At 54.7% G+C, this 226,640-nt stretch carries 224 protein-coding genes, 6 tRNA genes, 2 pseudogenes and 1 riboswitch (1 of these 233 running past the window's edge); of the genes and pseudogenes, 163 read left to right on the top strand and 69 right to left on the bottom strand.

The window, feature by feature from the left end:
- The 25 genes from DBR37_RS02920 to DBR37_RS02800 all read left to right on the top strand — a co-directional run.
- Positions 1-125 carry the end of a CoA-acylating methylmalonate-semialdehyde dehydrogenase gene (locus tag DBR37_RS02920; protein ID WP_124573254.1) on the top strand. 1,393 nt of this gene lie to the left of the window's left edge, so the window shows 125 of its 1,518 coding nt (coding positions 1,394-1,518); its start codon lies off the left edge, out of view; the stop codon is at positions 123-125.
- Between the two features lie 177 nt (positions 126-302).
- Complete coding sequence (locus DBR37_RS02915) at positions 303-1,928, top strand: GMC family oxidoreductase (protein ID WP_124572791.1); 1,626 nt, start codon at positions 303-305, stop codon at positions 1,926-1,928.
- 67 nt (positions 1,929-1,995) lie between these two features.
- Positions 1,996-2,757 (top strand): TSUP family transporter, encoded by a 762-nt coding sequence (locus tag DBR37_RS02910; protein WP_124572790.1) that lies wholly within the window; start codon positions 1,996-1,998, stop codon positions 2,755-2,757.
- 165 nt (positions 2,758-2,922) lie between these two features.
- Positions 2,923-4,860 carry a tRNA uridine-5-carboxymethylaminomethyl(34) synthesis enzyme MnmG gene (mnmG, locus tag DBR37_RS02905; RefSeq protein ID WP_124572789.1) on the top strand — a complete coding sequence of 646 codons (1,938 nt, stop codon included), beginning with the start codon at positions 2,923-2,925 and terminating at the stop codon, positions 4,858-4,860.
- Entirely contained in the window at positions 4,857-5,519 is a 663-nt protein-coding gene (rsmG, locus tag DBR37_RS02900; RefSeq protein ID WP_124572788.1) for a 16S rRNA (guanine(527)-N(7))-methyltransferase RsmG, read from the top strand. Before mnmG ends, rsmG begins: the two co-directional genes overlap by 4 nt.
- Complete coding sequence (locus DBR37_RS02895; RefSeq protein ID WP_124572787.1) at positions 5,516-6,064, top strand: lipocalin family protein; 549 nt, start codon at positions 5,516-5,518, stop codon at positions 6,062-6,064. Before rsmG ends, DBR37_RS02895 begins: the two co-directional genes overlap by 4 nt.
- A 64-nt stretch (positions 6,065-6,128) precedes the next feature.
- Positions 6,129-6,899 carry a ParA family protein gene (locus tag DBR37_RS02890; protein WP_124572786.1) on the top strand — a complete coding sequence of 257 codons (771 nt, stop codon included), beginning with the start codon at positions 6,129-6,131 and terminating at the stop codon, positions 6,897-6,899.
- A 65-nt stretch (positions 6,900-6,964) separates the two neighbouring features.
- On the top strand, positions 6,965-7,864 hold the full coding sequence (locus DBR37_RS02885; protein WP_124572785.1) for a ParB/RepB/Spo0J family partition protein: 900 nt from the start codon (positions 6,965-6,967) through the stop codon (positions 7,862-7,864).
- A 337-nt stretch (positions 7,865-8,201) separates the two neighbouring features.
- The gene (locus DBR37_RS02880; protein WP_012081469.1) at positions 8,202-8,540 is read left to right on the top strand and encodes an ATP synthase subunit I; all 339 of its coding nucleotides are present in this window, start codon (positions 8,202-8,204) and stop codon (positions 8,538-8,540) included.
- A 1-nt stretch (position 8,541) separates the two neighbouring features.
- Positions 8,542-9,363 (top strand): F0F1 ATP synthase subunit A, encoded by an 822-nt coding sequence (gene atpB / locus DBR37_RS02875; RefSeq protein WP_124572784.1) that lies wholly within the window; start codon positions 8,542-8,544, stop codon positions 9,361-9,363.
- 72 nt (positions 9,364-9,435) lie between these two features.
- Positions 9,436-9,681 (top strand): F0F1 ATP synthase subunit C, encoded by a 246-nt coding sequence (atpE, locus tag DBR37_RS02870; protein WP_011872763.1) that lies wholly within the window; start codon positions 9,436-9,438, stop codon positions 9,679-9,681.
- Between the two features lie 68 nt (positions 9,682-9,749).
- On the top strand, positions 9,750-10,220 hold the full coding sequence (locus DBR37_RS02865) for a F0F1 ATP synthase subunit B (protein WP_124572783.1): 471 nt from the start codon (positions 9,750-9,752) through the stop codon (positions 10,218-10,220).
- A gap of 2 nt (positions 10,221-10,222) precedes the next feature.
- Entirely contained in the window at positions 10,223-10,756 is a 534-nt protein-coding gene (locus DBR37_RS02860) for a F0F1 ATP synthase subunit delta (RefSeq protein WP_124572782.1), read from the top strand.
- A 51-nt stretch (positions 10,757-10,807) separates the two neighbouring features.
- Complete coding sequence (atpA, locus tag DBR37_RS02855) at positions 10,808-12,343, top strand: F0F1 ATP synthase subunit alpha (RefSeq protein ID WP_124572781.1); 1,536 nt, start codon at positions 10,808-10,810, stop codon at positions 12,341-12,343.
- A gap of 27 nt (positions 12,344-12,370) precedes the next feature.
- The gene (atpG, locus tag DBR37_RS02850) at positions 12,371-13,240 is read left to right on the top strand and encodes a F0F1 ATP synthase subunit gamma (RefSeq protein WP_124572780.1); all 870 of its coding nucleotides are present in this window, start codon (positions 12,371-12,373) and stop codon (positions 13,238-13,240) included.
- Between the two features lie 76 nt (positions 13,241-13,316).
- On the top strand, positions 13,317-14,717 hold the full coding sequence (gene atpD / locus DBR37_RS02845; protein ID WP_124572779.1) for a F0F1 ATP synthase subunit beta: 1,401 nt from the start codon (positions 13,317-13,319) through the stop codon (positions 14,715-14,717).
- A 97-nt stretch (positions 14,718-14,814) separates the two neighbouring features.
- On the top strand, positions 14,815-15,237 hold the full coding sequence (locus DBR37_RS02840; RefSeq protein ID WP_012081462.1) for a F0F1 ATP synthase subunit epsilon: 423 nt from the start codon (positions 14,815-14,817) through the stop codon (positions 15,235-15,237).
- 67 nt (positions 15,238-15,304) lie between these two features.
- The gene (locus DBR37_RS02835; RefSeq protein ID WP_124572778.1) at positions 15,305-15,748 is read left to right on the top strand and encodes a CoA-binding protein; all 444 of its coding nucleotides are present in this window, start codon (positions 15,305-15,307) and stop codon (positions 15,746-15,748) included.
- Positions 15,749-15,759: 11 nt separating this feature from the next.
- On the top strand, positions 15,760-16,569 hold the full coding sequence (locus DBR37_RS02830) for a polyphosphate kinase 2 family protein (protein ID WP_124572777.1): 810 nt from the start codon (positions 15,760-15,762) through the stop codon (positions 16,567-16,569).
- Between the two features lie 211 nt (positions 16,570-16,780).
- Positions 16,781-18,898, top strand: a complete 2,118-nt coding sequence (locus tag DBR37_RS02825) for a TonB-dependent siderophore receptor (RefSeq protein ID WP_124572776.1) — start codon at positions 16,781-16,783, stop codon at positions 18,896-18,898.
- Positions 18,899-18,965: 67 nt separating this feature from the next.
- Complete coding sequence (locus tag DBR37_RS02820) at positions 18,966-20,090, top strand: PepSY domain-containing protein (RefSeq protein WP_124572775.1); 1,125 nt, start codon at positions 18,966-18,968, stop codon at positions 20,088-20,090.
- A gap of 227 nt (positions 20,091-20,317) precedes the next feature.
- Positions 20,318-22,594, top strand: coding sequence for a catecholate siderophore receptor Fiu (locus tag DBR37_RS02815; protein WP_124572774.1), 2,277 nt, complete (start codon positions 20,318-20,320; stop codon positions 22,592-22,594).
- Positions 22,595-22,676: 82 nt separating this feature from the next.
- Positions 22,677-23,357, top strand: coding sequence for a Fe2+-dependent dioxygenase (locus DBR37_RS02810; protein WP_124572773.1), 681 nt, complete (start codon positions 22,677-22,679; stop codon positions 23,355-23,357).
- A 257-nt stretch (positions 23,358-23,614) separates the two neighbouring features.
- On the top strand, positions 23,615-25,888 hold the full coding sequence (locus DBR37_RS02805; protein WP_124572772.1) for a catecholate siderophore receptor Fiu: 2,274 nt from the start codon (positions 23,615-23,617) through the stop codon (positions 25,886-25,888).
- Positions 25,889-25,973: 85 nt separating this feature from the next.
- Positions 25,974-26,654 (top strand): Fe2+-dependent dioxygenase, encoded by a 681-nt coding sequence (locus tag DBR37_RS02800; protein ID WP_124572771.1) that lies wholly within the window; start codon positions 25,974-25,976, stop codon positions 26,652-26,654.
- A gap of 15 nt (positions 26,655-26,669) precedes the next feature.
- Here DBR37_RS02800 and DBR37_RS02795 read toward each other — a convergent pair whose 3' ends face one another.
- The 5 genes from DBR37_RS02795 to DBR37_RS02775 form a co-directional block, all read right to left on the bottom strand.
- Positions 26,670-28,040, bottom strand: a complete 1,371-nt coding sequence (locus DBR37_RS02795) for a sulfite reductase subunit alpha (protein WP_124572770.1) — start codon at positions 28,038-28,040, stop codon at positions 26,670-26,672.
- Positions 28,037-29,074, bottom strand: coding sequence for an FAD:protein FMN transferase (locus tag DBR37_RS02790; RefSeq protein WP_124572769.1), 1,038 nt, complete (start codon positions 29,072-29,074; stop codon positions 28,037-28,039). The genes DBR37_RS02795 and DBR37_RS02790 overlap by 4 nt, the downstream gene beginning before the upstream one ends.
- 90 nt (positions 29,075-29,164) lie before the next feature.
- Positions 29,165-30,010 carry a DUF4198 domain-containing protein gene (locus DBR37_RS02785; RefSeq protein ID WP_124572768.1) on the bottom strand — a complete coding sequence of 282 codons (846 nt, stop codon included), beginning with the start codon at positions 30,008-30,010 and terminating at the stop codon, positions 29,165-29,167.
- A 16-nt stretch (positions 30,011-30,026) separates the two neighbouring features.
- Positions 30,027-30,539, bottom strand: a complete 513-nt coding sequence (locus DBR37_RS02780) for a DUF2271 domain-containing protein (protein ID WP_124572767.1) — start codon at positions 30,537-30,539, stop codon at positions 30,027-30,029.
- Positions 30,540-30,578: 39 nt separating this feature from the next.
- Positions 30,579-31,217, bottom strand: coding sequence for a PepSY-associated TM helix domain-containing protein (locus tag DBR37_RS02775; RefSeq protein WP_124572766.1), 639 nt, complete (start codon positions 31,215-31,217; stop codon positions 30,579-30,581).
- A gap of 319 nt (positions 31,218-31,536) precedes the next feature.
- Between DBR37_RS02775 and DBR37_RS02770 the strand changes: the two genes are divergently transcribed.
- Positions 31,537-31,989 (top strand): Hsp20 family protein, encoded by a 453-nt coding sequence (locus DBR37_RS02770; RefSeq protein ID WP_124572765.1) that lies wholly within the window; start codon positions 31,537-31,539, stop codon positions 31,987-31,989.
- Positions 31,990-32,079: 90 nt separating this feature from the next.
- Here the strand turns inward: DBR37_RS02770 and DBR37_RS02765 are convergent, their stop codons facing one another.
- Entirely contained in the window at positions 32,080-32,415 is a 336-nt protein-coding gene (locus DBR37_RS02765; protein ID WP_124572764.1) for a YegP family protein, read from the bottom strand.
- 136 nt (positions 32,416-32,551) lie between these two features.
- Positions 32,552-33,076, bottom strand: coding sequence for an HD-GYP domain-containing protein (locus DBR37_RS02760; RefSeq protein ID WP_233588262.1), 525 nt, complete (start codon positions 33,074-33,076; stop codon positions 32,552-32,554).
- A gap of 465 nt (positions 33,077-33,541) precedes the next feature.
- On the opposite strand from DBR37_RS02760, the gene DBR37_RS02755 reads away from it, so the two are divergent.
- From DBR37_RS02755 to DBR37_RS02655, 21 genes are all read left to right on the top strand, one after another.
- Complete coding sequence (locus tag DBR37_RS02755; protein ID WP_124572762.1) at positions 33,542-34,264, top strand: class I SAM-dependent methyltransferase; 723 nt, start codon at positions 33,542-33,544, stop codon at positions 34,262-34,264.
- A 115-nt stretch (positions 34,265-34,379) separates the two neighbouring features.
- A complete protein-coding gene (locus DBR37_RS02750) occupies positions 34,380-35,123 on the top strand; it encodes a beta-ketoacyl synthase chain length factor (RefSeq protein ID WP_124572761.1) in 744 nt (247 codons plus the stop codon).
- Complete coding sequence (locus DBR37_RS02745; protein WP_124572760.1) at positions 35,116-35,889, top strand: 1-acyl-sn-glycerol-3-phosphate acyltransferase; 774 nt, start codon at positions 35,116-35,118, stop codon at positions 35,887-35,889. The genes DBR37_RS02750 and DBR37_RS02745 overlap by 8 nt, the downstream gene beginning before the upstream one ends.
- Positions 35,882-36,136, top strand: coding sequence for a phosphopantetheine-binding protein (locus tag DBR37_RS02740; protein WP_124572759.1), 255 nt, complete (start codon positions 35,882-35,884; stop codon positions 36,134-36,136). Before DBR37_RS02745 ends, DBR37_RS02740 begins: the two co-directional genes overlap by 8 nt.
- A gap of 20 nt (positions 36,137-36,156) precedes the next feature.
- Positions 36,157-36,429 carry an acyl carrier protein gene (locus DBR37_RS02735; protein ID WP_233588261.1) on the top strand — a complete coding sequence of 91 codons (273 nt, stop codon included), beginning with the start codon at positions 36,157-36,159 and terminating at the stop codon, positions 36,427-36,429.
- A 53-nt stretch (positions 36,430-36,482) separates the two neighbouring features.
- Positions 36,483-36,980, top strand: a complete 498-nt coding sequence (locus tag DBR37_RS02730) for a hypothetical protein (RefSeq protein ID WP_233588260.1) — start codon at positions 36,483-36,485, stop codon at positions 36,978-36,980.
- Positions 36,973-38,724: an AMP-binding protein gene (locus tag DBR37_RS02725; RefSeq protein ID WP_124572757.1), complete on the top strand. Its 1,752-nt coding sequence runs from the start codon at positions 36,973-36,975 to the stop codon at positions 38,722-38,724. The genes DBR37_RS02730 and DBR37_RS02725 overlap by 8 nt, the downstream gene beginning before the upstream one ends.
- A gap of 7 nt (positions 38,725-38,731) precedes the next feature.
- Positions 38,732-39,811 carry a trans-aconitate 2-methyltransferase gene (locus tag DBR37_RS02720; RefSeq protein ID WP_158610217.1) on the top strand — a complete coding sequence of 360 codons (1,080 nt, stop codon included), beginning with the start codon at positions 38,732-38,734 and terminating at the stop codon, positions 39,809-39,811.
- Positions 39,804-40,556 carry a glycosyltransferase family 2 protein gene (locus DBR37_RS02715; protein ID WP_199739015.1) on the top strand — a complete coding sequence of 251 codons (753 nt, stop codon included), beginning with the start codon at positions 39,804-39,806 and terminating at the stop codon, positions 40,554-40,556. Before DBR37_RS02720 ends, DBR37_RS02715 begins: the two co-directional genes overlap by 8 nt.
- Complete coding sequence (locus DBR37_RS02710; protein ID WP_199739014.1) at positions 40,553-41,500, top strand: acyltransferase; 948 nt, start codon at positions 40,553-40,555, stop codon at positions 41,498-41,500. Before DBR37_RS02715 ends, DBR37_RS02710 begins: the two co-directional genes overlap by 4 nt.
- Positions 41,487-43,052: a histidine ammonia-lyase gene (gene hutH, locus DBR37_RS02705; protein WP_124572753.1), complete on the top strand. Its 1,566-nt coding sequence runs from the start codon at positions 41,487-41,489 to the stop codon at positions 43,050-43,052. The genes DBR37_RS02710 and hutH overlap by 14 nt, the downstream gene beginning before the upstream one ends.
- Complete coding sequence (locus DBR37_RS02700; protein ID WP_124572752.1) at positions 43,036-43,467, top strand: thioesterase family protein; 432 nt, start codon at positions 43,036-43,038, stop codon at positions 43,465-43,467. Before hutH ends, DBR37_RS02700 begins: the two co-directional genes overlap by 17 nt.
- The gene (locus DBR37_RS02695) at positions 43,467-44,069 is read left to right on the top strand and encodes an outer membrane lipoprotein carrier protein LolA (protein WP_124572751.1); all 603 of its coding nucleotides are present in this window, start codon (positions 43,467-43,469) and stop codon (positions 44,067-44,069) included. The genes DBR37_RS02700 and DBR37_RS02695 overlap by 1 nt, the downstream gene beginning before the upstream one ends.
- Positions 44,070-44,113: 44 nt before the next feature.
- A complete protein-coding gene (locus DBR37_RS02690) occupies positions 44,114-46,414 on the top strand; it encodes an MMPL family transporter (RefSeq protein WP_124573250.1) in 2,301 nt (766 codons plus the stop codon).
- 37 nt (positions 46,415-46,451) lie between these two features.
- Positions 46,452-46,994, top strand: coding sequence for a DUF3261 domain-containing protein (locus DBR37_RS02685; RefSeq protein ID WP_124572750.1), 543 nt, complete (start codon positions 46,452-46,454; stop codon positions 46,992-46,994).
- A 17-nt stretch (positions 46,995-47,011) separates the two neighbouring features.
- The gene (locus DBR37_RS02680; protein ID WP_124573248.1) at positions 47,012-48,196 is read left to right on the top strand and encodes a beta-ketoacyl-ACP synthase; all 1,185 of its coding nucleotides are present in this window, start codon (positions 47,012-47,014) and stop codon (positions 48,194-48,196) included.
- Positions 48,193-48,657: a hotdog family protein gene (locus DBR37_RS02675; RefSeq protein WP_124572749.1), complete on the top strand. Its 465-nt coding sequence runs from the start codon at positions 48,193-48,195 to the stop codon at positions 48,655-48,657. The genes DBR37_RS02680 and DBR37_RS02675 overlap by 4 nt, the downstream gene beginning before the upstream one ends.
- A 9-nt stretch (positions 48,658-48,666) precedes the next feature.
- Positions 48,667-49,392 (top strand): 3-oxoacyl-ACP reductase FabG, encoded by a 726-nt coding sequence (gene fabG / locus DBR37_RS02670; protein ID WP_124572748.1) that lies wholly within the window; start codon positions 48,667-48,669, stop codon positions 49,390-49,392.
- Positions 49,389-50,618 (top strand): beta-ketoacyl-ACP synthase, encoded by a 1,230-nt coding sequence (locus tag DBR37_RS02665; protein WP_124572747.1) that lies wholly within the window; start codon positions 49,389-49,391, stop codon positions 50,616-50,618. Before fabG ends, DBR37_RS02665 begins: the two co-directional genes overlap by 4 nt.
- A 33-nt stretch (positions 50,619-50,651) precedes the next feature.
- A complete protein-coding gene (locus DBR37_RS02660) occupies positions 50,652-51,179 on the top strand; it encodes an excinuclease ATPase subunit (RefSeq protein ID WP_233588259.1) in 528 nt (175 codons plus the stop codon).
- A complete protein-coding gene (locus tag DBR37_RS02655; protein WP_124572746.1) occupies positions 51,157-51,804 on the top strand; it encodes a 4'-phosphopantetheinyl transferase superfamily protein in 648 nt (215 codons plus the stop codon). Before DBR37_RS02660 ends, DBR37_RS02655 begins: the two co-directional genes overlap by 23 nt.
- A gap of 17 nt (positions 51,805-51,821) precedes the next feature.
- Here DBR37_RS02655 and glpD read toward each other — a convergent pair whose 3' ends face one another.
- The gene (gene glpD / locus DBR37_RS02650) at positions 51,822-53,363 is read right to left on the bottom strand and encodes a glycerol-3-phosphate dehydrogenase (protein WP_124572745.1); all 1,542 of its coding nucleotides are present in this window, start codon (positions 53,361-53,363) and stop codon (positions 51,822-51,824) included.
- Positions 53,364-53,466: 103 nt separating this feature from the next.
- On the opposite strand from glpD, the gene DBR37_RS02645 reads away from it, so the two are divergent.
- Positions 53,467-53,976 (top strand): hypothetical protein, encoded by a 510-nt coding sequence (locus DBR37_RS02645; RefSeq protein ID WP_124572744.1) that lies wholly within the window; start codon positions 53,467-53,469, stop codon positions 53,974-53,976.
- A 100-nt stretch (positions 53,977-54,076) separates the two neighbouring features.
- The gene (gene hemE / locus DBR37_RS02640; RefSeq protein WP_124572743.1) at positions 54,077-55,159 is read left to right on the top strand and encodes a uroporphyrinogen decarboxylase; all 1,083 of its coding nucleotides are present in this window, start codon (positions 54,077-54,079) and stop codon (positions 55,157-55,159) included.
- 953 nt (positions 55,160-56,112) lie between these two features.
- Here the strand turns inward: hemE and DBR37_RS17345 are convergent.
- Positions 56,113-56,244, bottom strand: a complete 132-nt coding sequence (locus DBR37_RS17345; RefSeq protein WP_255410528.1) for a hypothetical protein — start codon at positions 56,242-56,244, stop codon at positions 56,113-56,115.
- Between the two features lie 87 nt (positions 56,245-56,331).
- On the opposite strand from DBR37_RS17345, the gene DBR37_RS02635 reads away from it, so the two are divergent.
- The 12 genes from DBR37_RS02635 (at position 56,332) to DBR37_RS02585 (ending at position 64,790) form a co-directional block, all read left to right on the top strand.
- The gene (locus DBR37_RS02635; RefSeq protein WP_124572742.1) at positions 56,332-58,380 is read left to right on the top strand and encodes a primosomal protein N'; all 2,049 of its coding nucleotides are present in this window, start codon (positions 56,332-56,334) and stop codon (positions 58,378-58,380) included.
- A gap of 34 nt (positions 58,381-58,414) precedes the next feature.
- Complete coding sequence (locus DBR37_RS02630; RefSeq protein ID WP_124572741.1) at positions 58,415-58,666, top strand: DUF2164 domain-containing protein; 252 nt, start codon at positions 58,415-58,417, stop codon at positions 58,664-58,666.
- On the top strand, positions 58,663-59,067 hold the full coding sequence (locus DBR37_RS02625; RefSeq protein WP_124572740.1) for a lysozyme inhibitor LprI family protein: 405 nt from the start codon (positions 58,663-58,665) through the stop codon (positions 59,065-59,067). The genes DBR37_RS02630 and DBR37_RS02625 overlap by 4 nt, the downstream gene beginning before the upstream one ends.
- Positions 59,067-59,525, top strand: a complete 459-nt coding sequence (locus DBR37_RS02620; protein WP_124572739.1) for a GNAT family N-acetyltransferase — start codon at positions 59,067-59,069, stop codon at positions 59,523-59,525. Before DBR37_RS02625 ends, DBR37_RS02620 begins: the two co-directional genes overlap by 1 nt.
- A 170-nt stretch (positions 59,526-59,695) precedes the next feature.
- The gene (locus DBR37_RS02615) at positions 59,696-60,166 is read left to right on the top strand and encodes a MarR family winged helix-turn-helix transcriptional regulator (protein WP_124572738.1); all 471 of its coding nucleotides are present in this window, start codon (positions 59,696-59,698) and stop codon (positions 60,164-60,166) included.
- Between the two features lie 120 nt (positions 60,167-60,286).
- Complete coding sequence (gene ectA / locus DBR37_RS02610; protein ID WP_124572737.1) at positions 60,287-60,808, top strand: diaminobutyrate acetyltransferase; 522 nt, start codon at positions 60,287-60,289, stop codon at positions 60,806-60,808.
- Between the two features lie 48 nt (positions 60,809-60,856).
- Positions 60,857-62,152: a diaminobutyrate--2-oxoglutarate transaminase gene (gene ectB / locus DBR37_RS02605; protein WP_124573244.1), complete on the top strand. Its 1,296-nt coding sequence runs from the start codon at positions 60,857-60,859 to the stop codon at positions 62,150-62,152.
- On the top strand, positions 62,149-62,589 hold the full coding sequence (locus tag DBR37_RS02600) for an ectoine synthase (protein ID WP_124572736.1): 441 nt from the start codon (positions 62,149-62,151) through the stop codon (positions 62,587-62,589). Before ectB ends, DBR37_RS02600 begins: the two co-directional genes overlap by 4 nt.
- Before the next feature lie 7 nt (positions 62,590-62,596).
- The gene (gene thpD, locus DBR37_RS02595) at positions 62,597-63,517 is read left to right on the top strand and encodes an ectoine hydroxylase (protein WP_199739013.1); all 921 of its coding nucleotides are present in this window, start codon (positions 62,597-62,599) and stop codon (positions 63,515-63,517) included.
- Positions 63,518-63,546: 29 nt separating this feature from the next.
- Positions 63,547-64,164, top strand: coding sequence for a MarC family protein (locus DBR37_RS02590; RefSeq protein WP_124572734.1), 618 nt, complete (start codon positions 63,547-63,549; stop codon positions 64,162-64,164).
- Positions 64,165-64,210: 46 nt separating this feature from the next.
- Positions 64,211-64,411 carry a hypothetical protein gene (locus DBR37_RS17230; RefSeq protein ID WP_148089222.1) on the top strand — a complete coding sequence of 67 codons (201 nt, stop codon included), beginning with the start codon at positions 64,211-64,213 and terminating at the stop codon, positions 64,409-64,411.
- A 10-nt stretch (positions 64,412-64,421) separates the two neighbouring features.
- Positions 64,422-64,790, top strand: a complete 369-nt coding sequence (locus DBR37_RS02585; RefSeq protein ID WP_124572733.1) for a BON domain-containing protein — start codon at positions 64,422-64,424, stop codon at positions 64,788-64,790.
- A gap of 65 nt (positions 64,791-64,855) precedes the next feature.
- On the opposite strand, the gene DBR37_RS02580 is transcribed toward DBR37_RS02585, so the two are convergent.
- The gene (locus tag DBR37_RS02580; RefSeq protein ID WP_124572732.1) at positions 64,856-65,329 is read right to left on the bottom strand and encodes an SRPBCC family protein; all 474 of its coding nucleotides are present in this window, start codon (positions 65,327-65,329) and stop codon (positions 64,856-64,858) included.
- A gap of 196 nt (positions 65,330-65,525) precedes the next feature.
- Between DBR37_RS02580 and DBR37_RS02575 the strand changes: the two genes are divergently transcribed.
- From DBR37_RS02575 to DBR37_RS02545, 7 genes are all read left to right on the top strand, one after another.
- On the top strand, positions 65,526-66,176 hold the full coding sequence (locus tag DBR37_RS02575; protein WP_124572731.1) for a TrkA family potassium uptake protein: 651 nt from the start codon (positions 65,526-65,528) through the stop codon (positions 66,174-66,176).
- Positions 66,173-67,534: a TrkH family potassium uptake protein gene (locus DBR37_RS02570; protein ID WP_124572730.1), complete on the top strand. Its 1,362-nt coding sequence runs from the start codon at positions 66,173-66,175 to the stop codon at positions 67,532-67,534. The genes DBR37_RS02575 and DBR37_RS02570 overlap by 4 nt, the downstream gene beginning before the upstream one ends.
- 97 nt (positions 67,535-67,631) lie before the next feature.
- A complete protein-coding gene (locus DBR37_RS02565) occupies positions 67,632-69,689 on the top strand; it encodes a UvrD-helicase domain-containing protein (RefSeq protein WP_124572729.1) in 2,058 nt (685 codons plus the stop codon).
- Positions 69,690-69,776: 87 nt separating this feature from the next.
- Positions 69,777-71,144: a chloride channel protein gene (locus DBR37_RS02560; RefSeq protein WP_124572728.1), complete on the top strand. Its 1,368-nt coding sequence runs from the start codon at positions 69,777-69,779 to the stop codon at positions 71,142-71,144.
- 33 nt (positions 71,145-71,177) lie between these two features.
- Positions 71,178-71,384, top strand: coding sequence for a SlyX family protein (locus DBR37_RS02555; protein ID WP_124573242.1), 207 nt, complete (start codon positions 71,178-71,180; stop codon positions 71,382-71,384).
- 40 nt (positions 71,385-71,424) lie between these two features.
- The gene (locus tag DBR37_RS02550) at positions 71,425-71,739 is read left to right on the top strand and encodes a DUF2288 domain-containing protein (RefSeq protein WP_124572727.1); all 315 of its coding nucleotides are present in this window, start codon (positions 71,425-71,427) and stop codon (positions 71,737-71,739) included.
- Positions 71,706-71,942: a VF530 family DNA-binding protein gene (locus tag DBR37_RS02545; RefSeq protein WP_233588258.1), complete on the top strand. Its 237-nt coding sequence runs from the start codon at positions 71,706-71,708 to the stop codon at positions 71,940-71,942. The genes DBR37_RS02550 and DBR37_RS02545 overlap by 34 nt, the downstream gene beginning before the upstream one ends.
- 62 nt (positions 71,943-72,004) lie before the next feature.
- Here DBR37_RS02545 and DBR37_RS02540 read toward each other — a convergent pair whose 3' ends face one another.
- Positions 72,005-72,715: a hypothetical protein gene (locus tag DBR37_RS02540; RefSeq protein WP_124572725.1), complete on the bottom strand. Its 711-nt coding sequence runs from the start codon at positions 72,713-72,715 to the stop codon at positions 72,005-72,007.
- Positions 72,716-72,911: 196 nt separating this feature from the next.
- On the opposite strand from DBR37_RS02540, the gene DBR37_RS02535 reads away from it, so the two are divergent.
- The 3 genes from DBR37_RS02535 (at position 72,912) to dinB (ending at position 75,139) form a co-directional block, all read left to right on the top strand.
- Positions 72,912-73,250 (top strand): hypothetical protein, encoded by a 339-nt coding sequence (locus DBR37_RS02535; RefSeq protein WP_124572724.1) that lies wholly within the window; start codon positions 72,912-72,914, stop codon positions 73,248-73,250.
- Between the two features lie 157 nt (positions 73,251-73,407).
- A complete protein-coding gene (locus DBR37_RS02530; RefSeq protein WP_124572723.1) occupies positions 73,408-73,740 on the top strand; it encodes a hypothetical protein in 333 nt (110 codons plus the stop codon).
- Positions 73,741-73,942: 202 nt separating this feature from the next.
- Entirely contained in the window at positions 73,943-75,139 is a 1,197-nt protein-coding gene (gene dinB / locus DBR37_RS02525) for a DNA polymerase IV (protein WP_124572722.1), read from the top strand.
- Between the two features lie 148 nt (positions 75,140-75,287).
- On the opposite strand, the gene DBR37_RS02520 is transcribed toward dinB, so the two are convergent.
- The 3 genes from DBR37_RS02520 to DBR37_RS02510 form a co-directional block, all read right to left on the bottom strand.
- Positions 75,288-75,947 (bottom strand): epoxyqueuosine reductase QueH, encoded by a 660-nt coding sequence (locus DBR37_RS02520; RefSeq protein ID WP_124572721.1) that lies wholly within the window; start codon positions 75,945-75,947, stop codon positions 75,288-75,290.
- A gap of 313 nt (positions 75,948-76,260) precedes the next feature.
- Positions 76,261-76,337 (bottom strand) — tRNA-Asp (locus DBR37_RS02515).
- A 37-nt stretch (positions 76,338-76,374) separates the two neighbouring features.
- Positions 76,375-76,450, bottom strand: a tRNA-Val gene (locus tag DBR37_RS02510).
- Between the two features lie 226 nt (positions 76,451-76,676).
- Between DBR37_RS02510 and DBR37_RS02505 the strand changes: the two genes are divergently transcribed.
- Positions 76,677-77,099, top strand: a complete 423-nt coding sequence (locus DBR37_RS02505; protein ID WP_124572720.1) for a PACE efflux transporter — start codon at positions 76,677-76,679, stop codon at positions 77,097-77,099.
- Between the two features lie 36 nt (positions 77,100-77,135).
- Here the strand turns inward: DBR37_RS02505 and DBR37_RS02500 are convergent, their stop codons facing one another.
- Entirely contained in the window at positions 77,136-78,257 is a 1,122-nt protein-coding gene (locus DBR37_RS02500) for a mechanosensitive ion channel family protein (protein WP_124572719.1), read from the bottom strand.
- Positions 78,258-78,444: 187 nt separating this feature from the next.
- On the opposite strand from DBR37_RS02500, the gene pip reads away from it, so the two are divergent.
- The 8 genes from pip (at position 78,445) to DBR37_RS02460 (ending at position 84,306) form a co-directional block, all read left to right on the top strand.
- On the top strand, positions 78,445-79,416 hold the full coding sequence (pip, locus tag DBR37_RS02495) for a prolyl aminopeptidase (RefSeq protein WP_124572718.1): 972 nt from the start codon (positions 78,445-78,447) through the stop codon (positions 79,414-79,416).
- Positions 79,417-79,544: 128 nt separating this feature from the next.
- Positions 79,545-80,003, top strand: a complete 459-nt coding sequence (locus DBR37_RS02490; RefSeq protein WP_124572717.1) for a TonB family protein — start codon at positions 79,545-79,547, stop codon at positions 80,001-80,003.
- A gap of 33 nt (positions 80,004-80,036) precedes the next feature.
- A complete protein-coding gene (locus DBR37_RS02485; RefSeq protein ID WP_124572716.1) occupies positions 80,037-80,813 on the top strand; it encodes a YdcF family protein in 777 nt (258 codons plus the stop codon).
- Between the two features lie 126 nt (positions 80,814-80,939).
- Positions 80,940-81,419, top strand: a complete 480-nt coding sequence (locus DBR37_RS02480) for a hypothetical protein (RefSeq protein ID WP_124572715.1) — start codon at positions 80,940-80,942, stop codon at positions 81,417-81,419.
- Positions 81,420-81,465: 46 nt separating this feature from the next.
- On the top strand, positions 81,466-82,899 hold the full coding sequence (locus DBR37_RS02475) for a dihydrolipoyl dehydrogenase (protein WP_124572714.1): 1,434 nt from the start codon (positions 81,466-81,468) through the stop codon (positions 82,897-82,899).
- A 274-nt stretch (positions 82,900-83,173) separates the two neighbouring features.
- The gene (locus DBR37_RS02470) at positions 83,174-83,476 is read left to right on the top strand and encodes a YqjD family protein (RefSeq protein ID WP_124572713.1); all 303 of its coding nucleotides are present in this window, start codon (positions 83,174-83,176) and stop codon (positions 83,474-83,476) included.
- A gap of 17 nt (positions 83,477-83,493) precedes the next feature.
- Entirely contained in the window at positions 83,494-83,886 is a 393-nt protein-coding gene (locus DBR37_RS02465) for a phage holin family protein (protein WP_124572712.1), read from the top strand.
- 15 nt (positions 83,887-83,901) lie between these two features.
- A complete protein-coding gene (locus tag DBR37_RS02460) occupies positions 83,902-84,306 on the top strand; it encodes a hypothetical protein (RefSeq protein ID WP_124572711.1) in 405 nt (134 codons plus the stop codon).
- Positions 84,307-84,376: 70 nt separating this feature from the next.
- Here the strand turns inward: DBR37_RS02460 and DBR37_RS02455 are convergent, their stop codons facing one another.
- Positions 84,377-84,940: a cytochrome c5 family protein gene (locus DBR37_RS02455; RefSeq protein WP_124572710.1), complete on the bottom strand. Its 564-nt coding sequence runs from the start codon at positions 84,938-84,940 to the stop codon at positions 84,377-84,379.
- Positions 84,941-85,140: 200 nt separating this feature from the next.
- On the opposite strand from DBR37_RS02455, the gene DBR37_RS02450 reads away from it, so the two are divergent.
- Positions 85,141-85,216 (top strand) — tRNA-Arg (locus tag DBR37_RS02450).
- Positions 85,217-85,473: 257 nt separating this feature from the next.
- Here the strand turns inward: DBR37_RS02450 and DBR37_RS02445 are convergent.
- Positions 85,474-85,668 (bottom strand): hypothetical protein, encoded by a 195-nt coding sequence (locus DBR37_RS02445; protein ID WP_124572709.1) that lies wholly within the window; start codon positions 85,666-85,668, stop codon positions 85,474-85,476.
- A 32-nt stretch (positions 85,669-85,700) separates the two neighbouring features.
- A complete protein-coding gene (locus tag DBR37_RS02440; RefSeq protein WP_124572708.1) occupies positions 85,701-85,925 on the bottom strand; it encodes a glycine zipper 2TM domain-containing protein in 225 nt (74 codons plus the stop codon).
- Positions 85,926-86,346: 421 nt separating this feature from the next.
- Between DBR37_RS02440 and DBR37_RS02435 the strand changes: the two genes are divergently transcribed.
- From DBR37_RS02435 to DBR37_RS02425, 3 genes are all read left to right on the top strand, one after another.
- Positions 86,347-86,751, top strand: a complete 405-nt coding sequence (locus DBR37_RS02435) for a hypothetical protein (RefSeq protein WP_124572707.1) — start codon at positions 86,347-86,349, stop codon at positions 86,749-86,751.
- A gap of 136 nt (positions 86,752-86,887) precedes the next feature.
- Entirely contained in the window at positions 86,888-87,490 is a 603-nt protein-coding gene (locus DBR37_RS02430; protein WP_158610216.1) for an outer membrane beta-barrel protein, read from the top strand.
- A 105-nt stretch (positions 87,491-87,595) separates the two neighbouring features.
- Positions 87,596-88,084, top strand: coding sequence for a hypothetical protein (locus tag DBR37_RS02425; RefSeq protein WP_124572705.1), 489 nt, complete (start codon positions 87,596-87,598; stop codon positions 88,082-88,084).
- Positions 88,085-88,184: 100 nt separating this feature from the next.
- Here DBR37_RS02425 and cphA (DBR37_RS02420) read toward each other — a convergent pair whose 3' ends face one another.
- Both cphA (DBR37_RS02420) and cphA (DBR37_RS02415) read right to left on the bottom strand, forming a co-directional pair.
- Positions 88,185-90,746: a cyanophycin synthetase gene (gene cphA / locus DBR37_RS02420; RefSeq protein WP_124572704.1), complete on the bottom strand. Its 2,562-nt coding sequence runs from the start codon at positions 90,744-90,746 to the stop codon at positions 88,185-88,187.
- Between the two features lie 128 nt (positions 90,747-90,874).
- The gene (cphA, locus tag DBR37_RS02415) at positions 90,875-93,043 is read right to left on the bottom strand and encodes a cyanophycin synthetase (RefSeq protein WP_124572703.1); all 2,169 of its coding nucleotides are present in this window, start codon (positions 93,041-93,043) and stop codon (positions 90,875-90,877) included.
- A 230-nt stretch (positions 93,044-93,273) separates the two neighbouring features.
- Here cphA (DBR37_RS02415) and DBR37_RS02410 point away from each other — a divergent pair, with 230 nt between their 5' ends.
- From DBR37_RS02410 to DBR37_RS02400, 3 genes are read left to right on the top strand one after another with little or no spacing between them, the layout of a single operon-like run.
- On the top strand, positions 93,274-95,529 hold the full coding sequence (locus DBR37_RS02410; protein WP_124572702.1) for an ABC transporter ATP-binding protein: 2,256 nt from the start codon (positions 93,274-93,276) through the stop codon (positions 95,527-95,529).
- A complete protein-coding gene (locus DBR37_RS02405; RefSeq protein WP_124572701.1) occupies positions 95,526-95,990 on the top strand; it encodes a DUF1854 domain-containing protein in 465 nt (154 codons plus the stop codon). The genes DBR37_RS02410 and DBR37_RS02405 overlap by 4 nt, the downstream gene beginning before the upstream one ends.
- A 48-nt stretch (positions 95,991-96,038) precedes the next feature.
- A complete protein-coding gene (locus tag DBR37_RS02400) occupies positions 96,039-97,007 on the top strand; it encodes a nitronate monooxygenase family protein (RefSeq protein WP_124572700.1) in 969 nt (322 codons plus the stop codon).
- A gap of 47 nt (positions 97,008-97,054) precedes the next feature.
- Here the strand turns inward: DBR37_RS02400 and DBR37_RS02395 are convergent, their stop codons facing one another.
- Positions 97,055-97,630 (bottom strand): TMEM165/GDT1 family protein, encoded by a 576-nt coding sequence (locus tag DBR37_RS02395; RefSeq protein ID WP_124572699.1) that lies wholly within the window; start codon positions 97,628-97,630, stop codon positions 97,055-97,057.
- Positions 97,631-97,649: 19 nt separating this feature from the next.
- A riboswitch (yybP-ykoY riboswitch) is annotated at positions 97,650-97,818 on the bottom strand.
- Between the two features lie 165 nt (positions 97,819-97,983).
- Between DBR37_RS02395 and DBR37_RS02390 the strand changes: the two genes are divergently transcribed.
- Positions 97,984-98,271 (top strand): hypothetical protein, encoded by a 288-nt coding sequence (locus tag DBR37_RS02390; RefSeq protein WP_124572698.1) that lies wholly within the window; start codon positions 97,984-97,986, stop codon positions 98,269-98,271.
- A gap of 10 nt (positions 98,272-98,281) precedes the next feature.
- On the opposite strand, the gene DBR37_RS02385 is transcribed toward DBR37_RS02390, so the two are convergent.
- Both DBR37_RS02385 and DBR37_RS02380 read right to left on the bottom strand, forming a co-directional pair.
- The gene (locus DBR37_RS02385; RefSeq protein WP_124572697.1) at positions 98,282-99,061 is read right to left on the bottom strand and encodes a phytanoyl-CoA dioxygenase family protein; all 780 of its coding nucleotides are present in this window, start codon (positions 99,059-99,061) and stop codon (positions 98,282-98,284) included.
- Positions 99,062-99,174: 113 nt separating this feature from the next.
- Positions 99,175-99,639, bottom strand: a complete 465-nt coding sequence (locus DBR37_RS02380) for a 2,4'-dihydroxyacetophenone dioxygenase family protein (RefSeq protein ID WP_124572696.1) — start codon at positions 99,637-99,639, stop codon at positions 99,175-99,177.
- Between the two features lie 95 nt (positions 99,640-99,734).
- Between DBR37_RS02380 and DBR37_RS02375 the strand changes: the two genes are divergently transcribed.
- Together DBR37_RS02375 and DBR37_RS02370 are read left to right on the top strand one after the other, a co-directional pair.
- Positions 99,735-100,253 (top strand): glutaredoxin family protein, encoded by a 519-nt coding sequence (locus DBR37_RS02375; RefSeq protein WP_124572695.1) that lies wholly within the window; start codon positions 99,735-99,737, stop codon positions 100,251-100,253.
- Between the two features lie 51 nt (positions 100,254-100,304).
- A complete protein-coding gene (locus tag DBR37_RS02370; protein WP_124572694.1) occupies positions 100,305-101,138 on the top strand; it encodes an aldo/keto reductase in 834 nt (277 codons plus the stop codon).
- Between the two features lie 43 nt (positions 101,139-101,181).
- Here the strand turns inward: DBR37_RS02370 and DBR37_RS02365 are convergent, their stop codons facing one another.
- Positions 101,182-101,778 carry a YigZ family protein gene (locus DBR37_RS02365; protein ID WP_124572693.1) on the bottom strand — a complete coding sequence of 199 codons (597 nt, stop codon included), beginning with the start codon at positions 101,776-101,778 and terminating at the stop codon, positions 101,182-101,184.
- 305 nt (positions 101,779-102,083) lie between these two features.
- Here DBR37_RS02365 and DBR37_RS02360 point away from each other — a divergent pair, with 305 nt between their 5' ends.
- A complete protein-coding gene (locus tag DBR37_RS02360; RefSeq protein WP_124572692.1) occupies positions 102,084-103,796 on the top strand; it encodes a methyl-accepting chemotaxis protein in 1,713 nt (570 codons plus the stop codon).
- Between the two features lie 85 nt (positions 103,797-103,881).
- Here DBR37_RS02360 and DBR37_RS02355 read toward each other — a convergent pair whose 3' ends face one another.
- Both DBR37_RS02355 and DBR37_RS02350 read right to left on the bottom strand, forming a co-directional pair.
- Positions 103,882-104,523 (bottom strand): NrsF family protein, encoded by a 642-nt coding sequence (locus DBR37_RS02355; RefSeq protein WP_124572691.1) that lies wholly within the window; start codon positions 104,521-104,523, stop codon positions 103,882-103,884.
- Positions 104,520-105,101, bottom strand: a complete 582-nt coding sequence (locus DBR37_RS02350; protein WP_199739012.1) for a sigma-70 family RNA polymerase sigma factor — start codon at positions 105,099-105,101, stop codon at positions 104,520-104,522. Before DBR37_RS02350 ends, DBR37_RS02355 begins: the two co-directional genes overlap by 4 nt.
- A gap of 127 nt (positions 105,102-105,228) precedes the next feature.
- On the opposite strand from DBR37_RS02350, the gene DBR37_RS02345 reads away from it, so the two are divergent.
- The 4 genes from DBR37_RS02345 to DBR37_RS02330 all read left to right on the top strand — a co-directional run bounded on the left by DBR37_RS02345 (position 105,229) and on the right by DBR37_RS02330 (position 107,736).
- On the top strand, positions 105,229-106,008 hold the full coding sequence (locus DBR37_RS02345; RefSeq protein WP_124572690.1) for a thioredoxin family protein: 780 nt from the start codon (positions 105,229-105,231) through the stop codon (positions 106,006-106,008).
- Positions 106,005-106,604, top strand: coding sequence for a cytochrome b/b6 domain-containing protein (locus DBR37_RS02340; protein ID WP_124572689.1), 600 nt, complete (start codon positions 106,005-106,007; stop codon positions 106,602-106,604). The genes DBR37_RS02345 and DBR37_RS02340 overlap by 4 nt, the downstream gene beginning before the upstream one ends.
- A gap of 42 nt (positions 106,605-106,646) precedes the next feature.
- The gene (locus DBR37_RS02335) at positions 106,647-107,399 is read left to right on the top strand and encodes a molybdopterin-dependent oxidoreductase (protein WP_370454226.1); all 753 of its coding nucleotides are present in this window, start codon (positions 106,647-106,649) and stop codon (positions 107,397-107,399) included.
- A 73-nt stretch (positions 107,400-107,472) separates the two neighbouring features.
- Positions 107,473-107,736 carry a pentapeptide MXKDX repeat protein gene (locus tag DBR37_RS02330; RefSeq protein ID WP_124572687.1) on the top strand — a complete coding sequence of 88 codons (264 nt, stop codon included), beginning with the start codon at positions 107,473-107,475 and terminating at the stop codon, positions 107,734-107,736.
- A 45-nt stretch (positions 107,737-107,781) separates the two neighbouring features.
- Here the strand turns inward: DBR37_RS02330 and DBR37_RS02325 are convergent, their stop codons facing one another.
- From DBR37_RS02325 to ettA, 5 genes are all read right to left on the bottom strand, one after another.
- Positions 107,782-108,075 (bottom strand): hypothetical protein, encoded by a 294-nt coding sequence (locus DBR37_RS02325; protein ID WP_124572686.1) that lies wholly within the window; start codon positions 108,073-108,075, stop codon positions 107,782-107,784.
- 25 nt (positions 108,076-108,100) lie between these two features.
- The gene (locus tag DBR37_RS02320; protein ID WP_124572685.1) at positions 108,101-108,841 is read right to left on the bottom strand and encodes an ABC transporter ATP-binding protein; all 741 of its coding nucleotides are present in this window, start codon (positions 108,839-108,841) and stop codon (positions 108,101-108,103) included.
- On the bottom strand, positions 108,829-109,596 hold the full coding sequence (locus DBR37_RS02315) for an ABC transporter permease (RefSeq protein ID WP_124572684.1): 768 nt from the start codon (positions 109,594-109,596) through the stop codon (positions 108,829-108,831). Before DBR37_RS02315 ends, DBR37_RS02320 begins: the two co-directional genes overlap by 13 nt.
- Positions 109,597-109,614: 18 nt before the next feature.
- Entirely contained in the window at positions 109,615-110,613 is a 999-nt protein-coding gene (locus DBR37_RS02310; RefSeq protein WP_124572683.1) for an ABC transporter substrate-binding protein, read from the bottom strand.
- A gap of 237 nt (positions 110,614-110,850) precedes the next feature.
- The gene (gene ettA / locus DBR37_RS02305; RefSeq protein WP_124572682.1) at positions 110,851-112,518 is read right to left on the bottom strand and encodes an energy-dependent translational throttle protein EttA; all 1,668 of its coding nucleotides are present in this window, start codon (positions 112,516-112,518) and stop codon (positions 110,851-110,853) included.
- A gap of 274 nt (positions 112,519-112,792) precedes the next feature.
- On the opposite strand from ettA, the gene DBR37_RS02300 reads away from it, so the two are divergent.
- A complete protein-coding gene (locus DBR37_RS02300; RefSeq protein ID WP_124572681.1) occupies positions 112,793-114,670 on the top strand; it encodes a potassium transporter Kup in 1,878 nt (625 codons plus the stop codon).
- Positions 114,671-114,730: 60 nt separating this feature from the next.
- On the opposite strand, the gene rarD is transcribed toward DBR37_RS02300, so the two are convergent.
- The 3 genes from rarD to DBR37_RS02285 all read right to left on the bottom strand — a co-directional run bounded on the left by rarD (position 114,731) and on the right by DBR37_RS02285 (position 119,400).
- Positions 114,731-115,621 (bottom strand): EamA family transporter RarD, encoded by an 891-nt coding sequence (rarD, locus tag DBR37_RS02295; protein ID WP_124572680.1) that lies wholly within the window; start codon positions 115,619-115,621, stop codon positions 114,731-114,733.
- A gap of 203 nt (positions 115,622-115,824) precedes the next feature.
- Positions 115,825-117,999 carry a TonB-dependent receptor domain-containing protein gene (locus DBR37_RS02290; protein ID WP_233588257.1) on the bottom strand — a complete coding sequence of 725 codons (2,175 nt, stop codon included), beginning with the start codon at positions 117,997-117,999 and terminating at the stop codon, positions 115,825-115,827.
- A gap of 342 nt (positions 118,000-118,341) precedes the next feature.
- Positions 118,342-119,400, bottom strand: a complete 1,059-nt coding sequence (locus DBR37_RS02285) for a GGDEF domain-containing protein (protein ID WP_199739032.1) — start codon at positions 119,398-119,400, stop codon at positions 118,342-118,344.
- 755 nt (positions 119,401-120,155) lie between these two features.
- On the opposite strand from DBR37_RS02285, the gene DBR37_RS02280 reads away from it, so the two are divergent.
- From DBR37_RS02280 to DBR37_RS02255, 6 genes are all read left to right on the top strand, one after another.
- Positions 120,156-120,497, top strand: coding sequence for a helix-turn-helix transcriptional regulator (locus DBR37_RS02280; protein ID WP_124572678.1), 342 nt, complete (start codon positions 120,156-120,158; stop codon positions 120,495-120,497).
- A gap of 35 nt (positions 120,498-120,532) precedes the next feature.
- Positions 120,533-121,033 carry an arsenate reductase ArsC gene (locus DBR37_RS02275; RefSeq protein ID WP_124572677.1) on the top strand — a complete coding sequence of 167 codons (501 nt, stop codon included), beginning with the start codon at positions 120,533-120,535 and terminating at the stop codon, positions 121,031-121,033.
- A 30-nt stretch (positions 121,034-121,063) separates the two neighbouring features.
- Entirely contained in the window at positions 121,064-122,353 is a 1,290-nt protein-coding gene (locus DBR37_RS02270) for an arsenic transporter (protein ID WP_124572676.1), read from the top strand.
- 12 nt (positions 122,354-122,365) lie between these two features.
- The gene (gene arsH / locus DBR37_RS02265; protein ID WP_124572675.1) at positions 122,366-123,097 is read left to right on the top strand and encodes an arsenical resistance protein ArsH; all 732 of its coding nucleotides are present in this window, start codon (positions 122,366-122,368) and stop codon (positions 123,095-123,097) included.
- 328 nt (positions 123,098-123,425) lie between these two features.
- The gene (locus DBR37_RS02260; RefSeq protein WP_124572674.1) at positions 123,426-123,923 is read left to right on the top strand and encodes a DUF2165 family protein; all 498 of its coding nucleotides are present in this window, start codon (positions 123,426-123,428) and stop codon (positions 123,921-123,923) included.
- A 60-nt stretch (positions 123,924-123,983) separates the two neighbouring features.
- The gene (locus DBR37_RS02255) at positions 123,984-124,196 is read left to right on the top strand and encodes a heavy-metal-associated domain-containing protein (protein ID WP_370454220.1); all 213 of its coding nucleotides are present in this window, start codon (positions 123,984-123,986) and stop codon (positions 124,194-124,196) included.
- A 61-nt stretch (positions 124,197-124,257) separates the two neighbouring features.
- On the opposite strand, the gene DBR37_RS02250 is transcribed toward DBR37_RS02255, so the two are convergent.
- From DBR37_RS02250 to DBR37_RS02240, 3 genes are all read right to left on the bottom strand, one after another.
- On the bottom strand, positions 124,258-124,587 hold the full coding sequence (locus tag DBR37_RS02250) for an antibiotic biosynthesis monooxygenase (RefSeq protein WP_124572672.1): 330 nt from the start codon (positions 124,585-124,587) through the stop codon (positions 124,258-124,260).
- Positions 124,588-124,676: 89 nt separating this feature from the next.
- Positions 124,677-125,099 (bottom strand): Cu(I)-responsive transcriptional regulator, encoded by a 423-nt coding sequence (cueR, locus tag DBR37_RS02245; protein ID WP_124572671.1) that lies wholly within the window; start codon positions 125,097-125,099, stop codon positions 124,677-124,679.
- Positions 125,100-125,126: 27 nt separating this feature from the next.
- Positions 125,127-127,565, bottom strand: a complete 2,439-nt coding sequence (locus DBR37_RS02240; protein WP_124572670.1) for a heavy metal translocating P-type ATPase — start codon at positions 127,563-127,565, stop codon at positions 125,127-125,129.
- Between the two features lie 236 nt (positions 127,566-127,801).
- On the opposite strand from DBR37_RS02240, the pseudogene DBR37_RS17225 reads away from it, so the two are divergent.
- The 3 genes and pseudogenes from DBR37_RS17225 to DBR37_RS02225 all read left to right on the top strand — a co-directional run.
- Positions 127,802-128,170, top strand: a pseudogene (locus DBR37_RS17225) (IS21 family transposase); the annotation flags it as partial.
- A 479-nt stretch (positions 128,171-128,649) separates the two neighbouring features.
- The gene (locus tag DBR37_RS02230) at positions 128,650-130,602 is read left to right on the top strand and encodes an autotransporter domain-containing protein (protein ID WP_233588255.1); all 1,953 of its coding nucleotides are present in this window, start codon (positions 128,650-128,652) and stop codon (positions 130,600-130,602) included.
- Between the two features lie 242 nt (positions 130,603-130,844).
- Entirely contained in the window at positions 130,845-131,165 is a 321-nt protein-coding gene (locus DBR37_RS02225; protein ID WP_370454219.1) for a PepSY domain-containing protein, read from the top strand.
- On the opposite strand, the gene DBR37_RS02220 is transcribed toward DBR37_RS02225, so the two are convergent.
- Positions 131,162-131,497, bottom strand: coding sequence for a CzcE family metal-binding protein (locus tag DBR37_RS02220; RefSeq protein ID WP_124572668.1), 336 nt, complete (start codon positions 131,495-131,497; stop codon positions 131,162-131,164). The genes DBR37_RS02225 and DBR37_RS02220 overlap by 4 nt on opposite strands.
- Before the next feature lie 296 nt (positions 131,498-131,793).
- Here DBR37_RS02220 and DBR37_RS02215 point away from each other — a divergent pair, with 296 nt between their 5' ends.
- Genes DBR37_RS02215 through DBR37_RS02195 form a run of 5 tightly spaced genes read left to right on the top strand, consistent with a single transcriptional unit; the run spans position 131,794 to position 137,277 of the window.
- Complete coding sequence (locus DBR37_RS02215) at positions 131,794-133,362, top strand: ABC transporter substrate-binding protein (RefSeq protein WP_124572667.1); 1,569 nt, start codon at positions 131,794-131,796, stop codon at positions 133,360-133,362.
- A gap of 52 nt (positions 133,363-133,414) precedes the next feature.
- Positions 133,415-134,392, top strand: coding sequence for an ABC transporter permease (locus tag DBR37_RS02210; RefSeq protein ID WP_124572666.1), 978 nt, complete (start codon positions 133,415-133,417; stop codon positions 134,390-134,392).
- A complete protein-coding gene (locus DBR37_RS02205) occupies positions 134,392-135,300 on the top strand; it encodes an ABC transporter permease (RefSeq protein WP_124572665.1) in 909 nt (302 codons plus the stop codon). Before DBR37_RS02210 ends, DBR37_RS02205 begins: the two co-directional genes overlap by 1 nt.
- Entirely contained in the window at positions 135,297-136,286 is a 990-nt protein-coding gene (locus tag DBR37_RS02200) for an ABC transporter ATP-binding protein (protein WP_124572664.1), read from the top strand. The genes DBR37_RS02205 and DBR37_RS02200 overlap by 4 nt, the downstream gene beginning before the upstream one ends.
- Complete coding sequence (locus DBR37_RS02195; protein ID WP_124572663.1) at positions 136,279-137,277, top strand: ABC transporter ATP-binding protein; 999 nt, start codon at positions 136,279-136,281, stop codon at positions 137,275-137,277. Before DBR37_RS02200 ends, DBR37_RS02195 begins: the two co-directional genes overlap by 8 nt.
- Here DBR37_RS02195 and DBR37_RS02190 read toward each other — a convergent pair.
- Together DBR37_RS02190 and DBR37_RS02185 are read right to left on the bottom strand one after the other, a co-directional pair.
- Positions 137,274-138,497, bottom strand: coding sequence for a DUF418 domain-containing protein (locus DBR37_RS02190; protein WP_124572662.1), 1,224 nt, complete (start codon positions 138,495-138,497; stop codon positions 137,274-137,276). The two genes, DBR37_RS02195 and DBR37_RS02190, sit on opposite strands and share 4 nt — an antisense overlap.
- A 67-nt stretch (positions 138,498-138,564) precedes the next feature.
- Positions 138,565-139,470, bottom strand: a complete 906-nt coding sequence (locus DBR37_RS02185) for a YihY/virulence factor BrkB family protein (RefSeq protein ID WP_124572661.1) — start codon at positions 139,468-139,470, stop codon at positions 138,565-138,567.
- 245 nt (positions 139,471-139,715) lie between these two features.
- Here DBR37_RS02185 and DBR37_RS02180 point away from each other — a divergent pair, with 245 nt between their 5' ends.
- From DBR37_RS02180 to mdoH, 3 genes are all read left to right on the top strand, one after another.
- Positions 139,716-140,042 carry a hypothetical protein gene (locus tag DBR37_RS02180; RefSeq protein ID WP_124572660.1) on the top strand — a complete coding sequence of 109 codons (327 nt, stop codon included), beginning with the start codon at positions 139,716-139,718 and terminating at the stop codon, positions 140,040-140,042.
- Positions 140,043-140,482: 440 nt separating this feature from the next.
- Positions 140,483-142,015: a glucan biosynthesis protein G gene (locus DBR37_RS02175; RefSeq protein WP_124572659.1), complete on the top strand. Its 1,533-nt coding sequence runs from the start codon at positions 140,483-140,485 to the stop codon at positions 142,013-142,015.
- The gene (gene mdoH / locus DBR37_RS02170; RefSeq protein ID WP_124572658.1) at positions 142,015-144,555 is read left to right on the top strand and encodes a glucans biosynthesis glucosyltransferase MdoH; all 2,541 of its coding nucleotides are present in this window, start codon (positions 142,015-142,017) and stop codon (positions 144,553-144,555) included. The genes DBR37_RS02175 and mdoH overlap by 1 nt, the downstream gene beginning before the upstream one ends.
- On the opposite strand, the gene DBR37_RS02165 is transcribed toward mdoH, so the two are convergent.
- The 6 genes from DBR37_RS02165 to DBR37_RS02140 all read right to left on the bottom strand — a co-directional run bounded on the left by DBR37_RS02165 (position 144,529) and on the right by DBR37_RS02140 (position 150,264).
- Complete coding sequence (locus DBR37_RS02165) at positions 144,529-144,759, bottom strand: hypothetical protein (RefSeq protein WP_124572657.1); 231 nt, start codon at positions 144,757-144,759, stop codon at positions 144,529-144,531. The two genes, mdoH and DBR37_RS02165, sit on opposite strands and share 27 nt — an antisense overlap.
- Before the next feature lie 85 nt (positions 144,760-144,844).
- Complete coding sequence (locus tag DBR37_RS02160) at positions 144,845-145,795, bottom strand: pseudouridine synthase (RefSeq protein WP_124572656.1); 951 nt, start codon at positions 145,793-145,795, stop codon at positions 144,845-144,847.
- Positions 145,750-146,586: a rhodanese domain-containing protein gene (locus DBR37_RS02155; RefSeq protein WP_124572655.1), complete on the bottom strand. Its 837-nt coding sequence runs from the start codon at positions 146,584-146,586 to the stop codon at positions 145,750-145,752. Before DBR37_RS02155 ends, DBR37_RS02160 begins: the two co-directional genes overlap by 46 nt.
- 107 nt (positions 146,587-146,693) lie before the next feature.
- Positions 146,694-147,773 carry an AI-2E family transporter gene (locus DBR37_RS02150; protein WP_124572654.1) on the bottom strand — a complete coding sequence of 360 codons (1,080 nt, stop codon included), beginning with the start codon at positions 147,771-147,773 and terminating at the stop codon, positions 146,694-146,696.
- 206 nt (positions 147,774-147,979) lie between these two features.
- Positions 147,980-149,260 (bottom strand): oxalate/formate MFS antiporter, encoded by a 1,281-nt coding sequence (oxlT, locus tag DBR37_RS02145; RefSeq protein ID WP_124572653.1) that lies wholly within the window; start codon positions 149,258-149,260, stop codon positions 147,980-147,982.
- 494 nt (positions 149,261-149,754) lie between these two features.
- The gene (locus DBR37_RS02140) at positions 149,755-150,264 is read right to left on the bottom strand and encodes an HPP family protein (protein ID WP_124572652.1); all 510 of its coding nucleotides are present in this window, start codon (positions 150,262-150,264) and stop codon (positions 149,755-149,757) included.
- Positions 150,265-150,423: 159 nt separating this feature from the next.
- On the opposite strand from DBR37_RS02140, the gene DBR37_RS02135 reads away from it, so the two are divergent.
- The 5 genes from DBR37_RS02135 (at position 150,424) to DBR37_RS02115 (ending at position 153,269) form a co-directional block, all read left to right on the top strand.
- Positions 150,424-150,978, top strand: coding sequence for a TetR/AcrR family transcriptional regulator (locus DBR37_RS02135; RefSeq protein WP_124572651.1), 555 nt, complete (start codon positions 150,424-150,426; stop codon positions 150,976-150,978).
- Between the two features lie 215 nt (positions 150,979-151,193).
- A complete protein-coding gene (locus DBR37_RS02130) occupies positions 151,194-151,568 on the top strand; it encodes a hypothetical protein (RefSeq protein ID WP_124572650.1) in 375 nt (124 codons plus the stop codon).
- 24 nt (positions 151,569-151,592) lie between these two features.
- On the top strand, positions 151,593-152,099 hold the full coding sequence (locus DBR37_RS02125; RefSeq protein WP_124572649.1) for an RNA polymerase sigma factor: 507 nt from the start codon (positions 151,593-151,595) through the stop codon (positions 152,097-152,099).
- Positions 152,096-152,890 carry an anti-sigma factor gene (locus DBR37_RS02120; protein ID WP_124572648.1) on the top strand — a complete coding sequence of 265 codons (795 nt, stop codon included), beginning with the start codon at positions 152,096-152,098 and terminating at the stop codon, positions 152,888-152,890. Before DBR37_RS02125 ends, DBR37_RS02120 begins: the two co-directional genes overlap by 4 nt.
- 31 nt (positions 152,891-152,921) lie before the next feature.
- Positions 152,922-153,269, top strand: a complete 348-nt coding sequence (locus DBR37_RS02115) for a GFA family protein (protein WP_124572647.1) — start codon at positions 152,922-152,924, stop codon at positions 153,267-153,269.
- 19 nt (positions 153,270-153,288) lie between these two features.
- Here the strand turns inward: DBR37_RS02115 and DBR37_RS02110 are convergent, their stop codons facing one another.
- Positions 153,289-154,206, bottom strand: coding sequence for a pirin family protein (locus tag DBR37_RS02110; RefSeq protein ID WP_124572646.1), 918 nt, complete (start codon positions 154,204-154,206; stop codon positions 153,289-153,291).
- A gap of 24 nt (positions 154,207-154,230) precedes the next feature.
- On the bottom strand, positions 154,231-154,614 hold the full coding sequence (locus tag DBR37_RS02105; RefSeq protein WP_124572645.1) for an OsmC family protein: 384 nt from the start codon (positions 154,612-154,614) through the stop codon (positions 154,231-154,233).
- 321 nt (positions 154,615-154,935) lie between these two features.
- On the opposite strand from DBR37_RS02105, the gene DBR37_RS02100 reads away from it, so the two are divergent.
- A complete protein-coding gene (locus tag DBR37_RS02100; protein WP_124572644.1) occupies positions 154,936-155,985 on the top strand; it encodes an isocitrate/isopropylmalate dehydrogenase family protein in 1,050 nt (349 codons plus the stop codon).
- Between the two features lie 74 nt (positions 155,986-156,059).
- Here the strand turns inward: DBR37_RS02100 and DBR37_RS02095 are convergent, their stop codons facing one another.
- The gene (locus DBR37_RS02095) at positions 156,060-156,482 is read right to left on the bottom strand and encodes a YbaN family protein (RefSeq protein ID WP_124572643.1); all 423 of its coding nucleotides are present in this window, start codon (positions 156,480-156,482) and stop codon (positions 156,060-156,062) included.
- Between the two features lie 298 nt (positions 156,483-156,780).
- Here DBR37_RS02095 and DBR37_RS02090 point away from each other — a divergent pair, with 298 nt between their 5' ends.
- The 7 genes from DBR37_RS02090 to DBR37_RS02060 all read left to right on the top strand — a co-directional run bounded on the left by DBR37_RS02090 (position 156,781) and on the right by DBR37_RS02060 (position 166,097).
- The gene (locus tag DBR37_RS02090; protein ID WP_124572642.1) at positions 156,781-157,296 is read left to right on the top strand and encodes a sigma-70 family RNA polymerase sigma factor; all 516 of its coding nucleotides are present in this window, start codon (positions 156,781-156,783) and stop codon (positions 157,294-157,296) included.
- Positions 157,296-158,303, top strand: coding sequence for a FecR domain-containing protein (locus DBR37_RS02085; protein WP_233588254.1), 1,008 nt, complete (start codon positions 157,296-157,298; stop codon positions 158,301-158,303). Before DBR37_RS02090 ends, DBR37_RS02085 begins: the two co-directional genes overlap by 1 nt.
- Before the next feature lie 191 nt (positions 158,304-158,494).
- The gene (locus DBR37_RS02080; RefSeq protein WP_124572640.1) at positions 158,495-160,951 is read left to right on the top strand and encodes a TonB-dependent receptor; all 2,457 of its coding nucleotides are present in this window, start codon (positions 158,495-158,497) and stop codon (positions 160,949-160,951) included.
- A 219-nt stretch (positions 160,952-161,170) separates the two neighbouring features.
- Positions 161,171-161,935, top strand: a complete 765-nt coding sequence (locus DBR37_RS02075; protein WP_124572639.1) for a DUF2325 domain-containing protein — start codon at positions 161,171-161,173, stop codon at positions 161,933-161,935.
- 8 nt (positions 161,936-161,943) lie between these two features.
- Positions 161,944-162,456 carry a sigma-70 family RNA polymerase sigma factor gene (locus DBR37_RS02070; protein WP_124572638.1) on the top strand — a complete coding sequence of 171 codons (513 nt, stop codon included), beginning with the start codon at positions 161,944-161,946 and terminating at the stop codon, positions 162,454-162,456.
- On the top strand, positions 162,453-163,442 hold the full coding sequence (locus DBR37_RS02065; protein ID WP_199739010.1) for a FecR domain-containing protein: 990 nt from the start codon (positions 162,453-162,455) through the stop codon (positions 163,440-163,442). Before DBR37_RS02070 ends, DBR37_RS02065 begins: the two co-directional genes overlap by 4 nt.
- 138 nt (positions 163,443-163,580) lie before the next feature.
- Positions 163,581-166,097: a TonB-dependent receptor gene (locus DBR37_RS02060; RefSeq protein WP_124572637.1), complete on the top strand. Its 2,517-nt coding sequence runs from the start codon at positions 163,581-163,583 to the stop codon at positions 166,095-166,097.
- 63 nt (positions 166,098-166,160) lie between these two features.
- Here the strand turns inward: DBR37_RS02060 and DBR37_RS02055 are convergent, their stop codons facing one another.
- From DBR37_RS02055 to DBR37_RS02040, 4 genes are all read right to left on the bottom strand, one after another.
- Positions 166,161-168,065 carry a propionate--CoA ligase gene (locus DBR37_RS02055; protein ID WP_124572636.1) on the bottom strand — a complete coding sequence of 635 codons (1,905 nt, stop codon included), beginning with the start codon at positions 168,063-168,065 and terminating at the stop codon, positions 166,161-166,163.
- 89 nt (positions 168,066-168,154) lie between these two features.
- Positions 168,155-169,606 (bottom strand): bifunctional 2-methylcitrate dehydratase/aconitate hydratase, encoded by a 1,452-nt coding sequence (locus DBR37_RS02050; protein WP_124572635.1) that lies wholly within the window; start codon positions 169,604-169,606, stop codon positions 168,155-168,157.
- Positions 169,607-169,637: 31 nt separating this feature from the next.
- Positions 169,638-170,801 (bottom strand): 2-methylcitrate synthase, encoded by a 1,164-nt coding sequence (gene prpC / locus DBR37_RS02045; RefSeq protein WP_124572634.1) that lies wholly within the window; start codon positions 170,799-170,801, stop codon positions 169,638-169,640.
- 42 nt (positions 170,802-170,843) lie between these two features.
- Positions 170,844-171,725 carry an oxaloacetate decarboxylase gene (locus DBR37_RS02040; RefSeq protein WP_124572633.1) on the bottom strand — a complete coding sequence of 294 codons (882 nt, stop codon included), beginning with the start codon at positions 171,723-171,725 and terminating at the stop codon, positions 170,844-170,846.
- A gap of 244 nt (positions 171,726-171,969) precedes the next feature.
- Here DBR37_RS02040 and prpR point away from each other — a divergent pair, with 244 nt between their 5' ends.
- The 12 genes from prpR to DBR37_RS01980 all read left to right on the top strand — a co-directional run bounded on the left by prpR (position 171,970) and on the right by DBR37_RS01980 (position 186,316).
- Positions 171,970-173,604 carry a propionate catabolism operon regulatory protein PrpR gene (gene prpR / locus DBR37_RS02035; RefSeq protein ID WP_124572632.1) on the top strand — a complete coding sequence of 545 codons (1,635 nt, stop codon included), beginning with the start codon at positions 171,970-171,972 and terminating at the stop codon, positions 173,602-173,604.
- Positions 173,605-173,773: 169 nt separating this feature from the next.
- Complete coding sequence (locus DBR37_RS02030) at positions 173,774-174,280, top strand: sigma-70 family RNA polymerase sigma factor (RefSeq protein WP_124572631.1); 507 nt, start codon at positions 173,774-173,776, stop codon at positions 174,278-174,280.
- Positions 174,273-175,250 (top strand): FecR domain-containing protein, encoded by a 978-nt coding sequence (locus tag DBR37_RS02025; protein WP_124572630.1) that lies wholly within the window; start codon positions 174,273-174,275, stop codon positions 175,248-175,250. The genes DBR37_RS02030 and DBR37_RS02025 overlap by 8 nt, the downstream gene beginning before the upstream one ends.
- Before the next feature lie 157 nt (positions 175,251-175,407).
- Complete coding sequence (locus tag DBR37_RS02020; protein ID WP_233588253.1) at positions 175,408-177,786, top strand: TonB-dependent receptor; 2,379 nt, start codon at positions 175,408-175,410, stop codon at positions 177,784-177,786.
- 239 nt (positions 177,787-178,025) lie between these two features.
- Entirely contained in the window at positions 178,026-179,663 is a 1,638-nt protein-coding gene (locus DBR37_RS02015) for a PepSY domain-containing protein (protein WP_124572628.1), read from the top strand.
- 47 nt (positions 179,664-179,710) lie between these two features.
- Positions 179,711-180,355, top strand: coding sequence for a nickel uptake transporter family protein (locus DBR37_RS02010; RefSeq protein ID WP_124572627.1), 645 nt, complete (start codon positions 179,711-179,713; stop codon positions 180,353-180,355).
- Positions 180,356-180,384: 29 nt separating this feature from the next.
- Positions 180,385-180,708, top strand: a complete 324-nt coding sequence (locus tag DBR37_RS02005) for a hypothetical protein (RefSeq protein ID WP_124572626.1) — start codon at positions 180,385-180,387, stop codon at positions 180,706-180,708.
- Between the two features lie 13 nt (positions 180,709-180,721).
- Entirely contained in the window at positions 180,722-181,075 is a 354-nt protein-coding gene (locus DBR37_RS02000) for a DUF3325 domain-containing protein (RefSeq protein WP_233588252.1), read from the top strand.
- Positions 181,076-181,158: 83 nt separating this feature from the next.
- Positions 181,159-181,782, top strand: a complete 624-nt coding sequence (locus DBR37_RS01995; RefSeq protein WP_124572624.1) for a hypothetical protein — start codon at positions 181,159-181,161, stop codon at positions 181,780-181,782.
- Positions 181,782-182,960: an efflux RND transporter periplasmic adaptor subunit gene (locus DBR37_RS01990; RefSeq protein WP_124572623.1), complete on the top strand. Its 1,179-nt coding sequence runs from the start codon at positions 181,782-181,784 to the stop codon at positions 182,958-182,960. The genes DBR37_RS01995 and DBR37_RS01990 overlap by 1 nt, the downstream gene beginning before the upstream one ends.
- Positions 182,954-184,906 (top strand): MacB family efflux pump subunit, encoded by a 1,953-nt coding sequence (locus tag DBR37_RS01985; protein WP_124572622.1) that lies wholly within the window; start codon positions 182,954-182,956, stop codon positions 184,904-184,906. Before DBR37_RS01990 ends, DBR37_RS01985 begins: the two co-directional genes overlap by 7 nt.
- 12 nt (positions 184,907-184,918) lie before the next feature.
- Positions 184,919-186,316 carry an efflux transporter outer membrane subunit gene (locus tag DBR37_RS01980; RefSeq protein WP_124572621.1) on the top strand — a complete coding sequence of 466 codons (1,398 nt, stop codon included), beginning with the start codon at positions 184,919-184,921 and terminating at the stop codon, positions 186,314-186,316.
- Here DBR37_RS01980 and DBR37_RS01975 read toward each other — a convergent pair.
- The gene (locus tag DBR37_RS01975) at positions 186,291-186,911 is read right to left on the bottom strand and encodes a DUF2242 domain-containing protein (RefSeq protein WP_124572620.1); all 621 of its coding nucleotides are present in this window, start codon (positions 186,909-186,911) and stop codon (positions 186,291-186,293) included. The two genes, DBR37_RS01980 and DBR37_RS01975, sit on opposite strands and share 26 nt — an antisense overlap.
- A 263-nt stretch (positions 186,912-187,174) precedes the next feature.
- Between DBR37_RS01975 and gpmA the strand changes: the two genes are divergently transcribed.
- Positions 187,175-187,897, top strand: coding sequence for a 2,3-diphosphoglycerate-dependent phosphoglycerate mutase (gene gpmA / locus DBR37_RS01970; RefSeq protein ID WP_124572619.1), 723 nt, complete (start codon positions 187,175-187,177; stop codon positions 187,895-187,897).
- 59 nt (positions 187,898-187,956) lie between these two features.
- On the opposite strand, the gene DBR37_RS01965 is transcribed toward gpmA, so the two are convergent.
- The 3 genes from DBR37_RS01965 to DBR37_RS01955 form a co-directional block, all read right to left on the bottom strand.
- Positions 187,957-189,168 carry a DUF1501 domain-containing protein gene (locus DBR37_RS01965; protein WP_370454218.1) on the bottom strand — a complete coding sequence of 404 codons (1,212 nt, stop codon included), beginning with the start codon at positions 189,166-189,168 and terminating at the stop codon, positions 187,957-187,959.
- Positions 189,169-189,219: 51 nt separating this feature from the next.
- Positions 189,220-190,698 (bottom strand): DUF1800 domain-containing protein, encoded by a 1,479-nt coding sequence (locus DBR37_RS01960; protein WP_233588267.1) that lies wholly within the window; start codon positions 190,696-190,698, stop codon positions 189,220-189,222.
- Between the two features lie 151 nt (positions 190,699-190,849).
- On the bottom strand, positions 190,850-191,140 hold the full coding sequence (locus DBR37_RS01955) for a hypothetical protein (protein WP_124573234.1): 291 nt from the start codon (positions 191,138-191,140) through the stop codon (positions 190,850-190,852).
- 438 nt (positions 191,141-191,578) lie between these two features.
- On the opposite strand from DBR37_RS01955, the gene DBR37_RS01950 reads away from it, so the two are divergent.
- The 4 genes from DBR37_RS01950 to DBR37_RS01935 are packed head-to-tail and all read left to right on the top strand — an operon-like array spanning position 191,579 to position 196,426.
- Positions 191,579-192,661 (top strand): porin, encoded by a 1,083-nt coding sequence (locus DBR37_RS01950; protein WP_124572616.1) that lies wholly within the window; start codon positions 191,579-191,581, stop codon positions 192,659-192,661.
- A 10-nt stretch (positions 192,662-192,671) separates the two neighbouring features.
- A complete protein-coding gene (locus DBR37_RS01945) occupies positions 192,672-193,736 on the top strand; it encodes an ABC transporter ATP-binding protein (RefSeq protein ID WP_124572615.1) in 1,065 nt (354 codons plus the stop codon).
- 17 nt (positions 193,737-193,753) lie between these two features.
- Entirely contained in the window at positions 193,754-194,725 is a 972-nt protein-coding gene (locus DBR37_RS01940) for an ABC transporter substrate-binding protein (protein WP_124572614.1), read from the top strand.
- A 12-nt stretch (positions 194,726-194,737) separates the two neighbouring features.
- On the top strand, positions 194,738-196,426 hold the full coding sequence (locus tag DBR37_RS01935) for an iron ABC transporter permease (protein ID WP_124572613.1): 1,689 nt from the start codon (positions 194,738-194,740) through the stop codon (positions 196,424-196,426).
- Between the two features lie 61 nt (positions 196,427-196,487).
- On the opposite strand, the gene DBR37_RS01930 is transcribed toward DBR37_RS01935, so the two are convergent.
- Entirely contained in the window at positions 196,488-197,315 is an 828-nt protein-coding gene (locus DBR37_RS01930) for a hypothetical protein (RefSeq protein WP_124572612.1), read from the bottom strand.
- Positions 197,316-197,521: 206 nt separating this feature from the next.
- On the opposite strand from DBR37_RS01930, the gene DBR37_RS01925 reads away from it, so the two are divergent.
- The 3 genes from DBR37_RS01925 (at position 197,522) to DBR37_RS01915 (ending at position 201,036) form a co-directional block, all read left to right on the top strand.
- Entirely contained in the window at positions 197,522-198,244 is a 723-nt protein-coding gene (locus tag DBR37_RS01925) for a phosphatase PAP2 family protein (RefSeq protein ID WP_124572611.1), read from the top strand.
- Positions 198,245-199,178: 934 nt separating this feature from the next.
- A complete protein-coding gene (oxlT, locus tag DBR37_RS01920) occupies positions 199,179-200,513 on the top strand; it encodes an oxalate/formate MFS antiporter (RefSeq protein WP_124572610.1) in 1,335 nt (444 codons plus the stop codon).
- Positions 200,514-200,622: 109 nt separating this feature from the next.
- Complete coding sequence (locus tag DBR37_RS01915; protein ID WP_124572609.1) at positions 200,623-201,036, top strand: hypothetical protein; 414 nt, start codon at positions 200,623-200,625, stop codon at positions 201,034-201,036.
- Between the two features lie 26 nt (positions 201,037-201,062).
- Here the strand turns inward: DBR37_RS01915 and DBR37_RS01910 are convergent, their stop codons facing one another.
- On the bottom strand, positions 201,063-202,616 hold the full coding sequence (locus DBR37_RS01910; RefSeq protein ID WP_124572608.1) for an EAL domain-containing protein: 1,554 nt from the start codon (positions 202,614-202,616) through the stop codon (positions 201,063-201,065).
- 363 nt (positions 202,617-202,979) lie between these two features.
- On the opposite strand from DBR37_RS01910, the gene DBR37_RS01905 reads away from it, so the two are divergent.
- The gene (locus DBR37_RS01905; RefSeq protein ID WP_124572607.1) at positions 202,980-205,259 is read left to right on the top strand and encodes a DEAD/DEAH box helicase; all 2,280 of its coding nucleotides are present in this window, start codon (positions 202,980-202,982) and stop codon (positions 205,257-205,259) included.
- Positions 205,260-205,521: 262 nt separating this feature from the next.
- Here DBR37_RS01905 and hpxZ read toward each other — a convergent pair whose 3' ends face one another.
- Together hpxZ and DBR37_RS01895 are read right to left on the bottom strand one after the other, a co-directional pair.
- Positions 205,522-205,905 (bottom strand): oxalurate catabolism protein HpxZ, encoded by a 384-nt coding sequence (gene hpxZ, locus DBR37_RS01900; RefSeq protein ID WP_124572606.1) that lies wholly within the window; start codon positions 205,903-205,905, stop codon positions 205,522-205,524.
- Positions 205,906-205,920: 15 nt separating this feature from the next.
- Positions 205,921-206,193, bottom strand: a complete 273-nt coding sequence (locus DBR37_RS01895; protein ID WP_233588251.1) for a hypothetical protein — start codon at positions 206,191-206,193, stop codon at positions 205,921-205,923.
- Positions 206,194-206,366: 173 nt separating this feature from the next.
- Here DBR37_RS01895 and DBR37_RS01890 point away from each other — a divergent pair, with 173 nt between their 5' ends.
- Positions 206,367-206,732, top strand: a complete 366-nt coding sequence (locus DBR37_RS01890) for a hypothetical protein (protein ID WP_124572605.1) — start codon at positions 206,367-206,369, stop codon at positions 206,730-206,732.
- Positions 206,729-208,381, top strand: coding sequence for an FKBP-type peptidyl-prolyl cis-trans isomerase N-terminal domain-containing protein (locus DBR37_RS01885; protein WP_124572604.1), 1,653 nt, complete (start codon positions 206,729-206,731; stop codon positions 208,379-208,381). The genes DBR37_RS01890 and DBR37_RS01885 overlap by 4 nt, the downstream gene beginning before the upstream one ends.
- A gap of 78 nt (positions 208,382-208,459) precedes the next feature.
- Here the strand turns inward: DBR37_RS01885 and glmS are convergent, their stop codons facing one another.
- On the bottom strand, positions 208,460-210,277 hold the full coding sequence (gene glmS / locus DBR37_RS01880; protein ID WP_124572603.1) for a glutamine--fructose-6-phosphate transaminase (isomerizing): 1,818 nt from the start codon (positions 210,275-210,277) through the stop codon (positions 208,460-208,462).
- Between the two features lie 160 nt (positions 210,278-210,437).
- On the opposite strand from glmS, the gene DBR37_RS01875 reads away from it, so the two are divergent.
- Positions 210,438-210,908: an Lrp/AsnC family transcriptional regulator gene (locus tag DBR37_RS01875; protein WP_124572602.1), complete on the top strand. Its 471-nt coding sequence runs from the start codon at positions 210,438-210,440 to the stop codon at positions 210,906-210,908.
- A gap of 29 nt (positions 210,909-210,937) precedes the next feature.
- Here the strand turns inward: DBR37_RS01875 and glmU are convergent, their stop codons facing one another.
- Complete coding sequence (glmU, locus tag DBR37_RS01870; RefSeq protein WP_124572601.1) at positions 210,938-212,296, bottom strand: bifunctional UDP-N-acetylglucosamine diphosphorylase/glucosamine-1-phosphate N-acetyltransferase GlmU; 1,359 nt, start codon at positions 212,294-212,296, stop codon at positions 210,938-210,940.
- Positions 212,297-212,314: 18 nt separating this feature from the next.
- On the opposite strand from glmU, the gene DBR37_RS01865 reads away from it, so the two are divergent.
- Positions 212,315-213,208, top strand: a complete 894-nt coding sequence (locus DBR37_RS01865; protein WP_124572600.1) for a DUF6279 family lipoprotein — start codon at positions 212,315-212,317, stop codon at positions 213,206-213,208.
- A gap of 16 nt (positions 213,209-213,224) precedes the next feature.
- On the opposite strand, the gene DBR37_RS01860 is transcribed toward DBR37_RS01865, so the two are convergent.
- Positions 213,225-213,995, bottom strand: a complete 771-nt coding sequence (locus DBR37_RS01860) for a helix-turn-helix transcriptional regulator (protein ID WP_124572599.1) — start codon at positions 213,993-213,995, stop codon at positions 213,225-213,227.
- Positions 213,996-214,106: 111 nt separating this feature from the next.
- Here DBR37_RS01860 and DBR37_RS01855 point away from each other — a divergent pair, with 111 nt between their 5' ends.
- Entirely contained in the window at positions 214,107-214,862 is a 756-nt protein-coding gene (locus tag DBR37_RS01855; RefSeq protein ID WP_124572598.1) for a class I SAM-dependent methyltransferase, read from the top strand.
- A gap of 46 nt (positions 214,863-214,908) precedes the next feature.
- On the opposite strand, the gene ttcA is transcribed toward DBR37_RS01855, so the two are convergent.
- From ttcA to DBR37_RS01840, 3 genes are read right to left on the bottom strand one after another with little or no spacing between them, the layout of a single operon-like run.
- Positions 214,909-215,847 (bottom strand): tRNA 2-thiocytidine(32) synthetase TtcA, encoded by a 939-nt coding sequence (gene ttcA / locus DBR37_RS01850; protein ID WP_124572597.1) that lies wholly within the window; start codon positions 215,845-215,847, stop codon positions 214,909-214,911.
- Positions 215,848-215,863: 16 nt separating this feature from the next.
- The gene (locus DBR37_RS01845) at positions 215,864-216,259 is read right to left on the bottom strand and encodes a dihydroneopterin aldolase (protein ID WP_124572596.1); all 396 of its coding nucleotides are present in this window, start codon (positions 216,257-216,259) and stop codon (positions 215,864-215,866) included.
- 41 nt (positions 216,260-216,300) lie between these two features.
- The gene (locus DBR37_RS01840) at positions 216,301-217,080 is read right to left on the bottom strand and encodes an SDR family oxidoreductase (RefSeq protein ID WP_124572595.1); all 780 of its coding nucleotides are present in this window, start codon (positions 217,078-217,080) and stop codon (positions 216,301-216,303) included.
- Between the two features lie 40 nt (positions 217,081-217,120).
- Here DBR37_RS01840 and DBR37_RS01835 point away from each other — a divergent pair, with 40 nt between their 5' ends.
- From DBR37_RS01835 to DBR37_RS01820, 4 genes are all read left to right on the top strand, one after another.
- On the top strand, positions 217,121-218,281 hold the full coding sequence (locus DBR37_RS01835; protein ID WP_199739009.1) for a class I SAM-dependent methyltransferase: 1,161 nt from the start codon (positions 217,121-217,123) through the stop codon (positions 218,279-218,281).
- A gap of 45 nt (positions 218,282-218,326) precedes the next feature.
- Positions 218,327-218,521, top strand: coding sequence for a DUF2905 domain-containing protein (locus tag DBR37_RS01830; protein ID WP_124572594.1), 195 nt, complete (start codon positions 218,327-218,329; stop codon positions 218,519-218,521).
- A gap of 36 nt (positions 218,522-218,557) precedes the next feature.
- Positions 218,558-218,776 (top strand): DUF2905 domain-containing protein, encoded by a 219-nt coding sequence (locus DBR37_RS01825; protein ID WP_124572593.1) that lies wholly within the window; start codon positions 218,558-218,560, stop codon positions 218,774-218,776.
- Positions 218,777-218,903: 127 nt separating this feature from the next.
- Positions 218,904-220,235: a hemolysin family protein gene (locus DBR37_RS01820; RefSeq protein WP_124572592.1), complete on the top strand. Its 1,332-nt coding sequence runs from the start codon at positions 218,904-218,906 to the stop codon at positions 220,233-220,235.
- Positions 220,236-220,307: 72 nt separating this feature from the next.
- Here the strand turns inward: DBR37_RS01820 and DBR37_RS01815 are convergent, their stop codons facing one another.
- The gene (locus tag DBR37_RS01815; protein ID WP_124572591.1) at positions 220,308-220,835 is read right to left on the bottom strand and encodes a DUF3455 domain-containing protein; all 528 of its coding nucleotides are present in this window, start codon (positions 220,833-220,835) and stop codon (positions 220,308-220,310) included.
- 413 nt (positions 220,836-221,248) lie between these two features.
- On the opposite strand from DBR37_RS01815, the gene DBR37_RS01810 reads away from it, so the two are divergent.
- Both DBR37_RS01810 and DBR37_RS01805 read left to right on the top strand, forming a co-directional pair.
- On the top strand, positions 221,249-222,493 hold the full coding sequence (locus DBR37_RS01810; RefSeq protein WP_124572590.1) for a GGDEF domain-containing protein: 1,245 nt from the start codon (positions 221,249-221,251) through the stop codon (positions 222,491-222,493).
- A 174-nt stretch (positions 222,494-222,667) separates the two neighbouring features.
- The gene (locus DBR37_RS01805) at positions 222,668-224,338 is read left to right on the top strand and encodes a tetratricopeptide repeat-containing response regulator (protein WP_124572589.1); all 1,671 of its coding nucleotides are present in this window, start codon (positions 222,668-222,670) and stop codon (positions 224,336-224,338) included.
- Positions 224,339-224,340: 2 nt separating this feature from the next.
- On the opposite strand, the gene arsC is transcribed toward DBR37_RS01805, so the two are convergent.
- Positions 224,341-224,712, bottom strand: coding sequence for an arsenate reductase (glutaredoxin) (gene arsC, locus DBR37_RS01800; protein ID WP_124572588.1), 372 nt, complete (start codon positions 224,710-224,712; stop codon positions 224,341-224,343).
- A gap of 244 nt (positions 224,713-224,956) precedes the next feature.
- Between arsC and DBR37_RS01795 the strand changes: the two genes are divergently transcribed.
- The 5 genes and pseudogenes from DBR37_RS01795 to DBR37_RS01775 all read left to right on the top strand — a co-directional run.
- Positions 224,957-226,012: a gamma-glutamyl-gamma-aminobutyrate hydrolase family protein gene (locus tag DBR37_RS01795; protein WP_124572587.1), complete on the top strand. Its 1,056-nt coding sequence runs from the start codon at positions 224,957-224,959 to the stop codon at positions 226,010-226,012.
- Between the two features lie 121 nt (positions 226,013-226,133).
- Positions 226,134-226,219 (top strand) — tRNA-Tyr (locus DBR37_RS01790).
- 76 nt (positions 226,220-226,295) lie between these two features.
- Positions 226,296-226,369, top strand: a tRNA-Gly gene (locus DBR37_RS01785).
- 53 nt (positions 226,370-226,422) lie between these two features.
- A tRNA-Thr gene (locus tag DBR37_RS01780) sits at positions 226,423-226,497 on the top strand.
- A gap of 81 nt (positions 226,498-226,578) precedes the next feature.
- Positions 226,579-226,640: pseudogene (locus DBR37_RS01775) on the top strand (elongation factor Tu); the annotation flags it as partial.

Genomic DNA, 226,640 nt, shown 5'->3' with positions numbered 1-226,640 from the left:
TTGGTGACACCCATGCTTACGGTGAAGAGGGCGTGAAGTTTTACACCCGTTATAAATCCATCATGCAGCGCTGGCCGGAATCTATCGTCAAAGGTGCAGAGTTCGCGATGCCCACCACGAAATAAGGAAAAAATGAAGTCCTGAATAACAGGCGTCGCTTCAGGAGACAGCGGAGCGATGAGTCGGGTGATGAATAATAATGAGTTCTAAATAAGCTGAGTCACTCATTGTCAGTCGACTGTAAGTGCAGTCGGTGATGATGGGGTTAGTCCAACGCAACATCAACCTTACCGATAGAGACCATGGCAGAATCCGCAGGGAAGTACGATTACATCATCGTAGGAGCTGGCACTGCCGGCTGCGTATTAGCCAACCGACTGACACAAGATAAGGGTGTGTCAGTATTACTGATAGAAGCGGGAGCGAAGGACGATTATATCTGGGTACACATCCCCCTCGGTTTTCGCCAGATGATAGACAACCCCCGTACCGACTGGCGGTATCGCACTCAGCCCGAGCCCGGCTTGAACGGACGCAGCCTGCTTTACCCGAGCGGTAAAATCCTTGGCGGCTCATCCTGCATTAACTCCATGATTTACCAGCGCGGTCAGTCGCAAGATTACGATAACTGGGCCGACCTGACCGGCGATATGAGCTGGCGCTGGGAACAGGTATTACCACTATTCCGTACTACAGAAGACCACGAGCAGGGTGCCGACAGTTTGCACGGGGTGGGTGGTGACTGGCATATCGAAAAGCAAAAGACTCACTGGAAGATACTCGACGCTTTCCGTGAAGCAGCCGCCCAAACCGGGATACCCAAGATAGATGACTTTCATCGTGGGGAAGGATGTGCCTACTTCTACATCAATCAAAAAAATGGTTTGCGCTGGAATACTGCAAAAGCATTTCTCCGGACCATCACCCGTCGTGGCAATCTGGAAATCATGACCGGTTCGCAAGTGCGTCGTCTGATCATAGAAGAAACTGATCAGGGTAAGGTTTGTACCGGAGTCGAGTTTGTTGGTGGGGGACAGGAATGGGTCGCCGATGTTTCACGTGAAACAATCCTGACGGCGGGCACTTTTGGTAGTCCGCAAATACTGCAACGTTCAGGCATAGGCCCGTCTGACTTGCTGCAGGAACATGGAATTAAGGTCGTGCAGGATTTGCCCGGTGTCGGTGAAAATGTGCAGGATCATATGCCCTTGCGTATGCGCTACAAAATATCGGGTGCCAAATCATTGAATACCTCGGGCAGGGGTTACCTGGGTATGGCAGCGATGGGGCTCGAATACATCTTCAAGAAAAATGGCCTGGCGTCGACGGTACCTGCACCCCTGGGAGCTATGGTACGTTCAGATCCAGCCCTGGCCAGACCGGATTTATCCTTTCAGATCCAGCCCTGGTCGCAGGCAGAAGTGGGGCGGGAAATGGACGCATACCCGGCTTTTACTGCCAATATCAGTAACCTGAGACCTGGTTCACGCGGGCAGGTAAGGATATTGGGCGCCGATATTTCCGTCGCTCCGGCGATACGGATGAATTATCTGAGCACCGATGAAGACCGCAATATAGCTGCTGCTGCCATCCAATTGACGCGTAAAATTGTGGCTGCGCCAGCCTTGCAGTCTTATGCTCCGCAGGAAATCAAGCCGGAATCCCATCAGGAAGCAGACTTGCAGCACCTTGCCAGCCAGATAGCCGTCGCCGGTAGTAACCCCGTTGGCAGTTGCAAAATGGGAGCGGGCGATGACCGCCAGGCCGTGGTGGATAGTGCATTAAGGGTGAGGGGAGTGGCCTGCCTGCGGGTGGCGGATGCTTCCATTATGCCGGTGATTATTGCTGGTGATACCGGTGCAACGACCATCATGATTGCGGAAAAGGCGGCGCAATTGATACGCGCCGCAGGAAAAACCGGTGCATAAATACATGTAGTACGGATGTAGGTGCTGTCGCCTTTCGCTCGGCAGTTTATGAATTTTTGGATCAAGCATGACTGATTATGTGTTTCTGGCTGCGGCCGCATTTGTGGCCGGGATGATAGACGCAGTCGTCGGTGGTGGTGGCTTGATCCAGATTCCCGCCTTGTTTTCTGCTTTTCCAAATGCTTCCATGGGTACCTTGTTGGGTACCAATAAACTAGCCAGTGTCTGCGGTACCAGTGCCGCGGCGGTCGGATTTGCCCGTAAAGTGAAGTTGCAATGGAGTACGGCAGCACCTGCCGCCATGGCTGCTTTTGCCTTTGCATTCATCGGTGCCTTTACCGTGACGCAGATTCCTTCGGAATTCATGCGTAAATTGCTGCCTTTCATCCTGGTAGCGGTTGCCATTTATACCTATAAAAAGAAAGACTTCGGTAGCGTCCATGCTCCTATGCATGTAGGTGGAAAAGAGAAGGGCATCGCTATCCTGGTTGGTGCCGGGATCGGTTTCTATGACGGATTCTTTGGTCCGGGTACTGGCAGCTTCCTGGTTTTCCTGTTTGTCCGCTTCTTTGGCTTTGACTTCCTGGGTGCTTCGGCGGTAGCCAAGATCGTTAATGTCGCCTGCAATATTGCCGCCATCCTCTGGTTTGGCTATAGCTCGGAACTGTTGTGGAAACTGGCGGCGGTGATGGCGGTATGTAATGTGCTGGGTTCCTTATTGGGAATACGTCTGGCGATACGACATGGCAGTGGTTTTGTGCGTAAGATATTCCTGGTTGTGGTGTCGGTACTGATTTTGAAAAGTATTTACGATGCCTTCCTTCGTTAGGGTAGGGGTGCAGCAAGTGATACGTTCGGGCAAACTTATGTTTCACGTGAAACAAAACGTGGCTTAATTTTCCGCTAAATTCGCCTTGCGGGGAAATTAAAGCAAAAAGACCTTATAATCTCGCCTCTGCTTAAGGTCTTACTTAAGGTCTCATCGAGGCACACCATGATCTTTCCTACCAAATTTGATGTCATCGTAGTTGGCGGCGGCCATGCCGGAACGGAGGCCGCGCTGGCTTCTGCTCGCATGGGGCAAAGCACGCTTTTGCTCTCGCACAACATAGAAACCCTGGGGCAAATGTCCTGTAATCCATCCATCGGTGGTATCGGCAAAGGCCATCTGGTCAAGGAAGTCGATGCGATGGGCGGGGCGATGGCGATAGCCACCGATGAGGCGGGCATCCAGTTCCGCATCCTGAATTCGTCCAAAGGGCCGGCAGTGCGCGCAACCCGTGCGCAAGCCGACCGCATCCTGTACAAGCAGGCGATCCGTTCGCGTCTGGAAAACCAGCCTAACTTGTGGCTGTTCCAGCAAGCGGTTGATGATTTGCTGGTAGAAGGTGATCGCGTCGTTGGTGCGGTAACCCAGGTTGGGATCAAGTTTGAAGCGAAGGCAGTGGTACTGACGGCCGGTACCTTCCTCGATGGCAAGATACACGTAGGCTTGAATAACTACTCGGCGGGCCGTGCCGGTGATCCGCCTGCGATCTCGCTGTCCGCTCGTCTGAAAGAATTGAAGCTGCCGCAAGGTCGCCTGAAAACTGGTACGCCGCCACGGATCGATGGTCGTTCGATAGACTTCTCCGTCATGCTGGAACAACCGGGTGACCTCGACCCTGTACCAGTATTCTCGGTGATGGGTAACGCGGCGATGCATCCGAAGCAAATGCCTTGCTGGATTACGCATACCAATGAAAAAACCCATGACCTGATACGCAGCGGACTGGATCGCAGCCCTATGTACACAGGTGTGATCGAAGGGGTGGGGCCTCGTTATTGCCCATCCATCGAAGACAAGATACATCGCTTCGCAGGCAAAGAGTCACATCAGATCTTCCTCGAACCGGAAGGCCTGACGACCAATGAGTTCTATCCGAACGGTATCTCGACCAGCCTGCCATTCGACATCCAGCTGGCACTGGTGCAATCGATGCGCGGTCTCGAGCATGCGCACATCCTGCGCCCGGGTTATGCAATCGAATACGATTACTTTGATCCGCGCGGCCTGAAGTCGACGCTGGAAACCAAGGTTATCCAGGGCTTGTTCTTTGCCGGACAAATCAATGGCACCACCGGTTACGAAGAAGCCGCGGCACAAGGTATGTTGGCTGGTATCAATGCCGCCCTGCAAACACAGGAGCGTGATGCCTGGACCCCGCGCCGTGATGAAGCTTACCTCGGCGTATTGGTCGATGACTTGATTACCAAGGGTGTGCTCGAGCCTTACCGTATGTTTACCAGCCGCGCTGAGTATCGCCTCAGCTTGCGCGAAGATAATGCCGATATGCGCCTGACCGAGATCGGACGTAAGCTCGGCTGCGTCGGCGATGCGCAATGGGCGGTGTTTGAAACCAAGCGTGAAGCGGTGGCGCGTGAGCTGGAACGTCTGCGTTCGACCTGGGTCAGCCCGCGTATTTTGGCTGCCGCAGAAGCAGAGCGTGTTCTGGGTAAAGGGATAGAGCGTGAGTATGCGCTCGCTGACCTGTTGCGCCGCCCGAACGTCAGCTATGAAACGCTGATGAGTCTGAAGGGCATGGACGGGCAAGATCTGGCCGGTCCGGGCGTGAGTGAAGATGCGGTGCGCGAGCAGGTCGAGATTCAACTGAAGTACGCCGGTTACATTGATCGTCAGGCGAAAGAGGTAGAGCGTCATGATTACTATGAGAATCTGAAGCTGCCGCAGGAATTCGATTACATGGAAGTCAAAGGCTTGTCCTTTGAAGTGCGCCAAAAGTTGTGCAAGCACAAACCGGAAACCCTGGGCCAGGCTTCACGTATTTCCGGCGTGACGCCAGCTGCGATTTCCTTGCTGTTGGTACATTTGAAAAAGGGCGGTTTCAAGGAATTCGCCGCATTACCACCTACTTCTGAAGCTGCTGCATGAAGGCATTTGATCGTCCCGCATTAACCGTATTGCTGATCCAGGGCGCGCGCGATTTAACGCTGGACCTGAGTGAAGCGCAAATCAACAAGCTGATCGATTACCTGGCCTTGATGGCGAAGTGGAATTCGGTCTACAACCTGACCGCGGTGCGCGATCCGGTGCAGATGGTGACTCAGCATTTGCTGGATTCACTGGCGGCAGTATCGGCTTTCACTGGTGCGAAGAATGTTCTGGATGTCGGTGCTGGTGGTGGTTTGCCTGGCATCGTGTTGGCAATATGGGCGGCGGAAGCGCAGCCCGATATGCGTATCTCGATGATAGATACCGTACATAAAAAAACCGCCTTCCTGACGCAAGTAAAAGCCGAGCTGAACCTGAGTAATGTCAGTGTGCATACGGCACGCGTGGAACAATGGCAGGCGCCGCAAAAGTTTGATGTGATTACTTCGCGTGCCTTTGCCGACCTGTCTGATTTCGTTAATTGGTCGGAACATCTGTTGGCAGAAGGCGGGCAATACATTGCACTCAAAGGCGTGGCACCGGATAGCGAAGTGGCAGGATTGCCGCCGGGCTGGCAAGTGAGTGAAGTGCGTGCATTGCAGGTACCGACTTTGCAGGCGGAACGTCATCTGGTCTTCATCAAAAGGACAGTGCCATGAAAAAGCTGCTGATCGCTACCGCATTATTTGCTGCATCCCTGAGCGCGCCGTCATGGGCGCAGCAGGTGAGTACCGTCGTCAGTGTTGACCTGGCACGCTACACCGGCAAGTGGTATGAGATCGCACGCTTTCCCAATCGCTTTCAGGATGACTGCATCGCGAATGTAACGGCACAATACGACAAGCGCGCCGATGGTGAGATCGATGTCACCAATCGTTGCTTGCAAGCGGGTGGCAAGATAGATGAAGCTGTCGGCCGTGCGCGTGTGGAAGATACCGGTACCAACGCCAAACTGCAGGTGCGTTTTGCACCCGACTGGTTAAGCTGGATACCGTATGTATGGGCCGACTACTGGATCATCGATCTGGATCCGGCTTATACGCTGGCAGCAGTGGGTGGTCCTACACGTGATTATCTGTGGGTGCTGTCCCGCACACCAACCGTGCCGGAAGCCGCGTATGAAGCATTGGTGAATCGCGTAACGGCACAAGGATTTGATACGGCGAAGCTGGTCAAGACCAGGCAGGACAGTGCAGGCAAGTAAAGCAGTTTGCAGTAGCAGTACTTGATGGATCCAGGAATGTTTGACCACTAACTAGAACGAGAATATGGCAAAAATATTTTGCGTTGCGAATCAAAAGGGCGGGGTTGGTAAGACCACCACAGCAGTGAATCTGGCAGCAGGGCTGGCGCAATTGAATCAGCGCGTATTGCTGGTAGATCTTGATCCGCAAGGTAATGCCACGATGGGCGCAGGGATCAACAAGGCAGAGTTGCAGTCGTCTATTTACGAAGTCCTGCTCGGCATGGCGGATGTAGCGACCGCACGCGTGAGATCCGAGACCGGCAGGTTTGATGTGTTGCCGGCCAATCGCGAACTGGCTGGTGCCGAAGTCGAAATGGTCGAACTCGACAACCGCGAAAAGCGTTTGAAGGATGCCCTGGGTGTGGTCGATGCGGAATACGACTTCATGCTGATCGATTGCCCGCCGGCTTTATCCATGCTGACCCTGAATGGTTTGTGTGCGGCACACGGTGTCATCATTCCGATGCAGTGTGAATACTATGCACTCGAAGGTTTGTCCGATCTGGTCAACACCATCAAGAAAGTTCATGCGAAGCTCAACACTGATTTGAAAATCATCGGTCTGTTGCGTGTGATGTTTGATCCGCGCATGACTTTATCGCAGCAAGTATCGTCGCAGCTGGAACAGCATTTCGGCGACAAGGTATTCAAGACCATCATCCCGCGCAATGTGCGTCTGGCGGAAGCGCCATCGTATGGTATGCCGGGTATTAACTTCGATCCGTCGGCCAAGGGTGCGCAAGCCTACCTGGCCTTTGGTGCGGAAATGGTCGAACGCATTAAAACGATATAAATATGTAGCGGGCGAGGGCGCTAACGGCGTCGCCTGCAACGAACTAAGAATGTGAGTCGGGAATTATGGTCACGAAAAAACAAAAGGGTTTGGGTCGCGGTCTGGAAGCATTGCTGGGCGGCGCTTCCGATTTCAATGAAGCGATTGCTGCATTACCGGGTGCGCCATCCGTCTTGCAAGTCACCGATATGCAGGCAGGTAAATATCAGCCGCGTACGCGCATGGATGAAGGTGCGCTGAATGAATTGGCCGCATCGATTAAGGCGCAGGGTTTGCTGCAAGCGATTCTGGTACGTCCGATTGCGTCGGGCAACGGTCGTCAACGTTATGAAATCATCGCTGGTGAGCGTCGCTTCCGCGCAGCGCAACTGGCAGGCCTGACCGAAGTCCCGGTGCTGGTCAAGGAAGTTGACGACGAAGCGACCGCGGCGATGGCGCTGATTGAAAACATCCAGCGCGAAGACTTGAATCCATTGGAAGAAGCGCAGGGCATACATCGCCTGATCGCCGATTTCAATTTCACGCATGAGCAGGCGGCTAACTCGGTTGGTCGTTCACGCAGTGCGGTGTCCAACCTGTTGCGTTTGCTGAACCTGGCGAAGCCGGTACAAACCATGCTGATGGCAGGCGATATCGATATGGGCCACGCGCGCGCCTTGCTGGCGGTGGATGCGGCGTCGCAGATTACGCTGGCCAACCAGGTGGTTGCCAAACGCATGTCGGTACGCGAAGCGGAAAAACTGGTGGTGCGTTCGACGCTGGAACAGAACGGCGCCAACAAACCGCGCAGCAATGGCAAGGAAAAATCCCGCGATATCACCCGCCTGGAAGAAGAGTTGTCAGATTTGCTCGCCAGCAAGGTTGAAATCAAGCTGGGCGCAAAGAACAAGGGCCAGTTGATCGTTGATTTTGCTGATCTGGATGCGCTGGACGGCATTATTGCCAAATTGCGCGTTACCGCCTGATCCCGAGCGGCCGGTTTGCTGACTATAGACAGCGGAACGCGGGTGGATTCTGCGTTTCCGTTGGTCTGCAGCGACGTTGTTTGGGTGCAACATCGCGTTAAATGTTTGTTAAACATCTAATTTCTGTTGTCGTATAGACAGAACACAAATAATTCCATCCGCCACGCTTAATTTGCAACGTAGCTACGTGTTTTTCACATAGCAAACGTTTGACGGTGGCGAAGGAAAGCCCTTATAATCCCGTGGCTTCATGGAACGCACGACTTAGTTTGTATTCACTCCAGTCCGAGTAGCTCGATCGTGAGGGTCGCCAAAGGACTGCATCATTTGGACCAGTATGCTGCCCGTCGTCCTCCTGCAACTCGCGACAACGGTAATAGCCAGCATTATTGCCGGTTTGATTGCCGGAATGCCTGCGCTGTATTCGGCGTTGTTGGGAGGGTTGTGTTGCGTGGTGCCGAATGGTTTGTTTGCGCTACGTCTATTTTCCGCTGCGCAAAAATCCGAATCCGTTAATCCGATGACTTTTTTCATCGGAGAATTTATCAAGATTGCATTGACGATCGCTTTGTTGGGTGCGGTTGTCTGGTTGTACCGCGATTTGAATTTGCTGGCGCTAGTCGCCGCGTTCGTCGTGGCACTGAAGAGTTACATAATCTTATTATTTAGGCATTAACATGGCGACTGATCACGCAGCACCGACGGCTTCCGAATATATCGTCCACCATCTGGGGCATTTCTCCACCAAACACCAAGACAAGATCGTTGATTTTTCGATCATCAATATGGACACGATTTTCTGGTCCATTTTTGCCGGTGTTATTGGTTGTTTGTTCATGTACCTGGCAGCACGTAAAGCGACCTCCGGCGTACCGGGTCGTTTCCAGGCAGCTGTAGAAATGATCGTTGAAATGGTTGATAACCAGGCCAAATCGATCGTTCACGGCGACCGCACCTTCATCGCTCCACTGGCATTGACCGTATTCGTCTGGGTTGCCCTGATGAACTCGCTGGATTTCTTGCCTGTCGATATGTTCTCGGCATTCTTCCACGCAGTCGGTATTGATCATATCTTCCCGTATCACCGCGTTGTTCCTACTGCCGATCTGAATGGCACCATGGGTATCGCACTCGGCGTTTTCGCGCTGATGATCTTCTACAACATCAAAATCAAAGGTGCTGGCGGCTTCGTACACGAACTGTTCGCTGCTCCGTTTGGTATCTGGCTTGCGCCGTTCAACCTGTTGTTGAACATGATCGAATTCGCAGCAAAAACCGTCTCCCTGGCGATGCGGTTGTTCGGCAACATGTACGCCGGCGAATTGTTATTCCTGTTGATTGCATTGCTGGGTTCGACCGCTACCGCGTTCGGTTTCTTTGGTCATGTGGTAGCAGGTACGATGTGGGCAATCTTCCACATCCTGATCGTCTTCTTGCAGGCGTTCATTTTCATGATGCTGACTCTGGTGTACATCGGCCAGGCACATGAATCGCATTAATGGTTTGAGTATTTAGGCTTTTGGTTTTTTGATTTAATTTTTTGATTTAACTTTAACTTTGAAGGAATTGTTATGACTGACCTCTCATTTGTTGCGCTGGCTTGTGGTTTGATTATTGGTCTGGGCGCGATCGGCGCTTGTATCGGTATCGCTATCATGGGTGGCAAATATCTTGAGGCATCTGCTCGTCAACCAGAATTGATGAACACACTGCAAACCAAAATGTTCCTGTTGGCTGGTCTGATCGATGCTGCGTTCCTGATTGGTGTTGGTATCGCTATGTTGTTCGCATTCGCAAACCCGTTCATCGCTAAGTAATTCGGTAGTTTTACCGGTTCTCACGCTGAAGATATTTTCGGCACACGATACTTAGAGAAGGAATTACCATGAACTTAAATGCAACTTTGATTGCGCAGTTCGTGGTCTTCTTCATCCTGGCAGGCTTCACGATGAAATTCGTGTGGCCGCCACTGATGAATGCGCTCGATGAGCGCGCCAAGAAGATCGCGGATGGTTTGGCAGCAGCCGAACGTGGCAAGTCTGATCTGGCAGTAGCTGAAAAGCGCGCCCAGGCAGAACTGGCTTCCGCGCAAGAAGCAGGTCAAAAGCGTATCAGCGATGCTGAGAAGCGCGGACTGAGCATTATTGAAGAAGCCAAGAAAACTGCAGCTGAAGAAGCCGCACGCATCCTGGCCGCCGCTAAAGCAGATGCAGATCAGCAAGTTACCCAGGTACGCGAAGCATTGCGTGACCAGGTTGCTACCCTGGCAGTTAAAGGTGCTGAGCAAATCCTGAAGCGCGAAGTCAATGCTGCTGTTCACGCTGATCTGTTGAACCAACTGAAAGCCGAGCTGTAATCATGGCCGAACTCGCAACGATTGCCCGTCCTTACGCCGAAGCTCTGTTCCGTGTGGCGAAAGCTGCCGATCTGAACGGCTGGTCGAATCTGGTCTCCGAAATGGCACAGGTTGCTGCGAATCCCGATGTGTATGCATTGGCGCACAACCCGAAAGCCTCGGATGAACTGATCGGCAGCACATTCATTTCGGCGCTCAAATCGCCGGTTGGCGCTGAAGCGAAAAACTTCATCAACATGCTGGTGCAAAACGACCGCTTGACGCTGTTGCCGGAAATCGCGACTCAGTTCCACGCATTGAAAAATGCGCAAGAAGGCGCAGCTGACGCAGAAATCGTCAGCGCGTTTGAACTGTCGTCAGCGCAGTTGACCGAACTGGTCGCAACGCTGGAAAAGAAATTCGGCCGCAAGCTCAACCCGACAGTCGCCGTTGATGGCGCATTGATCGGTGGTGTGCGCGTCGTTGTCGGTGATGAAGTGCTCGACACCTCGGTGCGCGCGAAACTGCAACAGATGCAAGTTGCGTTGACTGCGTAATCGTCGCCGGGCCCCTAGCCTAAGCTACAGAGAAAAATTTTAGGAGTTTATATGCAACTCAACCCGTCTGAAATCAGCGAACTGATCAAGAGCCGGATTCAAGGGCTCGGCGACAACGCTGAGATTCGCAATCAAGGCACGGTCATTTCCGTGTCCGACGGTATCTGCCGCATCCACGGTCTGTCTGACGTTATGCAAGGCGAGATGCTGGAGTTCCCAGGCAACACGTTCGGCCTCGCGCTGAACCTGGAGCGTGACTCCGTCGGTGCCGTTATCTTGGGTGAATACGAACACATTTCCGAAGGCGATACCGTTAAATGTACCGGTCGCATTCTGGAAGTGCCGATTGGTCCGGAACTGTGTGGCCGTGTGGTCAACGCATTGGGTCAACCAATCGACGGTAAAGGTCCTGTCACTACCAAGCTGACTACCCCTATCGAAAAAATCGCTCCAGGCGTTATCGCACGTCAATCCGTTGATCAACCGATGCAAACCGGTATCAAGGCTATTGACGCGATGGTACCTATCGGCCGCGGTCAACGTGAATTGATCATTGGCGATCGTCAAACTGGTAAAACAGCTGTTGCGATCGATGCCATCATCAATCAAAAAGGCCAGGGCGTAACATGTATCTATGTTGCGATCGGTCAAAAAGCATCGTCGATCAAAAACATCGTGCGTTCGCTCGAACAGCACGGCGCAATGGAATACACGATCGTGGTTGCTGCAACCGCGTCGGAATCCGCTGCGATGCAATTCGTGTCGGCCTACTCCGGCTGCGCGATGGGCGAATACTTCCGCGACCGCGGTGAAGATGCGCTGATCGTGTATGACGATTTGTCGAAACAAGCTGTTGCGTACCGTCAGGTTTCCCTGCTGTTGCGCCGTCCACCAGGCCGCGAAGCGTTCCCTGGCGACGTGTTCTATCTCCACAGCCGTTTGCTCGAACGCGCAGCACGTGTTAACGCCGACTACGTCGAAGCGTTCACCAAAGGCGCAGTTAAAGGCAAAACCGGTTCGTTGACAGCATTGCCTATCATCGAAACACAAGCCGGCGACGTTTCCGCATTCGTTCCAACCAACGTAATTTCGATTACCGACGGTCAGATCTTCCTGGAAACATCGTTGTTCAACTCGGGCGTACGTCCAGCGATTAACGCTGGTATCTCGGTTTCCCGCGTTGGTGGTGCAGCTCAAACTAAAGTCATCAAGGGCTTGTCCGGCGGTATTCGTACCGACTTGGCGCAATACCGTGAATTGGCAGCGTTTGCGCAGTTCGCTTCGGACCTCGATGCTTCGACACGTAAACAACTGGACCGCGGTGCACGCGTTACAGAATTGTTGAAACAAGCTCAGTACGCACCATTGTCGACTTCGTTGATGGCGGTTTCGCTGTTCGCGGTCAACAAAGGTTATTTCGATGACCTCGAAGTCAAGAAAGTACTCGCGTTTGAATCGGGTCTGCACGGTTTCATGAAGTCCAGCCACGCAGCATTGCTGCAAAAAATCGAAGACACCAAAAAGCTCGAGAAAGACGACGAAGCTGTATTGGCTGCTGCGATTGCTGATTTCAAAAAATCGTTCTGATTCTGGGGCTATAAGGAGTAACAACTCATGGCTTCAGGCAAAGAGATACGTGGCAAGATCAAGAGCGTAGAAAATACGAAGAAGATCACCAAGGCGATGGAAATGGTCGCTGCATCCAAAATGCGTAAAGCGCAAGACCGGATGCATGCGGCACGTCCTTACAGCGACAAGATTCGCAATATCGCTGCGAATCTGTCGCAAGCCAATCCGGAATATACGCATCCGTTTCTGGTGAAGTCGGATGCGTCGAAGACAGTCGGCTTCATCATCGTTACGACTGACAAGGGTTTGTGCGGCGGTATGAACACAAACTCCTTGCGTATCGTGACCACCAAACTGCGCGAGTTGGAAGCAGAAGGCAAGAAGGTCGAAGCAGTTGCAATCGGTAACAAAGGTTTGGGCTTCCTGAATCGTATCGGCGCGCGTGTCGTGTCGCATGCGGTACAAATCGGCGACACCCCGCACCTGGACAAGTTGATTGGTCCAGTCAAGGTGATGCTTGATGCGTATCAGGATGGCAAGCTGGACGCGGTTTACGTCGTCTACACCAAATTCATCAACACGATGAAACAAGAGCCAATGATGGAGCAATTGCTGCCATTGGCAACTGACAAGCTGAAGGCAGATGAAGATTCGCTGGCATGGGATTACATCTACGAACCTGATGCACAAACCGTGATTGACGAATTGTTGGTGCGTTACGTTGAAGCGCTGATTTTCCAGGCTGTTGCTGAAAACCTCGCGTCCGAGCAATCGGCTCGTATGGTGGCGATGAAATCGGCTAGCGACAACGCCGGTAGCGTGATTAGCGAATTGAAGCTGGTCTATAACAAGACGCGTCAAGCAGCGATTACGAAAGAACTTTCCGAGATCGTTGCCGGAGCGGCTGCGGTTTAATTCGATTGCGGGACAGCGTAGAAATGCGCTGTCCTCAACAACCAGATTTTAAATTTTATATATTGAAGGAACGAAAATGGCTGATGGCAAAATCGTTCAGTGTATCGGCGCGGTGGTGGACGTTGAATTTCCCCGCAATGCGATGCCTAAGATTTACGATGCCTTGAAGATGGCAGGTTCCGATCTGACGCTGGAAGTTCAGCAACAGTTGGGTGACGGTATTGTTCGTACCATTGCGCTCGGTACATCCGACGGTTTGCGTCGCGGCATGATCATTCAAAACACCGGCAATCCAATCACAGTACCAGTCGGTACGGCCACACTGGGTCGTATTATGGACGTGTTGGGTAACCCGATCGACGAATGCGGTCCTGTGAGCAATGAGCGCACAGCATCGATTCACCGTAAAGCACCAGCGTACGACGAATTGTCGCCGTCGCAGGATTTGCTGGAAACAGGTATCAAGGTTATTGACTTGGTTTGCCCGTTCGCAAAAGGCGGTAAAGTCGGTCTGTTCGGTGGTGCGGGTGTTGGTAAAACCGTGAACATGATGGAACTGATTAACAACATCGCTAAAGCACACAGCGGCTTGTCCGTGTTTGCTGGTGTTGGTGAACGTACTCGTGAAGGTAATGACTTCTACCACGAGATGGCTGACGCGAAAGTAGTTGATCTGGAAAACCCAGCCAACTCGAAAGTAGCAATGGTCTACGGTCAGATGAATGAACCACCAGGTAACCGTCTGCGCGTTGCGTTGACCGGTCTGACCATGGCTGAAGCGTTCCGTGACGAAGGTAAAGACGTGTTGTTCTTCGTCGATAACATCTATCGCTTCACACTGGCTGGTACCGAAGTATCCGCGTTGCTGGGTCGTATGCCTTCCGCTGTGGGTTATCAACCTACACTGGCTGAAGAAATGGGCCGTCTGCAAGAGCGTATTACATCGACCAAAACCGGTTCGATTACATCGATCCAAGCCGTTTATGTTCCAGCGGATGACTTGACCGATCCATCGCCAGCAACCACGTTTGCTCACTTGGACTCCACCGTCGTTCTGTCGCGTGACATCGCATCGCTTGGTATTTACCCTGCGGTTGATCCACTCGATTCGACATCGCGTCAATTGGATCCACTGGTCGTTGGTCAAGATCACTACGACACCGCACGCGCTGTTCAAGGTACATTGCAACGCTACAAAGAATTGCGCGACATTATCGCGATTCTGGGTATGGACGAACTGGCACCGGAAGACAAACTGCTGGTCGCACGTGCACGTAAGATGCAACGTTTCCTGTCGCAGCCGTTCCACGTTGCTGAAGTATTTACCGGCGCGCCTGGTAAATACGTTTCGCTGAAAGATACGATCAAGGGCTTCAAAATGATCGCATCGGGCGAACTCGATCACCTGCCAGAACAAGCGTTCTACATGGTAGGTACCATCGAAGAAGCAATCGAAAAAGCGAAAAAACTCAACTAATCGTTGAGCCGCTAACACGCTGTGTAATAACAGTGCGTTAGCGGCAAGTTCGTATCGATCCTGTATCGATCTTTGAACGAATGAATAAGGTTCTAACATGGCACATACTATGCGCGTAGACGTCGTCTCAGCCGAAGAAGAAATCTTCTCCGGCGAGGCAGAATTTGTCGCGCTGCCGGGTGAATCGGGCGAGCTCGGGATTTTGCCGGGACATACGCCTTTGATTACACGCATCCGACCAGGTGCGGTACGCATCAAGGTTACAGGCCAGGCTGAAGATGAATTTGTCTTCGTAGCAGGCGGTATCCTGGAAGTACAACCGCATGTAGTTACGGTTTTGGCTGACACCGCGATTCGTGGTGGCGACCTGGATGAAGCGAAGGCAGCGGAAGCTAAACAATTGGCCGAAGAAGCACTGGTCAATAAAGAATCGAAAATCGACTACGCACAAGCACAGGCTGAATTGGCCAGCGCAATTGCACAGTTGGCGGCGATCCAAAGATTGCGTCAAAAACGCTAATCTTCAAATCCCGCATACAATAAAGGGCAGCTCAGGCTGCCCTTTTTGTTTTTGGAAAAAAGAATCTATGACTAATGATCTCCAGATAGCTGACAAAATACTCGCTGAATCACGCGTCATCGCGGTGGTCGGCATCTCACCCAAACCAGATCGTCCCAGTCACTACGTGGCGAAGTATTTGCAGAGTCATGGTTATCGCATTATTCCGGTCAATCCGGTCAGTGCGGGTACGCACATCCTCGGCGAACATTGCTATGCGACGTTGACGCAGGCTGCTGCAGCGCTGGCTGAGCAGCAGATCCGGATCGACCTGGTAGACGTCTTCCGCAAGTCGGAACTGGTCGAGCCGATCGCAGATGAAGCGATCGCCATCAAGGCACGCGCCTTCTGGCTGCAGATGGGCATCATCAACGAAGCGGCGACCAACAAAGCACGTGCAGCAGGACTCGATGTGGTGGCAGATCGTTGTACCAAAGTCGATCACGCCAGATGGCGTGCCCAGCAAGCATAAGGGAGGTAAAGATGGCCAGCAACTCGCAATCATTCCGCGCCGACAAAAAGCAAAAGGTCGCAGATGCCGCTGCAGGAGAGAAGCCTTTATCCAGTGGCGACAAGGAGCAGGACAAATTACTGGTCGAGCAACAGGCGCTGCAGATCGCTGAGTTGCAGGAAGTCCTCTATGCCGAACGCAAGCATAAGATACTGATCGTTCTGCAAGGCATGGATACCTCGGGCAAGGACGGTACCGTACGCGGCGTATTCGGCAAGATAGATCCGCTGGGCGTCAGCAGCGTTGCATTCAAGGCGCCGAGTACGGAAGAGAAGGCGCATGACTTTCTGTGGCGCATACACAAGCAGGTGCCTTCACAGGGCGAGTTCACCATCTTCAATCGCAGTCACTATGAAGACGTGTTGATTACACGTGTACACGACTGGATAGATGACAAGGAATGCAAACGTCGTTACCAACATATTCGTGACTTCGAACGCATGCTGGCGGAGAACGGAACTGTCATCCTCAAGTTCTTCCTGCACATCTCCAGTGACGAACAAAAGAAGCGTCTGGAAGAGCGTATCGCCGATCCGAACAAGCACTGGAAGTTTGATCCGGCCGATCTGGAAGAACGTAAATCCTGGACCGCTTATCAGGCGCAATACGAAGAAGTCATACGCGAGACGGATGCCGATCATGCGCCGTGGTATGTCGTGCCGGCAGATTCCAAGACGCATCGCAACCTGGTCATCAGCAGCATCGTGCTGGATAAACTGACGAAATTGAAACCGGAATTTCCACCGGGGAATCCTGCGTTTTCAAAGTTGAAAGTAATTTAAAAAGATGGCGCAAATCCGTTCATTTGCGCCACCCAAAAAGCAACAATGCGATAGGTATGCGTTGACCATTAAAACGCGAATCATTATCATTGCCTCACCAGACAAATCTGTCTGATTTGTCCCTGTCCCCGCCAGCCATTCTCTCCCCGCCGACCACGTCGCGCTGTCAGCAGATCAGCCAGTGCGTACCTATCGAAACGGAGAATTATCTATGGCTACTATTCAAAGCCGCAAATCAAACTCGCTGCGCAAGCTGAAGTGTTCAGCAGCAGTTTCTGTCGCCATGATGGCGTTCCCGGCTTTATCACATGCGCAGCAAGCGACTGGCAAAGCAGATGAACCAACTACGCTGGAGGCTATCCAGGTGAGCGGAGATTTGCTCGGCACAGGTTTACAAAACAGTGTGAAGCGCTACGCCGGTGCACGCACAGTGGTAAAAAAAGAAGAGATAGAGAACTCCGGTGCAGCGAGTATCAGTGATGTGATGCGTCGTATTCCCGGTGTCCAAAGTACCGATAACTCAGGCAGTGCGGGCAGTGCAGTTTCACTTAATATCGGCGTGCGGGGTCTGGCAGGTCGTTACTCGCCCCGTTCGACGGTCTTGCTTGACGGTATTCCTATGGCCGTTGCTCCTTATGGTCAACCGCAGTTGTCGTTTGCACCCGTTAGCTTGAACAACATTGAATCGATAGATGTGGTGCGTGGTGGCGGTGCAGTACGCTACGGACCGCAAAACGTCGGCGGCATCATCAATTTCAAAACACGTTCAATTCCGACGGGTAGCGACGCAGTTGGAGACGTATCAGTACGTCAGAATGGCTACAGCAAGGGTGGCAGCAATACTCAATACAGTGCATTTGCGGGCAAACAACTGGATAACGGCTTTGGTTTTGCGGTGTTGTACTCGGGCATGAGTGGCAGCGATTGGCGTGTGGGCAGCGATGAAAAGGTCAATGATCTCGCACTGAAGTTCCGATATGAACTGAGTCCCACCTCTGAAATCTACGGTAAATTTTCCTATTACGATGTTACTTCGCGGACGCCAGGTGGTTTGACGACCGCGCAGTACAATGCGAATCCATTCCAGAATACGCGTCCTACGGATTTCTGGAGTGGTGATCGTACTGCTTTTGATATTGGGTATATCAACTCTATTTCTGACACGCAGGAATTTGAGATTCGAACCTATTACAACGAGAGTAATCGCCAAAGTACCTTATTCAACAATACGAATAAAACGGATATCGATCATCAGCCGCGTAGCTATCAAACATTGGGAATAGAGCCGCGTTATACACAGCGCTTTAACATCGGAAGTACAACAAATGATGTGACTGTCGGTTATCGCTACATACGTGAACGTGGGGATGACAACAAGTTCAGTGAAAAAATTGCGACAGGCGTTGCTACAGCGCAGACGACAGTCGATAACTCGACCGACGCGCATGCAATATATATCGATGACAAGATCGCTTTCGGTGCCTGGCGTATTACGCCAGGGATTCGCTTTGAGCGCATAAAATCTGTCAGTACCGATCGCACGACAGGTAAGAGTCCCGAGATCACTAACAATGAGCCCTTACCATCGTTGAACATAGCTTATCTTCTAACTCAGGACATAACCTTGTTCGCTAACTACGGTACCTCATTTGGAACGATTCAGAACTTCCAGCTGGCGGCACCTGTGGCACCGACCACCCCGTTGAAACCTGAATTGGCTAGGACAACAGAGGCGGGCGTGCGGTGGCAAAACAAAAGTTTTTCGGCTGAATTGACTGCATTTAATATTCGCTTCGACAATCAGATTCAGTCAGTTGGTAGTGGCACGTCATTGTCTTACTACAATCTAGGAAAAACCACACACAATGGTGTGGAAACGGCGTTTGACTACACCTTTGATAGGACCGGGCCTTTTGCGGGACTGAACGCCTACATCAACTATACATATACTCGCGCCACGCTGGAGTCGGGTATAACAGCGGGTAATGATGTGCCTTTTTACGCACGCAATACCGACACAGTTGGCGTACGTTATAACGTTGGAAATTGGGGGCTGAACCTTTCAAGTACACACCAAAGCAAACAATTTGCTGATGAAAAAAATACTGTCGCTGAAAGTGCCGATGGTAGCAATGGAGTCATTCCGGGGTTCCGTTTGTGGAATGCACAGGTCAACTGGAAAGTACCGAAGCAAAAAGGATTGGAAATTCTTGCCGGGGTCAACAATTTGACTGACGAGCGTTACTTTACTCGTACTACTGACGGTAATAGAGGGAAGCTGGTCGGCGCACCGCGTATGGCTTATATTCAGGCGCGTTACGCATTCTGATGCATAGTATGTTGTCGCAAGCCCTTTAACAAACGGCCGGTCATACTGACCGGCCTTGTCATTTAATATGCTTACTTCTTTTCCATCGCAGCCAACCACAACCCGCGTCGTCAACATGCGCCGCATCTGGGTAAAAGTCCATCGATGGCTGGCACTGAGCGTCGGCTGGATACTGGCTGTAGTAGGTGTGCTGGGCGCGATATTGATACTCGCGCAGCCGTTGGATAAATGGGCGCATCCGGAATTTTTCAAAGCGGATGCAATCACGGGTTCAGCAGTTGCACCAACGGTGACGCTGGAAGCGATACGCAAGCAGTTAATCACCGAGTTCGGAACCAAGAGCAATTTCACGCTGCGTCCGCCGCGCGTAGCGGGTGATACCTACTGGGTAATCGTGCGTGGTGAGCCGTGGAGTGGCACGGTGTATCTGAATCCTGTAACCGGCCATGAACAGGGCCGCCGCGGTGAGTACGACGGCTTCGTGAACTTTGCGTTCAAGTTGCATAGTGCCTTGCTGCTCAAAGATACCGGCAAAGCGATCCTGGCCTGGATCGCACTCGCATATCTTGTCTTGCTGATTAGTGGTCTGGTGCTATGGTGGCCCAAGCGTTGGCCGCCTTCGCTAAAGATAGAACTCGGTAAAGGTTTGCTGCGCGGTCTGTTTGATATGCATAGGATAGGCGGAGCGGTGCTCGGCTTATTGATCGCTGTATCGGTTGCTACTGGTGCGTATATGGCATGGCGGCCGCTCGGTCAGTTTGTCACTACACTGAGCGGTAGTGCGGCCGTCAAACCGCCGGTGCTATCGAAAGAAGAACTGGCGCAGCCGGCCACCGTCACACTGGATCAACTGGTCGCGCGTGGACATGCGGTGTTTCCTACGGATCCTGTCACCTATGTACAGCTACCGGCCAAGGCTAATCAGCCTATACGTCTGCGCCTGCTTTTGGCAGATGATCCGCATCCGAATGGATTGACGTCTGTTTACATGCATCCAAAAACCGGAGAAGTGCTGGCCGCGTATCGTTGGGATCAGCTCGATCCAGGTGCGCGCGCATTTTCGTTTGTGTACCCATTGCATACCGGTGAGCTGGGTGGCATCACTCTGGAGGCTTTGACCTTCCTGAGCGGACTCGGTTTGGGCATGCTCGGAGTGACCGGAATTTGGTTGTGGTGGCGCCGGCGTCGCTGAGCAACTTTTTCTTAACGTTTTCTTAACCACCTTTTGCAACAGAAAGTAACAATTTCAGACAAATCCGCTGGATTTCATTGATGTTAGTAATACGAATTATTATCATTCACTCCAAGCCGATGTTCATCGACTGCCAGCCATCTGATTCATGCCTCCGACGAGTTGTTGTCGCACCGGCTGCAGACTAGCCAGCCCAACATACCGACCCCAATCTAGAGGATTTAAAGATGGCTCATATTAAAAGCCGTAAGCACGTTGTCGCCCGCCGTTCGGGCTGCTCGGCAGCTGTTGCGATGGCATTTGTTGTATTACCAGGCGCTGTTTCCGCACAGCAATCTGCCGCGGTTCTGCCGGAAATTGAAGTTCAGGGCGCTGCAGAAACCTATAAAGCAGATACCGTTTCGTCGCCGAAATTCACCCAGCCTTTGCTAAATACCACCCAGACGATTACCGTCATCAAGAAAGAAATCGTGCAGCAACAAGGTGGTACGACCCTGACGGAAGCACTGCGCAACACACCAGGTGTAGGCACGTTCTCTCTGGGTGAAAACGGCAATACTACGACGGGTGACGCGATCTATATGCGCGGCTTTGACACATCGAGCTCTATTTTCGTGGATGGCGTACGTGATCTGGGCGCCGTGTCGCGCGACATGTTCAACATCGAACAAATCGAAGTGACCAAAGGTCCTGCAGGTGCAGATACAGGCCGTGGATCTCCGACCGGCTCGATCAATTTGTCGACCAAACAACCAACGATGAAAGAAGCTTATTCCGCTTCTATCGGTCTTGGCAGCGGTAACTTCCAGCGCGTTACCGCAGATCTGAACAAGCCTTTGAATCTCGAAGGTGGCGCGGCATTCCGCGTCAATCTCCTGAAAGACGACTCCGGAGTTGCAGGTCGTGATGTGGTAAAAAGTGATCGCCAGGGCATCGCTGCTGCACTCGCATTTGGTCTCAATACCAACACCAGAACATACTTGAACTACCTGCATATTGATCAGGACAATATTCCGAACGGTGGCGTGCCTACCATCGGCTTGCCTGGTTACAGCAACACCAATGCTTTCCTCAATAGCGGTGTAAAAGTAAATCCAAAGAATTTCTACGGTACGACTGGCGATTACGAAGAAGTCACCGCGGACATGGTAACGGCACGTATCGAGCACGACTTCTCGCCGAATGTGAAGCTGCAAAATACCACGCGTTTCGGTCGCACCAAGCAGGATTACCTGCTGACCGGTTTTATGACGCTGGCCGCACCAACGGCTAACCCTGCCAGCTGGAATCTGGCGCGTAGCTCACAAATCGTTGACCAGAAAAACGAGATCATCGCTAACCAAACCAATCTGACCGCCAAATTTGATACCGGTGGAATCAAGCACTCGGTAGTGACAGGCCTCGAGCTGTCGCACGAGAAGCAATGGAACGTCGGCTATGATCCAAACAGCCTTGGCACTCTGGCTAACTCCAGCCTGTACTTCCCGAATCCGGCGATACAGCGCGTAGGTTTCAATCCGGTTACTAACGGAAACAATGCGGTTGGTTCAACCAACACTGCATCCGTATATCTGTTCGATACGCTTGAGCTCAGCCCTAAATGGCAAATCAATGGTGGTGTGCGGGTTGATCGCTACGATACCGACTATCAAAACGCGACGCTCGGCAACGGTGTACTCGGTGTTGATTGTACGGCGCGTTGTAACGGCATTACGAAAGGCCTGGTTGTACAAAATGCTCCTTTGAGCACATCGGGTACCCTAGTTAACTGGAAGCTCGGCGCTCTGTATAAACCGACCGAAGACAGCAGCTTGTATGCATCGTACGCGACATCCAAGCAACCACCTGGCGGTGCAAACTTTGCACTGAGCGCAGCAAGCAACAGCGCGGCGAACGTCAACTATGATCCGCAAGGTACGAAGACCGCAGAAATCGGCGGGAAATGGGATGCGCTGGACAAACGTTTGGCTTTGACCGCTGCCGTGTATCGCACGGAAATCACCAACGAAGTTGAAGGCAACGCAACCGATGGTTATTTCCAAACCGGTAAAAAACGTGTGCAAGGTATCGAGCTGGGGGTAGTCGGTGATATCACTACAGCATGGGCAGTCAGTGCGGGGTACACCGTGATGAACACGAAAGTGACCAGTGGCGCAGTAGTTGCTGCAGATGGCACCCGTGGTTTGAGCTACACACCAAAACAGGCGTTTACAGCATGGACCACGTACAAGTTGCCAGGCGGCTTCACGATCGGTGGTGGTGCGCGCTTTGTTGATAGTTTGCGCAAGCCTTCGGACGGTGCAGTTGGTACGCCAACGCATACCGAGTCTTACTGGGTCTACGATGCAATGGCGACATACGCAGTTACGAAAAACTTCGACCTGCAGCTTAACCTCTACAACCTGACCGATAAAGAATATGTAGCGTCGATCAATAAGAGCGGTTATCGCTACACCCCAGGTATTGAGCGTTCTGCACGCCTGACTGCAAATATCCGTTTCTAAGTTTATAAAAGTAGTCCGGAGCTGAAGTTATACTGATAAGCCTCTCCTCAGGGAGAGGCTTTTTTTCATTAAGGTAGCCATCATGATGCTGCATATACCCGAAGTACTGACTCCTGCTCAGGTAACTGAAATCCGTCAACGGCTGGATACAGCCGACTGGATGGATGGCAAGGCGACCGTTGGCGCCCAAGGAGCGCAAGTAAAAAAGAACCGCCAGTTGCCGGAGCTGTCCCCGGTAGGTATGGAACTAGGTCAGATCATCCTGAAGGCACTGGTAAATAACCCGCTGTTTTTTGCAGCAGCTTTACCTATGCGTTATATGCCACCTTTATTCAATCGTTATGAAGGTGGTGAACATTACGGCTTTCATATCGATGGTTCGGTGCGCAACATCCCGGGCTCAAACCTGAGCTTACGCACAGATCTATCGTGCACTTTGTTTTTGTGTGAGCCGGAAGATTACGACGGAGGTGAATTAATCGTAGCGGATACTTACGGCGAGCATGAAGTGAAGCTACCGGCCGGAGACATGATCCTGTATCCGTCGAGCAGCCTTCATAAGGTGGAACCGGTTACACGTGGCGCACGCGTCTGTTCATTCTTTTGGGTGCAAAGCATGGTGGCCGATGACGGCAAGCGTAGTTTGTTGTTTGAGCTGGATCAGAACATCCAGAAGTTACGTGCAAAACTGGGGGATAGTGAAGAGGTGGTCGGACTTACCGGGCATTATCACAACCTGTTGCGGCAGTGGGCCTCGGTATAAATCCAGGATATCCGTTACTGAGTTGTACTGGTGGTTCGTCCATATTTGATTCGGTTGGCTTTGCAAGTGATGAAAGCTGATCGATCATCCATAAAGCCAGTTGTACTTGGTTCCCTGCGTTTCTGAAAGCAAGATATTTCTCAATCGCATCTGGCATACGATAACTAATCGCCAGCCATTTCATAGCGCTTCAGATCTCCTGATGCCGATACCAGAGACAGCCAGCATGCGTTGTCCAACCAATCGGGAGATTTTAGATGGCTCACATAAAAAGTCGCAAGCATCCTGCTGCGCGTCGTTTGAACTGTTCTGCAGCAGTCGCTTTGGCATTCATTGCATTGCCCGGCGCTATTCACGCACAACAAACCAAACCGGCTTCTGCAAAAGCAGCAACTGAAGCTACTCTGCCTGAAGTGAATGTGCAAGGTCAGGCGCAATCCTATAAGTCTGATCAGGTTTCTTCACCTAAATTCACCCAGCCCTTGGTTGATACGCCGCAAACCATCTCCATCATTAAAAAGGAAGTATTCCAGGAGCAGGGTGCGACTACCTTGACCGACGCGTTACGCAATACCCCAGGCGTGACGATGTTAATTGGAGAAGGCGGGAACAGTAGCGCCAGAGGCAATATTTCTATGCGCGGTTTCGATACGGCCGGCAGTATTTTCGTTGATGGTATGCGCGATTTGGGCAACTTCCCACGTGATATTTACAATACAGAACAAATCGAAGTCATTAAAGGTCCGTCGGGTTCTGAATATGGCCGGGGTGCGCCATCGGGTACCGTTAATATGTCGAGCAAGACTCCATTTGCTGGCAATCTCAATGCGGGTTCATTAAGCGCGGGGACTGATAAGCAAAAGCGTGCAACCGTTGATCTTAACCGCAAGCTAAACGAATCATCGGCTTTTCGTATCAATGCGATGGCCCAGGATAGTGGCATACCTGGTCGTGATGTTGCGAAAAACAAAGGATGGGCGTTAGCTCCTTCGTTTGCCTTTGGCTTGAATACGCCGACCCGCATCTTCCTGAACCTGGAGCACATCGAACAGCGCAATCGTCCCGACTTTGGCGTACCGACGGTGGGTTTGCCCGGATACTACAACGCGGCTTTGGCAGCTAAGGGGATCGTACCTCCGAGTAAGGTGAATCCGAAAAATTTCTATGGATCCACTAGCGATTTCGAAAACGTGAATGGCGATATGGTTACTGCGCGCATCGAACACGATATTCGCCCGGGGACGATACTGCGTAACACAACCCGTATCGCGAAAGTGCAGCATGAGTGGATGGCGACCGCGCCATCAGGTGCTGTTAGTGATGGCAGCGGGTCAGCAGCGGTTGCACGCCCGGATCCGAATACGTGGACAGCAAATCGTAGCCGACAGACTAAATGGCAGAAAAATGAACTGATTACAAACCAGACTAACCTGACGACCGAATTTAAGACGGGCTCGATAGCGCATACATTGAGTACAGGGGTTGAATTTATCTATGAGAAACAGTTAAGCAAAACGATAGCCGGTGCCGGCACCATGAGTCCGGCGAATCTGTGGAATCCGAACCCTTCTGACCCGATTAGTGGCTATGCTTTGACTCCGAATGGTGCGCAGAGTAAAGGCGATACGATGACGGTGAGTCTGTATGCGTTCGACACGCTGAAATTATCTGAACAATGGCAATTGAGTGGCGGCGTACGTTTTGATCGGTACAGTACGGAAAATAACAATGTCATGGTTGATGGCGTGCGAACGCGCTTGAAAAGTTCTGACACGCTAGCGGGCTGGAAGCTTGGTGCGTTATATAAACCTGCTTCAAATGGAAGCATTTATGCGTCTGTATCGACCTCGCAACAGCCGCCGGGTGGTAGCAATTTCACTCTTAGTGCAACAGATACCAATATAAATAACCCGAATCTGGAGCCGCAGAAAGCAACTAACGTCGAAGTTGGTACCAAGTGGGATGTGCTGGATAACAAGCTGGCGGTAACGGCGGCTGTTTATCGCAGTGAAAATACAAATGATTTGACGACTCGAGGTGCGGACCCTGGACAAATCATTCAATATGGGAAAAAGCGGGTTTCCGGTGTCGAGTTGGGTGTAGTAGGTAATATTACCAATCAGTGGGCTGTCAGCGCAGGCTTGGCAAAAATGAACACCAAGGTCGTTGCCGGCTCTGCTACACAGACGGGCTCTTCTTTGAACTGGTCACCCGAGCTCACATTCACGGCATGGACGACCTACAAACTCGCATCCGGTCTGACGATAGGTGGTGGCGCCCGTTATGTGGACGGGATGGTGCGCTCGGTCAGCAATACGGCAAATGCAGCGACTACCAATATGCTTAATGTGCCTAGTTATTGGGTATATGACGCGGTGGCTTCGTATAACGTCAACCAAAATCTGGCATTGCGGCTGAATCTTTATAACCTGTTTGACAAAGAATACGTCGCAAGTTTGAACAACAATGGCAATCGTTATACACCAGGTGGCGCGCGAGCAGCGCTGCTAACGGCGAATTTAAAGTTTTAAGTTCAGATTTCCCAGCATTTGTTTAATCAGCAAATGTGGTCAGAGAGCCCCCGATAAAGGGGCTCTTTTCATTGGAGTACTCATTATGATGTTGCACATATCGGAAGTGCTGACAGCAGCGCAGGTAACAGGGATTCGTAAAGCGATAGATACAGCAGAATGGGTGGATGGTAAAGCTACGGTCGGCGCACAAGGTGCGAAAGTTAAAAGAAACCGGCAATTGTCGGAACTATCACCAACAGGGCTGAAGGTTGGCCAGACGATTCTTCAGGCATTAGCGAGCCATCCTCTGTTTGTGTCGGCGGCCTTGCCGACGCGGTATATGCCGCCATTGTTTAATCGCTATGAAGGTGGTGAACATTACGGTTTTCATATCGACGGTTCGGTGCGTGGTATTCCCGGTAGTAATCTGAGCTTACGCACCGACTTGTCGTGTACCTTGTTTTTAAGTGAGCCGGAAGATTACGACGGCGGTGAGTTGATCGTAGCGGATACGTACGGCGAGCATGAAGTGAAACTGCCAGCTGGAGATATGATTCTGTATCCGGCCAGTAGCGTACACAAGGTTGAGCCGGTAACACGAGGTGCGCGTATCAGCTCCTTCTTTTGGGTACAAAGCATGGTGGCCGATGATGGTAAGCGTAGCCTGCTATTTGAGCTGGATCAGAATATCCAAAAGCTGCGAACTAAACTGGGTGACACTGAAGAAGTTATTGGTCTGACAGGGCATTATCATAACCTCTTGCGCCAGTGGGCTATCGTGTAGTGCCACTCGCTTCAATCAATACACATCGCGCCGATAGCGGCCTTGCTCTATCAGTTGTTCCACGCCGGCACTGCCGATGATGTCGGTCAGGGTTGCTTCCACTCCGCCAGCCATGCCTTCCAGGCTGCCGCATACATAGATGGCGGCATCGGCGGCCAGCCAGTTGCGCACTTGTTCCGCCTGTTCACGCAACTTGTCCTGCACATAGATGCGTTGTTCCTGATCGCGCGAAAAGACGATATCGGCGCGTTCCAGCACTCCCTGGTTTTGCCAGGCGACGATTTCATCACGATAGTAAAAATCGTTTGCGGCATTGCGCTCGCCAAAGACCAGCCAGTTCCTTTGCATGCCATTCGCCGCGCGCGCTTTCAGGTGACTACGCAAACCAGCGAGGCCGGTGCCGTTGCCGATGAGGATGAGTGGCCTGTGCTGGTTATCACCGAGACGGAAGTTGCTGTGTGGGCGTAAGCGCAGATCTATGCTTGCTCCGACTACTGCCTGTTCGGTCAGCCAACCAGAGGCGATGCCGAGGCTGCCGTCTTCACGGCGCTCCTGGCGCACCAGCAGATGTACACGGCCGTCAGCTGGTATCGATGCTACCGAGTACTCACGTGGACGGTCCTGATCGGCAGGTGCCAGTACTTGCACCAGGTCACCGGCTTCCCATGTTGCCGCGTCATCAGGCGCTTCCAGTTCCAGATGGAAAGTAGGGCCACCTGCGCTGTCGGGGTTGAGGCGGTGGCGTGCTGCCAGTCGCCATTGCTGATACGACGGTGCTTGCCAGTCCGGAGTATCGGCAGTGCCGGCCAGATGGCTCAGATGATGTTGCCAGGTGTGCAGTGCTTTGGTGTCGCCATTGTCTGCTGCGACGCTGTCAAACAAGGCTTGCGCTCCGCTCTTGCGTAACCAGCTGGTCAGGGTATGGCCAAAGCCGCAGAAATGCGCGTAATGGCTATCACCCAGCATCAATACACCGAAGTGCAGATGCGGCAACGCTTGTCTGGCATGCATCAGTTTGGTGGCAAACAAGGATGCGTTGTCCGGCGGATCGCCTTCGCCGTACGTACTGACGACAAATAATGCGCGCTCGCTTTGCAGCAGGTCGTCGAGGCTGATGTCTGAGAGCGCGGCGACGCGTGTCGGTACACCAGCGGTGTGCAGCATGCGCGCGGTTTGCCAGGCGAGTTGTTCGGCCGAGCCGGTCTGGCTGGCATAACCTATCAGCCATGGCTGTGCGCCGTCGGCAGCAGGGCGGAGCGCAGCGGCGTCGCGCAGGGCTTGTAAACGCTTGCGTCGTTCGGAAAGATAAATACCGCCGCATAGTACAAGGTAGGTGAACACCAGCAGTGCTGCGACGATGATACGGGTAGTGTCGCTCCAGTTCATTGGAGTAAAGCCAGTAGTGAGGCGCTCAGATGTTCTTCAAATCCATCTTTGCTGCGATTGATAAACAGTGCCGCTATATCGTGTTCGTTGGCGTAGGCCAGTCCCTGTTCTGCACCCATGACGTTGAGTGCAGTTGACCACGCGTCAGCAGCCATGCAATCTGCATGCAGCACGGTGACGGAGGCCAGTCCGTGCCGTATAGGTTCGCCGCTGCGAGGATCGATGGTGTGCGAATAACGTGTCGCATCATTTTCAAAATAGCGCCGATAATCGCCCGAAGTTGCTGCCGACCAGTCATACAGGGCAGCGATGGTTTCTATGCCGATGGCGGTGTTCGATGCTGCAGAGGTAAGTGCATCCGGTAACGGATGTTCGAGTGCAACCCACCACGGTTGCCCGTCCGGTTTCACTCCTGTGCCACGCAGCTCGCCACCGACTTCAACCAGGAAGCTGTCTATGCCGAGACGCAGCAGTTCGCGGGCGATCTGATCGACGCCAAATCCTTTGGCAATGGCGGAAAAGTCTATGTAAGCATTGCCAGGCTGTTGCACATGTTTTGTGGCGCTATCGATTTGTATGCGTTGCCAGCCGCATTGTGCGCGGGCTGCATCAAGTGCTTGTGCAGTGGGAGGGATGAAATCGGATTCGTCGTAACGCTGGCTGGGACCAAAGCCCCAGGCATTGACCAGTGCGCCTGCGGTCGGATCATAAGCACCATCGCTGGCGCGTGCGACCTTCAAGGCGTATTCCAATACGGTGAAGAACTCATCCGGCAGTGCATGCCACGAACCTGCAGCTGACTGATTGTAGATGCTCAGATTCGACGATGGCTCCCAGGTGCTCATCTGGGCGACGATGGTATCGAGCTGGGTTTGTATTGCCAGGCGCAAGGGCGGTAAGCGCCGTGTGACTTCTGCCACCAGTTTGACGGACCAGCTGGTTCCCATCGTCTGACCATGCAGGGTGTGCACGACGCTGCCCAGGGCAGGCGATTCAGGTGGGTTCTCTATCAGCGGGACTAGTGTGCGTCGCATGGGTGGTTCGGCAATATAGCCATTCATAGCCATTAAACTAAAAACGCCCGCTACCTGTGACAGGCAACGGGCGTATAGCAAGGCGGGTAATTACGGTTGCAGCACTTCCAGTGTTGCGGTGTAGCTGACGCGACGGATAGGTTTATCCAGCGTGCCGACAGTCTTGGCTGCTGCGGCACCCATTTGCGGGCCACCGTTGTTGGCGCTCATCCAGTACATGCCGGCAGTCGGCCACTTGACGCTGAATTTGCCATCCTTGTCGGTTTTAACTTTGATCTCGCCGAGCTGATCGCGGTAGCGTATGCCGCCAGGGATGACGGTGACTTCGATATCAGCAGCCGGTTTGCCATCGAGCAGGAAACGGAAGTTGCTGGTGTCGCCGGCGAACAGGTCGTTAGGATGGGTGATAGGAACCAGTTCCAGGCCGGCACCGGTTGGTTTCAGCACGGTGTCCGACGGTTTGCCGGAACTGACGAAGACTTCCATGCGACTTTGGTTGCGGCTGACGTTGACGTCTTTGGCATCGGCTGGCACTTCTTTGGCGAAGTTGTTAGCGGTGCCACGCCAGCGTTTGTTTTCGGTACCAACTTTGTAGCTGGCGCTCAGACCGTCGTTGACCATAGTCAGCTTGTACGTGCCTTTTTGAGTCAGCTTGACGTCGAAGGTGCTGCGATATTTACCTGTGCTTTTGTTTTCTGCCGTGGCAGCGCTGCCGTCCGGTGCGATCACGGCCAGGCCGTCCAGGCGCAGGGGGTTGTGTTCAAAGTAGAACAAGTCATTCGATACTGCTGCATCCACGGTGACCCATGGTTCGTTACCGGACAATACGGTGGCGGATGGCAACATCCACGCACGGTGTGCGTGTGCTGCCATAGGCAGGACGACGGAGAGGGAAACGGCCAGCGCTGCAACGCGCCACAACGGAGTTTTTTTCATGGGATGTCCTTGGGTCTTATGGTTTTAATTCGATGGAAACGGCGCCGAGCTCGTGCTCACCTTTGACTTGCGCGGTTTGCAGAGATTTAGGTGGCCACTGGAACGGTACGCGGATTAATTCACGACCGCCGACTTCGCGTGCGGCTTCCACCACCAGGGCGTATTCACCTGCAGGCAGTTTGTCGAGGCCGGACTTGGCGCCATTGAAGCTGAGGGTTTGCTCACCCGGTGCGCGGGTTGCGCCGCTCAGGCCGTCTACCGGCATGTGCAGATCGCGACCGCTTTTGCGCCACCACTGACGCATGTCTTTCAGCCATTTGGTGCCTTCGTTATTCTTCATTTTCAGGTCGTACCAGACGGCCAGGTTGCGCACGAATACCTGATCAGCGCCTTCGATCCAGAATGCGACGTAAGGCTTGTGGTATTCGGCAACGGTCAGGCGAGGAATCTCGACTTTGACGTTCAGGTCTGCAGCAAAAGCCGGAGTGGTGAGTGCGGCACCCAGCATGAAGGAATAAGAAATTCGCATAAAACCCCGTAGTTATCGGTTGGTGAAGCGGTTAGTGGATTAGTGAATAAATAAAAGCGCCAGCAAGAACGGAATCAATACACCGAGGCCGACGATAGGCCAGGTACTCGGGCGATTGGTCGCGTGCATCTTGAGGATGAATAAACCGGTAATCGAAAAAATCAGGCAGGCTGCCGCGAAAATGTCGATGAACCAACTCCAGGCCACACCGGTATTGCGGCCTTTGTGCAAATCATTCAGGTAAGAAATCCAGCCGCGATTGGTCGATTCATATTCAAGCGTGCCGCTGCTGCGATCTATACGTACCCAGGCATCGCCACCCGGACGCGGCAGCGCGATATACACCTCTTCCGGCGACCACTCAATGTCACGTCCGCTGACATCTACCGATAAGCGCTCTTTCATCCAGCTCTGCAATTCGGGCGACAAGGTGCCACCTTGTTTGCCTGACGCGCTGGCATCTGGTTTGGCCAACTGCGCCTGCAATGCGGCGGGCAGCTGTAATTCCTGGGTGGAGACTTGTGGTTTTGCTTCGATCTGAGATGAGTGATTCAGCGTAATGCCGGTCACGCTGAATAGCAGCATGCCTAACAGACACAATGCCGAACTGATCCAGTGCCATTGGTGCAGGGTCTTCAGCCAGTAAGCACGTTGCGGATTATTCGGTCGTGCTTCCATTACATATTCATTTTCATATCATTTCGGTGATGCGATTGCATGTAAATAGCAATTATTCTCATTTGGATTTTCGTCGATCCGGTACCCAAATGCAAGGTTTTTCATGTAAAGAAGTTTGAAGTTGGGGCTTTTAAGAACTTGTCTGGTTGTGGCTGCAGTGGCAAGTTGAAAAATTTAATGGAAAACGGCGTTGCCATCGGGGCAGAACAGGCATTTTTCAAGATCTTGAAACTCATTTTGTCGCGCTTATATCCGACTCAGCGGATGCTCAATTGAGGTCCGCATTAACCATATCGCTTCACTTTAAAAGGATATAAGCATGCGTACATACGACTTTTCCCCACTTTATCGCTCCGCTATTGGTTTCGATCGTCTGGCACAGCTATTCGACGAAGCACAGCGTGGCGAAGCGCAACCCAGCTACCCGCCATACAACATAGAGCTGGTCGGCGAAAACAAATACCGCATCACAATGGCCGTCGCTGGTTTTGACCGTTCCGAGATTGAAATTGAAAGCGAGCGCGATACGCTGAAGATCACCGGCCGCAAAGCGCGTGAAGAAGGTGCGCGCAATTTTCTGCACCGTGGCATCGCCTCGCGCAACTTCGAACACAGCTTCCAGTTAGCCGATCACGTGCATGTCGTCGGCGCCAAGCTGGACAATGGCCTGCTGAATATTGAGCTGGCGCGTGAAATACCGGAAGCCCTGAAGCCGCGCAAGATTGTCATCGATGCAGTGGCTGAGAATGTGCAAACGCTGAAAGCAGCGTAAGCATTATCCGTATGTCGTCATGCAGCTGATGACGACAGAAGTGCAGGGAGCGGTGGAGTGTGCAACGCAGACTCCACCGCTTTTTGCTATTCAGGCGGTTCTGTCTTTGATGGTACCGGAAGCGCCGTGTGTTTTGACCGAGGCGATCCCGGCGTCGCGTGCCTGTTCGCTGGCGTACATCTGGCTGGTGCCTATGATCTGATGGTTGCCTGCCTTCAGATTGAAATAAGGCCGGCCATTCATCGACGTTTCTCTTTCATAGCGCTCATTCAGCAGCGCGTTTTTTTGTACCGATGCGATGCCGTCTTCTGCCGCATCTTTGCTTATGTAGTTTTCGCTGCTTAGAATTGTCTCGGCGTTGGCGGCTTTGAGCGTAAAGCGATACTGGCCGTTAATGCTGTAATCGAGTTCAAACCATCCTGTCATTTTTCACTCCTTTAAAAGCAAGTAGCAGTGCATTGCTGCCGGGAAAACACCGGAAAACCCGTGTTCATTATAGGCAGCGGAGAAAAAATGACATGACACGCTGCAGCACAAACGGCGGCAGCGCAGCGATGGACAACTACATGGATGGCGCGGCACTCATCATATCGGTGAACGAGCCGAGCAGCGCCGGGTCATACAGCGCCTTATCCTTTTGCAGTATGGCCAGAGCTTCCGACGATGAGCGCCCCTTGTGATAGGGCCGGTTCATCGTGATTGCATCGTAGGAATCCCAAATCCGGACGATGCGTGCGAACAAGGGAATGTTTTCACCGGCGAGACCATGCGGATAGCCGCTGCCATCGTAATTTTCGTGATGATGCAGGACGCAGTCGGTGACGCGCTGATCCAGTTCCAGTGGTGCTAACAGTTGATAACCAGCCATCGGATGTTGCTTGATAAAAAAGAATTCGGCAGACGTCAGGCGGGATGGCTTATTCAGCACATGTTCGTTGATGCACAACTTGCCGATGTCGTGGATGCCGGCGCCTATGCCCAGCAGTGTGGCTTCATGTTGCGGCAGGCCGAGATAGAGGCCAAACTCTGCTGCTTGCGCATCCAGTCTCTGCAAATGATCTGCGAGATCAGGATCACGGCCTCGCATGATGCCTCCTATGAACCTGGAAATTTTCTCTAATTGCAGTTCTGGGGAAGGGGTGCTCATGTACTCAGTCTTTCTTACAGCATTAACAAATACACACGCATGCTGTATAGGCATGGTGTACGACAGGCGCGATCATCTTGTGAAGGAACGGCAGGCCGGGATTTTAACTGCCATGCAGCAACATGTCTAAAAATGGACAATTTGTCCTAGCCGCTGAGAGTGAGCAGGGATGATGAGTTAACAGGAAAATAAAAAAGAAGTTGGATAGATATCGTCATGTAAAAAAGAAATGGTCGACTACAAGAAGAACAAATTGTGTCGTCATGTTAAATATGCAATTTGGCTGAATTTCCGACTACACTACGGTTTCCCAAATTTTGGGTTATGGAATTCAGATTGCTCCGTGAGTATGCGGATACAGTTTGCGCTTCAATCTCCCCTACTTAATTTCGCGCCCGAATCTTTATGAACGCACCTTTAGCATTTACTCCTGACGAGCCACATGTGCCGGAAACGGCATTTGGTAAATGGTTTTTGCAAACCAATACGTGGACCGTTCATGTGCTGGATCGTGCGCTGAATGATTTGGAAGGTCTGATACCCGAGCGCCAAGCCTCGTATCCGGTGGTTGCGGACGTAGGTTGTGGCTGGGGACGTTCACTCACCAAGCTCAATGAACGCTTTGCGCCGCAACGCCTGATCGGTATGGATATCGATCCGGAGATGTTGCAGGCGTCGGCAAGAGAATGCGCCGGACTGGCAGACAAAGTGGAATTCGTTTGTTGCTCGAGTTCAAATATACGTCTTGATGACAACAGCGTTGACTTACTGTTTTGCCATCAGACATTTCACCATTTAATAGAGCAGGAACAGGCGATCCAGGAATTCTTCCGCGTCTTGAAACCGGGTGGCGTATTGCTGTTTGCGGAATCGACACGACGTTATATACACTCGTGGATTATCCGCTTGCTGTTCCGTCATCCGATGGATGTGCAAAAGACTGCTCCTGAATACCTGGCATTGGTTCGCAGCGTTGGCTTTGACGTAAAAGACGAGTCGATTTCCTATCCTTACTTGTGGTGGAGCAGGGAAGATCTTGGCATTATGGAGCGGGTGTTTGGTTTTACCCCTCCACAAGAGCGGGAAGAGACCCTCATCAATCTGGTGGCAACCAAGCCGCTCTCCTGAAAGCAACTTTCTACGGTCGACGCATTAGCATCGCGCACGTATTCCGATAGAACACCTTTTGATTTAAACAACTGTCTGGCGCACGGCTGCTTCCCTATCCCATAAAAATATAAAAATGACGCACGGATCAGAGCTTAATTTTGCTATCACAGGCCATACGGCATGGGCGCCAGGCATAGAGACGCCCGAGGCCTGGGCGGCCTGGGCGCGTGCACCCTACGTGATAGAAGGCGATGGCGAAGCGGGCGTCCGGCAAATGCCAGCCATGTTGCGTCGGCGTGCCGGGACCCTGGGAAAAATGGCGCTGGAAGTGGCCTATCAATCTATCGAGGCTAGCGCCGGGATTCCCGTTATCTTTTGTTCGCGTCACGGTGAAGTCGGCCGCTCACTAGGCCTGTTGCGTGACCTGGTGCAGAACCAGCCTTTATCACCGATGAGCTTTGGTTTGGCGGTCCATAACGCGATTGCGGGTTTGTTCTCGATAGCGCGAGCAGATCAGGCGAACCATCCGGCCCTGGCTGCCAGCGCCAGTACCATAGAACATGCAGTAATCGAAGCATGCGGCTTGCTGGCTGATGGCGCTGAGCAAGTATTGCTGGTGGCTTATGACCAACCGTTGCCAGAAGTCTTTGCGCAGTTTGAGGACAGTCATGAGCAACCGTATGCATGGGCCTGGATGCTGGAGTCTGCCGGCGCGGACATGATGCGACTGAGCTGGCGCGCGACCGGTGAAGCAGTGATGGCAGACCGCAAGGCGGTGCCGGCCGGCCTCGACATATTGCGTTTCTACTTGAGTGGCGAGCAAAGTCTGGAACGGGTTGCCGACCATCGTTGTTGGCGCTGGGAACGCCATGCTTAACCGGCTTTCCCGTTACTGGCGCATTCTTGCTACAGGTTTTAGCTTTTTGACGTTTGGCGTTGGCGGTTTGATATTGCGGATAGTGGTTTTTCCGTTAATAAATGCGTTTGTATGGGAAAAGCAAACACGTATTGCGCTGGCGCGTAGTGTGATCCGCATCGCTTTCCGTGGCTTTGTTGGCCTGATGCACATGCTGGGAGTATTGCGCTACCAAATCATCGGTCTGGAGCGCCTGGAACGCGGCGGATTGCTGATACTTGCCAATCATCCAACCTTGATCGATACCGTTTTTTTGATGGCTTTCGTCAAGCGGGCAGATTGCATAGTCAAAGGACGTTTGTGGAACAACCCTTTTACTCGCGGACCGGTGCGTGCAGCTGGGTATATAAACAACGACACAGGCGTGGATTTGGTGACAAATTGCGTTGCGTCATTGCGAAACGGGAATAATCTAATCATATTCCCGGAGGGCACGCGGACGCCACAAAGTGGCGAGATTAGTCTGAAGCGTGGCGCTGCGAATATTGCAGTGCGCGGCCTGCGTAACGTGACGCCGGTAGTAATCCGTTGTAAACCACCGACGCTGGGGAAGGGCGAAAAGTGGTGGCATGTCCCGAAGTGCATGGTGCGATTCTGTATAGAAGTACAGGATGACATCGAGATTGATAGTTTTGTTGCCGATGGTTCAACCGAAGTAATGGCTGCACGTCGGCTGACAGAATATCTGGAAGCTTATTTTATTGAGGAAGTCCAACGTCATGCTTGAACAAGAAGTGAAGGAAATGATTATCGATGTACTGCAACTGGAAGATATCAGTGCGGCCGACATTGACACTGATGCACCACTGTTTGTTGAAGGCTTGGGACTTGATTCTATTGATGCACTGGAACTTGGTGTGGCGCTGCAAAAGCGTTATGGCATTTCCCTGTCTGCAGAATCTGAAGATACGCGGCGTCATTTTGCATCGGTGCGTGCGTTGGCAGCACTGATAGAAAATAACAGAAGCAAATAGAGAAATTAGGGAGAAGGGCGATGGTAGCCGTAAATGAAATGAGCAAGGACGAACTCTACGTTTGGGTCGTCGATCTACTGGCAGAGATGTTTGAGCTCGACAAGAGCAAGCTCTCGCTGCAATCCAATCTGTATGCCGACCTCGATATCGATAGTATCGATGCGGTAGATCTGGCAGTGAAGCTGAAGCAGATGACGGGTAAACGTTTGCAGCCTGAAGTCTTCAAAACGATACGTACGATAGGCGATGTGGTTGATGCATTGTCTGATCTGGCTTCGGAGCAAGTCGTATAAACCGCTCGGCTTTAACCGCCCTGACGGTAGTCATCACGCTGTTGTATCCGCTCGTGATCTGGTTCGGCCATGGGCAGGTCGAACCGCGCTGGCTGGCTGGTCTGTTGTTGTTGGCGATAGCGACACGTTTGCCGTTCCTGAAAATCAGCAAGGTCGCACGCTGGTCGGTGGCAGGTGCAATCGCACTGGCTGCGATTGCCGTGTGGGCAAACGTTTTGTTGCCGCTAAAGCTATACCCGGTGCTGGTCAGCTGCGTCATGCTGGCAGCTTTTGGCTATAGCCTGATGGCGCCGCCGTCCATGATCGAACGCCTGGCGCGCTTGCGTGATCCGCATTTACCTGCGGTAGCAATCGCTTATACGCGACGCGTGACGCAGATATGGTGTGTGTTCTTTGTCATCAACGGATCGATCGCCCTCGGCACCGCGCTGTGGGCTACGGAAGCGATCTGGTCGCTCTACACCGGCGTGATTGCTTACGTCCTTATGGGCATATTATTCGTCGGTGAATTCCTGTTCCGCATCCGCTTCAAACGTTTGCATCATGTCTGATTCACTCTTCAATTTGCAGCAACTGCTTGCGCAGCGCCCGGCTCAAACGATCATGGGCTGGCGCGATGGTGCACCGGTATGCTACGAAGTCTTCTTGCGCAGGGTCAGTGCCTGGTATGCATTACTGGATCGTACTGACGGGAAAAATTTCGCGCTCTACCTGGATGACAGCATAGAATTTGCCGCCGCCTTGCTGGCGGCCTGGCATGCCGAAAAAACGATCTGGCTGACCGCCGATACCATGGCTGCCAGCTGTACCGCACTGGAGCATGCGGTAGACGGATTTCTTGGTGAGTTTCCTGCGCAATGGTCACCATTGCAGCCGGCAGCGGAAGATGCCGCATGTAAATTACCGGTCGCTGTGCTGAACAGCGATCTGCCGGCTTTGGTCGTACATACCTCGGGCACCACCGGTGCGGCGCAGGCCATACCCAAAAATCTGGGCCAGCTATCCAGTGAAGTAATGACGCTGGAAGCGACTTTCGGCAGCATGCTGGGCGATGCCAGTATCGTTGCCACAGTCTCGCACCAACATATATACGGCTTGCTCTTTAAAGTCCTGTGGCCACTGTGGGCAGGTCGCGCGATACATGCGCGCAGTCAAAACTTTCCGGAACAACTGGCGCAGTTATTGTCACAAGGGTCATGTGCATTGATTGCCAGCCCGGCGCATCTGAAACGTTTGCCGGATCATCTTGCATGGTCCAATGTCACGGCCTTGCGCGCGATATTTTCTTCCGGTGGTCCGTTGTCATTGGAAGGCGCACAGACCACCGCGCAGTTGCTCGGGCAAGTTCCGATAGAGGTATACGGCAGTTCCGAAACAGGCGGCATAGCCTGGCGTCAACGCAGTGCTGGCGCAAGCGAGTCCTGGTTGCCGATGCGCGATGTCGAATGGCGCGTCACGCCGGACGAAGGTTTGTTGCAGGTGCGTTCGCCGCACTTGCCGAATGCGGACTGGTTTGCCCTGGCAGACCGTGCGCAAGCCGAAGGCAGCGCGCGCTTCATATTGAATGGTCGCAGTGACCGTATCGCCAAGATAGAAGAAAAACGTATTTCCCTCAATGCCATCGAAGCATTGCTGGTCGCGTCGCCTTGCGTATCCGAAGTAAACGTTGTGGTCTGTGATGAAGTCTCAGGGCAACGTCAGCGCCTCGCAGCTTTCATCGTTTTGTCAGAGCATGGCCTAAGCGTGTTGGCGGATCAGGGCAAGCTCGCATTGAATCATCATCTGCGCGACTTATTGGTCGGCAATATAGAGCCGGTAGCGATACCACGTCGTTGGCGCTATCTGGAACAGATGCCGGTGAATGCGCAGGGCAAAACGACCCGCGCATTACTACTATCCATGCTCGATACACGCCCACGTGTGCCGCAATTACGCTTACTGGCGCAAGAAGAAAAACGTATCGAACTGGAAGTGACAGTGCCGTCGGATTTGTTTTACTTCGACGGACATTTTCCTGAGGCACCGATTTTGCCCGGGGTAGTGCAACTCGACTGGGCGATCAGTTATGGCCGGCAGTACTTTGAGTTGCCGCTTCATTTTCAAGGTGTTAACGCACTTAAGTTCCAGCATGTGATCCAGGCGGATCAGCCTGTGACTCTGGAACTGCTGCACGACGCGCAAAAGAATAGTTTGAATTTCCGCTATTACTCACCACAGGGGCAACACGCCAGCGGCCGCATTCTGTTTGCCGCTGATGCACAGGCGTCTGCTGCAATGTCGCATTCACATTCATGAAGGCTGCATGTTAAATAAAACGTTTTCTCCGCAAAGCCAAAGCGCATTTTCGGCGCGCTTCGAAGCGCAAAAAATCGCTTTCGGACCGGTGGTTTTCCAATGTGTGCGTTATGCCTGGAAGCGCGGCATGTTGCAGGCCCTGGCACAAGCAGGAAGTGCGGGCATGAGTGTGACCGAGCTGGCAGCGACCGGACAGTGGAGCCGGTACGCACTCAAGGTCGTGCTGGAAACCTGTTTGTCTGCAGGCGTCGTCTATCTGCATGAGGGCCGCTATGTGCTCGACAAGGCCGGTTATTGCGTGCTGACCGACAAGATCACGCAAATCAATCTCGATTTTAATCACGACGTTTGTTACCAGGGTTTGTTCAGACTGGAAGAGTCGCTGGATCTCGAGCAGCCGGTCGGCCTGGAATCGCTGGGCGACTGGTCGACCTTGTATGAAGGGATGGCGGCTTTGCCGGAGCCGGCCAAATCAAGCTGGTTTGCATTCGACCATCATTACTCGGATGTATCGTTGCCGACGGTGTTGCCGGATATCTTCGCTACTGCGCCGCGCCATGTCATGGATGTCGGTGCCAATACAGGTAAATTCAGCTGCGCAGTACTGGCCTATAACTCATCGGTGGAATTACATCTGGTTGATTTGCCAGGTCAGCTCGATAGCGCTGAGATTATGTTGCGGGAGGCTGGCGTCCGCGAACGTGCGCATTTGTATCCGGTAGATTTGCTGAATCCGGAATTACCATTGCCTGCGGGTATGGATGTGATCTGGATGAGTCAATTCCTCAGCTGTTTCAGCGAGCCAGCGATAGCCGGCATACTGCAGCGCGCTGCGACCGCATTGGCACCCAAGGGGCAATTGCTGATCATGGATACCTTCTGGGATCGCCAGCGTTACGACATCGCATCCTACTGCCTGATTAATACATCGCCTTACTTTACGGCGATGGCCAGCGGCAACAGCAAGATCTATGAAAGCGCCGACTACATCCGGCTGGCCGAAGCAGCCGGTTTGCGCCTGCTGACGATACGTGACGACATCGGTTACTGTCACTCGCTGCTGCGTTTTGGAGTTGCCGATGCCTGATTTGTTCAAGCCCGTCGTGCTGATACCGGTGTATGACCATGAACATGCAATAGGTGCTGTGGTTGCGGCCGTGCTGCAATACGATGTGCCGTGCATCCTGGTCGACGACGGCAGTTCGCCGGCTTGTGCACGTGTATTGGATGAGCTGGTCGCGGGTACGCCGGAAAAAATGATGTTGGTGCGTCATGCAGACAATCGCGGTAAAGGCGCAGCGGTACTGAGTGGATTCTCCTATGCACACGCTGCCGGTTATACCCATGTATTACAGATAGACGCCGACGGGCAGCACCGGGTCGCTGATGTTCCACAATTCCTGCAGAGCGCGGCACAGCATGCGGATGCCGTGATCGCCGGATATCCGATCTATGATGAATCGGTGCCGGCGATACGTTTGTATGCACGTTATCTGACCCACGTCTGGGTGTGGATTAATACCTTGTCGCTGGAAATCAAAGACTCGATGTGCGGCTTTCGGGTTTATCCGCTCGCGCCGGTTATGCAATTGATCGCACGCCAGAAGATAGGTTTGCGTATGGATTTCGATACAGAGATTCTGGTGCGCCTGTACTGGGCGGGCCTGAAAGTGGTGAACCTGCCTACCCGCGTGGCTTACCCGACCGATGGCGTGTCGCACTTCCGGGTGTGGCTGGATAACGTCCTGATTACGCGCATGCATACGGTTTTATTCTTTGGCATGTTGCCGCGCATCCCCCGCCTGCTGGCGCGTAAATGGCGAGCGCAATGAGTACGCAAGCACGTCATTGGGCCAGCATCAATGAAGCCAGCTTTGTAGCTGGCATGCGTCTGCTGTTCTGGATTTATCGCTGGTTTGGGCGCTGGCCATTCCGCATCGTGTTGTATCCGGTTCTGCTTTGGTATGTCATGAGCAAACCTATTGCCCGTCGTGCTTCGCGGAATTATTTGCAGCATGTCGCGCAATTCATTCCGATCAATACAGGCATGTGGGGTGTACTCCGGCATTTTGCGTCGTTTGCAGAATCGATACTCGACAAGATGTTGCTGTGGGGCGGTTTGTTCAAAACTGACCAGGTCAAGTTCCATGGCGTCGCCGACATTAACCGCCTGATCAGCGAGAAGCGTGGCGCCTTGATGATTTGTTCGCATCTCGGCAATCTCGAGTTGTGTCGTGTGCTGTCACGTCAACATGGTCAGATGCGTCTGACGATACTGGTGCACACCAAACACGCGCGCGCTTTTAACCAGATGCTGGCGGCTCTGAATCCGGGCAGTCAGCTGAATTTGTTGCAAGTGACGGAAATGACGCCAGCTACTGCAATGCTGCTGGCAGAAAAAATTGCGGATGGCGAGTTTGTCGTGATTGCCGGTGATCGTGTGCCGGTATCGGCCCAGCCGCGTACGGCGATTGCTGACTTCCTCGGCGAAGCAGCGGCCTTTCCGGTCGGCCCTTACGTTCTCGCCAGTATTTTGCAATGTCCGACCTATTTGCTGTTCTCGATACAGCGCTGCAATCATCCTGAAGTGCATTTTGAATTGCTGCGTGAGTCGATACGCTTGCCGCGTAAAGAACGTGACGCAGTTTTGCGTACTCTAGTTACAGATTACGCAGCGCGCTTGCAGCACCATACGCTGAACGCACCATTGCAATGGTTCAATTTTTACGATTTTTGGCACTTACCCAAACTGGAAGCTAAAGATGCATCTTGCTGATATTAAAACTACCCAACGCGAAGTCAGATTCGACCAGAGTCGCCTGACGATAGAAGACGTGGCCGATATCGCCAAAGGCAAAGCCAAGGCGATTTTGTCGGACGATCCGCAATTTCGCGCAGCCATCGCGCGCGGTGCGGATTTCCTGGATCGTCTGCTGCGTGAAGACGGCATCATTTATGGCGTGACGACCGGTTACGGTGACTCATGCACGGTGGTTGTACCGCCGGAACTGATTCCTGATTTGCCGCACCACTTGTTTACGTATCACGGTTGCGGCCTGGGTGAATACCTGACGCCGGCGCAAACGCGTGCCGTCATGGCGGCACGACTGGCTTCCCTGAGCAAAGGATATTCCGGTGTCTCGGTCGAATTGCTGCAGCAGATAGCGCGCCTGCTGGATGCAGGCTTGTTGCCGCTGATTCCATCTGAAGGTTCGGTTGGTGCCAGCGGCGACTTGACGCCTTTGTCTTACTTGGCGGCAGTGCTGTGCGGTGAACGTGAAGTCTGGCGCGACGGCGTACAAGTGCCGGCAGAACAGGCTCTGCGCGAAGCGGGTATTCAGCCTTTGCGTCTGCGCCCGAAAGAAGGACTTGCCATCATGAATGGCACGGCGGTCATGACCGCGCTGGCATGTCTGGCATACGACCGCGCGGCTTATCTGACTAAACTGACTACGCGTATTACGGCGATGGCATCGTTTGCGCTGGATGGCAATGCCCATCACTTCGATGAAACCCTGTTCTCCGTCAAGCCGCATCCGGGTATGCAACAAGTCGCGGCCTGGTTGCGCCAGGATCTGCAGTGCGAGCAATTGGAACGTAACGGCAAGCGCTTGCAGGACAGGTATTCAATACGTTGCGCGCCACACGTCATCGGCGTGCTGGCAGATGCCTTGCCATTCTTCCGCCAGTCTATCGAGAACGAGCTCAATAGCGCCAACGATAATCCGATCATCGACGCCGAAGGTGAACGTGTCTTGCATGGCGGTCATTTCTACGGCGGTCACATCGCCTTTGCGATGGACGGCATGAAGAACGCGGTGGCCAATCTGGCTGATTTGCTGGATCGTCAAATGGCATTGCTGGTTGACAGCCGTTACAACCATGGACTGCCAGCAAATCTGTCGGGTGCAGAAGGTGCGCGCGCACCTATCAATCACGGTTTGAAGGCTTTGCAGATCAGTGCATCGGCGTGGACCGCAGAAGCACTCAAGCTGACGATGCCTGCTTCCGTCTTCTCGCGTTCGACTGAATGCCATAACCAGGACAAAGTCAGCATGGGTACGATCGCTGCGCGTGATTGCTTGCGCGTGCTGGAATTGACCGAGCAGGTTGTCGCTGCCTTGCTGATTACCGTACGTCAGGGTGTGTGGCTGCGTTGTCGCATGAATCCGGCGGTGCAGCCGGATGCGCCGTTGCAGCAAATGCTGGACATGCTGGCTGACGATGTAGCGGTGGTCGAAGAGGATCGTCGTCTGGAACCGGATTTGCGCTTGCTGCTGGAACGTATCCGTAGCCAGTCATGGGAATTGTATGCGTCGGAAAGCTGAAGCCAGCCGCTGGTGGGCGGAAGTCGAGATGCAGGTACAGTTCTTTGATCTGGATCCGATGCAAATCGTCTGGCATGGCAACTATGTCAAATATCTCGAAGTAGTGCGTTGCGCCCTGCTCGACAAGATTGACTACAACTATGTCGAAATGGGTGCATCGGGTTACTCCTGGCCAGTGATAGATGTGCAGTTGCGCTATATCCAGTCGGCGAAATTCGGGCAGCGCCTGAAGCTGCGTGCCGATATCGTCGAATGGGAAAATCGCCTGAAAATCGATTACCTGATTAGCGATGTGGATAGCGGTGCACGTCTGACACGTGCCACGACGACGCAGGTAGCGATTGATATGGCGAGCGGCGAAATGTGCTTTGTCTCGCCACAGGTATTATTGAAAAAATTGGGATTGGAATCGTAATGAAGCGCGCATTGTTCGGTATGTTTTTGTTCAGTTGCGCTGCGCTATCCAGTGCTGCCGCACCGATAGAAAAAATCCAGGGTATGCTGGCCAAGCCGCCCATACTGTGCGGACGTTTTGATCAGACCAAGCAATTGGCCGGAATGAAAAAGCCGTTGCTGTCGAATGGCCGTTTCTGTGTGGTGGCGGGCAAAGGTGTGCTGTGGCGTACCTTGCAGCCGTTCCCGGACACCCTGCGCCTGACGCGTGACGAGATTGTGCACTATCAGGGCGATCGCGTGGCGATGCGCCTGGATGCAAAGCAGGAGCCGACCGTGCGCATGATTAATAGCGTTTTGTTTTCGCTGCTATCCGGCGACTTGTCCCAGCTTGATACCTTGTTTGAAACCGACGGCAGTGCAGATGCCAATAGCTGGCGTGTGGCGCTGAAGGCGCGTAAACCGGAGTTGGCGAAGGCGATAGGTGCGATCTCGCTGGAAGGCGGTGCCTACGTCAGAAATATCACTCTGAACGAAGCCAGCGGCGATAAAACCAATATTGTGTTCTCCGCGATGCAGAGCGGCAGTGGAGCGATGTTGCCGGAAGAGGCAGCCTTATTTTGAACTATCGCAAAGGCTACGCGCTGGCGTGGGTATTAGTGGTTGTGATGCTGCTCGCCCACAATGCTTATTTGTGGCTGGATAAGCGTATTGTGCCGGACACTGACATCCTCGCTTTGTTGCCGGTACAGGAACAGGATCCTGTATTGCAGCAATCGTTTACCCATATGGTGGATGCGGCACAGCAACGCGTGATCGTGTTGGTCGGTGCAGCTGACTGGCAGGATGCGCAACGCGCGGCCGATGCTTACAGCGCCGTACTGGCAACGCGTAAAGACTTGTTGCAAGGCACAGATCTGAGCGACCAGATGCAGGGCGACTGGCTGGCAAAATTTCAGCAACACAGTCTGATTTTGCTGACGGCTGCGCAGGAAGCGCAACTACGTCAGCAAGCGCCGCAATTCTGGGTAGATGCGGCACGCGCCAAACTGTATAGCGCCTTCTCCGGGCCGAAGCTGGGCGCATGGCGTGATGATCCGTTTGGCTTGTTCAGCGGCTGGGTACAGGAACGGGCACAGGAAACTCCGGTGCGACCGCGTGATGGTCATTTGTTTGTGGCGAATGCAGATAAGCAGTACATCCTGTTGCCGCTGACATTGAAGGTGCCCGCGTTTTCGATGGGCGCACAGGAAGCGGTGATGCCGTTGCTGGCGCAGGCTGCCGAAGCAGCACACAAGGCGGTGCCGCAAGCCGAAGTGATCAGTTCGGGCGTGATATTGCATGCGGCGGCGGCAAGCTCACAGGCCAGCGGAGAAATTTCGACCATCGGTTTGGGCTCACTGATAGGCATTATCTTGCTGACCTGGCTGACCTTCCGTTCGGTCAAACCGATTGCGCTGATCCTGTTGTCGATAGGCATAGGTTGCCTCGGTGCTTTGTCTGTCTGCTGGATTCTGTTTGAACGCGTACATCTGTTGACCCTGGTATTTGGCGCCAGCCTGATCGGTGTTGCGCAAGACTATGGCATTTATTTCCTGTGCAATCGTTTGAATGCGGATCCGAAGCTGGATTCAGCCAGCCTGCTCAAACGCCTGATGCCGGGATTGAGCCTGACTTTGCTGGCAGCGGTGATAGGCTATGCCGGCCTGGCACTGACACCGTTCCCTGGTCTGCGTCAGATGGCCTTGTTCTCGGCGCTGGGTCTGATCTTTGCCTGGCTCACCGTGGTGTTCTGGTTCCCGAGTCTGATTAGTAGTGGCACGCTGAAGAGCGGTGCACTGGTTCACGCATACGGCGCAACACTGGCGCGCTGGCCGCGCTTGCGCATGAATAAGGCGAGCCTGATCGCGGTGGCCTTGTTTGTGGTGGTGGCAGTGATAGGTTTCTCCCGCCTCGGCAGCAATGACGATATCCGCTTGCTGCAGAATCCGCCCAAGCATTTGATCAGCGACCAGATCAAGTTAAGCAAGTTACTTGATGCACCGACGCCGGTGCAATTTTTCCTGGTACGCGGTAGCTCTACCGAAGCTGTCCTGCAGCGCGAAGAAGCATTGAAGCAGCGACTCGATCCCTTGATTGCCGAACGCAAGCTCAGTGGTTATCAGGCGATGTCGAATTGGGTGCCTTCGGAACAAACGCAAAATGCGCGGCGTGCCTTGCTGGAAGAGAAGCTGCTGCATGCAGGTGGGCCGCTGGAGCAACTGGCAACAGATATCGGTGAAGATAAAGACTGGGCCGTGGCCACGCGTGCGCATCTGCTCGCATCCGGTAGTTTGCTGACCATGGATGCCTTCCTGCAGTCACCGGCGAGTGAGCCTTGGCGTCATCTATGGCTGGGGCAGGTTGATGGTGTCCACGCCAGCATCGTCGCCTTGCGTGGTTTGAGTTTTGCCGATCTGGCCCTGATGCAGGGAACTGCTGAGGGCCTGGAAGGCGTGCAATGGGTTGATAAGGTAAGCGAGATTTCATCCGTCCTTGGTCGCTATCGCGTCTATATGGGATGGGTCGTGGCAGGTGCTTACCTGGTTGTGTTTTGCCTGTTGTTCCCGCGTTACCGACGTCATACCTGGCGCGTACTGGCGCCGACCGCGCTGGCCAGTATTGCGGCGCTCGCGCTATTGGGTATCACTGGGCAGAATGTGCAATTGTTCCACGTGCTGGCGCTGATGCTCTTGCTGGGTGTGGGTGTCGATTACGGCATCTTTATGCAGGAACATCCGGATCGCCGCAACACGACGCCCTGGCTGGCAGTCGGCCTGTCTGCCGCGAATACGATTTTGTCATTTGGTTTGCTCGGCCTGAGTCGTACCCCGGCGCTGCAGGCGTTTGGTCTGACCATGTTGTTCGGGATCGCGCTGGTGTGGGTCATCGTTCCGTGTTTCAGAACTGAGCATGCGGAACAGGCATGAGCGTATTGATCCAGAAAACCTTTTTATACGTCAACTTATGATGCGTCTCTTCCTGATACTTACGCTATTGCTCAGTGGCTGCGCCACGGCACCCAGCCCGCAACCGGCACGGCTCGGCCTCAAGCTGGCTCCGGCAACGCTGGGCGCAAGCATTGCGCGACAACAGCATTTAAAGGTCGAACGTGATGGCCGCATCGATGAACTGAATGCCGCGCTGGAAGTGGATGCTGAGCATGTACAGCTGGTCGGTCTGGCGTTTGGCCAGCGGGTTTTAAGCCTGAGCTATGACGGCAAGGAATTGCAATCGTGGCGACATGTGATGTTGCCGGCGCAAGTGCGTGCCGAAGATGTGCTGGAAGACTTGCAGCTGACTTTGTGGCCGCGGGATGCCATCAGTAAAGCCTTGCCGGATGGCTGGTCGATAGAAGATGATGGCTTGCGACGTCATGTTTATATGGGGCAAACCCTGGTGACGGTGATTGAATATGCTGCGATGCCGCGCTGGAGTGGCAGGGTAGTATTGGAAAACCTGCGTTACCACTACAAATTGACGATAGATTCAGTACCGGCTGGCCCTTGATGAATACCCGGAAAGCAATGATGCCGTATTTGAATGAATGTGGAATTGTGTGCCCGCTAGGGAGCACGCATAGTGAGATCAAGGCGCGCCTGTTCGAGCGTGCCGAAAGTGGTGTGTTGCCGACAGATGCGTGGTCGCCCGGACGCGTCTTGCCGCTCGGCAGCGTCGCTATGGAACTGCCATCTATGCAGGCGTGGCCATTGGCGCAGCGCAGTCGCAACAATCAACTGGCCTTGGCGGCGCTGGCGCAGATCCGGCCTGCAGTAGATCAGGCTATCGCACGATTTGGCGCAGCGCGCGTTGGTGTCGTATTGGGCACCAGCACTTCGGGGATAGCCGGTACCGAGCAAGCCTTGAGTCAATATGTCGCTGATGGCAGCCTGCCGGAAGAGTTTCACTACGGCCAGCAGGAAATGGGTTCGCCGGCCGTGATGCTGGCGCTGGAGCTGGGCATCAGTGGCCCCGCTTACGTACATTCGAGCGCTTGTTCTTCCAGCGCGAAAGCCATGGCCAGTGCCGCTCGCCTGCTCCGGATGGGGCTGTGCGATGCAGTGATTACCGGTGGCGTGGATACCTTGTGTGCCTTCACCATTGCCGGCTTCTCTGCACTGGAGTCGGTCAGTACAGAATTATGCAAGCCGTTGAGCGCCAACCGGAAAGGCATCAATATCGGCGAAGGCGCTGCCTTATTTCTTATGACTAATGAGCCAGCATCGGTCGCACTATGCGGCTGGGGAGAATCCTCGGACGGGCACCATATGTCCGCGCCGGATCCTGCTGGCGGCGGCGCGCGTTTATCCATTGCACAGGCTTTGCACAAAGCTGGCGTATCCGCGTCGCAGATTGATTACATCAATCTGCATGGAACCGCGACGATCCAAAACGACGCGATGGAATCGCGTGTCATACATGACATCTTCGGCGCTACCACAGCGCTCAGCTCAACCAAACCATTTACTGGGCATACCCTCGGCGCGGCCGCGGCGATAGAAGCGGCGATATGCTGGCTGGCGATGCAGGACGATAACCCGTATGGTCAATTTCCACCGCATTTGTGGGATGGTGTTTCGGATCCAACGCTGCCATCATTGAGGGTTGCCGAACCGGGTAGCAGCCTGGGGCGCCCGATACAGTGGGCACTCAGTAATTCATTTGCCTTTGGCGGATCTAATGCGACGCTGGTGTTCGGGAGGGATGTATGACTTTGCCGGATATCCGTAGCCTGGTGCCGCATTCCGGACCGATGGTGTTGCTGGATCGTGTGATTGCGGTGGGTGAAGAAAGCCTGTGCGCAGAAGTCTCGATCAGGCCGGACACTTTGTTTTGCGATGGTGCCGGAGTGGGAGCGTGGGTCGGCGTTGAATATATGGCGCAGGCAGTGGCGGCTTTTGCAGGTTATGAGGCGCATTTGCGCGGCGAAGCTGTGAAGGTCGGATTCTTACTGGGTTCGCGTCGCTACGCAGCCAAATGCGCATCCTTTGCGACAGGCAGCAAACTGCATGTGCACGTGCAGCGCGCGTTGCAGGGAGAGAATGGCCTGGGCGCATTTGAGTGCCGGATTGATGTGGTCGGAGACCCGGGTATGGCAGCAGTGGCGACGGCAAGTATTACGGTATTCCAGCCCGAGAATGTCGGTGAGTTTTTACAGAAAATTTCGGAATGAAAGTGCAGTATGAATAAAAGTGTGTTGGTGACGGGATCATCGCGCGGTATAGGCAAGGCGATTGCATTGCGTCTGGCACGCGATGGTTATGACATCGTCCTGCACTGCCGTAGTCAGCGTGCGGAAGCAGATGCGGTGGCGCAGGAAATTGCCGGCCTGGGTCGCAGTGCGCGGGTATTGCAATTTGATATCAGTGATCGGGCGCAGGCAGAACAAATCTTGCTGGCCGATGTGGAAGCACACGGCTGTTATTACGGCGTGGTTTGTAACGCAGGTGTCGCACGCGATAACGCGTTTCCCGCTATGTCGGGCGAAGACTGGGATATCGTGCTGCAGACCAATCTGGATGGATTTTTCAACGTCCTCAATCCTCTGACCATGCCTTTAGTACGCCGCCGCAAGCCGGGGCGTATCGTGACCCTGGCATCGGTGTCAGGTCTGATCGGCAATCGCGGGCAGGTCAACTACAGTGCCGCCAAGGCCGGCATTATCGGTGCGACCAAGGCATTGGCAGTGGAGCTGGCCAGTCGCGACATTACCGTTAATTGCGTAGCGCCAGGTTTGATCGCAACCGACATGATCAGTGATGTGCCTATGGAAGAAGCATTGAAGATGATACCGGCCAAGCGCGTCGGTAAACCGGAAGAGGTGGCTGCAGTGGTGAGTTTCCTGATGGGCGAGGATGCCGCTTATGTCACGCGCCAGGTGATTTCGGTGAATGGAGGCCTGGCATGAGCCGCCGTGTCGTCGTAACCGGCATGGCCGGTATCAGTCCTATCGGCAACGACTGGAACACGATCCGCCAACGTCTGGGTGAGTATCGCAATGGTGTTACCCGCATGGATGAGTGGTCGGATTATGAAGGGCTGAATACCCAGCTCGGCGCACCCGCTGCGCCGTTCGAACTGTCTGATAAATTCAATCGTAAAACCATGCGTAGCATGGGGCGCATCGCCTTGATGGCGACCCGCGCCAGTGAGTTGGCCTTGCTCGATGCAAAGTTGCTGGATGATCCCTTGCTGCAGAGCGGCCAGATGGGTATTTCCTTTGGTTCGTCAGCAGGTACGCCCAGTGCCATCGGTGATTTTGGCCGGATGATGGAAGAGCGCACGACCAAGGGCATCAATGCGACTACTTATATCAAGATGATGGCGCATACTGCGCCGGTCAATATAGGCGTGTTTTTTGGCGTCACGGGCCGTGTCATCACAACCTCAAGTGCGTGTACTTCCGGCAGCCAGGGCATCGGTTATGCATACGAAGCAATACGCGGCGGGCAGCAGCGCGCCATGATCGCCGGTGGTGCAGAGGAATTATGCGCGACCGAGGCAGCAGTGTTTGATACCTTGTTTGCCACCAGCGTGCGTAACGATGCTGCATCTACCACGCCGCGTCCGTTCGATGGCGATCGCGACGGTCTGGTGATCGGTGAAGGCGCTGGTTGCCTGATTCTGGAAGAGATGGAGCATGCGCAAAAGCGCGGCGCGACTATTTATGCCGAGCTGGTTGGTTTCGGTACCAATAGCGATGGCTGCCATGTAACCCAGCCGAATTCCGAAACCATGAAGATAGCGATGCAACTGGCGCTGGATGATGCCGGTTTGCAGCCTGCCGACATCGGTTACATCAATGCGCATGGTACAGGTACCGCGCAAGGCGACATCGCCGAATCGCAGGCAACGCTGCAGGTGTTTGGCAAACATACACCGATCAGCTCATTGAAGAGTTACATGGGACATACCCTGGGCGCGTGTGGTGCACTGGAAGCCTGGATCAGCATAGAGATGATGCGTGAAGGCTGGTTCGCACCGACGATTAATCTGGAACAGGTAGATCCACAGTGTGCCGAGCTTGATTACATCGTGCGCGAAGGACGTAAGATAGATTGTGATTACGTCATGTCGAATAATTTTGCATTCGGCGGTATTAATACTTCATTGATTTTTAAAAAGTACCAATAAAGAGCGTTGTGCTGGCTTGTTTCGATAGTTGTCGTGGTGCAAGTCGCGCTGAAAAAGCAGTGGGTGGCCCAAGCAGGGCTGAAGATCAAATCGCAGATAAGGGAAATTGAAATGAAAAAAACATGGGCTACTTTGGTTTTTATTGGTGTCGCGGCGACTACAGCGTTATCCGCACATGCACGTGATGACAAATTGCTGATGCCTATCAGTGTTGCAATGGAATCCAGCGATACCAAGGAAAAGCTCGATAGTTCGATAAAGTATTACTTCGGTAAGCAAAAAACACCCAAGGTTGTGCAAAAGCTGGGTAACTACGCCAGCAACAAAAAAACCAATGCCTTCGGCAAAGCCGATGACGTAGCTTGCCAGTGGGCCTTTTTGTCAGCCATGCTTTCGCTGGAACAGCGCGCCAAAGAACTGGGCGCAAATGCGGTGATCAATATCGTGAGCAATTATAAGAAGGTAGAAATGTCGAGTGAAACAGAATACGAATGTCATGCGGGCGCCATAATGGCAGGCGTCGCATTGAAGGGCGATTTTGTCAAAATCTCCGGCAAATGATGTAGAACCGATCACCACGATATGGCTGATGGATGGCCGTAGCGTGAGTGATCAGCATTTGCTGCCTTATCTCACCTGGCTGGGCCCAGGTGAGATTGAACGTTACCAGCGGTTTATACGGCCGCAACGGCAACGCCAATTCCTCCTCGGGCGCATTCTCTTGCGTAGTCTGCTGGGGCAGACCCTGAACGTATCTCCTCCCGACATTCCACTTTCTGAGCGGCCCGGATCAGCGCCTTTGTTGCACGGTGCGGAGGCTAAGCCGCATTTCAGTTTGTCCCATAGTGGCGATTGGGTCGCTTGTGCGTTGAGTGAGCAAACACCGGTCGGACTGGATGTAGAAGTGTTGAATCCGCAACGTGATTTGCTTGCTTTGAGCGAGCAAGCGCTGGATGAAGATGAAACGGCCCTGATCCGGGGCTTGCAGGGTGAGGCCAGGGTAAAGATGTTTTATGCGTGCTGGAGTCGCAAAGAAGCGCTCTACAAACTGACTTCGGCCGATGTCTCCGCATCCGGCCAGCACTGTGTCAACTTATCGCATCCGGATATTTCTATCGTGCTCTGTAGCGCATCCGCCTTGGTATCCGTGCCGGCGCTCAAATCTTTTAACTGGCCCGCTGGCTAGCAGCCGTCACGCCAGGTTTATTGCTTATCGAGTTCTTGGAACCAATGATTCAGGCTGCTGCGGGCCGCATTGCCCTGGGTCAGGTGTAATCCTAGCTTGGTGCGACGCCAGAGTATGTCTTCGGTACTGGTCGCCCATTCGTATTGCGTCAGATATGCGACCTCGGCGGCAAACAGACCGGGGGCGATTTCTTCTCCCATGTCTGCAATGCTGTTCCGGTTTTCCAGCAGTAATTTGATGCGTGTGCCGTAAGCACGGGCGTAGCGCTCGACCAGCGCTGCAGGCAGCCACGCATACTCTTGCTGTAGCTCGTGCACATACTCATCGAATTCCAGTACCGCACGCTTGTTTGCCTGCGCGCCATAAATGTCGCCGCCGGGCAGGAGTGCGTCTGTAGTCCACGCACCGTGCCGATTGTTGAGCAAGGGAGCGATCAGGTCGACGGCTTCTTCCGCCAGTTTGCGGAAGGTGGTGATCTTGCCGCCAAAGATAGTGAGTACCGGTGCTGCATCGGTATCGATCGCGAGTTTGTAATCGCGTGTCACCGCAGAGGCCTTTTCATTGTCGTCATCGCTGACGTCTTCAACCAGCGGGCGAACGCCCGAGTATGACCAGACGACATCGGACGGACTGATCGTTTGCCGGAAGTAATAGTTCGATAGTTCGCACAGATAGGCTATCTCGCTGGCGTCTATGGCGACGTGATCGGTATCGCCGTGGTAGTCGATATCGGTAGTGCCTATCAGCGTGAAATCCTGTTCATACGGGATGGCGAAGACGATGCGGCCGTCCGGATGCTGGAAGATGTAGGCGTACGGATGATCGAATAATTTTTTGACGACGATGTGGCTGCCTTTGATCAGGCGTAGTTTTTTGCCGCTGCGACCATGTACGGTGTCGTGCAAAAAACTGGCGGCCCAGGGGCCGGCGGCATTGACCAGCAGTTTCGCTTGTACCTGGATTTCTGCGTTGTCTTTGCTGCGTAATGTTGCTTGCCATTTGTCCGCTTGCCGCGTGACGGCGACGCAAGCGGTACGTGTCAGTATGTGCGCCCCCTGTTCTGCGGCGGCGATCGCATTCAATACGACCAGGCGCGCATCGTTAACCCAGCCGTCGGAATAGACGAAGCCTTTACTGAATTCTTCTTTTAACGGGCTGCCGGCCGTATGCGTACGCAAATTGATGCCGCACGAACCGGGCAGTAATTCGCGTTTGGCCAGATGGTCATACAGGAACAAACCAGCGCGTATCATCCAGGCTGGCCGTTGTCCCTTGTCGTGCGGCATGACGAAGCGCAGCGGATGCATGATGTGCGGCGCAGAGCGCAGCAGGATTTCGCGTTCTATCAGCGCCTTGCGTACCAGACCGAATTCATAGTTTTCCAGGTAGCGCAGGCCGCCGTGTATCAGCTTGGTGGAAGCGGATGAGGTATGTGCAGCCAGATCGTCTTTCTCGCACAGCACGACCGAGAGGCCGCGGCCGGCGGCATCACGCGCGATACCGGCGCCATTGATGCCGCCGCCTACGATGAGGATGTCGCATTGAAGTGCTTGCTGCATCTGTGCCCCGTGTCGAATTGCCGTGCAACTATTGTAAGCGCTGATGGTGGCGTTCGCGCATGCTCGCGGTACACTGATTTATCTTCTTCTTTAGCGGGCAGCCATGAGCTTTCTTCTCGATATCGCGTTTTGGGAAGTTGCCAGTTATGTCGTCACCACGCTGGCGTTACCGTTTGCGATTTATATTTTCCTGTTCGAACAACGCAAGGAACGTGACGCCGAAGATGAGGAGGCGTATCAGTTGCTGCAGGATGCGTATAACGATTTTCTCAAGATCGTGCTGGATAATCCGGACTTGCGCTTGCGTAGCGCGACATCGCGCAGCGACCTGAGCGATGAGCAAAAGGAGCGTGAGCTCATCATCTTTGAAATGCTGATTGCATTATTCGAGCGCGCATATATCGTGTCGTATGTGCCGAATATGCGTGGTGTTGCTTTGCGTCGCTGGCATTCGTGGGACGATTACATGCGCGAATGGTGTCGCCGCGAAGATTTCTATTATTTGTTGCCGCAACTGCTGCGCGGTGAGGATGAGGATTTCGCCGACTATATACGTGCGCTGGCAGAACAGGAGCGTGCGGATAAGTTGCTTAATATAGGGCACAAGGAATAAGCCCGGGCTTTGAATTTGCTGACAGAGTGGCCTCGACGGTCCGGCCACGCATTCTTTAGGGGATAATAGCGGCTCAATTAATGCCGTGATGACAAGTCTGATGCCTACACAATTTGCTCCGCTCCAGAACGACACCTTCTTGCGCGCATTGTTGCGCCAACCCACCGAATACACCCCTTTGTGGCTGATGCGCCAGGCTGGTCGTTACCTGCCGGAGTATCGTGCAACCCGCGCGCGCGCCGGTTCTTTCCTCGGCTTGGCGAAGAATCCCGATTTTGCTACCGAAGTGACGCTGCAGCCGCTGGATCGTTACGACCTGGATGCCGCCATCCTGTTTTCGGACATCCTGACCGTGCCGGACGCGATGGGTCTGGGTTTGTACTTCATCGAAGGCGAGGGGCCGAAGTTCGAGCGCCCTTTGCGTGATGAAAAAGCAGTACAGGCGCTGAAAGTGCCGGAGCTGGGATCGCTGCAATACGTTTTCGACGCGGTCACGCAAATCCGCACCGAACTGAAGGGCCGGGTGCCGCTGATCGGCTTCACCGGTAGTCCGTGGACGCTGGCCTGCTATATGGTTGAAGGCGGCGGTTCGGACGACTTCCGCACCGTCAAGGCGATGCTGTACAACCGCCCGGACCTGATGCACCACATCCTGCAAACCAATGCGCTGACGGTTGCGGCCTACCTGAACGCCCAGATCGACGCTGGCGCCCAGGCGGTGATGATGTTTGATACCTGGGGCGGGGCGCTGGCCGATGGTGCATACCAGCAATTCTCGCTGCACTACATGCGTGAAGTGATGAAGCATGTCAAAACGGAAAAAGACGGTGTACGCATCCCGAGCATCGTGTTTACCAAAGGCGGTGGCTTGTGGCTCAAGGAAATCGCCGCGGTTGGTGCCGATGCGGTGGGGCTCGACTGGACCGTCAATCTGGGCGCAGCGCGGGCCAAGGTCGGCGACCGGGTAGCGCTGCAAGGCAACCTGGATCCTAGCATCCTGTTTGCCCAGCCTGACCAGATCCGCAGCGAAGTAGCCAAGGTATTGGAATCCTTCGGCAAGCATAGTGCCGGTTCCGGACACGTATTTAACCTCGGCCACGGTATTTCGCAGTTCACGCCGCCGGAAGCGGTTTCGGTGCTGGTAGAGGCCGTTCATGAGTTCAGCCGCCCCTTGCATCAGTAGTCCAGCGCGCTTGCCAGCAGGCAAGCGCGCTAATTAACGGCTACAGCGCCGAAACGGACGCTAAAAATGCCCGGTTTTGGCGCGCATCAATTCAGCTTATGCACAGAATGCGGCCTGTGTCGCTTCCAGCTCGATTTGACCCCGCATTAACATTTCGTAACAAATCGTTTTTCATAAGTGTTTGATTTTATTGAATAAATATTTTGCTTTTTGTTTTGGCATTTTATTGAAACCCGCATGGGACATGGCGTTTCCCGCCATCCAGGCCGCTTATCCACAAAGTTATCCACAGGATTTGTGGATAGAAAAAAAAGAGCTTAAGAAACGGGGGCTTAGCGCACTTGTTGATATTTCACATGAAGTCTGATGATGGTTTTAGTTTTCGTTTGTGGAAATTGCAACATGGAAATATTGCGTCGAAGAAGTGCAACATTGCTGTGTATTGCGTTTCCTTGTGATTTGCCAACCAGAAGTTTCCTAGCTTATTCACAAAATGGTGCAAGTTGGTATCGAGAATGGCTACTATTTGGCTTTTTCGCTTCCCGGGCAATACTTTTGTATCTTGTTGATTTTAAAGAATTTAATTTTCCCGTAAAAATAAGGTCGGCACGTAATGCCAGGGTAAATGCCATCGCGACTATTACGAAGAGGTATTTATTCACAAAGTTATCCACAGGCTTGTGGATACTTTTGAAAATCGTTTATGAAACCGCGAGTTACAGAATATTCTCAAAGCGAACGTGAGGTTTCTGTGCAGGTGCAATAAAATCCGACATCTTAAATGCCGCTTTTTGCCTGCTCGCCGGATCGGCCCCGGCGGCTGATATCCAAGGTGTACATAAATGGTACGCAGCACGAAAAAATTGACAGAAAAAAGGGTGTTGGGGTATGGCCGAAGCAAACTTATGCACAAATATATACTTGTGCGTAGCAATAACATTTATTTAGAAGTTTTATTCATCGCAAAAAGCATCTATTTGTAAGTGATTGATTTTAATGGTGTTTATTTGTGCTTCGGTTTTAGGCAATCTATTGGAAGCCGCATCAATGCTGGCCTCCCTGCCTGTCAAGAGGTCCTTATCCACAAAGTTATCCACAGCGGCTGTGGATAGTTAAAAAAGCGCTTATGAAACCGGTAGTTAGGTCATTTTCTCAGGTAACACATTAACTCCGTGGAACACTGCATCCTTAAAGTCGCGCTCGACGCGCCCCTTGATTTCTGCTTCGACTATCTGTGGAGCCTGGAAGCCGATGCGCCGCGGCCATTGTCGGGCCAGTTGGTGCTGGTGCCATTCGGGCGTCGCGAAGTCATGGGTTTGATCGTGGCGGTGCATGACGATACGGATGTGCCGCTGGACAAGCTCAAGTCTGCGCTTGCCGTACGCACGCAACTTGCGCCCTTATCTGCGGCCTGGATCGCATTATGTGCATTTGCGGCTGACTACTATCAGCGTCCTTTGGGTGAGGTGGCGATTCCGGGTTTGCCGAAAAACCTGCGCTTGCTGAAAACCACCTCGCTGGATAAAGCGATCAAGAAGCTGGCCAGGATCGATGCGATCCATGACGCTACGCCGTTTGCGATGCCGCAACTGAATCCGGCACAGCAGGAAGCGGCAGACGCCATCGCGAGTGCCAGCGGTTTCGCGCCGACCTTGTTGTACGGCGTGACCGGTAGCGGCAAAACCGAGGTTTATCTACAGGCAGCTGCGCAAATCCTGGCGCATAGCAAGGAAGATGATAATCCCGCGCAGATCCTGATCCTGGTGCCGGAGATCAACCTGACGCCGCAACTCGAAGCGAATGTGCGCGCGCGCTTCCCGGGCGTCATGGTCGCCACCTTGCATAGCGGACTGGCGGAAGGCGAGCGCATGACGCACTGGCTGGCGGCGCATCTGGGGCAGGCACGCATCATATTGGGTACGCGCCTGGCGATCCTGTCTTCGCTGCCGCACCTGAAGCTGATCATCGTTGATGAAGAACATGATCCTTCTTATAAGCAGCAGGAAGGCTTACGCTATTCGGCGCGTGACCTCGCAGTCTGGCGCGCGCATCAATTGAGTATTCCCATCGTGCTGGGTTCCGCCACACCATCGCTGGAAACCTGGCATCACGCGCAATCCGGCCGTTATCGCAAACTGGAATTGCGTGAGCGGGCGGTCAAGGATGCAGTCTTGCCCAAGGTCGGACTGATCGATCTGGAGCGCAAGGCGCCGCGCGAGCAAATGATAGAGGGCGTCAGCGCGACACTGGTCGCTGCGCTCAAGCTGCGCATGGAGCGCGGTGAGCAATCACTGCTATTCCTCAACCGGCGTGGTTACGCGCCGGTGATCGCCTGCGATTCCTGCGGCTGGATCAGCAACTGTACGCGTTGCAGTGCGTTCCTGGTTTTGCACAAGCTAGATAAACGGCTGCGCTGCCATCACTGCGGCTTTGAGCAACGCATACCCAAATCCTGCCCGACTTGTGGCAATGTGGACCTGCAACCTTTAGGACGCGGCACGCAGCGAGTCGAAGAAAGTCTGCAGCAAATATTCCCGCAAGCACGCATCATGCGCATCGATGCAGATTCGACGCGCCGCAAGGGTAGTGCGCAGGAAGCTTTTGATGCCGTGCACCGGGGTGAGGTCGATATCCTGATCGGTACACAAATGGTAGCCAAGGGGCATGACTTCCAGAATCTGACCCTGGTCGGCGTACTGAATCCGGACACGGCACTGTTTTCGCATGATTACCGCGCCAGCGAGCGTTTGTTTGCGCAACTGATGCAGGTTGCCGGACGCGCCGGACGCGCCGCGCAGAAAGAGGGCGGCAGTGCAAGCGAAGTCCTGATACAGACGCGTTATCCGCAGCATCCCTTGTACGCTGCAGTGCGTAGTCACGATTACGATACTTTTGCGACCGAGCTGCTGGAAGAGCGCCAGCAGGCGAGCTTCCCGCCTTTCATTTACCAGGCCTTGCTGCGTGCCGAAGCGAAGGAAATCAAGATAGCACTGGATTTCCTGCATGAGGCGATCACCTGCGTGGATTATCCGGGCATTACCATGAATGACCCGATACCTATGACCATGACGCGCGTCGCCAATGTCGACCGCGCGCAATTGCTGGTCGAATGTACGTCGCGTCCGGCTTTGCAGGCCTTCCTCAAAGTCTGGATAGCCGCCTTGCGCGAGATGAAGACGCGGGTGCGCTGGTCGCTGGAAGTAGACCCGGTAGATATTTAAGTACGCATAAACCAAACCCGAAGCAGAGGCTGGCATGACCATCAAACTCAGTGCAGAAACCGAAGAACGCCTGATCGGCTCCATACGTCGATACTTCGACGTCAACATGGATGAAAGCATAGGCGACCTTAAAGCCAGGCTCCTGCTCGATTATTGTGTCCGCGAACTCGGTCCCTGCATCTACAATCAGGCGATAGCGGATGCGCAGTCGGCGATGCAGGATAAAGTGGCCGAACTGGATGTGACTTGTTACGAAGCTGAATTCGGATACTGGAGCAAGAAATGAAAATGCCTCATGTACTCGCGGGTTTGTTATTGGTGATCAGCGGCGCGGCAGCGGCACAGGATCAGGCGCTGCTGCAGGAAGCCCTGAAGGATTGCGATAAAAACCAGCTGACGATGAATGTATGTGCCAGCCATCGCTATACCGCAGCGGATCAGATACTCAACCAGCAGTACAAAAAACTCATGGCACAACAGGATGCGACGGGCAAACAACGTTTGCGCGATGCGCAGCGCGCATGGATCGGCTTTCGCGACAAGGATTGCCTGGCTAATACGGGCCTGCGTGAAGAGTCCGGTTCGATCTGGCCCTTGTTGCACTTCTCCTGCCTAGAGCGGCATACGGTGCAGCGTAGCGAAGACCTGAAAGTACAGGCGTGCGGCATGGAAGGTTGCGCCAGGTAATGATGACGCTGGAATGGCAATGGGCTGCATTCGGGCAACTGGATGGCGCCAGCTGGTATGAAGTATTACGCGCGCGGCAGGATGTATTCGTGCTGGAGCAGCAATGCCTGTACCCGGATATCGATGGTGCCGACCCGCTTGCTTATCACTTGCTGGGTTGGGGTGAGATGGATGGGCAGCGTCGCTTGCTGGCTTATCTGCGTTGCTTCGCGCCGGGTGAAAAATATGCCGAGGCGTCGCTGGGTCGGGTGCTGACGGTACAGGCGGCGCGCGGTGCCGGACTCGGCAAACAACTATTGGCAGAAGGCATACGCCGTACCGAATTATTATTCCCGCAATGCGCGATCCGGATCTCGGCGCAAGAGCACCTGCAAGCCTATTACGGCAGCTTTGGTTTCCTTCCGGTTTCCGATATTTATATGGAAGACGGCATCCCGCACATAGAAATGTTGAGATGAAATAATGATTCCTATCAACATTGTTCGTATACGAATGATTTGACATCAATTGATCTGGCGGGTAAGATGGCGGCTTGTTAATCAAGCAACCGGGATATCAAAAACAGGAAAATGTGAGGTTATCGTGATGCTGCGCGACAGAATGAAAAAGTGTCGCTACACTCGCGGTCATGAATGACATCGCCAAACTTGTTACCGTCAATGATTCGATACGCGTCTTGCAAAGCGTACGTCGCATAGCACAGTGCGTGGAGCACCACTCCAAGCGCCTGGCAGTCACTCATAACATCACATCGCCACAACTAGTGGCACTTCTTGCAATTGCAGAATTGGGACCGAGTACGCTCAGATCCATCGGGCGTGCGATACAACTCAGTCCTAGTACCGTGGTCGGCATCGTCGACCGGCTGGAAGAAAAAGGCTTGGTGCAGCGTGAGCGCGATACGCGTGATCGCCGTAATGTATTTGTCGCGGTGACCGAGGCGGGCCAGCAGGTCCTCGCCAATGCACCGTCGGCATTACCGAATGGTTTCGACAGCCTGTTAGGCTCCTTACCCGAAACCGATCGCCAGGCCCTGATCGTCACGCTGGAACAATTTGCCTCTTTGCTCGAAGCCAAAATACCTGCCGAACCTGTGTAGCAGGATGCTTGCGTAAGTAGTCGCAAGCTCCGCGCGCAAACCTGATTTCCACTTAACTGACGAGTGTAACTATGGCCTTTACTGGCTGTGGGGATCGCTTTTCTCGGAAAAGGAGAAAGCATGAACACGCAAGTAGCCAGCGCAGCCGATTACATCACGCTGCGCCCGCCCGAACGTAGTGATGGCGCAGCCCTGCATGATTTGATCGCAAGCTGTCCGCCGCTGGACCTGAATTCCCGCTACGCCTACCTCCTGTTGTGCGAACACCATGCTGCGACTTGCATCGTGGCAGAAACAGAAGGTCAGCTGGTCGGTGCCATCACCGCCTACATCCCACCCGCGAAGCCAGACACGCTTTTTATCTGGCAAGTCGCCGTCGCTCCAGGCATGCAAGGCTGCCAGATCGCCTCCCGCATGCTGGATCAACTGATCGCACGTTGTGCCGCCAGTTACCGGTTTCAGAAAATAGAAACCACCATCAGCCCCAGCAATATCGGCTCACGCAAATTATTCGAAAGCTATGCGCAGCGCCATCGCGTAGACATACAGGCGCAGCCCTACCTGGCTGCCAGCGAGTTCGGCGCCGGTCAGCACGAAGAAGAATGGCTGTATCAACTTGGTCCGGGTTTGCGCGCAGCTTGATTGCGTGTGGCCCGATCAATTCACTCATCCACCATCAGGAGAAACATGATGCGTATATTCAATCGACTTGAATCAGAAGTTCGCGGTTACATCCGCTCATTCCCTACCGTTTTTACCAAAGCGCAAAACGCAGTGCTTACCGATGAAGGCGGTCGCAGCTATATCGACTTCCTGGCCGGTGCCGGCACGCTGAACTATGGTCACAACAATCCGACCATGAAGCAGGCCGTCATCGATTACCTGTCGGAAGACGGTATCGTGCATGGTCTCGACATGGCGACCAGTGCCAAGAAAACCTTTCTGCAAACCTTCGAGAGCCATGTGCTGCTGCCGCGCAAGATGCAGTACAAGATCCAGTTCACCGGGCCGACCGGTACCAATGCGGTAGAAGCGGCGATCAAGCTGGCGCGCAATGTGACCGGGCGCCAGATGGTGATTTCATTCACCAATGGTTTCCACGGCGTGTCGCTGGGTTCGCTCGCGCTGACCGGCAATCGCAAATTCCGCGATGCCGCCGGGGTGTCGCTGAATGACGTGCATCGCGCGCCTTACTCCGGTTACTTCGGCATGAACATCGACACCATCGCCATGCTGGATAAACTCATCGTTGACCCGAGCAGCGGCGTCGATTTGCCTGCGGCCATCATTGTTGAATGCGTACAAGGCGAGGGCGGTCTGAACGTCGCCGGACTGAACTGGCTGAAGAAGCTGGAGCAACTGTGCCAGCGCCATGAAATCCTGCTGATCGTCGATGACATCCAGGCTGGTTGCGGTCGTACCGGTACTTTTTTCAGCTTCGAACCCGCCGGTATCAAACCGGACATCATCACTTTGTCGAAATCGCTGTCCGGTTTTGGCTTGCCGATGGCAGTGCTGCTGATGAAGCCGCAGCTCGACGTCTGGAAACCAGGTCAGCATAACGGCACCTTCCGCGGCAACAACCTGGCCTTCGTAACAGCGACTGCCGCCCTGCAACACTATTGGGGTGACAACCGCTTCCAGATGTCTATCCAAAAGAAATCACTGGTCATCGAAGCCTTCCTCGACAAGCTGGTCGCCAGCTATCCGGATGCACAACTCACGCGTCGCGGGCGCGGCATGATGCAAGGGATAGCCTGTGCCGATCCGGCGCTGGCCGATCGCATCACCAGCATCGCCTTCCAGAATGGTTTGATTATCGAAACCTCGGGTGGTGAAGATGAAGTCGTCAAATTGCTGATGCCGCTCACCATCGAGCAGGAAACCCTGCTGGCCGGCCTCGACATCCTCGAGCACGCAGTCGCTGAAGCAGTCGATGAAGCCGTCAAAGACAAGGTCGAATCAGATAAAGAGGTGACCGTATGATCGTACGCAGACTGAAAGACATACTCGATACCAGCCGCGATGTAAAAGCCAAAACCTGGGCCAGTCGCCGTCTGCTCCTGCGCGAAGACGGCATGGGTTTCTCCATGCATCACACCGTCATCTATGCCGGTACGCAAACGCACATCTGGTACCAGCACCATCTGGAGGGCGTGTACTGCGTGGCAGGTGTCGGTTCGGTGGAGCTGATTCCTTCCGGCGAAACCTTCCGCATCGAGCCGGGCACCTTGTATGCGTTGAACAAGCACGATGAACACTGGTTGCGTGCAGAAACGGATTTGCACCTGATCTGCACCTTCAACCCGCCGCTGGCGGGAACCGAGACGCATGATGAAAACGGTGTCTATCAATTAGTCCCTGAAGAGCCGGTCAGCAATATCGCTGCCGCCAAAATTGAAAAAGCCACAGCAGAAAGTTGAGGAGAAGATGATCATGCTATCGCAAGATGCTTACCCCACACGTACGCAAAACAATGCTGGCATCCTGGCGCGCCAGGATCCGGTGGTGTACGAAGTTGCAAGCAAGCGCAAGGCTGCACTGGATGCAGCGCAGCGCGCATCGTATGAAAAAAACGGTTTCCTGCTGATGCCGGAATTATTCAATTCCGACGAAGTGGATTATCTGTTCGGTGCGATGCAAGGCATGCGCGAAGAATTCACCAACGCCGGACGCAAGGAAGTCATCGCTGAACCGGGCAGTGGCGAAGTACGCTCCATCTTCAATGTGCATCGTCTGAATGTGATCTTCGCCAACCTGGTGCGTGATCCGCGCGTGCTGAATGTGGCGCGTGAAATACTGGGCAGCGAAGTCTACATCCATCAGTCGCGCATCAACTACAAACCCGGCTTCACCGGTAAAGAGTTTTACTGGCATTCGGATTTTGAAACCTGGCATAGCGAAGACGGCATGCCGGCCATGCGTGCCTTGAGCTGTTCCATCCTGTTGACAGATAACAGTGAGTGCAATGGCCCGCTAATGCTGATCCCGGGTTCGCACCATCACTACGTATCCTGCATGGGTGAGACGCCGGACGAGAATTACAAGAAATCGCTGAAGAAACAGGAAGTCGGCGTGCCCGATCCCATCCTGTTGCGCTATCTGGCTGACATGGGCGGGATTACTACCTGCGCAGGGAAAGCCGGTTCAGTAGTCTTCTTCGACTGCAATACCATGCACGGCTCGAATGGCAACATCACGCCTTACCCGCGCAGCAATGTCTTCTTCGTCTATAACAGCATCGCCAATCAGCTCGATGAGCCGAAAGGCGGCCTGACGCCGCGCCCCGAATTTGTGGCCGCACGTGACGGTATCGCTGAACTCAAACCGGAAGCCCTGCTGATCGCCTGAGCGGCGTAGCTGGCGTTACGAAAGGACCTATGGAAGAAGCTTACCTGCGTTCTTTTGCGCTGTTCTTTGCCTTGTTCAACCCCTTCCTGATGAGCATTTATCTGCTCGACCTGATCAGGGGGTTGCCGACGCCGACGTTTGCGCGCGTGCTGGTGCGTGGCAGCATGATCAGTGCTTGCGTGTTTGTGCTATTTGCCTGGGGTGGCGAAGCGTTCTTTCGCGATTACCTGCAGGTACGTTTCGCTTCCTTCCAGATTTTTGGCGGCATCGTCTTCCTGCTGATCGGTTTGCGTTATGTGTTCTCCGGGGCCGCGGCAATAGAAAGCCTGCGTGACAATCCGACCGCGATGGCCGGCAGTATCGCCATGCCTATCATGATAGGTCCGGGCACCGTCAGTGCTGCCGTCGTGATAGGTACGCGCTTGCCATTAGGTGGCGCAGCGGCAGTGATCATCGGTACGCTGGTTTTGACCGTCAGTATCCTGGTGGCGATGAAGGTCGCGCATGACAAGCTGAAGGAGCGGCATGCTGCGATGACGGATCGTTATATCGATCTGGTAGGACGTATGTCTGCGCTGCTCATCGGTACGATTGCGATTGACATGATCCTGACCGGTTTGCAGAGCACAGGCTTTATGGCGGAATAACGGCAGCTATGCTGCGTCGCAATATGCGCCAGGACAGCGACGGCAGATGCTGAGCATCTGCTATGTCAGCGCGCTGTTGCAGGCAAACGACATAAAGCCTGGCGGCGGGCTGTCCAAGGTCAATTCTGCTCAAAAAAAATTTGCCAGGGCTTACCTTTTTCGCAAGGGCTGTGCCTATACTCAAGCCGAGAGCAACTCAGGCTTTCAACATAGAGCAACACCAAAAACCAAATCAAAGAAAACATAGAGGAGACACTATGAAATACGTTCAACGCGCTGTCGCATTGGCATTCGTTTCGGCATTCCTGGCTGGTTGCGCGTCTACGGCAACAGATAAAAAAGCAGATGCAAAACCTGCTCCGGCACCAGCGCCAGCCGCAGCACCGGCCGCAGCTGCTGCACCTGCAGCCGCTCCTAGCCCGGCTTTGCAAAAAGCAGTGGAAGCTACCCTGGCGAAAGAAGCTGAGCTGAAAGGTACCAAAATTGTAGTGGCAGCGACGGCAGATGGTGCTGTTACTTTGTCCGGCACAGTGAAAAACGACTGGCAGCAATACCTGGCGGGCGAAACAGCGAAGAAAGCCGCTGGCGTCAAATCAGTTAAAAACGCGATCAAAGTACCAGACTGATCTTTACGCTTGAAAACAAAAACGCCGGGCTTGCCCGGCGTTTTTTATTGCGTCATAGCTGATGTTCAGACCGGCAGGTCGAGTCGGCCTTCTTCTGCCAGCTGGCGAATGATGCGTATCGTATCGATGTCAGCTTCCTGATACGCGGAACGGCGGAATTCATTGTAGAAGGCATCCATATCGTCATCAGTGGTGCCGGTGTCATATGCGAAGCGTACAAAGAGGGCGCCCGGACTCGGCTCTTCTATCGTGATCAGCAGGCTGGAGGCAGGAATATCTTCCTGTGCCGGCACGTCATAGTGCACCTGCTGCAAAGGGGTCAGATTGACGCGGTCATGTACCAGCAATTCGCCATAGCGCAACGTGCGTGCGATCACATCTTCGCTGCGCGACAAGAGTTTGCATTCATCCAGCCACGGAATGAAAAGCTTGGGCGCTTCTGCACGCATGACCAGGCCTCGCCACAGTTGATCACGCGTCAGCGTATCGATCAGTGGGTTAAGTGGGTCGTTGATTTCTACCAGGTGCTGGAATTGCATAACTAATGGTTTCGTATAGTGTGTAAGACATGGAGCGGTGTTTGTATTGTACTGTGTGTCGCGTGATCGCCAAACCTTGATGTGGCGAAGGTGCTGCAGAAGATAAACAGAGATAAGTACGCTTGTAAGATTTACAGTGCGCCTGCGGCTATGTACTTATGGTCTAATGCCCATTATCTCTTGCTGAATTTCCATCATGAAACGCACATTCACCGTTATCGGATTGGGAGCCTTCGGCTCTACTGTGGCCCGCGAACTGGCGCGCCTGGGCAATGATGTACTCGGCATCGACCTCGACCCGGAGCATGTCAACGCGATTGCCGATGACATCACGCAAGCGGTGGTGGCCGATGCGCGTAACGAAGATACCTTGCGCGACCTCGGCGTACACGACAGCGATGCGGTAGTCGTCGCCATCGGTGAAGACCTGGAAGCCAACATCTTGGTCACGCTGACCGTCAAGAATATGCCCAAGCCGGAAGTCTGGGCCAAGGCGCTGAACCACAATCATCATCGCATCCTGCACAAGCTGGGCGCCGATCATATCGTGCATCCGGAACATGAAATGGGTTTGCGCCTGGCGCACGCCATGATGTACCCGGAGGTGCTGGACTACATTAGCCTGGGCCACGACCTGTTCACGGTAGAGGTTCGCGCATCAGAAAAACTGGTCGGGCAAACCATCGCTGCACTCGGGCTGGATGGCCGGGGTGTGCAAATGCTGATGGTCAAACACCAGCGGGAAATCCTGACGCCGCCAGCGAACGACTACATCTTCCGGGTCGGCGATCAGTTGGTAATGGTCGGCACCCTCGATAATTTACGTAATCTCTCCCCCTACTTATGAAACGCGGGTTTCGTCCGCCGCTGGTCTATCGCCAGGTAAGGCGACAGGTCTTGCACCTGACGCCGCCGCAAGCGCTGATCCTGTCCTTCGTCGGTTTGTCGCTGGTTGGTACGCTCTTGCTGAAGTTGCCGATGGCGAGCAACAGTCCGACCACCTGGATGCAGGCTTTGTTTACAGCCGTATCGGCATCGACGATTACCGGCCTGTCTGTCGTTGACGTCGGTAGTCACTTCACGCAATTCGGCTTGTGGGTATTGCTGGGTCTGATCCAGCTGGGTGGTATCGGTTTGCTGACCTTTGGCGTACTCATTATCCATCTGACCAGCGGTCGTCTGACCCTGCGTGATCGCGCCGCCTTGCAGGACTCGCTGAATCAAAGCGGGCGACTCGATATGCAGGCGCTGTTGCGTGTGCTGTTTGGTTTCATCATCGTGATGGAATTGTTCGGTACCTTGTTGCTGGCGATACAGTGGGTGCCGCAACTTGGTTGGTCGCGCGGCTTGTTCTTCAGTTTCTTCCATGCGGTCTCGGCTTTTAATAATGCCGGGTTCGGCCTGGAAGCAAACAGCCTGGGGAATTATGTCGGCAATCCGCTGATTAATCTGGTCATCACTTTCCTCTTTATCGCAGGCGGTATAGGCTTTGCAGTGATTGCCGACTTGCGCGCCAAGCGGCGCTTCCGTGAGCTGGCGCTGCATACCAAGTTGATGCTGGTGGGTACGTTATTCATTAACTTGCTGGCGATGCTGGTCTTGTTTGCGCTGGAATACGGCAATCCGGATACCCTGGGCAGCTTGCATGGACTGGGTACCAAATTATGGGCTAGCTGGTTCCAGGCAGTAGCGCCGCGTTCGGCTGGTTTCACGACCATGGATACGTCCATGCTGACGCAGGGCAGTGCCTTCTTCGTGATGACGCTGATGTTCATTGGTGCGGGCAGTGGTTCTACCGGTGGCGGTATCAAACTTACGACATTTATCATCCTGCTGATCGCGACACGCGCTTTCCTGCGCCAGCAACACAATCCGGTGCTGTTCGGCCGCAGCATAGATGCCAGCCTGACCTTGCGTGCGCTGGCAATTACCATCATCGCGCTGTTCTTTGTCGTGACCGGTACCTTCCTGCTGACCCTGACCGAGCATGCCAATTTTCTGGACCTGGCTTTTGAAGTCGTATCCGCCGCTTCCACTACAGGTTTGTCGCGCGGTGTGACTTCGACTTTGTCGGTCAGTGGACAATGGATCATCATGGTGCTGATGCTGGTCGGGCGTGTCGGCCCGCTTACGCTGGCTTTTACCCTGGCGAATACACGTGGTGCGGGTGTCACTTATCCGGCGGGGCGCGTGAATATAGGCTAAGTTGCCTATTTTGCACCGCAGACAGAAACCAGCCGAATGCCAGCGGTGGCAGTCCGCAGACTGATACAATGACTGGCTTTCTTTCCCGGTTTACCTGATGTCCAACTCCCCGAATCCAGCTCACGGTCTTAACGCGCCCCAGCGCGACGCCATCAAGTACATGGACGGCCCATGTCTGGTGCTGGCCGGTGCGGGTTCGGGCAAGACACGCGTGATCACGACCAAGATCGCCAGCCTGATCGAAGAGCACGGCTATGAAGCCAAAAACATTGCCGCGCTGACTTTTACCAACAAGGCAGCGCTGGAGATGCAGGAACGTATCGCCAAGTTGCTCAAAGAGCCGAAGCAGGCCAAGCAACTGACCGTCAGCACCTTCCACTCGCTGGGCGTCAAAATCCTGCGGCAGGAAGCGAAAGAGCTGGGTCTGAAGGATCGTTTTTCCATCATGGATAGCGATGATTGCTTCTCGCTGGTACAGGATCTGGCGGTTACCACCGACAAGCAATTGATCCGCCGCATACAAACTTCCATGTCCTTGTGGAAAAACGGTCTGGTCGATCCGGATGCCGCGTTGAAGCAGGCGAAGGATGAAGACGAGGCACAGGCCGCGCGCATCTACCGCAACTATGTCGCGACCTTGTCCGCTTACCAGGCGGTCGACTTTGATGACCTGATCCGCTTGCCGGTCGAGCTATTCCGCAACAATGAAACGGTGCGCGACAAATGGCAGCGTCGCTTGCGCTACCTGCTGGTCGATGAATACCAGGATACGAATACCTGCCAGTATGAGCTGGTCAAATTGCTGGTGACAGGCGTTGGCAAGAAGCCGATGTTTACAGCTGTGGGCGATGATGACCAGGCGATCTATGCGTGGCGCGGCGCCACCATAGAAAACCTGAAGCAATTACAGGTCGATTTTCCTGACCTGCGCATCGTCAAGCTGGAGCAAAACTATCGTTCCAGTACGCGCATCCTGCAGGCGGCCAACTCGGTTATCTCGAATAATCCGAAACTGTTTGAAAAATCATTGTGGTCCGAGCATGGTCTCGGCGATCCGGTCAAAGTCATGGGCATGCAGGATGATGACCAGGAAGCAGAGCAGATCGCGATTATGCTATCTGCACATCGCTTCGAACGACGTGCCAAATTTTCTGATTACGCCATTTTGTATCGCGGTAATCATCAGGCCCGCGTGATCGAGCAGGCGCTGCGCAAGGAGCGCATTCCTTATACGATTTCCGGCGGACAGAGCTTCTTTGACCGTGCCGAAATCAAGGACATCATTAGTTATCTACGCCTGATTGCCAATCAGGACGACGACCCTGCATTCATCCGCGCAGTCACTACGCCCAAGCGCGGCGTCGGCCAATCGACGCTGGAAGCGCTGGGCGCATTTGCCGGGCAATGGCAGTGTTCGCTGTTCGAAGCGGTATTCAAAGGCGGCCTGGAATCCAAGCTGGCCGATCGCCAGCTGACGCCGCTACGCGAGTTCTGCACCTTCATCAACAATCTCGAACACCATGCGCATCGCGAAGGCCAGGCCGCATCGCTGCTCGACGACATGATGAAAGAGATTAACTACGAAGCCTATCTGTACGATAACTTCGACGACAGGCAGGCGCAGTCACGCTGGCAAAACGTCATCGATTTCACCACCTGGCTCAAGGAAAAAGGCTCGGGTGGCAAGGACGGCAATGATCCGGAAAAGAGCTTGCTCGACCTGACGCAAATGGTGGCGCTCATGACCATGCTGGAAGGCAAGGATGAGGAACCGGATGCGGTGCGCATGTCTACCCTGCATGCTTCCAAGGGGCTGGAATTCCCGCATGTCTTCCTGGTCGGGGTGGAAGAGGGCATCCTGCCGCACAAGGGTGATCCTGATGCACCGGTCGATACCTTGGGTGCGCGCATAGAAGAAGAGCGGCGCCTGATGTATGTCGGCATCACACGCGCACAGCGTACGCTGCATGTGAGCTGGTGCAAGAAGCGCAAGCGTGCGCGCGAACACGTGCATTGCGATATTTCACGCTTCATCAAGGAAATGAAGCTGGATGAAGGCGACGCGGTGCCAACTGAGGAAGAGGTCATTACCCCGCAGAACCGCCTGGCCAATCTGAAGGCCTTGTTGCAAAAGCCGAAGTCAGCCGGAGCCTGACCCCGTTTGCCGGTGGATGGCATGGATCATGCAGTGCTTTCGATGCTGATATATCCGTCACTACCATCGCCCCGAGTGAGCTGAACCATGGCAAATCAACCGACCTTTCGTATCATGAGAAAACACGCGCGCCACACCGCGCGGGTATCGCGTCATTCTTTCCGTATCGCGATTTTCCTTGGCGGCGCAGCGTGTGTCGCCGTGTGCTCGCTGGGCTTTGCATGGCTGGCAGAAGAGATGCTGGGCCTGAATCGCAAGATTACACATGCCTACTGGTGGAGCGCGTTGTTCATGTTGCCGCTGGGTTTTGCCGGTATTCGCTGGATGACGATACGGCTTGCGCCGCAGGCGCGTGGCAGCGGTATTCCGCAGGTCATCGCCGCGATGTCGCTGCCGGCAGGTGCCGCGCAGAACAGCCTGGTGTCACCGCTGCAATCGATGTGGAAAGTAATACTGACGGCGGCGGGGTTGCTGGTTGGTGCATCTATCGGGCGCGAAGGGCCATCGGTGCAGGTGGGTGCAGCCGTGATGCTGGCGTGGGGCCGCTGGTGGCAGAAGCGGCCGCGCTTTGCGGTTGGTTTTCGTCCCGAGGCATTGATAGCGGCCGGGGCGGCGGGTGGCCTGGCAGCAGCGTTCAATACGCCGTTGGCAGGCGTCGTATTTGCGATAGAGGAGTTGGGCCGCGGCACCGCAGTGCGCTGGGACCGGTTGGTGATGTCGGCGGTACTGGGTGCCGGTTTCATCGCCTTGTCGGTATTCGGCAATAACTCTTACTTCCATCTTAACGAATCCATACTCGCATTGAATGCGGCGTGGTGGATAGTCGTTGTGTGTGCGCTGGTCAACGGTGTCCTCGGCGGTTTGTTCGGCAAGATGCTGCTGGCCGGACCAGCGGCGTGGTTGCCAGCCAGCCAGCGTAGCTGGACTGAGCGTCATCCGGTTTTACTGGCGGCTGTTTGCGGTTTGCTGGTGGCTTTGCTCGGCATGCTGGCGCAAGGGACGACGTATGGCACTGGCTACGAACAGGCGGCGGCCCTGCTGAATGGTCATCCGGTAGATAGCATGCTGTTTGGCCTGAGCAAGCTGGGTGCGACCATACTGTCTTATTTCGCCGGTATCCCGGGCGGAATTTTTACGCCTTCATTGGCGATAGGTGCCGGTATCGGCGACAATATCGCCCAGGTGCTGCCAGGTGCGGTGGATGGGCGACTGATAGCCTTGTTATCGATGGCGGCGTTTTTGGCTGCTGCTACGCAGGCGCCTATTACCGCCAGCGTGATCGTGATGGAAATGACGCGCAGCCAGGATGTGACTTTGCTGTTGCTGGCGACGACGCTGGCTGCTTCGCTGGTGTCACGGCAATTTTGTCCGCGTCCTTTTTATCATGCTGCTTCGCGTAATTTCCGGCGCGAAGCGATACATCAACACCGGATGTCACGCACGGCAGAAAGCTGAGTCGTGCCGGAACTTAATCAGGAAGTACACCAGATGAATGAAGATCGCTTTGTCGATATCGAAATCAAGATAGCGCGCCAGGAAGACTTGCTCGATTCGCTGAATCAGCTGGTCTATCAGCAGCAAAAGAAAATCGATGAACTGGAAGCGCTGTGTGCCGCACTGGCACGTCGCCTGAAGGATGTCGTCAGCGGCGGTAATGAACAAAGCGCCGCCAATGAAAGACCGCCGCATTATTGATGCGGCAATATTACTATCCTGAATTTATACATACTGAATCATGAGCACACCGAACGAAGAGCAAAAGTTATTGCATGCCAAGCTGAATATGGAAACCTCGCAAATCGGGTGGCAGGAATTGCTGCGCTATTTTGCGGGTGGCCTGGTGATCGTGGTCGCCGACGAGCTCGATCTGGTTGATGTGGCAGCGCGCTTTGCAATTGATGACAAGTCAGCGGTTGAGCATTGGCTGAGTAATGGTCAACTGGCCAAGGTCAGTGATGCGCAAGCCCATATCTGGCTCGAAGCGGATGCCATGCTGTGGACGGTCGTGGCGCGGCCGTGGGTGTTGGTACAAGAAAAGAAACTGGCGTGAACAAGGATCCCTTGCACGGACTGAGTCTGGAAAAGATCCTGGTGGCGCTGGTAGATCACTACGGTTGGGAAGAGCTGGGACGTCGGATCGATATCAAGTGCTTCAACATTGACCCGAGTATTAAATCCAGCCTGACTTTCCTGCGCAAAACGCCGTGGGCCAGAAGCAAGGTGGAAGATTTGTTTATACACATGTCCGACTAGAACTCATTTCACAAATATCCGTGAAATGAGTTCTAAAAGCCGGGTATGTCGGTACGGCAGAATTACAGCTTGGATTGGTGGTGGATCGCTACGAACAGCGTTGCCAGCGTCGACAGCACGGCTTCAAAGTGTGCTTGCGGTTCGGTGTTGTCCCAGATGTAGTGCACCATCACTGCTTCAAATTCCTTGCTGCGCTTTTTCGCGGTGACCGAGTGGGCACGTGTAATGGCTTTCAGGAACTGGCGGCGCATATTCGGCAATACCGGAATATGTTCGCTGTCGTCGAGGAATTCAAAGCCGCCCGGCAAAGGGCCGCCTTTCATCTGGAACTCGAGACGTTCAAATACTGCAGGTGGCAGGTTCTTCACCAATTCACACGCGCTTTCATTGAGCTTCAGCACCATGCTGAAGCCGGCCGGGTAAATCACATCCGAATCATCACGTTCCGACAGGAACACTGCCAGGCGCAGTGAATACTCGGCCTGATAAGCATCGTCATATGAGCTCTTCAGGCTGGTACGGGTCGCTGGCCAGAAAATCAGTGTGCCCGGTGTGCTTTCGTCGTCCGGGTCAGGGAAGAATTCGAGTGAAATGTCGTCAGCAGAATCGCCTGCGACGGACAGCATTTTCAATACGGGTGCAGCAAGGTCGCCCAGGATCGATGCAGCAATCGCGCCGGTGGCAGCGATATCGGCATTGGTCAGGTCTTCTACGATGTAGCCATTCAATGGCTTGAGTAATGCATTTGGGTCGAGCATGAGCGAGGTATTCATTCTTAAAATTGATGTTATTTGCCCGCGCATTTTGTCCGCAGGCAAGCGTCGTTGCAATATAACTTAAAACCCGATGGGCACGAAGTGGAAATGTAAGCCAGGGACTTATTTGTGAGGAACGGATGAATCTGTTTAAATGGCCGCATGCAGTCGGCCGTGACCGACACTCATTTCCGCTATCAAGCAAGGACGCATTATGTATACATGGCTATTGCCTGCGGTGAAAGCCGTACTGCCACATGTGGGTACGATTATCTCTGCCGCGCTGCCGGTGTTTCAGAGTCGCAAGATCGATGAAAACGCGGCTACGCAGGAAGCCTTATTGCAAAGGCAAATTACTGAGCTGCAGGAAGTAGCATCGCATAACGCTGTGCATATCAAGGAACTGGCCGAGCAATTGAAGCAAATGGTGGTGACCCTGGAGCAGGGCGTCATCGCGAACGAACGACGTTACCGGCGCCTGACGGCCTTGTCCGTCCTGGCATCGTTGTTATCGATAGTGGCTATTGCTGTGTGGTGGACGGGCGGGCGCTGAAGTATTGCCGCAGTGCATGGTGCTTATTTAAAAGCTGAACTTTTCGACAATATGGTGGGTCAGTAATAAGGCGTGTGACACCTGTCAGCAGACAGGGAGCATGAATTGCCGGGCGGATACATCGCCTGGTTTCTTATTACTGAACAAAGGACTTGCCATGATAAAACTAAGCACCATACTCGCCGGCACCGCCGTCGCCATGTTTGCCCAGATCGCAGCGGCGCAGGCTCCAATGTCGCAAACACAAGCTGCGGTACCAGCCAATGACCCTGCTTACATCGACCAGTCGCGCCTGAACTACAAGGAAGACCCGTATGTGAAAGCGCGTATCGCGCGGGGTCAGGCCAATGCAGAATATCGCGCTGAACGTAAGGAAGCGCGCACCGAGTACAAACAGGAAGTCGGTGCCGCCCGTGCGGAACGACGCGAAGCGGTCAAGGATGCAAACACTACACGCGCATCCGAAATCAGAAATGAACCGATGAAATAAGCATCGCTTGCCCGCGCGCTGCCAGAATGCGACGCGCGGGTTTGTCGCACCAGTTACAGCTGTAATCATTCCTTTCTGTACTCCGACGATATAAATTCAAATCGTCCGGTCAAGCTGATCAGGCATCGGTAAAATATCGTTTTACCTGAACCCGGCATGTCTAAATCCTGCGCCACTGCGCAAGGTTTCCACCCCTCACCGTATGTCTGACCCCGTTAATTCACCTGCCGAGTTGCCGCGCGCGCGTCGCATTGCGCATCTCGATATGGATGCTTTTTATGCGTCGGTCGAATTACTGCGCTATCCGGAGCTGCGCGGCCAACCGGTCGTGATCGGCGGGATGTCGGTACATGCACCTGTCACGCTGGATGACGGGAGTCGGCAGTATGCAAAGTTGCGCGACTATGTCGGACGCGGCGTGGTGACGACCTCGACTTATGAGGCACGGGCGCTGGGCGTATTCTCGGCGATGGGAATTATGAAGGCAGCCAGGCTGGCGCCCGACGCCGTGCTGCTGCCGGTGGACTTTGACGCTTACCGCCATTATTCACGCCTGTTCAAACAGGCCGTCGCCGATATCGCGCCGCATATAGAAAACCGCGGTATCGATGAAATTTATATCGACCTCAGTGAACATAGCGAAGAGACCTATGCACTGGCATCGCGTATCAAGAGCGCGGTGCAACAGGCCACCGGCTTGTCATGTTCGATAGGCATCGCACCGAATAAATTACTGGCCAAGATATGCTCGGACCTGGAAAAGCCGAACGGCCTGACCATATTGACGCAAGCCGATATCGTGACGCGTATCTGGCCACTGGCGGCGCGCAAGATTAATGGCATCGGCCCGCGCGCGGCAGAAAAACTGACTGCGCTCGGCCTGAACACGATAGAAGAACTGGCTGCAGCAGATGCCGCAGTCCTGCATGAACATTTTGGTCGTTCCTATGCCGACTGGCTGGGGCGGGTTGCGCACGGCATAGATGAACGTCCGGTCGTTACTTATTCCGAACCGAAATCAGTCAGCCGTGAAACCACCTTTGAAAACAACCTGCATGCAAAGCGTGATCGTGAAGCATTGGGCGGCATCTTTACTCGCTTGTGTGAACGCGTGGCCGGGGATTTGCAGCGCAAGGGTGTGGTCGGACGCACAGTCGGCATCAAGCTGCGCTTTACCGACTTCAGGATAGTCACACGCGATCTGACCTTGCCGACTTATACCGATGATGCGGGCGCGATCCGGCAAGCGGCAGGGGAATGTCTGAAACGTATCCCGCTGGATCAGCCCTTCCGCCTGCTGGGCGTGCGCATAGGCACGCTGGCTAAAAAGGATACGCTGCCGCCGGAAGAGCCTGTCGTTCAAGGCGAGTTATTTCAAGAGTCGGGAGACTCTGAATAATTCCTGATACGGCACGTTGTCTGTCATCGTTTCCCTCGCGTTATGGCTTTTAATTCATTGACAGCGTAGCGCTAAATAAAAAGCGGCACTGGGTTTCCAGTGCCGCTTTTTTTTATGACTCAGCGCAAGGTTTGCGCGCCGTATGCGCTTACTTGGCAGGATTGGATCGGTAGAATTGCACGCCGAATGAAATTTTGTCGCGACCATTGTCGCGGCGATGGCGGTTGGTATCGCGCAGTGAATAGACGCAGCCGCAGTATTCCTGTTGATAGAAATCTTCGCGCTTGGAGATTTCGATCATGCGGGCCGAGCCGCCTTGTTTACGCCAGTTGTATTCCCAGTACAGCATGTCCGGGTACTTGGCCGCAGCGCGCACGCCGCAATCGTTGATCTGCTTCATATCCTTCCAGCGTGAGATACCAAGCGAGCTGGAAATGACCGGGAAGCCGTGTTCATGTGCATACAGCGCAGTGCGCTCGAAGCGCATATCAAAGCACATGGTGCAGCGTATGCCGCGCTCTGGTTCGTTTTCCATACCCTTCGCACGTTCGAACCAGTTATCGGTATCGTAGTCGGCATCGATAAACGGTACGTTGTGTTTCTCAGCGAAGCGGATGTTTTCTTCCTTGCGCAGCAGATATTCTTTTTCCGGATGAATGTTCGGGTTGTAAAAGAAAATCGTGTACTCGATACCGCTCGCCAGCATCGCTTCCATCACTTCGCCGGAACAGGGCGCGCAGCAGGAATGCAGCAAGACCTTGCCAGGTTTGCTGGGGAGGGGGATGGGTTCGCGTTTGAAGTCTGTCATCGTGCTTTCTCGTGTGCCTTGGCAGGAAATATGCGTGGCTACGAGCCTTAATGTGCTGGGTTCGTATGTTACCAGAACTGGGGTTGCGGGCGGTTGTTGACTCGCCGCTTTGCGGCTTGTTTGAGGCGGCTTTTATTCCGTCTGTGTACGGGACTCGCCTGCGTTCCGCAGGCCGCCGATTTGCTTGCAAGCAAATCGCTTCGAGACCCGCTGTGCGCCGCGCAGACGGCGCACTCCATCCGCAGCATGTCGGCTGCGCCGAAAAGGTGGGACGGAAACAAAAATGCCCGCTTGCGCGGGCATTTTCTTATTCTGGCGGAGTGGACGGGACTCGAACCCGCGACCCCCGGCGTGACAGGCCGGTATTCTAACCAACTGAACTACCACTCCAACTACTAAACTGCTTCAGGCTCTCCGTTTGACTGATTGGTGGGTGCTGACGGGGTCGAACCGCCGACCTACGCCTTGTAAGGGCGCCGCTCTACCAACTGAGCTAAGCACCCGCGAATACGATTGCTCAGCCAAACTTGTGTTGACGTCTACCAACACCTGAAGGGGGCGAAGTATAGAGCATAAAAAAAAATTTGTCACCACTGTTTGCAGAATCTTTTCGAAATTTTCTTTTTCATTGCGAAAAAAGCCATCTTTCCGCCGGCGGCAGTGCCAAGCGAGTTTGCCTGGGGCAACCTATAATGGACGCCTTCCTCCCGTTATTTCCGAGTACCTGTTATCAATACTTTACTTCGCCGCGTCATTCACGCAGTCCTGTTTGAATTTTTCGCCCTTATTATTCTGGTACCGCTGATGTCGTATGGCTTCGGCATGGACATGCTGCATTTCGGCGCACTGGCCGTGATGCTGGCTATCAGCGCGATGGCCAGCAATATGATTTACAACCACATCTACGAAGCGTTTGAGCACCGTTACGGCTGGCGTCGTACCGTCCGCATGCGGGTGTGCCATACGATAGGCTTTGAAGCCTTCTTTATGGCGATAGCCTTGCCGCTAACGGCCTGGTGGCTGGATATCTCGTTATGGGAGGCGCTGACGCTGGACCTGATTTTCTCGGCCTTCTTCATGCTGTATGCGTTTTGCTTTAACTGGGTGTACGACATCATTCGCCACCGCCTGGGTCAGACGCGTAGCAAGTAGAAACAAAAACCGGGGTGCAAGGCCCCGGTTTTGTTATCAGGCGTTGGCTGACTTGCGTCGCGCCGCATCCGCCACTGGACGGGTGGACAGATGGACTTCCGACGGCACATGCAGGGTAGTGGTCGGATGGGCAAAGACGATGCCGCGCTCCGCGCAGGCGCGCATGAGTTCCAGGTTGATATGTTGCTGTACATCCATGTACACGCTGTATTCACGGCTTAACAGGTAATACACCACCTCAAATTCCAGGCTGCTGGGGCCGATGCGGACAAAGTGCGCGCGGTCGTAGCGGGTCGAGGGCGCGTCTTCAATAATTTTGCGTACCGTGGCCGAGAGCTCGGCAATTTTGTCGACCGGCGTGTCATGCGTGATGCCGAAGTTGAACAACACCCGTCGTTCCGACATGCGCTTGTAGTTGCGTATCGGCGATTTCAGCAGCTCGGTATTCGAGCGCACGAGTTGTTCGCCGCTCAGGCTGCGCAGACGGGTGGTGCGGATGCCGACGTATTCGACCGTCCCCAGCAAGTCGTCCACCACAATGAAATCACCGACCTCAAAGGGCTTGTCCAGTCCGATCGAAAGTGAGGCAAATAAATCGCTGAGTATGGCTTGCAGCGCGAAAGCGATGGCGATGCCGCCTATGCCGAGACTGGCGACGAAAGCCGTGATGTTGACGCCGAGATTGGCCAGTACCGCCAGCAATACCGTCAGCATCACCGCAATGCGCAACAGGAAGACCATGGTGGTGGTGGTCGCTGCATTGCGCAGTTCGGGGTCAACTTCCGGATCGACCACTTTTTCCATCCAGACATTGATGCCGCGATTGAGCCAGATGGCGATCTGTATGCCGATCAGGATGATGCCGAGCTGCGACAGGCGGAGCTCGACGATGGCGGGCAGGGTAAGCGTGTTCAGACCGATCAGGATGGACAGCAGTAAAAGCAGGAAGCGTTTGGTGCCGGCCAGCGTACCGACGATAACTTCATCGACGCGGCGTTTGGTGATGAGGTGGAGTACAGACATGCGGCGCTTCATCAGGCGCACCACAAAGCGCGTCAGCAGATCCATGATGAGGAAGCTGACTACTGCTGCCAATAAGGCGTGCAACCAATCCTTGAGCGAAATACCAAACATAAACCAGTCTTGCAGTAACATCATTCATTCACCTCTTGTTCAAATGCATTTTGCATAATTTGCTCATGCGACAACTTTTCGTCACTAAGGTAGAGGTTGCATGGCGGGAATAGTTCGCAAGGAATATCGAGGTATGTCCGCTCACGGAGCGGAGAGGCAGGCCGGGTGGGGATTTCCCGCTTAAGATCAATTACTTATTAAGCTCATGTTTATGGATGCGTCGACTTCTGAATTGCCGCTGTTTCCCCCGCTGCAAGCTTATCGCAGCGGAATGTTGCCGGTCGACGGCAGGCATACCCTGTATTGGGAAGAGTGCGGCAATCCGCGCGGCGTGCCGGTGCTGTTTCTGCACGGCGGACCGGGTGGCGGTATTTCGCCGCGTCATCGGCAATTCTTCAATCCCGATTACTACCGCATTGTTTTATTCGATCAGCGCGGTGCCGGTAAATCGACGCCGCTGGGCGAGTACCGCGACAACACAACGCCGCTGCTGATCTCCGATATCGAAGCCCTGCGGGCGATGCTGGGCATAGAGCAGTGGCTGGTATTCGGCGGCTCATGGGGGGCGACGCTGGCGCTCGCATATGGGCAAGCACATCCGCAGAACTGTCTCGGCTTCATATTGCGCGGTATCTTCCTTTGCACGCGCGCCGAGATAGACTGGTTTATGTACGGCATGCGCTGGTTCTTTCCCGAAGCGCATGCAGCTTTTGTTGCGGCTATTCCGCCGGAAGAACGGGGTGATTTGCTGCAAGCCTACAAGCGGCGCTTGTTCAGCGACGATGCGCAAGTGTCTTTGCAGGCAGCGCGCGACTGGAGCCGTTACGAAGGTCATTGCCTGTTCCTGAAACCGCAGCCGGAAATGCTGCAAGTGTTTGACGATGATGTGGTGGCGCTCGGTGTCGGACGGCTGGAAGCGCATTACTTTTTGCATCAAGGCTTCATGGAAGAAGACCAGTTGATACGCAACATAGACAAAATACGGCATTTGCCCGCGGTGATCATACAAGGGCGCTACGACGCCGTTTGCCCGCCGGTATCCGCCTATCGTTTGCATGAAGCCTGGCCGCAGGCACGTTTGCAGATCATTGCAGATGCCGGACATGCTGCGCTGGAGCCTGGCACTGCTGCGGCATTGGTAGCGGCGACTGAACAATTCCGTTTGCAGCAAAAATTTGATTGAACAAGTAGTGTCCGACAGCAAGATGGCGGTGTGCGCGTGATGTCGTTAAGATAGCCACTAGCGGGATGCGGCTGGTGTCGCATCGGATAGTTGATTCCAGCCTGAAGATGAAAAAGCGTGAAAGAACGATGATAAAAAAGCGGATCACCCTATGTGCAGTGGCACTTTTGCTGGCGGGCTGCGGTGCGCGCACCTTGCTCGACAAGCCGGCAGAAACCACACCGGACGGCACTTCCACGGCTGATTCGATCAGCGAATACCAGCTTGCATTGGCCCATCGCATTACGCAGGTTAATTCCACCAAGGTGTATGTCGGTCGGCCGCAAGCCTTGTTGCGCTCGGTAGTGGTGGTCAAGTATGTGGTCGATGCAAATGGCAGCCTGTTGCGCAGCGAAATCATGCGCTCGAATCGCGACCGCGTGACAGAGACTACGGCACTCACCAGTGTGCGCAATACGGCGCCTTTCCCTAAGCCCGCGCCAGCGCTGTTACGACATGGCCGCGTCGAGGTGATCGAGACCTGGCTCTTCAATAAGGATGGTCGTTTCCAGTTACGCACCATCGCCGAACCACAGATGGATGAATAAGCGCTTCATGCTGATAGCCGGAGCACCTCTGCCTTGAGTGGTGGCTGGTTGTTTAATGCAGTGGCCAGCGCTTTGCTGCTGCCGCCTTTCAATCTGATCCTCTTGTGTGCGATGGGTTTGCTGCTGCGACCACGCTGGCCGCGTCTGGGTGTGACCGTGTCAGTACTGGCATTGCTGATCCTGGCGGTTTGCAGCACGCGTTCTGGCGCCATGCTGTTTGTTACGCCACTGGAAAAACAAAACCCAACATTGCAAGCTGGCGACACTGCCGGGGCGCAGGCTATCGTGGTGCTGGGCGGTAGTCGTATTACTAACGCGCCCGAATACGGCGGACAAGACATTCCTAGTGCCATCAGCCTGCATCGCCTGCGCTATGCAGCTAGTCTGTATCGCAGCACGCATCTGCCGGTATTAGTCAGCGGTGGTCATCCGGATGGCGGCAGCACATCGGAAGCCAGCGTAATGGCGCGTGTATTGAAGGAAGACTTCTCTGTCCCGGTGCGATGGCTGGAACAGACTTCCAACAATACCGCCGAAAATGCGCAGTTGTCAGCGCGCATGCTGCGTGCAGCAGGCGTGCAGCGCATCTTGCTGGTCACCGATGCGATCCATATGCAGCGCGCGCAATGGGCGTATCAGCAGGCCGGACTGGAGGTGGTGGCCGCACCGACCATCTTCATCAGCAGCGCACATACGACCCCGGCCGACTTCCTGCCATCCAGCCAGGGCTTGCAATTGAGCGCATATGCCTTACATGAATGGCTGGGTCTGGCCTGGTATCGCTGGCGGCATCCTGATCTGGCTAAGTGAGTCGCACGAAATAAATTGCGTGGAATAAACATAGCTCAGGCACGCCGCCGCGAATCTGCTTAAAATGGCTGGGCTGGTGCCAATTACCGGCGCATCACCATCATTATTTTTTTCGGGGGCCGCAGCATGACTTTGATTGATAGTAAGCGTCCTTCCAAGCTGTACTACTTCTCTGAACGCAATGGCTTAGAGCGTTCCTTATCCCTGGGCGAGTTTCGTCTCAGCCCGCCAACATCCGACCAGATATTGCTGCCTAACGACAGTTACCTGGTGCTGAGCCTGACCAAAACCTGGGACGGCACCTTGTTTGACGCCATGCCCAGCATAGATTCCTATCTGGTGGTGCACGATGCCGAGGAATTCGGTGAGCGTGTACACCGTGCAGCGCAGAAGATCCTGCCTAACTGGGCGGGTATCGATGCGGCCATTTCCTACGGGGCGCCTAGTCCGCTCGGCAAGATTTTCTCCAAGGCGAAGAACCTCGCCGAACAAAACGAATGGCGTTTTGCATGGCGTCCTATGCAAAGCTGGGCGTCGGTGAATCCTGTCGTCATCCAGATCGGCAATATCGAAGATATCGCCGAACTCCATAGCCGGAACGACTGAGCAGACTATCTTCGCGCAGGTCCGGCATTTTCATGAACGGAGCACGATGAAAACACTTACTTTCGACGTTGCAGTAATCGGTGCCGGTAGTGCCGGGATGTCGGCCTATCGCGCAGTCAAGGCACATGGAAAGACGGCGGTTCTGATAGAAGGCGGGCCATATGGCACGACCTGCGCGCGCGTCGGTTGCATGCCGAGCAAGTTGCTGATTGCGGCGGCCGAAGCGGCACATGCGGCCGATGAAGCACCGGGTTTCGGCGTGCATCCTGGCCCCGTGCGGGTTGACGGTAAGCAAGTTATGCAGCGCGTGCGATCCGAACGTGATCGTTTCGTCGGCTTCGTGGTGGAAAGCGTGGAGTCGATCAATCCGGCTGAGCGTCTGTACGGCTATGCACGTTTCATTTCTCCCGGCTGCTTGCAGGTCGGTGACGATATCCAGGTGATGGCAGAGCGCGTCGTGATTGCGACCGGCTCCACACCGCAGATTCCAGCGGAATTGCGCGGACTGGGTACACGCGTGATCACCAGCGACGATATTTTTGAGCGCGACGATTTGCCGGAGTCGGTAGCGGTAGTGGGTGCCGGCGTCATCGGACTGGAGCTGGGGCAAGCCTTGCAGCGCCTGGGCGTGCGCGTAGCCTTGTTCGGCCGCAGCGGCCGGGTGGCGCAACTGGACGATGCGGCCATCAATCAAAGTGCCATCGACGGCATAGGTGCAGACCTGGATTTACGCCTGAATACCAGCGTGGTTTCGGCGCGCGTGGTCGGTGAGCAGGTCGAATTCGTCTCGCGCGATAAGGATGGCAAGGAACGTACCGAGCATTTCCAATACGTGCTGGCAGCGTCTGGCCGCACGCCTAACGTACAGAAGATCGGACTGGAAAACACGGGCTTGCAATTGAACCCGCAAGGCATACCGCTGTTCGATTCATTGACGATGCAGTGTGGCAATAGCGCGATCTTTATTGCGGGCGATGCCGACAACGACCGGCCGTTGCTGCATGAGGCGGCAGATGAAGGGCGTATCGCTGGTGATAATGCGGTGCGCTTCCCGGAAGTTGTGGCTGGACTACGCCGTACCCGTCTGATGATCGCCTTCACTGATCCGCAGATCGCAGTGGTCGGGCAGACCAGCAGCGAGCTTAAGCCGCGGCAGTTTGAGGTTGGTCAGGTTTCGTTTGCCAATCAGGGCCGTAGCCGCGTCATGCGGCAGAACCGCGGCTTGCTGAAAGTCTATGGCGAACGCGGTACGCATCGCTTTCTGGGCGCAGAAATGGTCGGGCCGCGTGCCGAACACATCGGGCATTTGCTGGCCTGGGCTTGCCAGAGCGGTATGACAGTAGGGCAAATGCTGGATATGCCGTTCTACCATCCGGTGGTGGAAGAGGGTTTGCGTACGGCCTTGCGTGAGTTGAAGGAAAACCTGCTGAAGGAAGAGGACGCGATCGAGCACTGCACCGATTGCACACCGGGGACTTGAGATTAAGCTGAGTGGGTGAATTATTTGCAGGGAATGTGCGGTAACGCTTATTCGCGCCAGGAAAAGTATGATAAAACTGAGGAACGCGATTGCAACTAAACAATAATGTGCATGTCACAGCATTGCTTGCCTACCTAAATATCTGGTGAAAACCGGATCACAATAGCAATAACATTGGCGATCGTTTGCTGTATCTCAACGCAGGTCCGTTTGACAAATCCATATTGAAAACGCGACACTGCTTTTGTCCAGATTAGAAAAAAGGGGCCCTATTATGAAAACTTCTACCTTGAAAACCACACGGAGCGATATGAAAACCTTAGTCAAAGACGCCCAGGAATTATTTCGTGAAGCAACCAGCGCAACGGGCGAGCGCGCAGATGAGTTGCGTAACCGCGGTTTGCAACTGCTGGATAACGCACTGGTAAAAGCACATGAAGTGCAAACTGCCGCGATTGAAACCGGCAAGGAATTGGCAGAAAAAACCGATGACTACGTGCATGAAAATCCATGGCGCGCAGTTGCGATCTCGGCTGGTGTCGGCGTATTGGTGGGACTTTTGATCTCGCGTAAATAAGTCACACGGCATTCAATATGGAACAGCAAACCCCGCGTTCTTCAGATTTCCGGCCCGGCCTGGTAAGCGGTGCCGTCAATCTCGCTAAAAATATGTTCGGCTTGTTCATGAGCCGGATAGAACTGGCAGCGCTTGAATTGGCCGAAGTCCGTGCCAACGCATTGAAGTTGGTCGCGCTATTTGTCCTCGGTGCGATCGTCGCGTGGTTTGCCATCGGCTACTGGAGTGCATTGATTGTCTATCTCAGCTGGCCAGTACTTGGCTGGAAGATCTTATTGATACTTGCGATTATCTTTACGGCGGTCGCAGTCGGCATCCTGCTGTACGTGCAATCCTTGCTGCGGGAAGGCAAATTGTCGATGCCGGCAACCATGGCTGAGTTGCGTAATGACCATGACGCGCTGTTGTAATCCAAGAGGACGGGCATGACGACACATCATCAGGAGCCGGAAGAAACTTCGGCGCAGCGCAAGCAAAGAATACTCGAACAATGCAAGGCCTATCGGGTCGCAATTGGTGAGGCGCGCGATGTTGTGCGGGCAAACCTTGGTGCGGATGCGATTGCTAAAACAGCGATCGGCCTCGTCAGTGTGCGGGCGCAATCAGCATTTTCGAATGTGGCAGATCTGTTTGACCTGAAGAGCCTGTCCGGTGAAAAGTTGCGCCGCTTGTTGCCCCTGGTTGTCAGTGGTGTTTCCCTGCTGACCAGACGTTCGGTATTGCGTCCGATCCTGCGCGGTGCGCTGGTGGTCGGGAGCGCTGGTACTGCACTTTATTTTCTGTCGAAGAAAAAGAAGGGCAAGCATGTCGCGCTGCACGAGCATTTGTGATGCAGCCTAAGGCAAACAGATAATAAAAAAGCCGACTTCAAGTCGGCTTTTTTGTTGGGTACTGAATGACTTATTTGGCAGGAGCGGCAGGTGCATCAGCTGCCGGAGCGGCTGGTGTCGCCGGAGCAGGTATTGCCGGTTCTGCGAATTTTGCGCCTGCGCTATTGGCCATCAGGACTACTACGCGTTCAACTTCGACATCTTCCAGATCCGGATTGCCACCTTTGGCTGGCATGGCGCGGATACCTTCAATCGCATGCTTGGCCAGTGTGCTGTAACCCTGGGCGATACGTGCGCTCCAGGCTGCGGCGTCACCCATTTTAGGAGCACCGGCTGCGCCAGTTGCGTGGCAGGCTGCACATGCCATCTTGTAGACTTCATCGCCTGTTTTCAGGACTTTAGGTGCATTCACATCTTTGAGTGTGAAGCCGGAGTCGGCTACCGGTTTAATGCGGGCGGCGACAGCTTCCGGCGACAAGCCATCAGAACCGGCACCGATGTGTTTTTCGTTGGTGACATACAGCACCAATAAAACGATACAGACTATGGGGACAAGGAAGCCAGCCAGAATGGCCATGATGAGTTGCTTAGGCGTTTTGATCGCGGATTCTTCTTCGTGGTGTGCGTCGCTCATTATTCCCTCAATACAATTATAAAAATCGTTATACGGGCGCATGCGCTCCTTGCATGCCCAGGCGGATAACACAAATACAATGGCCGCCAAACGCTCGATTATAGACGCAAAGCAAATGATAGGGAACGGGAAAACGTCGCTTTACGTGGACGGAAAGGCAGAAAAACGGTATCCTGCAGGCCTCCTCAGTAGTCCCTCATGCGGCTGTAGCTCAGTGGATAGAGTATTGGCCTCCGAAGCCAAGGGTCGCTGGTTCGATTCCAGCCAGCCGCACCATTAAGTCTTAAAAATCAAATAGTTAAAAGAGTTCCGCCGAATGGTGACGGCATGCGCCTGCGTCTTCCGCGAGCGTCTTCCCGGTGCTGCTGGCTGCAATCACGCCAGTCAGGCGTTGCGTATTTGTGGGTTGGCCGATGTCGTGGATGCGGGGAGGTCAGGGTGCATGCCGGACATGACAAATGAACGGCCTTGATCCTTGCACCGTTCATCTGTCAGCCCGACTATGGCGGGATCAGGTCATCCTGATCGGGAGCTTACTTCTGTGCGTCTTTTGCGGCGTTTTCGATTTTCTCACCGGCTTTTTCAATTTGCTGGCCAGCTTTATCCATGGTCTTATCCATTTCCTTGCCGGCTTTTTCCGCCGGTCCTTCCTTATTGCATGCAGATAAGGACAAAGCCATTATTCCGGTCGCCAATATGGCTGTTGCCATGTTTTTATATCGATTCATTCACGCCTCCATAGAGTGGATTAAGAGCCTGCTTACTTTTTATCCTTGCCGACTTCATTACCGATAACGCCACCAACTGCTGCACCACCTACTGTGCCCAGTGCACTACCACCTGTCAGCACGGCACCACCGACCGCGCCTGCACCTGCGCCGATCGCCATGCTTTTGTCGCGCTTGGACATGTTTTCACAACCGGCTGCGCCCAATAAGACGGTAGCTGCCAGCACCGAGTATGCAATCTTTTGTATCGATCTCATGATAAATCCTCTTGAATTTGTAGTGAGTACACAGAGTTGACTACAAGATAAGGCAAATGATTCCCATCGCTTGGTGCGCTAACGCACGTAAGCATGATAAAAACCGGCTTTCTGCACGGACATTGTTGGGCCTGTACAAGAATCGCAGCGAGATGCGGAGCTTCGTATGTGTGATTTGCGGTCGCCATAATTTGGGGTTTGCTTATGGCGTTGCTGTATGAGCGGGGGATGTAGTTGATTTATTTTCGTTGCTGCGTGACCAGAGGAGCACGGCCGTGCTGCTCATGGTGGCGATAGTCCATTTGTGTTGCTGTGGTGGGTGATACTACATACCGCGCACCATACGCACGGCTCTGCGGCAGAGTCTGCAATCACTATTGTGTTGATGAGATCACCATCGGTGTCGTTACAGCATCAGCCGATGACGGCAAAATTCCTGCAGCCTGAGTCCAGGAAACCGTCGTCTGTCGATTCCACCCATTCTCGCTTTGACCGACGCAGCCCGAGGAAGGCAGCGCACGCCGATGCGCATGACCCTGCCGACACTTCGACGCTGCGGCAAGCGCCGACCGGACAAGAGTTCATACAGGGTCAGCCCAATCGCAAATCGGCACTGGTTTTGCCGGATTTCCGGGATGCTTACTTTAAGCAAAAAAGTGCCGGGGAAAAGGCCAACGAGCAACTTAACCCGGACGGCAAACGCGATCAGTGGGCTGCAGGTATACAGCGTGCGGCGGTGCCGGATTGTGTGGATGAACAAGTGGGTGGCGGCTTGCTCGGCATTCCTATCCTTATCTATAAGGCCACCAGCGGCAAGTGCAAATGATGGCCACAGATCATGCAGCTGCATGATTACAAGCCTACGGCATTGAATGAGATACATCCTATATCTCATCCCTACCCGAGCTTTTATCGTAGACAGTTTTCTATAATTTGAATTCGCTCATGTAGGAGTAATGGGGATGACGGCGATTAAACAGTTGGGCGTGGCAGTGATTGGAGCAGCATTGATGGCGCCGTTGCTGGCGCAGGCAGAAGGCGCTTATGTGGGTTTCAATGCGGGACGTGCTAATCAGAAACTGAATGTAAGTTCAGATGATGGTCGTGACGTCTTGAAGGAGAACTCGACCGGCTACAAACTATATGGCGGCTACGAATTCAATCGCTACTTTGGCGTGCAGGGTGGCTATATTGATTTGGGTAAAGGGAACGTTACTTATGTCGATGATGATGTACAAGGCAATTTACGTAGCAAAGTAAGGTCGTTTTATATTGCCGCGACAGCCAGTTTGCCCATTAATGATCAGTTCGCGGTATTTGCCAAGCTGGGCGTATCGCGGAATCGTGTCAAGGTAGTGGATACCTACACAGACGCAGGGGTTGCGGGACATATCTCCGAGTCGGAAACCCGTACGACACCGTTGATTGGTATCGGTGCAGCTTATAATTTTTCCAGAGACCTGGCAGCGGTGGTCGAGTATGAAGATTTCGGTAAAGTGGCCAAAGATGATGGAATCAATTTGAAAGCAAATCTGTTCTCTGTCGGTCTGCGTTACAAGTTCTAATACAGTTTGAATGATTTAAAAAGGTCAGCATGATGCTGGCCTTTTTCTTGTTACGTCATGCACCTTGCTGTTACGCACCTGGTACCGTGACTCGGAATACATCACATGAAACAACTGCGAACCATCGTGCCAGGCATTTGTTTGTGCCTGGCCCTGATTTCAGCCACCTCGTTTGCGCGCGCCGACAACACCGGCAAGCTGCAGTTTATGTTTACTGCCTATCTGGATGTGCCTGCGCTTTTCCCCGGAACGCTGGCTTCCTGCGTGACATTTGACCCGTCAACCGGCCCGGAACTGCAACGTTTGTACTCATTATGGTATGAGGCTCATGGTCGTCATCAGGGTGAGTTGCAGCAACTGCTGCATGCATACTGGAGTAAAGAAATGGGGGAGGCGCGGGCGCAGGCGTTCATTGCTGATATCAAAATTCGGGTACAGACGCAGTTGGCACCGCTGCATTTTCCACAAAATCATACGTGGACCGATAACTGGTTTTGCACCAGGCTGCTACCCAAGGATTTGAGGGGCAAGGATTTGATGCTGAACTTTGCGTGGTATGTAGAGGAACTTAAAAAAGGCGTCGCATCACCGTGAAGAATGATCTGCTGATCATTTGATATTTAGGTGTCCTGCAAACTTTTACGTTCTTTGGTGCAGCCGAAAAAAAAGCCAGCTTGCAGCTGGCTTTTTATATTTACGCTTTGACGTTTGCGGCGATGTGGGCGAGTGCTTCTTCGACCTGATCGACCAGAATCAGGCATAAATCGCCTGCTTCCAGCTTCGCCAGTGCAGTGTCAATGGCAAGAAACTCACCCTGAATTTCCTGGGTGGATGTGGTGCGTTTGGCGTTGCTCAGGCCGTCACGCAGCAAGGCCAGTACTTCGCCGTCAGCGCGACCGCGCTGGCATTGGTCTTCATACAGGATGATGTCGTCGAATGCATCGCCGAGGATCTGGGTCTGGCGACGCAGGTCTTCGTCACGACGGTCACCGGCACCGCTGATGACGACCATGCGGCGTTTGGCCGGCATGCCTTCAACCGCACGGGTCAATGCTTCTATCGCGTCAGGATTGTGACCGTAGTCGGCAATCACCGTCGCACCTTGGTGCGAGAAGATGTTGAAGCGACCTGGTGTGGAGCTTGCGCTGTTTTCAAAAGTGCGCAGACCTTGCAGCACTACATTCCAGTCGAGACCCAGACCCCATGCAGCACCGATAGCGGCCATCGCATTTTCGATCTGGAAGCCGACAGTACCGTTGTGCGTAATCGGAATGTCGGAGAGCTGGATGCGGTGTTCGAATTTGCCTTCGGACAGGACGATCTCGTTGCCGTCCTTGAACAATACGCGATGACCTTGCGCGCGATGTGTCGCGAGCACGGCATGATTGCTGTCTTGCGCAAAGAAGGTGACGCTGCCCGGGCAGCTGCCCGCCATGTTGGCAACCATAGGGTCTGCTGCATTCAGGACGGCAGTACCAGTAGGTGCGACGTTTTGCACGATCACACGTTTCACAACAGCGAGATCCTCCACGGTCGAGATGAAGTTCAGGCCGAGGTGATCGCCGACGCCGATGTTGGTGACAACGGCAACGTTGCAACGATCAAAGCCGAGGCCTTCGCGCAGGACGCCGCCACGTGCGGTTTCCAGCACGGCAGCATCGACGTCCGGGTGCATCAATACATTGCGTGCGCTACGTGGGCCACTGCAGTCGCCGGTATCGATACGTTTGTTTTCGATGTAGACGCCATCGGTGCTGGTCATGCCGACGCGGTATTTATTACCTTGCAGGATGTGCGCGATCAGGCGGACGGTAGTAGTTTTACCATTGGTACCTGCCACTGCGACGACCGGGATGCGACCATCGTCACCTTCCTTGAACATGGTGGAGATAATGGCTTCACCAACCGGACGACCTTTGCCGAACGAAGGTTTGATATGCATGCGCAAGCCTGGCGCGGCATTGACTTCAACCACGCCGCCGCCTTGTTCTTCCAGGGTCTTGATGACGCTTTCGCAGACCAGATCGATACCGCAGATGTCGAGGCCTATCATTTGCGCTGCTTCCACTGCGCGTGCTGCGAGGTCAGGATGGACATCGTCGGTGACGTCGGTCGCGGTGCCGCCGGTGCTGAGGTTGGCATTGTTGCGCAAGACGACTTGTACGCCTTTAGGCGGCACGCTTTCCAGCGTGTAGTTGATCTTGGACAGGGTCGCGAGTGTCAGGTTGTCGACCTTGATTTTGGTCAGTGGGCTGGCATGGCCATCGCCGCGCAACGGGTCGAGGTTAACCTGGTCGATCAGCTGGCGTATGGTTTGTGTGCCGTCACCGATGACTTCCGGTGGTGCGCGACGCGCTGCGGCGACCAATTGTTTGCCGACTACCAGCAGGCGATAGTCATGACCCGGCAGATAGCGTTCAACTACGACATCGCTACAGATTTCGTAGGCGACCGCGAATGCGGTTTTGACTTCTTCTTCCGTCTTCATGTTGACGGCGACGCCTTTGCCCTGGTTGCCATCGCGTGGCTTGATGACGACCGGTGCGCCGATGTCCTGCGCAGCTTGCCATGCTTCTTCAGCGGTGGTGACCGAAGCACCGTCAGGTACCGGTACACCGGCCGCTGCCAGCAGCAGCTTGGTCATTTCCTTGTCTTGGGCTATCGATTCAGCGATGGCGCTGGTGAAGCCGGTTTCTGCTGCCTGTATACGTTGTTGGCGGCTGCCCCAGCCAAATTGCACCATGCTGCCTTCGGTCAGGCGGCGATACGGAATGCCACGTGCGACCGCTGCATCAACGATGGAACCAGTGCTGGGTCCGAGGCGGATGTCTTCATCGAGTTCACGCAGGCTGGCTAATGCAGTTGCGAGATCGAACGGAGTATCTTCGGTCGCTGCACGGCACAGGTTTTGTGCCAGTTCAAAGGCAAGGCGGCCGACCGCTTCTTCGGTGTACGCAACCACGACCTGATAAATACCCGGTTCGACGGTTTGGATGGTGCGGCCGAAAGTTACCGGGCAACCAGCCTGGGCTTGCAGGCAGAGCGCTGCGCTTTCCAGCACGTGCGCCATGGAGAAGGTGGTGTCTGCCGGTTCCAGGAATTTGATTTCCGGGAAGCGTGCGCGCAAACGGTCTTCGAAACCGGGGATCGCGAGGATAGTTTGTTCGATGCCATTACAGGAGACTATGGCTTCGATCGACGTATGCCGGCTCCACAGGTTGGGGCCGCGCAGGGCGCGAACACGTGATATTTCCATGAGCATCTTCCTTCTTGGCGCGACGGTTCTTTTTTTCCCGCTAGCCGGTGCTTTATCGATTAACGCATCCAGGTGGACTGCGTTGGTCTCTTTATTATCGTGATGTGCGTAAACTGAGCTCATGATTTTCAGGCCGTGACGTTAGCATCTGTTGATTCAAATGTTTCTATCCCGGCACGCATCAAATCGGGGCTGATGCCCAAGGCCCACGCTGCTGCAATTGCTGCCAGACTATTTTCAATGCTGAGGTCGGCACGTTCCTGCGCTGCGCTGACGACAACTTCTTCCTTGCCGGTTGCCAGTACGATGTTGCCGTCGCGTACGTATACGCTGCGGCCGCCTTCGGCCTGGTGCGCAACGATGACGGGTGTCGACGCTGCAGCAGCAAAGAAGATCACGCTGCCATCGCACAGCGCAGCAAATTCGGCTACGCGCGCGTCGGCGGCATTGAGTACGGCGACGCCATCAGGCAATACGATATCGACCTGGGTACGTGCAACCTTGGTCATCTGATCCGCGTCTTCTATATAGAACTCTGGCAGCTTGTCAGCCGGGTCGATGTTCGTGACCACGCCGACCTGGCACCAGTCGTAGGCCAGGCCTTCGGACAGGATGGCTTTGCTGCTGTTTTCAAATACGGCTGCTTCCACCATGCGGTTGAGCAAGACCTGGCGGGTTGCGTGCCAGTTGTCGCTTTTCTTTTGCTGTACATGACGCTGATGCAGGAACAAGCCGTCGCGGCAAGCCAGGCCGACGTACTTGCCTTGCAAGTGCAGCAACCATGCGATCAGGCGTGAAACTACGGTGGTACCGTTCGAACCGGTAACGCCGACGATAGGAATGCGACCGTTTTGATCTTCGGCAAACAGGTGGTCGACGATCGCGCGTCCGACCGGACGGGCCGGGCCGTCAGCTGGTTTCAAATGCATCAGCAAACCAGGGCCGGCGTTGACTTCAACGATGGCGCCGCCTTGTTCTTCCAGCGGACGGGAAATATCTTCCGCCACCAGGTCGACGCCAGCGATGTCGAGGCCGACGATACGCGCAGCCAGCGAAGCCGCAGCGGCAACGCTAGGATGCACCTGATCGGTCACGTCAAAGGCGACATTGCCATTGCGTTGTACCAGGATCGTCTCGCCAGCCGGCGGAATGGATTCGGTGGTGTAACCCTGGCGTGCCAGTTCCAGCAATACGACGCGCGGATCATCCGCTTCATCGATCAGGATCAGGTTAAGCGGGCAGTCTTCACTGCTGCCGCGACGCGGATCACTGTTGAGCTGGCTATTGATCAGTTCGGAAATGGTCGACACGCCATCGGACACGATAGAAGCTTCTTCGCCGCGTGCTGCAGCGACCAGGTGACCGCCGATGATCAGCAGGCGGTGCTCGTTGCCGCGCACGAAGCGCTCAACGATGACATCGCTGCTTTCCTGTTCGGCCAGCAAAAACGCTGCTTCGATATCTTTTTGATTATTCAGGTTGGTCGAGACGCCGCGGCCATGATTGCCGTCCAGCGGTTTGATGACAACCGGTAAACCTATGCTTTCGGCAGCATCCCAGGCATCGGCAACGCTGTTGACGATACGGCCTTCGGGCACAGGTACGCCGCAGGATTGCAGCAAGGTTTTTGTTAATTCTTTATCACTGGAAATGGTTTCCGCGATGGCGCTGGTCTGGTCAGTCTCTGCTGTCCAGATGCGGCGTTGGCGTGCACCGTAACCCAGTTGTACCAGATTGCCTTCGTTCAGGCGCATCGACGGAATGCGGCGATCGGTTGCAGCATCGACGATACAGCCGGTGCTTGGTCCCAGAGCAACAGATTCCAGAATGTCGCGCAGGTTGTCGACGGTGGCTTTGACGTCAAACGGTTTGTCCTGGATGGCGGCCATGACCAGATCGCGCGCGGCTACGAGGGCGGCGCGGCTGACTTCTTCATGGCGGGCACGGACGACGACTTTGTAAACACCGCGTTTCGAGGTTTCCCGTGCTTTGCCGAAGCCGCTTTGCATGCCGGCCAGGTTTTGCAGTTCTATCATCACGTGTTCCATGATGTGACCAGGCCAGGTGCCTTCGCGCAAGCGCATGAGGAAGCCGCCGTGCACGCCTACGCCGCAATGATGTTCGACCAGGCTAGGCAACCACGCGGTCAGTCGCTCATAGAAGCCGGGGATGGTGTTGGAAGGAAAATCTTCCAGTTCACCAATATCAACCCATGCCTCCAGCACTGGACGATAAGTCCAGATATTTGGTCCGCGTAAACTTAGCACATCGATAATATCGATGGTTTTGTTGTTCATTTGTAATGGAAAGTATGTAGGGGGAAAGCCAAAACTTGGTGGCTAAAATAGCTGTAACGCGCTCGCGGTTTTTTGGTTTACTTATTTAGTGATTATATTTTTCATCGACTCGAATACGACAAACAAGTCGGGTTCGTTTGGATATACTGGCCGCCAATCCGAGACAAAACCATATATTCTGGTCGCAAGTTCACGAATATTCGTTCTTTACGAAAACCCTTCCAGCTTTGATGAAAAACGCCTCTTCACCTTTATTGCCAGCAAAAAACGCTATTCCTGCAGCATGGCAGGATGTTAACGCCCGTTTAAGCAAGGATGAAATCATACTCGCTCACCTCGAGCTTGATCTTGATTTAAGTCTACATTTCGTTACTGGCATTGTAATTCTTACCAATTTGCAACTGTTGGCACGTACGCACGGTGAGTCAACCTGGCAAGCCTGGCCTTTGCGCGCCGATATGGCTTTGAAGCATTACGATCACGCCGGTGTCGGCAGCCTGGAATTGCATGATGCAAATGCCCGTCTCGCGCTCTGGCGTTACACGCTGGCGCAGAATCCGCAGGCATTGCACCTGATTACCGAATTTGAGCAGCAACGCCATGCGATCGCGACTGGCGTGGCGCAGGTCCGGCCGGAAGCCGAAGAAGCACAGGATGATGAAGATACTGAGGACGGCAATGCGGCGGAAGAGCAAGCACCGTCGACCGCTTCGCTGTTTCGCCTGTGGCGTTTCGCCAAACCGTATCGCGGACAGTTATTGCTGGGTTTCATCCTGACCCTCGCGTCGACCGCGGCGACTCTGGTGCCGCCGTACATGACCATGCCGTTGATGGATAACGTGTTGATTCCATATCAAAACGGCGTACCTATCGATAAGGGTCTGGTTGCGCTCTATCTCGGTGGCTTATTCGGTTCGGCCCTGTTCGCCTGGGGCCTGGGCTGGGCCCGTACCTACATCCTGGCGCTGGTCAGCGAACGCATCGGTGCGGATTTACGCACCACGACTTATGAGCATTTGTTGCGCCTGTCGCTCGAGTACTTTGGCGGTAAACGTACTGGTGACCTGATGACGCGTATCGGTTCCGAGACCGATCGTATCTGCGTCTTCCTGTCCCTGCATTTGCTGGACTTCTTCACCGACGTCCTGATGATCGTGATGACAGCGGCCATCCTGATTTCGATCAATCCGTGGCTGGCGCTGGTGACCCTGCTGCCTTTGCCTTTCATCGCGTGGATGATCCACGTGGTGCGCGACAAATTGCGTAACGGCTTTGAAAAAGTGGATCGCATCTGGTCGCAAGTGACCAATGTGCTGGCTGATACGATACCGGGCATACGCGTGGTGAAAGCCTTCGCCCAGGAAAAACGCGAAGCTGCACGTTTCCGCGAAGCGAACAATCACAACCTGGTCGTCAATGATCGCGTCAACAAAGTCTGGTCGCTGTTTTCGCCGACCGTCACTTTCCTGACGGAAATCGGTTTGCTGGTGGTGTGGGCGCTGGGTATCTGGCAAGTGTCGCAAGGCATGATCACGGTTGGTGTCTTGACCGCCTTCCTCGCCTACATCAGCCGTTTCTATACCCGACTGGATTCGATGAGCCGCATCGTTTCTGTCACGCAAAAAGCAGCAACTGGTGCCAAGCGTATTTTCGACATTCTGGATCACGTCTCCAGCGTACCGGAAGCAACGAATCCGGTACATCTGGATAAAGTGCAGGGCAAAATCACCATCAAGGATATTGGCTTCCGCTACGGTAACCGCGCAGTCATACGCGGCCTCGACCTGACCATTAACCCTGGCGAGATGATAGGCCTGGTCGGTCATAGCGGCTCCGGCAAGAGTACGCTGGTCAACCTGATTTGCCGTTTCTACGATGTATCCGCCGGCGCCATCATGGTCGATGGCGTGGATGTACGCTCGATCCCGATACCTGAATACCGCCGCAATATCGGCCTCGTGTTGCAGGAACCGTTCCTCTTCTTCGGCACCATTGCAGACAACATCGCTTACGGTAAGCCAGACGCCAGCCGCGAAGAAATCATCGCAGCAGCGCGCGCTGCACATGCACATGAATTCATCCTGCGCTTGCCGCATGGTTACGATTCGATGGTCGGCGAACGCGGTCAGACCCTGTCTGGTGGCGAGCGTCAACGCATTTCGATTGCACGTGCACTGCTGATTGATCCGCACATCCTGATCCTGGATGAAGCAACCTCATCGGTCGATACCACCACCGAACGTGAAATCCAGAAAGCGCTCGACAATCTGGTGCGTGGTCGCACCACCATCGCGATTGCGCATCGCTTGTCCACACTGCGCCGCGCTGATCGCATCGTCGTGATGGACCGAGGTCAGATCGTCGAAGTTGGCTCGCATGATGAACTGCTGCAACGTGAAGGCGCGTACTACAAGCTGTATCAGGCGCAGCAGCGCCAGGCGGAAGATATGCTGGAAGATGGAATCAAAGTCGGGGAGGTCGCATGAGCAACTTTGAATTAACGCGCAACGCCTTCGGCAAACTGATTTATTCGGCACCGGGTACAGAACCACAGGAAGGCGTTGTGCCGGTACGTTCATTCCCGATCGCCGCGCCGGATATCGGCATCGCCATCGTCAGCCCCGATGGTCATGAGTTGGTGTGGATAGAAAAGCTCAGTGATTTGCCGGAAGCTACGCGCCTCTTGCTGGAGGAAGAATTGGCGAGCCGCGAATTCCTGCCCGAGATCAAACAGATCAAACGCGTTTCTGTGTTCGCGTCGCCCAGCACCTGGACGCTGGCGACCAGTCGCGGCGACGCGACGCTGGTACTCAAGGGCGAGGAAGATATCCGTCGTATCGGCGATTCGGCGCTGCTGATCGCGGATACGCACGGCATACAATTCCTGATCCGTGATTTGAACAAACTGGATAAAACCAGCCGCAAATTGCTCGACAGATTCTTATAAACGGATGCACGTCTGCATGGCGTGCATCACTGCTGAGGAGAAATGTTGATGTCTGGTCGTCTGCCGGTAGTGCTGCAAAATCTGGCTATACCTGTCATCGGCGCGCCCATGTTTATCGCCAGTGGTCCGGCGCTGGTCAAAGCGCAATGCAAGGCTGGCATCGTTGGCGCTTTCCCTGCATTGAACGCCCGACCGGCTGAGTTGCTGGATACCTGGCTGACCGATATTCAGTCCGAGCTTGCCGATTACAAGGCGGCACATCCGGATGCCATCGTCGGTCCGATTGCCGTCAATCAAATCGTGCATCAATCGAATGACCGCCTCGCGCATGACGTCGAGGTTTGCGTCAAACATCGCGTCCCCATCATCATTTCATCGTTGCGTGCACCGCCTAAGGAAATGATGGATGCGATCCATAGTTATGGCGGCATCGTCCTGCACGATGTGATCTCGATACGCCATGCGCAAAAAGCACTGGAAGCAGGCGTCGATGGCCTGATCCTGGTGGCAGCCGGGGCGGGTGGTCATGCCGGTACCTTGTCACCGTTTGTACTGGTTGGTGAAGTACGCAAATTCTTCCAGGGACCGATCGCCTTATCCGGCGCAATCTCGACTGGTGAAGCCGTGCTGGCGGCGCAAGCCATGGGTGCCGACTTTGCCTACATGGGTACACGCTGGCTGGCGACCAAAGAATCGAATGTCGATGACGCATACCGCGAAGCCATCGTCAGTTCTGCGGCGGCGGATGTGATTTACAGCAATCTGTTTACAGGCGTGCACGGCAACTACCTGAAAAAATCCATCATCAATGCCGGACTGGATCCGGACAATCTGCCGCAGGCTGATAAAACCGTGATGAATTTCGGTTCCGGCAGCGGCAGCAAGATCAAGGCATGGCGTGATATCTGGGGCGCAGGTCAGGGCGTCGGCCTGATAGATGATGTGCCGGACGTGCACGCAGTGGTGCAGCGCCTGATAGCAGAATACGCAGCGGCCAAAAAACGACTGCATATATAAAAAAAGCCCTCAAGAAAAATGAGGGCTTTTCATTTTGCGTCAGAGGTTTACATGCCGAAGCGTGCACCGGCACCAAGCAGGGTAGCCACACCCAGTATGGCAAAAATAACGGCAGCTATCCGGTGCACCAGCTTCACCGGCATGCGGTCAGCGATCTTGTCACCGAAGTAAACCGCTGGCGCATTTGCCAGCATCATGCCCAAGGTTGTACCGGCCACTACCCACACGAAGGAATGGAATTGCGCAGCCAGTGCGACGGTGGCGACTTGTGTCTTGTCGCCCATTTCTGCGAGGAAGAAGGCGATCAGCGTGGTCATGAACACGCCGTACTTCGCCAGCTTGGTGTCGTCTTCATCGAGTTTGTCGGGGATCAGGGTCCAGCCTGCCATCAGGAGGAAGGACACGCCCAATACCCAGCGTAATACTTCCGGCCCCAGCATGGTCGTGATCCAGGTGCCGATGGCAGCCGCGAATGCATGATTGGCGATGGTCGCGACGAGGATAGCGACGACAATAGGTAATGGTCTGCGGAATTTGGCTGCGAGGAGGAAGGCGAGTAGTTGCGTTTTGTCGCCGATTTCAGCGAGAGCAACGATGCCGGTAGAAACGAAGAATGCTTCCATGACGGGGGGTAACTTTCTCGGGCCGGACGAATAACCAAAGACCAAACAACGACCCCGGCCCATGCGGTCGTAATTTGATCAATGGTCTCGCCAAGTCTTGCGACTATCTGCACCATGGCATGCGTGCCAAGAGTGTTGATGCAGATTCCTTTGTTGCCAAAGGCCGGCTACTCCCCAATGTTCAGGCGTAATGATAGCAGAATTGTGCAGTGCGGTTTGCGCTTTTGCCGCAGGGCATGCCTATTTGTCATTGTTTGGGAATTAACTTGCCGCATAAGGCTCCTACCCTGGTAACAGATGAAAACAAGACCGTAAGACCGGATTTATTGTCGAGCGACAATCAAGGAGGAATGATGAGCAAGCACGTTTCAGTCAATACCAGGCGCCCGGTGAAGACGACCGGACAAGAGCAGACCGAGTTGAAGTTGCCGCATGAAACTGATGAGTCACCCGACGAGCATGCGTCCGAACCGCGCGAGTTGATGCAGCAGGCTTACAAGGATATCGAGCAGGGGCAAATGGATACGGATCGCAGAGGTATGCCAGGGGTCGAAGAGGTGCAGCGCAAGCGCGCCGGACAATCAGTACAAGCAGATATCCCGGCTTCATCGCGGATGCCGCCAAGCATACCAAAGAAATAATCGTACGGCGCTAGTCGCTGACCGGCACGCTGCCTGCAATCGCCGAACGGCTGCCAGGTACCGCCTGGTTGCTTGCACCGTGATAGGCAAACGCCAGTGAAGTCTTGACCGTCGGTGTGGTGTTGACGCCCGCTGCATGGAACAGCTTGCTGTGGAAAAACACGACGTCGCCCTGATGCAGATCGACAGGCTGGCCTTGCGCAAACAAGGCGGCATTCGGTGCGTGGTCGGGACGCAGGAAGTCGAGGTCATCCAGCTGTGCGCGTGTAATGTCCAGGCGATGCGAACCGGGGATGAACTTGAGGCCACCGTTGCTTGCCATTTCATCGCCTAGCGCCAGCCACACGCAAACCAGGTCAGGCTGGGTAAATGACCAGTAGCGTATATCGCGGTGCCAGCCGGTCGCCGTGCCGAATTGCGGATGCTTGGTCATTACGGAATTGTGATGCGCCAAGGTCAGGTAAACTTCTTCGCCGAACAATTGTTTGAGCTTGTCAACGATGCGCGGATCGCGCGCCCAGTCGTGAAAACATGGGTCACGGTGATAAGCACCGCGCAAGCGGCGTACGGTACGGCCGCCTTCTGCATCCAGTGATGTCGGCGCGCCCGGGTATCCGAGTTCTGCTTCATACTCCAATGGCTGTTGTGCGGCTTGCAACTGCGCTTTGGCCACGGCCAGCATGTGTACACACGCAGCCGGTTCCAGCAACTTCCGGAAAACCAGATAACCATCTTGTTCAAATTGTGCGATCTGCTGGTCGGAAAGTACCGTGGAAAGTGCCGTGTCCATTGTTGTAATGTGCTCCTTGCTCATTTTTATTGTGGCTGATGATGCAGTGTAGCGCTTTGCCGCTTAGCTTGCAGGTGGGCAAATGACGTAGATCAAAAATGTGGCGAATTTAGTTAGACGCTGGGTTGGTAGTTGTTGCCCGCAGCATTCCATTTTTCGACATGCCACTTCCAGTTGATGCGGCCGATCACATTGCCGTCTGCATCCAGACCTTCGACCGGTCCGTGGAATACGGCAAACATCACGCCGCCATTCGGGCTGACCGGCTGGTGGATCGCGCCTTCGTTTTCCCACAGATAGCAGCCTGCGTTGAACGGACGCTCGGGTTCGTCGTGATAATAAAAGCTGCCTTCGATCATATAGCCTTCGACTGCACCGACATGCCTGTGGATAGGCGCAATCGCACCGGCTTCAAATCTGATCAGTAGTGTGAAGTGTCCGGTGGTGGCATTTGCATGCAGCAATTTGAAGTGTGCGCCCGGCATCGCCCACGGCAGCCATTGCATATCCTGCGGATGGCAGGTGAACAATGTATCGGCGGGTGGTGTCGGATTCGACTGGTTCGGTGTGTTACTCATCGTATTCTTTGCCAATTGCAGTTAGAACGCATCTCACGGATATTGATGAAATGAGTTCTACGTATAATGAAAAATTCTTAATAATCTGTGCCCTCATGACCCGTATCTGTCCGAAGTGCTCTTATGCACGCAAGCCCGACGACGAAGCGCCCGAATGGCAATGTCCGTCTTGCCAGGTTGCCTATATCAAGGCATCCGGCGAACCTGTGGTTTCCAGTCGCTATGGTACGCCTGCTGCAAAAAGTCGGAGTGCAACATCAGGTTTACTGAAATGGAGCGCGGCGCTGGGTTTGCTGGGCCTGGCTTTATTCCTCGGCAAACCACTGTGGACTAGCCAGCATGCACAGCCGGTCGCTGCATCCGGTGTGCAGCCACAGGTGACATTGTATGCCACCGAGTGGTGCGGCTATTGTGCTGCTACCCGTAAACTGTTTGAAGAAAAGGGCATCGCCTATACCGAGCTCGATATCGAAAAGACGACGGCTGGTTACGATGGCTTCAAAAAACTAGGTGGTAGCGGGGTGCCGGTCATCGTGATCGATGACAAGGTCATTCATGGCTATGACGAACGGGCTTTGCATAAAAACTTGCAACCCTGGTTTAACAAATCCTGATAGCAGGCCTACAAGTCCTTGCTTATCTGAATAATTATCTGAAAGGTGCATATGCGCAAAACAAAACTTCCATCCGGTCTGGCGGTACCTGTCCTCGGCCAGGGCACCTGGTATATGGGCGATGAAGCACATCGCCGCGCGGATGAGATCGCCAGCCTGCGGCTGGGTCTGGATCTCGGCATGACGCTGATCGACACTGCAGAAATGTATGGTGACGGCGCGTCGGAAAAGCTGGTCGGTGCAGCGATTGCCGGACGTCGCGATGAAGTCTTCCTGGTCAGCAAAGTCCTGCCTAGCAATGCCTCGCGCAGCGGCACCATTGCTGCCTGTGAACGCAGCCTGCGGCGCCTGGGTACAGATTGCATCGATTTGTACCTGCTGCACTGGCGTGGCCGGACTCCGTTCGCAGAAACTATCGCTGCATTTGAAGCACTGCAGGACGCGGGCAAGATTCGTCACTGGGGCGTCAGCAATATGGACGTAGATGACATGCGAGAAATTGAGCGCGCTCCTGGCGGTGATGCAATGGCGACCAACCAGGTTTTGTACAACCTGACACGCCGCGGCATTGAATATGATTTATTGCCACAGGCGCAGGACAGGGGGTTGCCGCTGATGGCTTACTCGCCGATCGAGCAAGGTCGCCTGACCGAGTATCCGGAAGTTCTGGACATCGCAGACCGGCACGGTGTGACTCCGGCACAGGTTGCATTGGCCTGGGTATTGCGTCAGGACGGTGTGATCGCGATACCAAAAGCATCGACCCCGGAGCACGTGCGGGAAAACCGCGCCGCCCTGGATCTGCAATTGACGGCGGAAGACCTGGAAGAGCTGGATGATATGTTCCCGCCACCGGATGGGCCGGAACCGCTGGAAATGATTTGATGGTAGCAGGCGTGTGGTGGCGTAAATCGCGTCACCATGCGTTTTAGTTCTCTGGCTGCTCGCTGCAGTCTTCGAGCGCACCACGCAGTAAATCGAAAGCGGCCTGCCCGAATTCTTCGGCCTGGCTGCATTTCATCTTCAGGCGCAGGATGACGGCATCACCGTACTGCGCATCCAGCACGCTGACTCCGTGCTGGTCGCAATAACGACGGAAAGTCGATTCATCGGCGAACTGCAAGGCATAACGCCGTTCGCACATAGGTTCGACCGGGATCAGTTCCGCGTTCTTGACCGCTTCCGAGATGGCCTGTCCGTAAGCACGTGTCAACCCTCCGGCACCCAGCTTCATGCCACCCCAGTAACGCACTACGACGGCCAGTACATTAAAGACATCCTTGTGCACCAGTACGTTGTACATCGGACGTGCCGCTGTTCCTGATGGCTCGCCGTCATCATCCAGACCGGAATCGCCGTCGCACATCAGGACCCAGCAAAAATGCACGGCATTCGGATGGGCCGCCCGCAGTTCCGCCAGCCTGGCACGTGCTTCCGCGCGTGTTGTCAGTGGATAAAGCAGGCCGATGAAGCGGCTTTTCTTGATTTCTATTTCGGCGGTGGCCGGTGCGGCGAGCTGGTACATGGTTGGGTCGAAAACAACAGAACAGCGATGATAAGCGACTAAACACGAAAGCGCCTAACCCAATGCCAGCGCGATGTTTTCAGCTGTAATCCCATATATATGGGATGGGCGATGTTGCCCTGCGGATATAACATCAAAACGTCGGGAGTCGTTGCATCAGACGATTTCCTGCTTCGCCGCGGCGCGCTAGCCATTTCCCGACTCAAGAAATCTCCCCTTATGCATTGCTGGTCAGACGGTTCCTCTCGACAAACAAGATGGAGGCGGATGGCGTTCCTGTTCAATTTATCGAAAGTCGTTTCATTATGAAAAATCTGAAAATCGGTCAGCGTCTGACACTGAGTTTCGGTGCCGTCGTTGCGGTACTTATTATCCTGGCAGCGATCGCCTACACCCGCCTGGACAAACTGGACGCAGCGATCAGCGTGGTCAGCAATGATCGTTACCCAAAGACAGTCAACGCGCACATTATCAAGGATTCCCTGAATGAAACGGCGCGCAATATGCGTAATGCCTTGCTGATGACAGATGCAACGCAAATCAAGGGTGAACTCGATACCATCGCGAAAGCTTCTGTCACCATCAGCACGGCGCTCGATAAACTGGATCAGACCATCAAAAGTGAAAAAGGGCGTACCTACGTCAAAGCATTAACTGATGCGCGCAGCCGCTTCACGCCGGCGAAGGACAAATTTGTTTCCCTGATCGAGCAGGGTTTGCGCGCAGAGGCGCAGATATTCTTGTTCGCCGAAGTGCGTCCGGCGCAGCTGGAATACATGCTGGGGCTGGAGCGACTGGTCGAATACCAAAGCACGCTGATGCACAAGGCGGGTGAAGAGGCGCATGATGTTTCGACCAGCGCACAGCAACTGGTCGCCATACTGTCCGTGCTTGCGGTCATTATCAGCGCCTTCCTCGGCTTCCTCGCGACGCGCAGCATTACCCGTCCATTGAGTGAGGCAGTGGGCCTGGCGCGTAAAGTGGCCGACGGCGATCTGACCGGGACCATCGTCGTGACATCCAAAGATGAAACAGGCCAGCTCCTGCAGGCGTTGCAGGATATGAACAATGGTCTGGTACGCATCGTCACGCAGGTACGCATGGGTACCGATACCATCGCGACGGCATCCAGTCAGATCGCGACTGGTAATCTTGATTTGTCTTCACGTACCGAAGAGCAAGCCAGTTCGCTGGAAGAAACGGCGTCGTCGATGGAAGAACTGACTTCTACCGTCAAACAGAATGCCGACAATGCACGTCAATCGAATCAACTTGCGATGACGGCATCGGAAGTTGCGGTACGCGGCGGTGCAGTGGTATCGCAAGTGGTGGAGACCATGGGCTCCATCAACGATTCTGCCAACAAGATCGTCGATATTATCGGTGTGATCGATGGAATCGCCTTCCAGACCAATATCCTGGCCTTGAATGCAGCAGTGGAAGCAGCACGTGCCGGTGAGCAAGGCCGTGGTTTCGCCGTGGTGGCATCGGAAGTGCGTAATCTGGCGCAGCGTTCAGCCAGTGCCGCGAAAGAGATCAAAACCCTGATCGATGATTCGGTGGAGAAAGTGGGTGCGGGTTCGCGTCTGGTGAATGAAGCAGGCGTCACCATGGGTGAAGTGGTCGAGAGTGTAAGACGTGTGACCGACATCATGAGTGAAATTACCGCTGCCAGCCAGGAACAGACGGACGGCATAGAGCAAATTAACCAGGCCGTGATGCAAATGGATCAGGTCACCCAGCAAAATGCAGCGCTGGTAGAAGAAGCGGCGGCTGCCGCTGAGTCCTTGCAAGACCAGGCGAGCAATCTGTCGCAAGTGGTCAGCGTGTTCAAACTGGATACGAACGCAGTGGCATTGTCGCCAGCCAGCAAGAAAGCCGTTGCGCCGAGAACGACCGCCAGCAAACCGGCATCACCGGTCGCACCGGCAACACGTACGGCGAATACGGACAAGCAGATCGTGCGTCAGCGTGCCACCGCAGTAGCAGCCGATGGCGATGAATGGGAGCAGTTTTGAAGTGAACGCAGCCGAATCAAAAAAACCAGTCTCAGGACTGGTTTTTTTTCGTTTGCGTCATAGACGCAAGATCAGCAGCGCAAAATCACCAGCGCAAGACGCGCGGGCCTATCAGTGCACCGATGACGCTGGGGATCAGGATGCCGAGCAGATACCAGAAGCCGATAAACGGTGCAGCAATTTCTGGACAATGGAAGGAATACACCAGTGTCGCGGCCGTCCCTGCGGCAAAGCCGGCACCTGCACCGGCCAGACGCAGGCGGGTAGGCGCCAGTTGCCGCATCACTTTCAGTAGCGCTACAAAGATAGGTAAAGACAGGATCACAATCAGCCACGAGCAATAGTGCCAGGTATCGCCCCAGAACAAATACGCGCGCTCATCGGGTGCCGCATTCATCATCGACGTAGCGGCAACCAGCCATATCAATATGATAGGCAAGGCAATCACGAACGGTAGTGTGCTGGTACGTGCACCTGGCGCAGACAGGCGGGTGACCGCCAGCCAGCCGCTCGCCACTAGTGCCAGCACGAAAGCCATCTTGATCCAGAACGCAGGCAACATGGCCAGCTCCGCCATATTGGGGCGCAAGCCGAGGAAGGTCAGCATCAGGATGCAGCTAAACAGCAGGCCGCCAGCGATCAGCGCGGCAAAATGCCGTAGCGGCAACTTTGGCGCTGCAACGTCTGGCCCGCTCGCCAGCATATTGATCAAGTCATCTGTTTTCATGATTCATCCTGCAATTTGATAGCCAGCGCTTTCAGGCCGCGATGTACCGCGACCTTGACCGAGGCTTCGGATATATTCAGTGCCGCTGCCGTTTCGCGTACCGACCAGCCGTCCAGCTTGGTATGTACGATGGCGGCTCGCTGCTGTTCCGGCAGCAAGGCCAGCAGTTTGCCCAGATCACGCTGCGCTTCATGTGCATCGCCGTCGGCAGTCGTGAACAATTCATTTTCATCATCCAGCGGATCATTCAGTGTCTCGCGCCGTGCGTGGCGACGTAACCAGTCGATCAGCTTGTACTTCGCTATTGCATAAACCCAGGCAGTCAGTGGCGCATCCACGTCATAGGTTGCACGCTGGTTGTGTATTGCCAATAGCGACTCTTGCACCAGGTCTTCCACTTCATCCGGCCAGCGACTAAGGCGACGGCGCAAAAAAGCACGCAAATAGGTCGCCGTGAGCTGCAGAAAGTTGCGGTAAGCGCCGGGGTCGCCCGCCAGTCCTTGCACGAATAGCGCATGCAAGCGTAGTTCGCTCAATTCGTTGCGATCCGGCTTCTCTCTGTTAGGTATTCGTTGCATCAGGGCTTTCGGTAACACGATGTGCAAAATAAATTTCGCCAAGAATATATTTAATTCATTTTTCTTGTAACCAAATTCGGTTTCGGTACGAACTACCTTTTACATCATCACTGTAATGGATCAGTTCATGAAACCGTTTGCCCTGACTATCTTCGCGACTGCTATCGGTACTGCGCTCCCGGCGTATGCAGGCGCGAGTTGCGAGGTCAAAAGCGGAGCGACGACAGCAGCGCTGGTAGAACTTTACACTAGTGAAGGTTGTTCCAGTTGTCCTCCCGCTGACAGGCAACTGAGCCTGTTGGGACAGCAGTCTGTCGGGCAGATTGTGCCATTGGCATTGCATGTCAGTTACTGGGATGCGATAGGCTGGAAAGATCCTTATGCGCAAAAGGCTTTTGACATGCGTCAGAGCGCATTGTTGGCCAATCGCAAGAATCACGTTGTGTACACCCCGCAGTTCTTCGTCAATGGCAATGAGTTACGCGCATGGCGTAGTGATTTTCCTGCCGCAATCAGGGCGATCAATAGCAAGCCTGCCCCGCTCGATATTCAATTAAAAGTGGCCGCAACCGGCACCAACGTCCTTACGCTGACGGCCGACGTCATTCCACATGAGCAGAAACGGGCCGGCGTACTCTATGTCGCAATCACCGAGAACGCTCTCACGTCGGTGGTATCGCGTGGTGAGAACAGTGGCGTCACGCTCAAACATGAATATGTCGCAAGAGCATGGTTCGGCCCCATACCCTTGGTGCAAGGTGGCCTGGGCTGGCAACAACGGGTCGAACTGCCAGCCGCATGGCAGAGACGTCAGTTGCAGGCCGTGGCTTTTGTGCAGGATGCGCGTGACGGAAATGTGTTGCAGGCAGTCAGTACGGCGCAATGCAATCTGCGGGGAGAGTCATGATGAGCAGTGTACATACAACGATACATCCCGCCTGGCTGCGCGTTACGCACTGGGTAAACGCAGTCGCGGTCTTGTTATTGGTCAGCAGCGGCTGGCGCATTTATAACGCATCGCCATTATTCGATTTTTCCTTTCCATCTGATCTGACGCTGGGCGGCTGGCTGGGTGGTGCCTTGCAATGGCATTTCTTTGCCATGTGGCTGCTATTCATCAACGGCATTTTCTATCTGGCGATCAATCTCTTTTCGGGACGCATGCGCCGACAGTTTTTTCCGATCTCGCCGCGTGCATTTTTGCAGGATATGGCGGCGGCACTCAAAGGCAAACTGGCGCACGCCGATCCCCGCAAGTACAACACCGTGCAAAAAGTGGCCTATCTGTTTGTGGTCGGCGATTTGATTCTGATCGTTTTGTCCGGGCTGGTGCTGTGGAAGTCGGTGCAATTTCCATTCTTGCGCGAACTGCTGGGTGGTTATGAAGCTGCGCGCCGCGTGCACTTCTTTGCGATGTCTGCACTGGTTGGCTTTGTCGTTGTGCATCTGGTGATGGTGGCGCTGGTGCCGCGCACGCTGGTGGCGATGATACGCGGTCGCTGAGCGGATCAGGAGAAGAATATGTTGAAGAAGAAATCAATAGTCATGCCGGGTAATGCTGCCGCGTTGCTGGCAGATGCAATACGCGAGGTAAAGCAGCCGTCACGCCGTACCTTCCTGCAACGCACGCTGACGCTGGGTGGATTGTCCCTGCTGACGGGTTGCTCGATCAGCGACGATAGCAGTGTGGAACAGGCGCTCACCAAAGTGTCTGAGTTTAATGACCGGGTGCAGGCTTTGATTTTTGATCCGAATCGCCTGGCGCCGACGTATCCGGATTCCATGATCACGCGGCCGTTTCCATTCAACGCCTATTACGGCGTCGATGAAGTAAGGCAAGTGGATGGCGATGCCTGGCGACTCGAACTGAGTGGCTTGATTGCCAATCGCGCGCCCTGGAGCCTGGCACAGCTACGTCACCTGCCGCAAAGCGATCAGGTGACCCGCCATATCTGCGTGGAAGGCTGGAGCGCGATAGGCAAATGGGGTGGCGTACCTTTTTCATACTTCCTGCGCCGCATTGGTGCCGACCTCAGCGCGAAGTATGTCGGCTTTAAATGTGCCGATGATTACTACACCAGCATCGATATGCCGACCGCGCTGCACCCGCAGACCTTGATGGCGCTGACCTACGACGGCCAGACCTTGCCGCCGGAGTACGGTTACCCGATGAAGCTGCGCATGCCGACCAAGCTCGGCTACAAGAATCCGAAGCACATACAAGCTATTTACGTCACGAATAAGTATCCAGGGGGTTATTGGGAAGACCAGGGATACAACTGGTTCGGTGGCAGCTGACGACAGCCGCCCTGAAGTTTTACACCCGTAGTTTTTTCGCAGTTCTTTTTTAATCAATCAAAGGAAATACATCATGAAAACAATGACTACCGTAGTTCTGTCCGCTTGCCTGCTGATGTCCGGTGCCGTATTTGCACAGGATGCAATGAAGAAGGATGGTATGGCGCACGACGGCATGGCTAAAGACAGCATGTCCAAGGATGCGATGAAAAAGGATCACATGGCCAAGGATGGCATGAAGAAAGACGCCATGAAGAAAGATCACATGGGTAAAGATGCGATGAAGAAAGACAACATGGGCAAGGACGCCATGTCCAAAGATGAAATGAAGAAGTAAGGTGCTGCGGCCTTAGCCCGGGATAGCGGCTAAGGCCGGATAGTTTTATGCGCGCAGATAAGCCCAGCCTTCATGCTGGCGCTGCGCGATATGCAATACAGCTGCGGCTACCACCGCGATGTTGTCTGGTGCCTGCAAATCATTGGCGACCAGCGAGTTGCGGCATACCAGCAGGTGAGTGTCGACTTCATGCGGTTGCTTTAATGCAGTGACTACCGCACCTGCGTTGGCGACCAGCTCCACTTGTGCATCCGGCTCGGCCTTCAGCAGATTCGCCAGATTGCGACGCCCGCGTTCCAGTGCTTCGGGGGTGGGGGCGTGTATCACTAAACGTATCATTTCTATTTCCTGTGTGCGAACGTTCTTACTGTACGCCTAGTTGCGTAGACAGGTGTTCGACATATTGCGCGAATGTGGCATCGCCGCGGTTGCGTGGCCGGGGCAAATCTATTTTCAGGTTCTCGACGACGGTCGCCGGACTGCCACCCAGTACGATGACGCGATCCGCCAGGAAAACCGCTTCGTCGATATCGTGCGTCACGAACATGACGGCCGATTGCGTCGCCTGCCAGATGCGCATCAGTTCAGCTTGCAGGTTGCGTCGTGTCAACGCATCGACGGCGCTGAATGGTTCATCCATCAATAGCAAGTCCGGTTGTACCGCCAGTGCACGGGCAATGCCTACGCGTTGTACCTGACCGCCAGACAGTTGATGCGGCCAGCGCTCACCAAACTCGGCGAGGCCGGTCAATTGCAAAGCATCCCTGATGCGTGACTGTTGTTCTTCCGCAGCTATGCCCAGTGTCTCCAGTCCGTAGGCAACGTTGTCAGCGACGGTGCGCCACGGTAGCAAGCGGCCATCCTGGAACACCACCGCACGACGACGTCGCCCTTGGAGTTGCGGGAGCAATAGTTGTACATCGCCTTCGCTGGGCGTAATTAATCCGGCGGCTGCGCGCAGCAGCGTGGACTTGCCGACACCGGAACCGCCGACGATGGCGACGAATTCACCGGTTTCTATCGTCAGCGACAAATCCTGTATGACAGGCGCAGTCGCACCCGGATGCAGATAGGCGATGCGATCAAATTCAATTACGGACGCCATGCTAAAAGCCTTTTCTCGATCAGGACGTAGATCAAATCACTGACCGCATACACCAGCGAAATCGCCAGCATGTAAATCACGACCGCTTCATACGCACCTACGCCTGCAGCGGCGTTCATCTCTTGCCCCATGCCGGGCACACCCAGCAATTCGGCTGCGATCAGCGTCATCCAGGCCTGGCCGATGCCGGTGCGTATCCCTGCCAGAGTGCCTGGTGCTATCGCGGGCAGGGTAATGCTGATGGCGCGGCGCCAGTAACTGCCTTGTCCGAAGCTGCGCGCCAGTTCATAGAAGCGCGGATCAATGTTGCGTACCGCACTGGCAGTGGCGTAGTAGTTGATCCAGAACACGCCGATGGAAATCACGAATGCCGCGCCAGCGTGGCTGACCTTGAACCAGGCAATCGCAAACACGACCCAGGCCAGCGGCGGAATAGGGCGCAGGATGCGGATCAGGTAAGCCTGCAATAAATCAAACGGACGGATGGTCGCGGCAGCCAGGCCAAAGGCGATGCCGAAGAAGGTGCCCAGCCCCAGGCCCCAGAAGTAATGAACCAGGCTGGAGCCGATGGCAGGCAACAGGCGACCTGCGTTCCATTCCTGCATGAAGGCTTGCGGCAACTTGAATGGATCCGGCAAGGTGCCGGGATTCACCCATGCAAAGTAGCCGGATGCCTTCCACAACAATACGAATATAACGACGCCTGCGATACCGTAGCTCGCACGCGTCAACCAGCTTACTGAAGACTGCTTCATAGACTGCAATTTCCGGGTTTAACGGCCAGCTGCGACGGCATCGTAAAAGCGGGTGTCGAACAGCTTGGTAGCGTCGGCTGCAGGTCCTTCCAGCGTGCCGGTTTCAGCCTGGAATTTTTGCAGCACCAGTGTGGCCGGAATGATGGTGTTCGGGTTCGCAGTGAATTGGCCTTTGGAGTTGCGTATGGCTTTTTCCACCAGAGCGACATCGAGGCGTCCGCCACCCACATACTTCTGCACGTATGGCGCCGCTTGTACCGGATTGGTTTCCAGCAGCTTGGTCGCAGCGATATGCGCTTTGACCAGCGCCTTTACCACTTCCGGTTGTTCACGTATCAGTTTCTCGCGTACCAGCAATACCGCACCTGGCTGATGCGGGAACAGTTCTGAACCACGTGCGACCACGCGTGCTTTCGGTGCCTTGGTCAGGACGGTGGTGACGGTAGGTTCGAGGATGGCGGCACCATCGATTGCGCCGGTCAGCAGCGCTTGCTGGATTTGCGCTTCGCCCTGATAGATCAGCTTGAAGCTGCCCGGATCAACCTTGGCGCGTTTGCGCAACCAGTATTGCAATGCTGCTTCCGGTACCGCGCCGCGTGGATAGCTGGCGATGATAGGTTGACGTCCGTTATCTTTTGCGAAGCGTGCAAAGGCGGTCGATGCATCACCCGATGCGAAGTAGGGTGCGAGGTTGCCCATCGCGACGAAGCTGACTTGTTCAACGATATTCGATGCGACTACTTTAATGTCAGCACCTTTGGCGCTGGCAACCAGTGCCGGGCCGATGCCGACATAAGCGACGTCCAGCTGGCCAGCCAGCAATGCCTGCACCAGTGCCGGACCGCTTTGGAATTGCACCAGTTTGGCGGCGCGTACTTCAGGCGGCAATGTGTTTTGCTCGTAAGCAATAAATAATTGGGCGGCAGGGATAATCGGCAGGTAGCCGACTTCCAGCGGAGCTGCGTGTGCGGCGGATAAGCCGAGCGCGAGGGCAACTGATGCGAGTATGCGTTTCATTTTGATGGCCTAGTGAGACAAGTTGGGTTCAGACCGTCCATTGTATTGAAAGCATGCGCCAGACTTTAATAACAAAAAGAAATAACCTTAGTTGTTTTTTGTCAGTGCGCGTCGCGTGGAAAGCCGCGACGGTACTGCGCTTCCTGCGCCATCCCGCTGTCGTGAAGGCCATAAAAAATGGCGACCCCGATGTCGGAGCCGCCATTCTTGCTGCAGGAAATATATTCCCGGGACCGCTTACGTGGTCAAAGGCTTGTAGCGGATACGCTTAGGCTTGGCACCTTCTTCGCCCAGACGTTTACGCTTGTCAGCTTCGTATTCCTGATAGTTGCCGTCAAAGAAGGTCACTTGCGAATTGCCTTCGAATGCCAGGATGTGGGTCGCGATACGATCGAGGAACCAGCGATCATGGGAGATCACCAATACGCTGCCGGCAAATTCCAGCAAGGCGTCTTCCAGCGCACGCAGGGTTTCCACGTCCAGATCATTGGACGGTTCATCCAGCAGCAGGACGTTGCCGCCCATCAGCAGGGTCTTGGCCAGATGCAGGCGGCCGCGTTCACCACCGGACAGGTTGCCGACGATTTTTTGCTGGTCGCCGCCTTTGAAGTTGAAGCGGCCGAGGTAGGCGCGCGACGGCATTTCAAAGCGACCTACGGTCAGGATGTCGGCACCGCCGGTGACATCTTCAAACACGGTCTTGCCGTCATTCAGCGTATCGCGCGACTGATCGACGATAGATACCTTGGCGGTGGTACCGATCACGACTTCGCCGCTATCCGGTTGTTCCTTGCCGGTGATCATTTTGAACAGGGTCGATTTACCGGCGCCGTTAGGGCCGATGATGCCGACGATGGCGCCCGCAGGAATGCGGAAGCTCAGGTTGTCGATCAGCAGGCGATCACCGAATGCCTTCGAGACATTCTTGAATTCGATGACTTCATTACCAAGACGCTCAGCGACCGGGATGAAGATCTCTTGTGTTTCATTGCGCTTTTGGTATTCGTGTTCGGACAACTCGTTGAAGCGGGCCAGACGTGCCTTCGATTTGGCCTGACGACCTTTCGGATTCTGGCGTACCCATTCCAATTCCTTGGCAATGGTTTTCTGGCGCGACGATTCGGTTGCTTCTTCCTGCTTCAGGCGATCGCCTTTTTGTTCCAGCCACGAGCTGTAGTTGCCTTTCCACGGAATACCGTGGCCGCGATCCAGCTCGAGTATCCATTCAGCGGCATTGTCGAGGAAGTAGCGATCATGGGTAATCGCGACGACGGTGCCCGGGAAGCGTTGCAGGAATTGTTCGAGCCAGTCTACCGATTCAGCGTCCAGATGGTTGGTCGGTTCGTCGAGCAGGAGCATGTCGGGTTTGGACAGCAGCAAACGGCACAGTGCGACGCGACGTTTTTCACCGCCGGACAGGACGCCGATCTTGGCGTCCCACGGTGGCAGGCGCAATGCATCGGCGGCCATTTCCAGTTGTTGTTCCGGATTGTCGCCGGCGGAGGTGGAGATGATGGCTTCCAGACGTGCCTGCTCGGTGGCGAGGGCGTCGAAATCCGCATCCGGATCGGCATAGGCGGCATACACTTCTTCCAGCTTGGCCTTGGCTTCGAAGACTTCGCCGAGTCCGCCTTCTACTGCCTGGCGTACGGTTTGTTCCGGATCGAGTTGTGGCTCTTGCGGCAGGTAACCGATATTGAGATTGGGCGCCGGGCGTGCTTCACCGATGATGTCGGTATCGATACCGGCCATGATTTTCAGCAGCGTTGATTTGCCTGAGCCGTTCAGGCCCAGTACGCCGATTTTTGCGCCGGGGAAGAAGGACAGCGAGATGTCTTTCAGGATCTGACGTTTCGGTGGGACGATCTTGCCCACGCGATTCATGGTGTAAACGTAATTTGCCATTGTTATTTCTAGATGAGGTTGCTTGTCTAAGAGGTGGGTGCAAGGATAACCGATGCGGCGCGTGAGGGTAAGTCTGATAGCCGATATCGATAGATATATCGGCAGCAAAAAGGGTTTAAGGCATTTAAAACCGAAAATTTGGCGGTTTGTAAACTAGGGCTGGGCGAGATTCAACTTTAGTGCAACACTGTCTATGCATATGGACATATTTTCTTGCATTATGGAGTCGCTTATCCTATTGTGCGACGCACCATCCTTCTAAAGAGAGCACTCTTTGGCTTCACCAGATAAAAAAAGCAGCCTAGCTGCATTGACTCTGGCCGCTGTCGGCATTGTGTACGGCGACATTGGTACCAGTCCTTTATATACGATGAAAGAAGTGTTCTCCAAAGAACACGGTCTGGCTCTCACCCCGGAAAACCTGCTCGGCGTCGTCTCGCTGATCGTCTGGGGCCTCATCGTTATCGTTTCCCTCAAATACGTCACGCTGGTGCTGCGCGCGAATAATCGCGGCGAAGGCGGCATCATGGCCTTGATGGCACTGGCACTTTCTTCGGTTACGCGCAATTCGCGCTGGTACTTTCCGCTGCTGGTCATGGGTTTGTTCGGTGCCACGCTGTTTTACGGCGATAGCGTGATTACCCCGGCGATTTCCGTGCTGTCGGCGATTGAAGGCCTGAGCGTCGCGACAGAAACCTTTGATCCTTACGTGGTGCCGCTGACAGTAGCCGTGCTGGTCGGTTTGTATTCGCTACAGGCGCGCGGTACCGCCGGTATCGGCAAATGGTTTGGTCCCATCATGGTGATCTGGTTTGGCACGCTGGCAGTAATGGGCGTCATCAATATCATCGATGCGCCGCAAATCCTGTATGCGCTCAATCCTTGGCATGCATTGCATTTCCTGGACGGCAACCGTTTCCTCGCTTTCATTGCACTGGGTGCTGTCGTGCTGGCTTTCACCGGCGCCGAAGCGCTGTATGCCGATATGGGCCACTTCGGCGCGAAGCCTATACGCATGGCGTGGTTCATGGTGGCGTTCCCGGCGCTGGCATTGAATTACCTGGGCCAGGGCGCGTTGCTGCTGATGCGTCCGGACGCAGTGACCAATCCGTTTTATCAGCAACTCGGCGCATGGAGTATTTATCCGCTGGTGGCGTTGTCGACGATGGCTGCCATCATTGCATCGCAGGCGACGATTTCCGGAACGTTCTCCATGACCAAGCAGGCGATCGCTCTGGGCTTCCTGCCGCGCATGAAGATTGAATTCACCTCGGCCAGCCAGATCGGCCAGATTTATATCCCCGCGGTGAACTGGTTACAAATGGCAGTGGTGGTGATGGCTGTGGTGGGTTTCGGTTCCTCGTCCGATCTGGCAGCGGCATACGGTATCGCCGTGACCGCCACCATGCTGGTGACTACGATACTGACTTTCTTTGTGATTCGTTATCGCTGGAAATACAACCTCTTGCTGTGCCTGGCGTCGACCGGCTTCTTCCTGGTGATCGACCTGAGCCTGTTCTCTGCGAATATGCTCAAGCTGTTCCATGGCGGCTGGTTCCCGCTCTTGCTCGGTATGATCCTGTTTACCCTGATGCTGACCTGGAAACGTGGCCGCGAACTGGTATTCGATAATCTGCAAAAGCATGCGATTCCGCTGGAAGACTTCCTTGCATCGTTGTTCATCTCGCCACCGACCCGCGTACCGGGCACCGCGATCTTCCTGCGCGGCGAATCGGATGGTGTGCCGCACGCGATGTTGCACAATTTGTCGCATAACAAAGTGCTGCACGAGCGCGTCGTTTTCCTGACCGTACGCATGATGGAAGTACCGTACGTGCCGACTAGCGATCAGGTGCGTATCCATTTGCTGGGTGACGATTGTTATCAAATGGACGTGACTTACGGCTTCAAGAACGTGCCGGATATTCCTGCGGCGCTGGAACTGGCGAAGGATCAGGGGCTGGAGTTTGAAATGATGGAAACATCATTCTTCATCGCACGCCAGACCGTGGTGGCGAATCCGGTGCGTGGCATGGCGCTGTGGCGCGAACACATCTTCGTCGCGATGTCGCGCCATGCACGTGGCGCAGCGGATTACTATCAAATCCCTTCCAACCGCGTGATTGAGCTGGGTACCAAGGTAGAGATTTAAGCGCAACAGACGGAGACATAAAAAAGGCAACACAGCGGTGTTGCCTTTTTTTATGCGTGCCTACTTTTGCGTATCGCTGCTTGCAGGTCGGTAGCTCTGCCACACGCCATCCGCGGAATACAAGCCCAGTGCAATCCAGATCGCGGCAAAGCCGATCAGGCGTGCGCTATTGAATGGCTCGTGATACAGCCAGACACCGACCAGCAATTGCAGCGTAGGCGTGATGTATTGCAGTAGTCCGAGTGTAGAAAGCGGAATGCGTCGTGCGGCGCTGGCGAACATCAGCAAAGGGATGGCTGTGATAGGGCCTGCGGCCACCAGCAACCACTGCGAAGTAGCGGGTGCATGGATAAAACTATTTTGACCATTCCACGCCATTACGCTTAAAGCCAGGATGGCCAGCGGAAAGAGTAATAGCGTTTCCAGCGACAAGCCTTCCAGTGCACCCAGCGTGGCCGTTTTGCGCAACAAACCGTAAGTACCAAAAGTCAGACCCAGCGTCAGTCCTATCCACGGCAAATGCCCGTTTTCCCAGGTCAGCCAGGCTACGCCGACAGCGGCGATTAATACAGCTGCCCATTGCAGACGACGCAGGCGCTCACCCAGCACCAGAAAACCGAGCAAGACATTCACCAGCGGCGTCATGAAATAACCAAGGCTGGCATCGATGATGCGATCGTGATTCACCGCCCAGATATACACAAACCAGTTGGTTGAAAGCAGCAAGGCGCTGGCGGTAAATCCGGCCAGCACTTTGGGTTGGCGCAAGACCGCGCTTAACCACGCCCACTGCCTGCGCACGGCCAGCACGATCAGCAGGAAACCGAGAGCCCACACCATGCGATGCAGCAGGATTTCGAGCGGCGCAATGTCGTGCAGGGATTTGAAGTAAATCGGAAACGAGCCCCAGGCCAGATAGGCGCAGAGTGCGTACAGCATGCCGGGATTCATGATGGATAAGTCCGTATAGACGGGCAGAAAAGTTGCCCTGTGTAACGGAAGGATTATCCCAGTAATCGGCAAAGCGCGTTTTTGTCAGGAAAAATGCGGGTTGGGCAGCTGGCTTACCAGGCAGCAAAATAAAAAAGCGCACGACAGCCAGAAGGCTGTCGTGCGCGAGAGGATACTGCAGAGAGGGTGTATTGAGGTGTTTATCAGAACGTGTAGTTTGCCGAAATCCAAAGGCGACGACGCTCGAAGTTACCGTTATATTGCGACTGGTAGCTTGTCACCGGCGGAGTCGCAGTACTTACAACGGGGTAATAATCGGCGAAATTTTTATCAAGCAAATTGTAAATTGCAGCATTGAAGGTCAATGATTTGTTGACCTTGTAGTTGCCACCAAGATCCAGTAAGCCATAGGCTTTATAGTTTCCTAAAGTAGCTTTAGCCGTGGATGTTCCGGTATCTTCTAAGCGATAACGCTCACCCGTATATTTCGCTTGCGCCCATAGATTCAGCATAGGGCTGGCTTGCCAATTCACTTTCGCATTGAGGGTATGTTTTGGCGTACTGTTTAGTGGTTTCCCGGCATTGATCCCAGATTTTTGCTCACTATCGATATAGGTATAGTTTGCGCTTACCCGCCATACTTTTGCAAAGTCATAGCTGCTACCAAGTTCAATTCCTTGAATGGTGGCTTCGTCGACGTTAATTGGACGCGAACGATTAATGGTCACACCACCGACAACGATGGGAGCAAGCGATTGACTCGAAATAGCGTCTTCGAAATTGGTTCTGAAGATGGTTGCGTTTGCACGGAAGCCATTCAGATTGTCAAAGTACGCGCCAACTTCGCCCGTAATGCTACGTTCAGGCTTAAGGTCTGGGTTGCCGAGAGTTTGGTTTCTTCCTTGTCCGGTATAGCCGACAACGCCCTCAAACAATTGTTCAAGCCCAGGAGTGCGATAGGCTTTGCTGACACCGCCTTTGAATGTCCAGTTATCGGTGCTGTTCCATACCAAATAGGCGCGAGGTGATGTAGCTCCGCCAAAAACACTATGGTTGTCCTGACGAATGCCTAAAGTAAGAGCCAGATCTTTTTTAATGCGCCATTCGTTTTCGGCAAATATTGCAGTTTGTCTGTGTTGGAAATTTTTTGTTGCAACACCTTCAATCATCTTAGCTTCCCACCATTGACCGCCGACCGTAAGCATATTGTTGCCTATGGCTGTCGTGAATTTGGTATCGAAAACGATGCTTTCAGACTCAAGGGTACGCGGAGCGCCCGGAATGACGCCTGGTGGCGGGTTATTTAAGTTGGGAATGGTGCGTCCAATTGTTTCTGTTGTGTTCTTCATCAGGCTGGACTCAAGGACGCTTTTATCCATGCGCCATGTGTGAGCCAACGTTATCTGATCCCGATTGAAGTTTTGTTTCGGACCGTATCCTGAAAAGACGGTTTTGGTATCCAAGGTGCCGATTTGTCCCCATCGGTTGTCATATTCCTGCCGTGTGCGATCAACATCGATAGACAGATCATGGTTTTTATTTGGGGTTAAGGTTAAACGAGCGCCTACTGTTTCAACATCAGCGCGAGTTGGGCTTGCCCCGATAACCAAAGTGTTTGCAGGATTTCTGCCTCTCCATTGGATGTCAGAGTTATCGCGATGATATTTGCGTGCCCGGACTTGCAAGCCAAGCAGATCTTCTTTGATGGGGCCGCTTAGATAGACGCTGGCAGATTGTGAGTCACCGTAGTCACGATGTTCGTTGATGGTGCCGTCAAGAGTAATAGAGCCAGACCATTGTTTGCCAACTTTACGGGTAATGATATTGACGACGCCACCCATTGCGTCAGATCCGTACAGGGTCGCCATAGGGCCACGAATAATTTCTATTCGTTCAATTGCCGACGGTGGCGGCATGAAAGATGAGGAAGTGTCGCCAAATCCATTTGGCACGACGTTACCGGCCGGATTTTGACGGCGACCATCAACCAAGATCAGGGTGAATCGGCTTTCCATGCCGCGAATTTTGATATCCAAGCCACCGGTCTTACCTATGCCATCTGTAACGTCTATGCCTTCAACGTGGCTGAGCGCTTCAGCCAGACTGCTGACGCGAGTTGTTTCTAACTCTTCGCGCGTAATAATGGTCACACTGGCAGGCGCATCTTTGATTGCCTGTTCGAAACCCGAAGCACTGACCACGACTTCTGCTAATTGCTGATCCGAGGTTTGCGCAAAGGAAGAGGCCGACGCAAGCATCAATGCTGCTGCCAAAGGCCAGTTGCGGCGAGCATGGCGCTCCAGTGCGCTTTCGGCGCGGAAAGTGTTGGTCGTCGACGGGTCAAATGGACGTGCGCCGTCCGGTAATTGCATTGCCATGCTTGCTCCAGAAAAAGGGAATCCCGGCTAGGGGGTGTCGATGGCTGGCTAGTACACAGGGGAAATGGAGCGGGGGACGTCCGACTTCGGTGTTTGGCTGGCTGATATTTAACGTATTCTTAACGTAAATTTAACGCGATATTAATGCAAACGAGAATGATTTGCAATATCGATGGTCCGGCCAGCCGCATATTAAGAGTTTTCTCGTTAAGGGTGTTGTGTATTTGATGCACGCGCGCGTTGACTCCGGCGTAGCCGGAAGATTGCTAAGAAATAACGCAAAAAGCAGGGGGAAGAGTGCAGATGAGCAACGCGGACTTATGCCAGCGTTGCAGCAGCGCTTTAGCTGTCAGTCGGATCGTCGAAGAAAAACTCCACCGATTCCACCTTCTTGCCGACTTGCAGCAGGCCCTGATCCAGCAATTCGTCGTAGTAGCAGACCTGGTTGCGGCCATGGTCTTTCGCGTAGTACAGCGCCTGGTCGGCACGACCGAGGATGACGACCGGGGTTTCCTGCGAGATGCTGGCGAAGCCGATGCTGACGGTAATCTGGCCGACTTGGGGGAAGGAGTTTTGTTCGATGTTGGAACGGAAGCGTTCAAACACCATTTGCGCATCGGCCAGCGTGGCCGAGCGCAGCAGCACGACAAATTCTTCGCCGCCGAAACGGAAGACGCGATCCTGCGCACGGAAAGAAGTGCGCAAGACGTTCGCGACCAGAATCAGTACTTCGTCGCCATAGAGATGTCCGAACTGATCATTGACGCGTTTGAAATGGTCGATGTCGATGACGGCCAGCCATTGCGACTTCACGTCATGATGATGGCGCCTGTCACCGTCATCAGGTGCAGTGGATTCCGATGGTTTGGCATTCACCATGCGGGCGAATTTTTCGTCGAAGGTTTTGCGATTGAGTAGCCCGGTCAGCGAGTCACGTTCGCTGTAATCCAGCAGACTTTGATAGTTGCGATAGACGCTGAGTATGCCTTCCATCACTTGCAGCATCTGTGCTGTGAACGGCTGTATATGCGCTATTTCCAGGCAGGTCGAGACTTTGTCGTTTTGCCAGATCGGTATCCACAAGACGTGCTGGCCGTTTTCGCGAGTTTCTTCGAGGCGGTTTTTGCGTTGTGCGATGCAGGCAACCAGGCCGGGGAAGGAGACGATAGGTTCGCCGGGTTGTTCGGCAGTAACTTGTTCGTCATCCACGGTTTTTACGGCGCCGCCGGAAATCCACACACGAGGACGCACAAACAGTTCGCCACGTGACTGGAATAATTCCATCACGCGTGCTTCGGCCACACCTACCATGTTCAACAAAGCGGTCATGACCGAAATGTCGAGCAGGTCGTGATCACGATGACCGGTGATCTCTACCAGATGATCCAGCAGCGATCCCATCATGAGGGGTTCTGAGGTACTCACGCGTTACCCATGCAAAGACTTAGACCAAAAAATGTTGTGTGTATCCGTGTGAACATGAGGCATGACTTCAAGAAAAATTTTCTGTTAAGAGCAGCAAGTTTCAACAGCGGAAACGAATTTCAAGAGCGCAAGAGAAGCAATTAAGCCGCTTTTATTGGTTTTTATTGCTTAATTAGTGAGAACCATTCTATCTGAATAGAAAGCAACAAATCCCTGTCTTGGCGCATGGAAATCATATTTTACGTTTGCTTTTTTTCCTCGCTATGACATGGCGTGTGGTCATCTGACACGCCGTTTTTTAAAAGTAACAAAATAGTTTCCATGAGGTAATTTTGTGGTGTGCATATTCTGTGCCCGGCGTGTTTTTGGTATTTTTTAGTCCGAAAAAACACTATGCGTATGTACCGGGTCAGCGAAGATATGCGGCATAACTTTCTGATGCAACAAGGTGAGTGCAGGCAGAATGCGTGGAGCAAGTTTTGTGTGATGTGCATGGTGTGTTTTATGCGGCGTGTTCATGTTTGTGCTTGTAGCCCACTTCACTTACCCGCCTCAGTTACTCCTATCATCCGGCGCGTCGCAGAAGCCGGGCTGGATGAGCAAGCGAAAAGCAAGTGCACCTCGGCAGGGCATGCATGGCCTTGTCGCCGTGCAATTGCACCTTTCCTGATCAATAGCCCAATAAGTGCGAATTTTTTGCATCAATTCCATAATTCGACTATTATCGAATCATGGAAACTAAAAACGCTATTACCTCCCTCGCCGCGCTTGCGCATGATTCCCGTCTTGCGGTGTTCCGCCTGCTGGTGCAGGTCGGGCCCGAAGGTCTGGCAGCAAGCAAAATCAGCGAAGCGCTGGAAATTCCCCCTTCCTCATTGTCCTTCCATCTGAAAGAACTGAGTCACGCGGGTCTGCTTACTGCAACCCAGGCCGGGCGCTACATACATTACGCCGCCAACTACGGCGCCATGAATGGCTTGATTGCCTTCCTGACCGAGAACTGCTGTGGTGGTAATCCATGCACGCCGGCGTGTACGCCGGCTTGTGATGACGCAAAAACAGTAAAGCGCTGATTCCAACAATTCTTAATTCACTGCAGGTCCATCAAATGTTAGATAAGACTTTTAATGTACTTTTCCTTTGTACCGGTAACTCAGCACGCAGCATCATGGCGGAAGCCTTGCTGTCGACTATGGGGCATGGCCGGTTTCGGGTATTCAGCGCTGGCAGCCAGCCGGGCGGCACGGTCAACCCGTTTGCTGTGGAACTGGTAAAGACTACCGGCTATCCGACTGAACATTTGCGTAGTAAGAGCTGGGATGAATACGCGGTGGATGGCGCACCGAAAATGGATTTCATCATCACGGTGTGCGACAACGCTGCAGGCGAAGTCTGTCCTATCTGGCCGGGACAACCAATGTCGGCTCATTGGGGTTTTGAAGATCCTGCCGCTGCGCAAGGCAGCGATGAAGAAAAACGCGCAGTCTTCCACAAGGTATTCAAGCAAATCATGGGGCGAGTGAATACCTTCGTTAGCCTGCCGATAGCCATGCTGGAAAAAAATACGATCCATCACGAACTGAAAAAGATAGGCGCAAGCGGTGTCTAGTCTGATTATCTGGCGCAAGTGCGAGATGTGATGCTGACCGCTTTCCTCATATTCATTGCCACTATCGGGTTGGTAATCTGGCAGCCGCGCGGTTTGAAGATAGGCTGGAGTGCCGCCATAGGCGCTGCGCTGGCATTGCTCTGCGGCGTGGTGCAACTGGCGGACATTGCCGTCGTGTGGGGCATAGTCTGGAATGCCACCATCAGTTTCATCGCCATCATTATCATCAGTCTGTTGCTGGATGAGGCGGGCTTCTTCGCCTGGGCGGCACTGCATGTTGCGCGCTGGGGGCGGGGTAGCGGACGCCTGCTGTTTGCCTACCTGGTTTTGCTGGGGGCACTGGTTTCTGCTTTATTCGCCAATGACGGTGCCGCATTGATACTGACGCCTATCGTGATCGCGATGCTGACGGCACTGAGATTTTCGCCGGCAGCGACACTGGCATTTGTCATGGCAGCAGGCTTTATTGCGGATACCGCCAGCTTGCCGCTGGTGGTGTCCAACCTGGTGAATATCGTCTCCGCCGATTACTTCAGGATAGGTTTCGCGGAATACGCGTCCGTCATGCTGCCGGTGAATCTGGTGGCGATCGCGGCTACGTTGGGCATGCTGCTGTTGTTCTATAGACGCGACATTCCGGCCAGCTACGACGTCAACAGTTTGCAACTTCCGCATCAGGTCATCCGTGACCCAGCCACCTTCCGCGCCGGATTCTGGGTATTGGCTTTGTTACTGGCAGGTTGCTTTGGACTGGAGCCTTTGGGCGTTCCTATCAGTGCAGTAGCAAGTGCCGCCGCTATTATTCTGCTGGCGGTCGCCGCGCGCGGCCACCTCATTTCAACGCGCAAGGTGGTGAAGGATGCGCCATGGCAGATCGTGCTGTTCTCGCTCGGCATGTATCTGGTGGTGTATGGTTTGCGGAACGCAGGCATGACCGATTACCTGGCGATGGTACTGAATCATTTTGCCGAATATGGCGTATGGGGCGCTGCGCTGGGAACCGGTTTGCTGACGGCCATACTCTCTTCGGTGATGAACAATATGCCGACGGTGCTGGTGGGCGCACTGTCGATAGATGCCAGCACCGCGCAAGGGGTGGTGCGTAGCGCGATGATTTACGCGAATGTCATCGGCAGCGATCTCGGGCCCAAGATTACGCCTATCGGTAGCCTGGCCACCTTGCTTTGGCTGCATGTGCTGGCACGCAAAAACATCCGCATTACATGGGGCTACTACTTACGCGTCGGCATCGTCATGACCCTGCCCATTTTGCTCATCACATTGATTGCGCTGGCACTGCGTCTGCAATGGACTTTATAAAGCACATTCATCATGAACACATTTGACGACAAAAGTCTGCCTGCGTTTGCATTGAACCAGATTGATATTCCGACGCCGGAGAAGCTGGCGATTCCGGCGCATTACACACATGCACCGCGCATATTGCTGTTGTACGGTTCATTGCGCGAACGTTCTTTCAGTCGCTTCCTGACCGAAGAGGCGGCGCGCATACTGCTGCATTTAGGCGCGGAAGTACGCATCTTTGATCCGCGTGATTTGCCGATGGCAGGCAGCGTGGATGAATCACACCCCAAGGTAGTGGAGTTGCGTGCATTGAGTATATGGTCCGAGGGGCAAGTGTGGTGCAGTCCGGAGCGGCATGGGACGATTACCGCCGTGATGAAAAACCAGATCGACTGGATACCACTGGAGCAAGGTGCGATGCGTCCCAGCCAGGGGCGTACGCTGGCGGTCATGCAGGTCAGCGGTGGCTCGCAATCCTTTAATACCGTGAATGTCATGCGTGTACTGGGACGCTGGATGAGGATGTTCACGATACCCAATCAGTCTTCGGTGGCCAAGGCTTACGATGAGTTTGACGCGGCCGGGCGCATGAAGCCTTCCCCTTACTACGATCGCCTGTTTGACGTGATGGAAGAGCTATACAAGTTCACGCTGTTGCTGCGCGAACGCAGCGACTACCTGACGGATCGCTATAGCGAACGCAGACAGCGACACGTGTCAGCACAGAAATCCACCGCTCCCGCAGTAGACGTCATCTGACCTTCTACATGTGGTATTGCTTAGATGATCTATAGCCATACCGCTATAGGAAAACCTGCAGATCTCCAGTAGAATTATTTTCACCAAGGTTGGGCTCATCCAGTTCGCTGACTCATTTCCAAGCTGAGTCGGCCAGCTTCAGGTAAGGCCAGTCCCGATACCCAACTGGATTCCTGTCGTTCCCACGCTGCATTTCGTGCACCGTATCTTTCCCGCCCACTTCACCGAGTACTTTGCAGTTTCGCTGCAAGGAGTCTACACGTGCGTCTGCTGCAAGTAGCGCGGGCAGGAACGGATTTCAATTGACCCAATTAAAGGAGTAAAGATCATGATGATCCGTTTGTCCAAAATCGCTATGGTGCTGGCCATGGCCCTGTTTGCATCGCTTGTCAGTTTCGGCAACATCACTGATTACGAAACCAACTTTGCGTTTGTGCACCATGTGTTTCTCATGGATACCACCTTCCCCGGCAACAGTATTACTTACCGTGCGATTGAGTCCCCGTTCATACAGCATGCCGGTTATATATTCATCATCGCGCTGGAAACCGCGACGGCACTCCTGTGCTGGCTAGGTGGCTACAAGCTGTGGCAAGCATTGAAGGGCGATAATGTCGCGTTCCGTCGCGCCAAGAAATACGCGATTGCTGGCCTGACCCTGGGTTTCCTGGTCTGGCAGGTCGGCTTCATGTCGGTAGGCGGCGAGTGGTTCGGCATGTGGATGTCGAAAGAATGGAACGGCGTGCCGGATGCCAGCCGTTTCTTTACGACACTGTTGCTGGTGCTGATCTATGTCGTGATGTCGAATGACGATTTGGATGAATAAGGCTTGACCTTCCTATGGTGGGAAGGTCTACAGTGTAGTCAGTTGTCCCACTTAAGGAGTATGACGATGTATGAGTTGCAAATTGATGATATGACCTGCGGTCATTGCGCAAGCAAAGTGACCAAAACAGTAATAGAGCTGGATGCGACGGCGAAGGTGGAGATTGATCTGCCTACGCATAAAGTACGCGTGCAATCGGATACTGCGTTGGTAGATATCTCCGAAGCGCTTGCAGATGCCGGTTATCCGGTGGTTGCCAGTACTACTGTTTAAAAAACAGCGCACAAAAGAGCGAGTTGGCCATGCCACTCGCTCTTTTTTATTGCCCGGCAATTTAATCCTTGCGCGTCAATTCCGGCAGCTGTGTCAGTACATCGTCGCCGTAAGTGCGCAAGACTTCGGAGATGATGACCCTGTACCCGTCCAGCCAGTTGGCCTGCGCCGTTTTCGCCTGTAAATGCACCGGATGGTGGATCAGGGCTTGCAGCGAAGCCAGGTTGTCCCAGTAGTAGACATTGGAAGTCAGGCCGTTGCTGGCGTTTTCCCAGCTTTCTTCACCCAGATAGCCGGGCATAGACCTGGCAGCGTCCGCGATGATGCGATCCAGACGATGGAATTCATCATCGAATTGTTTGGTGGCAAAGATAAAAGTAGATGAATACATGGCCGCTATCGATAGAGACACAGGGACGGGATATTCTAATCTGCAAAGCTGAACGTCGACGTATGTTGTACGCTACAGGGCGCTCACCCTCAGTGTGGACAGCAGCCGCTGCTTTCATCACCATTAGCCTGCGCCAGTCCTTGCAGGATGGGGCAGTCAGCCCGCGCATCGCCGTTACAGGATTGTGCCAGGTGCTGCAGCGTGTCGCGCATTTCAGTTAACTCTGCCACGCGCTTGTTCAGATCTTCCACATGTGCCAGCGCGATAGCCTTTACATCGGCGCTGGCCCTGTGCGCATCATTCCACAGCGACAGCAAGTCGCGGATCTGGTCCAGAGCGAAACCCAGTGAGCGCGCACGCTTGATGAAGCGCAGCGTGTGCAAATCGTTTTCGCTATAAGTCCGGTAGCCGGCGTCGCTGCGTGCACTGGGTTTAATCAGGTGGATGCTTTCATAGTGCCGGATCATCTTGGCGGTGATGCCGGATGCATGTGCTGCTTCGCCGATATTCATGGCATGTCCTTTTCGTCTGGATGTTGCTTACTTGCTGTCATGCGCTGTTTTGGCGGTCGGGTGCCAGCGGCGCAGGAGTAACGCATTACTGATCACACTGACTGAGCTGAAGGCCATCGCTGCGCCGGCGAGCATAGGGTTCAGCAAGCCGAACGCTGCTAGCGGAATGCCCACCAGGTTGTAGATAAATGCCCAGAACAGGTTCTGCCGGATCTTGCTATAGGTGCGACGCGAGATATCGACCGCATCTGCCACCAGGGCCGGATCGCCACGCATCAGCGTGATACCCGCCGCATGCATCGCAACGTCAGTGCCGGTTGCCATCGCGATGCCGACGTGGGCCGCGGCCAGCGCAGGCGCATCGTTGATGCCATCGCCGACCATCGCAACGATGTGATCGCCTTGTTGCAACTCAGTGATCTTGGCGGTTTTATCCGCCGGGAGCACTTGTGCGATTACATGCTGGATGCCGAGTTTGCTACCGACCGCATTGGCGCTGCCATAGTTATCGCCGCTCAGCAGCACGGTATCGATACCGAGTGCATTCAGGCTGGAGATTGCGCGCGGCGCGCTGTCCTTGATTGCGTCGGCGAAGGCGATCAGGCCCAGCAATTCCGTGGGTTCATCCGCCAATGCCAGCCATGAAATTGTATGGCCGGTGCTTTCCAGTTCCTGCGCGCGTTCAGCTAGTGCGCCGCCATTCAGGCCCAGCTCTTCTATCATGCGCGAGCTGCCGAGTTGCAGGCGACGACCATTGATGACGGCGGCGACGCCGCGGCCGGGCAAGGCTTGCACTTCGCTGACCGGCAACAAGTCTATATTTTCCTTGCGCGCAGATTCGATGACGGCATGCGCCAGCGGATGCTCGCTGCCGTTCTGGATCGTGGCGGCCAATTGCAACAAGGTCTTCGTCGGTATGCCATTGCCTTGCATGGCCGCGACTTGCGGTTTGCCGAGGGTCAGGGTGCCGGTTTTATCGAACACCACAGTGTTGACGCGATGGACCGTTTCCAGTGCTTCTGCATCCTTGATCAGGATGCCGGCTTTCGCGGCGACGCCGGTGCCAGCCATGATGGCGGTTGGTGTGGCCAGACCCAATGCACATGGACAGGCAATGACGAGCACGCTGACCGCATTGATGATGGCAGTTTCCATCCCGGCACCTGCGAGCCACCAGCCGATAAGGGTGACGAGCGCGATCAGCAAAACGATAGGGACGAAGATCGCACTGACTTTATCGACCAGGCGCTGGATAGGCGCTTTCGCCGATTGTGCGTTTTCCACCATGCGGATGATGCGCGACAAAGTGGTTTCTGCGCCGATCGCATCGGTACGTACCAGCAACAAGCCATCGGCATTGATGGAGGCGCCGGTTACTTTGGCGCCGACCTGTTTGACTACCGGCAGGCTTTCACCCGTAATCAGTGATTCATCGACCTGGCTATTGCCTTCGATGATGGTGCCGTCAACAGCGATACGTTCGCCGGGACGTACGACGACGATGTCGCCGACCTTGACCGAGTCGATAGCCACATCAGTATCCACACCATCGCGGCGCACGCGGGCGAATTCCGGACGCAGTTTTTGCAGCGCGCGTATGGCCGAGGCAGTTTGTTTCTTGGCGCGTGCTTCCAGCCATTTGCCCAGCAGGATCAGGGTAATGACGACCACTGATGCTTCAAAATACAAATGTGGCATGTGATCGGGCATCGCGGTCAGCAGTAAATAAATACTCAGACCGTAAGCGGCGCTGGTACCCAGCGCGACCAGCAAATCCATATTACCGGTACCGGCCTTGACTGCGTGCCAGCCCGCTTTATAGAAGCGCGCACCAAGCCAGAACTGTACCGGCGTTGCCAATGCCCATTGCAGCCAGCCCGGCAACATCCATTCGATACCGAACGGTTGCAGGAACATCGGCAGTACCAGCGGGATGGCGATCAGCGCGGAGTACATCACGGGCAGCCAGTCCGGAGCCGCTTTTTGTTCCTTCGCTTGTTGCGCTGTTTGTGACTGGGTAGACGGCAGGGCTGCGCCATAGCCGGCTTTCTCTACCGCAGCGATCAGGGCCGAGCTGCTGGTGCCGCGGTTGACTTTGACTTGCGCTCTATCGGTGGCGAGGTTGATGCTGGCGTTGAGCACGCCATCTACTTTGCGCAAGGCCTTTTCGACACGGCCGGCGCAGGAGGCGCAGGTCATCCCGGTGATGTCGAGCGTGACTTCTTCTTGCGGCACTTCGTAGCCCGCTTTTTCGATGGCCTGCCGGATCATGTCGGGCTGGACCAGGGTTGTCGCTTCGACCGCGACCGAATCGGTGGCGAGATTGACGCTGGTTTGTTGCACACCGGGAATGGCATTGATGGCCTTTTCCACACGTGACGCACAGGACGCGCAGGTCATGCCTGCCACATCGAGGGTGATGCGACGGAGATTGTTTGCAGCTGTTAGTGACTGGGCGGTCGTCATGATGGGCTCGCAGGTGACTGTAGATGTAAGCAGTGTCGACCTTACCATGATGGGAAGGTCAAGGGCTTTTTTCAAGTAGGGTGCAAATCGCGGGATATACCTGCCCATCGTCATATTTAGCGCCACAAATCGTTAAAGTTAGCGCCTAACTTTGATGATCCATTGTTGATTTGCATCGAAAACTGACCCACGTTTAGAACACAATCCTACTTATCAAAGTGAGTAGGAGATATGGAGTGATCGACGTGGCTTTACTTGGAATAATTCGACGCTGGCACCTTCGTGACCAGGTCTCATTGAGGGAAATATTCAAACGACTGGGTATCTCTCGAAATACCGTTAGACGTTATCTACGGGCCGAAACTGTTGAGCCAGCCTATGCTGATAGACGTTCTCCGACTTCTCTCGATAAATACGCGTTCAAGCTTTCCGCCTGGTTAAAGACCGAGGCGACGAAGTCACGAAAGCAACGACGGACTTTGAAACAGATGCACATCGACTTGTGTGCGTTGGGATTTGAAGGGTCGTATGACCGGGTCGCAGCCTTCGCCAGACAGTGGAAGGTGGATCAGCTGGAGAGGGTCAATTCTGCGAGCAAATCAACAGCAAGCCGACTAACTGCTACCTAACCTCAAAATTACATTAATAGGGTGGGTCAAAATTCAATGCAAAATACGGGTCAGGTTTCAGCGCAATTCAACAGACAGCCCCTCAATTTCCTTTGCGCAATGTTGCAATTAAACTATAAACTACGGATATGCCGATATCGCTTTAGCAACACCGGATCGAAACGTTAAAAGCCTCGGAAGATTTCCGGGGCTTTTGTTTATCTAGAGGGCCGGATGCGGAGAGGGATTTCTACGGAGAAACGCAATGATTGACTCAAATGACTTGGTCGCGAAAAATTGCACGACATACCAATATTCTGCACCCTGCCGTATTTCCATAGACAAGCCTCCTGCAAGAATTCGTAATATCACAAAATTTTTAAAAAAGGGTGCAAATGATTCGTGGAAATAAATCCGTTTCAATCGTCTTTAATAAGAAGCTCTTCCTTGCCGCAATTTTTTGCGTTGCGCAGCCTGTGTGGGCTCAATCCATTACCGTTACCGGCAGCGTGTTTCATTTTCTGAGTGGCACTAACACCCAGATTGCCGCGGGCAGTCTGGGGACTTCTTTCACCCTGACCGACAATCTGGTGATTGGCGGCAGATTCGGCCCGGTAGGCGAGTTGACCATTCAAGACGGAGCCATTGTCAGCGTCGCGGGCCTGACGGGACTGCCCGACAATAACACGTCAACCGGCACGCTCAATCTCAACAACGGCGGGGTGCTGCAAACGAGCTATTTGGTCAGTGGCGGCGGCACGGCAAGCGTGAATTTCAACGGCGGCATTCTGCGTGTCAACGACAACGAAGCCAATTTTTTGCAAAGTTTCCAGGCCAATGCTATCAAGGTCAACAGCGCTGGCGCCTACGTCGATACGCAAGCCTTCACCGTCGGCATCAATAACTCGACAGGCATCATCACAGGCTCCGGCTCTTTCACCAAGCAAGGCAGCGGCACACTCAGCATCACGGGCAGTAATACATGGGGCGGCAGCACCAGCGTCGCCGCCGGCACGTTAGGCTTTACCACCTACACCCAGAGCAGCAGCCAGACCTTGACCATCGGTGCGAGCAGCATCGCCAACTACGGCAAGCTGAATGTCAGCGGAGTGGCGACTTTCAATGCCGGTGCCAATCTTGCAGTCGATGTCGCCAGCATCAACACGCTGGCCAAAGACCAGACCTTGAGCGGTGTCATCAGCGCAGGCACCCTGAACGCCACGACCTTCAATGTCACGGACAATTCCGCCTTGCTTAATTTCGTCGCGGTCCGCAACGGTAGCGCCATCGATCTCAATATCGTTAATGCCAGCACCATCTATGATGCCGTCCGCGCCCAATCCATGGCGCCAGCCTATGGCGCTGCCCGCATCCTGGATGCCTTACCTAGCAGCGGTGACACCGGGGTTGTTTCCAGCGCATTCAACAGACTGCCCACGCAATCCAGCGTCGCTCGCGCAGTCAATCAGACGCTGCCGGTCATTTCGGGCAATCAAGCCATTCAAGGGACCTTATCCACCTACCAGAACCTGATTCAACAGCGCAATGCCGGTAATGCAACCGGCTTGTCGTCCGGTGATGCACTGTCGAACAAGAACGGCTGGGGCAAGGTGTTTGGCTCACGTGCCGATCAGGATGATCGCAGCGGTGCTGCAGGTTTTAAAGCCGATACCTGGGGTCTGGCACTGGGTGGCGATGCCGAAGTTGCACCGGGTGCACGCTTTGGCCTGGCCTACGGTTACGCCAAGACCTCGGTCAATGGCAATACTGACCTGAGCGGTACCGCGCAGCGTGCCAACATCGACTCGCACGTGGTGTCTGCCTACGGTAGCAAAGACATGGGTAGCAATCGCACCTTCTCGTTCCAGGGCGATATTGGCGTCAGCGGCAACAAATCCACCCGCCAGATCGACTTTGGTGGGTTGAACCGTACGGCACGCGCCGACTATCGTACCTACAGTGCACATATGGGTGCTGCGATTGCACAAGCGTTTGAACTCAATCAGAAGACCACATTCACACCTGCCCTGCGTGCCGATTACACATGGCTCAAATCGCAAAGCTACAACGAGATTGGTGCGGATGCATTGAATCTGAGTGTCGATTCAAACAAAACCGACGCCTTGGTGATTGGTGCGGATACTTACCTTCAATATCGCATCTCGAACGTCTCTCGTATCGATGCCAACATCGGCATCGGTTACGACACCATTAACAAGCAAGGCAACATCGTGGCAGCTTACGCTGGTGTACCGGGGCAATCGTTTGTGACAACCGGCATCGATCATTCACCATGGCTGGTACGTGGTGGGATCGGGTACAGCATGATTGCTGCAAGCGGCACGGAAATCAATTTCCGCTATGACGCAACAGGCCGTTCGGACTTCCTCAATCACACCGCCTCAGTGCGGGCGAAGTGGGCTTTTTAACACCTTAGCCACACCAAGAAAAAGGCGACCGGATGGTCGCCTTTATTATTTCTGCTACATGTCCGCTGTTGGTCGATAGCGGACATTCCATATTGAATTTTTTAAACGGAGATGCAATTTCAGAATTGTGGCGTTAACTTTGACGATGGGCACGAAACAGACTTCCGATTTGATGTAAGTGTGTACTTACTATAGATAATATCGAATATTGATAATGTGTAGCGAAGTGATTCTGGCATGGAATGGTGCAAGGGCGCGCTGGCGGAGTAGGGCCTGCGGCTTTGTACTTCGATGGCAAGAACGGTGCTTACCTCGGGAATCGGTTGCCGTGGCAGGGTAGGGCTGCTGATATCTTCCTGCAAATGCAGTTCCCGCTGCATTCAGGACGCATTCTCGGTTTGCCGGTACGCATCCTGATTTCCATCATGGGTTTGCTGGTTTCCATGCTGAGTATCACCGGTGTGGTGATCTGGTGGAAGAAACGCAAGGCGCGTGTACGTTCCGAAATTCAGGTGCGTAACGCCGTCATCGCAAAAGGTGATTTGCCGCAAGCGACTGCTTAATCCCGTCCTATATACCTGGGATCAGGCGAGACATAAGCAACGATGCGTCGGTTCAGCAGCCCCGGTGGCGCAACCAGTTGCAGGTCGAAGGATGTGACGGTAAAGCCGACATAAAAATGCCAGGTGAAGGATTTGTCGCCGACCACGAAGTGGATGATTTCACCGCCTTCGACATTCACCCATTTGGTGTCAGGTGTAATCACGATGGTACGCACCGCCGCCGCCGCGGTGGATGGATAACCCAGCAAATCGACGCGGGTAGTTTCAGCAAAGGCCGGTGCGCTCAGCATCATGCATGCGCTCAAGGCGAGGGTAAGTAATCTGGTCTGCATGGCAGTCTCCGGGCATCTCTGGCAAGGAAGCACAAATGTGCTTCATTTAGAGCAGCAATCCATCATACAGGTTCCACTGTTGTCTGAATGCACCTGCGCGCATGGCCGCACATCTCGTCGCGGGCAAGCATCCGCGTTTCACGCGACAATATATCTTTTTGATATATCCAAAGCCAAAATGGATGATTTACAAGCGCGGCGCGGGTGACTAACATCGCCCTGTAGCGTAGGTCGCGCGTAGCTCGCGCATCCTTGCGTGAGACATCTATCCACTCATGGCTTATTAAAGGAATCCTATGCCCGGCTTCAAACGAAAACATTTATCCGCACTTGCCTTGCTGGGCGCGCTGGCCATACAACCGTTGTGGGCGGCTGATCTGAAGATCGCCTTGTCTGCCGATGTTTCTTCACTTGATCCGCACTATCTGAACATCGCACCTAACGTTGCCTTCTCTTCCCATATATTCGATGCGCTGGTGAATGTTGATGCCAACGGCAAACTGGTGCCTGGCCTGGCGACATCATGGCGTACGATTGATGCGACTACCTGGGAATTCAAACTGCGGCACGACGTGCAGTTTCATGACGGCTCGAAGTTTACCGCCGAAGACGTAGTGTTTTCGCTGGACCGTCCAGCCAAACTGACGAATAGCCCCGGGCCATACACCGCCTATACCAAACAAATCGTCGCGAAGAAAATCGTCGATCCCTATACCGTACGCCTTAGCACCGCGACACCATATGGTCCGCTGGCACTGGATGTAAGCGCCATCTTCATCGTATCGAAGAAAGCGGCAGAGAAAGCCAGCACCGAAGATTTCAACAGCGGCAAGGCGCTGATAGGAACCGGCCCATATAAATTCGTCAGCTTTAAACGCGGCGACCGTATAGAAGTGGCGCGCAACGATCATTACTGGGGCGGCAAATCGGACTGGGATAAAGTCAGCTTCCGCATCATCACCAATTCCGCACCACGCCTGGCCGCTTTGCTGTCCGGTGATGTTGATGCAATCGAAGGTGTGCCGACCGCCGATTTGAGCAAACTGAAACGCAATGCCAGGTTCAAGCTGGAGCAAAAGATTTCATGGCGCACCATCTTCTGGGAGATCGATCAGTCCGAGCGTAGCTCGCCGTATGTAACGGATAAGGCTGGCAAGCCATTGCCGGGCAATCCTTTGCGTGACATCCGCGTGCGTCAGGCGATTTCCAAGTCCATCAACCGCCAGGCTTTGGTGGATCGCACGATGGAAGGACTGGCAGTGCCGGCTTCGAATATCGTTGCACCGGGCTTGCTCGGTTATAACGATGCGTTGAAAGTGGAAGCCTACGATCCGGAAGGCGCGAAGAAGTTGCTGGCGGAAGCCGGCTATCCGAACGGTTTCGCACTGACCTTGCACGGGCCGAATGATCGCTATATCAATGACGCGCAAGTGGTGCAAACCGTCGCGCAATTTCTCAATCGCATAGGCATACAGACCAAGGTCGTCACCTTACCGCTGTCGGTCTACTTCAGCAAAGCACGCGCCGGTGAGTTCAGCGTGGCCTTGCTGGGCTGGGGTACGCTGGCTGGCGACTTTGGTTTGCGCACACTGGTCGGCACCTCGAATCCGGACACTGGCTGGGGTACCTGGAACTGGGGCAAGTACAGCAATCCGGCGCTGGATAAGCTGATTGCTTCTTCCCTCGGCTCGGTCGACCAGGCCAAACGCACTGGCTATGCGCAGGAAGCGGCTGCCGTCGCGATGAAGGATTATGCGGTCGTGCCCTTGCATCATCAATATGCGACCTGGGCAATGCGCAAAGGCTTGAAGTACACTGCGCGTACCGATGAATTCACTTTTGCACACCAATTCCACCCAGAATAAATCCAGCGTGCTGTCTGCTTGCGCTCGTCAACTCACGGGCCGAACCTGAACCATGTTTGATTTCATCCTGCGCCGCCTCGGACAAAGCATACTGGTGCTGGTCGTCATGTCCCTGCTGGTATTTGTCGGCGTCTACGCGATTGGCAATCCTATCGACATCCTGCTCAGCCCGGATGCGGATCAGCTCGAACGCGCCCGCACCATCGCGGCCTTCGGACTGGATAAACCGTTGTGGCAGCAGTACTTCATCTTCATTCAGAATGCAGCCGGCGGCGATCTTGGCCGCTCGTTTGCGTTCGGTACTTCCGCGCTGGGTCTGATACTGGAACGTTTTCCTGCGACGATGGAACTGGCGGTGTGCGCGATCCTGATGTCCATCGTGCTCGGCATACCGCTGGGTTTGTGGGCTGGTCTGCGTCCGCATAGCTGGACCGGCAAAAGCATCATGGCGGTATCAATACTGGGTTTCTCACTTCCGACCTTTTGGGTCGGGCTGATGCTGATCATGGTATTTGCGGTGCAGCTGGGCTGGCTGCCAGCCAGTGGGCGCGGCGAAACGACTTTGCTGCTGGGTATACCGGTCAGCTTCCTGAGCTGGGATGGGTTGAAGCATTTGCTCTTGCCCGCCTTCAATCTCGCGCTTTTTAATATTGCATTGGTGATACGTCTGACACGCGCCGGTGCGCAGGAAGCCTTGCTGCAGGATTATGTGAAGTTTGCGCGCGCCAAGGGTTTGCGCAATAGCCGCATCATCGGCGTGCATGTACTGAAGAACATCCTCATCCCCATCGTCACCGTGATTGCATTGCAGTTCGGTTCCATCATTGCGTTTGCGATTGTGACCGAATCAGTCTTTGCCTGGCCCGGCATGGGCAAGCTGATCATCGATTCGATACGCGTGCTGGACAGACCCGTCATCGTTGCTTACCTGATGCTGATCGTGGCGCTGTTCATATTGATTAACCTGATAGTCGATGTTGTGTATTCGCTGCTGGACCCGCGTGTACGCCTGTCGGATGCGCAAGGCTGATGATGGACGCTACGGCCACAACAGCGCACATCGAAACGCCATTCCGGCGTTTTGCGCGCAATTTCTTTGCCAGCAAAGTAGCGACACTGGGTTTTATCGTCTTGCTGCTGATCGTGCTGGCGGCCATCTTTGCACCTGTCATCGCACCGCAAAATCCGTATGATCTGGCGCAGATAGACATCATGGATTCGCGCCTTGAGCCGGGTACGCAGAACTTTGACCACAGTCTGACTTATGTATTGGGTACCGATGAGCAGGGGCGGGATATGCTGTCGGCGATTCTGTATGGCGTACGCATCTCCATCATCGTCGGCGTCGTCAGTACCGTCATCGCTTTGCTGATCGGTCTGACGCTGGGTTTATTCGCGGGTTATTTTGGTGGCCGGGTGGAAAGCCTGATCATGCGCATCGCCGATATCCAGTTGTCCTTCCCGCCTATCCTGGTGGCCCTGATCCTGCTGGCATTAATGGGGCCGGGCGTAGGCAAAATCATCATCGCGCTGGTCGCGGTGCAATGGGCGTATTACGCTCGCACTGCGCGCAGCGCGGCACTGGTCGAACGCAAGAAAGAATATATAGAAGCCGCCAGCGGACTTGGCTTGTCGCCCTTGCGCATCGTTTTTCATCATCTGTTGCCGAATTGCCTGCCGCCGCTGATCGTGATCGCTGCCTTGCAGGTGGCATCTGCGATTTCGCTGGAAGCGACCTTGTCCTTCCTCGGCATAGGTTTGCCGGTGACCGAGCCATCGCTGGGTTTGCTGATTGCGAACGGCTTTGATTACATGATGTCGGGTAAATACTGGATCAGTCTGTTCCCAGGTATTGCCTTGCTGCTGACCGTGGTGGCCATCAATCTGGTGGCCGACCAATTACGCGACGTGCTGAATCCACGCCTGCAAACACAATGACGACGATACCGACACTCACCGTGCAAAACCTGCAGATGCATTTCTCTGCACGCGAAGGCGTGGTGAAAGCAGTGGAAGATGTGTCCTTCTCGGTCGCGCCCGGCCAGATCATGGGCCTGGTGGGTGAGTCGGGCTCGGGTAAGTCGATGACCGCATATTCGATCATGGGTTTGATAGACGCACCAGGCAGGATAGTCGGCGGCAAGATTCTGTTGCGCGAACAAAACCTGCTGGAGCTGTCGCCGGAAGCGATGCGGCGTGTGCGCGGCAATCGCGTCGCGATGATTTTCCAGGACCCGATGATGACGCTGAATCCGGTCTTGCGTATTGATACGCAAATGATGGAAGCGGTGCTTGCACATCAGGATGTCAGCAAGACGACGGCGCGTGCAATGGCGCGCGATGCTTTGGCGCGGGTTGGTATCGCGTCACCGGACGAGCGCTTGCTGGCCTATCCGCATCAATTCTCTGGCGGCATGCGGCAACGGGTCGCGATCGCCATTGCTTTGCTGAATAAGCCTGATCTGATTATTTGTGATGAGCCGACCACCGCACTGGACGTCACGATACAGGGCCAGATCCTGTACGAGATGCAAAAGCTATGTCGCGAATCTGGTACCGCATTGATCTGGATTACGCATGACTTATCTGTGATCGCCGGACTGGCCGACGCCCTGTGCGTGATGTACGCGGGTAAGGTGGTCGAAAGCGGCACAGTGCAGCAAGTGCTGGAACAAACGCGTCATCCATATACTCATGGTCTGATCGCATCGTCGCCATCGCGCAATGTCGCAGGTCAGCCTTTGCGCCAGATCCCGGGCATGACGCCGTCCCTGCTGAATCTGCCGTCCGGTTGCGCCTTCCGTACCCGTTGTGACCGTGCGACTGCCGAGTGTGAGCAGACGCCTCCTTTATCCATGCATGGTACGCATACCTTGCGTTGCTTCCATCCGGTGTCGCAGGCAGTGGAGGTGAGACATGGATAAGGCTTTGCTGGAGCTGCGCGATGTCAGCAAGCGTTTTGTCAAACCGCTGGATACCGCTGCGCGCATAGCCAAAGCATTCGGTGCGAAGCGCGAAGCAGAAGTCGTGCATGCGGTAGATCATGCGAACCTGAGCATACAGTCGGGCGAGGTAGTGGGTCTGGTCGGCGAGTCGGGGTGCGGCAAATCCACGCTGGGCCGTATGGCAGTCGGTTTGCATACTCTGTCGTCCGGTACTCGCTGCTGGCAAAGCGAGGACATGGCACAGCTGTCCGGCAGCGAGTTGCGGCGCAGGCAATTGGCCATGCAAATGATTTTTCAGGATCCGTATGCATCGCTGAATCCGCGCATGCGCATACAGGACATCGTCGGCGAAGCGCCGCTGGCGCATGGCATGACCACACGCGTCGAGCAAAAAGACTATGTTGCCAGCCTGTTGCAAAAGGTGGGGCTGGATCCGGCGCTGGTGCGTCGCTTTCCGCATCAGTTTTCCGGCGGACAGCGTGCGCGTATCGGGATCGCGCGCGCACTTGCAGTGCAGCCGGAGTTGCTGGTATGCGATGAAGCGGTGGCGGCGCTGGATGTGTCGATACAGGCGCAAGTGCTGAACCTGTTTATAGAATTACGTAATGAGCTGAAACTGACTTATCTCTTCATCAGCCATGACCTGGGTGTGGTGCGACATATCTCGGATCGTGTCGTCATCATGTATCTCGGCCGCATCGTGGAATCGTCGCCGACTGCAGAATTGTTTGCACAAGCTAACCATCCGTACACCAGCGCCTTGCTGGCTTCTGCACCGAAGCTGGAAGTAAAAAAAATCGACTTCGTTGCGGTGAAGGGGGAGATACCGTCGCCGCTGCATCCACCCTCAGGTTGCCACTTCCATCCGCGTTGCCCGCATGCGATGCCGCGTTGCAGTGTCGAGCAACCCGTGCTGAAAGAAATCGCGCCGCAGCACTACTCTGCCTGCCATCTGAACGACGTGGTTTAAGCTGCGCTCTGCTGGCGATTGATATAACGTCGTGACAGCGCTTCCAGCGGCCCTTGCGTATGCGTGCTGAGCCACCAACGACTCACCAGCAATTGCAGCAACATGATGGCGAAGGCGATCAGCATCCATCCGGCTGGTGGCCAGCTGGCACCCAGACCGAAACCGAATCCCTGTATCAGTACCGAACACAGCAGCGACTGCATCAGGTAGTTACTGAGTGCCATCCGACCGACCGGTGCCATCCAGTTTGCCAGCCAGCGCTGGGTGTCTGTGCCTGCCAGCATCAGGCAGGCGACATAAGCAGCGGCGAGGCAGCTGCCGCCGACCGGCAGCCATGCATACGCAATGTAAGAGTAGGGTGACGGATGTAAAGGATCGATGGCTTCGGCCAGGATCAGCGTGGCCCAGATCAGGTTGAACGGTATGCCTATCGCAAATCCAATCAGACGTACGCGGCGCCAGAAAGTAGTATGCCGCCACGGTTGCGTCAGCCAGCCGCGCCTGACCGATATTACGCCGAGCAGGAACAGCACGGCGATATGCGGCAGGATGAAAACGGATTGGGTGGTGACCGAGATGTAATCGCTTATACGCTGAATGGCGATGCGGAGGTAGCTGCCATAGGTATAAGTCGTGCGTGCCGCTTCCACTGCATACACTTCATTCTTACTTTGTGCGATCAGGTCATCGCTGCCGAAGAGTTGCGCGCCGAAGAAGACATTGAGCAGCAAGAGAGCGGTAAATATTCCCAGCCATACATACAGGTGTTTGCGTACTTTGCGCAGTCTGGCATTGGCGAGGCCGGACAATACCCAGAATCCGGCGATCGCATATACGGTCAGGATGTCGCCGAACCAGATCAATACGCCATGCACGACGCCGCATGCCAGCAACCACTTCATCCGGCGACGGTATAACTGTTCGGCGTCACTCCAGCGTCCCAGCTTTTGCTGGGCCGAGCGTGTAATCAGGACGAAGCTGGCGCCGAACAGGAACGCGAATATCGGATAAAACTTTTGTTCGGCAAAGAATGCAACAAAGGCGACCGACAGAATATCGAACAGGGTAGCGTCAGCTGGCAGTACGCCGTAGCGCAGCGCGTTGAAGCCCCAGATAAATGAAAAGACATTGACCAGCAGGATGCCGAACACGGCTATACCACGCATGGCGTCTATGTGCGCGTGACGGGAGTCAGTGGCCGGAGTTGCGGTTTGATTCATGCTTGCTTAAGTATGGGCGCGTAATGACAGGCTGCAGTATGCAGCAGCCCGTTACGCTGTAACGGTTTTAATCGGATGCGAGTGCGCCGGAGGCGGCGTCCGTCTCGCTGGCCGCAGCCAGTCTGGCTTCATGTCTTTGCGACAGTACCCAGGTGAACTCGGCGCCGAGCAGGAAGATCTGCGCCGAATAATAAATCCACGCGAGCAGGACCACCAGCGATCCGGCCGCACCAAAGCCGGACGCCATATTGGTTTTGCCGAGATAGAGGCCGATCAGGGTTTTGCCGACGCTGAACAGCAGCGCCGTGATGACGGCGCCGACCCAGACATCGCGCCAGGCGATAGTCGCGCGCGGCATAAATTTATAAATCATCGCAAACAGCGTGGTGATGACGCCGAAGGAGACGGCCAGGTTCAATATCTGCAGGACGATGTTCCAGTCACCCAGCATATTGCCCCACCATTTACCGAGTGCTGCCAGCGCTGCACTCAGGATCATTGAAATCAGCAGCATGAAGCCCAGGCCCATCACCATGCCGAACGAAAGCAGACGGGTGAAAACAAATTTCCAGATGCCGCCGTTATTGTTATCAGTCGATACTTTCCAGATACGGTTCAGCGCACTTTGCAATTCACCGAATACTGCCGTTGCACCTATCATCAGCGTCAATGTACCGAGTGTGGCGGCAATGATGCCCTGGCCCGGCTGACTGACAGAGCGCAAGATGCCTTCGACTGCCGCTGCACCGGTGTCGCCGACCAGGTCGCGTAACTGCGAAATGATTTCACCCTGCGCTGTGTTTTGCCCGAAGAAGAAGCCTGCGATCGCGATCACGATGATCAGCATTGGTGCAAGGGAAAAGATCGTGTAATAGGCCAGTGCGGCGCCCATACTCGGTGCAAAATCCTGTAACCAGGCTTGGACTGCTTCCTTGGTCAGTGACCAGGCGTCTTGCAGGTGCGTTGTTTTCATTGTTGGCGTCGCTTTCTGCGGTGATCGGCAATGGGATCTTTATTTTCTCTGCTGCAGTTTCACGGATTGTACCGATAGTTGGAGCCCGATGTTGTCATCGTCGTGATGGCATAAGAATTGCTGCCTGGTAAAGCTATATAGAACTCATTTCATAAATATCCGTGAGATGCGTTCTAGACAGGCGCGATGTGATGCGCGCGGCCTGCTATGCTGAACTATCTGTCGTTCATTGTTCGCACTATCCCATGCCGCGCCGCCATCATCACCATGTCTATGTCGTCGAGTTATCGACCGATGTGCTCTACGAAGCCCGTTTTAAAAAGGCGAATCCTGATTACATCCCGGGCAAGCCCTGTGTCTATGTCGGCATGACCGGGCTCGACCCGGATCTGCGCTTTGATAAACACAAGGCAGGTATACAGAGCAATCGATACGTCGAGAAGTTCGGTTTACGTCTGTTACCGGAGCTATATGCGGTGTACAACCCTATGCCTTACGAGGCGGGCTGTGAGATGGAGGTGGAGCTCGGCATTGCGCTGCGCGAAGCGGGCTACGGTGTGTGGCAGGCATGATGCCGTAAAAAAACATTTAGACGCGGAACCATTCCACTTTTTACAAGGTCAGACTGGCACTCATTCCGTAAATAGCTGTGTGCTAGCCGGATATTTACGTCATGAGTTCTAGCGTAACTGCTGTGTTGCGATTCAAAAGGCGCGGCAACAACCAGAAATGCACGGGCACAATCCGGGTAATTTCGCAGCAGTTATCGTCTTTTGTCCATCTCATCGGCGACGAAAGGTCAATCTTGCCTTGATTCGTGAAGCGCATCGCGTGGAGTGAAGGCACTTTTCAAATTGGATGCGTATGGCAGCTAATTGCAAGCAAATGCTACGGTGACTTGATGCAATTAATTGGGATACACATCTTTGCTTCGTGCAAACCTGCATATCTGCAGTAGCGACGAAGGTCTGACAGCCAGTATGGAACGGACAGTTTGTTTAGATTGGAAATCATGTTCTGGAGTTTATTTACACCCGTGCGGGCCGGTCAGCGCATCGCGTTGCTGGTTCTTGCATTCATTCCCTGTATTCCTGCGCTTGCGTTTGAGTTCAACGACGTCGCGAAGAAAGCCAAGCAGTTATCGAGTACCTCCTACAAGGCGCCACAGAAAAATATTTCGAAAGCCCTGGAGAACCTGAATTACGACCAATACCGCGATATCCGTTACAAACCTGAACGTGCGTACTGGCATGCCGATAAATTACCGTTTGAGCTGACCTTCTTCCATCAGAGCCGACAATTCGAGAGTCCGGTGCGTATTAATGAAATTGTCGGCAAGCGTGCGCGCCCGATTCCATTTGATCCCAAAGCCTTCAACTACGGCGCCAACAAACTGACGCCGCATGATCTCAAACATCTGGGCTATGCCGGTTTCCGCGTGCATTACGCCATCAACACACCTAAATACAAAGATGAAGTCGCGGTTTTCCTCGGCGCGAGTTATTTGCGTGCAGTAGGGAAAGGCCAGATTTATGGTTTGTCCGCGCGCGGACTGGCGATTGATACCGCTTTGAATTCCGGTGAAGAATTTCCGAAGTTTGTTGAATTCTGGATCGAACGTCCGAGTACGAACAGCAAGCAACTGACGATCTACGCCTTGCTCGACTCGCGCCGTGTAACCGGTGCATATCGCTTTACGATCAAGCCGGGTGAGCAAACGGTGACAGATGTGAAGTCACAGCTCTACTTGCGTGAAAACGTCAGCAAGCTCGGCATCGCACCGTTGACCAGCATGTATTTCTTTGGCGAGAACCAGCGTTCGGCGACTGAAGACTACCGTCCTGAAGTGCATGACTCGGATGGCTTGTCGATACAGTCGGGTACTGGTGAATGGATCTGGCGACCGCTGGTGAATCCGAAGCGTTTGCTGGTCACCTCGTATAGCCTGAGCAATCCTAGCAGTTTTGGCCTGATGCAGCGCGATGAAAAACAAAGCAGCTATGAAGACCTGGAGGCGCGCTACGAAGCGCGACCAAGCGCGTGGGTCGAACCGAACGGGAAGTGGGGCGCAGGACGGGTAGAGCTGGTGCAGATACCGACCCCGGATGAGTTCAACGACAATATCGTCGCATACTGGGTGCCGGACGTTATTCCTAAACCGGGTAGCGCCATCAATCTGGATTACCGTCTGTACTGGAACAAGAGCGCGCAACAGCGACCACCTTTGTCCTGGGTCACGCAGACCCGTCGTGGTCATGGCCACCTGGGCAAGCCGGACGACAGCACTGCTCTGTTCGTTGATTTTGAAGGGCCTGTTTTCAAGAAATTGCAGGCCAATGCCAAGATAGAATTCCGCGCCTCATCGGATAGCAATGGTGAAATCCTGGAAGCGCATACCTACCGCAATGAAGCGACCGGCGGCTGGCGTGCTGCGCTCAGGGTCAAGCGAATAGATGACAAGAAGCCGATAGAACTGCGCGGTTTCCTGCACACCAACAACACAACTCTGTCGGAAACGTGGAGTTATATCTTGCCGGCGGATTGATGGACGCGCCTCGCATCCCGACCCAGTGTCGGCACTACCTCGACCACCTGTCCTTACCTGAGGCAGAGCGGCATGCGCTCGAAGTGCAGTTGGAACAGAGTGCAACGTTCTCCACACGCGTAGCGATGGAGGACTTGCATAATGCGCTGGCAGGCGAGCATGCCAACCCGGATAATCCGGCGCTCGGTTCGGTGCTGGCGCGGACCTGGCTGGCGCTGTCATCGAAGACGAAAGATAAGGCGCCACCTGCGGCAGCACTCAGTGATGAAACAGGAGCGCCTTTAAGTATTGCACCGCCTATCAATCGCGCTTCGATGGTGCCGGAACCGTGGGGTGCGCTGAATCCGCTGACGCGCTGGCTGCAGGGTTTATTTAAGCGGCAGCCGAAGAAATCGCAGCCCGCCACTGATACAGTGACATCTGCCAACGATGGCGCCAAAGGCGGTACACGTCGTCTGGTCCTGCTCCTGTTGATGCTGGGACAAACCGCATTGGCTACTTACTATATGAGCAGCGTCTTGCCGTATCAGGGCAAGCAGCCATTGGAAATGGCGATGCTGGCTTTGTTTGCCTTGTTGTTCTGCTGGGTCTCTGCCGGTTTCTGGACCGCGATGACGGGCTTCATCCTGTTGGCGCGCGGCAAGGACCCCCATCTGATTTCTAAAACTGCAGTCACCGACGGCCCGATAGATGCGGCTGCGCGCACCGCGATTGTGATGCCTGTCTGTAATGAAGATGTGGCACGGGTCTTTGCCGGTTTGCGTGCGACCTATGAATCGGTAGAGAAAACCGGTCAGCTGGATAGATTTGATTTCTATGTATTAAGCGATAGCAGCAATAGCGATACCTGCGCCGATGAGGTCGCCGCATGGGCCATGCTATGCAAGACGATTAATGGTTTTGGTCGCATCTTCTATCGTCGTCGCCAGCGTCGGGTCAGACGCAAGAGCGGAAATATCGATGACTTCTGCCGCCGCTGGGGCAAGAACTACCGCTATATGGTGGTGCTGGATGCCGATAGTGTGATGAGCGGCGATTGCCTGACCAAGCTGGTGCAATCGATGGAAGCCAATCCGGATGCCGGGATTATCCAGACTGCACCACGTGCTGCTGGTCGCGATACTTTATATGCGCGCATCCAGCAATTCTCGACGCGGGTATATGGCCCTTTGTTTACCGCCGGTCTGCATTACTGGCAGCTTGGTGAATCGCATTACTGGGGGCATAACGCGATCATCCGCATGCAGCCTTTCATCGAGCATTGCGCCTTGTCGCTATTGCCGGGTAAAGGGCCGTTTGCGGGTGAAATCCTGTCGCATGATTTTATCGAAGCTGCACTGATGCGCCGTGCCGGCTGGAAGGTCTGGATCGCGTACGATCTGGATGGCAGTTACGAAGAAATGCCGCCGAATCTGCTGGATGAATTAAAACGTGATCGTCGCTGGTGTCAGGGCAATCTGATGAACTTCCGCCTGTTCCTGTCCAAGGGCATGCATTCAGTCCACAGAGCCGTATTTGTGACAGGTGTAATGGCTTATCTGTCCGCGCCATTGTGGTTTCTGTTCCTGATACTGTCGACCGGTTTGCTGATGCAGCACACACTGACCGAGCCGATCTATTTCACCGAACCGTGGCAGTTATTCCCGACCTGGCCGCAATGGCATCCGGAAAAAGCGCTGGCCTTGTTCAGTGCAACCGCGACTTTGTTATTCCTGCCGAAGATGCTGAGTGTGCTGCTGATCTGCATGCAGGGTGCGCAACAATTCGGTGGTCGTCTGCGTCTGGTTGGCAGCATGTTGATCGAAATGTTTTTCTCGATGTTGCTGGCACCGGTACGTATGTTGTTCCACACGCACTTTGTGATCGCTGCCTTCATGGGATGGGCGCTGCGCTGGAAATCGCCGCCGCGTGAAGATGCAGAAACCAGCCCCGGTGAAGCCATACGCAAGCATGGCTTCCATACACTGCTGGGTCTGACCTGGGGTGGCATTATCTTTTGGCTGAACCCGACTTTCCTGCCATGGTTGCTGCCTATCGTCGGTTCGCTGGCGCTGGCGATTCCGGTGTCGATTTATTCGAGCAAGGTTGCCAACGGTTTGCGCTTTCGCCGCAAAAAGTTGTTCCTGATACCGGAAGAAGCACAGCCGCCAGTGGAATTACAGGACATGGTTGCGTATGTCAAAGCCGCGCCGCGCAGCATGAACTTCATCGATGCGGTGGTCGATCCGCGCTTCAATGGTGTGATGTGTGCCAGCAGCTATATGCATGCGCATCGCTCACTGGAGGCGCAGCGCAGGCGCAGGGATCAGGTACAGGACGCGGTGAAGAATGGTCCGACGACTTTGCCGGACGGACAGAAAAATAGTTTGCTGGCAGACCCTGTCTTCCTGTCGCAACTGCATCTGGATGTCTGGTCATCCGAGCAGGCGCATCCGGGCTGGTTCAAACATTTGCGTGAAGCGAATGAGCAAGAACAACTGAGTTTGCGCCACGCCGGACGTGGCACAGCGGGTTTAGAAGGAAGAAAACAGCCAGCCTAAGGCGAACAAGAGAAATGCAATCGCGATCAGGGTGAGTAGCAGTATCGGTATCCATACTATCGCCAATACGATGAATTCGACGACGATGTGGTTGTCCCCCGATTTGCCGCGCCCGCAGCGCTCTGCAATTTTTTCGGAGATATAGGTGGAGACAGGTGTCGCCAGACTGCCGACGAAGCTACCTATCGTTTCCAAGGCCGACATATAAGCGCTCACATCTAAATTGATGGTGCCAATATAGCGCTACTATCATTGCAGGCTATGGCCGGACTATTGCGGAGTCGCAGGTTTAAAACCTCAGTTGCAGCAGGCTGGCGAACTGGTGTTTCTGGCCTGAGATAGGGTCGGTAAAACGTATGGATTTGGCCAGCAATTGCAACGGCTGGCTATAGTCTTGCGCCGCCCCTTCATCCGGGTATAAATGCGGATAGATGCGATCGTTGACGATGGGGATGCCGAGCGCCGCCATGTGCGCCCGCAATTGATGCTTCTGGCCACTGACCGGCTGCAGCAGGTAGCGGCCGTAGTCGCCCTGTGTTTCCAATAAGGCGATGGCGGTTTCGGCATTCGGCTCGCCGGCGACTTCGCACATTTTCATGAAGGCGTCGCTTTCGACCAGGCGGCTGCGATAGATGGTCGGCAGCGCGAGATCGTGGCGCAGCGGAGCGATGGCTTCATACTCCTTGCTGACACTGCGTTCACGAAACAGGGTTTGATACAGATTGCGGGTGTGCGGCTGTATTGTGAACAGCACCAGTCCGGCGGTCTCTCTATCGATGCGATGCATAGGGGCGAGTGTATCGATGCCGAGCGAGCGTTTCAGGCGTACCAGCAAGGTTTCCTGCAAATAGCGGCCGGCAGGCGTGACCGGCAGGAAGTGCGGTTTGTCGACGACCAGCAAATAGTCATCCTGATACAGCACTACTTCATCGAAGGGGATGCGCGGCTCTGCCGGCAGGCTGCGGTAGTAGTAAATTTTGCTGTGTGGCTGATACGGACTGTCCGGTGCCAGTGCCTGCCCGGCAGCATCGATGACATCGCCGCGTTGCATGCGCGCCAGCCATTCAGCATGCGGGATCGCAGGGAAGTGTGCGCACAGGAAATCCATGATGGTCGGCCAGGTTCCGGCCGGGAGTGCGACGCTGCTGGGGCCGACGCCATCCTTGCTGGGTGGCTGTTGGGCTGGCGCTGCTTTCACTCGCTGTCTGCATCCAGGCGTTTGGCGCGTTGCAAGCGCCATTCCCAGTCGGGTTCGCCGCCGTACACATCTTCGAGCGTGGTGTCGGTTTCCTGCATTTTGGTATCGAGCGCTATGCGGTTGTCGAAGACAAAGCATTCGCCTTCCCAGTCCTTCTCCGCATCCGGCATCTCAAGGAAGTAATTCAGGATGCCGCCTTCCAGCTGATACACAGGCACGCCCATGTCCAGCATCCAGGCGCTGGTTTTTTCGCAGCGGATGCCGCCGGTGCAGTACATCGCCACGCGTTTGCCGCTGGCTTGCCATTCCGGCACATGCTCTGCTATGTATTTGGGGAAGTCGCGGAAGTTATCGACGCCAGGGTCGACCGCATTCCTGAACTTGCCGAGTTTGAATTCAAAGCTGTTGCGGTTGTCGATCACGACTACATCGTCCTGTGCGATCAGTTCGCGCCATTCTTGCGGGCTGACGTCTATCCCGGTGCGGCCGATAGCATCGACGTTGTCAACGCCGAGGAACACGATCTCGGATTTGCGGTGCACCTTCATGCGGGCGAAGGGCGCGGTTTTGCAGGCACTGCGTTTGAAGACGATGTTGCTGAATGCGTCGTCCAGCCGCGGGTCGGTTTTGAGTGCATGCTCAAAGCGATCCAGTGCGACAGCTTCGCCTGCCAATACGCCGTTAATGCCTTCGTCGGCGATCAGGATGCTGCCGAGCAGATCGCGTGTCAGTTCACGGCATACCGAGACGACCGCATCGGCATCCGCCAGTCTGGCAAATTTATAAAAGGCGATGTGGAATTGCTCTGCGGCAGGGGCTAATGTCGGATTCATAGCGCGAATTGTCGCAGAAATTGCGCCGCATGGCGCTAATGACAAGCAGACAAGCCCATGAAAAAAGCCGACTCAAATGGTCGGCTTTTTTCTGGTGCTGGCAGTGATCAATCCGGGCGGTGCAGTTTCTCCGCCTCCTGCTTTTGCTTGCCGGAAGAGAAGATATCCCACAGCGTCATGAACAGTGCCGCGATCACCGGGCCGATTACAAAGCCGTTCAGACCCAGCAGCGCCATGCCGCCGACGGTGGAAATCAGCACGATGAAATCCGGCAGCGCGGTGTCCTTGCCGACCAGGATAGGGCGCAGGATATTGTCCACCAGGCCGATGACCAGGACGCCAAAGGCGATCAGGCTGACGCCTTGCCAGATTGCACCTGTCAGCAGGAAGTAGACCGCAACCGGAACCCAGATCAGTGCCGCGCCGACTGCAGGCAGCAGCGACAGGAAGGCCATCAATACACCCCACAGCAGGGCGCCCTGGACGCCGAGGAACCAGAAGGCGACACCGCCGAGGGCACCTTGCACCGCGGCAACGATGATATTGCCTTTGACAGTGGCGCGGATGGCGGTGGTCAGGTTGTTGAAGAGGGTGCGTTTGTGATCCGGATTTAATGGCGCTGCCTGGCGGATGCGGGCGGCGATTTTGTCGCCATCACGCAGCAGGAAGAACAGCATGTACAACATGATGGTGAAGCTGATCAGGAAGTTGAAAGTGTTTTGCCCGATGCTGATCGCCTGCTTGGTAATGAATTCGCTGCCCTGAACCGCGGCTTGCGACAGCTTGGCCTGCAAGGTGGCGACATTGGTCAGGCCGAATTTATCCATCTGGTTGACGACCCAGCTTGGCAGCGCAGCGACCACTTTTTCAAAGTAGACACTGAAGTTCAGTTCGCCGGAACGAATGTTGGCGTACAGAGCAGTGGCTTCATGTACCAGTGAAATCGAAATCAGCACCAGCGGCAGAATGACGACCACCAGGCAAATGCCCAGTGTGGCGAGGGCGGCCATATTGCTGCGCTGGTTCATCTTGATCAGCAATTTGCGATAGAACGGCGAGAACAGGATCGCCAGGACCGCTGCCCAGAACACCGCGCCGTAGAACGGCAGCAGAATGCCGATGAAGGCGACCGAGAAGGCAATTAATAAGGCCAGGAAAGTCTTTTGCTGGATTTCGGGATAGTTCATATAGGAGGCCTTGTGCGCGGAGCGTCGAGTGTTGCTGCTTATGCTACCCGAAGTTATGCACAAAGTGAGAGCGCTAACTCACATAAGCACTGCTGTGGCAAAGGATAGCGCTGAGCGGCTGGAGCAAGATGAGGAAACTGCAGACGAAAAAAAGACCGGCGCGAAGGCCGGTCTTAAGAGCTACACCTGGTTATGAGTGCAGATAATTATTCTGCTGGTTTGCTCATGTGTTTAGCGCGCATTGGTCGCAATACGAACCATGCCATCAGAGCAGCAACTGCGTTCAGTGCACTAGCTACTACGAACACTGCGTACCAGCCGCCGGTTGCCGAAGCCAATACTGCCGACAGTGGAACCAGCAGGGAAGCGGTACCTTTAGCTGTGTACAGCAAGCCAGCGTTCGATGCTGCGTATTTGCTGCCGAATGTATCTGCGCAAGTCGATGGGAACAGCGAGTAGATTTCGCCCCATGCAAAGAACACGATACCGGTCAGGATAACGAATGCGATTGGGTTGTGGCCGTAGTGGAACAGAGCCAGGATACCAACTGCTTCGATAGCAAACGCGATGAACATGGTTGGTTCACGACCGATTTGATCCGATACCCAGCCGAAGAATGGACGGGTCAGGCCGTTCAGTACGCGGTCGATAGCCAGAGCGAATGTCAGTGCTGGCAGTGTCAGACCCATCATGCTGACTTGTACGTCGAACACTTTGAAGTCACGAGCGATCGAGCCCAGTTGAGCAGTTGCCATCAGGCCACCAGCAGCAACCATCACGAACATTGCGTACATGATCCAGAAAACTGGTTCACGCAGAACTTCGCTTGGTTTGTAATCGCGTTTGGTTTGCTGAACGTTTGCGACTGCTTCGCCTTTTTTGTGCTCAGGAGCACGTGTCAGGCACAGAGCAACCAGAACCACGATGATGCCTTGACCGATACCGAAGTACAGGAATGCATCTTGGTAGCCGCGGGTAGCGATCATTGCCGAGATAGGAATGATGGTGACAGCAGAACCAGCACCGAAACCAGCAGCGGTCAAGCCAGCTGCCAGGCCGCGACGGTCCGGGAACCATTTCAATGCGTTACCAACGCAAGTACCGTACACAGCGCCAGCGCCGATACCGCTGATAACAGCTGCGAAGTACAGAGTTGCGAGCGAGTCAGCGAACGAGTTGATGAACCAGCCCACACCGCACAATACACCGCCGACCAGAACAACTGGACGTGGACCGAATTTATCTACGAACCAGCCTTCGATAGGTACCAACCATGTTTCGGTCAGAACGAAGATGGTGAATGCGACTTGAATTGCTGCGCGGCTCCAGCCGTGTTTTGCAGCGATAGGATCGACGAACAGTGTCCAGCCGTATTGCAAGTTCGCAATCATTGCCATCGCAACGATACCCAGGATCAATTGGATCCAACGGTATGATGCGGAGCGAGTAACAGTGCCTTCAGCACCGATAGTAGTTGCTTGATTCATTTTTGCCTTCTCTCAACTCTCAAGTAGAAAATGCACGTCATAATTCAGGATCAGGACGTACCCTCGTTGTAATAAACAACGGATGATTCATTTCGATCATTTGCAACCGCATCGATCTGTCGGAAAAGTTTGTAGCTCATCCAAACTCGTGCGCGGCTCGTGTTTATTTAATTCAACGACGCTACTATCGAAGAACAGCGCACCGTTTGCTAGGGCTGAAAGCAAGAATATGAGATATTCATGTTGTGGATATCACGTATTCGCGTGGCGAAAAAAATTGTGAATTGTGGATACCACGTAAGAATTTTGTGGATACTACGTAGAAATTGCGAGATGGGGTGAAAGTGATGCTGTGCTTGATGTTGCGCTTGATGCGGCAGATTTGTGGGCACTTGTTTAAGACCATAAATGAGCCCTTGGCCGACATGTGAGGCAGCTGCAAACACCCGATGCTTATGCGTGTTATCAGGTGTTTGCAGAGGGGGTATCGTGACTTACATCCAGTACTTCGGATACGAGCGTTCTTTCGGAATATTGTTGAAAACGAGTGCGACCAGAACCACGATGATGCTGCCTATCAGGGTAGGCGTCAGCAGGAAGCTCCAGGCGGGTGCTGCCAGCATCACGATGACCGGATTGGAACCGGCCGGAGGATGAACGGTGCGGGTGAGTTGCATCACGGCGATTGCTGTACCCACCGCCAGTGCCATGCTCCACCAGTGCGCACCGAACAGGGTCAGAAACAGCAAGCCGATCAGCGATGACAGGAAGTGGCCGCCTATGGCATTGCGCGGTTGCGAGAACGGGCTTTCCGGGAAGCCGAAGATCAAGACGCAGCTCGCGCCGAAAGAGCCCAGTACCAGCGGCATGTGGCTGATGTCAGTGGCGATGGCGACAGCAGCGATGGCGAGGAAGCCGCCGAGCCAGGAAAGAGCAACATGGCGCATGGGCGCACGTGGGGGCAAAGCAGTGCCGCCGCGCATTTTGGAGAGAAATGTTTTCATAGCTTGTCCATAGTTTAATTTTAGATCTGGTCCCGGTCTGTCAGTATCCGATGTGCGTCAGATGTATTCCGGTCACTTGAAAAGACAGACAGATCTGTATACTATCGATAGTAATACGTGACTGCAATACTTCTTTTTTTGATTTGTGAGCAAAAAACAATGGTGGATAAACGGGAAGTCCTGGTGCAGACGGCAATGAAGCTCTTTGCGGAAGGCGGTTACACAGGGGTAGGTATAGATCGCATCATCGCCGAAGCGGGGATAGCGAAGATGACGCTATATAAGTACTTTCCATCGAAGCAGGACCTGATCATGGAAGTGCTGACGCAGCGTGATCTGTTTTTCCGCACCTCGCTGATGAATTATGTGAACCAGCAGGAAGGGCAGGCGCAAAAAATACTTGCGCTGTTCACCTGGCATGACCAATGGTTCAAGCGCAAGGACTTCAACGGCTGCATGTTCATCAATGCGGCTGCCGAGTTCCACGAACGCAAAAACCCGATCCACCAAATCTCGGCCCTGCATAAAAACCTGATTATTGAATATATAGAGTCCTTGCTGCTGGAAACACACGGCACGCAGGCTCATAAACTGGCGACCCAGATCAATATCCTGCTGGACGGCGCCATCGATGCCGTCCATCTGACCGGTAATCCGGATGCCGCGATGCAGGCCTGGGAAGTGGCCCAATACCTGGTCGAACGTCCGCACTGAATATGTCCGTAGCCGGGCAGAAGGTGTAAGGTAGCGGCAGCAGTGTGCCTGAGCGGATAAATATTTTCCATACGGTGGAATAAAGCGGCAGCGCCATCGTTTACCTCAATGTCAGCACATTGTTGTGTGTGTTTTGACGTAAATGATCCAGGCCGATGGGCAAGCGCATAGCTTTCCTTTATCGACTTGCCACTATTCATCGAAAAGGAACAAAAATGAAACTCTCACATATCGTATTGTCCGCGGTTGCTGCAGTTGTGCTGTCCGGTAGCGCTTATGCGCAAAGTGTTCCAGTCAAGAAAGCCGACGGCATATTGGTCACCACCAGTGGCATGACGGTCTACACCTTCGACAAGGATGTCGCCGATAGTGGCAAGAGCGCCTGCAACGGTCCTTGCGCCACGGCATGGCCGCCAATTTCCGCCAAAGACGTTAAAGTCAGCGCACCCTATTCCGTGGTGACACGTGATGACGGCAGCCCACAACTGGCTTACAAGGGCAAACCGCTGTATCTGTTCGCATCCGACAAAAAAGCGGGTGATCGTACCGGCGATAACTTCAAGGACATCTGGCACGTCGTGAAGGACTAAGACCTCTGGTCTCGGTGAGTTGCCATGCAAGATGAACGTGACCGGCTGATCGCCTGTATTCCCCGACTTCGTCGTTATGCCCGTGCGCTGCTGGGTGATCGCACGGGGGCGGACGACCTGGTACAGGACACGATGGAACGTGGCTGGAAGAAACTTTCTTCATGGCAGCGCGGCAGCGATATGCGCGCGTGGCTGTTCGGCATCATGCATAACCTGCATGTCGATCAGGTGCGCAAGCCATCGTTGCCGACCGAAGAACTGGATGAAGATACGCCTCTGCCGGTATCGCATCACTCTGTGAGTGACGGCCTGGAAATGCGTGACCTGGATACCGCCTTGCGTAGTTTGCCGCCGGAGCAGCGCGAAATACTGCTGCTGGTTGCACTGGAAGAAATGAGTTATGAAGAAGTCGCGGCTACCCTGGGCTTGCCTCTGGGTACCGTGATGTCACGTTTGTCACGTGCACGCCAAAAGCTGCGTGCGCAAATGGAAGGGCGATCTGTCGTATCGCTATTAAAGGTAGTCAAATGAGCCCGCACACAGTAACGGAAGCAGATCTGCATGCCTACGTTGACGGCTTCCTGAGCGAAGCGCGACAACGCGAGGTCGCGCTTTATCTGGCGGAGCGGCCGGAGGAGCAGGCACGTGTACAGGCCTATCGCGCGCAGAATGAAGAGTTGCGCGCCTTGTTCCGGCCGATACTGGATGAGCCGGTGCCGCCACGACTGAGATCGGGCTTGCAGAGCTGGAGCGAGCGTTACGGTCGTTACGCGGCAGCGTTAGTGATTGCATTGGCGGGTGGTGCGGGCGGTTGGATCTTGCATGGCGTGATGCCGACGGACGCGACGCTGGCGCAGAACAATGCTGCGGTCGCGCCGCTCAGGGTGTCAACGCTGGCCCGCCAGGCTGCGGTGGCGCATAGCGTCTATAGCCCGGATGCGCGGCGCCCGGTGGAAGTCAGCGCCGAGCAGGAAGATCAGTTGATTGCATGGCTGTCGAAACGTACCGGCAGCCCCATGCGTCCGCCGAAGCTCGGCAAGCTCGGCTATGAATTGATCGGTGGTCGCTTGTTGCCAGGTGAAAGCGGGCCGGTTGCGCAGTTTATGTATCAGGATGGTTTGGGACAACGCCTGACGCTGTATGTCTCAACCGACCAGGCGCAGAACAAGGACACCGGTTTCCGCTTCGCGCAGGAAGGCGCGGTGAATGTGTTCTACTGGATAGATGGCAAGTTCGGCTATGCTTTATCCGCCGGTATCAACAAAGGCGAACTGGCAAATATCGCGCATGCGGTCTACGAGCAATTGGACAAAGTACAGTAAGCCGCACAGCCAGATAACTACGGAGATCAGCATGCTCTATCAAGGATCGTGTCATTGCGGCTTGCTCAAATTTGAAGCAGAAGGCGAGCTGCAACAAGTCATGGATTGCAATTGCTCACATTGCAGTCGCAAAGGTTTCCTGCTGTGGTTTGTGCCGCGCGCGCAATTAAAGATCACCAGCGGTGAAGGCAAGTCCACCGTTTATAAATTCAACAAGCACCGGATAGACCATCATTTCTGCCCGACCTGTGGTTGCCAGACCTATGGCATGGCCAGGGATAAGGATGGCAATGAGATGGCGGCTGTTAACGCACGTTGCCTGGAAGCTGTGGATCTGTCCGGGTTGAAGGTGCAGCACTACGACGGCAAGAGCGCCTGACGATTGCTGCGCCGGACGTTTAAGGATAGCCGATAGGTTTGCCGGGCAAGTCCGGCAGCGGGATGAATTCAGTTTCGCCTGGTACCGCAGTGAAGCGTTGAAAACGCCAGTCTTCCTTCGCCTGCTCCAGGCGTTCCAGCGAGCTGGAAACAAAATTCCACACCAGATAACGCGAACCATCCATGGGTTCACCGCCGAGCAGCATCAGGCGTGTGGTGCCGCTGCTGCCATTGCGCAGAGTGACTGCTGTATTGGCACGCAGTACCAGCAACTGGCCGGGACCGTAGACACCGTCGCGTCCGAGGTCGAGCTGACCTTCCACTACATAGATAGCTTGTTCCGGATACTCGGCCGGTACGTCCAGGCGCGCCTTGGGTGCCAGTGCGACATCGACATAAAACAAATCCGACAGCGTAGGGACAGGTGAGCTTTTGCCAAAGAAGCTGCCGGCAATAATCTTGGCCGATGCGCCGTCGCCTTCAAGTATCGGTAATGCGTTGGCTGCTACGTGCACGAAGCCGGGATCGGTTTCTTCATGCTTCTTCGGTAGTGCGACCCAGCATTGCAAACCTTCGATGGAGGAACCGCTGGCGCGCAAGGCCTTGCCGGTGCGTTCAGAGTGCACGATGCCGCTGCCGGCGGTCATCCAGTTCACTGCGCCTGGTTGTATGGTTTGTATCGAGCCGACGCTGTCGCGGTGCTCGATCTCGCCATCGAAGAGATAAGTAACGGTAGCGAGGCCGATATGCGGATGCGGACGCACGTCCAGGCCGTGACCTGCGGTGAATACGTGCGGTCCCATCTGATCGAGGAAGACGAAAGGACCGACCATGCGTTTCTGCGAAGTCGGCAGGGCACGCCGTACTTCAAAGTTGTCGCCGAGATCACGCGTACGCGGGATGACGACGGTTTCCAGTGCGCTTTGGTCGGTATCCATGATAGATCCTGCCTCGAGTCGGTTTTAGTTGGCTTCGGTGATGATCTTGATGTCGCCGGACAATGCTTTGTGTACCGGGCACTTGTCAGCGATCTTGTTCAGGCTGTCTTTTTGCTCGGCGCTGAGGTTGCCATGGTAGTGCAGGGTGCGATTGAAGACATATGCGCCATCCTGTTCACCAGCGACGACGGTAACGTCAACTTTTTCCAGCGGGATTTCCTTGCGGCCGGCGTACATATTCAATGTCACTGCGGTGCAGGCGCCCAGCGCAGCTGCCAGCAAATCGTGCGGCACAAAGCCTGCATCATCGCCGCCGAATGCGGATGGCGCATCAGCGATGAGTGTGTGTGGACCGGCTGCGACGATGTGTTGCAGTTTGCCTGCACCTTTGGTGACTTTGATTTCCATCTGTAAATACCCCTAAATAGTTGCGTGATTAATTGTGATCTGTAACGCGTGATCGGTATGGCATCTGCTTGCCTGTAGCAGGCGCAGCGCGTCACCACTATAGCCCAGGGAGAAATCCATCGTCTTGATCTGGGTTTGGTTTGCTGATTTGCAATCTTGCCAAAAGAGTCATGGCAAAAAGCCATGTTGCCATAAAAAATTCCAACTCTTATATATGACATAAGACATTTGAGTTAAAATGCGGGCTGCGGCTTTTACACAAAGTGCTTTCTTTTAAAGCTTACGCGCTCTAATTATCTTGATCATGGATAGGACACCAACATGGCTAACAGCAGCACGCAGCAGCAAATTCCGGTCACACTTATTCCCGGTGATGGCATCGGCCCTGAAATCGTTGATGTGGTTGTGCGTGTATTTGATACGCTCGGCAACCCATTCACATGGGAAACCCAACAAGCTGGCGTGAACGCGCTGGAAAAAAATGGCGATTTATTGCCGCAGGCTACGCTGGACAGCATCAGCCGCACCGGCCTCGCCTTGAAAGGTCCGTTGAGCACGCCGGTCGGCGGCGGCTTCCGCTCCGTCAACGTGCGCCTGCGTGAAACCTTCCAGCTCTACGCCAATGTGCGTCCGGCTCGTACCATCGTGCCGGGTGGCCGTTACGAAAAAATCGACCTGGTGCTGATACGTGAAAACCTCGAAGGCCTGTACGTTGGTCACGAGCACTACGTGCCTATCGGTGATGATGCACATGCAGTGGCAATGGCGACCGGTATCAATACCCGCGCCGGTAGCCGTCGCATTTCCAAGTTCGCATTTGACTACGCTGTGCGCAACAACCGCCGTAAAGTCACCATCGTGCACAAAGCGAATGTGCTGAAAGCATTGACTGGCCTGTTCCTGGAAACCGCCAAGCAAGTCGGCCTCAACTATGCAGACCAGATTGAATTCAACGATCGCATCGTCGATGCGTGTGCGATGCAACTGGTATTGAATCCGTGGCAGTTCGACGTCATCGTTTCCACCAATCTGTTCGGCGACATCCTGTCCGATCAGATCGCCGGTCTGGTCGGCGGGCTGGGTATGGCGCCGGGCGCGAACATCGGTGAACGCGCAGCCATTTTTGAAGCAGTGCATGGTTCGGCACCGGACATCGCCGGTAAAGGCATGGCCAATCCGACGGCGCTTCTGCTGGCCGCAGCATTGATGCTGGAGCACAAAGGTCAGAAAGAGAAAGCGACCCTCCTGCGTGATGCGATTGATTCGGTATTGAGCACCGAAAGCGGCCGTACGGTCGATCTGGGTGGTACCGTCTCTACGTCCAAATATGGCGATCTGCTGATAGAGCGCATACGCGACATGCAAAAATAAATGCCTGCCCCGGCAGTTGCTGACCGACTGCTTATAAGAAAAGCGCATGATGAGGTGAATTCATCATGCGCTTTTTATTTTTGTGCGCTGTCTGTTTGCGGGCGGGTTGGTATGCGCAACACCGTCGCCGCACCTATCGCAGCCAGTATCAGCAAGCTCAGCTGTATCCACGGACGACCGGAAAAACTCCAGATCGACACCGCGATCATGACGGACATCGAGCCTATTGCGATGCACTTGGTGCGCAGCGTGAGGCTGCGATGCTCTTCCCAGTTGCGCAGCATGGGGCCGATCAGCTGGTGCTGCAGCATCCACTGATGCACGCGCGGCGAGGCTTTGGCGAAGCAGGCCGCGGCCAGCAGGACGAAAGGGGTGGTTGGCAAGCCCGGCAGGAAAATGCCGATGATGCCCAGTGCCAGTGCGATGCCGCCGACTAAACCGTAGAGTGCTTTAGCCAGACGCGAGCGCTGTTTGATTTCAGTTGGTGCTGTGGGCATGTAGCGGCTGCTTGCTATGTTGAATAGTGATACTCCGTACGCTGTCATCAACTAAGAAGGAGCGTATCCGGAAATAAGAATACATGGTTCTGGTGATCTGTATGCCGTGTTGAGAAAAAGCAGGTCGTGAAATCCGGTCGTGGATTTTTCGGTTGTGGATTTATATATGGACCGTGCTTGCGAGTGCGGTTTCATTTTTGCAACGCACAGGCGTTTGTATAAAGCTGCAGATTGCAATTGTAGCGGCTTCTCGGCTATTATGAGAATAATTCTCATTTACATTGATGTCTTACCCGCAATGTCTGCCACTGACACCGTCCTGCAGCAGCAAGTCCACACCTTATACAGCAACCATCATGGCTGGCTGTTCGGCTGGCTGCGTAAAAAGCTGGGTTGCGCGCACAATGCAGCCGACATCGCGCAAGATACTTTTCTGCGCATACTCACCGCACAAGACAAACGCAGTGATCTGGATTTGCGCGAGCCGCGCGCCTACCTGACGACGGTGGCCGGACGCGTCATACTGAATCACTATCGTCGGCTATCGCTGGAACGCGCTTATCTGGAAGCGCTGGCGCTGGTACCGGACATGTATGCACCGGCACCTGAAGACCGCCTCATCATTCTCGAAACCCTGCACGAAATCGATGCCATGCTGGACGCCTTGCCGCATAAAGCACGTACGGCGTTCCTGTTGGCGCAATTTGAAGGATTGAGCTACGCGGAAATCAGTGTGCGCCTGGATGTCAGCGTGCGCACGGTCAAGCGCTACATGGCGCAAGCGTTCGAAGAATGCATCATGCTGGATCTGTGATGACATCGACCACCTTTAATACAGATGACCGCCGTCCGATAGACCGGGCGATCGCACGCGAAGCAGCGCAATGGCTGGCGGCGCTGTATGACGGCCAGACTGCCGAAGATGTAGCCGCCTGCAAACGCTGGCGTGCGGCAGATCCGGAGCACGAGCGTGCATGGCAGCGTGCACAAAGCATCAATCAGAAATTCGGCATCGTGCCTGGCGCGGTTGGTTTGCCTGCACTGGGTCGCAAGGTGCGGGTGGACCGTCGTCGCGCAGTCAAGACCTTGCTGCTGTTTATGCTGGCCGCGCCGGTGGGCTATGCCTCATATCGCTATGCGCCCTGGGCTGCAATGAATGCGGATTACCGCACCGCAAAAGGCGAGCATCGCGAGATCCGCCTGGCCGATGGAACGCGTGTGCATCTCGGAACGAATACCAGTATTGATGTCGCTTACGATGGCACGCAACGCCTGTTGCGCCTGCACTCCGGTGAAATTGAAGTGACGACAGGCAGCGATGCTGAACACACTGCTCATCGTCCTTTCGTCGTGCAAACCACACATGGATACATACGCGCACTGGGTACGCGCTTTGTTGTGCGCAAGGATGACGGCGCGACCGTCACACGTGTCAGCGTACTTGAACATGCGGTCGAGATCCGGCCGCAGGCAGCAATCAGCAAACTGATCGTGCTGAATGCCGGACAGCAAACGCGCTTTAGCGAGCGCGGTTTTGAGCAGATCGAAGTGATCGATCCGCATGTGGCGGACTGGACCAATGGCGTACTGTTTGCCAGCAAGATGCGACTGGAAGATTTTGCGGCTGAATTGAATCGCTACCGTCCGGGTTTGTTACGTTGTGATCCGGCCGTGGCTGACTTGCGCATTACCGGTTCCTTCCAGCTCGACAACACCGACAACATCCTGAATGCCCTGCCCGATGCCTTGCCGGTAGAAGTGTTGTTCCGTACGCGCTACTGGGTAACGATAGTCGCGCCTGCGACAACAGCAAAGGCTTGATGACACGCTTGTAACTACCGAATCTATTCCTCCTGTCGACGGTTAACGTCGACATTTCCTTCGCCGGCTTTATGCCGGCATCTTTTTTTAAATACTTTTTTTAAATACTTTTGTTTTGTATGTCCCCTTTGTTGATTTCGCGTGTCATTGACTCGTAGCTAATGACATAGACCTCGAACCAAGGACGAATAATGAAGCACCATACCCACCATTCCTCGCGCGCTGCGCAGAGGCAACTGCCGCCAGTCACGCCGATGGCGAGGAATATCTATTGCGCTTTGTTCGCAATGGGCCTGGCACTGGGCGCGACACTGGTCGCCGAACCAGTACATGCACAGGAAAGTGCAACCGCTGTCACACGCAAGGCCTACGCGATACCAGCCGGAGCGCTGGGCGAAACCCTGGCCGATTTCGCCGGCAAGGCCGGTGTCACCATACAGATCGATTCTGCCGTGGTGGAAGGCCGTCGCTCGCCAGGATTGAGCGGCAGCGTCTCCGTGTCGGAAGGTTTTGCCCGTCTGCTGGCAGGCTCAGGCCTGGAGGCGGTGGAGCGCAGCCGTTATATTTACATACTGCGTACCGCGCAAATGGAATCGACGCTGCCAGCGGTAACGGTCACGGCTGCAGTGGCGGCAGATGTGACGTCTTACACAACGCGCACGGTATCGATAGGTAAAACGGACCAGAAGCTCAAAGACATTCCGCAATCGGTCAGCGTGGTCACGCGCCAGCGCATGGATGATCAAAACATGACATCCATTTACGATGTGCTCGAAAACGTTACCGGTGTCGTCACCACGGCCAGTCCGATGGCAGGTAAATACTTCTTTGCACGCGGCTTTCCTATCACGTCGCTGCAGTACGACGGTGTACCTTTGTCACGTCAATACTATTCCCAGGCCAGCAGCCTGACTGAGAACATGGCCTTGTACGAGCGCGCTGAAGTGCTGCGCGGTGCGGCCGGTTTGTGGCAGGGTGCGGATAGCATGGGTGGCGCCGTCAATCTGGTACGCAAGCGTGGTCAGACTGAAAAGACCATCAGCGCCACCGTGAAAGCGGGTTCATACAATCACTATGGCGCCCAACTCGACGTCGGCGGCCCAATGAACGAAAGCGGCACGATACGTGGTCGCGCGGTGCTGGACTACGACACGCAGGATTCCTTTATCGACTTCGTCGGCAGCAAAAATACGACGCTGTATGGCGCGATCGATATCGACCTGACTTCGCAAACCACTTTGGGTCTGGGCATCAGCTACGAAAAAACCAGGGCCACACCTTCGTTCGCCGGCTTGCCGCGCTATACCGATGGCGGCTCTTTGAACTTGCGTCGCGGCACCTTCCTCGGTTCGGACTGGAATGAACTGAATAATCAGCAGACGCGTGTCTTCGCAGACCTGACACACAGATTCAATGATGACTGGCGACTGAAAGTAGGCGCGGTCTATATGAATGAACGCAATGATTCCCTGTACAGCTATGGCCAGGGTGCGGTTAACCGTGCGACCGGCGCAGGCACCAGCAGGATAGGCGTGGCCACCGATTTCCGTGGTGAGCATGTCGGGCTGGACGCCGCACTGAGTGGCAAGTTCCAGGCGTGGGGACGTCGTCATGAAGTCATCATGGGTGCCAACTATTCGAACTACACTTCGGACGATAAATACGCGATTGCCACCGGCCTCGGTGCGATCAATGTATTCAATCCGAATCCGTACACACCGAAGCCGACCATGGCCAGCCTGGCGGCGCTGTCGAATCTGTCGACCGGTGCGTATGACGTAACCAGCAAGGGTCTCTACGGCACCATGCGTCTGTCGCTGACCGATCCGCTGAGCCTGATCATCGGTGGTCGTGTCAGCTGGTATGAAAACAAGTATGACTCGGTCAGCCGCTGGGGTGCAGGTACGACACTGAGCAAGAGCTCGGGTGAATTCACGCCATACATGGGCCTGACCTATGCGATCACGCCGCAATGGACAGCCTACGGTAGCTATACCGAAGTATTCGTGCCGCAATCGCAACGTAATGCCGCGCAGCAGACCCTGGATCCTATTATCGGCAGCAATTACGAGCTTGGTATCAAAGGTGAGTTGTTTGATCAGCGTGTGAATACCTCGCTGGCCTTGTTCCGCTACATCCATAAAAATCGCGCAGTGCAGGATATCGATTCCGGTCTGTTGTGCGACGGTGACTACTGCTCACGCGCATCCGGCAAGGTACGCAGCCAGGGTGTGGAAGCAGAAGTCGGCGGCAAGATGACTTCGCGCCTGAACCTGACGGCTGGTTATACCTACAACACCACCAGGTATCTGCAAGATGCGGCAAATGAAGGTTTGATCTTCAATCCGCAAGTGCCGAAACATCTGTTCCGCACCTGGGCCGACTATCGCGTCAGCGAAACCGTGAGTGCCGGACTGGGCATGACTACCCAAAGCAATACGCAAGGTCGTGATAAATCGGTGGTGCAGGGTGGTTATACCGTGTGGAACGCACGTGCTGCATATCGCATCGATCCACGCTGGACCCTGGCGCTGAACGTCAACAACCTGTTCGACAAGCATTATTACGCGACGATAGATCGCGTCAATTTCGGTTCCTTATACGGTAATCCGCGTGAAGTGATGATGACCCTGCGCGGAACCTTTTGAATCGGGTAAAGCGAAGAAGTCAGCGAGCCGGAAGAGCATATTGCCCTTCCGGCTTTTTTATTGCCGGTAAGCGGGAAGGGGGCTATTTCGTCACCCGGGAAATTACAATTTTCCCTCCAATGAGAATAATTATCATTTATAATTATCCCGGAATACCGTTCGGCATGCGGATTTGACACCATTTGCGACGCCGATAACTAAGCAGGTTGGAGGTGAGCAATGAGTAAGTCCCACAACAGTAATTTTGACAACATCGCGCGTGAGCACAGCGTGTTGCTCAATGAATATGGCCGTGTCCAGAATCGTTGCAGTGAGCTGGTGGCGCGCCAGGTTGACCAGATTGAAGCCTTGCGTCGCGACATGGCGCGCAAGGATGCGGAAGTCATGCGCTTGCGCGCGGAACTGATCGCGCGCGATACCGAACTGGCGTTTGCCCGCGAAGACCTGGCGACGCTGAAAGCGAGCATCCCCGGATTGCCTACTCGCATGAGCCTGGTACGCCGGGTCGAATCACTGACCGAACACATACAAAGCCTGATGCGTGAGCGCCTGGGCTGGCAATGGCTGGGCACACCGGCGCGGACGGAAACACTGGCACCGCATCCGGTGATACCAGCCGACCTGCGGCAAAAGTCTGTGCTGTGCATAGGCAAGGATGCATCGGGCAAGTCGGTGGCGCAAATGGAAGTGGAGCGTGCAGGCGGCTACTTTCTGCATCACGACGGCATGGACAGCGAAGATGAAACGGCGCTGGAAGCAAGCCTGGTGGCAGCGGATCTGGTGATCTGCCAGACCGGTTGCGTCAGCCACAACGCTTACTGGCGCATACAGGATCATTGCAAGCGCACTGGCAAACAATGCGTGCTGGTGAATCAGCCGCGTGCGATGCACTTCGTGCGTGATGCGGAAGACTTGCTGGCAGTGAGTGAGCAAGCGCGCAGGGCCGAAGCTGAAATGGCCGGCACCCTGACTCCGGCAAAATAAGGTCGCCCATGTCTGCCAACGAGAACGCGCTGCATCAGGAAATCAGTACCTTATATAGTGATCACCACGGTTGGTTGCAGGGCTGGTTGCGCAAGAAACTCGGAGATGCAAGCAAGGCCGCCGATCTGGCGCATGACACTTTTGTGCGCTTGCTGGCGCGGGAAGAGCTGATCGCAGCGCGTGAACCGCGCGCATTCCTGACGACCGTTGCGCAACGCGTGCTCTTCAGTCACTGGCGGCGTGAAGAGCTGGAGCGTGCTTATCTGCATGCACTGGAACAAATGCCGGAAGCACTGGCGCCGTCGCCGGAAGAGCGCGCTATTCTGCTGGAAACCCTGGTCGAAATTGATCGCATGCTTGATGGTTTGCCGACGCCGGTCAAACGCGCTTTCCTGTATGCGCAGCTGGATGATATGAGTCATGGCGAAATCGCAGTAGAACTGAATATATCTGTCACCACCGTCAAGCGCTACCTGATACGTGCAGGTGTGCAGTGCTATTTCGCGCTGGAGCAGGCATGAGCAAGAATACGCAGGGCATGGCTATCGATGTATCGCCGCAAATTGCCAGACGCGCTGTGGAATGGCTGGTCGCCCTGCAATCTGGCGATGTCTCGCGCGAGGCTCTGCAGGACTGGCTGACGCAGCACCCTGATCATGCGCGTGCATGGCAGCGCATAGAAAGCGTGAATAACAAACTGCGTGGCGTGGCGTCGCCGCTGACCACAGCGCTGGCACACGCCACGCTGACTGCGCCGCGTTCGAACAAGCGGCGCGCCGCGATCAAGACTCTGGCTGCATTCTTCTTTGTCGGTGCGACGGCTTACATGGCGGAAGAGCATCTGCCATGGCGCGCTTGGTCGGCGGATGAACGGACTGCATTAGGTGAGCGTCGCACCATCGTGCTGGTGGATGGTACCGAGCTGACGCTGAATACGGATAGCGCGGTCAATATTCGTTATACCGAACTTGAGCGCCGTGTATTCGTCGTCAGCGGCGAAATCATGGTTACCACAGCCAGCGATGGCGCGGCCATGCCCCGGCCCTTCGTGGTGCAGACTGCGCAGGGTGAATTGCGTCCCCTGGGTACGCGCTTTGCCGTGCGCCAGAAAAGTGAGTTCAGCAGGCTCGATGTATTTGAAGGTGCGGTTGAAGTCCGTCCCAAGGATGGCGCAGGACTCGTGCGCGTCATACAGGCTGGTGAGCGCGTACAGTTTACGCATGATGGTATTGCCGAGCCGGTCAGCCTGAAGCCCGATGACGCTGCCTGGGCCGAAGGGATGATAGTCGCCAGCGGCATGCGTCTGCATGATTTTCTGGCCGAGTTGTCACGCTATCGGCGCGGACGTTTGAGTTGCGATCCGGCGATTGCCGGTTTGCGTGTATCCGGTACCTATCCTTTAAACGACACCGATCTTGTGCTCACGGCGCTGCGTTCCACTTTGCCGGTAGAGATACATTATCTGACGCGTTACTGGGTCACGATACGACCGGGAAAAATGAGCTAAAGATACTGAAATTTATCCGGCGCATGTGTTTCAGAATACGTTCTGAATATTTTTTCTCTCGGGGTGGTCTGTTTTCGATTTTGGTTGGACATACGAGATAAGCAAGTCACATCTCTAAACCAACAACAGGAATCGAATATGCAGCATCTACTCTGTACCGGACCTGAAGCGCGCACGCTTAGTCCAGGCAAACCGGCGCTACTCGCCAGTGCCATCGGCCAACTCTTTCTCGCCGCCAGCATCGTCACCATCGTTGCCATACCAAGCCTGGTGCAGGCTGCAGATGCTGCGCCAGGTACACCTGCCAGCTTTGCCGCACGCAAGGCTTACGACATTCCTGCCGGTTCGCTGGAAGCCGCACTCAATCGCTTCGGCCGCGAAGCGGGCATCCTGCTTTCCTTCCCGACTGAATTGACCAACGGTCTGAAGACCAGGGGTTTGCAGGGTAGTTATAACGTGCAGGAAGCCTTGCCTTTGCTGTTATACGGCACCGATCTGATTGCAGTGATAGACGGTCCCAGCGCCGTCATCCGCCGTCCCAGCGTGCCAGTCGGTGAAGCCAACTTGCCGGTTGTGCATGTGACTGCAGCGGCGACCGCGACTACAGATGGCAGCCAGTCATATTCATCCAGCATCGTGACGCTTAACCGTGGCGATCAAAAGCTGAAAGATATTCCGCAATCCGTCAGTGTCCTGACGCGGCAGCGCATGGATGATCAGGCGCTGACTACATTGGCCGATGCAGTGGGCAATACGACCGGCCTGGTAGCAACCCAGGGTGTGGGTCCCGGCACGGTCATCATGTCGCGCGGTTTCCAGATCGATAGCTACCAATACGACGGCGTACCCATGCCGCGTAATACCTACTCGATTGGTAACTGGAGCAGTGAATCGCTGGCCTTCTATGATCGGGTCGAAGTGCTGCGTGGTGCGGCTGGTCTGACACAAGGCACGGGCAGTCCTGGCGGCGCGATTAACTTCGTACGCAAACGCGGCCAGGCGAAGAAGACTGTCACAGTGACTGCCAAGGCTGGTTCCTGGGATCGCTATGGTTTGCAACTGGATGCCGGTGGCCCGCTGAATGCGGAAGGCACATTGCGCGGTCGCGTAGTACTGGATGAAGATCGCAGCGATTCCTACATCAAATCTGTTTGGTCAAATACGCGTACCTTGTACGCCGCGCTGGACTATGACATTAGCCCGAACACGACAGTCGGCATTGGTATCAGCAACAAGGAAACGCGTTCCCGTCCATCCTTTATCGGCTTGCCACGGTATGCGGATAATAGCGACATAGGCTTGCCGCGCTCAACCTACACCGGATCGGGCTGGAATCGTGCCTACAACGATCAGACCAGCGTGTATGCTGATCTCGATCATCGCTTCAATGACAACTGGTCGTTCAAAGTATCGGCAGTTACGATGCGGGAAAAAAATACTTCCGCGCATCAGCGTATATCTGCTTTGGGTAACGGCATCCTGCCGGGCGGCGGCGGCTTGCGTTACGGTGACTTCGCGATGAATCTGGAAGGCGAACAATTCGGTGTGGATGCCTATGTGCGTGGCCGCTTCGACGCGATGGCGATGAAACATGAAGTTATCTTCGGTGCCAACTATTCCAAATATCATACCGATGATGCCGTTGCACGGAAATGGACGGTTGGTGGCAACATCTTTGCGATAGATAACAATCGCCCATGGCAAGACTATGCCAGCATACTGGCGATGCCAGGATCGACCAATACCATCAGTAGCTATGACGTCGAACAAAAAGGCGTCTACGGTACCTGGCGTGCGCAGCTCACGGATCGTCTGACTGGTATTCTCGGCGGTCGTGTCAGCTGGTTTGAGCAAATGTATTCAGAACCGGCACGTGGTACGTCGCCACGCTATGAAAGTACCAACAGTGCTTCCGGTCGCTTTACACCATATGGTGGACTGGTCTATGCGTTGAATAATCAATGGTCGACCTACGCCAGCTATTCGGATGTGTTTGAGGTGCAGTCAGCACCGGTACTTGGCGGCGGGACGATCAAGCCTATCACCGGTACCAACTATGAACTTGGTGTCAAAGGTGAGCTGGCGGATGGACGTGTGAATACATCGTTTGCGGTGTTCCGTTACGACCACAAAAATCGTGCAGTATCTGATCCGAATGGGTTGGGCCTGTGTAACGGCAATGATTGCTCACGCGCCGCCGGTAAAGTACGCAGCCAGGGCTTCGAAGCAGAGGTCAGTGGCGAAGTACTGCGTGGTTTGCAACTCTTCGCCGGTTACACCTTCAACACCACCAAGTATCTGGTAGATCCTGAAAACCAGGGCAAAGTATTCAGCACCTGGACGCCGAAGCATATGCTCAGATTGTGGGCCGACTATAAACTGCCGGGCGATCTGAGCAAGTTCAGTGTAGGTGGCGGTGTGAGTACGCAGAGCCATGCACTTAGCTATGACAGCAAGTTCAATGTGCCTGGTTTCACCATCTGGAGTACACGCGTCGCTTATCAGGTAACGCCTGAGGTATCGCTGGCGCTCAATGTGAATAACCTGTTCGACAAGACCTATTACATTCCTTCATACAATAGCGGCTCATCGAATAACCACTACGGTACGCCGCGCAGCGCTTTGCTGACGTTGAAATACACACCACGTTTCTGATCATTCAGAGCTGGTGCATAGTGCACGCTGGCATATCTGCAAGGGTATGCCAGCGTTTTTCTTTTAAGCCGTGACCAGCGCGCTACGTATCTGTTGCAGGGCGCCCGGATCTTCGATCACCGACAAATCACCCGGATCGCGCCCCTCACATATCGCCTGTATCGAGCGGCGCAAGAGTTTGCCGGAGCGCGTCTTCGGCAAGGCGCTGACAAAGTAGACATGCGACGGGCGACCGATAGGGCCCAGTCGTTTATCTACTACCTTCATGATTTCGCATTCCAGTTTGCGCGCATCTTCCGGATTGGATGCGTTCGCTGCATTCTTCAGGATCACGAAAGCGACTGCGCATTGTCCCTTGATCGGATTTTCAACGCCGACCACTGCGACTTCGGACACGCTGGCGTGGCTGGATATGCTTTCTTCTATCTCGCGTGTACCCAGCCGGTGGCCGGCAACGTTGATCACGTCATCAGTACGGCCGAGGATGAAGTAATAGCCGTCGGCATCGCGTATGCCCCAGTCGAAGGTAGAGTAAGCCTCGCGTTTGAAGTTGCGCCAGTAGGTGCTGACAAAGCGCTGGTCGTCGCCATACAGGGTTTGCAGACAGCCTGGTGGCAACGGGCCTTCGATGATGACCACGCCTTTCTCATTGGCCTTGCAGTCATCGCCAGTTTCTTCATTGATGACTTTGACCTTGTAGCCATACATGGGCTGGCCGGGGCTGCCGGAGCGGGTAGGTTTGTCGCCCACACCCTTGGCCACCGAGATGATGGGCCAGCCGGTTTCAGTCTGCCAGTAATTATCGATGACCGGCACGCCGAGTACGCCCGAGATCCAGTCGGATGTGGTCTGATCCAGCGGTTCACCGGCGAGGTACAGTGCCTTGAGTGAAGACAGGTCGTGTTTCTGCAGCAGCTCCAGCGGCTGCTTCTTCAATACGCGGATCGCGGTCGGTGCCGACGACATGCGTGTGACCTTGTATTTCTCGACGATGCTCCACCAGACCGAGGCATCCGGTCGTATCGGCAAACCTTCATACAGGATGGTGGTCATGCCAGCCAGCAAGGGGCCGTAGATGATGTAGGAGTGGCCGACGACCCAGCCGATATCCGAGGTGCAGAAGAAGGTCTCGCCGGGTTTGCCGCAAAAAATCAAATCCATAGATGTCGCGAGCGCAACCGCATAGCCGCCTACATCGCGCAGCACGCCTTTTGGCTTGCCGGTCGTACCAGAGGTGTAGAGGATGTAAGACGGCGAGTTAGATTCCAGCCAGGTCACCGGTACCGAGGCATCCATATGTTGCTGGCGCAGACTGGCGTAATCGACATCGCGTCCTTCGACGGTTTTCATCGGTGCCAGGCCGCGATCCAGCATTAGTACGTGAGCCGGTTTGTGTTCGGCCAGTGCGATCGCTTCATCCAGCAGGATTTTATAAGGAGTGATGTTGCAGCCGCGGGAACCGGCATCGGCCGAAATGATGAGCACAGGAGTGGCATCGTCTATGCGCGTGGCCAGACTGGTGGAGGCAAAGCCGCCGAATACCACCGAGTGAATCGCACCTATGCGCGCGCAGGCCAGCATTGCGAATGCGGCTTCCGCCACCATAGGCATGTAGATCAGGACGCGATCACCTTGTCTGACGCCGAGTGCCTGCATCATGGCGGCACTGCGATTCACTTCTGCATGCAATTGCGCATAAGTGTAGGTGGTCTCGCTATCCGTCTCGGTCGAGATAGCCACCAGCGCTGGCTGGTCTGCACGTGTGGCCAGATGACGATCGACTGCGTTGTAGCAGAGGTTGGTGGTGCCACCGACAAACCATTTGGCGAAGGGAGGCTGGTCGTAATCCAGCGTCTTGCCGAACGGCGTCTGCCAGTCTATGCGTTGGGCTTGCTTGGCCCAGAAGGTATGCGGGTCATCTATCGATGAACGGTAAAACGCGTCATATGCTGCGGCATCGAAACTCATACGTCTCCTCCGGCCAGATAAAGCTATGTCTTGTATCGCTCTTATGGTGCAACTGCCTTTGCACTTGCTGGCAAAGGCGATACTGCTGACTAAATCACATACAGATCCACATACTCATGGACCGGCATGGCTTCCAGTTTCTTTTGGTCGAGTGAGACGTCAAGGATGCGTTGCTGCTGCTTAGCCGGGAACTGGCGCGCCAGGTTGATCTTGAATTTGGCTTCCAGCAGCGGTATGCCTTCCTTGCGACGGCGTGCATGACCGACCGGATACTCGACCACGATTTCCTTGAGTTTCTTGCCGTCCCTGAATTCGACCGTCAGCGCATTCGCAATCGAGCGCTTCTTCGGATCGTGATAATCCTCAGTAAATGAGGTGTCTTCGACGCACACGATTTTGTCGCGCAAGACGTCGATGCGTTGATCCGCTGCGACAGCATCTTCGTAATCGGCTGCGGTGAGGCGGCCAAAGATCAGCGGTACCGCCACCATGTACTGGATGCAGTGATCGCGATCCGCAGGATTATCGAGCGGACCTTTTTTATCGATGATGCGTATGCAGGCTTCGTGCGTACGTATCGTGATTTTCTTGATGTCTTCAACTTTCTTGCCGAGCCGACCCAGTTCCGTATGCAGGGTCATCGCCGCTTCCACTGCAGTCTGTGAATGGAACTCGGCAGGGAACGAGATTTTGAACAGCACGTTTTCCATCACATAGGATGCGTACTTGCGCTGGAACTTGAACGGCTGGCCTTTGAACAATACGTCGTAAAAGCCCCAGGTCTTGGCCGTCAGCACGGATGGATAACCCATCTCACCAGTCTTTGCGATCAGGGCCAGACGTACCGCACGCGAGGTTGCGTCACCTGCGGCCCAGGATTTGCGTGAACCGGTATTTGGCGCGTGGCGGTAGGTGCGCAGCGATTGCCCGTCGACCCAGGCCAGCGACACCGCATTCAGGATTTCATCCCGGCTCAGGCCCAGCATCTCGGCCACAACGGCGGTAGAGGCAACCTTGACCAGCACCACGTGATCGAGACCGACTTTGTTGAAGGAATTTTCCAGCGCGATACAACCCTGGATTTCATGTGCCTTGATCATGCCGGTCAGCACATCTTTCATCGTCAGCGGTTTCTTGCCCGCTGCGACAGCTTCGCGTGAAAGCCAGTCAGCGGTAGCGAGGATGCCGCCAAGATTATCGGAAGGATGTCCCCATTCCGCCGCCAGCCAGGTGTCGTTGAAATCCAGCCAGCGGATCATCATGCCGATGTTGAATGCGGCCTGTACCGGATCGAGCTGGAATTGCGTGCCTGGCACTTTCGCGCCGTTCGGCACGACGGTGCCGGGGATGATGGGGCCCATCAGTTTCTTACAGGCAGGGTACTCGAGTGCCTCCAGGCCACAACCGAGGGTATCGATCAGGCAGTTACGTGCGGTGTCGTAGGCGAGCCTGGAAGAGATTCTGTACTTGGTAACGTAATCGACGATATCGACCAGTACTTTGTCGTGTTTGGGACGGACGTTAGAGATATGGGCAGACATGGGTATCCTGTAATCGGTATGGTTGAGCGGCTTACTTGCGCTTGGCGAGCGGCACGAAGGCGAGGTCTTCCGGGCCGACATAGTGCGCGGAAGGACGGATGATTTTGTTGTCTATCCTTTGCTCGATGATGTGCGCGGCCCAGCCGGAGGTGCGAGCGATCACGAACAGCGGTGTGAACATGGCGGTCGGCACACCCATCATGTGATACGAGACAGCAGAGAACCAGTCGAGGTTGGGGAACATTTTTTTGACATCCCACATCACCGTTTCGAGGCGCTCGGCGATGTCGTACATCTTCATCGAGCCGGCATCCTTGGATAAGGTGCGTGCGACTTCCTTGATGACTTTGTTGCGTGGGTCGGAGATGGTGTAGACCGGGTGACCGAAGCCGATCACCACCTCCTTGTTGTCAACGCGGCGTTTGATATCGGCTTCTGCCTCGTCCGGATTTTCGTAGCGCTTCTGGATTTCAAAAGCGAATTCATTCGCGCCGCCATGTTTGGGACCGCGCAGCGCGCCGATGGCGCCGGTGATCGCGGAGTACATGTCGGAGCCGGTACCGGCGATGACGCGTCCGGTGAACGTCGAGGCGTTGAATTCGTGCTCGGCGTACAGGATGAGCGAGGTGTGCATCGCCTTTTCCCATTTTGCAGATGGTTTTTCACCGTGCAGCAGATGCAGGAAGTGCGCGCCTATCGAATCATCGTCAGTTTCGACTTCTATCCGTTTGCCGTTGTGGCTGTAGTGATACCAATAGAGCAGGATGGAGCCTAACGAAGCCATCAGCCTGTCGGCGATGTCACGTGCGCCGGGTGCATTGTGGTCATCCTTTTCCGGAATCACGCAACCCAGGGCGGAGACGCCGGTACGCATCACGTCCATCGGATGTGAAGCAGCAGGCAGCCATTCGAGCGCAGCCTTGACGTTGGCAGGCAGGCCGCGCAATTCCTTGAGTTTGATCTTGTAGGCTTTCAGTTCAGCCACGGTAGGCAGCTTGCCATGCACCAGCAGGTGGGCGATCTCTTCAAATTCACAACTGTCAGCAATATCCAGGATGTCGTAACCACGGTAGTGCAAATCATTGCCGGTTTTACCGACCGTACAGAGTGCGGTATTACCTGCAGTCACGCCCGAGAGTGCAACGGATTTCTTGGGTTTGAAGCCTGCAGCGGGTGTCTCCTGTGATGCGCTCATACCTGTCTCCTTGTGGATGTATGTATTCGTGATCTGTTGTGCTTATTTGTCGGCGTATTTCTTTTCCAGTTGATCGAAATAAGGTTTGTTGACCAGACGCTGGCGTTCGCTGAACGGGCTGACCAGCGCAGGGTCTTCATCCAGGCGATGCGTGTCGCGCAGCACGGTGAGGGCTTTTTGCATGCCCGCCACCGCGCCTTGCAGGGCCGCATTCGCGTACAGCACGATGCCGTAGCCGAGGTCGGCCAGTTCATCGGCGTTGAATATTGGTGTCTTGCCGCCTATGACCAGGTTCATCAGTTGCGGTTTGTCCAGCAACTGCGGCAGCTTGCGGATTTCATCTGCGGTTTCGGTGGCTTCGACGAAGAGGATATCGGCACCGGCTTCGCTATAACGTGCCGCGCGTTCCAGTGCATCTTCGAAGCCATGCACACTGCGCGCGTCGGTGCGGGCCATGATCAGCATGCCGGCGTCGCTGCGCGCATCAACGGCGGCGTGTATCTTGCCGACCATCTCAGCGCAGGAGAGCACTTCCTTGCCGTTGAAGTGGCCGCAACGTTTGGGGGCAACCTGGTCTTCCAGTTGCACTGCATCGGCACCGGCGCGTTCCAGCGTGCGTATGGTGTGGCGTACATTCAGGGCGTTGCCGAAGCCGGTATCGGCATCGACGATGATGGGGATATCAACTGCGTCACGGATGCGGGCCGTGTGGTCAGCCAGTTCATTGAGGCCGATGAAGCCCTGGTCCGGCATGCCGAAGTACATATTGGTCACGCCCGCGCCGGTGATATAGAGCGCTTCGTAACCCAGGTCGGCGATGACACGTGCTGACAGCGCATTGAAGGCACCGGGCACCAGCAAGCCGCGGCGGGCATTTACTTTGTCACGTAACACTTGCTTGCTGCTGTTGGACTGACTGCTCATTGCATATCCTTTAGCCAGGGTGTTCATGGTGTTTCACGGAGTTCGCTGCGTACTGTATTTGCAATGCCTGTGCCATGCCGCAGCTGCGGGATGCGTAACGACTGTCAATATGCGTGGCTCCATGGAAATTGCTTGTAAATCAAATGCTTGAGCGGCGATGCGGGTTTCCGCAAAGCTGCGCGATATCGACGTTGCAGACAAAAGCCGTGTTACATTTGAAACGTTTGAAACGTGCGGGTGAAACATGAAACGTTCGACCTCTCCTTTCCGTGACGCAGCCGACAAGCCGGTGATCTGGACCGTTTCGATTTCGCGTTTGTTCGAGTTGTTTCGCGACATCACGCTGGAATTTGATGATCAGGCCGATATCGAGCCCATCCATTTAGGCTTTGAAGATGCCGTGCGGCACATACGCGAGCGACTGGCGACCGAACGTTGCGATGCCGTGATTGCCGCGGGCTCGAACGGCGCGTATCTTAAAAGCCGTCTCTCGGTGCCCGTCATCATCGCCAGGGCCAGCGGCTTCGATGTGATGCAGGCGCTGGCGCGGGCACGCAAGATCACGCCGGATATCGGCCTCGTCACCTACCAGGAAACCATGCCCGCACTGGCCGAATTCCAGACCACTTTTGGCCTGCATATCGCGCAGCGCACCTATGTGACCGAAGAAGACGCACGGGCACAGATCAATGAACTCAAAACAGCTGGCGTGAAAGCCATCGTTGGTGCGGGTTTGGTTACCGATCTGGCCGAAGAGGCCGGCCTGACCGGTGTGTTTGTCTATTCATCCGCCTCCATCCGGCAGGCTTTTGAAGATGCACTGGAACTGGCGCGTCTGACGCAACTGGAAGCGACGCGTGGACGCAGCTTTCCGGTGGCGGACACTTTGCGCGCCAAACATCACATCAAGGACTTGCGAGGTGAATCGGCCGCGATGGAAAGCGTGCGGCAGTCGATCACACTGTTTGCGAAATCGGCTGCCACCGTATTAATCCAGGGCGAAACCGGCACCGGCAAGGAACTGGTCGCGCAAGCCATACATCGCGCCCATCCGCTGATGCAGGGCAAGACGCAGGCGGGCCATCCGTTTGTTGCAGTCAACTGCGGCGCATTGGCAGAGTCGCTGCTGGAATCTGAATTATTCGGCTATGAAGAGGGTGCATTCACCGGCTCACGGCGCGGTGGCCGTGCCGGTTTGTTTGAGGCCGCGCATCGCGGCACCTTATTCCTGGATGAGATTGGCGAGATGCCTTTGTCTTTGCAGACGCGCTTGCTGCGTGTGCTGGAAGAGCGTGAAGTGGTGCGGGTGGGCGGCACCCGGCCGATACCTGTGAGCGTACGCATCATCAGTGCCACGCATTGCGATCTTGATGCACGGGTGAGGGCGGGGCGCTTCCGCGCGGATCTGTTTTACCGGCTGAGTGTATTGCGACTGGACTTGCCACCTTTGCGCGAGCGCAAGGAAGACCTGGCTACTTTGGCCGAATGGTATTTAAAAACTGCGCTGGCCGCGCTGGATGTCCGGTCGCCCGCCAATCTGCAGGCCGAGATATCGACTTGTCTGCCTGTGCTGACTGCTTATGCGTGGCCGGGAAATGTGCGCGAACTGCGTAACCTGATGGAGCGCCTGGCGCTGTTTCTGGCGGCGGCGCCATTACAGGCCCTGACCCCGGCCTTCCTGAAAAGCATCGCGCCCGAACTCAGCCATCTCGCTGCTCCGGCCCCGCATGTGTTGCCGCTAGCGGAAGAAAATTTGCAGCAGGTACTGCAGCGCTTTCACGGTAATCGCGAAGCGGCGGCCAATTATCTGGGCATCAGTCGCACCACCTTGTGGCGCAGGTTGCAAGCGGCGGACGATGCACAAGACCCGGTGGATTAACAGGCGCAACGCACATACATCCGGACGATATCTGGCGTCGTTTCATGTCGCTTCCCGACGACAAGGGCTGGCCCGCATTTGCATCCATCGTTTTCTCCAGATACAATTGAGAATGATTCTTATCATCATTTAGTGGCGTGTTGCCCCGGTGCTGGTAGGGGAAAACGACATGTCTGCCACCGAAAACGCGCTCAACCACGAGATCAGCACGCTATACAGCAACCATCACGGATGGTTGCAGGGGTGGCTATGCAAAAAGCTGGGTAATGCGTTCGATGCGGCCGATCTGGCGCAAGACACTTTCACCCGCATTCTCAGTTCGCGTGATATTTCCGCGATCAAGGAGCCACGCGCCTACCTGACTACCGTGGCCAAAGGTCTGGTGATCAACTGGTATCAGCGCCAGGCGCTGGAGCGTGCGTATCTGGATGCACTGGCTTTGCTACCGGAGCCGCAGGCACCTTCGGCCGAACAGCGCTACATCATTCTGGAAACACTGCATGAAATCGACGCCATGCTGGATGCCTTGCCATCCAGGGTCAGGCGGGTATTTCTGCTGTCGCAGATTGAAGGTCTGAAGTACGAAGAAATCGCGTTGCAAATGGAAACATCGCTCATTACCGTCAAACGGTATATGAAGCAGGCATTCCTGCATTGTCTGGCATTCCATGAGTGAGCCGCGCGTGATGCAAAGACCTGAAGCAATAGATCCGCTCATTCTGGATGAGGCCGCGGATTGGCTGATGCAGCTCTGTGCCGGTGCGACAGATGAAGAACGGCGCGCCTGCGAGCGCTGGAGCAAGCGCAGTCCGGAACATGCGCGCGCCTGGGCGCGTGCGCAATTGCTGTTGAATAAGCTGGGCGGTTTGCCCTCTTCATTGGCTATGCCCGCACTGAATCGTGAGCCAGCGGCAGGACGTCGTGCAGCAATTACCAAACTGGCTGCGATTCTTGCGCTTGCACCAGCAAGCTGGGGCATCTGGAAAGTGATAGCTGCGCAGGACTGGATGGCTGATTGTCGTACGGCAGTAGGTGAGCAGCGTGTCATGCATTTGGCGGATAGCAGCGAAGTGACGCTGAATACGGCAACTACTTTCAATGTTCATTTCAATTCCGCGCAACGCAATATCAATCTGCGCAGCGGAGAAATCCTGGTGCAGACCGCGCGTGAAGCAACAGCGATCTATCGCCCTTTCAGTGTCAGCACTACGCAAGGGCGGATGGAAGCACTCGGTACACGTTTCAGTGTGCGCGTGAATGAAGAGACTACACATTTGGCCGTGCTGGAAGGTGCGGTAAGGATCACACCCAACCAAAATGCGCTGCAACAGGTGTTGCATGCCGGGCAGCAGGTGACATTTACCAAAAATTCGATAGGTGAAATAGCCGAGGCAGATAACGTCGTCATTGCGTGGGCGGAAGGCATGCTGGTTGCAGACCGCATGCGGCTGGCAGACTTTGCCGCAGAACTGAGCCGCTACCGCAGTGGCATCGTTCGCGTTGATCCGGCGGTAGCGCAAGTCCGGGTGTCCGGTGCTTTCCCTTTGCGAGATACAGATAAGGCGCTGGCGATGCTGGTATCCACTTATCCGGTAGATGCACAAACGCGCTTGCGCGGGCACTGGATCACTTTAGTAGCGCGTTGAATAAATATTTTCCAGGGGCTGATACTTTTTTCCTTTTCAACTGGCAGAGAGATTGAAGAACACATTCTCTATTGTTGAAAAGGAATTCAATTTCATGTCATCTGCAAGCCCGCGCCTTGTTGAGCGTCGTTTAAACCACGCTATCCGGATAGCGCTTATGAGTATGGCACTCGCCAGTGTCTCTGCTTTAATTCCAGTTGCACATGCCGCGGCCGATACGCTGGACGCGGTTGCTGCTCGTTCATACAGCCTGGCGTCGGGTCCGCTGGGGCGCAATCTGTCCAGTTTTGCTGCGCAGGCCGGTATCGCGCTTTCGTTTGATCCCGCGCTGACCGAGGGCCTGGTCAGTCCGGCCTTGTCCGGCACTTATACCGGGCGTGAAGGCATACGCCGACTGTTAAGTGGCAGTGGCCTGGAGTTGGTGCAGCGTACCGACGGCAGTTATACGCTGGGAAAAATATCGTCTGGTGCCAGTGCGCCGCGTGATAGCTCGACTTTGCCGGAAGTGCAGGTCACTGCAGTGCAAGGTGCGACCACTGAAGGTACGGGTTCCTACACTACGGGTGCGGCCAGTACAGCCACGCGCCTGAACTTATCGATACGTGAAACGCCGCAGTCGGTCAGCGTTATTACACGGCAACGCATGGATGACCAGGGCTTATCGCAACTGTCCGATGTGGTAGCGCAAACGCCGGGTCTGGTGATTGCACAAAGCGGTAATGCCGGGTCGGATTCGAGTCCGATCTATGCGCGCGGTTTTGCCGTGGAAAATTATCAGGTCGATGGCGTGGGCCAGGTTTTCTCCGGGTATAGCTCGGTATTCCAGAGCAATGACATGGCGCTCTATGACCGGGTTGAGGTGGTGCGCGGTGCTACCGGTCTGATGAATGGCGTGGGTTCACCCAGCGCGACGATTAACCTGATGCGCAAGCGGCCGACGTCGCAATTCCAGGCTTCCGCAAAAGTGGAGGCCGGATCATGGAATTACTATCGTGCAGAAGCCGATATCTCGGCGCCCCTGAATGAAGCACGTACCTTGCGCGGACGGGTAGTGGCGGCGTATCAGGAAAATGATTCCTACATAGATCGTCTGCACGAAAAGAAAGAAATCCTCTACGGCATACTCGAGGCTGACCTCAGTCCTACGACCCTGGCTACTTTTGGTGTGACGCTGCAAAACCATGATGCCACCGGCCATTCGCGCAGTGGGCGTCCTGCTTACTTCTCCGATGGTTCACGTACCAACTGGGCGCGTTCCGATTCCGCGGCTGCCTCGTGGGCTTATTCCAGGCGCCACAGCCAGGCCATCTTTGCTTCTGTCGAGCATCAATTCGATAACGAGTGGCTGGTCAAGGGAACCTTGAGCCAGGGGAAAGTTGATTACGATGAACTGCTGGGCTACATGGTAGTTGGCGTACCCAATAAGGTAACTGGTGCCGGTTCTACGTTGTACGCCAGTCGCTGGGTCGGTAATCCGACGCAGAACAGCCTGGATCTGTACGCCAGCGGGCCGTTTAATCTGCTGGGCCGCAAACATGATTTAGTGGTCGGTACGACGATCGCACGTACAACCGTGGATGCGCCTACCTATGGCGGCTGGACTGTGTTGCCGGTTCCGAATATCTATACCTGGGATGGGAATACGCCAGGCAATCCGAACACCGCCGTGCAGGGCAGTTACCAGGATAAGGAAAGCATGAGCAGTGCGTATTCAACTGCGCGCTTCAAGCCTACTGACGCCTTGTCTGTCATTGTCGGTGCGCGCATTACGAATTGGGAGCGTGTCCAGTCCACCGTCAAAAACAGCCCCTATCAAAATAATAAGGTCACACCTTATGCCGGGCTGGTGTACGACTTCAATAAGAATTGGTCTGGTTATGCCAGCTACACCGACATCTTCAAGCCGCAAAGCAATAAGACGCCAACCGGCGACTTTCTTGATCCATTGCTGGGTAAAAGTTATGAAATCGGTGCGAAAGGCGAATTCTTCGACAAGCGCCTGAACCTGGGCGTCGCCATATTTAAAATCCAGCAAGACAATCTGGGTGTTTCCATTCCAGGCGTCTTTGCGCCGGACGGATCGCAAGCCTACCGCGCGGTTTCCGGTACCTCCACCCGTGGTTTTGAAGCTGAGTTGAGTGGCGAATTGGCACGCAACTGGCAGGGTTCGATAGGCTATGCGCGCAGCATGACTTCTGATCGCAACAACATGCCGCTCAATACCAATATCCCGCAAAACACCTTCAAGCTCTTCACGACTTATCGTCTGGCCGGCTTTGGTGATGGTCTGACCGTCGGTGGTGGTGTGCGTTGGCAAAGCGAGATTTACAGCGACAACCAGGGTCCTGCCAGGACGCGCTTCACGCAAGAGGCGTATTCGGTCGTGGATCTGATGGCGCGTTATCAGATTTCCAAACAGTTGACGCTGACGGCCAATCTTTATAACGCTTTTGATAAATCGTATTACACCACCACCGGTGGTGCCTACTACGGCGCACCGCGCAATGTGCGGGTAGGACTGGATATGCGTTTCTAGGCTTTTAGCGTATTTGCAGCAGGCAGTACATGCCACCCGGAGTGTCTGATCGCACTCCGGGTGGCCCTTTTTTCAATCTCGTTGGTCATAGTAAGTAAGGGGCGGTGAATCATCGTCCCGGCAGACTGAATAATGAAGCAAGGTTTTATGCGTATTTCTGACTCTTCCCTGATTGTGGCTGTGCTGCCCAAGCTTGCTGCTGCCCGCGCCGGCCGCAGGATGAACCGTGGGTGGTCACTATGAAGGAAGGGTTCCGCCAATGCATGGCCTGGTTGCATACCTGGACCGGGCTGGTGGTCGGTTGGGTGCTGTTTTTCGTCTTCGTGACGGGAACGGCAGGCTATTTCACCTATGAAATCGATCGCTGGATGCGGCCTGAGCTGCCTTTGGTGACATCTGCCGACGTCGCGCCGCAAGATGCATTGGCCAAGGCACAGGCTTATCTGGAGCAACACGCGGCTGGGGCCGAGTCCTGGACTATCAGTTTGCCGGGGGATAGGTCGCAGCCTAATCTGGGCGTGAGCTGGCAGCCTAAGCGTGCCGAGGGCGAGGGCGGCGGCCGGAATCGCGGCAAGCGTGTGACGCTGGATGCGCACAGCGGCGAGGCAGTGGACGCCGAGAAGGTGCGCGCTACCGGCGGCGGTCATCTGCTGTATCGCATGCATTATCAATTGCATTACATCTCATACGATGTTGCGATCCGCCTGGTCGGCATTTGTACGATGCTGATGTTTCTGGCGATCCTGACGGGTGTTGTCACCCATAAGAAGATTTTCAAGGACTTTTTCACCTTCCGTCCGGCCAAAGGACAACGTTCGTGGCTGGATGCGCACAACATCATCAGCGTGATGGCTTTGCCTTTCTTCGTGATGATTACCTACAGTGGCCTGGTTTTCTTCATGTTCAATTACATGCCTTTGGGTGTGACGGCGATATACGGGGCTGAAAAAGAAGGGCGTGACCAGTTTTTCAAAGAGCTTTACCCGCAACGCAATAATGCAAAAAAAGGTCCGGTCGTACCGGCAACCCTGACGCCATTGGCACCTTTGCTGGTCGCGGCAGAAAAGGAATGGGGCGCAGGACAGGTGCAGCGCTTCAATATTTCGCGTCCTTACGATGCCCGAAGCGAAGTGACCGTAGCGCGCCGTTCGGGTGGCGATATCGGCAATACACCTGCTTTGCGTTTTAACGGTGTAAGCGGCGCCAAAGTCGAGGCGGAAGCGCCGGAGTCCGGTTCGCGTGCCTTCCAGTCGGTGATACTCGGCTTGCATGAAGGCCGCTTCGCAGGCCCTTTGTTGCGCTGGATTTATCTGATCTCTGGCCTGCTGGGCGCATCGATGATCGCCACTGGCCTGGTGCTGTGGACTGTAAAGCGCAAGGTAAAGCAGGACAAGCTGATCAAGGCAGGGCAGCGTCGCGAGTTCGGTTTCCGCCTGGTCGAATGCCTGAATATCGGCACCATAGCCGGACTGTCGACAGCCGTTGCGGTTTACTTCTGGGCCAATCGCCTGATTCCGGCTGATTTTGCCGGACGACGTGAATGGGAAGTACACGCGATGTTTATCGCATGGGGCCTGGCATTGCTGTACCCCGCCTTCCGTCCCGCATTGCGTGCCTGGGTCGAGGAATTGTCGCTGGCCGCGGCGGCGTTCCTGCTGTTGCCGCTTCTGAATGCAGTCACTACCGAGCGTCATCTGGGTGTGACTTTGCCGGCAGGTGATTGGGTGCTGGCCGGGTTTGACCTGACGATGCTGGCGCTGGGGGTGTTCTTTGCGCTAGCTGCGCGCAAGGTGCAACGCAAGTTAAAGAGCCAGCCCGCGCAGGTGCGTCCGGCGCGTACTGCGTCAGCTGCTGCAGGTCTGGAAAACGCTATCTGACAGATATTTGTTTCATTTTGTTTTACACATCACTAAAGGAGATTTACATGATCAAGAAAACACTCGCCACTATGTTGCTTTCATCGTTCGCTATCGCTGCGAGCGCTCATCAGGTCTGGGTCGAGCGTGATGGCTCGGGTCCGGCAAAAGTCTATGTTGGTGACGTCGATGGTGAACGTGATCATGGTGATGACGTGGCCAAGCTTGCCGCGACCACACAAGTGTTCGGTAAAGACAGCAAGCAACTGGCCAAGCTCACGACCAAAAATGAATATCTGGAAGCAGCGGTAACGGGCAGCGGCGACGTACGCCTGATCGCGGATCAGGTCTGGAAGCCATGGAAAAACAAAGACGGTCAGCTGCAGGCTGCTGTATTTAACTCGCGTGCAGGTCGCAGCGAGACTGCCGCTGCACTGGATTTTGAACTGGTACCTGTGAAAGCCAACGGCAATGTATTCACGCTGACCTTCAAAGGCGAACCTGTTGCAGACAAAAAAGTAAGCGTTATCAACCCGGACAAATGGGTCAAGGCTTTCACTACCGATAAGGAAGGTCACATCAAAGTGCCGGTGCAGGGCAAGGGCCGCTATATCCTGATGAGCGCGCATGAGCAAAAGGGTGATCTGGAAGTGGCTGGCGAGAAAGTACAAAAAATCTCGTACACCACGACCCTGAGTTTCGTCGCCAAGTAAGCAGCATAGACAGACCTTAAAGGACAGGCATGAGTTTGATCAGCAAAGTATTTGTCGCAGATACCGCGCGCTATCGCTGGATGGTGGCGTCGCGCGTATTGCTGGCAGTTGTCGGCGGCTACCTGCTGTCGTCGCTGGCCATCATTGTGCTGGCCATGCTCTTGCCTGTTCTTTTCTCTGCTCCGCAAGCCGAGGCATTGCTGACGGCCAGTTTGTGGAGTTTTGTTATCTACGGCATCGCCGTGATGTTTGTATTTACTGCTCACACCGTGTTGCGTGCCGCTGTGGGTTTGAGTTTTGCCGGCATCTTGCTGGCTGTCGTCTATGCAGGCTTGCGCCTGCTGGCAGCGTGAAGCGAGGAACGTCGTGGTCTTGATAGCAACGTTGACTGCCTTTTCGCTCCTGTTTGCCGGGATGAGCGGATTGAGTCTGGCGATGGATCGCCATTATGAGCAACTGACCGAGCAGCGTGAGGTACCTGCCCGGCGCCGGCTACAGTTGCGCAGCCTGGGCTGGATATTGTTATTGCTGTCACTAACGGCCTGCCTGCAAGGCTGGGGCGTCGCTGTCGGTCTCACCTTGTGGTGTGGCTTGTTGACGCTGGCGGCTTTGGGCGTCGCCTGTTCCCTGTCATATATACCGAAACTGACCGTTGCCCTGACTATCGTTGCCATGCCTCTAGGATTACTCGGCCTGGGCTTGCAATGGATATGCGGCTGACTGAATGACGGGATGACCTTGTGCCTGGCGCACGGCATCCTTTTTCCCCGACCTGGTTCGGGATGATTTTTTTACGAGGGTTTATGCGTATTTTCTTTTCTCCTTTTGCTCTGCTGGCCACCAGCTTGTTCCTGACCAGCGCCGCGGCGCATGCCGACTATGTCTGGCTGGAGCGTGACGCGGCCGGTGCGGCGCATGCTTATGTCGGCGAGTTTGAAGCGGTAAAGGGATCTACCGCTAGTCTCAGCGCAGCGCGTGCTTTTTTGGCTGATGGCAAGGATTTGCCGCTGTCAACGGAAGCAGAACGTCTGAATATCGCAGCCCCAGCCAGCGGTGATTTGCGCCTGACGGCAATGCGTATCGGTGAAAAGGGTGTGCTGAATTATTTTCAGGCCAAGAACGGTCGCAGCGAAACCAAGGCTGTCAACGACCTGGAGTTAGTACCGACCGAAGCCAATGGCAATACTTTCAAGCTGGTATGGAAAGGTAATACGGTGGCCGCGTCGCAGGTCAATGTAGAAACCTCGGAAGGCTGGCATCGTGTATTGAAGCCGGCTAAGGATGGCACCGTTACGCTGAACGCTTTGTTCCCGGCACGCTATTTCCTGGAAGTGTCGGCACGCGTCAATGGCTCCGTTACTCTGGATGGCAAGAAGTATGAAGATGTACGCCACACGGCAACGCTGACGTTTGAGGTCAACAAATAATGAATACGCGCAAGAGCTTTACCCGCAAGCAAAAGACAGTGGGTCTGGTGGTGCTGGTCGCTGCATTGGCGGCGGTCGGTTTGTGGTCCGGTAATCGTGGTGATGCACAGTATGAAGTCGCACCGGTAGTACGTGGCAATATTGAAGCGACGGTAACGGCGATCGGTACGCTGCAGCCCATGAGTTCGGTTGAGGTCGGCGCGCAGGTATCCGGCCAGGTATTGAAGCTGCATGTGCAGCCGGGTGATGTCGTCAAGAAGGGCCAATTGCTGGCAGAGATCGATGCCAGCGTGTTGCAGGCAACCGTGGATGCCGGACGTGCACAACAAACCGAGTTGCAGGCGCAGCTGGCAGAGCAAAAGGCGCAGCATAAATTAAGCGCACAACAGCATGAACGCCAGCAGCAGATGCACAAGGACGAATCTACGCGACTGGAAGATGTGCAGACTGCGGAAGCCAATCTGGCCGCTGCCGTGGCACGCATTGCGCAGACCCAGGCGCGCATCGTACAGACCCAGTCCAGCCTGAAGGCGGATGAGGCTCGTCTCGGCTACACGCGGATTTATGCACCGATGGGTGGTACGGTCATCGGCATCGATGCGAAAGAAGGGCAGACGCTGAATGCAACTTACCAGACGCCGACGCTGATGCGTATAGCCGATCTGTCGGAAATGACGGTATGGACCACGGTATCAGAGGCGGATATCCGTCGCGTCAAGGCAGGACAGGCGGCCTACTTTACGACGCTGGCCGGTGATCGTCGTCGCTGGAATGGACAAGTCCGTCAGGTCTTGCCAGCGCCGCCTGCGGCCCCGGCTACACAAAGTAATCCGAACCAGACTCCGGTCAGCAAAGTGGTGCAATACACAGTCTTGTTCGATGTGGATAACAAGGATGCAGAACTGTTGCCGCAAATGACGGCGCAGGTTTCCTTCATCACGGCTTCGGCGCGCGACGTGCTGGTAGCGCCTTTGAGTGCCTTGCAACCAGTAGAACAAAAACCGCAGATGTACACGGCACGTATCCTCGGCAGCGATGACAAGCCGCAAACACGTGAAGTGCGTGCAGGTGTCAACGACCGGCTGGCGGTGCAAGTGGTTGAAGGTTTGAAGGAAGGTGAAAAGCTGATTACCGGTGAGGTCGTGGCGCAGACCAAGACACGGAGGTTTCAGTGGTAACAGACGCGCCGCTGATTGAGCTGCGAGAGATACGCAAGCAATACGGAGGAAATGGCGATGCCCCGGCGGTAGAAGTACTGCATGGTTTATCGCTGAAGATACACGCCGGTGAGTTCGTGGCGATCGTCGGTGCTTCCGGGTCTGGTAAGTCGACATTGATGCATTTGCTGGGTTGTCTGGACAGGCCGAGCTCGGGCAGCTATCTGTTTAGCGGGCGCGATGTCGCCACGCTGGATAGCGATGAACTGGCATGGTTGCGACGTGAGGCTTTCGGTTTCGTGTTCCAGGGTTATCACCTGATAGCAACCGAGTCCGCCCGGGAGAACGTTGAAGTGCCCGCCATCTATGCCGGTATGCCGGAAGATGAGCGCGCGGCACGTGCCTCGGCCTTGCTCACACGCCTCGGCCTGAGCGACAAACTGGATAATCGGCCGAGCCAGTTATCCGGCGGGCAGCAGCAACGGGTCTCGATTGCACGCGCCCTGATGAATGGCGGCCGCATCATCCTCGCTGATGAGCCGACGGGTGCGCTGGATAGCAAGAGCGGTGCGGAAGTCATGGCGCTGCTGAATGAACTGGCCGATGCCGGACACACCATTATCCTGATTACACATGATCGCGATGTCGCGGATCAGGCGCGGCGTGTCATAGAAATACGCGATGGTGAAATCGTCGGTGACTCCGGCGTGTCGACTATTAAACAAGCTTTGCCTGCACCGGATATGACGCAAGCAGGACGCGACGCCGGGGCTTCGTTCTGGGACGATTTGCGTGAAGCAGCGCGTACCGCATGGCGCGGCATGCGCTTGAATCGTACGCGTACCGGCCTGACCCTGCTCGGCATCGTGATTGGTGTCGCCTCGGTGATCGTGATGCTGGCCGTGGGTGAAGGTGCCAAGCAACGCGTTATCGATGAAATGGGATCGCTCGGTACCACCATTATGTATCTGGGTAGCGGGCATCCGTCGAATGGTGGCCCGCCGGGACGGCTGACGATAGAAGATCTGGACGCGGTCGCGGCCTTGCCGGAAATCGGTCACGTTATGCCCATCATCGGCGATCCGGTCACCGTACGTTATGGCAACGTTGATCGCCAGGTCTACGCATTCGCCAGCGCCTACGTGATGCCGCTGGTGCATCGCTGGCGCGTCGGCAAGGGGCGTTTCTTCACACCGGCGGAAGACCGTGATCTGGCGCCGGTAGTGGTGATCGGCCACAAGGCATGGAAGAACTTCTTCCCGGATGGCAGTGATCCTCTTGGCAAACAAATCCTGATCGTCGATGCGCCGTTTGAAGTGATAGGCGTGATGGCTGAGCGCGGTGCGGATTCCGGCTCGCAGGATTACGACGAAATGGTCTTCATCCCGTACAACTCCGGCCGCATGCGCGTCTACGATGCACGTGCCGAACCGGATTACACGGTGGTTGAAGCCGCGTCGGAAGATCAGGTGCAGGCGGCCGAAGCTGCGATGAGAAAGCTGCTGATAGAACGACGCGGACGCGATGACTTCCGTATCGGTAATGCCGCAGCAAAATTGCAGGCTGCTGCGCAAACCAGTAACGCGATGAAAATGATGCTGGGCCTGATTGCCGCCGTGTCCCTGATCGTCGGCGGTATCGGAGTGATGAATGTAATGCTGATGACGGTACGTGAACGCACACGTGAAATCGGTATACGTATGGCAACCGGCGCACGCGAACGCGACATCCTGCGCCAGTTCCTGACTGAAGCAGTGCTGGTGTCGGTGGTGGGCGGTGTGATCGGTGTGGTTTCCGGCCTGGCGATAGGCGCGGCGCTGTTGTTCTGGAATGTGGCGGTGATTTTTTCGCTGTCGGCCATCATCGGTGCATTTGCCTGTGCGGTCGCTACCGGTTTGATTTTCGGCTACATGCCGGCGAAGAAGGCGGCCGGTCTGGATCCTGTGATCGCTTTGGCTTCTGAATAAGCGGATGAAGAAATGAAGAAGATATTGATGGGATTTTCTGCTGCCTTGTTGCTCGCCGGCTGTGCGACGCAAAGTACGCAAGAAACTTTGGCGCCGGAAGTGGCACCGCAATGGAGGCAAGCGCAGCAGGGTGATGCCCTGACTTCCATCGTGACGCGCGACTGGTGGCGTAGTTTTGGCAGCACCGAGCTGGATGGCTTGCTCGAAACGGCGCAATTGCAAAGCTATGATCTGGCGGCAGCGGTGGCCCGGGTGAGGCAGGCGCAGGCAGCAGCGACGATTGCCGGTGCAGCCTTGCTGCCTGAATTGAATGGCAATGTTGGTGCGACGCGTAACGGGCGCCTCGGCGGTGACGGCAATGGCACGCCTAGCGGCACCGTGTACCAGGCCGGATTGACGGCCAGCTATGAACTGGATTTCTGGGGTCGCACCCGTGCCTTGCGCGATAGTGCACGGGCCGATTTGCGTGCAGCGGAATTTGATCGCGACACGGTATACCTGACAGTGACTGCCGGTGTTGCTTCAGCCTGGCTGCAAACCATGGGTTTGCGTGAACGGGCGGCGATTGCTGATCTCAGTGTGGCGAGTGCGCAGCGCTTGCTGGGTGTGATCGAGTCGCGTGCGCGCGCCGGTGCGGCCAATCCGCTGGAACTGGCGCAGCAGCGTGGCGTGCTGGCAGCGCAAATGCGCGCCCGTGCCGCTATTCGCCAGCAAGCGGAAGACAGCCAGACGACCCTGGCCGTGCTGCTGGGGCGTAACCCATCCTTGCTGAGTCTGGCGGCGACTGATTTAAAAGGCTTGCAGGCACCGACCACGGGCGCGGGCTTGCCAGCTGCATTGCTGACGCGTCGTCCGGATATCGCACGGGCGGAAGCGCAACTGGCACGGGCTGATGCAAACATCATCGCGGCACGCGCGGCGATGCTGCCGCGGATTACCCTGGGTGGCGAGGTGACTGCGGGCAGCAATCGTGTCAGCAGCGTATTTGATAATCCGGTGTATAGCCTGGCCGCTGGCCTGGCTGCGCCTATCTTTAATGCCGGGCGACTGGCTGCAGGGCGTGACCTGGCGCTGGCGCAAAGGGAAGAATTGCTGGCCAATTATCGACGCGCCATCGTTGCTGCTTTCGGCGATGTCGAGACGGCATTGAATGCGCTGAGCGGTATCGATGCACAACGCACTGCGCAAGATGAAGAATTGCGCCAGGCGCAGCGTGCTTTTGATCTGGCTGAGTCGCGCTATCGCGCGGGGGCGGAAACGTCGCTGACTTTGCTGGATGCGCAGCGCACTTTATATACGGCGCAGGATGCCGCAGCGCAATTGCGTACGCTGCGTTTGCAGGCCTCCGTCAGTCTGTACAAGGCGCTCGGTGGTGGCTGGCAGGCTACTGTTGCTGGGCCGCAGGGATAGGTACTGCGCGCGTTTTGAAGGGCGGGCGTAAATGCTCGTCCGGCATTTCCAGTGCTTCCGGTGCGGGCGCTGCCTCGTTCGTCAGGTAGCGTTCCACCAGCTGGAAGAAGCGGGAATAAAATTTTTCCGATGCAATCGTGGTGCTGGCAACCTTGACCAGCGAATCATCGCTCGATGAAAACGGCAGGGACAAGGAACCCAGTGCACCGACACCGACGCTGGCCGAATTATTGATTTTCTTCAGCGCATAGCGATCTTCCAGCGCATTCGCAAATACCGAGGTCAGGTTGCCATCGGCATTGTCGGTGGTGCACACCACGCGGAAGGCGATCTGCACGTGGACGTCATTCTCCGGCTGGAAACTCTTGCGCGCATCGATTTGCGTGGTGGTGGATGCGCTGATGACATAGCCCTGGCTCAACAAGGTGCGACGCACCGCCTCGCATGCGACTTCGGACGAAACCGTAAAGCGGCGTGCATAAATTTCAGTCGAATCGAATTTTTCCGTTTGATAGGCAACAGGCTTGGACCCTGCGCAACCGGCGATCGTTGCCAGCATCAGTGCTGACAACAGGATGCGGGAGCTGAATTGCATAAACTAAATTCTCCAAAATGAGCGCATATCGGGCGAGGCGCTGTTGATTGACTCTGCCTGCCCTGAAAAATTCCTTCTATTTTCCCCAAAAAGCCCGGTGTTTGCTTTCTAAATAGCCATTTTGCGGACTTTCTTTACATTTGCCTTAATGCTATCCGGCTATTTTCGCTGTTTTTAAGCAGAATGAAAAATGCGGCAGATGCTCCGGCCAAGTCGAATCTCAGTTAATCTTCATGCTTTGTTGCTTCGATACGAGAAAAGTAATGGGTAATCTGGTGATTGTTCGCCATGGCGAGTCACAGTGGAACAGGGAAAACCGCTTTACCGGCTGGGCAGATATCGACCTGACCGCGAATGGCATAGAGCAGGCACGTTGTGCCGGGCGTGCGCTGGCCAAGGCTGGTTTCCGTTTCGACCTCGCGATTACTTCCATGTTGAAACGCACCATACGTTCGCAATGGCTGATTCTGGATGAGATGGATGCGATGTTTACGCCAGTCATCAGTCATTGGCGTCTGAACGAACGTCATTACGGCGCACTGACCGGCCATAGCCGTGCGGAGATGATAGAGCGCTTCGGCGAAGATCAGGTGTGGGCCTGGCGGCGTGGTTTTGACAGTCGTCCGCCACTGATGGATAGCGCTGATGTACGCGCTCCGCAACAGCAGGCGCGCTATAAGGATGTACCACGTGCTGCATTGCCGCTCGGTGAATCACTGCAAGATACGGTGGAGCGGGTGCGAGTGGTGTGGAACGAGACGATCGCGCCGGTGCTGAAGCAGGGCAAGGATGTGATTATTTCTTCGCATGGCAATAGCCAGCGTGCACTGGTCAAATTGCTGGAAGATATGCCGGACGAAGAAGTCGCGCGCTTCGATGTACCGAATAGTGTACCGCTGGTTTATAAACTGGATACCGCACTGCGGGTGCTGGAAAGAAAATCGATGACAGATATTCCGCATCCGGGTGCATCCGCGATACTGTAAGTAAAAATAAAAAGCCGGCTGACGCCGGTTTTTTATTTGGCCTGGCCGGATGTTCAGTTTCAGCTACGCATGAAATTGATATTGCTGCCGAACGACGGGCCAGCCGGGAATAACTGCCCCAGTTGTTTGTCATTCAGATAAAGATGACGTTCCGCGATCTGTGCCAGCACGGCGCGGAAGTCGGTCGTGACAGGCAGGTCGCGCCCTTCATGCAAACCGCCGCCCGACAATCCCTGCCAGTCACCATATACCTTGCCACCGGCTATATCACCACCCAGTAACCACATCACGTTGCCGTGGCCGTGATCGGTGCCGCCATTGCCGTTCTGCCTGGCGGTACGGCCAAACTCTGACATAACGACGATGCTGGTGTCCTGGAATACCGGCCCCAGTTGTTGCGCCAGGGTGGCGAGTCCTTGCCCCAAAGGAGCCAGGCGATTCGCCAGTTGCCCAGTGCCGCTGCCCTGATTAGCATGCGTATCCCAGCCGCCGAGCGCGACGAAGGCCAGTTGTATATTGATATCGCTGCGCATCAGTTTGGCCAGGCGTGCCGCATCCTTGGGGAAACCATTCGGCAAAGGCGCACCGTTGTTGGCCATTTGCATTTCGTTTTCCAGCGATGCGCTCATGACTTCCTTGTGCGCATCCTTGGCGTCCTGGTAGGTGCGGCCAAATTTCTCATTGTTTTGGTAGAGTTGGTCAAAAGCGTTACCGACTTGTGGTTTGTCCAGCAGGTTGGCCTTGCCGCCGGCGTCGCCTGCGGGCAGGTTGGTGGCGGATGCGCGACCGGTCAGTATGCGCGGCATCAATGGCCCTATGCTGATGGCGCGGGTTGGCGAAACCGGGCCCGGCAGTATCGTCAACATGCGATTGAGCCAGCCATCCTGCGTTGATTTTTTGCCGGGTGTGCCGGACTCCATATAGTCTTGCGCATCGAAATGGGAACGGGTCGGATCCGGCGAGCCACTCGCATGGACGAAGGCCAGTTTCTTTTCGTTCCATAAGGTTTGCAAGGGTGCGAGTGCCGGATGCAGGCCGAAGTATCCATCGAGATCGAGTGCGCCATTGTCCTGTCCGGGTGCGGCCAGTCCTATGGTCGGACGTAAACGCGCATATTCAGGATCGCCGTAAGGGGCGACCACATTCAGGCCGTCGACCGCACCGCGCAGCATGACCACGATGAGTTTGCGCTTGTTGGCAGTCTGCGCGTCACCGGCCGCGGCCCAGGCCGAGCTGCCAACCGGGATCAGGAGTCCGGTGGCGGCCATCATGTGTAAGAAGTTCCTGCGTTGCATAGCGGGCCTCGTCTTTAATCCTGGTAATTACTGTTGCATGAAGTCAGGACTACCCAGCACCATCGCACTGCGTAATCCGGCCGGGCTGCTTTCTATCGTGTTGCGGGTGCTTGCCGAAATAGCCGGGCCCAGTGTGTACAGCAGCGTGTTGGTATCCAATACAGTCGGTGCCGCTACATTGCGCGTGCTTTCCATCGTGTTGCCGTCAACCTTGTTTAGTGGCAGGCGACCGGAAGCCAGTGCATTGGCAAAGGTAATCCGGCGCGTCAGTGCGTCCGGATTGAGCCATGCACTCTGGGTATTTTTGTAACCGTCAGGTGTCTGACAGCCATAGAGCGGCATGCCCAACTGATTCAGCGCATTTATGAACGGACGCACATTCGTGAACTGTACTTCGCCGGCACGTGCGGCTGAGACGATGAACTGATAGGGCGTTTTGAACTTGCTGCCGGTCCCGGCTTGCGCGCTGAATTCGCGGCTGCTGAATAACACGCGTAATACTTCGCGGATATTGCCGCCGGTTTCCAGATAGCGCCGTGACAGGCGCTCAACCAATGCGGCAGGCGGCTGATCCTGCACGAAGTATTGCGCGAGTTGATAGCTGAGATGGTGTGCGGTGGCCGGATGCATGGCGAGGATGTCGAGTGCCGCTTCACCTTCGCCTTGTCCTTGCGCCGTGATGTTGCGGCCCAGCCAATGCTTGTCGCCATTGTCATGCTTCTTCGGATCGAAGTAGAAGCCGCGACCACGTGTCGCCAGTTCGCGTTGATTGAAGGTCCAGCCGGTGAAGATGCGCGCGAGTTCAGTCACATCTTTTTGACTATAGCCGCCATCGACGCCCAGCGTATGCAACTCCATCAGTTCACGCGCGTAATTTTCATTCAGGCCGGCGGGTTTGCCCGGGTTCTTGCCACGCGCGACTGCGTTGTCCGCAGTCGATAACCAGTTATCCAGATAGAACAGCATGGCCGGATGTCGGGCAGTTGCGCCTAGCAAGTCGCGGAAAGAACCCAGTACATACGGCCGGATCGCATCACGTTCGTAGCTGGCGACTAGCGCCTTGTCTATGCCCTTGCCGGAGAAGACATTGAAGTGGTTGTACCAAAAGTCGACCATGACTTCTTCCAGCTGGCGCGGACTATCAATGGCGCGCGCCAGTCTGGCTTCGGCGGTCTGGTCGGTCAGGCGTGTGACGAATTGCCGTTGCTGCTGCCTGGCTCCTTCTTCGTCTTTATTCTGTTGCGCTTCCTTGCGCAGTGAGAGGAATTCGGCGAGTACTGCCCCGGTGGGCTGATTCACGGTTTCCAGTGCTGCGAGCCGATTACTGAGTGCGGGTGGTAGCGGGATGCTCTCCGGATGTAATTGCTGTTCTATATAGTTGTCTATGCCAATTTGCTTTACGCGTTCCAGGTCGCCCGGTTTCGGGCCGTATCCCAGGCGATTCAACACCAGCAATGCTTGCTGATCCTGCGTCACAGGTGCTGCTTGGGTTTGCAAAGCGCACACTGAAATGAGCAGTAGCGCGGCGCTACGTAGTGGTTGGCGAATAGGGATGTGCACGTTCATGCCTCCGGGCAAGATGCAGGGGACAGACTGGTCGGCTAGCAAAATGAAAAGGCCTGTACAGGCCTTTTCATTCAGTACACAAGATAGACGATTATTTGCCGATTTGCTTGCTCACACTATTTTCTTGCTGGTTCAGGGTTTTTTGTTCGAGCTTGGTGATGTGACCGCCGTTCTGGCTGGCCATGGCTTTTTCTTCTTTACGGATTTGATGGTCATCCTTGTGCAGTTTCTTCGCTTCTGCCTTGGACATCTTTCCTTCTTTTACTTCCTGGTGTATGCGTTTGTCCTGGTTTTCCAGGCGGTGGTTTACTTCAGCGCGACGTGGATGTTCTTTTTGAAATTCAGTCGCAGCAAATGACTGCGCACTTACAGCAGCCAGCATGCCGACTACACCAATCAGGGACAGAGTTTTACGAATTGCGTTCGACATGATTTTTCCTTAAGTGTTGTTTGTTGTGTCTAGTGAGCAGTAGGGGATTCTACGTAGCTACGCGTACATAAACGTGCCTTCCAAAATTGGCGATGACAGGAATTGCGATTGAAGTGTAAGCAAGTGTTTCTGCGGGTTTCGCCCGGGTAAACAGAGGTAAGGCTGCGCATAAATTCACGCGATCCGATAAATCTTAAAAGCGGTGAGACACATTTTTCATCAGCCATTTGTCATCAACCAGAAATATTTAAATTCTATTCTCCACCTCGCTGTCGGGGTGAGGCATACAGGGATGCTTCCTCAATTGAATTGCACGACGTTGCGATCACAGCGCATTGCTTCGCCCAGGCATTTGCGGGGCGATTTCTTTTTCAAAATCAGGGGAATTTAATGCAGGCTAAGTTACTCAGCGTCGCTATCAGCGCCGCTGTCGGATCATTGTTGTTGGCTGGTAACGCAGCGGCACAGAGCAATGTGACTATTTACGGTATCGCGGATGCCGGTCTGGAAGTCATCAACAACGCAACTACAGCTGGCAACAACAATGTGTCGCGTATCAGCTCCGGCAATTTGTCGGGTTCGCGTATCGGCTTCCGTGGTACGGAAGACCTGGGCGGCGGTTTGAAAGCGGTATTCGTGCTGGAGAGCGGCGTCGCTTATGACACTGGCGCTTACCTGCAAAGCAACCGCGCGTTTGGCCGTCAGTCTTATGTTGGTTTGCAAGGTTCGTGGGGCAGCTTGTTGCTGGGCCGTCAAAACAGCCTGATGCTGGAATGGATGAGCAAGTACAACACCATGGATAACGCGACCTGGTCGTCCAAAGTGCATGATGGTTCTTTCTCGGACCGCATGGATAACTCGGTCAAGTACGTCGGTAAGTTTGGCGCTTTCGATGTTTCCGCTTATTACAGCGCTGGTTTTGATACCGTCAAATCCGGCGCGGCTGTACCTGCAGCTGGTGAAGTTGCCGGACACAGCAAGGTCGGTCGTCAGGTCGGTGGCGGTGTGCAATACAACGGTAATGGCCTGCGTACAGCGATCGTCTATGACCGCAAAAATGGCACCAGTATTGCGGCGGAAAACAATACCGATACTCACCTGACGTTTGGTGCTCGTTACAAGATAGGCGCAGCTGAAGTGCTGGGTGGTTACCTGCGACGCAAGCAGGAAGTCGTAGGCACAGCTGATACACGCACCAATATGGCGTGGATAGGCGCGAGTTATCAGGTATCGGATGCATTGCAACTCAATGCTTCGTACTACAAGACCGACGTCAAGAATTCCAACAAGGATCCTTCGTCCATCATCACCCTGGTCAAGTACTCCTTGTCCAAGCGTACCGATCTGTACCTGATCAACTCATACGCGATGAACAAGAACGGTTCCAACCTCGGCGTGAACGGTTTCGGCAGCGACATTATCGCTGGTAAAAATCAGTTCGGTACGATGGCCGGTATCCGTCATACATTCTGATGTGTAAGCAATGACAGAGAGTTTAGCCAGGAAGACGGAAGGCACATCGATCACCATCGATGGCCTGCCCCATCGCTTTGCGCAAAACCCGGTACTTGATCGGATCGATATACATCTCGAACCGGGCCAGGTACTGGCTTTGCTTGGCCCATCCGGTTGCGGCAAGACGACCCTGCTGAAGTTGCTGGCGGGCTTGTTGCCAGTCGCCCCCGGACATGGACGCATACTCTTTGGCGACAAACTGGTGGCCGGTGACGGCCACTTTTTGCCGCCGGAAGGACGCGGTCTGGGCATGGTGTTCCAGGATTACGCATTATGGCCGCACATGAGTGTCGGCAAGAATGTCGCTTTTGCGCTGGAGATGCGCGGCATGCCGAAGAAGCAGCGTGATCCGCGTGTTGCGCGTGCGCTGGAAATCGTCGGTCTGAAAAATCACGAAGATCGCAGTCCGTCGAGTCTGTCCGGTGGCCAGCAACAACGCGTGGCACTGGCGCGTGCAATCGTGGCGGAACCGCAGGTGTTGTTGTTCGATGAACCGTTGTCCAATCTTGATCGCGACTTGCGTGAAAGCCTGTGTCATGAAATCGGTCACCTGTTGCGTAGCATGGGTACGACTGCGGTTTACGTCACACATGATCAGGAAGAAGCCTTTGCGCTGGCAGATGTGGTGGCTGTCATGCAGGGTGGACGCATACGCCAGCTGGCAACGCCAGACATGCTGGTTACTGAACCAGCCAATACCCTGATCGCAGAATTCCTCAAACTCGGCACCTTGCTGCATGCGAAGGAAGTCCCGCATTCATGGCATCAGCGTTTTGCGCCGAATGCAGCAATCGATGCCGAGCATTTATTCATCCCGCAATCGGCTTTATCGCTGGCAGCAAATGCAGCACATTGTTTCCGCGGTGAAGTCCTGATGCAACGCTATCGCAACGGGCGCTTCATCACCGAAGTGCGTACTCCCGATGCGCCCAAGGGTTTGGTCCTGACGACCGATACCCGCCTGGCGCACGGCCAGATGATAGACCTGACGGTGGACTGGCAGCGTTTACGCTGGTTGCCGCAAGCCGCCTGATTAAACAAGGAAATTACATGAAAAAATTAATGTCACTGAATATTGCATGTCTGTCGCTGGCAGCCGCTTTTGCCGCACCGAATGCTTTTGCGTTGACCATTTATAGTGCCGGTCCGGGCAAACTGATCGAAACGCTGGCAGCAGATTTCAAGGCCAGCACCGGCGTCACCGTTGATGTGTTTCAGGCCGATACCGGCAAGGTCATGGCGCGCCTGCAGGCGGAAGCGTCGAATCCGCGCGCTGACGTGGTGATCTCGGCATCGTGGGACAGTGCGCAGGATCTGGACAAACGCGGCTGGTTGCTGAATTACCAAAGCCCGAATGCACAGCATGTACCGGCCCGCTTCAAACAGCCAGCTTATGTGGCACAAGGATTGTCGGTGCTGTCCATCGTATGGAATACCAAAAGCGGTACAACGCGTCCGACCGACTGGTCGGATCTGACGCAAGCGCCGTTCAAGGATAAGGTCACCATGCCTGACCCTGCACAGTCCGGCGCATCGCTGGATCTGTTGTCCGGTTTGCAAAGCCGCCAAAGTGAAAAAGCCTGGCAATTATTTACGGCATTGAAAGCGAACGGCATGGTGATTTCCGGACCGAATGCACAAGCGATGAACCCGGTGTTGCAAGGTGCGAAGGCAGCGGTGTTTGGCGCAGTCGATTACGTTGCGCTCGGCAGCCAGGCCAGGGGCGAAAGCATAGAAGTGATCTTCCCGAAAAGCGGGACCGTGGTCGCGCCACGCCCGATGATGATTTTAAAATCATCGAAGGCGCAGGATGACGCCCGCAAATTCATCGACTTTGTGCTGTCACCGCAAGGCCAGGCACGCGTGGCCGAGGCTTATCTGATTCCGGCGCGTAGCGATATCGCGGCCAAACGCTCGACGCTGAAGGAAATCAAACTGCTGCCGGATGCGGAAGGCGACGCCAACTACGCATCGCGCGCTGCGCTGCTGCACCGCTTCTCTACTCTGTTCGGACGTAAGTAAATCGTGTCGGGGATGCTTGGAGCATTAAAGGGCAGTCGCGGCAGCAAGATCAACGGTACGCCCCTGATCATAGGCGGGACGACAGCAGCACTATTAATAGTAGTGGCATTGCCGCTGCTGTTTGTCTTGTTACAGGCCATTTTTCCGGAGCTGGCAAATGGTTCATTGCTGGCGCCGTTCTCCCACCTGGCAACGATCTTTAGTGATCCGGCTTTGTTCGGCTTGACGTTCAACACCCTGCGACTGGGTGTGTGCGTGGTCTTGCTGAGCGCAGCGATCGGCATTCCACTGGGCGCATTGCGTGGCTTGTTCAGGTTGCCGTTTGCCGGCTTGTGGGATTTGCTCTTCCTCGTCCCTTTCATGATCCCGCCCTATATCGCAGCGCTGGGCTGGATCATGATGCTGCAGCCGAATGGCTATGCGGAACAACTGCTTGGCCTGCATGCAGCGTCGTTCTTGTTTTCATTCAGCGGCGTGGTCTTCGTGATGACGCTGAATGTGTTTCCGGTTGTCTACTTCGCCGTGTCGCGCAGCATCGCCAGCTCAGGTTCACGGCTGGCCGACGTCGGCCGCGTGTGCGGCGGTTCGCCATGGCAGTGTTTCTTCCGTATCACGCTGCCACTGGCGACGCCGGGTATTGCCGCCAGCCTGTTGCTGGTATTTGCGATGGCGATAGAGGAATACGGTACGCCTGCGGCCCTGGCGGCGAACGCCGGTTTCTTTGTGTTGGTAACCGGAATAGAACGTCGCTTCTCGGACTGGCCGATAGATTTGCCTGGCGCCGCTACTTTGTCGGTGGTGCTGGTGATCCTGGCGATGCTGGCGTTCTGGTTGCAACGTCGCATTCAGGGTAAGCAAATCTTCGAAACCATGAACGGCAAACCGAACGATGTTTCCTTGCGCCCGCTCGGCGTCTGGCGCTGGCCGGTGACAGCCTTGTTTGCCGTCGTTGCCTTGATCGCGACTTGCGCACCGATATTCTCTATCGTGGTCACCGCATGTATGCGTACCTTGTCCGGTGGGCTGCAGCGCGACAATCTGTCGCTGACGCATTTCGATGCGATCTTCACCAGCGGCAATGCAGCTTTGCAGGCGCTGGCGACCAGCGCCGGTCTGGGTGTGGCAACGGCCTTGCTGACAGGCTTACTTGGGTTGCTTGCTGCTTACTGTGTGGTGAAAACCAAAATGCGCGGTCGCGTTTTGCTCGATGCCTTGTCGGTGATGCCGAATACCTTGCCCGGCATCGTCGTCGCGGTCGGTCTCATCCTTGCATGGAATCAGAGCTTCTGGCCAGTCACGCCGTATAACAGCTGGGTCATACTCTTGCTCGCTTATTGCTGTTTGCTGCTGCCTTATCCGGTACGTTATGCGAGTGCTGCCTTTGCCCAGATCGCTGACAATATGGAGGCGGCGGCACGGGTGCATGGTGCGAGCCTGCGCCAGACTTTGCTGCGTATATTGTTGCCGCTGATTTTCCCTAGTTTGCTGGCGGCGATGTTGCTGGTGTTTGCAGTGGCGTCGCGTGAACTGGTGGCATCCTTGTTACTGGCACCGACTGGTATACAGACGACTTCATTGTTCATCTGGCGGCAATTTGAGCAAGGCTCGGTCGGGCAGGGGATGGCGATGAGCGTCGTGACTATCCTGATGACGACTACGGTGATGGTTGCGGTGACTTTATGGCGCCAGCGCCAGCGTTAAAACGCATGCAATAGAAGATGCCGTGGCGATTCTGCTGCTGCATCTTTTCAACGGCTGATCATTAACGGCGGCGTTGTTCTTCGAAGAAGTCGCGCTTCAGAAACTCCTCCAGCTCCACACTATCGCGCAGACGCGCCGACAACACCACCACGCGACCCAGGCGTGGTGAGTTCCAGTTGAAGTCTTCTTTTTCGTACAGACGTATCAGCTCTATCATCCGGCGCACGATAGCGGTATCGATATCGCCACCCGGACCGGCGTCTACCTGTATCAGCTGGCGTGAATTGGTTTTGCGACGCAGGTCCCAGCCGCGGAACAGGAATTCTGCTGTGCGCACACCTTTGAAGGTGATCTGGAACACGCCGCCGGATTCATTGCGACCGCGGGATTGACGCTGCACCATCTCGGCGATGTTGGCACGTGCAATGGCATTGTCGTCTTCCACTGGCCGCGCATCCGGTTCTATGATCCCGGCGGCACGACGTCGCTCCCGCGCCGCAGCCAGCATGTCGCTCATGTCAGGCGGCAGTGCTTCCTTGCTCGGCGTCTTGGGTGCAACCGGCGGCGGTGTACCTTTATCGGCTTCGCGTACAGGTTCGGTCTTTTTCTGTGATGCAGATTTTTGCTGACGTGGTGCCGGATTCGATTTCTTGACTTCTTTTTGTTCCGGCTCGGGTGGGGTTTCCGCTTTGACCGCTGGCTTGGGGGCCGGTGCCTGCGTAATCAGGCTGACCTGTAATGGCTCGGTTGGCGATGCTCCCGATTCCGCTACGCGCACCTCGGCCTGATCCAGCGCAAACAGCAGGATCAGCGCATGTATCAGCAGTGAGAGCCCTAAGCCTATGGCGGGGCGGGCACGCATATTGGTCAGAATGGATGGGAACTTCATGTTCTACTGCAAATGGAAACTGCCGTCATTATGACCGCGCTATGGAATTTTGTTCGACTGATCTGCGCCCAATAAATTCGTTATTGGTAATGTAGTGGCGTATCCCTTGCAAATATGAATGAAAATTGTGTAATTGCTACGTTTGCGCAGAAGCAAATACAGCCATATCCATGCTGCAAGTCCACCCCTGAGTGAGGAGAGATCAGATGCCATGCTTACGCAAATGGAGTGTCCTGCCGCTGTTGTTCTGGTGCACCGTCAGTCTGACGCAAGCACCGGCGCAGGCAAGTGCTGCGGCGGATACTGATAGCTGGGTCTATCTGGACCCGGCGCAGATAGACAGCACGCGCTTTCTGGGGCCGCCGCCGGATGCAGACGCGACCCGACGCGAGATAGCGGCCATGTTGCTATTGCAGGAGCAGCGCACGCCTGAGCAAGTCATGCAGGCAGCCGCTGATCATGAGCAAAGCGTGTTCCGTTTCGCCTGTGTGATGGGGCATGCATTCCTGCGCGATCACTTACCGCTGACGACGCGCCTGTTTGCGACCTTGCATGAGACTGGCAATGCGCTGGAAAAACAGGGCAAGAAGAAGTGGCGTCGGGTGCGTCCGCCAGTGTTTGACACCCGTATACGGCCGGTGGCCAGGTACTCGGCGAGTGGCTCTTATCCGAGCGGGCACGCTACTTTCAGCTTTCTGGCCGCGATTGTCTTGGCAGATATGGTGCCGGAAAAGAGCGAGCAGATCTTTACGCGCGCCAGGGAGTTTGGTGAACACCGCGTCATCGGCGGGGTACATTACCCGAGTGACGTTGCTGCCGGCCAGCGGCTGGCGACCCTGATCGCCGTGCTGATACAGCAGAATCCCGCCTTCCGGCAAGACTATGCGGCAGCGCGCACCGAGTTACGTAGTGCGCTGGGGCTGCCATAAGCGGATGCGTCCTGCATTTCTGGTCGTGCAGGGTGCTATTCCTGCAAAAAGCCCTCAAAACACGCGTCAAGCGCGCTTCCAGCGGGAATGCCCACAGGCAAATTTTGCCTTCAAATCGTCATAGCGGACTGTATATATCGCTTGCATGAAGTTTCAAATCTCGTTTGTGGGTGATCTATCCAAAACCACGATTTTGACGCCACAAGAAGTTTCCAAATACACAATTAATTTGTGAAATTTCCGAAAAATATTTGTATGCTGCGATGCAGCAATCCGGTTCCGGCGCGGACCGCTATTTGGAATTTTTTTTTTGTTCCAAGAAAAAAATCGGTATCCGTTTTTAGCTATAAACGGCGCGGTCTGGCGGGGAATTCATCATATAAATATGGTGAATATCAGGCATTCATTGCGACGCAACAGACTGGTGAAAAACGTGATTTTTTAAGGGTAAGTACGTAGTTTCGGTACGTATAACTACGTATTGTTCGCAAAAGTGCGAGTGCGTATCGTCACGAAATCTTAACGCTAGCTTCACCCTATCGTGAGATGAAAAAAGCAGCTTTTAAGGCCGTACCGGCTTCGGGTCATAGTCGTTTTTTGGGGTAACCGGATATCGAAATCTCTTTGCCGCGAGGCAAAAAAATCTCGGTTGAGGATGGCCTGAAATCAGACCTGAAAGTAGTACTCCGGGACGGTCAGAGAAATGTTTTTTTCGTCAGAGCGGGCGAAAACCAGATTAAGTCGCTGCTCTAGCGATCCCACCCGGATCTCAAAGGCGAAAGGCGGAACGGCATACGACCGGTTCATTTATGACCGCCTTGCAAATACAACTTGAGGATGTCTTTGCGATCAAGCTGCACGCGAACGCATTAACTATTAATCATTGATTGGTTTTGGCCCAGGCTCAAAACTGCGATGAACACGAGGAAGAGAAATGACAACAGCAACACAACAAATATCGGGTGGCGCATCCGGTACATCGAACGCGACGCGCTGGCTCCAGCTCGTAGTAGGTGTCGTATGTATGATCGCTACAGCTAACATCCAGTACGCATGGACATTGTTCGTACCGGAAATCCAGGGCACATTCGGTTGGGCCCGCGCTGAAATTCAAATTGCATTTACTATTTTCGTCCTGGTTCAAACCTGGCTCGCACCTATCGAAGGTTACTTCATCGATAAACTCGGCCCACGTCTGATGGTTGCGTTCGGCGCGATCTTCATCGGTCTGGCATGGGTCATCAACTCGCAAGCGACAACCCTGATGGGCTTCTACGTCGGTGCAGCATTGGGTGGTGTCGGTGTAGGTTCGATCTACGCAACCTGTATCAACAACGCGTTGAAATGGTTCCCGGACCGTCGTGGTCTGGCAGTTGGCTTGACCGCTGGTGGTTACGGTGCTGGTTCCGCTGCAACGATTCTGCCTATCGCGGCAATGATCAAAACATCGGGTTTCCAAGAAACATTCCTGTTCTTCGGTATCTTGCAAGGTTCGCTGGCTTTCCTGGCAGCATGGTTCCTGCGCTCCCCAGCTAAAGGCGAAGTTAGTGCATCTGCCAAACTGGTACAAGCTTCACGTGACTACACCCTGAAAGAAGCACTGAACACAAAACTGTTCTGGCTCATGTTCTTCATGTTCATCTGCGTGGTTACCGGCGGTATGATGGCTGTGGCGCAACTGGGCGTTATCGCACAAGATTTGGGCGTTAAAGAATTCGAAGTCGATATGTACTTCTTCGTGATGGCCGCTTTGCCACTGGCACTGATGCTTGATCGGATCATGAACGGTATTTCCCGTCCACTGTTCGGCTGGATTTCGGACAACATCGGTCGTGAAAAAACCATGGTGATCGCGTTCACACTCGAAGGCTTCGGTATTATCGCTTTGGGCTACTTCGGTCACAACCCATGGGCATTCTTGATCTTGTCCGGCGTCGTGTTCCTGGCATGGGGTGAAGTTTACTCGCTGTTCTCGGCTCTGGCTGGTGATGCGTTCGGTACCAAACACATCGGTAAGATCTACGGCGTGCTGTACACCGCAAAAGGTATCGGTGCTCTGTTCGTACCAGTTGGTAACCTGATGATGGAAGCAACCGGCACATGGTCCACCGTTCTGTACACAGTTGCATGTATGGATCTGACCGCGGCTGTCCTCGCAGTTGTCGCCTTGCGCCCAACTCTGAAGAAACACGTTGCCTACTCGGCTGATCTCCTGAAGAAGGAGAACGCTGCGGCAGCTGCTAACGGGGGCGCTCCAGCGCATGCCTAAGCCGCATTAACGCAAAGATTAGAACTCAACTTTCAGGCTCCTTCGGGAGCCTATTTTTTTAGAACCCGCATATGAGAGCAGTGTCGTGACACATGAACGGCCGAATGCAATGAGTGAAAATTTACCCACGATGAGTCAGGAGTTGCCACTGGCAGTACGCATGCAGATAGAACAAACGATCCGGCTGGCGATGGCGGATGCGGTGAGTACGATCAGCAAGCGTATCGAGGATGGCACAGGGAAGTCAGACAAAGCGGGGAACATCGGACGCAATGCGCGCTGGCTGATCGTCCCGGCTGCGATCATCCTGGCTTTGTGGATGTATGTGCCTAGCCCGTTTTCACTGCAGCATTTGCGGGAAGAAAAAGCGAAGTTGACGAAAGACATCGCCAAACTGCGACAAAGCGGCGCCAATGCCGATGTCATCACTTGTGATGTCAACGGCGAGGTGCGCTTTTGCGCCAAGATAGATAGCAATGTCCGCGGTGATTGGGACGGTTATCAAATCATCCAGAACAAATAAAGCCGGATATGCCGGACCGCGTGCTATCAGCGAGAGTCCTGGCATTGGCGCAGGTTGGCCTGATAAAAGGCAATGAATTCCTGCGGCGCCAATGCTTTCGAAAACAGCCAGCCCTGCCCGAAGTCAACATCATGCGCACGCAGATAGTCCGCTTGTGCCTGCGTCTCCACCCCTTCTGCAACGATCTGCAATTTCAGGGCTTTCGCCATTTCTATAATGTGCGGTGTAACGCTACTGGTGGCTGAACCTGTGTCTATCGTATCGATGAAGGATTTGTCTATCTTTAGCGTATCCAGCGGCAAGCCCTGCAAATAGGCCAGACTGGAATAACCGGTACCAAAATCATCGATCGCAACAGAGTGTCCCATCTCGCGGGCAGTGCTAATCGTAGTGCGCGCCGCATCGATATCCATAAAGCCGCGCTCGGTCGCTTCCAGCCAGATTTGCTGCGCTTGTATATCGGTGCCGTTGAGTGCCTGCCTGACGACATCCAGTGCACGTCCGGTTTTAATATCTTCAGCGGAGATATTAATGGCGATGTGTAGTTCGCGATTGGCCTGTAGCAGTGCGCCCAGGTCACGCACAACCGTAGCGATGACCTGGTCGGTAATCGGTAAGATCAGGCCACTTTCTTCTGCCAGCGGAATAAATAAATCCGGCCGCGTCATGCTGCCATCCGGCCGACGCCAGCGCACCAGGGCTTCGGCTCCCACGCACAGGCCACTCTTCAATTCGATCAGAGGTTGGTAGTGCACGATAAATTCCTGCTTATCTACCGCCAGCTTCAATTCGCCTAGTGGCGATAATCGTTTGCGCGATACCCACACGATCACGCCGACGATCAGTGCCGCCAGCAATAGACCCAGTGGCAGCAGCACGACCATTTCGCGCCACATTTGTGCGGCGAGGCGACCTTCCGGTTCGATCACAATGGCAATCAAATCCTTGTCACGCAGTATCTGCGACGCATGGGGCACTTGACTCCCTTCCAGCAGTTGCTGCACCAGAGCTGGATCGGGCTCATGCAGGCCGCCCAGGATTTTGCCATTGCGCGTAGCAATGGCCAGTTGTACTTCGGGCCCGGCGATGATGTCGGCAAAACGGGCCGGATCGATCAGTACCTTGTATGGTGCCGAACCCAGGCTGATCATCCCTTTGCCGCCGTTGACCTTAGGCAGGATGCTGGTACTGACTTCAAGACCGTTGTCGGTTATAAATTCGATGGGTGTTTGTTTGACTTCCCTCAGTATCAGTCCGGCCGATGTGCATTTCAGGATGCCCTGATCGAAATAGGCGATGTCTTCCATATTGCGTGAATTCATCTCGATCAGACGCATTTGCCGGATGTGGGCAGGCGAGCAGGGCGGGCTACTCAGTTGCTGGGCGGTTTGCAATGCGCGATAGGCGTCGTCCAGTGATATGCGCGCCCGCTCTATGCCCCACTGGGCAATGGTAAGCAAGCGGGCGGATTCGATATCGGCGGCACGCTGCCAGGATAGATAAAGCGTTGCGGAAATAGTCGACAGGGAGCCAAGTACGGCCAGCAGGGTTGCTACGATGATGACTTTGGCTTGATTCAAGAGATCCCCTTATCAACTTCTTATATGGCGTGAGCGCCGACGTGACCTTCGTTTTGAGATCTTGACGTTGTAAATGTACATCTTTTTGCTAAGACCGGGTTTGCCTGGTTTTCATCTGTAACCACGCTTGCGCCTGGGGCTGAGTTTTTACCGAGAGCAGTACTTATACTAGTTGTCTGGCCTGCTCCAGCGTTCCTGGTTTAATCTGGGCACGTATCTAAGTCGCTAAAACCCCTTGCCTGGTTCCCCTGAGAGGCCTAGATTGTACTTATGCTCACTCATAGTCGCGGCGAACCGGCGGCAAGAGAGTAAACTGCGTGCATCTTTTCGCACCCCGCGATACGAACATTCCTGTGAGCAACCATGTCTGAACCATCCTTTCCCCTTTTTGCCGACCTGAAACTGAGCGAGCCGCTGCTGCGGGTGCTGCAGGAGCTGGGTTACGAGTCGCCGTCGCCGATTCAGGCCGCAACCATCCCTTTGCTGCTGAATAACCGCGATGTGCTGGGGCAGGCACAGACCGGCACCGGTAAAACGGCATCTTTCGCCTTGCCTATACTGGCGCGTCTGGATATCAAACAAACCACACCGCAAGCGCTGGTGCTGGCGCCTACGCGCGAGCTGGCGATTCAGGTGGCCGAGGCATTCCAGCGTTACGCCACTTATATTCCTGGGTTTCACGTGTTGCCTATTTACGGCGGCCAAAGCTATGGCGCGCAACTCAGCGCCTTGCGCCGTGGTGTGCATGTCGTGGTGGGTACGCCAGGCCGGGTCATCGACCATCTGGAAAAAGGTTCGCTCGATTTGTCGCGTATTAAAACCATGGTGCTGGACGAAGCCGACGAAATGCTGCGCATGGGTTTCATCGACGATGTTGAAACCATACTGCAAAAAACCCCCGAGTCACGTCAGACGGCTCTGTTCTCCGCCACGATGCCATCGGCCATCAAACGGATAGCGACCACTTACTTACGCGATCCTGATCTGATCACGGTAGCGGCTAAAACCGGTACCGCCGACAACATCCGTCAACGCTACTGGCTGGTCAGCGGCATGCAAAAGCTGGATGCGCTGACTCGTATCCTGGAAGCCGAGACGTTTGACGGCATGATCATCTTCGCGCGTACCAAGCTGGGCACCGAAGAACTCGCCAGCAAATTGCAGGCGCGCGGCTTCTCGGCAGCAGCGATCAATGGCGATATCCAGCAACAACAACGTGAACGCACTATCCAGCAATTAAAGGATGGCAAGATCGACATCCTGGTCGCGACCGATGTGGCGGCACGCGGACTGGACGTCGAACGTATCAGCCATGTCATCAACTACGACGTGCCGTACGATCCGGAAAGCTATACCCACCGTATCGGCCGTACCGGCCGTGCCGGTCGCAGCGGCGAAGCCATCCTCTTCATCGCGCCGCGTGAGCGCAACCTGCTGAAAGCGATTGAGCGCGCGACGCGCCAGCCGATATCGGTGCTGGAATTGCCTAGTGTGGAAGCGGTGAATGATGTGCGTATCGCCCGTTTCAAGGAGCAGATCGCGGAAACCATCGCGGCGGGCGGTCTCGAAGTGTTCCATTCGCTGATTGAAGATTACGAGCGTGAACATAATGTGCCGGCGGTGGAAATCGCTGCCGCGCTGGCCAAGCTGGCGCGTGGCGATGTGCCGCTCTTGCTGGAGAAAAAGAATGAAGGGCGTGAGCGTTCATGGTCGGACGACAAGCCGGTATCAGGTGGTCGCTTTGAACGTGCCGAACGTTTTGAGCGTAGCGAGCGCCCAGCCGCACAGCGCAAGGAGCGCATACCACGTGCGCCGGATCCGGGCATGCAAACCTTCCGCATCGAAGTCGGCCACATGCACGGTGTGAAACCGGGCAATATCGTCGGTGCAATCGCGAATGAAGCGAGCCTGGACTCTAAATATATAGGCCGGATCGAAATTTATGACGATTACAGCACACTGGATCTGCCCGAAAATCTGTCGCCGGATCAATTCAATCACCTGAAAACAGTGTGGGTCGCTGGCCAGCAACTGAATATCAGCCGCGACGGTGAAGCGGCAGCAGTGCCAGCCAAGGTCGCAGCCAAACCGCCTTTTGAAAAACCGGCTCGTGCTGAAACCGCTCCGGTCGAGAAAGCGCCGCGCAAGGAAGCCCGCGAACGTGCCGAACCTGTAGACGCCGCGCCTGCGAAGAAAGAGAAAGAACGCGCTCCACGCAAAGGTGGCGCGGTGGATATGGAGCCGTACCGCATTGAGGTCGGCCATGTACACGGCATCAAACCTGCGAATATCGTCGGTGCGATTGCCAATGAAGCAGGGCTGGAGGCCAAATACATAGGCCGGATCGAGATATTTGACGATTACAGTCTGCTGGATTTGCCTGCCGGGATGCCAGCCGAAGTGTTTGACCAATTGAAATCGGTCGCCATCGGCCCGAACAAGCTGCGCCTGAGCCGTTCCGGCGTTGCGCCGGCACCGGAAAAAACCACAGGCAAGAAAATCACGCTGTCGGCACCGAATAAAGGCGGTGACCGTAGGGTGGCAGAGAAGGCGCGCAACAGCAAAGCGCCGTCGAAACGCGCTGGAACCATGGATAGCCGCTCTGCCGAGGCGGCCAAACCGAAGTCCCATCGCAAGGGGTGAGGCCGGTGTAGCTTTTTTACAAAGAGTGCGACAGATGTAAGCACGACGTAAAAGCTGCGCTATTATGTCCGTTCGGCAATGTTAGCGAGGTAATGATGAACGTCTTACTTTACGCATTATGTTGTTTAATTCTGCCACTCTGGATATTCAGTGGCTTGTACCTGGCAGTGGAGATCTTCCTCGATCTTAAAGAGCGCTATGCACGTTATGTAAAGAGCCAGTCGAATCGTCAATAACGCGACTGGCTGCCTTGCTGATCTGTTTATGCTGATATCAGCGATACATGTGCTGCCACGATGCGCCAGCCTTCAGGCAGGCGCAGCCAGGTATGACTTTGCCTCCCGATTCGGGGTTCGCCCACTCGGGTGAATTCGGTATTGGCGGTCGCATAATCCCGGCCATAAGTTGTAATCACCGTATTGACCAGTTCGCGTTCCAGACCTTTGGATGGCCGTGCCAGACGGAATACCCTGATCGCTTCGTATCCCCTTAGATTTTCCCCGGCGCCGTAGCGCAGCGTGTGCGGGCTATCCCAGAATAATTGGTCCAGCACCGCCACGTCATTACCGGTCAGCGCAGCTTCATAGCGCTGAAATGCAGCCGTGACCTCGGCGACTACTTCCGGCAGATTGATCTCGTGTTCCATCGTGTCTGCTCCCCTTTATGATTTATTTGCCTTGCCTGCATTCTTTTGGCTGGCTCGGTGCAAAGTCTGTACTACATTCAACAGGTCACCCTTGGTCATCGCGTCGTCTACGGTGATTCCATATTGTCTGGCTTCATCCAGATGGTGTGCTTCTGCTGGCTCATCCTGGTCTTCGCGCACGGTCATCGATAGTCTGATTGCGTATTCCAGGATACCGAGGCGCTTGATCAAATCTTCCATATGCCTGGTCTGTGTCATGTCGTTGGTCTTGCGTGATTGTAAGGTCAAATCTCCATACGGATGCGCAGTCTATCGGTGTCAGGTCGCCTCACTTCTAGATAATTCTTATCTCGCCGCATGTACCGCCATGCTCTAATCCCACGGCTAGACGCCGCGCCGGAATGCGCTGCCCGACGCCCGCAAAACCTCAGCAAAGAAATTAAAAATCCCTAAGGAAGTGTATGAGATTCTCCTTTTCCGGCGCAGCCATCTTGCTTGCGGCGTTCATCTTGATGGGCTGCAATACCATTCCTCAGGCTCGCATTGCTGAGGCGCCAGATGCGCGCAGCCAGGAAGAAAAATGCTATCAGGACCTGGCTGCGTTGAAGCAACTGGAACCGGAGACTTACGAAAAATACCGTCAGCAAATGCATGCCATCGATGAAAACTATCGGGTCTACAAGGCCAATGAATCGTTGCTCGACGAAAATGCATCCGAAGTCATGCTGACGGAAGTGAGAAAAAAGCTCTCGCTGGTTTGTACTCGTATTAATAACGCGGTCTATACGAATATGCGGGGCCGAGCCCAAAGCCTGAACAAGCTATGAGAAAGTGCGTCAAGGCTGCGCTGTCTTGTGTGTTGCTGTTTTCCGGCACAACAACGTTGGCTGTTGAAACCAGTCTGCTGGATCGACTGGCTCAGGAAAAAATCATAGGCGATGCGGAGCTTCGCCCGCAGGCTCTTCCGGTGCCGCAACCATCCATCTCCACACATCCGGCTGAAGTGCCTGAAACAAATACGGATAAGTTACGAGCAGAGAACGCGCAACTCGCCCATCAATTGCATGGGGTGAATGAGCGGATCCTGGCAATGCAAAAAAAAATATCTGACATAGAGCGGGCTAGTGCGCTGTCGGCACGCCAGAAAACTCAAGGACAGAATGCGCGACAGGGAACTTCGGCTTCAGGTACACCAGCCCGGACCCAGGATAGAAACCTCGCCCGGATCCGTGATTTGAACAAGCAGCTCGATGCTGCAGTGAAGCAGCGGAATGCGCTGGCGGTCGAACTCTCGAATATGAAAGCGGTGACGGACAGGAATAAATCCGATGGCGCTGCGCTCAATGCAGCTCGAACCGAAATCACCGGCCTGAAAAAGCAGACAGCAGAGCTGCAAGCCGCCAAGCAGGAACTCCTTAGCAAGGCCAAATCCGATGACAGCGCACTCAGCACTAATCTGAGCACGGCCAGAACGGAAATCGCGCGTCTGCAGAAACAGGTGGCCGAATTACAAGCAGCCAATAAAAAACTTCTCGAGGTATCCAAATCAGATAGCGCTGTATTCAGTGCAGATTTGAGTGCGGCGAGAGCAGAAATCGCCGACCTGAAAAAACAGGCGGTGGACTTACAAGCGGCTCATCAGCAGCGCATGGAGTTATCTACATCCGGCGGCGCTACGCTCAACGACGATTTGAACGCAGCCAGAAGCGAGATCGCAAACCTGAAAAAACGGGCAACGGAGCTGCAAGTCGATAATCAGCAACTCATAGAAAAATCCAGATTCGACAGCGGCGTATTCAACACCGAGCTGAAGGACGCCAGGGCCGAAATTGCCAGTCTGAAAAAACAGACCGCCGAATTGCAAACCGGCAAACGCTACGCCGTAAACGACAAGGCATCCAAGGATGTGCGCACCAGCTATGCTGTGGGCACCTGGTACGCGGAAACGGCGGCTAAGGAAACCCAGAAGCTTGCTGCGATAGGAAAGAAACTGGATATCCAGGCATTTTCCCAGGGCTTCAATGACAAGCTCAATAACGGTCTGCAGTTATCGCAGGACAAGTTGGCAGCAGAGATCAACGATGCGCAAAAGCAGCTGAAGGCAGCCATGCAGTCTACGGAAAAACAGAGCAAGGCTTTGATGGACGCAGCGGCAAAAGAAAAAGGTGCAGTGAAAATGCCGGACGGCATCGTCTATCGGGTTGTGGACAAGGGTAAAGCACCGACCATGACGGACCGGCAGGAAGTGGTATTCGAAATTAGCGAACAACTTTCAACGGGCGAAGAACTCAATCGTGAGACGCAAGCCAAACGCGTGCAGGAATTGTCACCGTTGTTCCAGACTATCTTCCGGCAACTCGGCGTCGGAGGCGCGGCAAAGATACTCACACCTGTGACGCAGGCGCATGCTGATGCGATGGGTTTGCCGACAGGCACGGTGTCCATCATCATGGTTAAAATCGCCGGTATCAAATAAAGCTGCATCCACCATACCAGTGTCCGCGGGGCACTGGTACTTGGGTAATCCGGGCAGTTGCCGCCCGGATTACTTCCTTTATTCCACCGTTACCGATTTCGCCAGATTGCGTGGTTTGTCGACGTCTGTACCGCGTGCGAGTGCGGTGTGATACGCCAGTAATTGCAGCGGGACGACGTGCAAAATAGGTGACAGTTGGCCGTAGTGTTCCGGCAGGCGTATGACGTGCACGCCTTCACCTGAAGTAATGCGCGAGTCGGCATCCGCGAAGACATATAGCTCACCGCCGCGGGCGCGCACTTCCTGCATATTTGATTTCAATTTCTCGATCATCGGATCGTTCGGTGCCACCGTGACGACAGGCATTTCTTCCGTGACCAGTGCGAGCGGGCCGTGTTTCAGTTCACCTGCCGGATAAGCTTCGGCGTGGATGTATGAAATTTCTTTCAGCTTTAGTGCGCCCTCCAGTGCGATCGGATAATGCAGGCCGCGTCCGAGGAAGAGTGCGTTTTCCTTGCGTGCGAACGCCTCGGCCCAGGCGATGATTTGTGGTTCCAGTGCGAGCACAGCGCTGATTGCAGATGGCAGGTGACGCATGGCTTTGAGTTGCGCGGCTTCCTGTTCATCGCTGAGGCGACCTTTGACTTGTGCCAATGCCAGGGTCAGCAGGAAGAGGCCTGTCAGTTGTGTGGTGAATGCTTTGGTCGAGGCGACGCCGACTTCGACGCCGGCACGTGTGATGTAGGCCAGTTCGCATTCGCGCACCATGGCGCTGGTCGCTGCATTGCAGATGGTCAGGGTCTGACGCATGCCTTGCGCCTGCGCATGACGCAGCGCAGCCAGCGTGTCGGCGGTTTCGCCGCTTTGCGAGATGGTGACTACCAGTGAATTCGGGTTGGGTACGCTGTCGCGATAACGGTATTCACTGGCGATTTCTACGTTGCAAGTGACGCCGGCGAAGGCTTCTATCCAGTACTTGGCGGTCATACCTGAGTAGTAGCTGGTGCCGCAGGCCAGAATGAGTACGGAATCGACTTTCTTAAAGATGCCGTAGGCCTTGTCACCAAAGATTTCCGGCGTAATCGAGGCAATGCCTTCCAGTGTGTCGGCGATGGCGCGCGGTTGCTCGAAGATTTCCTTCTGCATGTAGTGACGGTAAGGGCCGAGTTCGACCGCGCCGGTGTGTGCATGCACGGTTTTGACTTCGCGCTCTACCGGCTTGCCGTTTTCGTCGACGATCCAGACGCGTTGCAATTGCAGGTCAACGACATCGCCTTCTTCCAGGTAGATGATCTGATCAGTTGTGCCTGCCAGCGCCAGTGCATCGGAAGCGAGGAAGTTTTCGCCATCACCGACGCCGACGATCAGTGGCGAACCACGACGGGCACCGACGACGCGGTGTGGTTCATCGCGGCTGAAGACGGCAATCGCAAAAGCACCTACCAGGCGCTTGGTTGCCAGTTGTACGGTCTCGAACAAATCACCTGAGTACAGATGATCGACCAGATGGGCGATGACTTCAGTATCGGTCTGGCTTTCAAACACATAGCCCAGTGTTTTCAGTTCATCGCGCAGTTCATCGTGGTTTTCGATAATGCCGTTGTGCACCAGTGCGATACGATCACGTGAAAAATGCGGATGTGCGTTGTGCGAAGCCGGGGCGCCATGGGTGGCCCAGCGGGTATGTGCGATACCGGTAAAGCCGCTCAGGTTTTCCTTGGCGATTTGCTTTTCCAGCTCGGCTACGCGGGCAGTGCTGCGTGCCCGTTCGAGTTTGCCGTTGACATGCAGCGCGACGCCGCACGAGTCGTAACCGCGATATTCGAGTCGTTTAAGGCCTTCGACCAGGATGGGAGTGATATTGCGTTGAGCGACTGCGCCGACGATACCGCACATAGGAACCTCGTTGTGTAGGAATGAATTGCACAATACTAGTAGAAGGCAAATGAAATAAGATTCCGAAATTTATTAACATTTGGCATATTATTTCAATGATGATATAAGGTGAAATGTAAATTCAAATATGTAAAATATTTTTACTAAATAATCGTAAATAATGGATAAGCAGCTGGATTTAGACGATTTGGACAAGCGCATATTGAATGCCTTGCAGATGGATGCGTCGCAGACCAACAACGAACTGGCGCTGGCAGTCCACGCATCGCCACCGACTTGCCTGCGTCGCGTCAAACGCCTGATTGATGCGGGAGTGATAGCGCGGCAGGTTGCCATCGTAGCGCCGGAGAAGGTGGGCGCCGGGCTGACGTCGATAGTGGAAATCACGCTGGATAACCAGGCGGATGAGCGCCAGGTTGAATTTGAAGTATTGGTGGCGCAGGAGAGTGCAGTGCTGCAATGCTACCGGGTGTCACCGGGGCCGGATTTTGTATTGGTGGTGCAGGTGGCGGATATGCCTGCTTATCACGCGCTGGCACATCGCTTGTTTGCCACGCATGCGAATGTGCGTAATGTGCGCAGTTTCTTTTCTATCAATCGAAGCAAGTTCGAAACGCGCATCGCGGTGTGAGCTATCGCCGCGATGGCGTGATCAAATGCTTACTTCTTGATCTTGACCGGGCGTTGCCAGTTGTCGACGGTGATTTGCTTGGCACGTGAAACGGTCAGCTTGTCAGCTGGTGCGTCCTTGGTCAGGGTGGTGCCCGCACCTAGTGTTGCGCCTTTGCCGACACGTATCGGTGCAATCAGCTGGGTTGCGCTGCCAACGAAGACGTCGTCTTCGATGATGGTGCGCGATTTATTGACGCCGTCGTAGTTGCAGGTAATCGTGCCTGCACCTATGTTGACGCGTGAACCCACCGTCGAATCGCCGACATAGGTCAAATGATTGGCCTTGCTGTGTGCGGCGATTTCACTGTTCTTTACTTCAACAAAATTCCCGATATGCACGTCTTCTGCGAGGACTGTGCCCGGACGCAGGCGCGCGTAGGGGCCGATGATGCATTCGGCACCGACCACTGCATTTTCAAAATGGCTGTAAGGGCGAATATGACTGCGCGCACCTATGCTGGTATTGTGGATCACGCAGTTTGCATCGATGCGCACGCCATCAGCCAGACTGACGTCGCCTTCAAATACACAGCCGACATCGATGCTCACATCGCGACCGCAAGTGAGCGTGCCACGGATATCTATGCGTGCCGGATCCGCCAGCGTGACGCCTTGTTCCAGCAAGGCATGGGCGAGGTTGCGCTGATGTATGCGTTCCAGTTCGGCCAGTTGCACCTTGCTGTTGACGCCGTGGGTTTCCCATTCATGATCCGGCTGCGCGGAAACAACGGCCACGCCAGCGGCGACAGCGCTGGCAACGATATCCGTCAGGTAATACTCGCCTTGTGCATTGTTGTTGGACAACCTGGCCAGCCATTGCTTGAGAGCAGCAGTGGGCGCGACCATGATGCCGGTATTGATTTCATTGATTTCGAGTTCGGCGGGTTGCGCGTCTTTTTGCTCGACTATGCGCGTAATGGCGCCTTTTTCACGGACGATACGACCATAGCCGGTCGGGTTGCCGAGGTTGACGGTCAAAATTCCCAACTTATCCTGCCCCGCGCTGTCCAACAAACGCTGCAGTGAAGTTGCTGTAGTTAAAGGCACGTCGCCATACAAAATCAGCGTCGGCGTATGATCATCTAACTGGGGTACTGCCTGCATCACTGCATGGCCGGTGCCCAGTTGTGGTTCTTGTTTGGCAAATGACAGGTCATGGGCTTGCAGCAATTGCGGCACTTGTTCACCGCCGTGGCCGTAGATGACGCACAAACGGGTGGGCGACAATTGCCGCGCAGTATCGATCACATGGGAGAGCAAAGGCTTGCCCGCCAACGGATGTAACACTTTCGGCAGCGCAGATTGCATGCGCTTTCCCATACCTGCAGCAAGAATGACGATATTCATAGGAAGCCAGTTAAAAGAATGCAAAATTTTATCACGCGTCCCCTGCAGCATTTTGCAAAAAAAGCCGCGATCGTGCTCATGGCTACCTTGTTGCTCGCCTGCAGCGCGGCGCGCCTCGGGTATAGCAATGGTGAAACGATTTCGTATTGGTGGCTGGATAGCTATGTTGATTTCGACAGCTCACAGAAGCAATGGGTCAAGGAACGGATAGACAAGGTCTTTGTCTGGCACCGCCAGACCCAGTTGAAGGAATACGTGCGTCTGATAGACCGTATGCGGCACAGGGATTTTGCCGCAGTAACGCAAGCGGATCTGTTGGGTGACTATCGTGATGTCACTAGCCAGGTGCTGGAGATTGCCGATAAGGCGACGCCTGATTTTGCCGACCTGGCCTTGTCATTGACGACGGAACAGATCGCCAATATTGAAAAGAAATTTGCCAAATCGAATGATAAATTCCGCAAGGAGTATCTGGTCGGCACGACTGAAGAGCGTCAGGAATTCCGTTATCGCAAGACCCTGCAACAGGCCCAGTATTGGTTCGGCGGTTTCAGTCGTGAACAGGAAGCCAGTATCCGCAGCTTGTCTGACGCACGGCCTTTGAACAATGAATTGCTGATGGCGGAACGGCAGCATCGTCAGCGTGCATTGATAGTCCTGCTGAAGAAAATACATGCCGAGAAGCCAGGCAAGGAAGCGACTGTCGCGATGCTGCGGAAATATGTGGCGGCGACGATGGATCGCTATGGCAACCAGCAGCAACAAACATTCTTTGAGCAATTGAATACAGCAAATGCAAATCTGGTGGCGGGCATCATGCGCATGACGACGCCCAAGCAAAAAAGCTACTTTGTCCAGACCTTGCAGGATTGGGTGAATGACTTCAACACGCTGGCCGCCAAAGCCGCTTGATTGCCGTGCCTGATTGTCAGCTCGGTAGCAGCATCACCAGCTTGACCTCACGCGCAGCGGCCAGGTTCAGCGTCACCTGTTCGTAGGTAAGCACACCCAGGGTCGGGTGCCGGAAGCGGCGGCTGCCGCCGTCCCGTCCCAGCACATGATGTGTATTCCACAGTTTCTTAAATTCCTCGCTGCTGCGCATTAACTCCGCGATCAGACTCGCATAGGGTTCCTTGTCCGCATGCTTGCCGCAATCGGCGCGGAACTCGGCGACCAGCCGTTGTGCACGCTCCGGCCAGTCGGCAATCAGGCTGCGCGCACTGCTTGTGCCAAACATGAAGCGCAAGAGATTGGCCGGGGCAGTTGCTTTGCCCTGGTCCAGCCAGCCGCTGAATAAATCTGTGGCCGGGCGATTCCATGCGACGGCATCCCATTGCCGGTTCAGGATATAAGCCGGGGCACGTATCGCCTTGACGATAGCAGCGAAGTCGGTCGATGAGTCAGCGGAGCTTGCCTCCGCTGTGGCGTCCAGTTTGTCTGCCAGGCGGAACAAATAAGTCCGCTCGGCCGCCGTCAGATGCATCACATCGGCCAGCCGTCCTAGTACTTTGGCGGAAGCGGATACCGGCCGTCCTTGTTCCAGCCAGGTGAGCCAGGTCGGGCTGACCTCGCATAACTGCGCCAGTTCTTCGCGCCGCAAGCCGGGGGTGCGACGACGCCCATCGGCGCGCAAGCCGACAGCCTGAGGTGTGGTTTGCTCACGGTGTAAGCGTATGAATTCGCCGAGTTGCTTATGCATGGTGGTATTCCGGGGTTAGTCTGGCAGAAAATATACCAGTATAAATACTTGTCTTGTTACAGGATAAATCATCGCCTATCGTACATCTACCCAATCATGTGGAGATGAAAAATGAAACAGGCAGCAGTAGTAGCAGAACAGTTCGGCAATACGGCCGCGTCATATCTGACCAGTTCGGTGCATGCGCAAGGCGCGGATCTGGAGACGGTGCGCGATATTGCGCGCACGCTGCAGGCGCCCGCGATACTGGACCTCGGTTGCGGCGGCGGCCATATCAGCTTTGCGGTTGCACCGCATGCCGCGGCTGTCACTGCGTGTGATTTGTCCGAACAAATGCTGACTGTCGTTGCTGCATCGGCGGCACAGCGCGATTTGCACAATATACGTACCGAGCAGGCGCAGGCCGAGCATTTGCCGTTTGCAGATGCATCCTTCGATCTGGTCGTCACCCGTTTCTCGGCACATCACTGGTTGCATGTGCCCAGCGGTTTGCGTGAAATGCACCGGGTCTTGCGTCCTGGCGGTATGGTGGTGGTAATCGATATCGTCGCATCGGAAGTCGCCTTGCACGACACGACCTTACAGGCCGTAGAGTTGCTGCGCGATGCATCGCATGTGCGGGACTATCGTGTTTCGGAATGGGCCGTGATGTTTGCCGATGCCGGGTTTACGCATGAATACGTACGCGGCTGGAAGTTGCGCATGGTATTTGATGAGTGGATTGCACGTATGCGCACACCGCCAGAACGGGAGGCAGCGATACGTAGCCTGTTCGATACCGCGCCGGAAGAGAGTCGCGCTTATTTTGCGGTACAGGATGACTACTCGTTTGATATCGACGCTGCCTTCTTTACTGCCAGAAAATAAAAAAAGCCCCGCAATGCGGGGCTTCTTCTTGTGAGCTTGGTGCTGCTTAGTTGTCTGCCCGCAGCGGGATAATGCCGGGAATGCTGGTACTGCCGGTCGAACATGGTTCTTCGTCAAAGGCGATATCGCCATTCGCCATCGCCTCGCCAGTCGCCTTCAAATCGGCAAAACCAAACAAATCCTTGTCCATCAGGTGCGAAGGAACGACTGTGGATAAGGACGAGAAAATATTATCGACGCGACCCGGGAATTTCTTTTCCCATTCGCGCAACATGCCTTTGATTTGCTTGCGCTGCAGGTTTTCCTGGCTGCCGCACAGGTCGCATGGAATGATAGGGAAGTTCTTTACCTGCGCATAGCGCTCGGTATCGGCTTCTTTCACATACGCCAGCGGACGGATCACGATGTGTTTGCCATCGTCGGATTGTAGCTTGGGCGGCATGCCTTTGATCTTCGCGCCGAAGAACATATTCAGGAAAAAGGTTTCCATGATGTCGTCACGATGATGGCCGAGTGCGATCTTGTTGGCGCCCAGTTCATCGGCCACGCGATACAGGATGCCGCGACGCAGGCGTGAGCACAGCGAGCAAGTGGTCTTGCCTTCCGGGATCAGGCGCTTGACGATGCTGTAGGTGTCCTGGTTTTCGATATGGAACGGAATATCCAGTTGCTTCAGATAAGCAGGCAGGATGTGATCCGGGAAGTTCGGTTGTTTCTGGTCGAGGTTGACCGCGACGATATCGAACTTGATAGGCGCGCGTTCGCGCAAGGTCATCAGGATATCCAGCAATGCATAGCTATCCTTGCCGCCGGACAGGCAAACCATAACCTTGTCGCCGTCTTCTATCATGTTGAAGTCGCCGATGGCCTGGCCGACCTGACGACACAAGCGTTTGTGCAGTTTGTTGTTTTCGTAAACGATCTTTTCGTTTTGTTTGAAACTCAGGGCAGCGTCGTTTTCCGGTGCTGTTGTGGTTTCTTGCATGAGGGCTTGTGACACCTTAGTTCCCCTTGATCTGGAATACCTCTACGCCTACTGATTCGCAATCAGGGTAGACGTCGGGCTTTTCGGTTGAAACACGTGCGGCGCGTACTTTCGGATGCGCCAGCATGGCTTTGATCACGTCGTCGCACAGGGTTTCCTGCAAATGGATGTGGCCTTGCGCCATGCGCTTGGCGATGGTGCTGCGCATGTAGTCGTAATCCACGACTTCATCCAGGTGATCGGCGGTAGGCGTCGATTCTTTCAATGGGATGAAGAGATCGACGTTGATCAGGACGCGCTGTTCACCTTTCTTTTCAAACTCGTGCACGCCTATATTGATCTGCACTTCGTAGTTACGCAGGAAGAGGCGGCGGCAGTCGGCGAGTTGTGGGTGGAACAGGAACGAATTCATATAAGTAAACCGGTTGTACTACAGGTGAAAAATCTGGGTGTTCAGGATGCGACAAACATCACATCGCGTTGTAATGGGATCAGGTGCTGGCCGCCATCGACCAGCAGCGTCGTGCCCGTCATCGCCTGCGCTTCGACTACGAAGCGGACGGCGTGGGCAATATCGTCGGGTGTGCTGGAGCGTCCCAATGGGGTGACCTTATGCGCGCGCTGGAATTCAGCTTCGCTCTGGTCGCCGGAGACCAGCGTAATACCGGGTGCGACGCCGACTACACGTACTTTAGGTGCGAGTGCCTGCGCCAGCATGGTGGTCGCGCTTTGCAGCGCGGCCTTGGACAAGGTGTAGGACAGGAAGTCTGGGTTCAGGTTAAACAGCTTCTGATCCAGCAGATTGACTACGACCGCTTGCGCGCCGTCCGGCGTGGCGCGGTGCAGTGCTTGCGCCAGCAACACGGGAGCTACCAGATTGGTATGCATATGCGCATCCAGTGTCGCGGTCGAAAAATCTGCTGCGCTATCGTAATCGAACAACGACGCATTATTGACGACGCAGGAAACCGGGCCCAGTTGGGCGGCTGCCTTATCCAATAAGGTTTTTACTGCAGCTTCATCATTCAGGTCGCATTGCAATGCAATCGCACGTTGGCCGAGCGCCGTGATGTCGGCGACCGTCGCTGCTGCTTCCGCCGCGGAACGGGCGTAATGCACGACCACGTCCCAGCCGTTTTGCGCCAGCGCGAGCGCGATCGTACGGCCGATGCGACGGGCGGCACCGGTCACGAGGGCAGTCTTTTTCAATGGCGTTTGCTTATCTGTGGACATGAATGGTTGTGTGTTTCGCTGATTTCTCTACAATACCGCCATGCAATTGCAACTCCCAGAACCTTCTTCGGACGCATTATCTGCGTCACACAAGCTCCAGAACCTGATTGTTGACGAAATTAACCGTCATGCGGGCTGGATTTCTTTCGCCCGTTATATGGAGCTGGCGCTGTATGCGCCGGACGTCGGTTATTACAGCGGCGGTGCTGCAAAACTTGGCAAAGACGGTGATTTTACAACCGCGCCCGAAATTACGTCGCTTTTTGGTGAAACCCTGGCCCACGCGGCCGAGGGCTTGATGGCGCAAAGCGCGCCGCAAATCCTTGAATTCGGTGCCGGCACCGGCAAGCTGGCGCTGGATATCCTGACCGAATGTGCCGCTGACGGCATTCCCCTGGAGCGTTATTCCATCGTGGAATTGTCGGGTGAATTACGTGCGCGCCAGCAGGAAACCCTGGCGGGTTTCCCGCAAGTGACCTGGCTGGACGACTTCCCGCCGGCATTTTCTGGTGTCGTGCTGGGCAATGAAGTGCTGGATGCGATGCCGGTCTCGCTGGTTGTCAAAGGTGAAACTGAGTGGCTGGAGCGCGGCGTCAGTATTGCTGATGGTCGTTTTGTCTTTGTCGATCGTCCATGTGACCAGGATTTGGTTGCGCAGATTCCCGATGCGGCTGAATTGCCAGTCGGTTACCTGACCGAAGTACATCCGATTGCGGGTGGCTTCATGCACACGCTGGCGGGCATGCTGACGGCCGGGTTTGAGCAATCCGGCAAAGGCGGCGCGGCGATCCTGATCGATTACGGCTTCCCGGCCAGCGAATACTATCTGGACCAGCGCGCCGAAGGGACGCTGATGTGCCATTACCGTCATCATTCCCATCCGGATCCGTTTTACTTGCCGGGTTTGCAAGACATTACCGCACACGTTGATTTCACCAGCATGGCGTATGCCGCGGTGCGTAATGGCCTGGAAATGGTCGGTTATATGAGCCAGGCCGGTTTCCTGCTGGCGGCTGGCCTCGGTGATCGCTTGCTGGCGACCGCGCCGGAGGATCATATGGCTTATCTGCCGAAGGCAAATGCGGTGCAGAAGCTGACTTCGCCGGCAGAGATGGGTGAGTTATTCAAAGTGCTGGTCGTGGGCAAGGCAGTGCAGTTGCCTGACCAGTTTGATCGGGCGGATCAAAGCCGCCGACTGTAAAGCCGGATGCCGGAGATATAGACCGGCGCGTCATGAAAGTTGCACATGGTTCGCTGGTTTATTACGATTTTCATCGCCGTCATCGTGTTTTCCGCTGCTTTGCCGTGGCTGGAAAAATTCGGCATCGGTCGTTTGCCCGGTGATGTACGTTTCAAGTTGTTTGGCAAAACCATCTTTTTGCCATTCGCCTCTACCGTTTTGTTATCTACCGCCATTTTTTTGCTGGCGCGCCTGTTTTGAGTGTTACTCCGGGCAAGGTTTAGCGAGGGATAATTCATGATACGTTGGGTCGCAGTGATCTTTATCGGACTGACCGTCTTCTATGCACTGATACCGTGGATCATCGAAAAGCTGGGCGTGGGCCGCCTGCCGGCGGATGTACGCTTCCAGCTGTTTGGCCGGATTTTTGTGTTGCCCTTCGGTTCTACTGTGTTGTGGTCAGCGCTTGCCTTCCTGATTGCCGAAATCGTCAAGCGCACCTGCCTGTTCTGTTAAAACGCTATAAAACCGAGGTTTTATGTAGCTAGTTTTGCGATTTTTCTGCCATTTGGCGCGCTAATGATATTATTCACCACTTATCAACAGTAGGGCTGGCGGGTAGAAACTGCGAGTTCCCTTAGTAGTGGACATATTTATCATCCTGGGTTTGATCCTGGTAAATGGCGTTTTTGCCATGTCTGAAATTGCGGTCGTAACCTCCAAACGTATCCGCCTCCAAAAATTATCTGAAAACGGCAGCCGGGGTGCACAAGCGGCACTTGATCTGTCCGACAGTCCTAGTCGTTTCCTCTCCACGATCCAGGTCGGTATTACGCTGATCGGCATTTTCAACGGTGCGTTCGGTGAAGCGTCGCTGGTTGAGCGCCTGACGCCTGAAGTGGCACTGATTCCGTTTGTTAGCGCGTATGCACGTGAAATCGCGCTGGCTATCGTGGTGGTCGGTATTACTTTTGCATCGCTGATTTTGGGTGAGCTGGTACCTAAACGCATCGCCATGCAATATCCGGAAGTCGTGGCTTCGCTGGTGGCTGCGCCTATGCTGTGGCTGTCGCGCCTGATGGGGCCTTTCGTCAAAGTCCTGACCGGGACCACCGAATTCATCCTGCGCATCCTCGGCATGCATCACAAGAAAGACGATGCGGTGACCGAAGAGGAAATCGCAGGTCTGTTCCGTGAAGGTACCGACGCTGGCCTGTTTGAAAAAACCGAACACGACATCGTCTCGCGCGCCCTGCGTCTGGATGACCAGCGCGTGGCAGGCCTGATGACGCCGCGTCTGGACGTGCACTTCATCGATCTGGAAGATCCGATCGAGGTGAACCTGGCCAAGATTGCCGATAGCTCCTATAACCGTTTCCCGGTCTGCCGTGGCGATATCTCGCATGTAATTGGTATCGTGCATGCAGGCAGCCTGTTTGAACAGGCGATACGCGGCAAGGCGATCAATACCGTGGATATCGCAGCAGCGACGCGTCCGCCTTTGTTTGTGCCGGAAACCATCAGTGCGATGCAATTGCTGGAAACGTTGAAGAAAAACCGTGCCGAACTGGCACTGGTGATTGATGAATACGGTGAAATCGAAGGTATCGTCACCCTGAGTGACGTGCTGGGTGCGCTGGTAGGTGATGTTTCTGTTATCGACGAACACCACGAAGTCGACGGCGTACGCCGCGATGACGGTTCATGGCTGATCGATGGTGGCGTGTCGTTTGATCGCTTCCGCGAATTGCTGGAAACCGATGTGCGCTTCCCGGAAGAAGCATCGGGCACCTACCATACGCTCGCTGGTTTCGTGATGACCTTCCTCGGTCACATTCCGCAAATGTCCGATTCCTTTGAGTGGGAAGGCTATCGCATCGAAGTGGTCGATATGGACCGCAACCGCATCGACCGCCTTTTGATCACCAAGCTGGAACCGTCGCCGGACGATGCTGCGCCGGATGAGGCAGGCTAAGTAGTACGAGTGTAAATTACAGCTGTAAAGAAAATGGCCGGATAACTATCCGGCCATTTTTGTTTGTGGCGATTACATAGTCGCGCGATAAAACACGTAATCGGCCTGGTACTTGACGATTTGTTTGGCGTTAACGTTGGCCGCTCCGCAGGGAGTAGCTGGCGCGGCGCCGCCGACCGTGTTCAGGCGCTGGATATAAGTAATATCGCTCATCGCACCTTTACCCATCGATGGGTTTGCTTGCACCAGTTGCAAAGGGATAGAGCCGGGATTTGGCGAGACGGCCAATTGCTTGCCGGTTACCTTGCTGCCATCGTTGGCTTCCCAGGTCGGCCCGCCATAGTATTTGCCGACGGCCATCTTGTTGCTGTCGTACAGGATCGCATCCGGTCCGGCCAGCACCCATTCGAAGGCGCCTGGCATATTGGCCTTGGCGCGACATTGGTAAGTCAGCTCACCAATACCGACCGTTTTCATCACGACTTTATTGCCAGCGGGAACCGTTACGGCAGCGGGTGCCTCCGGTGTTTTCATCATCATATGGCCGGAGCAGGCGGTCAGTGTGGCAGCAGCGGCGAGCAGGGTAATTTTTGCGTACATGGAAGTCTCCTGATTGGTTGATGGATCAGGGCCGGATAGCACCCATGACCATATACGCCGGGCAAGGTGTAGCAGATTCAAATAACGTTAAGAAATATTTGAAATGTGTCTTCGTAAAATTCAGGGAAATTTTTTGCACAGTGTTGCAGCATGCATCAGTTTTTCTCATGCGAGCACTTACTCTGCAAGTACACCCTAAGCATGAAGACTCTTGGTATGGCGATGACAATTGTTGACATGTTGATGCAACTTAGGCGGGTCTGTCTGATTGTGACTTATGGTTAAAAGGCAATAAAAGTGCGTGTCTTTTACGGGTGGGTATGGTCTAGTTGCGTACAGGGAATTAGCAGTAAATTGTTTCAGTCGGATGGTGTGCTCAACGAGTTTGGCAGGACTTTCTCAGACGGATTTACATGCAACACACAGGCGAACATCACGCTATGCCCGCACCGGATAACGCTCCGCTCCACACGGCTGCCTCCGATCCTGTTACGCCTTTACACGGTGCCGGCAGCAAGTCTGCCAAGTCGGCAAAAATCCACGTGGTGCGCGCGCGTCGCCAGACCATACTCAATCACCGCAATCGTCAAAATGCCCGTCTGCAGCGTTTGCTGCTGATTGGTTTGTTCGGCTTGTTCTATCTGGTTGGTGTGGCGGTGTTTTACATGCACGGTCTGGTCGATCAGGTGGCGTTGACGACTGCAACCGTACTCATCACCAGCACGGTGTCATTGTTCTATTTGTGTTTTCTGACCGGCTGGAATAACCGCGCCCGCGAAAAGAATCTGCGCGTACCTATCAGTCTGTGCGCGATAGGCATCATGTTGTTGCTGTCGTATATGGCGCCGGCCACGCAAATCCTGTTCACGCCTTTCCTGTTTCTGACGATGACCTTCGTCCTGCATCGCGTTTCACCGAAAATGATGTTTATGCTGACGATCACGACGCTGTGCGGTTATTTGCTGGTGATCGTCGTGCATTATCTGGAGTTCCGTGACTGGGCGATGTTGCAGCTGGAAGGGGCTTTGTTACTGAGCTTGTTGTTGACCTTGCCGGGTTTCGTGGTGTTAGCCAGCCGTATGCAGCAATTGCATAACGCCTTGTTCAAGGCAGCGCGCAAAATCAAGGACATCGAGGAAGATGCGCAACGTGACGTCTTGCTCGGTTGCTATAACCGCCGTTATATCGTGGCTGCTCTCGAGCAGCAAAAGCGGATGGCGGATGAAAGCGGTGCACCGCTGTGCCTGGCGGTGATCGATCTGGATCACTTCAAGCGAGTGAATGACGAGGCGGGGCACCTGGGGGGCGACGAAGTTTTGCGTACTTTTGCCCGCGTAGCCGAGGGTAATGTGCGCAAGCAGGATATTTTTGGGCGTTATGGTGGTGAAGAATTCCTGCTGGTGTTGCCGGAGACACCACTCTCCGCCGCCTTGAATATTTCTGAACGGATACGGACGCAGATTGAGCACTATGACTGGCAAGGAAAACTGCATCATCGCGTCACGATATCCATCGGTCTGACCCAATATATCGCGGGTGAATCGGTGCTCGACTTATTCTCGCGCACCGATACGGCGATGTACACGGCGAAACAGAATGGCCGTAATCAGGTTGTGGTCGAAGGTGCAGCGGTGGAGGCCGTGATGGCCCGGGTATGACCTTATCCATTGGGTACTCGGGTCGGAGCTGCGTCTGCTGTGTGGTCGAATTGACAGCTGAAATGATTAAATTGCGATGACACCGTTTAACAAATGTAATATTGTTCCACGGAAAGATTCCTTTACGCCCGTGCTGTTCGCCGCGCGTACCTTCTCATTTGGCGTTGAAATACCATGCAAGAACTTGCCGGACTAACCGCCCTGATCATAGAGCCGCATGCCGGCATGCGTGCCAGCATCCACAATATGTTGAGCCTAGGGGGTATTAGCAAGATCGAATACGCAGCCGGTTCCGGCAGCGCGATACGTCCGCTCAAGCATAAGCAGTTTGACCTGGTGATCTGTGAATATGATTTGGGTGAGGGGCAGGATGGCCAGCAATTGCTGGAAGACCTGCGCCATCACAAAATCATGCCACCTTCCACCGTGTTCATCATGGTGACCGCCGAACGCAATCATGAAAAAGTTATCAGCGCCGCCGAACTGGCGCTCAACGACTACGTACTCAAGCCCTTTACTGCTGAAACCCTGATGGAACGGATCGCGCGCGCGATCGACAAGCGCAATGCGCTCAGCCCGATTTATCTATTGATAGAACAGGGCAACCTGAGTGATGCGATTAACGCTTGTGTACAGGCGGAACGTACACAGCCCCGTTACCAGGCCGAGTTCATGCGTTTGCGTGCCGAATTGCATATGACGCTGGGCGAATTGCCTGAAGCGGAGGCAATCTACGCCGAAATCTTTGCCAAGCGTTCGATAGCATGGGCGCGCCTTGGTCTGGCCACCAGTCTGTTTATGCAGGACCGGCTGGAGGAGGCGGAAGAAATGCTGAGTTCACTGGTCTCCGAGAAAAAGCAATTCCTCGAAGCCTATGACTGGCTGGCCAAGACACAGGAAGCCAGGGGATTAATGCCGCAGGCGCAAGCCACGCTGGAACATGCGGTCACACGTTCGCCGCATGCGTTGCAGCGCCTGCGCAAGCTCGGCAACGTGGCGCTGGAAACAGGCGATGTCGATACCGCGCACAAGGTATTTCAGCAAGTGATCAACAAGGCAAAATTTTCCGAGTTCCGTGAGCCGGAAGACCATGTGCATCTGGTCAGGACCTCGCTAGCCAAAGGCGAATTGCAATTGGTGTCGCCCATCATCCGCGACCTTGCGAAATCGCTGTCTAACGTCAAGAAAACCCCGGCCTGCCGCGCGCTGGCGACGGCCATGCTGCATAAACATAATGGTGATGAAGAGCAGGCGGTAGAAGAACTGGAGGCCGCGGTATTGGCGTGCAAGGAAGCGATAGGCTTATCTAACGATACCAAGCTGGCATTGGCGCAGAACTGCCTGGCCAGTGGGCTGGAGCAGGGTGCCGTTGAGGTGATGACCTCGGTGGTTGGTAATGCTTCCACCAATGTCGCGATGACGCGTGCAATGCGTCTGTTCCGCGAAGCCGGGCGTGAGGACCTGGCCAAGCGTGTGGCACGTGAAAGCAAAAGTCAGGTGGTGGATCTGGTATCGGCCGGCGCAGAGAAGGCACGTCTCGGTGATTATCACGGTGCTGTTGCGCTGATGTCGGAAGCCGCGGAAAAACTGCCGGACAATCCGCAAGTTGTGTTCAACGCTGCGGTCGCAGTGCTGAAGTGTCTCGATAGCCTGGGCTGGGATGGGCAACTGGGCGAGCAGGCGCGTACCTTTATCGCCAATGCGCGTCGCCTCGATCCGCGTAACCCGCGCTTATCCCTGTTGGCCAGCATGTACCGGGACATCCTGAAAAAATACGCGATGGAACGCGTTTACGGCGTTCCCATCAAGGCATTGAACACCGCACCGCAGGCCGAGAAGCAATAAGCTCAGGGCGCGATCAGGATCGCCTGAACCAATTCTGGTGGACGTGCAATCACGGCACGCTGTCCGAAGCGCACGACAGGGCGTTGCAGTAATTTCGGATGGCTGGCCAGTGCATCCAGCAGGCGTGCGTCGTCGGCATGGCTCAATTGCAGTTCGCTGAATTCGTCTTCATTGTCGCGCACCATGGCGCGTACGCTGACAGCGCCTTCCGATTGCAGCAATTGATGTAACTCCGCGAGTTGCGTGCGGCTCAATGGTGTCTTTTGATAATCGACTACGTTCAATTCCAGGCCGTGTTGCGCAGCAAAGGCTTCGCTTAGTGCCAGTGTTTCGCGGGATTTTGAGCAGCGTGGATTGTGATAAATGGTCAGCATGATGTGCGTCAAAGTCTGGTGAGAAGAGGCGACATTATGCCGTTTCCAGCCTGCGACGGTGGTATTGCAGGCCGGGAGGCGGGCGAAGAATGAAGGGTATGCCTATAATCAGGGCCTGATCCGGTGAAATGGCGTAGCGTTGCGCGATATTCGATGAATTTCTGTATTTTTAAACAATTTGCGGTGAAGCCGGATAATTCTGCGATATGTGTTGTCTATCTTTACTCGATTTAAAAGTGATGCCATGTCTGACAACTCCAATAGCAATTTACCTCCAGTCTCAAACACTCCTGCTGAAGCTGCCTCGCCCAATGAAGCTGTTACCTCGCCAGAAGCCCCGTCCCATGTAGAGCCGCAAGTTGGCTCCGTGCCATCGCCTGCGTCGTTCAAGACCAAGCCGGATTTCGGCAAACACAATGTGCCCGCTTACCAGATGCCGGACGATACCCCGTGGAAGCAGACCTGGCGCATCTTTCAGGCGCGCCTGCAAAGCCTGTCCGAGCAGGTCGGCCGTCGTCTGACGCAGCGCACCTTAAAAATCGGTGTTTCCGCCCGTATCTTTCACCCGGAAAGCGGGGCCAAGGGCTTGCAGGCGAAAACTCTGCAGTACCTGGAAGAATCAATTGCGCAATGGGTCATGTCGCGCGATGTGCTGGTGCTGATGATCCCGACCGTTAATACCAATGGGTTGCTGCATCCGAGCAAGATACGTCTGCGCGATTATGCAAAACACCTGGACGGCCTTGTGCTGCAAGGCGGCGCCGACGTTGCGCCGCAGACATACTCACAGACCGCGACGCGACCGGAATGGAGTGGCGACAGCTCACGCGATATGTATGAACTGGAGCTCTTACATGAATTTATTGAGGCAGGGAAGCCGGTGCTGGGTATCTGCCGCGGTTGCCAACTGATCAATGTGGCGTTCGGTGGCACCTTGTATCAGGACATTGCTACCGACGTGCCGAGTGCGATGCTGCACGTAAATGACTTGTACGATAGTCATCGTCACGAAATTTCGTTTCCGCCCGGATCGTCGCTGGCGTCGCTGTTCCCGGGCCAGACTTCGCCGCTGGTCAACTCTATCCATCATCAGGCCGTGCGCGACCTGGGGCGCGATCTGACTATCGAAGCGATATCGCAAACTGACAACATTGTCGAAGCGGTACGTTATACCAAGGCGCGTTTTGTCATGGGTTTGCAATGGCATCCGGAATTCCATCGGGCCGGTGGTTCCGAGCTGCTGGATTGCACGCCTGTCCTTGATAATTTCCTGCGTGCAGCAAGGGAAACACGCTTCTGATTTCTCCTTACGGATCACCCTGGTCCGCCCGCCTATAAAAATATTTTAAAAAAATAGGTGAAGAAACGTAGCAAATTGTTGACAAGGGTGACCGACTCCCATATAGTTTGGGGTTCCCCGCGGAGGGGTGGCCGAGTGGTTAATGGCAGCAGACTGTAAATCTGCCCTCTTACGAGTACGCTGGTTCGAATCCAGCCCCCTCCACCAAGTTTTTAGCAGTAAAAGCTTTGAAAAAAGCGCAGTATTCGCAGTGCAAAAAAGAGATGTGTAAGTGGTGACCCTCGCGGGTGTAGCTCAATGGTAGAGCTGAAGCCTTCCAAGCTTATGACGAGGGTTCGATTCCCTTCACCCGCTCCAAGTTTTTAAAGGTTGGACGTGCCGCAGCAGTGTTGGTACCGGACGGCTAGTTTGCCCTTTTAGCTCAGTGGTAGAGCACTCCCTTGGTAAGGGAGAGGCCACGTGTTCAATCCACGTAAAGGGCACCAAGAATTCTGTAGTTCATTTTTATCGGTAAGTCGGTCGGGCGTGTGCCTGAACATTCTCATCAAAATTGTTAGGAGTCTAAGATGGCAAAAGGCAAATTCGAGCGGACCAAGCCGCACGTGAATGTGGGCACAATTGGTCACGT

The sequence above is a fragment of the Herminiimonas sp. KBW02 genome (genome assembly GCF_003852535.1).
GTDB lineage: Bacteria > Pseudomonadota > Gammaproteobacteria > Burkholderiales > Burkholderiaceae_D > Oxalicibacterium.
This window is presented reverse-complemented; position numbering and strand designations above follow the sequence as displayed.

What these genes read in the sequence shown, in the direction of transcription:
- DBR37_RS02520 (WP_124572721.1), bottom strand. Translation starts at nt 75,947, where the DNA reads ATGACAGACTTCAAACGCGAACCCATCCCCCTCCCCAGCAAACCTGGC.
- DBR37_RS02580 (WP_124572732.1), bottom strand. Translation starts at nt 65,329, where the DNA reads ATGCAATTCCAGCACCTGGTAGAAATCAACGACCCACTTAACCCACTG.
- dinB (WP_124572722.1), top strand. Translation starts at nt 73,943, where the DNA reads ATGTCTGACCCCGTTAATTCACCTGCCGAGTTGCCGCGCGCGCGTCGC.
- DBR37_RS01925 (WP_124572611.1), top strand. Translation starts at nt 197,522, where the DNA reads ATGCCATGCTTACGCAAATGGAGTGTCCTGCCGCTGTTGTTCTGGTGC.
- DBR37_RS02080 (WP_124572640.1), top strand. Translation starts at nt 158,495, where the DNA reads ATGAAGCACCATACCCACCATTCCTCGCGCGCTGCGCAGAGGCAACTG.
- DBR37_RS02765 (WP_124572764.1), bottom strand. Translation starts at nt 32,415, where the DNA reads ATGACAGGATGGTTTGAACTCGATTACAGCATTAACGGCCAGTATCGC.
- DBR37_RS02070 (WP_124572638.1), top strand. Translation starts at nt 161,944, where the DNA reads ATGTCTGCCAACGAGAACGCGCTGCATCAGGAAATCAGTACCTTATAT.
- DBR37_RS02075 (WP_124572639.1), top strand. Translation starts at nt 161,171, where the DNA reads ATGAGTAAGTCCCACAACAGTAATTTTGACAACATCGCGCGTGAGCAC.
- DBR37_RS01830 (WP_124572594.1), top strand. Translation starts at nt 218,327, where the DNA reads ATGGTTCGCTGGTTTATTACGATTTTCATCGCCGTCATCGTGTTTTCC.
- DBR37_RS02815 (WP_124572774.1), top strand. Translation starts at nt 20,318, where the DNA reads ATGGCTCATATTAAAAGCCGTAAGCACGTTGTCGCCCGCCGTTCGGGC.
- DBR37_RS02890 (WP_124572786.1), top strand. Translation starts at nt 6,129, where the DNA reads ATGGCAAAAATATTTTGCGTTGCGAATCAAAAGGGCGGGGTTGGTAAG.
- DBR37_RS02445 (WP_124572709.1), bottom strand. Translation starts at nt 85,668, where the DNA reads ATGAATCGATATAAAAACATGGCAACAGCCATATTGGCGACCGGAATA.
- DBR37_RS02125 (WP_124572649.1), top strand. Translation starts at nt 151,593, where the DNA reads ATGCAAGATGAACGTGACCGGCTGATCGCCTGTATTCCCCGACTTCGT.
- DBR37_RS02790 (WP_124572769.1), bottom strand. Translation starts at nt 29,074, where the DNA reads ATGCGACGCACACTAGTCCCGCTGATAGAGAACCCACCTGAATCGCCT.
- fabG (WP_124572748.1), top strand. Translation starts at nt 48,667, where the DNA reads ATGAATAAAAGTGTGTTGGTGACGGGATCATCGCGCGGTATAGGCAAG.
- DBR37_RS02820 (WP_124572775.1), top strand. Translation starts at nt 18,966, where the DNA reads ATGCTTACTTCTTTTCCATCGCAGCCAACCACAACCCGCGTCGTCAAC.
- DBR37_RS02500 (WP_124572719.1), bottom strand. Translation starts at nt 78,257, where the DNA reads ATGATGTTACTGCAAGACTGGTTTATGTTTGGTATTTCGCTCAAGGAT.
- DBR37_RS02255 (WP_370454220.1), top strand. Translation starts at nt 123,984, where the DNA reads ATGACGATGTATGAGTTGCAAATTGATGATATGACCTGCGGTCATTGC.
- DBR37_RS02135 (WP_124572651.1), top strand. Translation starts at nt 150,424, where the DNA reads ATGGTGGATAAACGGGAAGTCCTGGTGCAGACGGCAATGAAGCTCTTT.
- DBR37_RS02140 (WP_124572652.1), bottom strand. Translation starts at nt 150,264, where the DNA reads ATGAAAACATTTCTCTCCAAAATGCGCGGCGGCACTGCTTTGCCCCCA.
- DBR37_RS02360 (WP_124572692.1), top strand. Translation starts at nt 102,084, where the DNA reads ATGAAAAATCTGAAAATCGGTCAGCGTCTGACACTGAGTTTCGGTGCC.
- DBR37_RS02310 (WP_124572683.1), bottom strand. Translation starts at nt 110,613, where the DNA reads ATGAAACGCATACTCGCATCAGTTGCCCTCGCGCTCGGCTTATCCGCC.
- DBR37_RS01980 (WP_124572621.1), top strand. Translation starts at nt 184,919, where the DNA reads ATGAAGAAGATATTGATGGGATTTTCTGCTGCCTTGTTGCTCGCCGGC.
- atpG (WP_124572780.1), top strand. Translation starts at nt 12,371, where the DNA reads ATGGCTTCAGGCAAAGAGATACGTGGCAAGATCAAGAGCGTAGAAAAT.
- DBR37_RS01875 (WP_124572602.1), top strand. Translation starts at nt 210,438, where the DNA reads ATGGATAAGCAGCTGGATTTAGACGATTTGGACAAGCGCATATTGAAT.
- DBR37_RS02740 (WP_124572759.1), top strand. Translation starts at nt 35,882, where the DNA reads ATGCTTGAACAAGAAGTGAAGGAAATGATTATCGATGTACTGCAACTG.
- hutH (WP_124572753.1), top strand. Translation starts at nt 41,487, where the DNA reads ATGCATCTTGCTGATATTAAAACTACCCAACGCGAAGTCAGATTCGAC.
- DBR37_RS02460 (WP_124572711.1), top strand. Translation starts at nt 83,902, where the DNA reads ATGACGACACATCATCAGGAGCCGGAAGAAACTTCGGCGCAGCGCAAG.
- DBR37_RS02350 (WP_199739012.1), bottom strand. Translation starts at nt 105,101, where the DNA reads ATGCAACGAATACCTAACAGAGAGAAGCCGGATCGCAACGAATTGAGC.
- DBR37_RS02250 (WP_124572672.1), bottom strand. Translation starts at nt 124,587, where the DNA reads ATGTATTCATCTACTTTTATCTTTGCCACCAAACAATTCGATGATGAA.
- ettA (WP_124572682.1), bottom strand. Translation starts at nt 112,518, where the DNA reads ATGGCAAATTACGTTTACACCATGAATCGCGTGGGCAAGATCGTCCCA.
- DBR37_RS02365 (WP_124572693.1), bottom strand. Translation starts at nt 101,778, where the DNA reads ATGTACCAGCTCGCCGCACCGGCCACCGCCGAAATAGAAATCAAGAAA.
- DBR37_RS02865 (WP_124572783.1), top strand. Translation starts at nt 9,750, where the DNA reads ATGAACTTAAATGCAACTTTGATTGCGCAGTTCGTGGTCTTCTTCATC.
- thpD (WP_199739013.1), top strand. Translation starts at nt 62,597, where the DNA reads ATGATCATGCTATCGCAAGATGCTTACCCCACACGTACGCAAAACAAT.
- DBR37_RS01935 (WP_124572613.1), top strand. Translation starts at nt 194,738, where the DNA reads ATGCTTGGAGCATTAAAGGGCAGTCGCGGCAGCAAGATCAACGGTACG.
- DBR37_RS17230 (WP_148089222.1), top strand. Translation starts at nt 64,211, where the DNA reads ATGCTGAGCATCTGCTATGTCAGCGCGCTGTTGCAGGCAAACGACATA.
- DBR37_RS02185 (WP_124572661.1), bottom strand. Translation starts at nt 139,470, where the DNA reads ATGAAAACAACGCACCTGCAAGACGCCTGGTCACTGACCAAGGAAGCA.
- atpE (WP_011872763.1), top strand. Translation starts at nt 9,436, where the DNA reads ATGACTGACCTCTCATTTGTTGCGCTGGCTTGTGGTTTGATTATTGGT.
- DBR37_RS02490 (WP_124572717.1), top strand. Translation starts at nt 79,545, where the DNA reads ATGATAAAAAAGCGGATCACCCTATGTGCAGTGGCACTTTTGCTGGCG.
- DBR37_RS02480 (WP_124572715.1), top strand. Translation starts at nt 80,940, where the DNA reads ATGACTTTGATTGATAGTAAGCGTCCTTCCAAGCTGTACTACTTCTCT.
- DBR37_RS02095 (WP_124572643.1), bottom strand. Translation starts at nt 156,482, where the DNA reads ATGCCCACAGCACCAACTGAAATCAAACAGCGCTCGCGTCTGGCTAAA.
- DBR37_RS02220 (WP_124572668.1), bottom strand. Translation starts at nt 131,497, where the DNA reads ATGCAGACCAGATTACTTACCCTCGCCTTGAGCGCATGCATGATGCTG.
- DBR37_RS02775 (WP_124572766.1), bottom strand. Translation starts at nt 31,217, where the DNA reads ATGGAAGCACGACCGAATAATCCGCAACGTGCTTACTGGCTGAAGACC.
- DBR37_RS02785 (WP_124572768.1), bottom strand. Translation starts at nt 30,010, where the DNA reads ATGAAAAAAACTCCGTTGTGGCGCGTTGCAGCGCTGGCCGTTTCCCTC.
- DBR37_RS02175 (WP_124572659.1), top strand. Translation starts at nt 140,483, where the DNA reads ATGTTCTGGAGTTTATTTACACCCGTGCGGGCCGGTCAGCGCATCGCG.
- DBR37_RS02880 (WP_012081469.1), top strand. Translation starts at nt 8,202, where the DNA reads ATGCTGCCCGTCGTCCTCCTGCAACTCGCGACAACGGTAATAGCCAGC.
- DBR37_RS02210 (WP_124572666.1), top strand. Translation starts at nt 133,415, where the DNA reads ATGTTTGATTTCATCCTGCGCCGCCTCGGACAAAGCATACTGGTGCTG.
- DBR37_RS02380 (WP_124572696.1), bottom strand. Translation starts at nt 99,639, where the DNA reads ATGAGTAACACACCGAACCAGTCGAATCCGACACCACCCGCCGATACA.
- arsC (WP_124572588.1), bottom strand. Translation starts at nt 224,712, where the DNA reads ATGCTGACCATTTATCACAATCCACGCTGCTCAAAATCCCGCGAAACA.
- DBR37_RS02760 (WP_233588262.1), bottom strand. Translation starts at nt 33,076, where the DNA reads ATGCGAGGCCGTGATCCTGATCTCGCAGATCATTTGCAGAGACTGGAT.
- DBR37_RS02105 (WP_124572645.1), bottom strand. Translation starts at nt 154,614, where the DNA reads ATGGAAATCAAAGTCACCAAAGGTGCAGGCAAACTGCAACACATCGTC.
- DBR37_RS02555 (WP_124573242.1), top strand. Translation starts at nt 71,178, where the DNA reads ATGAATGAAGATCGCTTTGTCGATATCGAAATCAAGATAGCGCGCCAG.
- DBR37_RS02205 (WP_124572665.1), top strand. Translation starts at nt 134,392, where the DNA reads ATGATGGACGCTACGGCCACAACAGCGCACATCGAAACGCCATTCCGG.
- DBR37_RS01845 (WP_124572596.1), bottom strand. Translation starts at nt 216,259, where the DNA reads ATGAATTCGTTCCTGTTCCACCCACAACTCGCCGACTGCCGCCGCCTC.
- DBR37_RS02260 (WP_124572674.1), top strand. Translation starts at nt 123,426, where the DNA reads ATGATGATCCGTTTGTCCAAAATCGCTATGGTGCTGGCCATGGCCCTG.
- oxlT (WP_124572610.1), top strand. Translation starts at nt 199,179, where the DNA reads ATGACAACAGCAACACAACAAATATCGGGTGGCGCATCCGGTACATCG.
- DBR37_RS02725 (WP_124572757.1), top strand. Translation starts at nt 36,973, where the DNA reads ATGTCTGATTCACTCTTCAATTTGCAGCAACTGCTTGCGCAGCGCCCG.
- DBR37_RS02275 (WP_124572677.1), top strand. Translation starts at nt 120,533, where the DNA reads ATGTTAGATAAGACTTTTAATGTACTTTTCCTTTGTACCGGTAACTCA.
- DBR37_RS02735 (WP_233588261.1), top strand. Translation starts at nt 36,157, where the DNA reads ATGGTAGCCGTAAATGAAATGAGCAAGGACGAACTCTACGTTTGGGTC.
- DBR37_RS02025 (WP_124572630.1), top strand. Translation starts at nt 174,273, where the DNA reads ATGAGTGAGCCGCGCGTGATGCAAAGACCTGAAGCAATAGATCCGCTC.
- hemE (WP_124572743.1), top strand. Translation starts at nt 54,077, where the DNA reads ATGCCTACACAATTTGCTCCGCTCCAGAACGACACCTTCTTGCGCGCA.
- DBR37_RS01855 (WP_124572598.1), top strand. Translation starts at nt 214,107, where the DNA reads ATGAAACAGGCAGCAGTAGTAGCAGAACAGTTCGGCAATACGGCCGCG.
- DBR37_RS01890 (WP_124572605.1), top strand. Translation starts at nt 206,367, where the DNA reads ATGAGATTCTCCTTTTCCGGCGCAGCCATCTTGCTTGCGGCGTTCATC.
- DBR37_RS02385 (WP_124572697.1), bottom strand. Translation starts at nt 99,061, where the DNA reads ATGGACACGGCACTTTCCACGGTACTTTCCGACCAGCAGATCGCACAA.
- DBR37_RS01825 (WP_124572593.1), top strand. Translation starts at nt 218,558, where the DNA reads ATGATACGTTGGGTCGCAGTGATCTTTATCGGACTGACCGTCTTCTAT.
- DBR37_RS02435 (WP_124572707.1), top strand. Translation starts at nt 86,347, where the DNA reads ATGACGGCAAAATTCCTGCAGCCTGAGTCCAGGAAACCGTCGTCTGTC.
- DBR37_RS02470 (WP_124572713.1), top strand. Translation starts at nt 83,174, where the DNA reads ATGAAAACTTCTACCTTGAAAACCACACGGAGCGATATGAAAACCTTA.
- DBR37_RS01835 (WP_199739009.1), top strand. Translation starts at nt 217,121, where the DNA reads ATGCAATTGCAACTCCCAGAACCTTCTTCGGACGCATTATCTGCGTCA.
- DBR37_RS02755 (WP_124572762.1), top strand. Translation starts at nt 33,542, where the DNA reads ATGAACGCACCTTTAGCATTTACTCCTGACGAGCCACATGTGCCGGAA.
- DBR37_RS02285 (WP_199739032.1), bottom strand. Translation starts at nt 119,400, where the DNA reads ATGGGATCGCTGCTGGATCATCTGGTAGAGATCACCGGTCATCGTGAT.
- atpA (WP_124572781.1), top strand. Translation starts at nt 10,808, where the DNA reads ATGCAACTCAACCCGTCTGAAATCAGCGAACTGATCAAGAGCCGGATT.
- DBR37_RS01950 (WP_124572616.1), top strand. Translation starts at nt 191,579, where the DNA reads ATGCAGGCTAAGTTACTCAGCGTCGCTATCAGCGCCGCTGTCGGATCA.
- DBR37_RS02060 (WP_124572637.1), top strand. Translation starts at nt 163,581, where the DNA reads ATGCAGCATCTACTCTGTACCGGACCTGAAGCGCGCACGCTTAGTCCA.
- glmU (WP_124572601.1), bottom strand. Translation starts at nt 212,296, where the DNA reads ATGAATATCGTCATTCTTGCTGCAGGTATGGGAAAGCGCATGCAATCT.
- DBR37_RS01930 (WP_124572612.1), bottom strand. Translation starts at nt 197,315, where the DNA reads ATGAAGTTCCCATCCATTCTGACCAATATGCGTGCCCGCCCCGCCATA.
- DBR37_RS02695 (WP_124572751.1), top strand. Translation starts at nt 43,467, where the DNA reads ATGAAGCGCGCATTGTTCGGTATGTTTTTGTTCAGTTGCGCTGCGCTA.
- DBR37_RS02280 (WP_124572678.1), top strand. Translation starts at nt 120,156, where the DNA reads ATGGAAACTAAAAACGCTATTACCTCCCTCGCCGCGCTTGCGCATGAT.
- DBR37_RS02345 (WP_124572690.1), top strand. Translation starts at nt 105,229, where the DNA reads ATGAAACCGTTTGCCCTGACTATCTTCGCGACTGCTATCGGTACTGCG.
- cueR (WP_124572671.1), bottom strand. Translation starts at nt 125,099, where the DNA reads ATGAATATCGGCGAAGCAGCACATGCATCCGGCATCACCGCCAAGATG.
- DBR37_RS02615 (WP_124572738.1), top strand. Translation starts at nt 59,696, where the DNA reads ATGAATGACATCGCCAAACTTGTTACCGTCAATGATTCGATACGCGTC.
- DBR37_RS01805 (WP_124572589.1), top strand. Translation starts at nt 222,668, where the DNA reads ATGCAAGAACTTGCCGGACTAACCGCCCTGATCATAGAGCCGCATGCC.
- glmS (WP_124572603.1), bottom strand. Translation starts at nt 210,277, where the DNA reads ATGTGCGGTATCGTCGGCGCAGTCGCTCAACGCAATATCACTCCCATC.
- atpD (WP_124572779.1), top strand. Translation starts at nt 13,317, where the DNA reads ATGGCTGATGGCAAAATCGTTCAGTGTATCGGCGCGGTGGTGGACGTT.
- DBR37_RS02010 (WP_124572627.1), top strand. Translation starts at nt 179,711, where the DNA reads ATGATCAAGAAAACACTCGCCACTATGTTGCTTTCATCGTTCGCTATC.
- DBR37_RS02165 (WP_124572657.1), bottom strand. Translation starts at nt 144,759, where the DNA reads ATGTCGGCCTTGGAAACGATAGGTAGCTTCGTCGGCAGTCTGGCGACA.
- DBR37_RS02665 (WP_124572747.1), top strand. Translation starts at nt 49,389, where the DNA reads ATGAGCCGCCGTGTCGTCGTAACCGGCATGGCCGGTATCAGTCCTATC.
- DBR37_RS02065 (WP_199739010.1), top strand. Translation starts at nt 162,453, where the DNA reads ATGAGCAAGAATACGCAGGGCATGGCTATCGATGTATCGCCGCAAATT.
- DBR37_RS02915 (WP_124572791.1), top strand. Translation starts at nt 303, where the DNA reads ATGGCAGAATCCGCAGGGAAGTACGATTACATCATCGTAGGAGCTGGC.
- DBR37_RS02130 (WP_124572650.1), top strand. Translation starts at nt 151,194, where the DNA reads ATGAAACTCTCACATATCGTATTGTCCGCGGTTGCTGCAGTTGTGCTG.
- DBR37_RS02590 (WP_124572734.1), top strand. Translation starts at nt 63,547, where the DNA reads ATGGAAGAAGCTTACCTGCGTTCTTTTGCGCTGTTCTTTGCCTTGTTC.
- DBR37_RS02400 (WP_124572700.1), top strand. Translation starts at nt 96,039, where the DNA reads ATGTCTGGTCGTCTGCCGGTAGTGCTGCAAAATCTGGCTATACCTGTC.
- DBR37_RS02030 (WP_124572631.1), top strand. Translation starts at nt 173,774, where the DNA reads ATGTCTGCCACCGAAAACGCGCTCAACCACGAGATCAGCACGCTATAC.
- DBR37_RS02215 (WP_124572667.1), top strand. Translation starts at nt 131,794, where the DNA reads ATGCCCGGCTTCAAACGAAAACATTTATCCGCACTTGCCTTGCTGGGC.
- DBR37_RS01940 (WP_124572614.1), top strand. Translation starts at nt 193,754, where the DNA reads ATGAAAAAATTAATGTCACTGAATATTGCATGTCTGTCGCTGGCAGCC.
- DBR37_RS02700 (WP_124572752.1), top strand. Translation starts at nt 43,036, where the DNA reads ATGCGTCGGAAAGCTGAAGCCAGCCGCTGGTGGGCGGAAGTCGAGATG.
- DBR37_RS02110 (WP_124572646.1), bottom strand. Translation starts at nt 154,206, where the DNA reads ATGGATACCGACCAAAGCGCACTGGAAACCGTCGTCATCCCGCGTACG.
- prpC (WP_124572634.1), bottom strand. Translation starts at nt 170,801, where the DNA reads ATGAGCGCATCACAGGAGACACCCGCTGCAGGCTTCAAACCCAAGAAA.
- DBR37_RS02720 (WP_158610217.1), top strand. Translation starts at nt 38,732, where the DNA reads ATGTTAAATAAAACGTTTTCTCCGCAAAGCCAAAGCGCATTTTCGGCG.
- DBR37_RS02200 (WP_124572664.1), top strand. Translation starts at nt 135,297, where the DNA reads ATGACGACGATACCGACACTCACCGTGCAAAACCTGCAGATGCATTTC.
- DBR37_RS02575 (WP_124572731.1), top strand. Translation starts at nt 65,526, where the DNA reads ATGAAACGCACATTCACCGTTATCGGATTGGGAGCCTTCGGCTCTACT.
- DBR37_RS01860 (WP_124572599.1), bottom strand. Translation starts at nt 213,995, where the DNA reads ATGCATAAGCAACTCGGCGAATTCATACGCTTACACCGTGAGCAAACC.
- DBR37_RS02770 (WP_124572765.1), top strand. Translation starts at nt 31,537, where the DNA reads ATGCGTACATACGACTTTTCCCCACTTTATCGCTCCGCTATTGGTTTC.
- DBR37_RS02550 (WP_124572727.1), top strand. Translation starts at nt 71,425, where the DNA reads ATGAGCACACCGAACGAAGAGCAAAAGTTATTGCATGCCAAGCTGAAT.
- DBR37_RS01810 (WP_124572590.1), top strand. Translation starts at nt 221,249, where the DNA reads ATGCAACACACAGGCGAACATCACGCTATGCCCGCACCGGATAACGCT.
- DBR37_RS02885 (WP_124572785.1), top strand. Translation starts at nt 6,965, where the DNA reads ATGGTCACGAAAAAACAAAAGGGTTTGGGTCGCGGTCTGGAAGCATTG.
- DBR37_RS02795 (WP_124572770.1), bottom strand. Translation starts at nt 28,040, where the DNA reads ATGAACTGGAGCGACACTACCCGTATCATCGTCGCAGCACTGCTGGTG.
- DBR37_RS02355 (WP_124572691.1), bottom strand. Translation starts at nt 104,523, where the DNA reads ATGAAAACAGATGACTTGATCAATATGCTGGCGAGCGGGCCAGACGTT.
- DBR37_RS02535 (WP_124572724.1), top strand. Translation starts at nt 72,912, where the DNA reads ATGTATACATGGCTATTGCCTGCGGTGAAAGCCGTACTGCCACATGTG.
- DBR37_RS02600 (WP_124572736.1), top strand. Translation starts at nt 62,149, where the DNA reads ATGATCGTACGCAGACTGAAAGACATACTCGATACCAGCCGCGATGTA.
- DBR37_RS02115 (WP_124572647.1), top strand. Translation starts at nt 152,922, where the DNA reads ATGCTCTATCAAGGATCGTGTCATTGCGGCTTGCTCAAATTTGAAGCA.
- cphA (WP_124572704.1), bottom strand. Translation starts at nt 90,746, where the DNA reads ATGGAAATATCACGTGTTCGCGCCCTGCGCGGCCCCAACCTGTGGAGC.
- DBR37_RS02100 (WP_124572644.1), top strand. Translation starts at nt 154,936, where the DNA reads ATGGCTAACAGCAGCACGCAGCAGCAAATTCCGGTCACACTTATTCCC.
- DBR37_RS02390 (WP_124572698.1), top strand. Translation starts at nt 97,984, where the DNA reads ATGAGCAAGCACGTTTCAGTCAATACCAGGCGCCCGGTGAAGACGACC.
- DBR37_RS02745 (WP_124572760.1), top strand. Translation starts at nt 35,116, where the DNA reads ATGCTTAACCGGCTTTCCCGTTACTGGCGCATTCTTGCTACAGGTTTT.
- DBR37_RS02015 (WP_124572628.1), top strand. Translation starts at nt 178,026, where the DNA reads ATGAAGGAAGGGTTCCGCCAATGCATGGCCTGGTTGCATACCTGGACC.
- DBR37_RS02645 (WP_124572744.1), top strand. Translation starts at nt 53,467, where the DNA reads ATGAGCTTTCTTCTCGATATCGCGTTTTGGGAAGTTGCCAGTTATGTC.
- DBR37_RS02895 (WP_124572787.1), top strand. Translation starts at nt 5,516, where the DNA reads ATGAAAAAGCTGCTGATCGCTACCGCATTATTTGCTGCATCCCTGAGC.
- DBR37_RS02570 (WP_124572730.1), top strand. Translation starts at nt 66,173, where the DNA reads ATGAAACGCGGGTTTCGTCCGCCGCTGGTCTATCGCCAGGTAAGGCGA.
- DBR37_RS02155 (WP_124572655.1), bottom strand. Translation starts at nt 146,586, where the DNA reads ATGAATCCGACATTAGCCCCTGCCGCAGAGCAATTCCACATCGCCTTT.
- DBR37_RS02455 (WP_124572710.1), bottom strand. Translation starts at nt 84,940, where the DNA reads ATGAGCGACGCACACCACGAAGAAGAATCCGCGATCAAAACGCCTAAG.
- DBR37_RS02680 (WP_124573248.1), top strand. Translation starts at nt 47,012, where the DNA reads ATGATGCCGTATTTGAATGAATGTGGAATTGTGTGCCCGCTAGGGAGC.
- DBR37_RS02840 (WP_012081462.1), top strand. Translation starts at nt 14,815, where the DNA reads ATGGCACATACTATGCGCGTAGACGTCGTCTCAGCCGAAGAAGAAATC.
- DBR37_RS02160 (WP_124572656.1), bottom strand. Translation starts at nt 145,795, where the DNA reads ATGGCGCTTGCAACGCGCCAAACGCCTGGATGCAGACAGCGAGTGAAA.
- hpxZ (WP_124572606.1), bottom strand. Translation starts at nt 205,905, where the DNA reads ATGGAACACGAGATCAATCTGCCGGAAGTAGTCGCCGAGGTCACGGCT.
- oxlT (WP_124572653.1), bottom strand. Translation starts at nt 149,260, where the DNA reads ATGAATCAAGCAACTACTATCGGTGCTGAAGGCACTGTTACTCGCTCC.
- DBR37_RS02405 (WP_124572701.1), top strand. Translation starts at nt 95,526, where the DNA reads ATGAGCAACTTTGAATTAACGCGCAACGCCTTCGGCAAACTGATTTAT.
- glpD (WP_124572745.1), bottom strand. Translation starts at nt 53,363, where the DNA reads ATGCAGCAAGCACTTCAATGCGACATCCTCATCGTAGGCGGCGGCATC.
- DBR37_RS02780 (WP_124572767.1), bottom strand. Translation starts at nt 30,539, where the DNA reads ATGCGAATTTCTTATTCCTTCATGCTGGGTGCCGCACTCACCACTCCG.
- DBR37_RS02910 (WP_124572790.1), top strand. Translation starts at nt 1,996, where the DNA reads ATGACTGATTATGTGTTTCTGGCTGCGGCCGCATTTGTGGCCGGGATG.
- DBR37_RS02540 (WP_124572725.1), bottom strand. Translation starts at nt 72,715, where the DNA reads ATGAATACCTCGCTCATGCTCGACCCAAATGCATTACTCAAGCCATTG.
- DBR37_RS02465 (WP_124572712.1), top strand. Translation starts at nt 83,494, where the DNA reads ATGGAACAGCAAACCCCGCGTTCTTCAGATTTCCGGCCCGGCCTGGTA.
- DBR37_RS02180 (WP_124572660.1), top strand. Translation starts at nt 139,716, where the DNA reads ATGCCGCGCCGCCATCATCACCATGTCTATGTCGTCGAGTTATCGACC.
- DBR37_RS02685 (WP_124572750.1), top strand. Translation starts at nt 46,452, where the DNA reads ATGATGCGTCTCTTCCTGATACTTACGCTATTGCTCAGTGGCTGCGCC.
- atpB (WP_124572784.1), top strand. Translation starts at nt 8,542, where the DNA reads ATGGCGACTGATCACGCAGCACCGACGGCTTCCGAATATATCGTCCAC.
- ectB (WP_124573244.1), top strand. Translation starts at nt 60,857, where the DNA reads ATGCGTATATTCAATCGACTTGAATCAGAAGTTCGCGGTTACATCCGC.
- arsH (WP_124572675.1), top strand. Translation starts at nt 122,366, where the DNA reads ATGAACACATTTGACGACAAAAGTCTGCCTGCGTTTGCATTGAACCAG.
- DBR37_RS02040 (WP_124572633.1), bottom strand. Translation starts at nt 171,725, where the DNA reads ATGAGCAGTCAGTCCAACAGCAGCAAGCAAGTGTTACGTGACAAAGTA.
- DBR37_RS01955 (WP_124573234.1), bottom strand. Translation starts at nt 191,140, where the DNA reads ATGCTGGCTGCTGTAAGTGCGCAGTCATTTGCTGCGACTGAATTTCAA.
- DBR37_RS02860 (WP_124572782.1), top strand. Translation starts at nt 10,223, where the DNA reads ATGGCCGAACTCGCAACGATTGCCCGTCCTTACGCCGAAGCTCTGTTC.
- DBR37_RS02800 (WP_124572771.1), top strand. Translation starts at nt 25,974, where the DNA reads ATGATGTTGCACATATCGGAAGTGCTGACAGCAGCGCAGGTAACAGGG.
- DBR37_RS02005 (WP_124572626.1), top strand. Translation starts at nt 180,385, where the DNA reads ATGAGTTTGATCAGCAAAGTATTTGTCGCAGATACCGCGCGCTATCGC.
- DBR37_RS01975 (WP_124572620.1), bottom strand. Translation starts at nt 186,911, where the DNA reads ATGCAATTCAGCTCCCGCATCCTGTTGTCAGCACTGATGCTGGCAACG.
- DBR37_RS02150 (WP_124572654.1), bottom strand. Translation starts at nt 147,773, where the DNA reads ATGAACTATCCCGAAATCCAGCAAAAGACTTTCCTGGCCTTATTAATT.
- DBR37_RS02585 (WP_124572733.1), top strand. Translation starts at nt 64,422, where the DNA reads ATGAAATACGTTCAACGCGCTGTCGCATTGGCATTCGTTTCGGCATTC.
- DBR37_RS02340 (WP_124572689.1), top strand. Translation starts at nt 106,005, where the DNA reads ATGATGAGCAGTGTACATACAACGATACATCCCGCCTGGCTGCGCGTT.
- DBR37_RS02835 (WP_124572778.1), top strand. Translation starts at nt 15,305, where the DNA reads ATGACTAATGATCTCCAGATAGCTGACAAAATACTCGCTGAATCACGC.
- DBR37_RS02675 (WP_124572749.1), top strand. Translation starts at nt 48,193, where the DNA reads ATGACTTTGCCGGATATCCGTAGCCTGGTGCCGCATTCCGGACCGATG.
- DBR37_RS02560 (WP_124572728.1), top strand. Translation starts at nt 69,777, where the DNA reads ATGGCAAATCAACCGACCTTTCGTATCATGAGAAAACACGCGCGCCAC.
- DBR37_RS02690 (WP_124573250.1), top strand. Translation starts at nt 44,114, where the DNA reads ATGCTGCTCGCCCACAATGCTTATTTGTGGCTGGATAAGCGTATTGTG.
- DBR37_RS02290 (WP_233588257.1), bottom strand. Translation starts at nt 117,999, where the DNA reads ATGGCAATGCAATTACCGGACGGCGCACGTCCATTTGACCCGTCGACG.
- DBR37_RS01815 (WP_124572591.1), bottom strand. Translation starts at nt 220,835, where the DNA reads ATGTACGCAAAAATTACCCTGCTCGCCGCTGCTGCCACACTGACCGCC.
- DBR37_RS01945 (WP_124572615.1), top strand. Translation starts at nt 192,672, where the DNA reads ATGACAGAGAGTTTAGCCAGGAAGACGGAAGGCACATCGATCACCATC.
- gpmA (WP_124572619.1), top strand. Translation starts at nt 187,175, where the DNA reads ATGGGTAATCTGGTGATTGTTCGCCATGGCGAGTCACAGTGGAACAGG.
- DBR37_RS02325 (WP_124572686.1), bottom strand. Translation starts at nt 108,075, where the DNA reads ATGATACGTTTAGTGATACACGCCCCCACCCCCGAAGCACTGGAACGC.
- DBR37_RS02020 (WP_233588253.1), top strand. Translation starts at nt 175,408, where the DNA reads ATGAGTATGGCACTCGCCAGTGTCTCTGCTTTAATTCCAGTTGCACAT.
- DBR37_RS01995 (WP_124572624.1), top strand. Translation starts at nt 181,159, where the DNA reads ATGCGTATTTTCTTTTCTCCTTTTGCTCTGCTGGCCACCAGCTTGTTC.
- DBR37_RS02375 (WP_124572695.1), top strand. Translation starts at nt 99,735, where the DNA reads ATGACCCGTATCTGTCCGAAGTGCTCTTATGCACGCAAGCCCGACGAC.
- ttcA (WP_124572597.1), bottom strand. Translation starts at nt 215,847, where the DNA reads ATGCAAGAAACCACAACAGCACCGGAAAACGACGCTGCCCTGAGTTTC.
- DBR37_RS02050 (WP_124572635.1), bottom strand. Translation starts at nt 169,606, where the DNA reads ATGTCTGCCCATATCTCTAACGTCCGTCCCAAACACGACAAAGTACTG.
- DBR37_RS02225 (WP_370454219.1), top strand. Translation starts at nt 130,845, where the DNA reads ATGGTGCAAGGGCGCGCTGGCGGAGTAGGGCCTGCGGCTTTGTACTTC.
- DBR37_RS02430 (WP_158610216.1), top strand. Translation starts at nt 86,888, where the DNA reads ATGACGGCGATTAAACAGTTGGGCGTGGCAGTGATTGGAGCAGCATTG.
- DBR37_RS02270 (WP_124572676.1), top strand. Translation starts at nt 121,064, where the DNA reads ATGCTGACCGCTTTCCTCATATTCATTGCCACTATCGGGTTGGTAATC.
- DBR37_RS02475 (WP_124572714.1), top strand. Translation starts at nt 81,466, where the DNA reads ATGAAAACACTTACTTTCGACGTTGCAGTAATCGGTGCCGGTAGTGCC.
- rsmG (WP_124572788.1), top strand. Translation starts at nt 4,857, where the DNA reads ATGAAGGCATTTGATCGTCCCGCATTAACCGTATTGCTGATCCAGGGC.
- DBR37_RS02425 (WP_124572705.1), top strand. Translation starts at nt 87,596, where the DNA reads ATGAAACAACTGCGAACCATCGTGCCAGGCATTTGTTTGTGCCTGGCC.
- DBR37_RS01865 (WP_124572600.1), top strand. Translation starts at nt 212,315, where the DNA reads ATGCAAAATTTTATCACGCGTCCCCTGCAGCATTTTGCAAAAAAAGCC.
- DBR37_RS01990 (WP_124572623.1), top strand. Translation starts at nt 181,782, where the DNA reads ATGAATACGCGCAAGAGCTTTACCCGCAAGCAAAAGACAGTGGGTCTG.
- DBR37_RS02710 (WP_199739014.1), top strand. Translation starts at nt 40,553, where the DNA reads ATGAGTACGCAAGCACGTCATTGGGCCAGCATCAATGAAGCCAGCTTT.
- rarD (WP_124572680.1), bottom strand. Translation starts at nt 115,621, where the DNA reads ATGAATCCCGGCATGCTGTACGCACTCTGCGCCTATCTGGCCTGGGGC.
- cphA (WP_124572703.1), bottom strand. Translation starts at nt 93,043, where the DNA reads ATGAACAACAAAACCATCGATATTATCGATGTGCTAAGTTTACGCGGA.
- DBR37_RS01885 (WP_124572604.1), top strand. Translation starts at nt 206,729, where the DNA reads ATGAGAAAGTGCGTCAAGGCTGCGCTGTCTTGTGTGTTGCTGTTTTCC.
- ectA (WP_124572737.1), top strand. Translation starts at nt 60,287, where the DNA reads ATGAACACGCAAGTAGCCAGCGCAGCCGATTACATCACGCTGCGCCCG.
- prpR (WP_124572632.1), top strand. Translation starts at nt 171,970, where the DNA reads ATGAAACGTTCGACCTCTCCTTTCCGTGACGCAGCCGACAAGCCGGTG.
- DBR37_RS02240 (WP_124572670.1), bottom strand. Translation starts at nt 127,565, where the DNA reads ATGACGACCGCCCAGTCACTAACAGCTGCAAACAATCTCCGTCGCATC.
- DBR37_RS02395 (WP_124572699.1), bottom strand. Translation starts at nt 97,630, where the DNA reads ATGGAAGCATTCTTCGTTTCTACCGGCATCGTTGCTCTCGCTGAAATC.
- DBR37_RS01840 (WP_124572595.1), bottom strand. Translation starts at nt 217,080, where the DNA reads ATGTCCACAGATAAGCAAACGCCATTGAAAAAGACTGCCCTCGTGACC.
- DBR37_RS02715 (WP_199739015.1), top strand. Translation starts at nt 39,804, where the DNA reads ATGCCTGATTTGTTCAAGCCCGTCGTGCTGATACCGGTGTATGACCAT.
- DBR37_RS02410 (WP_124572702.1), top strand. Translation starts at nt 93,274, where the DNA reads ATGAAAAACGCCTCTTCACCTTTATTGCCAGCAAAAAACGCTATTCCT.
- DBR37_RS02320 (WP_124572685.1), bottom strand. Translation starts at nt 108,841, where the DNA reads ATGGCGTCCGTAATTGAATTTGATCGCATCGCCTATCTGCATCCGGGT.
- DBR37_RS01915 (WP_124572609.1), top strand. Translation starts at nt 200,623, where the DNA reads ATGAGTGAAAATTTACCCACGATGAGTCAGGAGTTGCCACTGGCAGTA.
- DBR37_RS02120 (WP_124572648.1), top strand. Translation starts at nt 152,096, where the DNA reads ATGAGCCCGCACACAGTAACGGAAGCAGATCTGCATGCCTACGTTGAC.
- mdoH (WP_124572658.1), top strand. Translation starts at nt 142,015, where the DNA reads ATGGACGCGCCTCGCATCCCGACCCAGTGTCGGCACTACCTCGACCAC.
- DBR37_RS02530 (WP_124572723.1), top strand. Translation starts at nt 73,408, where the DNA reads ATGATAAAACTAAGCACCATACTCGCCGGCACCGCCGTCGCCATGTTT.
- DBR37_RS02830 (WP_124572777.1), top strand. Translation starts at nt 15,760, where the DNA reads ATGGCCAGCAACTCGCAATCATTCCGCGCCGACAAAAAGCAAAAGGTC.
- DBR37_RS02750 (WP_124572761.1), top strand. Translation starts at nt 34,380, where the DNA reads ATGACGCACGGATCAGAGCTTAATTTTGCTATCACAGGCCATACGGCA.
- DBR37_RS02440 (WP_124572708.1), bottom strand. Translation starts at nt 85,925, where the DNA reads ATGAGATCGATACAAAAGATTGCATACTCGGTGCTGGCAGCTACCGTC.
- DBR37_RS02190 (WP_124572662.1), bottom strand. Translation starts at nt 138,497, where the DNA reads ATGAATCAAACCGCAACTCCGGCCACTGACTCCCGTCACGCGCACATA.
- pip (WP_124572718.1), top strand. Translation starts at nt 78,445, where the DNA reads ATGGATGCGTCGACTTCTGAATTGCCGCTGTTTCCCCCGCTGCAAGCT.
- DBR37_RS02335 (WP_370454226.1), top strand. Translation starts at nt 106,647, where the DNA reads ATGCCGGGTAATGCTGCCGCGTTGCTGGCAGATGCAATACGCGAGGTA.
- DBR37_RS02330 (WP_124572687.1), top strand. Translation starts at nt 107,473, where the DNA reads ATGAAAACAATGACTACCGTAGTTCTGTCCGCTTGCCTGCTGATGTCC.
- DBR37_RS02630 (WP_124572741.1), top strand. Translation starts at nt 58,415, where the DNA reads ATGACCATCAAACTCAGTGCAGAAACCGAAGAACGCCTGATCGGCTCC.
- DBR37_RS02195 (WP_124572663.1), top strand. Translation starts at nt 136,279, where the DNA reads ATGGATAAGGCTTTGCTGGAGCTGCGCGATGTCAGCAAGCGTTTTGTC.
- DBR37_RS02825 (WP_124572776.1), top strand. Translation starts at nt 16,781, where the DNA reads ATGGCTACTATTCAAAGCCGCAAATCAAACTCGCTGCGCAAGCTGAAG.
- DBR37_RS02370 (WP_124572694.1), top strand. Translation starts at nt 100,305, where the DNA reads ATGCGCAAAACAAAACTTCCATCCGGTCTGGCGGTACCTGTCCTCGGC.
- DBR37_RS02055 (WP_124572636.1), bottom strand. Translation starts at nt 168,065, where the DNA reads ATGAGTTTCGATGCCGCAGCATATGACGCGTTTTACCGTTCATCGATA.
- DBR37_RS02805 (WP_124572772.1), top strand. Translation starts at nt 23,615, where the DNA reads ATGGCTCACATAAAAAGTCGCAAGCATCCTGCTGCGCGTCGTTTGAAC.
- DBR37_RS01905 (WP_124572607.1), top strand. Translation starts at nt 202,980, where the DNA reads ATGTCTGAACCATCCTTTCCCCTTTTTGCCGACCTGAAACTGAGCGAG.
- DBR37_RS02565 (WP_124572729.1), top strand. Translation starts at nt 67,632, where the DNA reads ATGTCCAACTCCCCGAATCCAGCTCACGGTCTTAACGCGCCCCAGCGC.
- DBR37_RS02085 (WP_233588254.1), top strand. Translation starts at nt 157,296, where the DNA reads ATGACATCGACCACCTTTAATACAGATGACCGCCGTCCGATAGACCGG.
- DBR37_RS02625 (WP_124572740.1), top strand. Translation starts at nt 58,663, where the DNA reads ATGAAAATGCCTCATGTACTCGCGGGTTTGTTATTGGTGATCAGCGGC.
- mnmG (WP_124572789.1), top strand. Translation starts at nt 2,923, where the DNA reads ATGATCTTTCCTACCAAATTTGATGTCATCGTAGTTGGCGGCGGCCAT.
- DBR37_RS02090 (WP_124572642.1), top strand. Translation starts at nt 156,781, where the DNA reads ATGTCTGCCACTGACACCGTCCTGCAGCAGCAAGTCCACACCTTATAC.
- DBR37_RS01795 (WP_124572587.1), top strand. Translation starts at nt 224,957, where the DNA reads ATGTCTGACAACTCCAATAGCAATTTACCTCCAGTCTCAAACACTCCT.
- DBR37_RS02810 (WP_124572773.1), top strand. Translation starts at nt 22,677, where the DNA reads ATGATGCTGCATATACCCGAAGTACTGACTCCTGCTCAGGTAACTGAA.
- DBR37_RS01965 (WP_370454218.1), bottom strand. Translation starts at nt 189,168, where the DNA reads ATGATGGCCGCCACCGGACTCCTGATCCCGGTTGGCAGCTCGGCCTGG.
- DBR37_RS02315 (WP_124572684.1), bottom strand. Translation starts at nt 109,596, where the DNA reads ATGAAGCAGTCTTCAGTAAGCTGGTTGACGCGTGCGAGCTACGGTATC.
- DBR37_RS02620 (WP_124572739.1), top strand. Translation starts at nt 59,067, where the DNA reads ATGATGACGCTGGAATGGCAATGGGCTGCATTCGGGCAACTGGATGGC.